Raw genomic sequence first — 196,750 nt, 5'->3', positions numbered from 1 at the left:
CCTAGAAGTCAGCCAACCGGAACCCATCCCCGAACCCAATTCAGAAATTACCGAACCCGAACCCATCCCAGAACCCATCCTAGAAGTCAGCCAACCGGAATTCGTCTCCGAACCCAATTCAGAAATTACCGAACCCGAACCCATCGGGTCTGGGTTCCCGATGGAAAGGGTTCCACAGAACGCCCCCTGGACTTTCGAGACGTTAGATTTACACCAAAACTTACCCGAACCCGACAGTCACACTCCCGTACTCGATCGCAGTTTTCGGGATGATATCGGACGCGCCCTCGATGAAGGTCAAATCGATCGCGCCGTCGAACTGTACGATCGCTATCTCAGCGAAGAAACCGAAGCTCACTTCAACCGTACCCTCGATGGAGAAATCCTGTCCTTTGAAAGCTTGCAAACTCGCCTGCGTCAGATGCTCGATGCGGGAAATTCCCAAGCTGCGGTCATTTACGCCTTCAGTCGCCCCGATCGATTAGATTTGATTTTTGTCTCCCCCGAGGGCAAACCCATCCGCAAACAGGTACTCGAGGCCGATCGGGAAACCTTAGGGCGTATCAGTACCGATTTCCGGCGACACATTACCGATCGCACCCGCTTGCAAACCACCAGCTACCTCGATTCCGCCCAAACACTCTACCGGTGGCTGCTCGAACCCCTCGAAGCCGAACTCGCCGCCTCCGGTGTCGAAACTCTGATTTTTGCCCTCGACGACGGACTGCGCTTGCTGCCCCTCGCGGCACTCCACGATGGCGATCGCTTTTTGGTCGAAAAATATAGTTTGACCCTCGTCCCCAGCTTGACGCTGACGGCAACGCAAGCCACCCCTCTCAAAAACGGACGAGTCCTGGCCATGGGGGCTTCCCAGTTCGAGCAATTGCCACCCCTACCGGCGGTTCCCGTGGAACTCGCGGCGATCGTCTCCGAGATAGAAACCGGTCAGATCTCCGATCGAATCTCGAATCAAATGCCCGGCCTGTGGTCGGGAAAAGCCCTGCTCAACGATGCCTTTACCCTGGAGAATTTGCAGCACCAGCAGCAAAACCAGTCCTTTGAGATTTTGCACCTGGCCACCCACGCTCAATTTAAAGGCGGAAATGCGGCGAACTCCTATATCCAGTTCTGGAACGAACCCCTGTACCTCGATCGCCTCTCCATTTTAGAGAGGGGTCGATCCGCTCCCGATTTACTAGTTTTGAGTGCTTGTAGTACGGCGGTGGGAGATGTGGGGAGCGAACTGGGATTTGCCGGCGTGGCAGTGCAATCGGGTATCCCCAGTGCCATTGCCAGTTTGTGGTACGTCAGCGATGAGGCAACCTTGGCCCTCATGCAAGGATTTTACGCTCGTCTGATCGACGCACCCCACCACGCCGAAGCACTGCGACAAGCTCAAATTGCCATACTGCAAGGGGATATTTATTTAGAGTCCGGTCAGTTGCAAGATCGAGGAACCCAGCGATCCGTACCGTTGCCCTTTGCCAGCCGAAAACAAGGGAATTACGCCCATCCCTATTTTTGGGCTGCCTTCACCTCGATCGGCAATCCCTGGTAGGAGAAGGGAGAGGGGATAGGGAAATGACGCGGGGACGCGGGGACGCGGGGATGCCCAGAGAGAGAAACGGGAGAATTGGGGGGAACAGGAAACATTTAATTTAATTGAATAATTCTCCCCTTGTCCCCTTGTCCCCTTGTCCCCTTGTCCCCTGCCCAAAACTACTCGGGTGATTCGGAGACAATTTCGCCATTGAGCAATCGTTCCAATCGCTCTTTTGACCAATATTCCGTCGGGTACGAGATGGCAAAAATGGCCGCCAGCCGCACCAGCCAAATCGTCCGTCCGTAAGAGGGATCGATCTCCTCCTCTTCTCGATCGGAATTGAGGACTAAAATTTCGACAAACTCGGGAGTTAGGTTAATCGGAATTCCCGTATAACTCAGGTCGCTGGCTTCGATCCAAACCTGGCTTCCTTGTTGTAATGCTTCATGCAACCGTTGGTAAAGAAGGTTGGCTTTGCGGTTTCTAGATTTTTTCCCCATCTTGATTGTCTTGAGATCGTTATATACCTGTAAATTCGGGAAAGTCTCACTTCCTCGAATGGATGGAGGGTAAATCTAGAACGATCGTTTGCGTTGCTAACTTCACTCTTCGAGCGTCAATATAGATAGATTGGATAAATCAGCATTGCAAAAAATGTTGATTCTGTCAAATCCTTTGACGCTCGAAGGGCAAAATTGTATCAGTTCTTTGCATTTCTCCCTTCAGCAGGAGATTAAGACGATCGCATCAGTTGTTGCTCGACGGTCCGGGGAACCTGTCGGTAGCCGCAAAATTCCATGGAAAACGTTCCTCTGCCGCAGGAGAGCGATCGCAACGCCGTCACGTAGCCAAACATCGCCGAGAGCGGCACTTCCGCCCGAATCGTAACCCCCTCTGGAGCGATCTCGGTTTCCACCAAAATGCCGCGACGGGAAACTAAATCTCCTTGAATCGAGCCGAAATACTCGTTCGGTGCTTCTACCACCGCAAGGGCGATCGGTTCGAGAATCACCGGATCGGCGATCGCGAATCCTTGGTAGAATCCTTGGCGAGCCGCTTCTCGAAAGGCACGTTCTGTTGAGTCTACCGGATGGTAGTTTCCTCCTTCGAGAACAACTTTCACGCCGATAATCGGATAACCGGCGAGATACCCTGAAGCCACGGCATCGCGGAAACCTTTCTCGCAAGCGGGGATAAATTCCTTGGGAATCTCTCCACCTTTAAGCTCGTTCTCGAATTCAAAGGATTCCCCACAGGGTTCGATACGACCGATGACGCGAGCGTACTGACCGGGGCCGCCGGTTTGCTTTTTAAACGTATAGTCAAAATAGCCAAACTCGCGATTGGTTTGTTTTTCTTGGGCTTGTTTGTGCTGAGTTTTTTGTTTGAATGGTTTGAGAGTCATGGCTTTCCTGGTGGCGAACGGTCATTCGTGACGGGTTAAGTTGTCGGGTGGGAAATGGTTGATGTGGAGATAGATTTATACCCCGAGAATCTATTACCTGCCCACCCCAACTTCTCACCGTCAAAACAACCGTTGACGACCTCTAAAAACATCTTTAGTTGCGATCGAGCCGAGAGTCCCCGAACCCACCCTCACCAAAATCGAGCGATCGATACGTGGTAGTCACTTTGACAGTAAGCAGTACGGCTGTAACATTAGCGGACGTAACTTGTGAACGAGACTCGAACTCGTCCGGCATCGTCCTCATGCCGACCTAGGATACGGTCAGTAACCGTAAGTCCAACTTAACCCAGTTGGCGGGTTGTATCCGCTTCGATCGATTTGGCTACCGACTGGCTCGATCGATCCTTAATCGAGTAATTCCGTGTTCCAGTTTGCTTGTTGGATGCTCGTATCCAAGATCCGGCACTGCTGCGACAGGCGATCGATTTGCCCTTGCAGTTCTGCTACGTTCGCGGTACTGAAAATCTTAATTTCCGACCGTCCGTACCGCTGTTGGCGCGTGGCGGCTTGCGTGACGAAGGTGCTGTAAACCCGGTGCTGTAACAACAGGGTATCCCGTTGCGCCAAGGCATCCGAGAGCATCATCCCCGCTTCGAGTTCCGTACGAGAATTGGTACGGTTGATGCGTTGAATCAAACTCGTCAGTTCGGCGATCGCTCCATCCACTTCTGCTAATAGCGTCTGCGGATCTTCATCAGGGGTTTCGCCTTCCTGTACCTGAGCATTTCGCATCAATCGCTGCTGCAACTGATTTACGCGCTTCTGACAATCGGCTCTGAGTATTAACGCTTCTGCAAGTTTCATTTGATTAATGGGGAACGGGGAATGGGGAATGGGGAATGGGGAATGGGGAATGCAAGAAGCAAAATTCTCCTTGTCCCCTTGTCCCCTTGTCTCCCCAACCTCCCCCGCCCCGCGTCATCTACTTGTCATCCCTTACCGGCAGGGGTGCTTGCATGATTTCGAGCAGCAACTCCAACCGCGACGCGCGCGCCAGGAGGGGAATTAAGTTGGGCAGGGAGTAGTAGTCTCCGGTGAAGGTGAAGGTTTCCACTGGAACCCGTTTTTCCTTCAGTCGACTTTCCACCCAGTTCGAGCAGTGTCCCACCCGCACGATGGTGAAGTTGGGCATTACACCCAAATCGCGGCAGTAGGCGGTGTAGGCATCGGCGGTGTAGGGGGCACTGTTTTCCCCTTCATCGGTTACCATTACGATTTGCTCGACAAGTTGCTTGTTGAGTCGCATGGCTTCAATCCCGCAACCGCAACTGGTTCCACCTCCAGCGCGAATCAGCTTGAAAGCCCGTTCCCAATCGCTCAACTGAGAACCCTCGGCTTTTACGGGGTAGGGCATGGTGTCGAAAGCGTAGACGAACAAATCCGCTTCGGTAATGCCGGAAATCATCGCGGCGAGGCGCTTGCCGATTTCGATCGCCTGGTGCATCGAACCGGACTTATCCACCAGCAGTGCGGTGGGTTTGGTGATTTTGCCCCGCTGTTTCACCTGGGTGTCGGTGACGCTTTCGAGTTTGGCAACGGTTTGCGCATCCAAGTCTCCGGCATCAGCTGCGACACGGGCTTTGTATGCCGATACGCGATTGCTAGTTCGGGCGGCTTCGAGTTTTTCGTCGATGAGTGCCTTGACTTCGGCATGTTCAATGGCGCCCCGCGCTTTTAGGGCGTTGAGGTTGTTGATAACCTCCTGGGGAGACATGGCGTGAATCAGTGCCACCAATACCGTGGGGGTGAGCTGTTTGAGCGCACCGACGGCGATGGGGTAGGGAATGCGGGATTCGACGATAATCTGTGCCTGTTCCAGGGGAGTCGCCGCGTTTGCCAGTCGCTTGAGGGCGAAGGCGAGACTATCGGCTGGGGGCTTGTTGGAGAACAGGATGGCGTTGGCACGAGGGCTGGGCTTGATGTGCAAGCTGGCGTACAGGTGCTTCATTGCCTTGCGGCTGCGCAATACCGCCCGATCGAAAAAGTTCGGGTTTTTCTCCCGCGCTTGCAGGTAGCGGCGAACGGCAGTACGGGCGGAACGGGGCAGCTTGTTCCGGTGCTGCTTCATGAAGTCGACAATCCGCGCCACCTGGTAGGGCGGAAGCTTTTGCAGCATCATGAATCCGGCATCGCGGTGTTCGACGAGGTTGCTAGAAAGCAAGTTGCCGACGAAGACTTCTTTGTGATCGCGCACGTCGCCGTTGCCGTGGTACCACACTGCCAAGTGTCCGTAAAACAGGGGATCGAGATCGATGGCGAGTTGGTGCAGTTCGGCGACTTCCCCTAAGTTGCGGTGGGGAGTCGTCAGCAAGCTGTTGAAAATTTCTAAGCGTAAATCGCGTTCTGCGGTATTCATCGTCGTACCTCCAAAATCTGTAGCGAGTTTTCTGTTTAGAAAAATGGGAGGCAGATGCCGCACGGGTTGGCACTCGATCGCCGTGCAAGTTCAAAGCTTTGTGATTTGGGTACTTTGAGTTGGGGCGCGGCGACATCTGCAATATAAGCATTCAGCTAAAGATGCGATCGAACTGTCTTTAACCATTTGCCCACTGGCTGACGGCATCATCCCGATCTTCGGGGGCACCGTTGGTAGGCGGTTCGAATTTTGTCTGTAAGCTGCTAGACGCGGTTCGATCGAGCATTCCACCCAAGTTGATGGCGAATGCTACTGCAACCACAACGAGTTGCAACTTAGATAAAGCGTGCTGAATTCGTTCTCGATCGAACTTAAAATTGGACGTGAAATTTAGCGTGTAAATCTTTGGCAATGTGGCGGACATATTACCCTCCCGTTCTCGATAGGTTTACCGGAGTTGCACAGAGGATAAGTGGCATAAATTCACTTTCCACCGTACAACTGTTCGATCGGGAGGCAGATGTCGCTTATTCCAAATAAATTTCTGTCTGTCGAAAACACATTAGCTTCTCATTTTGAGGAATCATTCTGCATTGACGACTCACAAAACTTGGAAAGATTCGCCGCGCAAGTTGAAAAAGCTATAATGCCTGCTATAGGTCCAGGCTTGCAGCGTAGTACTCGATACGCACCGTGTTTTTGCGAGAGTATGTAAGCTTTTTCGGTTGGGGCGCAGCAACAACTGCCTAATTTAGCGAAGAGAAACGAGCGCACCCGCAGCTTCGAGTTGTTCTTTTATCTCGGCTGCTCCATCGAATGAAAGGTCCGAACGGACGATTGCGGGTGCTGACTCGATGAGATTTTTGGTTTCTCTCAAGCGCAAATCTGTAAGCGATCTGACTACTTTGAGAACTGCGATTTTACATTCTGGGGGAAACCCTTCGAGGATGACATCAAAAGATGCTCTTTCTTTAATATCTTCTACGGGGTTTTCGGTTAAGTCATTCTGAAATATCCATGGCGATCGCATCGCTGTCGAAGATACATCAACATCAAACGCCGTTTCGAGTTCTCCGACGAGTTCGGACACTTCACGACTCGTTAAAGATTGAAGCTGTTCTAGAATGACTTGATTTTGATTAGACATTTCTCACCTCCCCGGTGCGATCGTTATTTTTGATTCAATAAAACGTTGAACTTGCCATAAAAAAGTAAAACTTCGCGCGAGTTAAACAAGCTGTTCGTGTCATACACAGGATTTGAACCTGTAGTATCTCGATTGGGAGTCGAGCGCGTTTTCCAATTACGCCAGTATGTAAGCTTATTGGGTTAGGGCGCGAAGTGGTCTCTTGTGAAAGTTAGAATCAGAGAACCGTTACGATTAATATTTCAGCTTCCGTTAAATTAAGGATTATTTTCATCGAATATCTCCGATCTTTTGCTCTTGAGTATTTTCACAATCTGTTTGATTTCTTTTTTGGTACAATGCCGCTTGTGAACGGCATAGGTTGTTCGATTATATTGACGAGACAGCGTCCAATAGTCCAACTTCTTTCCCAGCAGAACGTCAAAGACTTTGCGATTAGATGAGTATCTCGGATACGGATATTCTGCAAACGTAACCAAATACCAAATCTCATCAATTTTTCGATATTGACGATCGCGATCGAGTTCTAAGATATCGTCTCTTTGTTCGATCGGGGTTTTCTGCTTTTTAGCAACAGATAGAATTCCCGTTTCTGGATGAACGTATAAGTTATCGCCAACGTACCCCAACGGATACTGTCTGCCGTACTTCGAGCGCGGTATAGAATAGGGAATGCCATCTACAATCTCGACGTGTTGGGCAACAAGCGTTTCCACATGAAAAAAGAGATGATGTCCCGTCAGAGTACGCTTATCGAAACGCCGACACAGTTCGCTATAAACCTCGTTCCAAGGTTTTCCGACTCTAGACAGTAGAAATCGCTGAAGTGGATTCAGGTTATCGGAAAAATACTTCGTTTTAAAACGACACTTGGGTTCGTAACCACTGAACTCATTATCAAAGGTGTGTTGGTACTTTTTCGCCCCTTGAGGTGTTTTCAAGTAACCTCTTCGGGGTCTTTCGATAATCGCTTTGTCTAAACGATGTTCGCTCATTAGACTCAATTTGAGCTATAATTCAAAGAGAAAATAACATCGCACAAGTCAAAAAAGCGAAAGACAACTCTACGGTCACCCTGACTGATTTTGTACCAGCAGCGAGCGCACAATTTTCATCTCAATAAATGTCTTATATTAGAGATATTAAAGAGACTCAGAATTCGCTCGTATCGATCGGTCACCCGATCTCAACTACCTTAGGACCGTTATTCGGTATGTACGCTTTCTCCGTGAGGGTGCGATGTATAGATTTAGAACAGTAGATTGAGAACATGAGGGTTCCGCGCAAGTTAAAAAAGCTTTAGGACACTCCGACTGCTCTACCACTGAGCTACATCCGCATCATGTATTGAAATACTACAAAAATAGCGCGGATGGTAGGAATCGTAGGCGAAGCCTTCTCGAAGAGTACCTACGACCAATCGGTTGAAAATTGTGTGTAAGCTTTAGAAGTTGGGGCGCGGAACGAAATTTTAGTTTAGGAATTAGAGATTGACTCTCGATTAATTTTCATGATTTTTATTTCTCGCTGAAAGCTGATAACTAAAAGCCGATACCTAACAAACTTTAAACCCCACCCCTAACCCCCTTCCCAATGTCACAAGAAGGGGGTATCGCTTCCCTCTCCCTAGGCAAGGACAGGAGAAACGTGGCGGGGAAGCTTCAATACTTGTATCTTCTTGAATCTCTCTTTTGATGATTTTGCCAGAAGCGAAAACCACCTCGCGCGAGTTCGCAAAGCTGTTGGTTCATACGCGGGAATTGAACCCGCTACCAATTGCGTTCAAGGCAACTGCTCTAACCAAATGAGCTAGTATGTAAGCTTCGTGAGTTGGGGCGCGAAATGGTCTCGTACTTCTTACAATTGCTCCGCACGAGTTGAGAAAGCTATATATTACAAAATGCTCTACCATTTGAGCTACATCGGCAACAAATGCCGATGATAGGAATTGAACCTATAACCTTTGGTTTATCAGACCAAATGTATGTAAGCTTTAACCGTTAGGGTGCAGAACGAAATCGTTAACTTCCAAGAAGACTTACACTCAAAAGAATAAGACGATCGCACGAGTTAAAAAAGCCGGAATATGCAACCTCTCCCCATAGCCGTTTCCGGTGTAGTTTATCAAGCGGAGAGGGTGGGATTTGAACCCACAATCGACTTTCATCGATGCTACCAATAGCAGTATGTAGGCTTTATAAGTTAGGGCGCGATCGAATCTTGAATTTGGAACCTCAGTGCTGTCAAAACAATGTCAAACTCTGAGGATAAAAGCTAGATTTTTAGCCGTAGACGGCTTCAGGGCGAATAATAATATCTCCGCTCGGACGACGATCGACAACATAAGATTGCAAGCGATCGACTCCCACTTCAAAATGTTGGGCGACGCGCTGTTTAATCGCTCGATCGTCTGTCTTGCCATTGAGATCGAGTTGCTGTTCGCTAACGTCGTAAGAACGTCCTTCAAAACGAATATGAACCATGTTAGCACCTCCTCATGGGCGTATCGATAGTATTAACGAATTTGTAGCGAGTCTATCGAACGATTTAAGTCGGTGCGATCGAAAAATCTGCTTAGGGCAATCTCGATTGCACCTACAAAAATAAACGTCGTTCTAAATAATAAACTTGCTGGAATTGTTGGATATTTTGAGCTGTATTTTTCGATGTTTGACGTTCTCTCAAAGTTGAAGATTTTCTCGAACATCGATCGATTTTTGGCTGCGGATTTAGAGCCTTATATTTGGGCTGATTCCATCCAAACAGCCGCGTATATGCTAACAGCATGGCTGCTTCTCTCCAGGACAATAGTGTTTGATTCGTTTCGTGTTTAAATCCCAGTTTGATATTCAGTTTTCAAGGTTCGGATAGAACAAGGTGGATAACGGTTGTTCGACCGCTGTGTTCCTTGCCATAATTTAATACTACATAAATACTACATTGCTGTCAAGGGTCGTCTAAAAATTTTTTGGCGCGGTCAATTTTATCGCGGTTTTGATTAAGGTTGAACCCAATCGGGGTTAGTGGGCAGTTCAATGGCAACTTCAGAGTACAACCCCGGTGAGGAAAACTCCCCACCCTACAAATTTCTGCCAGGGGTCAATGTTTTTGAAAACCGCTGTAAGATTCAGATCTCCAACGCATTCCTAAGAAAAACCCCCCAGTCGCGAAGATTGGAGGGCTTTATCCGTTGGGATGATGTAAATCTCTGAAGCGATCGAATCTCCCGATTGAAGTGTAACCTGGCAATCAAGCAACTTCGTTCAATCGAGAGCGCAGTGTTTCTACGGTTTTGCGTAGGGGATTGGGAGTTAAAGATAAATCTAGATCGCCCGCGCGCACAACCTCAGAGGTCCCGGCTTCCTGGCTTGTGCCTGTGGTGAATTGACTATCCTCATCGAGAAAGCTTTGGGTGCAATCGTGAGGATGTTTGCTTTTCTCCCAAATTTCAAACTCTGGAGAGAGTAGGGCCGCTTGCAAAAGCCCTTGAATTGAGTTATTCAAATTACGCAGGTAAAAGCGATGTCCCGTTTGCGTCGCGAACCGGCGCGCTTCGATTAAAACAACCAAACCGAAGCGATCGAGTTTCTGAATCTCACTCAGATCGACGATCCAAGAGTTGTGGCTTTCAAATTCCGAGGAGGTTGCCACTTTTTCGAGCTTTTTACGCAATTTGATCGCTCCCTTTTCATCAAGCTGGCGATGAGGTCGTAGAACAATTGCCATGATTCTCCTTGAGAACTTGAAAGCTTCAACCATTTCTACTATCTCCTATCCAACGCCGATGCGGTGTAACACCCATCAGGGGGGTCGGTGAGAATTCTTGCCGGCAACCGGCGATCGATACTGGGTTGGATCGGTGATATCGATCGCGATCGCCGGTGGAGCGCTCGATTCAATTGGGGGATAAGTTTAAGTTAGATCTAGCCCGATTGCTGTCTTTGGCGCTGTTGGCGCTTTTCAAAATACTGCTGGTGCTCCTGGGCCGCCAGCCAGTAGTCCGAAGCGGGTTTAATTTCCGTGACGATCGCCTTGTCGTAGCGTCCCGAATTTTGGAGTTGTTGCTTAGAGCGTTTGGCGGCTTGGCCTTGCTCCGGGGTGTGGTAAAAAATAACCGATCGATACTGTTCGCCCCGATCGGGCCCTTGGCGATTGAGGGAGGTGGGATCGTGAATTTGCCAAAACAGGTCGAGCAATTCTTCGTAACTCACTTGGGTGCGATCGTACTCCACCTGCACGACTTCCGCATGACCGGTAATCCGGGCGCACACATCTAAATAGCAGGGATTGGCAAAATGCCCGCCCATATAGCCGACAGAGGTGGCACTTACCCCTTTAACTCGAGCAAATGCGGCTTCTACGCCCCAAAAACAGCCCGCACCAAACGTTGCTTTATCCATATCCTCGTTCGATCTTCCGTTGCCTCGTGAGTACCGATCTCAAGATATAGCAGGTTTTTAAAGCCCTTTGGGCGATCTCAATGAGATAGTTCGAGCTGATGGAATCGGCGAGATCGGCAATTCATCGTCCGCCGTTCAAAGGAACCCTCGAAATCATATACTGTTGTATATCCCAAAATATCAAACCCCCTTTGTTATCGGGGATGTAGCGGGTTCAAATCGGATCTTGCACCACTCTTATCGAACTACCGCATAACTCTAGGGTTTCTCATCCTAGAGATCGGTACCCGTGCCATGGCAACATCAAAAACAACGATCGAGGAATTTCGCGAACTCGATGGCTCTACCCAAGACATCAATTCCGGAATGGGATCCAAAGTGGTGCAAGAAGTTAGCAGATAGACGCTGCAAACGCAACGTGACATTTTTCCGTATTGTATGGTGAAGCGAGAGCCGAATGACTAACACCGAAACTTACCTGAATCATCCTACCTTCGGTCTGCTATTTCGGGTTTGTCTCGTAGGACACGATCGAGAACTATTTACAACCCTGTACGCCCAACGTTTATTCTTCGTTGTTGCGAGTACCCCGAAGGGCTTAGCCTTTGAACCCATTAGCCGTGCCGATGCTCGGTTGATGGTTGAAAATCGCTTGCGGAATCTGCGCCGGATCGGTCAAAACGAGGAATTTGAAAAATTGCAGGCGATTCATCAGCAAACGTTTTAGGCAAGGAGGAACAAGACTGAAATGATGCGTGCAGGATGTATTCAAGCCAATCCATTGGACTTCAGTCCGATCGCCCGGGTCTGAGACAATAACAAAGTCGATTATTGCCAATCTTCATCCCATGGACAGCGCGATCGCCCAACGAATTGCTCGAATTACTCAAAGCGTACCCCCATCGGTGCGTTCGATCGCCGTTAGCAAAACCGTCCCCGTCGAGCGCATCCGCGAAGCCTACGAGGCCGGAATTCGGGATTTTGGCGAAAATCGCATTCAAGAAGCCACAGCCAAACAAGATCGGCTTCAAGACTTAACAGATATCACGTGGCACTTCATCGGTCATCTTCAAAGTAATAAAGCAAAAATCGCCTTAGAGCGGTTTGATTGGATACACTCTGTCGATCGCATGAAACTCGCACTCGCCCTTGACAAGCTCATTGAAAAAGGAGCGCCCTCCCCCATTTTGTGCCTGCAAGTCAAACTGCGACCCGATCCCAATAAATCCGGCTGGACGGTCTCGGAGTTACTCGCGGACCTACCGGCACTCGATCGATGCGAGCATCTCAACATTCAAGGTTTAATGACAATTGCCCCCTTGGGGTTAGACGAAGCGGAAATCCAAGCCGTGTTTCGAGAAACCCGCCAACTGGCAGAGCAGATTCGGGGGCTGAACCTGTCTCGCATCTCGATGACGCAACTCTCCATGGGCATGTCTGGAGACTATCCCCTTGCCGTCGCCGAGGGTGCAACCGCCGTTCGATTGGGACGGGTTTTGTTTGGGGAACGGGAGTGATGGGGACAAGGGGACATGGGGACAAGGGAGACAAGGGAGAGGAGGATTATTCAATTAATCCATTCCCCATTCCCCATTCCCCATTCCCCATTCCCCCTCGATACGCATTTGTCCGGGAGAATGCTAAGATTTTGCCAATAGAGCCGGACTGAGCGCCACTCCTTAGACCAAACTGTCAACCAGGGGCGAAATCGTCGAGGCGAAAAATACGGCTTCATCCATGGGTTGTATTTCTCGCGAACGCGCAGGAGATTGGCATCAGACGATTAAGGAGTTAATCATGAGCAACATATTTACGAAGCTAAAAGATTTTGTGGGTCTCAACGAACCCGTCGATTACGAGTACGAGTACGATGAAATGGATGGAGATAACTACCAAAATCTCTACCCGCAAAATTCCGCTCCTGCGAACCTTGAAGCCCCCCGCAGCGATCGCAGCCGACTGGGGGAACCCTCCGCCCTTGGAATTGCAGCCACGGGACTCGGTACGAAAACCTCAAGTATGGGAACGACAATGAATTCTTCTAATAACGTGATTGGATTACCCGGTGCGACCAGCGGAATTTCTGAAGTGGTGGTTCTCGAACCTCGCTCTTTTGAAGAAATGCCCCAAGCGATTCAAGCGTTGCGGGAACGCAAATCCGTGGTTCTGAATTTGACGATCATGGAACCCGACCAAGCTCAGAGAGCAGTTGATTTCATCGCTGGGGGAACCTATGCCCTCGACGGCCATCAAGAGCGCATTGGCGAAAGTATTTTCCTGTTTACCCCCAGTTGCGTCCAAGTGAGCACCCAAGGCGGTGTGGTGCGCGACGTGACGGCTCCCCATGCCAACCGTCCTCCCGCTCCCTCGGTGACCGGAGGCTGGTCGGCTGAGGTCAAACGAGTGGCTCAGTAGGAGATGACCGATTGTAAATTGGGCATTATTGGCGGCGGGGTGATGGGGGAAGCGCTCCTCTCCCGCTTGCTCGATCGAGCCGTTTACCAACCCGATCGGGTCTGGGTGGTGGAACCGCAACCCGATCGCGCTCGATACCTGGAACGAGAGTACGGGGTGCGCTCTGTCTCGGATCCGACGGAAACGATCTGTGCCGCCGAGGTGCTGTTGTTAGCCGTCAAGCCCCAAGTGTTTGATGCGATCGCCCCCGATTTGGGTCATGCCACAGCAGCTCGGGAGCAACAGCCCCAACCCAAGCCCCTGGCCATTTCGATTATGGCTGGCGTTCCCCTGAGCAAATTAGAGGGGGTTTTTCCCGAATGGGCGATCGTGCGGGCGATGCCCAATACCCCAGCCACCGTCGGTGCGGGGATTACTGCCATGGCATCGGGTCAGTTCGTCGAACCCGAAAATCTCGATCGCGCCCGACTCATTCTCGAGGCGGTGGGAGAGGTCGTTGAGGTGTCCGAATCGCAGATGGATGCGGTGACTGGGTTATCGGGTTCCGGACCCGGTTACGTCGCCGTCTTCATCGAAGCGCTCATCGACGGCGGGGTCTCAGTGGGATTACCTCGGGCGATCGCGACGAAATTGGCGATTCAAACCGTTCGCGGTACGGCACAATTATTGGAGGAGTCGGGAATTCACCCCGCCGAACTCAAAGATCGCGTGACCAGTCCCGGTGGCACTACAATTGCTGGGATCGCCTGCTTGGAACGATCGGGCTTGCGATCGGCATCCATTGAAGCAGTGCGTGCGTCCTGCGCTCGGGCGAAGGAGTTGGGAGCCTAGAAAAGGTCTAGCCACGGGTACGGAACGCCATGGGATCGGCGAGGATGGGTTCTTTAACAAACGCCTGAAATCGACTCGATGAATGGATTGGCGTCGATCGAAGGACTTCGCTAGATTCCTCTATGCGTCAGAGTTGAGAGCGATGCAATCCTTTCTTTGCCGATCTCACGCCGATCCCACCGAACCCGTCAAAGGGGATCGAACGGTATGCGCCCGTATCTGTGAATGGAAGCGATCGAAAATGACAGCCAACCGAGACTTCCCCGATTCGTTCGTCCGCTTTTCCCTTTCTCCTCTACCTGCGTGCGAAGCGCTATAGTGTCATGATTAGAGATATTCGAGAACCTGATTCTTGGGAATTTAACCCCGATCGACCCTACGTCCCAGTTTTGCACGACGGTCAGCTCGTCGGTTACTGTCAACCGTTTTACGCCCGAGAAATAGTAGAGTCTCTCAACGAGCAAGAGACGTTGCGTAAAGCCTTGCGAATTGCCTGTTCGGATCTGATTCGCAAATTAGGGGGCGATCGCAACAAGTTAGATGACTTAGTGAATCGGTACATCGCCAAAGCCGAACGACCGAAATTCGGTCCCAGGGCGATCGCCGCCATGCTCATCGATCGGCAAAAGGATTTGCGCGTCTCGCCCCAAGAATTTGTTAAATTTTGCGATACCTATAAAGTTTCCACCCAACAACTGCGAGACTTAGCTGAAGGCAAAGATATCGATCGCAAATACATCGAACCCCTTGCCCGCATTTTGGGCATCACCGCTGCAGAAGTGATGGAGGTACTCCAGGGCAATCGGGATAAAAATTGATGGGGTTTGGGGTGTAGGTGACCGGGTGTGGGGGAAGAGCGTTGCAACTGACCCATTGTCAATCGTCCATTTTCCACGATCGGTTCGCTACTCCCCCAGAACGCATCCACCGGAATCTAAAACACTAGCTCCATCCTTCACAAGGGGCGATCGGGTGATGGGCGCAGTAGAATTGACGAACGACGTCGATCGAACTCGATCGTTAATCCAGACCCTAACCCAGACTCTTGATGAGCGATTCCACTCCCTCCAACTCCCCCCAATCCCAACCCGCTCAACGGAACAATCCCCATACCGACTACCGACCGCTCGATCGCGACAAGCTGTCGGAGATGATGCGGCATTACGCCCAAACGAAGGATAAATACCCCCACGCGCTGTTGCTGTATCGAGTGGGGGACTTTTTTGAGTGCTTTTTCCAAGATGCGGTCACCATCGCGCGGGAACTCGAACTGGTACTCACCAGCAAAGATGGGGGCAAGCAAGTGGGACGGGTGGCAATGACGGGAGTGCCCCACCACGCCCTCGATCGTTATGCGGCGATGTTGGTAGAAAAAGGATACGCCATTGCCGTGTGCGATCAGGTGGAAGATTCTGAGGATGCGAAATCCCAACGGCGGATGGTCGATCGAGAAATTACCCGCGTTATCACCCCCGGAACCCTAATCGAAGAGGGGATGCTGCGGGCGACTCAGAATAATTTCCTCGGGGCGGTAGTACTGGCGAACAAGCATTGGGGATTGGCCCACGCCGATATTTCCACCGGGGATTTCTTCACCACCCAAGGAGACGATTTAGCCCAACTCACCCAAGAGTTGATGCGGTTGCAGCCTTCAGAAGTGTTGGTGCCCGTGAATGCCCCCAATCCGGCGAATATCCTCCGGCCGGGGGAATCTTCTGAGGAGTTACCGCCCCAGTTGCCGCCTCAGTTTTGCTACTCCCTGCGCGCCGAACAACCCTTCGAACTCGACGAAGCCCGAGGGCGACTTCTGCATCGGTTCAAACTGCGATCGCTCGAAGGGTTGGGATGCGATCGCTTTCCCTTAGCAGTGCGGGCGGCCGGGGGATTGCTGCAATATCTCGAAGAAACCTTCGAGCAGGATGTCCAAGACAAGCGGGAACCGAAAATTACTCGATCGATTCCCCTGCAACTCCTGCGCACCTATGCCATCGCCGACTACCTGATCCTCGACCATCAAAGTCGCACCAACCTCGAAATCACCCAAACCGTTCGCGATGGAACCCGCTACGGTTCCCTGCTGTGGGCGTTGGATAAAACCAAAACCGCCATGGGTTCCCGCGCCCTACGTCGCTGGATGCTCCAACCCCTCCTGGATCTCAAAGGGATTTGCGCCCGCCACGATACCATCGAGGAACTCACATCCAACATCACCCTGCGCCAAGACGTGCAGCAGCTGTTGCGCCAAATTTACGATCTAGAACGCCTGACGGGGCGGGCGGGTTCCGGGACGGCTAATGCCCGCGACTTGGATGCCCTGGCCGATTCCCTCTCCAAGCTGCCGGAACTAGCTTCCCTCTGCGCCTCCGGTCGTTCCCCCTACCTGCGGGCGCTGCAAACGGTCTCCCCGGAACTCGAAGCCCTCGCCGAACGCATCCACGGCCATTTGGTGGAATCCCCTCCCCTGTATTTGAAAGAAGGGAATCTGATTCGACCGGGCATCAACAGCCAACTCGACGGGATGCGGCAGCAAATTGAAGCCGATCGCCAGTGGCTGGCGAATTTGGAAGTCTCCGAACGGCAACGGACGGGGATTTCTAACCTGAAAGTCGGGTTTAATAAAACCTTTGGGTATTACATCGGTATTACCCGATCGAAGAGCGATCTGGCCCCGGACGACTACATTCGCAAACAAACCCTCACCAACGAGGAACGCTACATTACCCCGGATTTGAAGGAACGGGAAGCACGGATTTTAACGGCGAAAGATGATTTGAATCGCTTGGAATACGAGATTTTCGTCCAACTGCGAGAAGAGGTGGGAGAACTGGCCTCGGCGATTCGTCACGTGGCGAAAGCGGTGGCGGCGTTGGATGTATTGTGCGGGTTGGCGGAAGTGACCATCGAACAGGGATACGCTCGCCCGAAGATGGTGGAAACGCGGGAAATTGCGATCGAAGACGGACGGCATCCGGTGGTGGAAAAGTCTCTACCGCCGGGGTTTTTCGTTCCCAATTCCACGGGGTTGGGCAGTCCCCAGGTGTCGCCGGATTTAATTATCCTCACCGGACCCAATGCCAGCGGTAAAAGCTGCTATCTGCGGCAAGTGGGATTGATTCAACTGATGGCGCAAATGGGAAGTTTCGTCCCGGCAACTACGGCGACGTTGGGCATTTGCGATCGCATTTTTACCCGCGTCGGGGCGGTAGACGATATTGCCACGGGACAATCCACGTTCATGGTGGAGATGAACGAAACGGCGAATATTCTCAACCACGCGACGCCGAAATCTTTGGTCTTGCTCGATGAAATTGGGCGGGGAACGGCAACCTTTGATGGGTTATCAATTGCCTGGGCGGTGGCGGAATATTTGGCAACAGAACTGATAGCCAGAACGATTTTTGCCACTCACTATCACGAACTCAACGAAATTGAATCGATTTTAGAGAACGTTGCGAACTATCAGGTGACGGTGAAAGAATTACCCGATGAAATTATCTTTTTACATCAAGTTCAACCGGGAGGCGCAGACCGATCTTACGGGATTGAAGCGGGACGATTGGCGGGATTACCCCCATCGGTGATTAAACGGGCGCGACAGGTGATGGGGCAAATTGAAAAGCACAGTAAAATTGCCTTGGGTTTGCGCAAAAGTTCGCCTAAATCGAGTTTGTTAAAGGAGAAGAAAGGGAAAAAATATCAAGTGAACAGACCATCTCCGATCGAACAATTAGATATTTTTAAGACTGACGAACCTCTGAAGAACGAGGAAGAAAGGGGCAAGGAAAGGAGAGAAAAGAAAAGAGATGAATCTCAAAATTAATTCTGTTCTTTATTTCCCAACTACTGCCGCTACGGGTCATTAAAAATGCAAAATTTAAAATGCTTACTGCACATAGCTTTCACCGATTGAAAGCTGGTCAGTTATTTCTGCCACGCTGCACTACTCGATTAAGTACAGCGGGTTCGGACAGAGGGGTTTTGGGTTGAGGAGGCATCGATCCATTCATAAAATTCGATCGTCTCCAAATTACAGCACGTACAACCATTGCAGCGATGGGGAATCGGAATGGGGCGCACTCTTCCTTTGCGGATTAACATCGAGAGCATGTGCCGGAGTGCATCTGGCTCGATCGAAAAGTGCAGCCTCAATTGCGCTAAAGAAACGCGCTGGTAACCACACACGAAGTCTTGTAATTCTGCGAGAATCATGATGAGTTATTCGAACGTGAAGCGCGGGTGAAGCAGAGTAGCGGTAATGCCCAGTGGGACTGAAATTCCACGATTAGAGGTGGATGGAAAAGAGCGATTCGAGCTTCTTGAGATGAAGGTGAACGATAAGATACTCAAATTCGGATTCACCAGAATCGACGATGATGCTTTTCGATTCCCCACACCCCACACCCTACACCCCACCCTCGCCGGTAACTGTCTTATCCCGAACTGACGTTAAGGTTAACCTTTTGCCCAGGGTTTACCTCGATCGCGATCGATAACAATTCCCCGAGGATTGCGAGAAAGTTTGAGCAAGAAAATGGTGCCCCCCATCGCCACAATCCCACCGATAATCCACGCCGAAGAAGAACCCGGATGCTCGACGAACGTGGCGATTTGATAGAACATTACGGCCACCCAATAACCCAAACCCGTCGTCCACAGGGCAACCAACAGCGTCCAACCTAAATTGGTTTCCCGGTAAACGGCCCCGGTTGCTGCCACGCAGGGGAAGTACATCAGCACGAATAATAAGTAAGCAAATGCGCCCGTCGTCCCGTCAAATCGCCGTGCCATCTGTCCGAAGGTACCGACAGCGATTTCTTGTTCTTCGGCAACCGCTTCTGGGTTTTGTACGTCGCCGATATTTAAACCCATCGGATCGAGCAGTTGATTCCCCAAATCTGCTAAATTCGCGGGAATCGTGGCAAATGCTTCGCCAATACCGCCCCAAAAATTAAAATCGGCTTCTTCAACGGCTTCTGGCGAGGCTTCCACCGCCAACTGACCGTACAGAGAATCGAGGGAACCCACCATGGCTTCTTTAGCAAAGACCCCAGTAAAAATGCCCACCGTCGCCGGCCAGTTATCTTGGCGAACCCCCATGGGGGCAAACAAGGGGGTCACCGTCTGACTCGCAGCGGATAAAATCGAATCTTTGCTATCGTGTTTGCCAAAAGATCCATCGGTTCCCACGGCGTTTAACAAACTCAATACCGCCACCATCAACACGATAATCTGACCGGCTTTGAGGATAAATCCTTGGAGTCGATCCCCCGCCCGGATCAGCACCCCTTTGAGTTTGGGAATGTGATAGGGCGGTAATTCCATCACAAAGGGAGAAGCTTCCCCTTGCATGATGGTATTTTTCATCACCAGCCCAGTGAAAATGGCAGCCGCAATGCCGATGAGATACAAACCGAAGACTAAATTTTGCCCGTTTCGGGGAAAGAACGCCGCCGCAAACAAAGCATAAACGGGCAATCGCGCCCCGCAGGACATAAACGGGTTCATCATAATCGTCATCAAGCGATCGCGCCGATTTTCTAAGGTTCGCGTTGCCATAATCGCGGGGACGTTGCAGCCAAATCCCACCAGCATCGGTACGAAGGATTTTCCGGGCAATCCCACCAGGCGCATCAATTTATCCATCACAAACGCTGCGCGAGCCATATAACCGGAATCTTCGAGAATCGAGAGAATGACAAACAGCAGACCAATTTGAGGAATAAAAGTGGCAACGGTTTGGATCCCTCCACCCACAGCTGTCACCAACCCGATGAGCCAGCCGGGGGTATTGAGGGATTCCAACCCCGCTTGAGGGGCATCGACGAAAATCGTCCCCACGGAAATATCGAAGAAATCGATAAACGCACCGCCAACGTTAATGGCGATGAAAAACATTAGATACATTACCCCTAAAAAGAGGGGAATGCCGATCCAACGATTGAGGACAAATCGATCGATTTTATCGGATTGGGTTTGACCGAGATCTCGCGTTTGTTGGAGAGCACTTTGGATGACGCTGCGGATAAAGCCATAGCGACTATCGGCAACGAGAATGTCGATATCTTCCTGTAGAAGTTGGTGGATTTTGCGACGATTTTCCACCACGATTCGATCGAGTTCTTTGCCTTGGAGTTCGGGGGCAACGCTGTCTTCGTATTCGAGCAGTTTGAGGGCAAACCATCGGCTCGAAATCTTTCGATTGCGTCGTTTGGCTCGAATCAGGGGTTCGAGTTTACTCAGGGTATCTTCGATCGCGGCTGGGTAGGCGACAACCGTCGGCAGATTACCGGGGTTTTGGATGAGTTCGTTAATGCTGCTGTGCAGAAGGTTGATGCCTTCTCCTAAAAACGCACTGATGGGGATGACACGACACCCCAATCGTTGGCTGAGAATTTGGGTGTCGATCTCTAATTCTCTGTCGCGCACCACATCCATCATGTTGAGTACGACGACCATTGGAACGCGCATTTCCATCATCTGAGTGGTCAGATAAAGGTTGCGTTCCAAATTCGAGGCATCGACGATATTCACGATTAAATCCGCTTCCCCCGCCAGCAGGTAATCGCGAGCGATCGATTCGTCGAGTCCCACGCTTTCATCTTCTGCATCGAGGGAGTAAACCCCAGGTAAATCGACAACGGTCATATCCATACCGTTGTAGCTGTATTGTCCCTCTTTGCGATCGACCGTCACGCCGGGCCAATTTCCCGTGCGCTGATTCGCACCGGTTAGATCGTTAAAGAGGGTTGTTTTTCCACAATTGGGATTGCCAATTAAGGCAACGATCGGTTTTGTCATCTTTTTTACTTTACCCAAGTTGAATTGAATCCCGATTGAGTCGTCAGCCATCCGCGATCCGCTTCTAGTGCTTGTTTAAAGCATCTAATGCTGGAATTTCAATGGACTCGTACACCGGAGGCGATCGAGTCTTTGACTGAGTCCGATGAGTCCGTTTCCTGCAAAAACAGTCAACTCATTGCTCAATTCTGTTATTGAGTCTCATTTCTCTTTAGTTTGTGTTTCAACCACGGTCTCAACGATGAGAGCGGCCGCCTCGTCCTTGCGCAAGCTCAATTTGAAGCCGCGCACGAGAATTTCGATCGGATCGCCGAGGGGAGCAACGCGGGTAACGGTAAATTCCGTACCGGGGGTTAAACCCATTGCTAGCAATTTTTTCTTATAAGCTTTTTGAGTCCGATTGTCAGTGGTTTGGTAACGGGAGACTTTGCCTTGTTGATTGACTTGTAAATCTCTTAAAGCAACCGCACGATGATTCATGTTGACCTCTTGCACGTTCGCACTGTCTAAGGGTTGCTGGGAAACCCGGATTTGTCGGGCGAGCGCGCCATCGATCCCGATGCGACTCTCCCCGATGCCCACGAGCCAGTTACCCGCAAGGTTCTGGAGAACTTGAATTTCCATACCTGGCGCGAGTCCCATTCCGATGAGGCGATTTGTGCCGTCTTTGCTTTGGTAGCCAGCAATCCACAGGCGATCGCCGACTTGAGCCTCGCTCAGTACCTGAAACGAGGACTGTTGGCTGGGAACGTCCATATCAGCCATACCTTTAGTTGGTTTGTCGATCGAGATATATCTTATATTTCTTTTGCTATTTATCGAGAAGTCTTTTCATTTAATTATGATTTACGATCCTCGATCGGATTCGGGGTGTGTGACTTGCACTCTGATGTCATATGCCCTTCCCCCAATCCCCTTCCCCATCACTGCAAACCGGTCATGAAAAGGGATGAAAATACCACATATTGCAAGAATAAAGATAATAAACCCGGGATAAATACAGATTATTCTCAGATTGCACTGTTATTTTTCAACCTCAACGTCCCCATTGTCTCCCGACTCCCTTTTACGATGTCTGACGATCTGCATCGATGACCGTGGATATTGCTGTAGCCATCAATGTCGATGGTCTCCAATTTCGTTAATCTTTAACTATATTGATTTAAGCCAATATACTTAAGTATAAATTCAATGCCATGTATGGGATTCATGGCAAAATTAGACCAAATCTCTCCCGATCTGTCCTAAATTCCCCAAGTTTCCCGGTGCCACTCTCGCGAAATGGTAAGAGTTGAACCGAAACGGCTCGAGCGGACTCTCACCCCCACGTGGTGTCTCTCTCCAACCGGTGAAATTCAAAATTTTTTTTGACAGCTCGCGATCGAGTTCTGGCTCTCTAGTAACATAAAAGAGGGAGCCATAATTTATCACTGGAAACATCGGTAACGCGAGATTGACCGGCAATACTATAGACCTTGGAAATTCAAGTCATTTGCCGAGATCGAATCGCGTGCTTTGTCCCACTTGATGGCGGGAAACAAAGTCAAACCAGTGCCGGTTGTGTAAGACCGTACGTATTTTAGGATACAGCGGCAACACTCGATGAAACTGCTCGCGGGCGCTCCAAAGCGCGATCGACGGGTCGTTCGCGAGGTTCCCCGGTGTACCATCGACGAGGTGTGAGTTTAGATCGATGCTATTTAAACCCACACGGTAGGTTTATGCCTAAAAGACGAAAAAAAACATTTCCGTGCGGCCACAAAGGCTATGGAAGAGTGTGTCACCGATGCGCTCAGGAACAGCTCGTACAAACCCAAGAAGATCGACATCGCGATCTCAAACGGCAGGAAAAAGCAGCGTGGGAAGCCACCTTCGAGGGAGATCCCATCGATCTGAAGTCACTACCCACCCATGTGGTCCGTAAGTCTCGCACGATTATCAATGCCTTAAACGAACATCAAGATTATCGAGAATTTGGTGGCAAGCGACTGCGACATAACCGACACGTCATCAGCATTCCCATCACTCGCAACTACCGGATGATCTGCCGTCACGATGGTAAAATGACCGTACCGCAAGCGGTGTTGTCCCACGAGGATTACAACGTCAAAAAACCCGGCAGCTAAAAGACACGAACATCAAAGCCGATCGCTAGATATTGCCCGATCGCTCGAGGAAATGAAAGCACTGAGTTCGCTTTCAGGTGATTGACTCGTGCCGATTTTGTGGCTCGGTCAGCTCGAACCCCAAGGATATAGCTATATGCAGTCGTATTAGGACACAAGTGACCGTGGGCTGGGGAGTAGGTAATCGCGGTGGGAGAAAGATCGAAAATACACTCATGTTTTATCGGACTGTCCTAACCTCACTCAATACAGCTATACCATGCAGATTTATTTAGACTATAGTGCCACGACGCCACCGAGATCGGAAGCGATCGCAGCGATGGAGCAGGCGATGAGACGGCAGTGGGGGAATCCTTCGAGCTTGCACGAATGGGGACAGCAAGCGGCTACCCTGGTTGAGGAAGCGCGAATTCAGGTGGGGGAACTCATCAACGCACCCTCTACTGACATTATCTTTACCAGCGGCGGCACCGAGGCGAACAATCTGGCGCTGATGGGGGTTGCCCGTCAATATCGCACGCCTCGGCATTTGGTGATTTCCAGTGTCGAGCATTCCGCGATTAGCGAACCGGCACGCCTGCTGGAAGAACGGGGATGGCAGGTAACGCGGTTGCCCGTGGATGGGGAAGGACGGGTGAATCCGAAGGCGCTGCAAGATGCCATTCAAAGCAATACGGTGCTGGTGTCGGTTATCTACGGACAGAGCGAAGTGGGGACGATCCAGCCGATTCAGGTTCTCGGGGATATTGCCCGTTCTCGGGGGGTACTCTTTCATACCGATGCGGTGCAAGTGGCAGGACGGTTGCTGGTAGACGTGCAGCAGTTACCAGTGGATTTATTGAGTCTATCGAGTCACAAAATCTACGGTCCGTCGGGGGCCGGGGCGCTTTATATTCGATCGGGGGTGAAGCTGGTTCCCTTACTCGGTGGTGGGGGGCAGGAGATGGGGTTGCGCTCTGGAACCCAAGCGGTACCGGCGATTGCTGGATTTGGGGCAGCCGCGCGGTTGGCCAAGGCGGAAATGACCGTGGAAACTCTTCGCTTGATGGGGTTGCGCGATCGCCTGTTCGAGAAACTCGCCGATAATCCCTATTTGCGTCCGACGGGGGTTTGCGGCCCAACCCTCACCGATCATCCCTGGCATCGCCTCCCCCACCACGTCAGCTTCTGTTTGACGGGGGTTAGCGAAGATATCACCGGTAAGACCATCGTCCGCCAACTGAATTTAGCCGGAATTGGGATTAGTGCCGGTTCGGCCTGTCACAGCGGCAAACTCGCCCCCAGTCCGATTCTGCGGGCGATGGGATACAGCGATCGCCACGCCTTGGGGGGCATCCGATTGACCTTGGGGCGAGATACGACTGAAGCGGATATCGATTGGACGGCGATGGTCTTGAATGGGGTTCTCGAGCGGTTGGTGGAGAGTCGGGTCATCCGTAATAAGTAACGCCATGTGCAACTTGTACGAGCCAAAACCTGACAACACGGGGGAACCTCCCTCAGTCCCTCCTGCGAGGAGGGAAGAAAGAAAGGAAGGGGGAAGGGGAAAAGGGGGATTTTTCGACGGGCTCACGATATGGCGAGCGCTTAAAGTTACACACCGCGTTAATAGGTAATCAGTTTAAAATGTCAGGAAGGTGTGAATTTTGGGTTGAATGAGGTATAACAAATGAGGGTTGATTTTAGATCGAAATTTTACCCGAATGGAAGTTTAAGCGTTTGTATTTTCCTTTTTAGGTAATACATCAATGGGATAATTTCTAGAAATTATCCGGCTCTATTATTTGTTAATGTTGTCATTTTATACCGCCTTTATTCGCGATGAATCAGCCTCCCGATCCGTTTTCAGGTAGCGATCGCAGTAGTTCCCGATTTCCCACCGATCCGCCGGATTTATTGGAAATCTCCGACGAGTTTGCCATGCTTCCCGAGGGCAAAACCGCTGCCACACCAGTTCTCAAGAAAATTTTTATTTGGTGTTTGGTGGGGGGATTGATTTTGGGGGTGTTTCTCTCCATTGGAGTAGTGAAGTTGCTTAAATATTGGGGGTTGACGGACAAACCACCTCAGACGGAGGAAAGCCGGATCGAGTCCGACTCCCCATCACCATTCAACGTCTCTCAAACTTCAAGCGGCACGTTTCCCCAACGGTGACATCGAGATGCGATCGCCCCTGGGGGTTATCTCGAGATCGGGAACCTCGTCGGGGAAATCATCGGGAAATTCGGGGACGATCGCATCGACGGGCCCATCGAAACAGATGACGAATCGCCCGGAGGGAAACAAGCGACGCAGACAGCGGAGGTGTCCTTCGGCATTGGATTGGCTGCGGAATCGTCCGACGATCGCATTTTGCAGGTTGGGAAGTTGATGAACGATCGCCCAGGGATACAAAATTTGGCTGTATTCCCGAGCTTTTGGGTTATATGGCATAATCTGAAGTTATCCCGATAAATGGGCAAAACTCGAAGGTGCTAGGAAATCTCTTGGCGGGGACGATCTAGCACCTTCTTTGGTTGTATTAAACCGCGATGCACAAGAAATGTCAATTGTCAATCTTTTTTCGTTGGTTTTAACGTAAAGATCTCGGGTTGAGATTTGGGGCGTCCGGCTTTCGCGAATGGATTTTGCCATCATCCATGACCCAGCCACTGATGTTCGATACAGCCTGTGACTCTGTAACGGCATGAAAATTGGCGTTTTGGGTTCTCAAGGCTGGTGCGAGGGGGACAGTCAATCAAATCGGGATTGCACGCTTGCCGCAAAGATTTTAACGAAACAGGACGATCGAATATTTTTGCCCCAGAGAGATTCCCCGTTCGAAATGCGATCGCCATCCTTGCTTCTCCTTCCGCCACCTTTGATGAAAGTATTCCGATCGAAACCAACAAAATAGCAACTGCGGTACAATACACGTTGAATTCTCCCTTTTTCCACCCGATTGTCTCCGATATCGCCAAGGTTTGAATTTCCAGGGCAGACCGGTTCAAAATTTTTCTCGAACACCAGGAATCTTTGATTTTCATGTCTTTATCCTTGTCGTTCGACAGTTCCAGAAAATGCTGTTTGTTATGAATAATTTTTATGCAAAAAAAATCCTAATAAAATTCCCATTTTTTTTGGATCTGCAATCGAAAAAGGAGATACAAAAATTGCCTTAACGGAATATCGATCGATGAAATCATGTATCTTTTCATTCGATCGATAAATTTATCGATCGACGGGTTGGATGAAAATCGCGCTAAAAAATCAGACCCTTTATTTAGACAGGGCTTGGGATATCTTTATCCAATCCATGTCTCGGGAGGTCGAACTTGAAGGAGCAATATACCAAGCGTTTTGGACTCGATTTCGGATAGAATATGTCGCTCGATTTACTGAAGAGAGAGTCGAACGAGTTTTTGCCGAACTCTTCCCGAACGATAGTTATCGGAATCATCAGACATATATGGGAGGAGTCTTTCGTCAATTTGAGAAATATTACGGAATCGATTTGGGAACCCGTCGAGGTAAAGCCTTGCGATTGCTCGAACTGCTGGTTGAGGAGTATCGTCGGTGGAAGATCGGGTTGGGCATCGCAGACGGAATGCATGGGTCCGAGTGTTTTCAACTGCACGAGTTGCTGCGGGGTTTGGACTGTAACGTGCACGAAGGGCATTTTCGAGAAGCGATTAAACATTTCAAACCCGCAGGAGGATTTTTCCTGCGGGCAGATACGAAACCCGTTCAGCAGTGGTTGGTCGATCGGTTATCCCATTCGATACCCAGTATTGAGTCTGCAGATGTGGTGCCGATCGATGTTTCCCCCAACTGGCGGCGGGAATTTCTCGCATTTGAGAGGATTTTAGCCACCCAACTCAATTTACCCGCAGATACTGCCATCGATGAGACGATCGCCCAGATTTGCGATCGCTGCCAAACCAAGCCGTTCGTCATGGCAATTTACGGCGTGCGACGCTTACCCGAAACGGTTTTCAACGATTTGATGGCGAAATTCTGGCAACCGTTGGTGCGAAAAACCGAGGGTTCGCCATCCGCCCTCACCACCACCGTCGTTTTATTCCTCACCGACGAAATCAAATACCAATGCCCTGGAACCGTACCCCAATTCGATTCCCAATCCCCCGATCGCATTGTGGAGTTACCCCCGCTCAAATCCATCGGAACCGATGACGTTCGCTTGTGGTTGAAACGCGATGGGGTGCGATCGCTACTCCAGGGAAAACTCCAGGGACAAACCAAAGCACAGTATGAAGAAGCCCTCAGATGCGTGGTTCCGAAAACGGGTTCTCGATCGAATGAATGGCCCGAAGACACCCTGAATGACATTTGCTGGCTGTTCGGGTTAGAAGAAGGTATCGCCGCGATCGAGAAATATTGGAAACTGGTAGGATGACTGACAACTCCCCCCAACTCGACTATCGATATACCGGCGAGGTGCAACCTGCCGCCGATGGAGAACGAGACGATCGCGGGCGCATTTACCATCCCTACCTGCCCAGCGATGCCCTCGTAGAAGCAGTGAACCTCGCCATCGACCTCAACCGTCCTCTGTTGCTAGAAGGGGAACCCGGATGCGGGAAAACGCGGCTGGCGGGGGCTGTTGCCTACGAGTTGACTCAAAAGAATTTGGCGGGGCAAACGGATGGGGAGAGCAAGTGGTGGCCCTACTATATTTGGAACGTCAAGTCCACTAGCCACGCCCGAGACGGACTTTATACCTACGATGCCGTTGCCCGGTTGCGGGATGCCCAACTGGTGGGTTCCGATCCCGAACGGTTACAGGCGTTTCTCGAACCCCTGGAAGCGCAACACCTGAAGCAACGCCTGCAAGATCGGCGGCAATATCGCAGTTTCGGACCTTTGGGTAAAGCGATTCTGCAAGAGACGGTGGGGAAAGTGCTGCCAGAAAAGGGTTATCGCCCCATCCTCCTCATCGACGAAATCGATAAAGCCGATAGCGACTTTGCCAACGATTTGCTGCTGGAACTCGACGAACTGCGGTTCGAGATTCCCGAAACTGGCGAAGATATTCCCACTCCAGCGTGCAAACCCATTGTTTTGATTACCAGCAATCGGGAGAAACCCCTGCCGGAACCGTTTTTGCGGCGTTGCCTGTATTTCTACGTCACGTTTCCCACGAAGGCGCAATTGGAGAAGATCGTCGAGACGCGATTTGGGGTGGATACTGCCACCGACCAACTCCTCGAAGCAGCCTTAAATCGTTTTGGGGAAATTCGGGAGGTTCTCGAAAATCGTCCCGGCAGTCGTTCTCCGGGAACCAGCGAGTTTTTGGAGTTTTTGACGGCATTGCGCAATAAAAATGCCCAGGATGCCCGATCGGATTTGGAAAATTTAGCCGAACGGTTGCCTTTATTGGGGACGTTGCTGAAAACTCAGCCAGACCAAGAACTTTATCGCCGGGAGTTTCTCAACCAGCAAGATGGATAGTCTGCCATTTTTCGACCTGTTTCTCCAGTTGCGCGATGCTGGGATGGCACTGACACCGGAACAGTACGATTGGTTGCGGCAAGCCCTGGCGAAGGGATACGGCTTCTACGGGGAACAGGGTTGGGATGACCTCAAACGCCTGTGTCGGTTGCTGTGGGTGAAGCCGAGTGCGAATTACGATGGGGAAATTTTCGATCGCATTTTCGATGCTTACGTCAGCCAACAGGGGGAGAAACTCGAAGTTTTGCCCGAACCCCCACCCATTCGTCAAAATGCCTCTGAAAAGACTCCTGAAGAGAACCCGGATAACTTACCCCGCGTTCCCCCCCGGCGGATGCCGTCTCGGGATGCTGCCCAACCCCCAACAGCCCCCGTTGCCGTTAAAGTGGAGTCGTTACGGCAAAACCAACGGGACAATTCCCAACGTTTCCAACTCACTCCCACGGATTTACCGATTTCCACCGCCAGCGTCAGGGCTACCTGGAATCAACTGCGCCGTCCGGTGGCTGTTGGGGGGGAATTGGAACTGGACTTGCCCGCAACGATCGATCGCATTGAACGGGAGGGTATCTTTCACGATGTGGTGTTGCGTCCTACCTTGGCGCGACGGGGGGAGTTGCTGCTGCTGGTGGATGATAATAACGCTATGGTGCCTTTTTTCCCGGCATTGCAACCGCTGATTTGCGCAGTGGAAGAACGCTACATTTCCCCGGGGCAAATTTACCGGTTCACCCGTTACCCAGAACGCCACCTCTACCACTGGCATCGTCCCGCCCGCGCCGAACCCCTCGATCGCATTTTATCTCGATCGCACCGATATCGTACCGTGGCGATAATCGTCAGCGAGGCGGGGGCGGCAATGGGGACGAACAAATCTCAGCAGGTTGCGGGAACGATCGCCTTTCTGGAACGACTTATCCCCTGCATCCGGCAGCTTCTGTGGGTCAATCCGTTGCCGCCAGAACGGTGGCGGGGAACTTCGGCAGGGGAAATCGATCGATATTTGGGTGGGGGGATGGTGGGTGTGGGGGATGGGGTGTGGGGTGTGGGGTGTAGGGTGTAGGGGAGTGGAGAGACAAGGGAGACACGGGGAGTATGAATTTTTAATTTTGAATTCTCTCCTTCTGCTTCCCCTACCTCCTCTATCCCTGAGAGAACGTAACAGCTTAAGGATTAATTGGATTTATTGCTGGAGATGTCTACTCAAATTCCGAATTCCGAATTCCGAATTCTGAATTCAAACCAAACCAACACCCTCGCCCAACGTCGCCTTCGCGTTTTTGAGAATTCCTATGGTACCGAAGCGTTGGATTTGGCGTGTCACGCGGCATTTCCCCTCACCCTCACCAGCGATTTAGTCTACTGCCTGCGAGAACAGTTCCAGTTACCCTGTCCTTGGTATACTGCGGCAGATTTGTTGCTGTCGGGGTTGTGCCGTTCCGTGGGTTACGACCTCTACGAAATGGAGGGGGAGACTCGCAACGTGCTGCTGAGGCGATTGTGCGATCGATTTGGTGAATCCCGGCTATACGAACTTGAAGCCTTCGTGGCGGCTTACATCCAGCATCGGCTGCAACTGGAAAAAACCGATCGCCCTCGGGTTCTGGGGAACAAGGCGGAGTGGGAATATGCCTGTCGTGGGGGAACGACTACCCCTTTTTGCTTTGGAGAGACAATAACGACTCAAATAGCCAACTACAACGGTCACTACTACACTTACGATCGGGGCATTCAAGGCAAATACCGCCACAAAACCATCCCAGTCAACCATTTTGGTATAGCGAATCCCTTTGGCTTGTACGACTTGTACGGGAACGTGTGGGAGTGGTGTTTAGATAGCTGGCACGATAATTACAGAGGCGCACCCACGGATGGTACTGCATGGTCATCAAGCAACAAGGTGTCTCGCGTACTTCGCGGAGGGTCTTGGAGCGATTATCCTAGGCATTGTCGCTGTGCATTTCGCACTTGGGACGTTCCCGGTCGGTGGAGCAAGAGCAATTTTGGGCTTCGGGTCACATGCTCTGGCACTTCTTCCAAGGGAATGGAAAATTGACTATTGAAACTCACAAAACATCATCATAAAAACTTGAAATTAACACATACACACAAAATAATTTTCCTGTCAATCCAAGCAATTATACTCACCTAAAAACTTGTGTTTCCAGAACGATCGCCTTTTTGAAGAGAGATGATGCGATCGAACCAAACAACCAGCTTTTGAAGCCTGTACAAGCATAAATACTTACAAAATTAAACCCAAACATTTGATGTTAATTGTTAAAATCCTACCACGGCACGATAACCCCGTAAACCCGTTCTCAAATTTGCCAAAGTTTGCCAAAATATTTCGTTACATTTTCGGCAATCATTTAAAAATAAAATATTTTCTGATGCTTTCTCGACCGATCGCTTATCGCTTCGTCACTTCCAAAATATGCCATCTACAAATGACCGATCGGGCGATCCATTTTCATTCCCAACTGACTTTCCTGGGCTGCGATCGCTAACCCCACACCCGCGACAAATTTAAGACAAAACCCACCACCACCGCTTCACCGGATAACTCAGCCGGATCGGACAAAACTTCCACGTCTAAACCAGGGCGATAAATTTCCACCGTCCGATTTTGCGGATCGATTAACCAGCCCAGTCGAGCGCCATTGTCCATATATTCGAGCATTTTTTCTTGCAGAGATTTGAGCGTATCCGAAGCCGATCGCAACTCCACAACAAAATCCGGACAAATATTGGCAAACGTTCCCTTTTCTTCTGAAGTGAGTGCATCCCAACGATCTTGACTGACCCAAGATGCATCCGGGGCACGAGTTGCACCATTGGGTAAAACGAACGCCGTCGAAGAGTCAAACGCCTCGCCCGGTTCCCCTGCATTTCGCCACCAGAGATATAACTCCCCAGAAAGACTCCAATTGCGTTTTCCGGTTTCCCAGCCCGTGGGTGGATTCACAATTAACTCTCCTTGTGCGGTTCGTTCCAGTCGTAATTCTCGATTGCTCGCAGCTAGGGCGGCAAACTGTTTTTGGGTGACTTGCAGCCTAAGGGTTTTGGGTAAATTCAGTAACAGGGTTTCGGTTTCCGGTGTCGTGGGTGTCCGTACCATCTTGACCTCTCATTAGCTGTCACGAATTTAAAATGAATAATAGACTCTGAAATATTGACGAAATCAATCCTTGAAATTAAGACGTATTCACAAAACAATTCTACTGTCAATCCGAGTAATTATACTCACCTAAAAATTTGTGTTTCCAGAACGATCGTCTTTTTGAAGAGAGATGATGCGATCGAACCCAACAACAAGCTTTTGAAGCCTGTGTAAGCATAAATACTTACAAAATTAAACCCAAACATTTGATGTGAATTGCTAAAATCTTACCACGGCACTATAACGCCGTAAACCCGTTCTCAAATTTGCCAAACTTTGCTCAAATATTTCGTTACAATTTCGGCAATCATTTAAAATCGCAATAATCTAAAACTTTTATTCCACTTATTGCTTATTATTGAACTCCAACCATGGCAAAGCCCGTTATTCGCCGTACCACTCACCAAGCCTATTTCTTCACCGAAGACCTCGGTAACGGTATCGGACTCGATATGGCGCTTATCCCTGGAGGTGAATTTATGATGGGTTCTCCTGAAACTGAAGAGGGTCGAAGGAAAAACGAAAGTCTCCAGCATCGAGTGCGCGTTCCCACTTTTTTCATGGGCTGCTATCCCGTCACCCAAGCCCAATGGTGTACCGTTGCTGCCTTCCCCCAGGTCCAACGAAAACTCAACTCCGACCCATCACTTTTCAAAGGAGATACTCACCCAGTCGAGCAAGTCACTTGGGATGATGCCGTAGAATTTTGCCAGCGCCTCTCCCGTTACACCGGACGCAACTACCGACTGCCGAGCGAGGCGGAGTGGGAGTATGCCTGTCGCGGCGGAACCACCACCCCCTTTCACTTTGGGGAGACAATTAGCACGGAACTGGCGAACTACAATAGCAATGAAACTTACGGTGATGGAGAAAAGGGAGAATACTTGGAAAAAACCACCCCCGTCAGTTATTTTGGCGTAGCGAATGCCTTTGGCTTGTACGATCTGCACGGAAATGTTTGGGAGTGGTGTGCGGATCGTTGGCACGCGAATCATGATGATTTACTTTCATGGTCACCTAGCGATGAATGGAGTCTGAGAATTTGTCGCGGTGGTTCCTGGTTCAGTGCTCCAAGGGATTGTCGTTCGGCGATATGTGATGGCAGCGTTACCGACCTCTCGTTCAATTTCCTTGGATTTCGAGTTGCGTGTTCCACAACTTCTTCCCCAGCCACAGACAGTCAAACTTACGCAATCGTGCGGCGATAAATAGATTCGAACCCCAGAAAATAAACCAAGAATCGACCCAAGCCATTCCGATCGCTCAAAAAGAAGATTTTCAAACCGATCGCCCATTTGAAAGGAAAAAGCTCAGTAATCGGGGCAAATCACGGTTCGCCCCGACGGTGAATCCATCACCTTCCCCAAGTCCGATCCTCAAAAACCGGTGGTTCTTGCCATTAAGCCAATGCCGGCACCGGAATCTGCAGGTGAGGATAGAGAGGGAAGCGATCGCACAGAGAAGCTACCCGCGTGCGACAGGAAGCAGCAACCGTGTCATCCTCGGGAGACAAGAGGCGATCGGCAATAATATCACCAATTTCGCCAAATTCCGCCTCACCCATACCCCGCGTCGTCATCGCTGGCGAACCCAATCGCAGACCGCTGGTAACGAAAGGAGACTCGGGATCGAACGGCACGGTATTCTTATTCGCCGTAATATTGACTTCGCTCACCAGTGCGTCCGCCCGTTTACCCGTCATTCCCACCGATCGCAAATCCACCAACATCAAATGATTGTCCGTGCCCCCAGAAACAATCTTCAAGCCCCGTTCCTGCAACTGAGAAGCCATGGCTTTGGCATTAGCAATCACCTGTCCCGAATAGGTCTTAAACTCCGGCGTCAGGGCTTCCCCAAACGCCACCGCCTTACCGGCAATCACGTGTTCGAGGGGGCCGCCTTGGGTTCCGGGGAACACCGCCTTATCGAATTTTTTACCCAAATCCGGATCGCGGGTGAGAATCAAGCCGCCACGGGGACCGCGCAGAGTTTTGTGGGTGGTGGTGGTGACCACATCGCAATGGGGGATCGGACTGGGATGGTGTCCGGAAGCAACCAACCCGGCAATGTGGGCGATATCGGCGAGTAAGTAGGCCCCCACCTCGTCGGCAATTTCCCGGAACTTAGCAAAATCGATAATCCGGGGATAGGCAGAGTAGCCGCAGATGAGGAGTTTGGGGCGATGCTTGAGGGCCAGATCGCGAATGTTATCGAAGTCGAGTTCTTCGGTTTTTTCGCTCACCCCGTAGTGCTGAACGTTAAACCATTTTCCCGACACGTTCACCGGCGAACCGTGGGTGAGGTGACCCCCGTGGGATAAATCCATCCCCATAATCGTATCTCCCGGCTTCAGCAGCGACAGGAAGACCGCAAAATTCGCTTGAGCGCCGGAGTGGGGTTGAACGTTGGCATGAGCCGCGCCGAAGAGTTCCTTGACCCGATCGATCGCGATTTGTTCCACCTTATCGACAAATTCGCAACCCCCGTAGTAGCGTTTGCGGGGCAATCCTTCGGCATACTTGTTGGTGAGAACCGACCCTTGGGCGGCGAGGACGGCGGCGGAGGTAAAGTTTTCGCTGGCGATGAGTTCGAGGTGATCGCGCTGGCGTTGGAGTTCTTCGCTAATGAATCCGGCAACGGTGGGATCGGTGGTGGCGAGAAAATCTAAGTTGCTTTGAGTCATGAGGTTCGTGGGTGGAGAAACGTCGGGGGTTATCCGGTCTGGCGGTCGCTTGGGGACGGTTCGGTGTCGAAGATAAACGGTAGACGATTTCCTGCGATCTTTTCCTGGGGTTTCTGGCATCTCAATGGATTGGGGTCGTGCCACGGGAGGATTCGAGATCGGATGGGCGATCGCCTCGGGACTGGAATTGACCCCGCGAGATGTATATCTTAACGCTTCTCGGGGCGATCGCGATCGCCCCCGATCGGTTGAGGGAACTCGCAGAATCAAGCCGAGGACTCAGGAGACGAAAATTTGATTAGAATTTAGAATAAAACAGGACTTACGCAAATTCACCTCGCCAACACCATGTGTAGGGGTGAATGTAGGGGTGAATGCCATTCACTCTCGATTGATGTAGCGTTCGTGCGTCAGTCCGATAAAATTAACGGCATTCAGACAGTATGGGAGGTCATTCGTCATGTTAGTTATTGTCATGGACGATCGGGTGATTCCCACCTGTCAGGTGTGTCAAAACTGCTTGCTGGCCGATCGGGGCGGTCAACCTCGATGGAAGCACGGTCAACTTGGATGCGCTCATTCGGTCAAAGGTAAGGCTGGAAATCCCAGCAATCGCTACGAATGTGAAATGGGATTTCTCGTCGTTAATATTGAGTAGAGAATGGGGAATGGGGAATGGGGAATGGAAAGTACCTATTTCTTCGCTTCGTGTCAATAAACTGCGGACAGAGCAAAGCGGAGGGGTGGCGCTATAACTCTATCACAACCAAAATTTTTCTGAGTGGGAATCGAGATGTTTTTAAATCACCTCATTGAAAACCCGATTTATTTCTTCCGGGCGATCGTTATCGTCGTCATTTCCATTTGCCTGCACGAACTCGCCCACGGGATTGCCGCCCTCAGTCAAGGGGACGATACCCCCAACAGCAGCGGTCATATTACTCTAAATCCAGTGGTACACATGGGCGTTCCATCGCTAATTTTTCTGTGTATCGCCGGAATTTCTTGGGGGGCAATGCCCGTCAACCCGAAAAAGTTTCGCCATCCGAAATGGGGCAATATCATCGTATCCGCTGCCGGTCCGTTGCTCAACTTCACCCTGACGGTTTTACTCGTTATTGCCATTCAAATTATCACGTCTCTCGATCTCGATACGGTCGTTAGCACCGAGTTTCTTTGGCTGGCTGCAAACATTAACGCCCGTCTCTTTTTATTCAATCTCCTACCCATCCCACCTCTCGATGGCTTCCACGTTTTCAGCGAACTGCTGCCGTTCTTAAAACCCCTTCAAGGTAGTCCCTACAGTTTCTTAATCTTGATGCTGGTGTTTATGAATCCGGCATTCAGGGATGAATTGTCCACGGGGGCGGAGTTCGTTCTGGTCGCCCTGCACATCAGCCCCGTCGTCCTGTTGGCAGCGGTGGGTACGATTCTGGGGGCGATCGTTTTTGCCCTGATTGCCGCCACCTCTCCCGCCAAAAATGCTGCATCAACTCGTCCACCTCAGAAGCAATCCAAAAAAGGATGGTTTGGCGGCACTCAGTCCAAAAATACCGGCCGGCAGTGGCGAGAACTCCTCAAACGAGTGGACGATGAAACGGCAACAAGACTGATTGATTCGGAAAAACAAAAAAATCCCGGTCAACCCGAAAGCTGGTATCTCGATAAAGTCCTCTACGATCTCAAACGCGGGCGGTAGCCTCTAGCCACAAAATAGGAATCGATCGGTTTTTCAACTTCACACCGTCCTTGCGTTATCCTAAAGCATAATAACGCGATCGAAAAATTTTCCCTATGACCTGGCGCAGCTCGAACGGCCCGAAAGATCGATTGTTCGCCTGCCTCCCCTATGCACTGCCATTAGTGGAGGCAACGATGTTTGGCAGTTTATTGTTCGCTCGAATTCCGCTGTTCGGGCAAATTTACTTAACCCTACTTGCGCCGTTTCTTTACGTCTACGGTATGCTGACCAGCAGGTTACCGTTGGCTGGGTTGATTATCTTTTTCGTCTTACTGTTGGCCGTCGTCCGGAATTATAAAGTTCGCCACTTCATTCGCTACAACACGATGCAGGCGATTTTAATCTCCATCTTTGCCACCTTGTGTCAGTTAGTTTTGAGTTTATTTGGCATTGTCGGTGCGGGGATTGGCTCGGCTTTAGCTGCCCCCTTTGAAGTCTTATTTAACTTGATTTTCCTCATCGTTGTTTCTTCATGTGCCTACTCGATTTTTCAGTGCGCACAAGGACTCTACCCCGATAAGATTCCGATTGTTTCCGATGCTGCTCGCGCCCAAGTGCCTTAGGAATCGAGTGTCTTTGCCCTTTTCAAAAACTGACAAAATTCGATAAAATCTGGTAAGATAATAGCTAAATATCCGAATTTTAGGTATCCAATTTAAGATATCGAGTTCAGGATTAAAACTATCAAATTCCTCTCACAATATCTTATCGACTTATCGAGCGTGCGAATCTAGCGCGTTCGTTGAGAAAAAACGGCATAAAAAAACGATGAACCAGTCAGATACTCCCGTTCGCGATCGCATTTTTGCTAGCTTAGTTTATCTACTTCCCCTCTTTGATGGATTAGTGTTTGGAGCGTTTATCTTCAAGCAACTAAATCTCGGATCGGTCTTTGCCATTTTGCTGGGGATCTATCGAAGTTTACCCTTCCAACCCTTTACCAATTTAATCCTGTTCTTCGTCTTTCTATTTGCGATCGTCCGCAATTCCAATATCAGCCACTTCATCCGTTTCAATACCATGCAAGCCGTTTTGCTCGATGTGATTCTGCTCCTGTGCGGCTTGGTCTTAGATATTCTCGGTACGGGCTTACAAGGAGGTCTGATTACCGAAACCCTCTACAACACCGTCTTTTTGGGAATCGTTGCCGCCTCCGGATACGCCATTTTTGAATCCCTGCGGGGACGCTACGGAGAAATTCCCGCTATTTCCGATGCCGTCCACATGCAAGTTCGATAGCCCGATCGAAACAGTAGGGATAGCTGCTCGGTTATCATCTACCTTTTCCCCATCTTCTTCATTCGATCGCGGCTTGCAAAAACATTGACTTCGCACAGAGTTAGCCAAAAAAATGTGAAAAGTCGTCGTAGAAGTGCGACCTAGTGCTGCTACGCAGAATTAAAAATGCTTGCTGTACATAGTTTTCACCTTTCACCGATTGAGAACGAGCTGGTTATTTCTGCTGCGCTGCACTAGGTTATGCATTTGTGAAAATTACTATAATTGAGGACTCGGAAAGTTTAACCAATCGAACTATTAAACTCCGATCTTGAGAAGATTTGCAAGTTTTAAGATGCATTTGTCCTGTGCGAACGTTCTGGGGTATTGCATCTTTTTATTTTGTTTGATAATGTGGGGGGGGTAAGCTTATAAAAAATCTAATTGATGATGGCTTGTAAGGCTCCCCAAAAGTTTGCGATGTTGAAAGCTACCGCATCAACAGCTATTTTTTCGTTGCTTGCTGGTTTGAATCCCCAACCAGTCCGCGCCGACCACCTCAATTTTACACTGTATAACGAGACCAGTAACATTATCTCTTCGCTCTATGTTTCAGCAGCTCGAAGCGAAACATGGGGATCAAATATTTTGAATGGCGATGTGATTAGAAGCGGAGAAAACAGGCGCATTAATTTCCCCAATCAAAATTCCAACAGTCCCTGCATCTACGATATTAAGGTTGTGTTTGCGAACCAAACCGATCGTCAAGATCGTTTTAATCTTTGTGAGGTTGATACGGTTACTGTTCGCTAACTGATTTGAGTTTTCGAAGACTTAAGGATGTTCGCAAAAATAACATACTCACTGTAGGGGTCAGCAGCCGTTGACCCCTATTCCATATTAAAGATCGTTGTGGTCGCTAAATTTTAATCGGTTTATTGACGATCGAATTTTCCAAGCACCCAATCCCCTCAATTTCCACCCGAACCCGATCGCCGCGCTGTAAGGGACCAACCCCCTCAGGAGTTCCCGTCAGAATCACATCTCCCGGCAGCAGCGTCATCACCTGGGAAATGTACGAGACCAAAAAATCCGGCGCAAAGGCCATGCGATCGATCGACACCGACTGTACCGGCTCGGGCAGATCGTTGAGAAAGGTTTTTAACATAGCGCTGGGGTTAATTTCCCGGACGATCCAAGGTCCGAGGGGGCAAAACGTATCGAACCCTTTCGCCCGCGTCCACTGAGAATCCTTGCGCTGTAAATCCCGCGCGGTGACGTCATTGGCGATCGTATACCCCCAAATTTTCCCCAGGGCTTCTTCGGGGGAACAATTGGCGCATTTTTCCCCCACCACTAACGCTAACTCTCCCTCGTAGTCTACCTGCTGGGATTGAGTCGGATATTCGATCGCCCCACCGGTCGGAATTACCGCCGTGGGAGGCTTGAAAAAGAGTAAGGGTTCCGGGGGAACCGCACTCCCCATTTCCGCCGCGTGTTTGGCATAGTTTTTCCCGACAGCAATAATTTTCGACGGCGTACAAGGGGCGAGGAGTTTGTATTCATCCGGGGGTAGTTCTGTCTCTGTGGGTTGCCCGTTCCTCCAGGGTGAGGCATCGAGGATTTGGACGGCGCGGTTGACTTGCAAGATCCCGTAGTAAATTCGTCCTGCGGGCGTTTTAACTCGAACGTAACGCTTTGACATCGACGTAAATCGTTAGGGGTGGGTGTTGTAATGATACATTGATAGCGGTTCTGCGTCGATCGCGCCACATCTTGTGCTTGCCCACCGATCGACACCGTCCCCACATCCCCCATACCCCTTCAGTCGCCCTATGCAGTTTGTTGATTGGTCGATCGTGGCTTTTTACCTCATCCTCACCATGGGATTGGGGTTGTATCTTTCTCGCAAAGCTTCCAATAGCATCGAGGATTTCTTCGTGTCCGGGCGATCGCTGCCCTGGTGGCTGGCGGGGATTAGTATGGCGGCCACTACCTTCAGCATCGATACTCCCCTCCTAATTGCCGGTATCGTCGGCAGTCAGGGCATTGTCGGCAACTGGCTGTGGTGGAGTTTCGGCATCTCCCACCTGACGATGATTTATGTTTTCGCCCGGATGTGGCGGCGATCGGATGTGATTACCGATGCCGAACTCACGGAAATTCGCTACGGGGGCAACACCGCCGCCGTTTTGCGGGGGGTGAAAGCCTTTATTTTCGCAATCCCCATGAACTGTATCGGCATCGGCTACGCCATGTTGGGCATGGTGAAAGTGGTGGATGCATTAGAAATTTGGCAGGGATTGGGCATCGAAGCATCCGACACCAGCTTGAAAATTTGGAGTGTCATCGGCGTGAGTCTTTTCGTCCTGGTTTACGCTGGATTGGCTGGGCTGTGGGGGGTGGTGGCGACGGACTTCTTCCAGTTCGTTCTGGCGTTGGTGGGGGCGATTTTGGTGGCGGCTATTGCCCTCGATAGTATCGGCGGGATTCGCGTTCTGGTGGAAAGCGTCTCTCAACTCCCCGATCGCGATTACCTGGCATTGGTTCCCATCACCCTCGGCGGCGATGGCGGATTCCTCAGCTTTAGCAAAAATGCCGGCATCACCCTCAGCGCCTTTTCCGCCAATATCTTCGTTCAATGGTGGGCGTGGCGGCGCAGCGATGGCGGGGGGGAATTCGTCCAGCGATTTGCGGCCGCAAAAAACGAAACCGAAGCGGAAAAAGCTGCCTGGATGTTCAATATCATGCACTACGTCGTCCGGACTTGGCCCTGGATTATCGTTGCCTTGGTGGCCGTCGTCGTGTTCCCCGATTTAACTGACAAAGAATTGGGCTATCCCAAACTGATGCTGGAGTACCTCTCGCCGGGATTGCTGGGGTTGGTGGTGGCATCTTTGGTGGCGGCGTTTATGAGTACCGTTTCTACCTCAATTAACTGGGGCGCATCCTTTATTACCAACGACTTGTATCGGCGATTCGTCCAACCCGATGCCAGCCAAGAACAACTGGTGTTCGTCGGGCGGATGTCTTCGGTCTTGGTGACGGCGTTAGGGGCGATCGCCGCCTTTGTCGCCCAGGATATCGGAACCGTCTTCCAATTGATTATCGCCATCGGGACTGGATCGGGACTGGTGTTGGTATTGCGGTGGTTTTGGTGGCGCGTCAATGCAACTGCAGAACTGACAGCGATCGTCAGTAGCTTTTTTATCGGTATGGCGACAAGTCTCGGTCCCTTGAAAATCGAAGATTACGGGATTCGGGTAATTACCATTACCGTCGTCGTGTGTAGCTTGTGGATTGCGGTGATGTTTCTGACCCCTCCCGAATCCGAAGAAACCCTCGATCGCTTCTATCGCTGCGTGCGTCCCGGCGGTCCCGGCTGGGCGCGCCAGCAAGCCAATACCGGTTTAACTCCCATCCAGGATTTGAGTCTCGATATCAAACGGGCGATCGCCGCTAATTTTATCTTATTCGGAGCGCTACTGGGAACGGGGGGGTTTTTGTTGTTGCAGTCGAGAATGGGATGGGTGGCCTGGACGATTGCCGTGTTGGGTTGGATGTGGTTGCGGCAACTTAACAAGCAACAAATTCGTCCCATGCCGCGACCGGGATTGGAAGAAAAGTGATAAGCGATAGGTAATCGCCGATTACCTATCGGCGATTACCCTGTGTACAACTTAAAGTCTGAAATACTTAATCTTCGTGAAAATAGATAAAAAGGTCCAGATTTTGGGTCGCTAAAACGACGTCAATTCAAGACTATGAAAAAGTTTTGCCGAAGCGTTAATAAGTAATAAGCGATCGCGTTGTAGGTCAGTATTCAGTCTTTAGATCTAACTTATAAAGTTAAAGTAAACCTTAAGCTTCTATCAAGTAAGTAATGACGGCGATAGTATGAGTTTATCCCTAAGTTGAGATCGCAAATTAGCTCTTATCCAGCGAGTGTTTGGGCTGACAATGTACTTTATAAATGGTCTCTTAGCGATCGGCGATACGCCATTGGCGTAGTTGTCCGAAAAAAGCTAGGAGTCACGGGAACTTTTCATATCGCAAAGCGAAACGGTTTTAGACTCTTCAAAGAAGCCAAAATTTCAGGAGTTGTATCTTGAAATAGTTAAAAGTGGCAAGCTACATCAGAGTTTTAAGCTAATGACCGATTGCTGAATGCTGATATTAGTAACAATTTATTGCGATCGCCAACTATTTCGCGAAAAAATTCGACGTAGTTCTGAGTAATCAATAGTAGCCCCGATCGAAAAACCTCGATCGAAAAGAAGGCACCCGTCGGTGAGAGGAGACTGATTTTGAAGCGGAAAGTACGGTTAATGACGTAAATCAAATTGGGTTCATCGGAGGTATTGAGTTCATGGTGTTAATTCGAGATATTGCTAGAGAGGCGATCGCCTCCAAATACTTGAGTTTGGAAGCTGAAGAGCAACTGCGGCAATTAATGCAAAGGAAATACGATCGAGAGGACTTCAACGCTTTCATGCAGTTACAGAAAGCCGCAGTGAATCACCGAATCGCTCAAGAATCTCGCCAACTTAGAACAACCGCAGCCGATTAACCTCCGTGCGTCCTCAATTGTGTGATGGGATCTCCCCCTTTGTACTAGTACTCTGCCAAGCTAACTTTGCCCAGTGTTAATATTCTCCGCATTCCCGTTTCACCGTGTCTGGTGCGTCAGTCTTCACCAGTCATTTTTGCCTTGGCGGAGTACTAGTGCAGCGCAGCAGAAATAACTGACCAGGTTTCAACCGCTGAAAGTTATGTACAGTAAGCATTTTTCATTTTTCATTTTGCATTTTTAATTCCGCCTCGCGGCAGCGATCGGTGGCAAACTCGAAACCTCGCGAATCTGCTAAACTGGCAAGACCCTTCCATCTTTTGACGGATTGGGTTCTAGCTCGCCGATCTTCGAGTTTGCCTTCGCAATTATGGGTAGTCCCGATGAACCAAGAATCCTCGCACTTTTAAGGCAGGGAGCTGTCAAGCGAATCGTTTCAGCATTGATGGCGAATTTGCCGAATTCCCTTAAAAAGCATCCAAATCTGCCTTGGGGACTTTCAACGATCGGGTTATTCGCGATCGGCTATCTCGCCTTCCTCCACAATCTCGGCAGTATCGGTCTGGTCGACGAAACAGAACCCAAATTTGCCGAAGCCGCACGCCAGATGCTCGTTCGCGGCGACTGGATTACCCCCTACTTCAATGACGAACCCCGGTTTGACAAGCCTCCCCTCGTCTACTGGTTGATGGCCCTGGGCTATCGAATTCTCGGGGTGAACGAGTGGGCGGTGCGTCTGCCGTCAGCCTTAGCTGCCATTGCCCTGATGGGGTTGCTCTTTTATACTCTGCAAAAGTACGCCGGACGCGATCGATTTGGAATTGCGCCGCCCCCCTCCCAAGCCAAGTCCCCCAATGGACACCTCGATGGGCAAGAGACATCCACTTCATCCAATATTGCCCCCAACATGGCCCCCTGGTTCTGCGCGGGGCTGGGGGCTGCCCTCTTTGCCCTGAATCCCCAAAATCTCGTGTGGGGCCGGATTGGGGTATCAGATATGCTGCTGACAGGTTGTATGGGGTCGGCACTGCTGGCATTTTTTCTCGGATACACCGGCGCAGAAGAATCCGATGCTCGATCGAACCTCATCTCGCAACGCTGGTATCTCGCCTTCTACATTCTCTCCGGTTTCGCCGTCCTCACTAAAGGTCCCGTCGGGATCGTCTTACCGGCGATTGTTGTGGGCGGCTTTTTGTTCTACCTGGGGCAGTTTTGGCAAGTATTGCAAGAAATGCAGCCCTTGCGAGGCATGGCAATTTTCAGTGCGATCGTCGTCCCTTGGTATTTACTGGTTTGGCAAGCGAACGGCGCGGCATTTGTCGATAGCTTTTTTGGATATCACAATTTCGAGCGGTTCACGCGGGTGGTGAACCAACACGCGGCCCCCTGGTACTTCTACGTACTCGTCGTTTTGCTCGCTTGTGCCCCCTGGTCGGTTTATCTACCGATGGCGATCGCCCGCTTGAAACTCCACCAGCGCCGCCATTGGCAAAAATCTTCGCGAGACCGCCATTTGGGACTATTTGCCGGGTTCTGGTTTGCGGGGATTTTTGGGTTCTTCACCCTGGCTTCCACCAAACTGCCCAGCTATACCCTACCCCTGATTCCCGCAGCCGCGATTTTAGTGTCGCTGCAGTTGACCCGAGATTTTTTCCAACCCACAGTATCGAAAACAAGATCGGAAGCGGAAACCCCTCGACAAATCAGCCAATGGTCGAACGTCCTGTTACTTGCCCTCATCGGCATCGCCTTTTTTACCCTCCCCGATTGGTTGGGTTACGATCCCGCCGCCCCGGATTTAGATGAAGTGCTGCCCCGTAGCGGCTTGGCAATCGTGGCGGCTGCAATTTGGTTGGCCGCTGCCCTAGTGGGAGAATTGTTGCTGGTGGTGCGCCAAGGGCGTTGGCTGTGGAGCGTGAATTTAGTCGTATTCCTCGCCTTTTTGGTCTTTACGTTTTACCCGGTCTACGATTTGCTCGATCGACAGCGACAATTTCCCCTGCGACAGTTAGCGGCGATCGCCGCCCAAGTTCGCCAGCCCGATGAGGAACTGGTGATGGTGGATTTGAGCAAAACCAGTCTGGTATTTTATTCTGGAGGTTCGATCGTGTTTCGGATTCGTCCCGAAAGCGCCCGAGGTTACATTCAAGAATCGATCGCCACTCGACCGGATATCGATACAGTTTTAATTCTCGGTCAGCGGCGCAAAATCAAAAAAATTGGCATCCACCCCTCGCAATATCGCACCCTTGGGAAAGTGCGGGGTTACGAGTTAGTTAGAGCGTCCAAACGTTCGATTAAGAATTGAACGCGATTTTGAAGATGACGCTGAATATGCTGTTACTGATTTTCTGACTCGATCGTTTCTGTAAGTGCGATCGCAGTTGATTGAAGAAAAAATTTTGACCCAATTCGTTTGTTGAATCCTCTAATTTTAAGCACCGGTATTACTTATGAACGCGGTGTGCAACTTTAAGCGCTCGCCATATGGCAAGCGAGTCGAAAAATCCCCCATTCCCCATTCCCCATTCCCCATTCCCCATTCCCCATTCCCCATTCCCCCGTGCGGTCAGGTTTTGGATAAACAAGTTGCACATGACGTTATTACTTGTGAACTATCCCTCATTCAAGCGGGCCGCCACTTGAATCACCTGTAACAAAGCCGGTAAGCTACAGGCGCTCGGGCTTTCCTCGGACTGACACAGTTCCGGCGGGGCGAGGCAGGGAAACACCTTCAATGTGGGGATGCCGTCTGCATTTTTCACCTGATTGGCCGCTCTGGCGGCTTTGAGATCGAGAGTGACTAAAGGTAATGCTGCCAGATGATCGTACTGGCTGAGTTCTTCAAGATAGGTGCGGGGATCGTTCGGCAAGACGGTATCGTCGAGGACGAGGGCATCGGGTTTCCAAACCCGAGCGAGTAAATCCGCCTGTTCGAGTTCGTCGACTTCCAACACGCGACAGTTGTGTTGGTGAAACAAACGATTTAAATCCGCCGGACTCGGACGGTTAGCGGGGGGGTCTGGGATCGCAGGGGAATCGTCTCGATCGCGATCGTTTTGGGCTAACCACAAGACCGTGAGTCTCTGAGGACTATTTCTGGGAACGGGGACGGACATCACTTTGCGCAGGGCGGCTTCCTGCACGGGTAACCTTAAAACCCCATCGGCGCGATCGCCCACCGTTCCTTCGGGTTGCGTATCTTCGGTAATGACGATCGCCCGTAAATGTCGGGTTTCTTCATAGGTTGAGAGCAATGTCAGCACGTCCCATCCCGAAAGAAACGGCAATTCGGGATCGATCAAGAGGGTATTGGGTTTGAGCTGGCGGGCTTTTTCTAAAGCATCGAGCCCCGAGCGAGCGACAACGGCATGATATCCAAAACCGGCCAGTCCGGAGGAGATAGCTTCGATGGTATCGGGATCGGACTCAGCAATTAAAACGATGGGATTGACCGGAAACCCCGCAGGAGTCTCTTCAGACACTGCCGATTCCTCTCTAGGAAGCAGGAGGGTAAACTGACTGCCGCGACCTTCTTTGGACGAAAAGGTAATATCCCCCCCATGCAACCGAGCCAGACGTTGGGCGATCGCCAAACTCAAACCGGTCCCCTCAAATTGTTGGGTGAGGGGATTAGCCAGTTGTTGGAATTTTTGGAAAATCAGGGGTTGTTGGCTTGTGGGAATGCCCACCCCCGTATCCCAAACCCGAAACGCGATCCAATCCCCCCAGCGACGCACCTGAATACCTATTTGCCCCGGAGGTGAGGTAAACTTGAGTGCATTTGAGAGCAACGCCGTCAAAATCTGGCCCAAGCGCAACTCGTCAGCCATCACACTCTCCAAACCCGCAGCCACGTCTAAGGTAAAAGAGATTTCTGGCAAGTTTGCCTCGAGTTGGCGTGCTTGCCGGTATGCCGCCACGCAGACCCGTGCCAGGGAAACTCGCGTCGGTTTGAGTTCTAATTCAGCGCGATCGATCCGCGTCCAATCGGAAACTCGCTCTACCAGTTTCATCAGTTGAGTGCTGCTGCGGGAGAGATGTTCGACGTATTGAGCCTGACGGGGATTTAAGGGACCGACCCGACAATCTCCCAGGAGGTGGGAGAGACCGGAGACGGAGGTGAGGGGGGTTTTAAATTCGTGAGCGATCCAAGTTAAGAGTTCGTCTTTGAGATGATGTTGCTGTAAGAGTGCAGAATTTTTGGCCGCTAATTCGCGAATTCTTTGCTGGTATCGAAGTATTTGTTTGGCTGTTGGGCGATCCCGAGTTTTTGGGGTTGGGGTGTCCCGTTGTAGGAGGGAGCGCAGTAGCTGGTGCCGATCGAGCAAACCCAAAAACCGCTCTTCAGAGTCGACGACAGCGTAGGTCAGGTTAGGGAGATCGTTATCCAAGTAGTTTTGCAGCCCCTCGAAGTTTAGCTCTACCGGCAAGACGATCGAGGGTTCGATGGGAGAGGGAACCAGTTCCGATAGCCTGACGTCGATTTCGCTATCGAATAGATCGGCTCCTTTGTGAGTCCCGAGTTCTCGAATGGTGAGAACGCTGCGACCCACCTTCAAAGCGCGATCGAGCAAACTCGACCAACGAATCGCACCGATGGGGTATCCTCGACCGTCAACGATCGCAAGGCGATCGCTATGACCCTCGCGAAGAATAGCCAGCACTTCTTTGAGAGGAGTACTTGGAGAACAGACTGGCACTCCTTCTAAACAGTTTCTCAAATCGGTCGTGAGGGTGGACATCAATAACTGACCTCGGGGTAACGGGTTGGGAATTTTACACTCTAACCTTCTTTTCAATCGGTCTGAATTGACAATCTAGAAGCGATCGCGGTAACTAAGATCGAGAGACGAGAACGGAAAATCAACTCCTGAAAATCTTCGGGTCCCGGATGATACATTTTGAGATTAAATTCAATATCGCTTCTTTGAATTTTTGTCTGTGTGCTGAATTACAAAAAATTACGACCGATAAAAGTTTGGGATAGATTCCCCCGACGGAAGGTTTGGGAGACTTTCTCTATTGTTACCGATCGGATAAGGCTTCTGGTGTCCTGAAGCACAAGAGGTTATGATTGCAATTGATTACAGTAAACTTTATTTAAGTTTACGTTGATTCTCCCAAGGTATAGGAGGAAGCTCGAAGTCGATCGAGCGAAGGTTCCGTCCAACCCGACCCGACCCATTTATTGTGCGTTCTCAACTGTTTCTCTGTAGTTTTTTACCGACCCATTCGTTTGTCGAGGCAGTAGATCTCGCTCTCGACGGCGATCGCTATGCCGTTACGCACTTTCAAGCTAGCAACAAGTTTCTAGAATTTATTGAGAAGCACGATTGCGAAATCGACTGTTTAATCTTGCAAGACCAACCAATGCTTAGCTCGATCGCCGATCGGCTTTGTCAAGATGGAAGATTTCTCCCTGCTGTTATTCTACAACCGACTGACGGGAGTTCGAGCCACTCGAACCAACTTTTCTATCACAACGCAGCCATTTGCTTACCCGAAACCCAACTCGATGGTCTGATACACTCCATCGAAGTTGCGATCGCTCAGTTCTTATCTTTATCCCCCACCGAACGATTTATCGAACCCTTGTCGGATTCTTCCGAGTCCGTGGGCGATCGCTCTCGATCTTTGAGGGAACAACAACAACGGCTTTCGGAAAAGTTAAAGGAGCGATTGGGATACTTAGGTGTGTACTACAAACGAAATCCGCAATTTTATCTGCGAAACCAAAGTCCATCCGATCGAGAAGAGTCCATCGAGCGACTCAAGTCATCTTATCGCGAGATTATATTAAACTACTTTTCTGACACCTCAAACTTAAATCAAAACATTGATGAGTTTGTAAATCTTTCTTTTTTTGCGGATATCTCTGTCACTTATGTGGTAGAAATTCACATGGAGTTGATTGATGAATTTGCCAAGCAGCTCAAATTAGAAGGTCGAAATGAAGAAATATTACTAGATTATCGCTTGACTCTCATTGATGTCATTGCTCACCTCTGTGAAATGTATCGTCGCTCGATCCCTAGAGAATCTTAAAGACGATCCTTTCTCTTCAAACTCGATCCTGATATATTTCGGTAAATTGAGATATGAATCCTCCAAAAAAAACATACGTTCTGAAACTTTACGTCGCGGGTAATACAACCAACTCCGTTCGTGCTTTAAAAACCCTAAATAATATACTCGAAAAAGACTTTCAAGGAGTTTATGCTTTAAAAGTGATTGATGTTTTAAAAAATCCTCAACTCGCAGAAGAAGATAAAATACTAGCAACCCCCACTTTAGCCAAAGTTTTACCGCCTCCAGTGCGAAAAATTATTGGAGACTTATCCGATCGAGAAAAAGTTTTAATCGGACTGGATTTACTGTATGAAGAATTGAACGAGCGCGGCTTCGACTTATAGTGAATCATTGAATCATAACATTTTAAATTTTGAAAAACAGCTAAAATGACTCAAAAGGGAGAGATTGAATTTCGGCAGACGGCAGCCGGCGTCCAGAAAATCCGCACCATGATCGAGGGGTTTGACGATATCTCCCATGGTGGCTTACCCATCGGACGCACGACCCTCGTCAGCGGCACCTCGGGAACTGGGAAAACCTTATTTGCCGTCCAGTTTCTGTACCACGGCATCCGCTACTTCAACGAGCCGGGAGTCTTCGTCACCTTTGAAGAATCCCCTCAAGATATTGTCAAAAATGCCTGTAGTTTTGGTTGGGACTTGCAGGAGTTAATCGATGAGGGGAAATTATTCATTCTCGATGCTTCTCCCGACCCCGACGGACAAGAAGTCGTCGGTAGCTTCGACTTATCCGCACTGATCGAGCGCATTCAGTACGGCATTCGCAAGTACAAAGCCAAGCGCGTTTCCATCGATTCCGTCACGGCGGTGTTTCAACAGTACGACGCCGCCTCGGTGGTTCGCCGCGAAATCTTCCGCTTAGTGGCTCGCCTCAAGCAGGTCGGAGCAACGACGGTGATGACGACGGAGCGCATGCAAGAATACGGTCCCATCGCTCGATTTGGGGTTGAAGAATTCGTCTCCGATAACGTGGTCATCTTGCGCAACGTCCTCGAAGGAGAACGCCGCCGCCGTACCCTGGAGATTCTCAAACTGCGGGGTACCACCCACATGAAAGGGGAATATCCCTTTACGATGACCAATGACGGAATTAATATCTTCCCCCTCGGGGCGATGCGACTCACCCAACGCTCCTCGAACGTTCGAGTGTCTTCCGGTGTCAAAGCCCTCGATAACATGTGTGGGGGTGGCTTTTTCAAAGATTCGATTATTTTGGCCACTGGGGCGACGGGCACGGGCAAAACCCTGTTGGTGAGTAAGTTCGCCCAAGAAGGCTGTTTGAATGGGGAACGCGCGATTCTCTTTGCCTATGAAGAATCCCGCGCTCAGCTGTTACGCAATGCCTATTCTTGGGGTATCAATTTTGAAGAAATGGAGCAGAAAGGATTACTCAAAATCCTATGTGCCTATCCCGAGTCTGCCGGTTTAGAAGACCACTTGCAGATTATCAAAACCGAAATTGTGAACTACAAACCCTCTCGAATTGCGATCGATTCCCTATCGGCTTTGGCTCGGGGCGTGAGTAACAATGCATTTCGCCAGTTCGTGATCGGGGTAACCGGCTATGCCAAACAAGAAGAAATCACCGGATTTTTTACCAACACCACCGATCGCTTCATGGGTGCCCATTCGATTACCGACTCCCATATTTCCACGATTACCGATACGATTTTAATGCTTCAGTACGTGGAAATTAGAGGAGAAATGTCCCGCGCCCTCAACGTTTTCAAAATGCGAGGCTCGTGGCACGATACGGGCATTCGAGAATATACCATCAACGAACGCGGACCCGAAATTAAGGATTCCTTCCGTAATTACGAAGGGATTATTAGCGGCTCTCCCACGCGAATTTCAGTGAATGAAAAAACAGAACTCTCCCGTATCGTACGCGGGGTGCAAGATAAAACGGGAGAGGAAAATCCGTAGAACCTTGGAACGGTCGATCGCTTTTTTCCAGCTAAAAACAGGGCTTATTTTCTCACTCCGGTGGTGGGAATAATGACATCGGTGGGATCGAAGGCGGGAACTAATCCCCGATCCACCGGTGAGATATCGCCCAAACCCACATCCTCCAAGTCTCCCCCACCAATGGTACCGCCACCGAGGGGATCGCTAATCCCATTGAGGGCATCGCCGAGAAACGTACTCGAAAATCCTTTTTCATCCAACCCCACTCTCACTTCCTCAGAAAAAGTCGGTTGTAATCTCCGGGGTTCCGGTTCTCGATTTTCGCAGAATGCCGTATCTTCCGAATTCACTGGATTCTCGCATCGTTGTTCCATTGATTCGGCCCCGGCAGATTTCCCCAAGCCGATCGCCGCTACACACGACATCGCCACACACAACCGTGAGGAGATCGGGAATCGAGAACTAAAAATTGCACTCAACGACATCACTTTATCGAGAAAATTTGACGATTTCAATATCGTAACGTCAGTTCGGGTCAAGCCGCAGGCAGTATAGCAGTTCGTGCCGGTATCATTACAAATTTTCAGTCATGGGGAATGGGGAATGGGGAATGGAAAATACCTATTTCTTCGATTTGTGTAAATAAACTGATGACGAAGCACTACAATGCCCGCTCTCATCAAACCTTAGGTCTGGAATCGGTATATAAAAAACGATTCCCTGTCAGACACCCCACACCTTATCCCCTGACTCCCGCGACATTATAGAGATTTGCGCCCATCGTCCAACACGGCGATCGCTACCCCGACAAGTAACACCACTGCCCCCACAAACACCCCCACCGCCGGCACTTCCCCAAAAAACCAATATCCCAACGCACTCGCCCCCACCGGCTCGAATAAAATGGTTAGAGTCACCAGGGTGGGCGAAATCCAGCGCATCGCCCAATTGATGCTGGTATGTCCGACGAGTTGCGGCAACAGTGCCATCAATAGTATGTAGCCGTAGACCGAAGCGCGATACCCCCCGTAGCTCATCCCGAACGCCAACGGCAGAGGCAACAAGACCAACGCGGCGATCGTATGGGCGATCGCCATGTGCCCCCCCACACTCAGACCCCGTTTTTGGGCTTCGCGCCCCAACAATAAATAAACGCTTACCGCCCAAGATCCCGTCAAGGCCAACAGATTTCCCAACCACGGTTGAGTCCCGGCGGCTGCACTTTCGGTTCCCCCCCAACTAATGAGAATGCCCCCAGCCAGAGCAATGGCGATACCCAACGTCAGTTGGCGCGTGGGTTTTTCACCGAACCACAGCCACCCCAGAAGTGCCACCCAGAGGGGATTCGTGGTTACCAACGTGGTGGATGCAACAATAGAGGTGTAAGACAGCGACGTAATCCACAAACCGAAGTGCAAGGCGAGAAACAATCCTGCAGCAACAGAGCAGCCGATCGCATGGGGGGGCGCTTTCCGGGCTTGAGACCCGCGCATGGGCACTAAAATCGACGCAGCGATCGTCAGCCGCATTGCCGCAATAACCAAACTAAATCCCACCCCGCGAACTTCTGCATCGGCGATCGCCAGCCGAATCCAAATGGCAGAAGTTGAAATTGCCAGAATGGCGATCGTCAGGATAGCGGCAATTTGCCATTTAGGAGGCGGTTTTGGAGCGATCGATTGTGCCAAGAATCCTCCAAAGGGGTATTCGAACTTTTCTGCAAGAGTGGGCGCTGATTTTCGGTCGGTACGACTGGATGGTCGTGCATGATTTTGCAGTTATTGTACCCGTTTCTCGATCGTGTGCATCCTCTACATGCACCCAGAATTTCAGACCCGGCTTACTTTCAAACCCTAGTCATCAAGCCCTAGTGCCGCTACGCGGAATTAAAAATGCAAAATGAAAAATTAAAAATTCCGAGTCTACATAGCTTTCAGGAGTTGAGAGCTGGTCAGTTATTTCTGCCGTGCTGCACTAGTTAAACTCAAAACCATAAGTAGCGATCGCCTCGATAAACGATTGCAGTATCGGTGAGGAGTTATCCGAACGCCACATCATGACGATTTCCATTTCAATCGTTGACGATTGCAACGGTCGGTAAATGACACCGGGCTTTTCAATAGTTTGAATCGCAGATGGCAACAATGCCATTCCCATGCCAAGGGCCACAAATTCTAACGCCAGATGCAAATCGTCTGTGACCTGGGCGACATTAGGAGTAAATCCCACCTCGCGACAAGCTTGAAAAATCACCGATGACAGACCCGAGTGCAGTCCCTCGACATCAGCACTGCCAAAGCTCGTATCGATAATCAACGGCTCGTTTGCGAGCTTTTCGAGCTTGATATTCGATTGAAGGGCGAAAGGATGAGTTGCCGGCAGTGCGAGCATTAACCGCTCTTTAAAAATCGTTTCCATGGCTAAATGTTCGATGGGAGGTGGGGCGATCGCAAATCCCACCGGCAACTCTCCCTTTTGCAGCGCTTTTATCTGTTCGAGGGTGCTCAGACGCTTGAAGATGACTCGGACTTTTGGGTAATACTTCTGATAGGCTTTGATCAGAGCTGGGGCAAAATTTGGGGGTAAAAAACGCTCCAACCCGACAACAATCTCGCCACTTTCTCCACGTTCGACTTTTTTAGCAGTTTTAACGGCTTTTTCTAGGCGATCGAGAATCTGACAGGTTTCGACTAAAAAAACTTGACCGGCTTCGGTGAGTTGAATTTTGGGCTTGGTACGATGAAATAGCTCAATTCCTAAATTTTGTTCGAGACGTTGAATTTTTCGACTGAGGACGGGTTGGGTGATATTGAGCTGTTCGGCTGCTTGACTGAAGCTAAGCTTATTCGCGAGAAGAACAAAGGTTTTTAAATGAGAAAAATCAAGATTTTTTAGCATTCTTTTTTGAGGTAGACGCTCAAACGTTAACCTTTACGCTCTAGAGCAGTGCTCGATATAGCACTGGATCGAAGATAAATTTGATGGCAATCTAAAATATCTCATTCTCCGACCCACTCTTGATTGGCTTGGATTTGAGATCGATTTTTCAATAAATTCTCGCACAAAAAAAATAAACACTGCCCTCAAAAATCTACTCTCCTCTAAGTTTTCGATATCTAACAACTGAGCTCTAAAGATAAAAAAAATTACAAGTATCGATCGTATTCACGCATCGATGTTACGGAATACGATATGAATTTAAATCTACCATTATTTTTTCGGATCGAATATGAATCGTTCGCAAAAATTATCGATTTAAATTATTTGCAAACTTATCTCAGTTTTATAAAGTTTAGATAAACTTCTATTTGAGAATTCAAAGCGATGTCAGTTCGGGATTAAGCTGAGATATTTAACGTCAGCTCGGGATAAAAAGTATCGGATGAGGGTGGGTGTAGGGGGTAGGGTGTGGGGGTAGAGTTTCCGGTGATAACGAGTGGTTGCGATCGATTGGAGCCGGTGGGGGTCGAGATTCTGCGACTCATGACTCGAATCCACATCAGCACGCCCGACTTTCAAGTATCCTTAACCCGAATTGACGCGATCTTTATTCTTCCGTCGCCCGAACAGCTGATTCTTTGATGGAAAAATTCTCAACAGAGGTTGGAACTCGAACTTGCGTTACATTTAAACCGAGCGATCGCGAAAGTTGAGAGAAGGAGCACCCTAAGGGACTTGCCAAAAAATAAGGTACCAGCTTGCCAACGACTTACTGTAGGGGTTAACGGCCGCATTCCCCCTACGATTGGTATATTATTTTCCCGCAGATCCCTAAGCCCAAGCTAACGCACCGGCAGCCGAATATATCCCCACTGGCTACCTTCTAACCGAGTTTCGTAAATCGGCACCGCCGATCCATCGTATCCTCCCAATCGCTCGACCCATTGCCCGGAAATATCCACCCGTGCCATCCCCCCGGAAACATCCCATGCCGAGGCAAACTTAGGTTCGACAACGACGTTGCCATCTCGATCGATATAACCCTCCCAATCCTCGATCTTCACGCGCGCAAACCCCTCAGAAAAGGTCGACCCCCCACGGAGATCTCGAATGGTGTCGCGGGAGATTACCAGGGTGCCGCTTCGATCGATATATCCCGAACCCAGCTCCTGTGAACCCACGCCCGCCAAGCCTTCGGAAAAAGATTGAGCCGAATAAAATTGGGGCGCAATGACCACCTCTGCGCTGCGATCGATATAACCCCAGGTGTAAAACGGTCTTCGATTGGCAAACTCAACGGCTGCTAACCCCTCCGAGAAGGATTGCGCCCCTTTAAACTGCGGCGCGATCGCGATCTGTCCGGTTTTATCGATGTAGCCGTATTTGCCATCAATTTCGATCGCCGCCAATCCTTCTGAAAAATCCAAAATTGGATGTTCTTGCAGGGCGATCGCCCAATTTCCCGTGCCATCGATAAATCCAACGAGATCGGAGAATCCGCCATCGAGTTCCACGGTGACTCGTGCCAAACTATCGGCAAAAGGAGAAATCCGAATGTCGCGCACCGTTGCCGATTCCGGGAGAAAAGGTTGCACGTCAGCTCTGGCGATCTGGGTTTGCAACGTTCCGGCGCGATCGATAATCCCTGGACCCGATGGTCGCGCCACGATCGCCAAATCTTGGGAAAACTGACCGGCCCTGTCAAATTGCGGTGCGATCGCCCAGTTCCCGCGCGTATCGATATAGCCCCATTTCCCCGCATCTCTGACTGCGGCTAATCCTTGGGAAAAAGATTTCGCGTCCTCGAATTGAGGCTCAATGACCTCGTTACCATTGGTATCGATATAGCCGTATTTTTCGCCTACTTTCGCCAATGCCAAACCATGGGCAAAGGAGTCGATTCCCCCCATTTCCGGCACGATCGCCCAACCCAAATTCTCCCCCCCAATATATTCAATGGGAACGCTGCGGGCTAAAGATCGCCCTTGGCACATCATGGCGGCAATTTCTGCGCGCGTGGCGTTGCTCGAAGGGTTTAGCTGTCGGGGATTGGGATAATTGACGGCAATTCGCCCGAGGGTCGCTGCGGCGATCGACGCTTGCGCCCATTGAGGAATGTCATCGGCATCGTCAAACTGTTGGCTGAGGAATTGGGCGGGGTTGTCGGGAACGCGAAAGTTGATGGCATTGGCAAATACCACCAAAGACTGAACCCTGGGAATCGGGAGATCGGGTTGAAACCGCCCATCGGGATATCCTTCAAATAAGTAGTATTGATAGGCCCGTTGAATGGCATCCCGCGCCCAGTGAGATGCCCGAACGTCGGGAAAGTCTCCTCCCCATCGCGTCCCTCGGGAATGGTGAAAGAAAACCCGAGTGGTGTTGAGGGCTAAAATCGCGAACTCGGCACGGGTGACGCTGGCGTCGGGTTTAAAGCTACCGTCGGGATAGCCGCTGACGAGGTTCCCATCGGCCAGGCGGCGAATGCAAGTTTCGTTCCAATGTCCGGCAATATCGTTAAATCCCAACCCAGCAGGGGTGACCAGATTCCAGAACGCGGTGGCAGCGCTCGCGATATTTCTCCATTGATTCCTCGTTGCCATAGCTCTTGTTGCGATCGCCCAAGTCTTGCAAAGCCTTTGTCAATATCTTACGATCGCCTGACCCGAAAACCCGTGCTCTAACAGTGTTAGTGCGCTCGAGACGTCATTTGCGGTTGAGCGTCGAGTGTGGCTCGGTACCCATCCTCAAGGGATTTGAGAGAGTTGGGGTCGCTCAAATAGTAGAAGGCACACAACCAACTGACGGCAAAGAGTAACCTCTTAATTCGTTTCATAATTCATTCGCAATCTTGGACTTAGGTCAACCGATGGCGATACTTCCCTGATGGCAAAAAGATAGGTTTTACCCATGAGTTTGTCTGAGTTCGCGGGTGGTTTGAATATTCAGCGCAATTTCGCTCTCCCGAGTCGGCACTCGATACCGCAATTTTACGGAGATAGAATATCGATCGCACCCCGATCTAGAAAGTCGAGCAATATTTTCAGTGAAATTTCTGAAGATAACAGTTGTCGAGTTTCGCAACACGATCGCTTCAATCGATTTATAAATCTCGATCGTTCGATCGACAGACAAAATCTTATCTTATTTCCTAATTTCAATTATCTAACAAAATCGACCCATTTTTTTTAAAGAAATCGTAAAATTCAACAATGATGTGAAGGTTTTCCCTCAATATCGTAGCCTTTGCAGTTTTCTGTAACCCGCTCGATCGAAATAGCCAACTCTCCCTTAACTCAAGACATTCACTGATAGATAATGCTTTTTCTAACATAACCCGGGTCTGAAAATATCTCAAAATCAGTGATACGTTGAAGTTATACAATTAAGTTATACATTCTGCTGCTATCTGTAATGTCTTTACAAGCAATCTCGATTCCAACCCAGACAGCGCGACCCCCCATCGCTACAGTCATTTTACTCCATGGTTGGGGGGCAAATGCTCGCGATTTAGCCGGCTTAGTTCCCATATTAAACTTACCGCACTATCAATTTATCTGTCCCGATGCACCATTTTCGCACCCTCACGTTCCCGAAGGAAAAATGTGGTACGACCTCGAACGAGAAGATGCTCGAGGAGTCGAAATCAGCCGACAAAAATTACAAGCTTGGTTAAAATCGATAACAAGTCAAACGGGTGTCGATCTCGATCGAACCTTGTTGTGTGGATTTTCTCAAGGTGGGGCGATGACACTCGATATTGGGTGTACCCAACCGTTTGCCGGACTCTTTTCGATGAGTGGCTATTTACACTCCCAGCCACAGTCTCCCAACTCAATGTTTCCGCCCATCGCCATCGCCCATGGGAAACAAGATCCGGTGATTCCTATCTCTGAAGCGATCGACGCACGGGATCGACTCTTAAATTTAGGTGCAACCGTTGAGTATCGAGAATATGAGATGGGTCATGAAATTTGCCCGGATGAAATTGCCTTTTTGCGAGATTTTGCTCGGAAAGTCTTGGCAGAAGCCTAAAAAAATCAAACCTCAAATTGTCTGGATTTGAACGGAACAATTATGCGCCTTCAATTGGTGAGGATTACAGTTAAGCACTCGAGTTCAGTTGTTGAGAAAGATTAACCCGCCCGGTTTGCCATCGTTTAGTGCAGTACGATCTGTGGTAAAGAGTCGAACTAAACCCGTCAATTCACTGTGAAGTATAGATAGGGAGGAGGCTGAGTCAATGGCTGCTTTATGTAATTCCACGCAAACGATCTCGACGCTAACACCGGCTGATGTCAAAGTTTTGGCAACTCGGTTGGAAGCCGATGATTATGCCACCCCGTTCGAAGGACTTGATGATTGGCACCTCCTGCGGGCGATCGCCTTCCAGCGTCCCGAACTCGTCGAACCCTACCTATACCTGCTAGAATTTGAAGCCTTCGATGAAGCGTGAGGTGGCTGCACCTCGCATTCTCATCGGCATCACCGGCTCGATTGCCGCCTACAAAACCTGCGAGGTCATTTCAACCTTAGCCAAGGGTGGGGCTGATGTGAAGGTGATTCTCACGGATTCCGCACGAGCGTTCGTCGGACCGATAACCGTTGCCACCCTCAGCCGCCATCGGGCTTATACGGACGAGTGTTTTTGGCAGTCCGATCGCGGTCGTCCCCTGCATATCGAACTGGGGGAGTGGGCAGATGTGTTGGCCATCGCCCCTTTGAGTGCCAATACCCTCGCCAAACTCGCTACGGGGATGGCCGATAACCTCCTCACCAACACCGTTCTCGCGTCGACCTGTCCGATTGCCGTTGCCCCAGCGACGAATACTGATATGTGGCAGCAAGTGGCCGTGCAGCGCAACTGGCAACAACTACAAACCGACCCTCGCTACCACATCATCGAACCGGGGGCGGGAATTTTAGCCTGCGATCGGGTCGGAACCGGAAGAATGGCAGAACCGGCAAGCATTTTGGCGAGTATCGAGTCTCTTCTGCACGCTGGAGGAAAACGAGATTTAGCTGGCAAGCGAGTCTTAATCAGTGCTGGGGGAACGCGGGAATATCTCGATCCGGTGCGATTTATCGGCAATCCTTCCACGGGGAAAATGGGGATAGCTCTGGCAACGGCAGCCGCCCATCGCGGCGCATCGGTAACTCTCGTCTGCGGTCCGGTGGAACCCACCTTACTCACCACCGGACCGGCAATGGAGATCGTTTCCGTCACCACCGCAGAGGAGATGGAACGGGCTTTACTCGCTGCCTTCTCGCAAGCCGATTGGGTGGTGATGTCCGCGGCCGTCGCCGATGTCAAACCGACCACCTACCATCAGGAGAAGTTACCAAAGCGATCGCTACCCGATGCGCTTCCCCTCGAACCCGTTCCGGATATTTTGGCCCAGTTGGGAACCCGCAAACAACCTCACCAGCAGCTGATCGGATTTGCCGCCCAAACGGGGGATATCGAAACCCCCGCCCGAGAGAAGTTGCACCGGAAGAAATTAGATGCGATCGTCGCCAACCCGATCGATCGACCCCATGCGGGATTCGGCAGCAGCACCAACGAAGCGATTATTTTGACAGTGCGAGGCGATCGAATTGCGATCGAACCCTGTTCTAAACTGAAGTTGGCTCATCACCTATTCGATGCGATCGGTTGAATCGAACCCGCGCCACATCTGAGTTTATAGCGGTTTGCAGAAATATTGACCCCATACAGAATTTGCCGGAAACATGTGAAAAGCATCAGGAATTTCAACCTGGGGTCTACCTTTGTAAAAACCGCTGTAAATCGGAGTCGATCCGTTACGATAGCAAAAAGAGTACGAACGCCAGCGGGGTGAGAGGTTCTTCTACTCATGACTCGAATCCACATCACATCCTGGACTTTCAAGTATCCTTAACCCGAACTGAGGTTATTTAGATCGCCGTGAGGTGAGCCTCGCTTGCTCTCGGGGGCGTGGGGAGTATCGGGAGAGAATTGATCCCAACTTCGATACATCCGTTGAGAGGGTTACTTTTGAGCCAACTTATCGAGCTTTTCTCGTACCGCCAAAGCAAAAAGCGATCGAATCAAGAACAAACAGGCAAGTCCGGATAATCCGAACGCCACGACCGCCCAACTACTGTAGGGGCCCGCGAGCAAAATTGCCCCCGACAGCAGGGTAAATCCCGTCAGACAGGCGTACATCAAACTTTTGATGGCTAAGTGAATGCGTTTGAGGGCCCGATCGCTTTCGGGAGAACGCACTCGCACCTGCAATTCTCCCCGTTCGAGTCGTGCTTCTAAGCGTTGAATCAGAATTTCTGCGGCACTGGGTCGATCGAATTTTGTTTTTAGAAAAACCTGAGCCTGTCGCGTCAGCTCGATCGCCAAATTGCTGCGTCCTTTGGAGAGGGCAATACTTTTCACAAAAGGCTTGGCACAAGCGACTAAATTGTAATTTCGATCGAGGGTGCGAGCCAAGCCATCGAGGGTTCCTAATGCTTTCAAAATAAACGTCATCTGAGCCGGTAAGCGGAAGGGTTGGCGCTCGAACATCACCAACAATTCTTCTTTAATTTCCGTAAATTCTTGAAAATCGATCGGTTTTTCGCGGAATCGATCGAGGAGAAATTGCACCAACGATCGTATGGGAACTAAGTCCGAACCGCGCTCGATCAATCCCATCGACAACAGCGTATCGACCACTTCATCAGTATCTTTGCGCAAAACGGCAAAAAACGATCGGGTCATTTCCTGTTTGTTGAGAGTATTAATTTCGGCCATCATCCCGAAATCGTAGAAAATAATGTCCCCTTGCCTTGTCACCGCCATATTACCCGGATGGGGATCGACCTGGAAAAAGCCATCGATCAGAAGCTGTTTGAGATAGCAACAAATCCCAATTTGATTGAGTTCTTTTAAGTCGATACCGCAGGTTTCGAGGGTGGGTCGATCGTCAATTTTGATGCCGGGGCAATAGTCGAGGGTTAAAACCTTTTCGCTGGTGTAGCGCCAGTAAACTTTCGGCACGACGACTCGAGCATTTCCAGCAAAGTTTTCCCGGAATCGATCGGCGTTTTTCCCTTCTTGTAGGTAGTTAATTTCTTGATAAATTAAATCGCGAAACTCGTGATAGATTTCATCGAGATTGTATTGGCGCGAGGGGGGAAAAAATCGCTGACAAAATAGAATTAATTGATACAGCGCCTGGAAGTCTAAATTAAACAATCGCTCCAGTCCCGGTCGCTGCACCTTGACGACCACATCTTCTCCAGTATGCAATCGCGCTTTGTGAACTTGTCCCAAACTCGCCGCGGCAATGGGAAAGCGATCGAAATCGCGAAATAAAGCATGAATGGAGTTATTGAGTTCCGATTCGACTAGGGCAATCGCCTGGGCACCGCTAAACTCGGGCACGTTATCCTGAAGTCGTCCTAACTCTCGGACGTACTCGATGGGTAGTAAATCCCCCCGAGTCGAAAGTGCCTGTCCGATTTTGATAAATGTCGGACCCAAATCTAACAGGGTTTTGACCAGCCACTTCGCCCGACGTTCTCGATGTGCGGGAGAATTGAGAGATCGCACCCGATCCCACCACACAAAAAACGTCAATCGAGCCGCCGCCCCAAAAATATCAATTTGACGGTTCGAGAGCTTATATTTCGAGCGTTGCCAGCGCCACGAGCTAGCGGTCGCGATGGTGAGCATAGAATCGGAACGTCTGTACTGGGGATTGAGTCATATTCGTTGCCTCAAGGTCGCCATTTCTCGACACGAGCGCGAGAACTATGACGCTTCGAGGGCGACGGGCACTACCATCATAGCCCCACTTAGACCGACAAAGCCCATCGAACGGCTTCTGGGAATCTCAATTTAACCCGCAATGGAACGCGAACCTGTTGCGCGATCGCTCCGACCCCCCAAATCTCGAGCGCCACCGGCATTGGAGTGAATGGCGATCGGCCGCAGCGCCAGAGTCGCCTCCGGTACCATCCTCAAGAACGAGGCGGTGCCCGAAATGTCACTTCTTCAACCGCACCGCGCTCTCCCATCTTCTCGGCTTCGGAGCCATTATGGGTGATCAGTATGCCGCCGGCATTCCCCGCAGAGATAGTGAGCTGCTCCTTGGCTTCCCAAGAGTGAGTTCCTTCCGAGAGCATTCCTTCAAACGCGATTTCCCCATCGGCTTCCACCAATACCCACGATGCTTCCGTGACGGTTACGCCAACGCGCACCGTTGAGGAATCCGGTCCCTCTCGACTTGCCGTCGCCACCAGATTGGGGGTGGGTTTAGAAGATTCGGGTTTCGGTTGGGTATCCGATGCGAGGGTCGTTTTCGGCAGGGATTCTTGGGGCTGAGGGGATGGCGTTTCCGGAGCGCGCGACTGTTCGATGGAATAGGACAGGCTGCGAACCGAAAAGACAATCAGGAAAATGTAGAGTAGGTAGAGATGAACGGGACGCAACTGAGCTGCTGGAGACTCGCGCCAATTCGTTTGTTTGGGTCGGTTATCGATGCCTGTTGGAAACTCCCTGGCAAAAGCCGCTCCATTTAAGCCGAGGGAATCGGCAAACCGTCGCAGCATTCCCTGGATGTAAACCGGTTCTGGCAGGTGTTCGATTCTGCCCTCCTCGATCGCCGTCAGGAGCCGTACTGGAATCATCGTGAGATCGGCAACCTCCTCCAACGACAAATTTTCCTCGTGCCGTTTTTCGCGCAAGCGTTCTCCCATCTCGGCGAGCGCCAAAGCTGGGGTGAGTTCCCGATTTGATTGTGCCCCTTCAGGAATTCCCAATCGGAGGTTTTTCAATCCAGGCAGTTTGCGCACCACCTTTTTCAAGACGATCGGGCTATTTTTCAACTTGGAAATTCCTTCCTTTAGATTCATCTCCTGTGCTCCTTAAGTCCTGATAGCACATCTATTCCGATATTATGCCGATGTGGCATTAAGTTGAGTCAGTTCCGAACCTGTGAGCGGGCGATATCCACCCGGGGATAATTTCCGTTGACCCGGATGTTGCAGTCGAATCGAACCGATCGCGACGCGATGCAGTTTGAGAACTGGGTATCCCAGCGCTTCGGCAACTCGACGAATTTGCCGATTCCTCCCCTCATGCAACACCACTTCGATCTGGGTGCGTTCCGGAGAATGGCGATCGAGAATTCGAACTCGCGCCGGTAAGGTTTTGCGCCCGTCAAGGTCGATCCCCTCTCGCCAAGCCTGTAAAGCCGACTGGGGAGGACAGCCTCGAACTAACACTCGATAGGTTTTAGAGATGCAATGCCCTGGATGAGTCAGACGAAACGTTAACGCTCCATCGTTGGTTAGAATAATCGCCCCGGTGGACTCAGCATCCAAGCGTCCGACGGGATGAATCCCCAGACCGCGACGCAGACGACCCGGTAATAAATCTAAAACGGTTTTTCTCCCTTGAGGATCGCGGCAGGTTGACACCACTCCCACGGGTTTGTTCAGTAACAAATAAACCGGTTTTGGGGGACTCGCACCGATGGCAATGCCATCGACCTCAATGCGATCGCGGGTAGGGTCGGCTTTACTTCCCAATCGAGCCACTTCACCATTGAGTCGCACCCGCCCTTCTACAATCATCTGTTCCGATCGACGCCGCGAGGCAATTCCCCATTGAGATAGGAGTTTTTGCAGCCGTTCCTCCACAATTTCGCTTAAAGGTACACAGACCCAACAAACTCAACTTTTTGATGCACTTAGTTTAAGTTATCTTTTCTACTTACTACGTACAAATATTACAAGAGCTAGCAAAAATTGAGGAGATGTTTCGTAAAATTTTGGTTAAGAATTCGGAATTTCGCAGAAATTGACCCATCCTCAAAACCTCGATCGTCTCGTTGCGACCCCCCCAACGATCGAGAGACTTTCCCACAAATCTGAGTCGATCTACACTACGATCGTGTATGGTGCATAGTCTATTATCTCCTGCGGGTCTCCTGGCGAACCCACGGGCGGGTGGCTGCCCAACTCCGATTAGCGATCTTGATTACCTTTCATGCAAAGCGAAGCTTTCAGTGAGCTGTTTCCCCTTTTCAGTGCAGGCAACCCAGAAACCCTCGAGTGGCTGCTCTCCGTCGCTGACGAGCACGAGTACCCCCCCAGTCGGGCCGTCTTAATGGAAGATGCCTGGGGCAATGCGGTCTATTTTCTCGTTTCTGGCTGGGTCAAAGTCCGAAGACTGTCCGGGAAAGATGCAGCTACCCTGGCGATTTTGGGGCAGGGGGACTTTTTCGGGGAAATGGCCATTCTCGATGAATCTCCTCGTTCGACGGATGTCATTGCCCTAAGCAAGGTCAAACTCGTGAGTGTATCCGCCCAACGCTTTATTCAAACCCTGTTTAAAGATTCTCAACTTCACCATCGAATGCTGCAATTGATGGTTCGACGGTTGCGTCAAACCAATTTGCGCTTTCAGATGCGAAATCGCCCACCTGCAGTTCAACTTGCCCGTACTTTAGTCACCCTCGCAGAAAATTACGGCGAGAAAACTCAGAAGGGAACTCAGATTTACAACATCGAGTTCAAAGACTTGGCCGACGTTACCGATATTGGCATCGAAGAAACGCGCAAAATTATGGAGAAACTCGTTGCCAAAGGCTGGCTGAAGATTGAGGCCGCTGAGGAAGCGATGTATTTGACGAATCTCAGACAGTTATCTCACTTGGCCGGACATATGGGTTAACCTCACGCACCTGATCGAACAGTTTCCGGTGAGGGTGGGGTGTTGAGAATTTTCGATTTTAGATTGGGCGATTCTCGCGCGATCGCAACCGCACCTGTTGGTGAGGACATTTTTTTGCGTGCGCGCGTGCGAAGCATATAAACATCTTGCTCGCGTTGTATAGCGCTTCGTCATCAGTCATATTGACACGATTGAAGAAATAACGCGGTGTGCGCTCTTTTTGCACTCGCGATATGGTGAGCGAGCAGACTTATCCAAAACTGACGTTACACTACTGGAAAGAAAAGCCAGCGAGCTGGGTTACTCCTTTACGATTGGATTTCGTGCGATCGCGCTTTCCGCCAAATCGCCGTTGTTTGGAGTATCCCTGACTCCTCACCGCTAGAACTGAGATCTAAAATTTCATGAAAGCAGCCAATTCCATCCAAACCCATCAACCTTCTACCTCTGTTGCCATCGCGTACCAAGTGGCAATGTCACAGCCGGAGTCGCATTTATTCGAGGTGACGCTGGAGGTGACGGGTTGGGAGAGGGATTTTTTGGATCTCAAGCTGCCAGTGTGGACTCCCGGTTCCTATCTGGTGCGCGAATATGCCAAACACGTGCAAGATTTTAGCGCTGCTACCGTCGAGGGGATGCCATTATCCTGGCACAAAGCGAGCAAGAACCACTGGAAAATTGAAACCCCCAGTACGTCTGGGGTGGTGGTTCGATATCGGGTGTTTGCAGCAGAACTGACCGTACGCACCAACCATCTCGACTCAACCCACGGGTATTTTAACGGCGCGGCGCTGTTCTTTTTGATTCCCGGATTCGATCGCATCCCCATCGACGTGGCGATCGTTGTCCCCCAACCGGACTGGAAAATCGCCACCACATTGCCCGAAATTGCCCCCCATCGCTTCCAAGCTCCGGATTTTGATACCCTGGTTGATAGTCCCTTTGAAATAGGTACGCACGCCAAATACGAGTTTGAATCCTGTGGGAAACCCCACGAATTTGCGATCTGGGGACGGGGAAATCTCGAGGTCCAAAAAATTCTCGCCGATACCGATCGCATCATTCAGGTCGAAGAGTCGTTATTTGGCGGCTTGCCCTACGATCGCTACTTGTTTTTACTCCACCTCTCCGCTGGAGGCTTTGGGGGGTTAGAGCATAAAGATAGCTGCTCGTTAAACTACCCGCGATTGGGATTTCGCCAACCGGATAAATACAACCGCTTCATGCAGTTAGTCGCCCACGAGTTTTTTCACCTGTGGAACGTCAAGCGGATTCGTCCCAAAGCCCTCGAAACCTTCGATTACGAAGGCGAAAACTATACGCCGTCTTTGTGGTTTTGCGAAGGAATTACCAGTTACTACGATACGATTATTCCCTATCGGGCTAAAATTTACGATACCAAAACCTTCTTCAAAATTCTTTCTCAAGAGATTACTCGATTTCTCACCACTCCCGGTCGTCGCGTTCAACCCTTGAGCGAGTCGAGTTGGGATGCTTGGATTAAGCTCTACCGTCGAGATGCTAATAGCGATAATTCCCAAATTTCGTACTATCTGAAAGGGGCAATGGTCGCATTTTTGTTAGAGTTAAAAATTCGCAATCGCAGCCAAAATAAAGCTTCTCTCGATGATGTGATGCGCCAGATGTGGCATAAGTTTGGGAAAGATGAAATTGGGTTTACGCCCACTGAGCTACAGTCGGTTTTTGAATCGGTCGCCGGGGAGCAACTCGATGATTTCTTCGCTCGATATCTGCACGGGACGGAAGAGTTACCCTTTGAAGAATACTTATCCTATTTTGGTCTAAAACTCAAAGATAACCGCGCCGAACAACCCCCATTTTTAGGGTTAAAAGTTACGACCAAAAACGAGCGGGCGATCGTCCAATTTGTTGAAGTCAATTCTCCAGCTCAACAGCTAGGAATCGAACCGGGAGACGAGTTATTAGCCATTGATGGTTTGCGCGTGGGGGCAGAGAAACTCGCCGATCGCCTTAAAGATTATCAAACCGGCGAGACGATCGCCATTAGCATCTTTCACCAAGACGAACTCCGCACGGTTTCCACCCCCCTTGCCGAACCTCGCCCCACTCGCTATCAGTTAGTTGCCCTCGAACAACCGACCTCCGAACAAGCAAATAATTTTGAAGGCTGGTTGGGAGTTCCCCTTTCATCAATGCAACAAAATTGAAATATCTTGAAAAATTTGGAGGATTGCGTCCGAGATTCACTATACAATAATGGGCTATAAGTATATTGAAGTTAATGATTTAGAGTCGATCTGTCATTTTGGCTTTTCGGGTCTATCGGGCCGCAAACCTTGTCTTTGCCATCGGGAATAGGGCTAAACATGCGAGAGAGCAGGTGTAAGGGTCTCTTAGAATCGTCTTTTCGGATGCACTCGCACAATTGAATTTCGCCAAAATGTATTGACTGGTGCCCCGTGGAGAGGTTCGAGGCGTTGGCCCGTGCCCCATGACCCTATTATCCCCTGGAAGTCATGAGGCATTTTGACTTGAGCCAGGGATAAAAAACTTCACAGTATCGATCGTTGTCCGAAGCGAGTTTGACGAAGCAATCTCTAGCCTTGTATCAATCTGGCTGTTTTCAACTTCAGAGTAGGCGATCCGATCGATGTTGTGTCATTTGGAACGGCAGTTTTGGAGAGAAGTCACGAGTGAAAATTTTGCTGGTAGAAGACGATGAGAGTTTGGCCAACCTGGTGCGAGATGCTCTCATCGCTCAGCATTATTTAGTCGATTTGGCCACGGACGGTCAGGCAGGCTGGGAGTTAGCTGAATCCTTTACCTACGACTTAATTTTGCTGGATTTGATTCTCCCGAAGCTAGATGGCATCAATTTTTGCAAGCAACGCCGCGAGCGAGGCGATCGCACCCCCATTCTCTTGGTGACCGCTCAAGATACCAGTACCACCAAAGTCACCGGTCTGGATGCGGGAGCCGATGATTATGTCGTCAAACCCTTCGACCTTCAAGAGCTCCTGGCCCGGATTCGCGCGTTGTTGCGGCGCACTCAAGACGAGCGCACTCCGATTCTCGAATGGGGAGCCTTTCGCCTCGACCCCCGCAGTTGTCTGGTTAGCTACGACGAGCAACCCCTGAAGCTGACGGCAAAAGAATACGGATTGCTGGAGTTATTTTTGCGCAATCCCCAGCGGATTTTTAGTAAAAGTGCCCTGCTCGATCGACTCTGGTCTTTTGAGGAACCTCCATCGGAAACGGCCGTTCGGACGCAAATGAAAGGCTTGCGACAAAAACTCAAGCAAGCGGGGGCGCGCACCGACGAAATCGAAACGATTTACGGTTTGGGGTATCGCCTCAAAACCAAAGAGAAAAAAACCGCCAACGCCCCCGCAACTCCTCCACCCGCAAATCCCCCAACATCCGAGACCGAAACCACCCCAGCCAACCCCCTGCCCCCAGATCCGACAAAATTAAATGCCATTTGGCAGCAGCACAAACCTAAATATATCGAGCGCGTTGGGGTCATTCAAAAGGCGATCGCCGCCCTCCGAAACCAAACCCTTAGCCCCCAGCTACGGGAAGATGCCCTGCGAGAAGCCCATACCCTAGCGGGCGGATTGGGGATTTTTGGCTTCAAAGACGCATCGAAACAGGCGCGGGAAATCGAACGCATTTGGTTAGAATCGGACCATCTCGAAACCGAACACATCGAGCAGTTAGTCGAACGAGTGGCGGCCTTGCAACGAGAACTCGACTTCGATCGCACCGGACATCCCCAAACCTCCGAGCAACGGGAATCCGAAACGAATCGAACGCGGAGGTCGTCTGTCGTCAACGGTTCCAAGCTGCTGGTGGTGGAAGACGACGAGGCTTTAGCCCAAGCGGTTGCGGCCGAAGCGATCGCCTGGGGAATGCAAGTGGAAATGGCCCAAAACCTCGATGAAGCCAGAAGGGCGATCGCCAATCTTAGACCCGACGTTCTCCTGCTGGATTTATGCTTTCCCGACTCCACCGAGAGTGGGTTCGTCCTCCTCGAAGAATTACAAAACGATCGCGCGAAAATTCCCGTGGTCGTATTTACCACCCGCGAAGGCTTTGCCGATCGGGTTAAAGTCGCTCGCTTGGGGGGACGGGGTTTCTTAGCTAAACCCATCGCTCCCGATCGCGTCCTCGAAGCGATCGCCCAAGTTCTCGATCGCTCCTATCTCCCGGTGGCCAAGCTTCTGGTGGTCGACGACGATCCCGAAACCCTCGACAGCTTGCGGACGATCCTCGAACCCTGGGGATTTAACCTGACTTTGCTCGATGGGCCCCAACAATTTTGGGAAACCCTCGAAGACATCAAACCCGACCTGTTGCTACTGGATCTCGACCTACCGAAATTTAGCGGCATCGAACTCTGTCAAGTGGTCCGCAACGATCCGCGCTGGCAGGAGTTACCGATTTTAATGCTTTGCACTCGCACCGATGCAGACACCGTTCAGCGCGTGTTTTCTGTGGGTGCGGATGATTGTGTATCCAAACCCATCATTGCGTCGGAACTGGTCGCTCGCGTCCTCAATCGCATCGAACGCTCCCAACTGCGGCGACAATGGGCGAATACCGTCGATCGTCAACTTCAAGCGGATTAGAATTTTTGGAAAAGGGAATCGGGAACGGGGAATGGGGAATGGGGAATGGGGAATGGGCATTGGTGAAAGGTTAAGCAATTTTGTCAGATGTCAAGTAGACTGGTCGAAATCGCCCAATCCTTTATCAACTATAACTTTCCACGATTGCCCTCTTCTACGCAGGGGGCGTGGGGTCTCCCCCCAAGGGCCGGGTTGGCGACAACTTATTGGAAGGTTGACAAAGTAAATACAGCCTTAACCTTTCACCAATGGGGAATGGGGAATCTAGCCACCGGCTCCCGTTTCTCCCCCAGCTTACCTTCACCAATGTCCTGGCTAGCTTGACGGTGGCGATATCGATCGCCTCAAATGTTCAAGATAATCTTTACACAGCCGACGGGTTATCTTTGTGATTCCTTTACCTAACTCGCGATCGAGGCGAAGACACTAAAGATAAGGCTGAAAAGTTGAGACATAGGTAGTAGACATCCGATATAGACCTGGAGCAGCTCCCAACCTTCGCGGTTTGCTCCAGGACTTTTTTTTGCTTTTTACAGCTTTTTAGAGCAGTCGCCACTTTGGTTCGGACAGATTCTGCACGTACATTTTCACCCCCTCTTCTCCGGCCTCCCCCGCTCCTGAAACTCCCGAAGCCTCCGATAAATTGGCTATATTTGGAACAGTCTCTTTGTCAGGAGTGCTAAGATCGGCTCCGACCTGATGTTGAGCGAGTGGCCCGAGCTTTGGCTCGAACCCGTCACGTTCCGTTTGCGAAATACCATGAATCCAAAATCTAACCCCTCTCAATCTGCTGAATCGTCCTTTTCTATGGAGGATTTTGCCAAAGCACTCGAACAGCACGACTACCAGTTTCAGCAAGGACAAGTAGTGCGCGGCAAAGTCTTCGAGTTTGACAAAGATGGGGCTTATATCGATATTGGCGGCAAATCCGCCGCGTTTTTGCCCCTGCGCGAGGCCTCCCTCAAGGCGATCGCAGATTTATCGGAGGCCGTCGAGATTGGGGAAGAACGGGAATTTTTGGTCGTCCGCGAGCAAAACTACGAAGGTCAGGTGACGCTGTCGATTCGGCAGATGGAACTCAAGCGAACCTGGGATCGGCTGGTGGAATTGCAAGAGGAAAGCCAATCGTTGCAGGTGCGGGTGACGGGGACGAATAAAGGCGGAGTCACCGTAGACGTTGAAGGGTTGCGCGGTTTCATTCCCCGATCGCATTTAGTCGATCGCGGCGACTTGGAAGCACTGGTGGGTCAACCCCTAACGGTATCTCTCTTAGAGGTCGATCGCGATCGCAAAAAACTGGTGCTCTCCCAACGCAATGCAGCTAAAGCCACTCGCCTCAGCAGTATCGCCGAAGGACAAGTTGTGGAAGGAGAAGTCGTGAACCTCAAACCCTACGGCGCGTTTGTCGATGTGGGTGGGGTGACGGGTTTGCTGCACATCCGGCAAATTAGCCAGAATCGCATCGATTCCCTCTCGGATTTCTTGAGTGAGGGACAGAAAATTAAAGTCGTCGTTGCTGAAGTGGATGAATGGAAGGGACGGATTTCCCTGGCGACGCGGGTATTGGAGAACTATGCCGGTGAGTTGTTGGAGAATTTCGACGACGTGATGGCCAATGCCGAAACCCGGTGGGAACAGAAGAAGTCCGCAGAGGCCGCACCGACACCGAAACCCGAGGTGAAAGCAGAGGCAGCAGAAGAGGAGTGAGGAGCTTCTGAGGCAGGGGGACAGACAATAGAGTCGTTCCCCAGTTACAGGAGATGCGAGCGATGCCTCCAAAAAATCTGCACGATGCCGCCCTGGGTTGCTTCCTGGGGGCTTTAGTCGGTGATGCGGCAGGGGCGACTTTAGAATTTATCGGACGCCAACCTACCCGCGAAGAGGTTGACTGGGCGATGGGAATGCCGGGGGGTGGCGTTTGGAACGTGGCCCCCGGACAGATTACTGATGATGGGGAACTGACGCTGTGTTTGGCTCGGGGGTTAGCGGTCAAGGAAACGTTCGATCTCGAAGCGATCGCCTGCAATTACGCTCGCTGGATCGATTCTCACCCCTTTGACATCGGCAACACGACGGCTTTTTCCCTGGGCGCGTACCGGGAATTGCAATGGTTGCCACTATTCTCCAAACGCGGATATGCCGGGGTAATGCGTCAGGCAGCATCCGATCGCTGTATGGCCTCGAAAGCCAACGGCAGTCTGATGCGAATTTCGCCTTTGGGGATTTGGGGGCATCGATTTGACGACGACAAACTCGCCGATTTTGCCCGTCAAGATGCGCGGTTGTCCCACCCAAATCTGAGTTGTGGTGCGGCGGCGGCTTGTTATACGATCGCTATAGCAAATCTGATGAGAAAACCGGGCGATCGCAAAGCGGCTTTTACTGCGGCGAAAACTTGGCTGGTATCCCAAACTTCGCCAACGTTTCTCCAAAATCTCCCGCAAAACTCAGAAGCGGTTTCCGGGGCGATCGAAGTTCTCCACTGGCTGCAAGATGCGGAAAATAACGTCAACGTTGCCTACCATCCCCACATTGGCTTTGTGAAAATTGCCTTCACCCATGCTTTCCGTCACTTACTGCTGGGTTCCGATTACGTCGAAGCGATTCGAGAAATCCTCCTGGGGGGCGGTGATACCGATACCAACGCCTGTATCGTCGGTGGACTTGTCGGGGCGGCTTGCGGGGCGAGTCGCATTCCCGAAGCGATGAAAAATGCTGTTCTCCAATGCGATCCGCAACAGGGAAAAAATCCCCGACCGGAATTTCTCAGGGCGGCACAAGTACCGGAATTGGTGGAGAATCTAATATAGCAGTCGCAACGACCGCGCTTGACAATTTTGTAATCTTACCGGATTCCTTCCTCCCCTGCTTCCGGTGAGGTGGGCGAAGCATTTGGATATGTAAAGTTTCGCGTGACCCATCATTTATCACTCCAATGCTTTGCCCCTACAGTGCCCTGCCCTCTCTGCCCACCTTAACGAGTATCCTAATCGATCTACGATGCCTGCCCGAGTTCGATCGCCCGAATTTCCTCCCCAATTCCCCTGGTTAAATACCGATCGCCCCCTTTCCCTGAAATCCCTCAAAGGGCGCGTCGTTCTCCTGGATTTCTGGACGTATTGCTGTATCAACTGCCTCCACGTTCTCCCGGATTTGAAATACTTGGAACGAAAATATCGAGATAGCCTAACTGTGATTGGCGTTCATTCGGCAAAATTCGAGAACGAGAAGGAGATCGAGAATATCCGGCAGGCGATTCTGCGTTACGATATCGAACATCCAGTCATCGTCGATCGCAATTTTGAACTGTGGGAACAGTATGCGGTGCGGGCGTGGCCGACGATCGTGGTTATCGATCCTGAAGGGTACTGCATCGGTCACGTCGCCGGGGAAGGCAACCGAGAAGCTCTCGACGAAGCGATCTCCGATCTCCTCCAACAACATCAGGATAAAGGAACGACGGATTTTCACGCCATTTCCTTCACCCTGGAAAAGCAAGCCCAACCCCTCACGACTCCCCTCGCGTTTCCGGGCAAAGTCCTCGCCGACGAAACCACAAATCGATTATTCATCGCCGATACCGGGCACCATCGCATCGTCGCTGCCACTTTGGAAGGGGAAGTCCTGCACGTTATCGGAACCGGAAATGCCGGACTTGCCGATGGCAGCTTCGACACCGCTCAATTTTTTGCCCCCCAAGGGATGGCGTGGGATGCGACACAACAACTTCTCTACGTTGCCGATACGGAAAATCACGCCTTGCGGCAAATTGACTTCACTCGGCAGGAAGTTAGTACGATCGCCGGAACGGGAAAACAGCGCGATCGCTTCTCTCCCGAATCCGGTGAGGCGATCGAAGTTCCCCTAAACTCTCCTTGGGATATCGCCTTAATCGAGGATATTTTGCTCGTTGCTATGGCCGGTTGCCATCAAATTTGGGGCATGGATTTAGACGATCGCACCATCGGCATTTACGCTGGTAGCGGGGGCGAGTCTTGCATCGATGGCACCCTCGACGAATCAGCATTTGCCCAACCCAGTGGCATCGCTACTGACGGGACGGAACTTTTCGTTGCCGATAGCGAAACCAGTTCCATTCGCGGGGTGGGGTTGGAAGAAGATGCGATCGTCCGTACCCTTTGCGGCAGTGGGGAGTTATTCGGCTTTGGAGATGCGGATGGAATGGGGGAAGCGGTGCGCCTCCAGCATTGTTTGGGGGTGGAGTACGCCGCCGGATGGCTGTGGGTGGCGGATACCTACAATCACAAAATCAAGCAAGTCAATCCGCAAACCGGTTTTTGTAAGACTGTTCTGGGAACGGGCGAGGAGTTCCGCGAACCCTCGGGTTTGAGCGTGGCGGGGAACAACCTCTACATTGCCGATACCAACCACCATCGAATTTGTCGGGTAGATTTGGCAACGATGGAGGTGGGGGAGTTCGGGTTACCGGGATTGTGTGCACCCCAGATGTGCGTACCCGATCGAAATGGATACTAGATGTAGACGAGCTAAGTTACTCTGACCCTCGAGCGCGACGGAACAAATGTTCGTGCTGGGGATGGTAAAGTTGCGATCTCGTCTTCTGGTCACCCGCCGCCAACGCCGGACTGACAACGTACAGCGTTGTCCGAATCAACTTCTCCCGTTCGGTGACCGCTGCCATTTCTGCTAACGGAACCACCCAAATCTGCTCGTCGGGCCATCCCAGGCGATAGCAGACCGCGACGGGGGTATCGATCGGATAATGTGCGGCCAACTTCTCCTGCGCCTTCTGGGCGTGGCGGGCAGCTAAATACAAGCACAAACTCGATCGATGAGCCGCGAGGGATGCCAACTCCTCCGCCTCAGGCACCGAAGAGGCTGCCCCGCTAATGCGCGTCAGGATAATCGTCTGCACCAACTCCGGCACCGTCAATTCCACCTTGAGCTTGGCTGCTGCCGCCTGAAACGCGCTGATGCCGGGAACAACCTCAAAGGGAATGTCCGCCTCGGTTAGGGCTTGCATTTGCTCGTGAACTGCCCCGTAGAGGGTGGGGTCACCCGAGTGAAGGCGAACCACCGCGCGACCCTCCCGCACCCGGGCAACCATCACCGGCACGATCTCTTCTAAGGTTTTGCTCCCAGTGCGGATAATTTCCGCATCGGCGCGAGTCTCGTTCAAAATCTGGGACGGCACGAGGGAGTCGGCAAAGAGAATGACATCCGCTCGCGCCAAAAGATTCTGAGCTTTGACCGTGAGCAATTCCGGGTCGCCAGGTCCCGCCCCCACGATATAAACCGCTGGTTTGAGAGACCCGAGCGAAATAGCGTCTGTTGTCATTACTCTTCCTGCACTGTTTCGAGGCGATCGCTATCGGCAAACACCAGTCGCAGCCAGGGCGGGGCAACAAACGTGGTTAAAATCACCATCATAATAATTGCCGCTTGCAACGAGTCCGATAAAACGCCGCTGGCCGCCCCCACACCGGCAAACACCAATCCCACTTCACCTCGGGGAATCATGCCCACGCCAATGCCCAAACGCTGAATATCCGGTTGACCGAACACCGTAAAGCCAGTGACGACTTTACCCACGATCGCAACAACAATCAAGAACGCAGCAATGACCAATCCAGCGCGATTGCTGGGAACCGTGGGATCGAGAACCGCTAAATCCGTGCGCGCGCCCACCACGACGAAGAAAATGGGCACCAGCATATCCGAAATCGGAATCACCTGTTCTTCGAGTTCTTGTTGAATTTCCGTTTCCCCAAGCACCAATCCAGCGGCAAAGGCCCCGAGAATGGCTTCGAGTTGAATGGCGGCGGCAACGTAAGAGAGTAAGAACGCAAAAATCAACGCCGAAATCAACAGCGGACCTCGCGTTTTCAACTGTTTCACCAGGGCGACGAAATAGGGACCGAGCAACCGTCCCAGGACGATCGTTCCGATTAAAAACGCTCCCGCACTAATCGTGAGGTAGATAATATTCGTCACTTCGATTTCGCCAGTTTTCACCAAACTGGCAACCACCGCCAGGATGATAATTCCCAAAACATCATCGAGAACCGCCGCACCGATGATAATTTGCCCTTCTTTAGAACTCAATCGACCGATTTCAGCCAGAACCTTGGCTGTGATGCCGATACTCGTTGCCGTTAGAGCCGCTCCGGCAAAAATCGCCGGAATGGTCGGTACGCCAAATAGGGCAATCAGTCCGAGGGTTCCTAGGGTAAACGGGACCACGACTCCCACCACCGCGACGATCGCCGCTTGGGGTCCGTATTTAATCAGTTCCGAAAGTTCCGATTCGAGTCCGATTTCAAACAGCAAAATGACCACCCCCAGTTCCGAAAGAACCGAGATGACCTCGCTTTGCGCCTCGAAGGTCACCTGCAACGCATCCGGGGTCAAACTGCTGGTTGCCTGGAGAACGCTCATAATCAGCGAGTCACTCCCGAGGGCACCCGAATCGGGAAAGACTAGTAAATTGAGAGCGGAAATCCCGACAACCACCCCACCGACCAAATCGCCGAGAACGGGGGGTAAGTTAATCCGGGCGCAGATTTCACCCCCAATTTTGCTGGCGAAGTAGATGGCCACCAAACTCAGCAGCACACCAGCCAGCACGATCGAGGGTTCGGCTTCCACTTCAGTTTCGGTGGCGGTCGCCAGTAACGGGGAGATCGCGCTCTCCTGGAAAAGCATCGAAAAAAACGTGGGTAGGTGTACCCAGTCAATGCAATCAAACATTCACGATGTACTCAAAACTCGCTCTGTCTAATGTACATGGTTATCGAGCGCTATTGACGACGGGGAATGCTGACCGGTGTCGGTTTTTTGGCGTTGAGTTAAGTTCTTCAGGGAGGCAAAAGATGGTTGAAACTCCTGTCAATGACCGGAAATACGGGGAATTGGAGGATACAACGGAGGCAGGAGCGAATAAACACCGTAAATATCGGTCATTAGGAATTGACATCGCCAACAACCTGCTCTCAAAGTGCGGGGTCAGCAGACTCCCATTTTCCATTGTTGAGTGAAGGTCAACACATCCCGACCCCGAACGCGAAACCATCTTCCTTATGCAAACACCCGATGTTTGAGAGATGGCATTTGGCTGCGAACCTGTTCGATGCGGTTGGGATCGATTTCGGCAATCGCCATCCCGCTTTCGTCTCCGGCATCGGCGAGAATCACTCCCCAGGGGTCGACGATGGTGGCATGACCGTGGGAGTGGCGCAAATCGTAATGACAGCCGGTCTGAGCCGGAGCAATGACGTAACAGGTATTTTCGATCGCTCGCGCTTGCAAGAGCACCTGCCAGTGGTCTTTCCCGGTATAGGCGGTAAATGCGGCCGGTACGAAGAGGATGTCGGCCCCCGAACTAGAAAGATGGCGGTATAATTCGGGAAAGCGCACATCATAGCACACCGACAGACCTAAATTTCCCAATTCCTCGGAAGGATAGACCGAAGGCAAGTCCGTACCGGCTTTCACCGTTCCGGATTCTTCGTAGGTATTACCATCGGGCAGGTTGACATCAAAGAGATGCACCTTTTGATATCGAGCCAGTTCGATGCCGTGGGGGTCGACGATGGTTGCGGTGTTATAGACTTTGCCATCGCCCACCGGTACGGGAAATCCTCCCCCCACGACGGTAATTTGATAGCGCTGGGCCATCGTTCTCAAGAATTGCTCGCTCTGCTGGGAAATCTCTTGGGCTTGTTGGACTTTTTCGGCTTCTTCTCCCAAGAACGAAAAATTCTCCGGTAAGCTCACCAACTTTGCCCCTTGACGAACGGCTAAGTCAATGAGTTCTTCAGCCTGAATCAGATTTTTTTGCAAATCTGGGATGCTGGTCATTTGAATGGCTGCGGCAAGATAGGATTTCATAGATAACTCGATGAAAGAAGGTAAAATTTCGTCCAAATTACATTGTCTCTAAAAGTGAGAAGCCAGCAGCCAGAAAGATCTTATCCTTCTGACTCCCGACTTCTGGAGTAAATGGATGTGGGGGGATCGAGGGAACCTTCGGATGAGACTCCCCTACGGTGACCCCCACAATCGATTTAGTTAGGATTCGATCGCCAAGCGACTCCTGTCGAGGAATGCAATTTCCACCGCTTTAGATCCTCTGCGACTGCCGTCCAGTAATATTGAGGAAAGCAGACGTAGTCAAATCCACAGCAACGGAAAATTTCCTCGATCCGGCAATATCGAGCGAGGGACCAATCTCGCAAAATTTGCCAGGAGGGATGAAGTCCCTTGGCTTCGATGAAACCATTGGCTTTCGCCCGCAATCGCGGCAAATACTCATCGAGCCAAAACTCAATGAGTTGGTAGTAGCTGCGATCGCGAATGCATTTCGATTGCAAAATCTCCTCGCGAGTGACGCCGAAGCGTGCTAAAACCTCCCGAGGAAAATAGCAAATGCCCTGCTGTGCGTCCTCGTGCAAGTCACGCAAGTTGTTGTAAAACTGGTCGAGCATCCCGAAGTAACACGCAGCTTGCCACAGATCTGGCGATAAAAATGGCAGAATCTGAAAGAATCTACCCGCCAAATGTTCGAGCATTTGTTCGTATTCTTCGAGGCTGTCCACAACCAGATTGGGCTGGTGGTAGGTGGAAATCGCCTGGAGATAGATATCCCAGGATTTCACCGCCAACACGTCGGCCCGAGTGATTTTCGAGCCGAACCAGCACCCTTGCATTCGAGTCAGCATGGACTCGCGAGGATGACCCGGGGGTACGAAGCCGCGATCGCGCAAAAACTCCCAACCCGCTCGAAACTGTTGAAATTCACAACAGCGATCGTCGAGTAGCTCGTTTTCCGCCCATCGATCGACTAACCGAATCCAGCCAATCCGCTCGATCCAGTCTTGACGGACCCCCGGATCTAATGTCATCACCCAAGCGACGTTGTCTTCGTCCTTGAGAGAATCATCAGCGAAAGCACGGTACAAAGACGAGCCCACCAGTTGTGAGATCTGCGCCTTTGACCCGCGAGCGTCCGAGAAACGCTCGTTTTGTACGTTTGATGTAATACCAATGGATGTATACACCCTGAATACCCCGAAACTCTGTAAGAATTGCCAAAATTCGGCCGATGAGACACCGACCGATTGTTGAAATTCAACTACCTATAGATTAGATCGAATTTCTCCAGCCCAAACTCCTAAAACCCCGAGCAACGTGCGTTTGTTACATCCCTATTCCGATACGCGGGACTCAATTGCCTTGACAGGTACACATTTGCTCCAACTCGATCGCACTCGAGCTTGTCCGTATTTACTCACCCCATAAGAGTCCCAAAGGCGATCGAAATTCAGTAGTTCTTCAGGAAACCATCTGAATTTCTGTGGATCTGAGTTAAATTGTAACTAAGAATCTGGCCGTAAAATCGGCTCTTTAGGTAACTAACCTCGGAGCTTTATCGCATAGAGACTTGGTGGATTGGTTTTGGGGTGCATATCGGTACCGCGTCCGAAGCGCAACTCGTCGGGACGCTTGCGGGTTGAGTTGACCCCATCACGAACCCGAGTGGGTGGCGAGATCGGTACACAGAGCGTATCCAGATACCCGGTAAACATGGTATGTCCTCCAAACACGAGCATGGTAAACAGCCTCGGCAATTGGCATTCTTAGAACAGCAACGACTGCCGTTTGAAAGTATACCCACGCCACCCTACCGTTCTTTCCCCCAATCTCAAACCCACTCCTCCATGCCCATCGAAGTTGGAATCCAAAATTCAGAAGAGTTATTCCGCGCCTATGTTGAGACGGCTAACGATATGGTGTATACCGTCGATCTCGCCGGTAATTTAACCTATATTAACGACTACGGGCAGCGAATTTTAGGATGCGGTCAAGATCGATGGCAGGGTCGCCCCTATCTGGAATTTATTGCCCCGAGCTGTCGCGAAGAAACGGCTCAAGCGTTTGCCAATTTGCTCTGTACCGGCGAACTCAAAGACTTCGAGTTCATGCTCCAACCCATCGATAGCCCGCCGATTCACATGGAAGTGAACGGTCGCTTGCTCTTCCGCAATGGCAAGCTCATCGGTGGCATCGGTATCGCGCGGGATATCACCGAACGCAAGCGCTTCGAGCAGCAGCTCCAGATGTTTGTGAAAGCGGTCGATTCGGCTTACGATAGTGCGGCGATCGTCGATCTGCAGGGCAATGTGATTTATGCCAACTCCGCCACCGACTGGATGTTCGGTTACGATGTGGGCGCTCTGGTGGGTCAAAATGCCGCCATTTTTTACCCGGAAGACTCTCAAGTTCCGATTCAATGGCTGATTCAGCAAGCGATTCGACCTCGCCACAATCCCTCGAATCTCTTCAATCCCGGGGGATGGAGTGGTGAAGTCATCTGCCAGCGTCGCAGCAAAGAGCGATTTCCGGCCCTGGTGTCCGTGAGTCCGATTCTCAGCGAAAACTCGACACCCACCGCCGTCTCGATTATTTGCCGGGATATTACCAGCCAAAAAGCGATTCAAGCCGAGTTGGCTGCCAAAAATCTCGAACTCGAACGGGCTAGCAAGCTCAAATCGCGCTTTTTAGCAAATATGTCTCACGAGTTGCGAACTCCCCTGACTTCGATTTTGGGGTTTTCGTCTCTGCTCGAACAGCAAATTTTTGGGGAAGTTAATTCCAAACAACTGCAATACATCCAGCGCATTCACCACAGTGGGGAGCACTTACTGAATTTGATTAACGACGTGCTCGACTTATCGAAGGTTGAGGCGGGGAAAGTCAAACTCGATGTCGAGCCGATTTCCATTCCAGAAGTTTGCGAAGCCACCCTCTCCTTAGTCGGCGAACAGGCGCGCAGCCGCAACCAGGAAATTCAAGTTTCGATTCAACCGGATTTACCCCTACTGGTGGCTGACGAACTGCGGGTACGGCAAATGTTACTGAATCTACTCTCCAATGCGATTAAATTTTCCCCAGAGGGGGGTCACATTGGGTTGGAAGCCAAGACTCAAGCGGGATATTTACATTTGGTGGTTTGGGATGAAGGGATAGGCATTCCCGAAGACCAACAAACTCTTTTATTTCAACCGTTTCAACAACTCGACAGTAACGGAAAGCAGCACGAGGGGACGGGTTTGGGATTGGCGTTGACCCGACAGCTGGCCGAACTCCACGGCGGAACGGTCGAATGTCAGTCCAAGGCAGGGGAAGGCAGTCAGTTTACCATTTCTCTACCGCTGAATTTACACCAGCATCCGACAGATGAAATCTCCCAACTCAGTTCCCACAACAATTCAGGAAACGGTTCGGCTAAATCGAGTTCTTCATTACTCTTAGTCGAAGACCATCAGTACAATGCCATGTTATTGCGGGACGTGCTCCAATATTGGGGCTACGAGGTTCACCACGTGGGTGACGGTCAAGAAGCTCTCGACTGGCTGCAAGATAACCATCCCGACCTGATTTTGATGGATATTCAGTTACCCGGACTCGATGGTTTGGAGCTCACAAGGCAAATTAAGGCCAATCCAGACTGGCAGTCGATTCCTGTGGTAGCGACAACGGCTTTGGCGATGATGGGCGATCGCGAACGCTGTCTCGAAGCTGGCGTGGAGGATTACTTGAGCAAACCTGTCAATTGCGATCGACTCGCTGCAGTTCTCAAGAAATATATCATGTAATTGCCAGCGCTAAAACTGGCAACGACCCCCCGAGCTCTTCGAGAGCGAGCCACCTCAGCCTGCCCGTCTGGCGCGACTTCCCCGAGGAATGATGGCTCTGGAGGTTGCTATATGTTAAGCTGCTAGCTTGACAGGGGTCGATCGCGATCGTCGAAAAGTTACTCATTTTCTCGATGGATTCCCCACTCGGCATTCTGTGCTCGATTGCCACAGATCGAACAAAAAGAGTGCGATCGGAATCTCGATCGGTTCCGCATCAGCAGTTGGAGCGCCCGATCGTGTTGCCACATTGATACGTACAAGCTTTTGTATCGCAACCGCCAGTGCGGGCGCAGACAATGCCCGACACTGAGCTCGTTAACCGGTGCTCTTTCCCTCCCTGCCTCCCAACGGTCGGCGTTCCCTTGCGTATGCGCGCGCGAACTCGGGGTCCGACCGGCTACCTCCCCTGCCCACGGTAACTTGTGCCCTAACCGATATGGCTACTGCTATATTTGCCTCTCCCGGACGAATTCTATTTGAACTCGGACCGCTGACAATCCGCTGGTACGGTCTTTTGATTGCATCGGCCATCTTAATCGGGGTCAATCTCTCTCAATCTTTAGCCAAGCGCCGGGGCATCGATCCCGAAATGGTGGGAGATTTAGCCATTTGGCTAGTGCTCGGGGCAATTCCGATGGCCCGACTGTACTACGTCCTGTTTCAATGGCAAACCTACGCCGCCCATCCCGAACAGATTATCGCCATCTGGCGGGGGGGAATTGCCATTCACGGAGCCATTCTCGGAGGTCTTCTAGCAGCTTTCCTGTTTGCTCGCTTTCAGAAAACTTCTTTTTGGCAACTCATGGATGTTGTTGCTCCCTCCCTGATTTTAGGTCAGGCGATCGGGCGATGGGGGAATTTTTTCAATTCAGAAGCGTTCGGCGCACCGACGGATTTACCCTGGAAGCTCTACATTCCCCCAGAGGCACGTCCGGCAGGATACCAAAATTTCGAGTACTTTCACCCCACGTTTCTCTACGAATCCCTTTGGAATTTGATGGTATTCGGACTGTTGCTAGTGTTGTTTTTCCGCAGCCTGAAAGGACAACCCGTCCTCAAACCCGGGACTCTATTCTTGGTCTACTTCGCCAGTTACAGTGCCGGACGGATTTGGATCGAAGGGTTGCGCACCGATAGCTTGATGCTCGGGCCGCTGCAAATTGCCCAGGTGGTGAGTGCCCTAGGAATGATTTTGGGCATTGTCGGGTTAATTTGGCTCTACCGGTTCGATCGCACCCTACCGGATGTCGTCCCCTCCCATTCATCTCAGACGCGGCAGTCGGGAGAATGAGGAGATGGGGCGAAGGGAAGCAACGGGAGAAATTGCGAAGGGTTTTAGCTCCCCAATGCTCCCGTTGTCCCACCCCCCGAGCGACTAGTGCCGCTACGGGTCATTAAAAATGCGTCTTGAAAAGTTGAACGGGACTCAAACCGACACCGCTCGCGATGCACGCAAAATAAAAAATTAAAAATGCTTACTGTACATAGCTTTTACCGGTTGAAAGCTGGTCAGTTATTTCTGCCGCGCTGCACTAGCTCGTTGCATACCGCAAGCCTCGATAAACCAAGGAAACAGCCTTTTGGAGCGAGCCTCGATTCACGTCAGAGCGACCGAGTACTTTACCGAGATCTTCCTCGGAAAGAACGCCCGCCCGATAACCTTCAAAGGCATCCACAACCGTCTCGAGATCGGCTTTAGAAAACGCAAAACCTTTTTGATTGGCAAATTCTGTGACCAAAATACCGCGCTCGCCCTTGAGCGCTCGGGCTTCTTCTACATCTAATTCTCCGGACCCACTGATGTTACCATCTCCAACTCCCATCAGAGCTTCGAGCTGTTTTTGCAAAATTGCATCTGAAGATGTCTCGTGCATAAATTGTAAAACTCGCTGGATGGGTGTTGCCCCTTGGGTTTCTTGAATTTTGGCACCGCGATACTTCAGAGGTTTGTTCGGCGGCGAATCCATCGGAATTAAAGTCCCTCCAGATTTTTGATAGCGAATCCCGCGATAGACCAACTCTACGGTCTTTTTCATGGAGGGAAGCGCATCTTGGGGCTGGAGTTCCAACTCCGACCACCCCAAAACTGCCGATAACTGTCCGAGGGAGAGTTCTCCAGACTGGTGGCGACCAAATGCATCGACAACGGTATCGAGTTCCGTTTTAGAGAACTCAAACCCTTTTTGGTTGGCAAACTCTGTGACTAAAGAGCCGCGCTCGCCCTTGAGCGCTTGGGCTTCTCGATCGTCTAGCTCTCTGGCGCTACTGATATTACCATCCCCGGCTCCCATGAGGGCTTCGAGTTGTTTTTGCAAAATTGCATCCCTTGATGTCTTCCGCATAAATTGCAGAACGTTTACAATCGTCATCTTTTTAAAATGGAAGCGTTTTTCTATTTGAGGCGTATTATGGCAAACATGCCATCGAATATCTTTCCGAAAATGGAATGAGAGTTGCCGATTCTGGAAACCATCATCTCGGTCATTTTGGGCGCGCCATTCAATATGAAATCTTGCAAGTCCTTAACCGATCGAGCTTCTTATGGTACAAGAGGAGATTAGACTCTATGGAAATCTTCTCAAACGATCATGAGACATACCCTTTCCGTGCTGGTGGAAGATGAGGCGGGTGTCCTCACGCGAATTGCCGGATTATTTGCCCGTCGGGGATTCAATATCGAAAGTTTAGCGGTGGGTGCTGCCGAACAGGGGGGCGTTTCCCGAATTACGATGGTGGTGCCGGGAAACGATCGCGTCATCGAGCAACTCACCAAGCAACTCTACAAATTGGTGAACGTTCTCAAGGTTCAAGATATTACCGAAGTTCCCTGTGTCGAACGGGAATTAATGTTGCTCAAAGTCAATGCCAACAGCACGACGCGCTCGGAAATCCTCGAAATCGTCCAAATTTTTCGCGCCCGCATCGTCGATGTTTCCGATAGTTCCGTCATGGTAGAAGTGGTGGGCGATCCGGGTAAAATGGTGGCGATCGTCCAAGTTTTGCAAAAGTTTGGCTTGCGCGAAGTTGCCCGCACCGGAAAAATTGCCCTGACTCGCGAGTCGGGGGTGAATACGGAATATCTCAAAGTCGTCGAAGCCAAAGTGTGAACTCGCCATAGCTCCTCTACTCCAGAGCGCTGGCTTCTGATTTCACGGGGGATTGCCCCAACACGGACTTGCGTCCGCGCTTTGGACTTACATCCCCTCCATCAGCAGAAGTCCTGGTTCCCAAGACCCGTAGCTGTCTAATTCCTTCTGCTTGCGATATTGATTGCCGCATTTTCGTCACGGTCGTGATGCGTACCGCAACTTGGGCAATCCCAGTAGCGAACGTCTAGAGGTAGTTGGCCGATTTGATAATGGCAGTTCGAGCAGGTTTTCGAGCTGGGGAACCATCGGTCTATCTCGACCAACACCTTCCCTTCGCGTTCGAGTTTGTACGCGAGGAAGTTCACAAAGGTTCCCCAACCGACATCGGAAATAGCAGACGCTAGCTTATGGTTCCTGACCATACCTTTCACATTCAGGTTTTCCACCACGATGACTTGGTTGTCGTCAACGAGCTTTCGAGAAAGCTTGTGTAAAAAGTCAAAACGAGCATTGGCTAGTCGCTCATGTACTCGTGCTACGAGTTTACGTGCTTTATTCCTTGAATTACTCCCCGTTTGTTTGCGAGCGAGTTTTGTTTGTTTGCGAGCCAGATTCCGTTCGTGCTTTTTAAAATACCTAGGGTTCGCGAACTTAGAGGTTTTGACTCCATCATTGACAATGGCAAATTCTTTTAACCCCAGGTCAATTCCGGCAACTTTACCATCGGTGCTTGGGGTTGGTGTCTCACTTTCAATCTCAGTCAACACCGAAGCAAAATACTTACCCGATGGGGTCATGCTGACCGTCACCGTCTTGATTTTTCCTTCGATGGGTCGATGAAGTTTGGTCGTAACCTCCCCCAGTTTTCCGGGAAATTTCAACAGACCATCGACCAACTTGACACCCTGCGGGTATTGGATTGATTGTCTGTTTTTCTTCGACTTGAACCGAGGGTAACGGGCACGACGAGCGAAAAAGTTCTTGTAAGCCGTCGTCAGATTTAATGTCGCGGCTTGAAGAACTTGCGAATAGCATTCACGCAGCCACTCGGTTTCGGGGTCTTTTTTGAGTTTCGGCAAGTAGGAATTGAGCGCTGATTGCGTCAAACCCTTCCCCGTCTCTTGGTAGGTGGTAATGCTCAAGTTGAGAGCGTAGTTCCACCACCACCGCGCACAGCCAAAATGTTGAGCGAGAATTTGTTGCTGAGAGGGGGTCGGATAAATTCTGACTTTGGTTGCGCGGTGTTGCATTGTTTATCACCCCTTATTAATATTATATACAATTCGCATTAAAAGCATTCCGGATAATAAGAACGTGTTGGTTGAAAATCTCCGAGGCATCGTTCGCGTAGCGTCTGCGCAGGAGAAACCTCTCAATTTTCGCGTTTAGGTTGCTGTAACAGACGCGCTCATTTGTAGCGGCGCGGAATCAAAAGATTCCTTTGTATCGCTGCCAAATAGAGAGCGGGACTTATCAACCCCTCAAACTCCCCATAGTTAAACAAACCGTTTAGACAGACATTTCAGGTCGAGAGTTTCCCCCACGCCAGTTTTGCTGCCCCCACCATCCCCGCTTGGTTCCCTAACCGTGCAACGCAAAGTTGCATACCCTCTCGCAAAATCGGCAGAACGCGACGCTCGATTTCAGCTTGCGCCACGGGCAAAAATAAATCCGCACTGGCACTAATTCCCCCACCAATAACGATCGCCTCGGGCGTGAGCATATATATATAACTGGCTAAACCTGCTCCGAGCAAGCGACCGTAGCTCTCCCAGAAAGCGATCGCCTCTCGATCTCCCGCGCGGGCTTTTTGGGCCAGTTCGAGGGGTTCTAGCCCCGTTTCTCGGCGGATAGCTTGGACGGAAACATGTTGTTCGAGAGACCCGCGATTGCCGCTGTTACAGGGGGGACCATCGGGATTGAGGGTAATCAGTCCCAGTTCCCCAGCAGACCCGTTGCGACCCACAAATAACTCGCCATTGAGAATAATAGCCCCACCCACCCCCGTTCCCAGGGTGATCGCGAGTAAATCGCGACAGTGACGACCGGCCCCCAACCACGCTTCTCCCAATCCGGCGCAGTTAGCATCGTTAGCGAGGGTAACGGGGCAATGGGTTTTGGCTTCCAACCAGTCTGCGAGGGGAACGTCGTGCCAGTTGGCGAGGTTGATCGCAACTAGGGCGATGCGTCCGGTAGCATCCACCGGACCTGGGGTTCCCACGCCGATGGTCGCGCATTTCCCGTCGGGGTCGAGTTGGGCAACTGCCTCCACCATGGCATTCAGGACGGCTTCCGGGGTTGAAGGCTGCGGTGTAGGAACGCTCAGTTGTTGCAGGCAATTTCCGTCTCGATCGAATCGCCCCAATTTTATGGTGGTTCCCCCGAGGTCGATCCCGATCGCTTCGACTGCTATTTCCATAGGCTTGCGCTTCCGTTATCGTGCTTCGACATATTGAACTATAACGGGTTGTGGCAGAAAATAGGCGAGCGAACTTGTTAAAGTTGCTTGACACTCCCCCACTTAAAAGATGGGAGATTCTTGGTTCACGGACCTGGACTTACTCAAGATCATCTCTGACACCGAGCAGAGGTTTAGATCTCCACGCCAGTTGCTCATGGGGGAAACCCCCAAGACCGCACTGGCTCCCAAGCTTGAGTTCCCGTGTGCCCCACGGTACGCAATCCCTTTATGAGGATATTTCGGGCGGCATTTTCATCTCGGTCGAGAACGCAGCCGCATTCACAAACATGGGTTCGAGTCGAAAGCGATTTCTTGACCCGTTTGCCGCATTCAGAGCAATCCTGGCTAGTGTATGCCGGGGGAACAACTACGGTAACTTTGCCAAAAACTTGGGCGAAGTATTCGAGCCACACCCGGAACTGATACCAGCCAGCATCACTAATGGATGGCAAGTTTGCGATCTAAAGTTGCTGTGTATGACAGCTCCCAGATTGACTGCGGTTAAAACCGCTGTACCGATGGCTTAAAACTCGAAAATCGTCCGAATCGTCCCCACCCAAATCGCATCGTTATCTTCATTTTCCGGATTGAGCACCACAAATAAACCGGGGTTAATGGCAATATTATCGTTGACCTGGTAGCGATACTGGGCTTCGAGGTGCCAAGAAGCCTCTTCGGCATCGGGTCCACCATCGTTATCGAGCACCCGAGGGGGCTGACCGACAATCAATCCACCCAAACTCCCCTCGGATCCCAAATCGGGAAACGCCAAGGTCACAGCCCAGTTGAAAATCGTCGCATCGTCCCCTTCGTTCACCCCCAAACCATCCACGGCTGCGTGGGCGAGGCTCAAGCCCGCCCATCCCGAAAGGTTAAACGACGGACTCAGGGCAAAACTGGCATTGAAACCGAAGTGGTCGGCTGTCGTTGCAGTATCTTCCCCAAAGGGAGCGTTCGCCAGTTCGCTGCCGGTCTCCCCAGAAACCACCACTTCTTCGCTGGAGTAGTAGGCGCGGGCGTAGGTCAATCCCAATCGCAGGTCGTCGGTAGGGAAGAGGGCGAGTTGACCCAACGCGCCATAGCTGCCATTAAACAATCCGTTCTTTGGTTCGGGGTTGCTGGGATTAAAGGCAAGATACCCCATCGAAATGCTCGCAGCGTCCCCCAAATCGTAATTGAGGGATGCCCCCGATCCTTCTAAGCCTTGGTAGTAAATGGGATTGAACCGTCCGAAACGAGAGATTGCCCCGGTGAGTTCTTCGGAGAAGGATTCGTTAAAGTTGACGAAATTTTCATTGAACTCGCCCCCTACGGCATCGATAAAGACCGTTAAGGGACCTCCAGAAGCGCCATGTCCGTGTCCGTGTCCATGTCCGTGTCCGTGTCCGTGTCCGTCATGGTCTCCAGAATGTCCCGAGTTCCCTAAAGCAAAACTGTACATTAGTTTGCCCAGACGCACGCTGTTGTCAGAACCTTCATCGAATGCCGTGCGCGTCATGCTGGTTCCGGTGATATTGGGTTCGTCTCCCTCTCCGGGCCCAAAAGGAACCGTATTCAGGGCATCGAGACGGGTGAGGAGCAAATCCTGGCCGGTAAAACTGGTATTGAGCAACAAGCGCACTCGGTTATTGAAGACGGGAATGCTATCCAAACTTTCGCCCCCCGGTTTCTCGTTCCCAAACACGCTACTGACGGCAAATCCGACTTGTCCGGTTAATTTGGTGGTGGTGGAAAATTGGTTGGCTTCGAGTTCGGCCGTGCGGGCTTCGAGGGCATCGACTCGTCCTCGCAGGGTGGCTAGTTCGGCGGCAAACTCTTCTTGCAATCGCCGGATAACCGCTAAATCTTCTGCGGTGACTTCCGCTTCCACATCGACTAAATTGAGAATTTGGTCGAGGCAAGCATTTAAACCGGCAGCAAATTCGTAACGGGTGGTTGCCTGGTTACCGCGATAGGTTCCGTCGGGATATCCGGCAATGCAGCCGTAGCGTTCGACGAGAGATTGCAGGGCTTGAAATGCCCAGTCTGTGGGCTGTACGTCTGACAGTTGCGAAACGGAGGTGACTTGAGAGAGGGGGTCGCTTTCCCAAATCGGGGGTTCTGTGGGTTCGATCGCCATTGCCCCGGTTCCCACAGAAACGCTTCCGAGGGCGATCGTCGGACATAACGCAGCTATCTGCAACCAAATTGTTGGGTATTTCACGTTGGTTTTCCTCACATCTATAAACCGGACGGACACTCGAACGAGTATCAGATCGAGTCACGTTCGAGCGGTTAGCGTTCTCTGGAATATTTGTCTCGATTGGCAGCAAAAACTAACACGATCGCACTGCCCGATCGCGCTCGATTGCTCCCTCGGTTGAATATCCTATCAATCTTTTCGAGTTTTGAGAATAAGAATGATTATCACATTTTTGATGATTCAATCGCTCGATCTCGAAAAGACCGATCGTTCATGCTGGAGTGACGCGAAAATTCTACGGCCCGAAAGCTCGCACGGCTTCCATCGAGAAACTCAATGCCTCGGGCACCTGTTGAGTATCGCCACAAATATTTATAGCAACTGTCAGGGCGGTTAGGACAGAATCGAAAATTTGTGTAACTAACCTGAGGTCTTTCCCCCCCTGCCCCCGAAGCCTCCGAAGCCCCCGAAGCCCATAGTCAATTGTGACCTAACCGATATGGCGACTGCTATACCAGTTGTCTTTATATCAAGTTCGGATAATTCGTGACAATTAAGCGCTACCCGACCGATCTCTTCTTTTAGTCTCTCGGTCGGAGTTCCCGATGCCCCCGATTCTTACCACAACGGTCATTGTCAGTATTCAACCGAACTTGATATTAGTTGGGCAACATTTAACCCGCTAAAACCTGCAGATCGCGGACAGCTGAGGGCTGAATGCTTACGGCTTCTCCCCAACGCGAGTCCAAGTCGAATTCGCCAGCTGATGAGCTGCGATCTTGATAAATCCGGCTTCTTGTAGTAGGCGAATGGGGTCAATTTTTAGCCATTGCTCTTTATACGGCTCAAAGAAGCCTCTGTAAGAATACAAGTCGCCCGGGAGCGAATCTGTGACGACGATCCGACCTCCAGGGGCGAGAACTCGCCAGCACTCTGCTAGGATTACCCGCTTAATTTCATCGGGACATTCATGGAGCAGATAAGTCATATTGACCGCATCAACCGAATTGTCTGGTAAGCCGTTTTTTTCCACTAAACCATGTTGCCAATGGAGATTGGGAATTTCCTGGTGGTAGAGGCGACCGACAACAATCATGAACGGAGAAGCGTCCCATGCCGTGACCGTCGCGTTGGGAAGACGGCGAGCGATCGCCGCGGCATCATCTCCAATACCAGCTCCCCAGTCTAAAATGTGGTGAGCCTCTTTGGGAAATAATCCGGCGATTTCTTCTCGAAATCCCAATGATTTTTTGGGATGAGCGTTTTCTAAAACCGCTTCCATTGCGATTCGATTCCCCGCTGCGGCCGTTGCTGACAACCATCCTCCAAGAACGCTATGAAAAGGCTGAAGGTAGTATTTAGGATATTCGATGGATTCAAAAGTGGCTAATTCCGATTCCCAATCGATCTCGCCTAAATCGGGTGCTTCCTGAAACTGCATCCGGGTCATGACTCGCATCATGCCATCCAAGGGGGCAGAAACGTTTAATTCTGTTTGAATCTGTTTTCTCTGGGTATCGAGATCTAGCACTGCCATACCCGGATCGGGCTGGGATGCTAAATTGCTCCGAATGCCATCGAGAATCGTGGCTGAAATTTCCATATTTTTCTCCTTCAACCCTTTTTATCAGGAGATTGAGTACCGATAAATTCAAAAATAAGAAAACTGAAAGCGCCCGATCGCCAACTCAATGGCGAAGATTCGATCGGACGCAAATCGGCGCGATCGCGCAGCCAATCCTTTAAGCTTGCCGCGAGTAGTATTCCACCACGAGGAGTTCGTTAATTTGCAGGGCCACCCATTCCCGTTCGATAACACCACTCACCGTTCCTTCGAGCTTATCTTTATCGAATGACAAATGGTTGGGAACGTTTGCCAAACCCGGCGATTGCAAGTTGGCTTTAATCATCTCGCGAGATTTTTCCCGATTGCGCGTACCGATAACATCTCCAGGACGGCAATTGTAGCTGGCAATATCCACCACGCGACCGTTGACGGTGATGTGACCGTGGTTGACCACTTGACGCGCAGCCGGAATCGTCGGGGCCATTCCCAAGCGAAACACAGTATTATCCAAGCGCATTTCCAGAAGTTGGAGCAATACCTGTCCGGTAGAACCGGTCACGCGACGGGCTTTTTTCACGTATCTGAGGAGTTGCTTTTCGGTCACGCCGTAGTTAAAGCGGAGTTTTTGCTTCTCCTCCAGACGGATGGCATATTCAGAGCGTTTCCGCCGTCCCTGACCGTGCTGACCCGGTGGATAAGCGCGTTTGGGATCTTTACGAGTTAAGCCGGGTAAAACTCCCAGACGACGAATGACTCTCAGACGAGGGCCTCGATACCTAGACATATAATTTCCTTTGGATTTTTGTGGTTCAATTTAGCACAGACATTCTAGTATACGGCTTGAGATTACCAACCTCCAAGCTCCGGAGCCGGATAATCGCGAATCGTACGCTGTAAAGATAGTCTGTCAAAATAGTATGACAAGATAGTGCGAGCGTTTCGATCGCGACTCTAGTGCATCTCGATCGCCATGGAAACCAAACGCTCCCACTTCAAACTCGATTTCGCGATCGCTCTGATTCACACCCGTTATCAAATCTTTAGCACCGTCCCAAACCATGCACTCATTCACTGTTTCTCACTCGAATTCTGGCTCGAAAAATCAACGTCTGTCGGTCCAACGGGCGATCGCAGGAGTTGCCGCGCTCGGGATGCTGGTTTTTCCCGTCGCACCGGTTTCGGCTCGGGCCGTTCGGGTCGATCGCGACGACTATAACTCCTGCGCCGCAGACTTACTGGGTGCGGGCATCGATCCGGCATTAGTGGCCCCGTCGTGTGCGAGCGTTCTCCGTCCCGAGGAGTTAGGTAGTTGCGTTGCCGATATCGAGTTAGACACCCCAGCATCGGCCCTCGATGCCCTGGGCAATTGTCGGCAAGTGCGGCGACCTTTGGAACTGGCAACCTGCGTGGTGGACATCCACGAGTTTACCGTCGATCCCGAAACGGCGATCGTCCTCGATCGCTGTCGTCGCAGTCTTTTACCGGAGCGTTTTTCTAGCTGCGTGGTGGGCATTAGCGATGAGATTAATCTCGATACCTTCCGAATTACCCCGACAGAAATGATGAATACCTGTCTCGATGCCGGCGAGCGCATTGAAGATACCTTCCCCACATTTGTTCCCCCCCAAAACGAACCCTTTTTCGACGATGAGGGAGGATTGAGATCTCAGAATTAAACGTCAGTTTTGGATAAGACTGTTTCTGGTGAGGGTGGGGAATGGGGAACGGGGAATAGGAAATGGGGATTGGAGAACATTTAATTGAATAATTCTCCTCTCCTGCGTCTCCCTTGCCCCCGAAGCTACCGAAACCCACACCCCACACCCTTCCATCAGTTCAAGGCTTTTTCAATGTTTTCAGCAGCTGCAGTAGGATTTGCTCCATTTGCGGAGACATTTCGATGGGAATTGTTCCCGATCGCACGTGAAGATCGCGCTGGGGAAAGGGGATTTCACAATCGTGTTCCCGCAGTAGCTTCTCGATGCGGAAGTACAAATCGCTGGTGAGAATCGGGTGTCGGCTGGGATCGGAACACCAAACCCACAACTCGAAATCGAGAGAACTGTCGCCGAAACCGACGAACGTCACGCGGGGTGGAGGGAGTTTGAGAATATCTTTATGGTCTTTGGTGGCTTTTAAGAGAAGCTCCCGTATCATTTCCATATCGGAACCGTAGGCGACGCCAACGGGCAATCGAACGCGGGAAACGGGGTTATCATGGCTCCAGTTGAGCACTTCGCTCTCGAGAAAGCGGGAGTTGGGAACGATAATCGAAACTTGGTCGAGGGTGCGAACGATCGTGCTGCGGCTGCCGATGCGATCGATGGTTCCTTTATAATCTCCCACTTGGACGAAATCCCCCACTTGAATGGGACGCTCGAATAACAAAACGATACCGCTACCCAAATTTTTGGCAATATCCTGAAATCCGAAACCGATCCCGACGCTCAGGGCGCTGGCTAAGATGGTTAACGAGGTAATATCGAGTCCCCAGACTTGCAAAATTGCCACGGTGCCGATGGTAATCAAAGTATATTTGACGACGGTGGCCACCACTTCCTGGGCGTTACGATTCAAGCGAGTCATGGGTAGAACGCGCGATCGCAGCTGAGAGGTGACCGTGTTGGCAGCAACCATCAACCCAATCAAGAAAACGATGAGAACGAGTACATCGGTGATGGAGTAAGAACGATCGCCAATCGGAAACAGAGACGCAGTTAAACTCGTGGCAATCGTCCTTAAACTCGTGGCAATCGTATCGATAAAATCGAAGCTCCATTTCCGAGTCCAGGGGAATGAATTGGTAATATAGAAAACTGCTGCTACCCCAACCACTAAGCGGGCGATGGTCAATGTTAGCTTCCAGAGTTTCTGCCAGCTTGCGGATTGCGAACCCACCTCGTCCCAGACAAAATAGCGCCGCCAGATTTTGCCTAATCCCCAGTACATGAATAAAGCTGCGATCGCCACCCCCAGCGACTGGAGGATAGTTTTACGCAAAAACCCCGCACTGCGCTCTTTACGCGCTCGATCTAAGGCATCTTGAAGCTCCTGTTTCCATTCTTTGGCTTGTTTGGGGAGCGTGCGATCCTCTATTTCGACATCTTTATCCGTTACGGTGAGAAGATGGCGATCTCCGATTTTGATGACAGGTAAACCATTCGTTTCTTCCGTTTCTTCAATGAGCAATTGTGGTGATTGGCTCGAACGCACGGCCCGTTCGAGTTCGGCATTGACGATGTCAGCTCGTTGTTGTGCGTTGTACTCGCCGGAATTTTTTAATTCAAATAACTTTTGCCCGTCTAAGATAACGGGTTGGGAGTCTTCTTGAGTTTGGGAGTCCTCTTCGCTTTGGGAGTCTTCTTGAGTTTGAGAGTTCTCTTTGCTTTGAGAGCCTTCTTGAGTTTGAGAGTCCTCTTCGTTTTGGATGCTGGTGACGGCTGGGGAGTCTTCTAGGGGTTGAGATTGCCCGATCGCCCCTGGCAACCAAAATCCACATAAAAGCACTCCCAAGATAAAACCCAGAAATAGACGATACCATCGAGAATCTTGAATATGGCGGTAGCTCTTTGATTTGCCCGATCGAACAGCAGACTTTCCCATTTTTGCCGTATTAACGCCCTTGGCGTTTTTCAAGGGTTCAGCCTCTTATTATGCAAATTAAATGGTGCGATCGACATTAGAAATTGAGAGATCGCGATCGAGCGTAGGATTAAATGTTGCGTTTAAATCGATCGACCTCGAACCACTTGAATGGTTTCCAAATTCGGATCGGAACATCCAGTTATCGTGCCACCCGACGCTCGAACTTGTTGCAAAACCGCGATCGCCGTTTGGGTAATCTCCTCCCCCGGCATCAGAACTGGAATTCCCGGTGGATAGGGACAGATGAGTTCTCCACTCAAACATCCCACGCTGCGAGAAACAGGAATGGTTTCTAGGGGGGCAAAAAAAGCCTCGCGGGGTGACATGGGGGGTGGTGCGGGGGACGTTTCTGGATGGGAAAGCTCGATCGAGAACTCGTTCGAGGAGTGAGAGCGAACCGACTCTCTCGACAGGGTGACAAAACCCTCGATGAGGCGATCGATATCGGCAGCTGTATTGCCCAAACTGATGGCAAAACCGAGATAGCAACGCTCGACTAACTCTGCGGTTACCTTGAAGCGATCGTCTAGAATTTCATCGGCATCGTAGCCGCTTATCCCCAATCCCGTCACTTTTACCATCAGCCGAGTGGGATCGAGAGCGAAAAATCCCGGCGTTGGTGAGAGCGGCATTTCCAAAATAGAGAGTTGAGGAATCTCTGATAGCTGAGTTCTGGCTTTTTGCGCCAGTTGCAGAGTTTGACTGAGGAGCGATCGCCCGGCGAGCGCCATCTGTTGGCGCGCTCCATCCAACGAAGCCATCAGCAGGTAGCTCGGGCTGCTCGATTGTACCAATTGCAACGCTCGATCGAGTTGCCCTTCGTCGATGCGATCGCTCCGGAGGTGCAGCATCGACGCTTGAGTCAGCGCCCCCAATACTTTGTGGGTAGACTGAATGGCCACATCTGCCCCAGCTTCGAATGCCGGTGTTGGCAAATCCGGATGGAAGGTAAGATGAGCGCCGTGGGCTTCATCGACGATGACGGGAATCTGGCGTTGGTGGGCGATTTGGGCAATGCTGGCAATATCGCTGCAAACCCCCTGATAGGTGGGCGATACAAGCATCACCGCTTTGGCATCGGGATGAGCTTCCAAGGTAGCAGCCACCGCAGTTGGGGAGATTCCCAGAGGCAAATCCCAATCTCGATTGTAAGTAGGGTGGACGAAAATTGGGATTGCCCCCGCCAGAATTAGCCCGGAAATTGCCGATTTATGGGCGTTGCGAGGCAAAATAATTTTGTCCCCGGTTTGGCAAATGGCGAGGATCGCCGCGATAATGCCAGCAGTAGAACCATTCACGAGAAACCACGTCCTGCGTGCCCCGAAAACCTCTGCGGCTAAAGCTTGTGCTTCGGCGATCGCACCTTCGGGAGCGGCTAAATTATCCAATTGCGGTAATTCCGTCAAATCGGCTCGAAAGACTTCATTCCCCCACCACTGTAGGAGTTTTGGAGGCGCACCGCGTCCTTTTTTGTGTCCGGGAACGTAAAAGGGTGCGCTATCTTTTTGAGAAACACGTTGGAGAATATCGAGCAGAGGCGCAACGGTTCGATCGAACATTGAGTTTAAGTAATAGTAATAAGTAATAAGTGATATAGCACTACGTAAATAGATTAGGACATCGGTGAAGGTGAGCAGGGGAAGCAGGGGGAGAAAGACTTCAGTAAAATTTCCTAACCTAAGCGCATAGCGCTATATAGAAATTTCAGATTCAGCTATCAGCCGTCAGCTTTTTGCAGGCTCAAAAATCATAAATTTTAATGGATTTTCCGAGCGAGACAATCAATTTAATTTATCTAAAAAAAACAGACTTAATCCATGCTTAAAGCATTTTTATACAAGCCTGATAGCTGATGGCTGAATGCTTACAGTACTTATTTTAAAATTTTTCAAATCAGTGAGGGCTAATTTTGAATCTCAAGTTTTTCTGTCAAAGGTAAATTCAGGGAGTTCGTTCGTACCTCATCTATTCGAGAAATGCTATACTGATTACTTATTATTTATTACTTATTATTGATTAACGCGGTGTGCAACTTTAAGCACTCGCGATATGGTGAGCGAGTCGAAAAATCTCCCTTCCCCCTTTCCCCCGTGCGAGAGGATTTTGGAGAATTAAGTTGCACATGGCGTTATTACTTATTACTTACTTTTTGACCGACTCGAACCGTTGCTGGGAGAGGTTGTGGTGGATTCGCCCAGTAGCGAACGACGCGATCGTAGAGTTCTTGACTTTGTAACCAGAGGTTTTCTTGCTGCGAGGGGAGTGTGTTCATCCCGATGCACCTAATTGAGAAACGACTTGATGCCTATAATCTTATCGCTCTGAAAAATGCGCACATCCCCCAATCGGGCGATCGATAATTCATGCTGTTGCAGGTATCCCAAACTGCTCGTAGCTGCTATCTGTGGTTTGTTGGGATACATCGATCGAAACAGTAATTAAAGGAGATTCGGTCGTTGGCTTCGATTCGGCATTCTGTTTGGCTTCCCAGTATTGCAATAATCGTTCGTGGATGGTGCGGCTGCAAAGCCAAGGATTCATCGGGTTTAAAATTACGGTCGTGGTCATAGCAGATAAGTATTTGGCAGGTCTTTGGCCGACAATACACCTATCGTAAATTTGATGCGGGTTCTGTAGGGTGAGCCGATCGCGCGAAAAATATGAATTTCCCCACTGGAAACGAGTGACTCAAAAAGAGAATCTAATGCGATCGCGATCGCAACGTACCAAGAGAACCGTGGAGATGCTTCAGGAGTCAGGGTTAGCTTGGAGAGTATTAGCCACTCCCCCATCGGGATCGCCCATTCGGTGGACGGTGCGATCGCCAGTTCGTAGGAATCGCGCAACCCTTAAAAGTTGTAATCTTCTCATAAAGAAGGTTAAAGCACTCGATGGCCAATTCGATCGTCTTCGATCTCCATCGAGCATGTCTGAAGACCTGACTCCGACCTGCGATCTCCATCAAAAGAAACATGTCTTGTCATTACAATACACTCACTCGCCGTATTGCCCCGCATCCGATCGCGATCGCCCAAACCGTTGTCTCGAACCCTCCAGACGACAGGATTGCCCAACACGATCCATTTTTCCTCGAGGACTCTCCCATACCCCTCATCCGCAACTTACGGGCAATTGTCGATCGCTATCGCCAACAGATTCGCCAGCGCACCCAACTCAAAAAATGACAGATTCGTGACATGGGTGTTAGTGTCGAAACAGAATGGACGCTCGTCTCATCGGCTCATTTTAAGTCACCCAATTCAGTCACCAATTTGATGGAGAAGCTGACCCGAACACCATGCTAAATCTCCAAAACATATCGATCTGCGTATTGATGCTGAGTCTCATCGTGAATTTGTCCCTGGGCATCGTTCGATCGCTCGGGCGACGGTTTCCATGGACTCGGGCATTATACGCACCCAGTCTGACGATCGCGATCGCTGCAACTACTTTGGTCTTACTCCTCGGTACGGATATTCTCGGGGCGATGGCGAGTTCGGCAACCCCAGCCGCCTCGAATGCCTTTACCCTCCAAGATGCCTTTTATGCCTTCGTCATTATCGCCCTGCTGATTCTCGTCGGTCGGTTCGTTCGGCAGAACGTGCCCTTATTTCAAGCACTATACATTCCCAGTTCGATCGTTGCCGGGGGAATTGCTTTACTCCTGGGACCTGAAGTCTTTGGGGCGATCTCCGGCGGCAGTTTTTTTTCCGAACCTATCCGTTTGGTTTGGTCTCAATCTCCGGGAGTCTTTATTAATGTCGTCTTCGCCGCCCTCTTTCTCGGGGAAACCATCCCCAGTCCGATCGAAATTTGGCGTAAAGCTGCCCCCCAAGTAGCATTCGGTCAAACCATTGCCTGGGGGCAGTACGTGGTGGGATTGCTGCTCGTCCTGACAGTACTCACCCCCGTCTTCGGACTCGATCCGATCGCCGGATCGCTGATCGAGATTGCATTTGAAGGAGGACACGGCACCGCTGCGGGAATGGCCGGTACGTTCGAAGAGTTGGGCTTTCCAGACGGGGGAGACTTGGCATTGGGACTGGCTACCGTTGGTATCGTCACCGGTATCGTCTCTGGGATTCTCCTGGCAGATTGGGGTCGCCGCAAGGGATACGTCCAGGTTGAAACCGGCTCGAACCCCGACGAGAATCCTCAGACTCATAGCAGTAATGAACTAGAAGAATACGAAGACCCCGCCACTCGCGCCGAACGAGCTAGATTGATGCGCGATTTGCTCATCGATCCAATTACCCTCAATTTAGGGTTTGTCGGTTTTGCCGTCGCCATTGGTTGGATAATTCTCAAGACTTTAGTTTGGCTCGAATCTGTCACCTGGGGGGTGACCGGGTTTACCATCATGAACTACGTCCCCCTGTTTCCCATGGCATTGGTGGGGGGAATTTTGCTGCAACTCGTCTTGGTGCGATTGCGCTTAGCCCCCCTAATTTCCCGTCCCTTGATGAATCGCATTGCTGGGGTTGCCCTCGACGTGACGATCGTGACGGCCTTAGCGTCGCTATCCTTAAAGGTATTGGGCGGTAATTTCGTGCCCTTCCTACTGTTAGCGGTGTTCGGCATTCTCTGGAACGTGGGAGCCTTTATTTTCATCGCACCGCGAATTCTGCCCACCTACTGGTTCGAGCGGGGTATTGGAGATATGGGTCAGTCGATGGGGGTGACGGCAACGGGAATTTTGCTGTTACGCATGGTCGATCCGGAAAATCGATCGGGTGCGTTCGAGAGTTTTGCCTACAAGCAGCTCTTTTTCGAACCGATCGTGGGAGGGGGATTGTACACTGCTGCTGCCCCGGCTTTGATTGCTCGTTTTGGACCGGTGACGATGTTATTCGTCAATGCGGTAATTTTGGTGGCTTGGCTGGCATTTGGGATGTTCAATTTTAGAAAATCGTCTTAACGTTAGTTGGGGATAAGACGATTTCTGGTGAGGATGGTGAGATGGGAAGCTCTTAAAGGAGAACGCTGTTCAAAATTGATGCGTTCGCGAAGCGTCTCATGCAGGAGAATCGAGCATTGGGATGAAACAAGATTTCTCGCCTTGCCTCTCCCTCCACTCCCCCAGCTTCCACCGCGATTGCCAGCTCAAATCCACCGGAATCTAAAACCCCTCGGGAAGAAGACAAGGCGAGTGCATCTACATCGAAAATAGGAGCAAACGTGGTGTTGGGACGAGATCGAATTCAACAGTTATGGAAACAAGGATTCTGGAAAAATAAGATTGCCATTCGCTACTTTTGGACGATCGGCATTGGGTCGTTTCTCATCCAATCGGCGATCGCCATTCCCGAACTTCATCACCGCCACAGACTGGACAGCGCTGATGCTTCGGTTCCGACTCAATCGAGCAGTTTGAGTTCGAGTCATCCACAAGTATTTTCTCCAAAACTCTCTCAACCCCTATCTCGGGCGATCGCCATTTCTGCGCTGGAGTCGGCTATCTCCAGTCTGGTTATTGCCGCGATCGTCGCCATTTTGCTCAACCGTCAGGTACGCCGTCCCCTCGACGAGCTAACCCAACTTGCCGAAGCATTGGCTCGGGGAGAACTCGATCGACGCGCTCACCTCGATACCGACGATGAAATTGGGCGGCTGGGTTCCCAACTCAACGATACGATCGACCGTTGGCAGGAAACCCTCGAAAGCTTACAAGACGGCATTGCCGAGCGAGAACAAACCGAAGAACAACTGCAACTGGTGGTCGAAGAACTCGCCCGCACCCGCGATGAAGCCCTCGCTGCCACCGTAGCCAAAAGCGAGTTCCTCGCGACGATGAGCCACGAGATTCGCACCCCCATGAATGCCGTCATCGGCATGACCGGACTCCTGCTCGATACTCCCCTCAATCCCCAACACCAAGACTACGCCCAGACTATTTATAACAGCGGTCAAGCCCTCCTGAGCCTGATTAACGATATTCTAGATTTTTCCAAAATCGAAGCGGGTCAAATGGAGTTGGAGGAATACCCCTTCGAGTTACGCGGTTGCATCCAAGAAGCCTTAGATTTAGTTGCCCTCAACGCGCGGCAGAAGCATCTGATTTTGGAATCTCAGATTGCCCCCCAGACTCCGAATGCGGTCGTTGCCGATGTCACTCGCATCCGCCAGATTTTAGTCAACTTGCTCAATAATGCAGTGAAATTTACCGATGCGGGTTTTGTCAGCCTCTGTGTTGTCGGTCGTTTGCGAGATTGGGCAGCTCATCAGAATTTCGACCTCCCCACATCCCAACCAACCTACGAAATTCAGTTTGCCGTTCGCGATACGGGCATCGGCATTGAGGGCGATCGAATGCATCGCCTGTTCCAATCCTTCTCCCAAGTGGATGCATCCACCACTCGCGAGTACGGGGGGACCGGATTGGGACTGGCGATTAGCAAGCAACTGTGCGAGATGATGGGCGGTCGCATTTGGGTCGAAAGTGGCGGGGAAATCGCGGGCAATCCACCACCGGATTGGGAGTTACAACCTTCTCACCAGCAAAAAATCGATCGCGGCTCGACGTTCTATTTTACGATCGTCGCACCAGCCGCCCCGCAATTCGTGCGTCCCACCCCCCAAGACGAACCGATAGGAGAGCTAGACAACCGCGTTCCTTTACGGATTTTGCTGGCCGAAGATAATGTCGTCAATCAGAAAGTGGCATTGCTGCTGCTGGAGAAACAAGGGATACGAGCCGATGTCGTCAGTAACGGTCTTGAAGTTTTTGAAGCCCTGAGTCGCCAACCCTACGACGTGGTACTCATGGACGTGCAAATGCCGAAAATGGATGGTTTGATGGCGACGCGGCAAATTTGCCAGGAACTCTCCCCCGATTGTCGCCCTCGGATTATTGCCCTGACGGCGAATGCGATGGGTGAAGATCGGCAAATGTGTTTGGATGCGGGGATGGATGACTATCTGGCCAAACCCATTCAAATTGAGGAGTTGGTGCGCGCTTTAAATCGATGCAAGCCGATAGGAGAAATCTCCGATGCACCGACTGATGCGATCGATCCGATCGTCCCAGACGAGGATATCCAGATAATGGAAGACAAGCCGATCGAAACGCCCCCTCTCGATCCTTCCATCCTGCAAGCCTTACGAGACATGGCCGGTTCTCGCGCGCCTGAAATTATTGCACAGATCGTCGATGGCTTTTTAGAAGATACGCCCAACCAGTTTGCCCAACTACAGGAGGCGATCGATACCGATGACGTTCAAAAGCTGCGAATGTCCGCTCACGCCCTGCGATCTGCGAGTGCAAACTTGGGAGCGATGGGGTTCTCCGATCTATGCAAATCTTTGGAAAATCTCGCTCGATCGGGAACGACTCACGGAGCTGACAATTACCTAAATTCCCTCAAGACAGAATACCATCGAGTGGAAATTGCTCTTCAGAAAGAGCGCGATCTGGTTATGGTTAATTGTTAATTGCGCCTAATGTCTATTTGATTCGCCGGAAGAGATCTGAACCAGTGTAGATCGCTGCCTCGAAAAATAGTTCGAGAAGGAGCGACATTATGAACGAGGAAAGAAACATTTTATTCAATAATAAAGAAGGTATCAACATCCTCAACATCCAGGTCGAAAGCAACACCCTGAATCTCCCCTTGTCCCCATCTGGTCAGCTATGTAACCTCACCGAGTCTTGCTAGTGCTCGCGCTCGATAATCAAATTACAATTTGTAGGGCCAACAAGTCCACCTTCTCCAAGATGGTCGAGATGCATATGAAATTGCTCGTCAGTATTTTCATCAAAGTTACCCAAGAGCGAATTACCCAGGTTCTCCAATGCTCTCTGATTTCCCTCAATGATGAGATCTCGACGGAAAAGTGATATTTTTAACTGGTCTTTGTATTCAGGTAACTCGGATTTTCGGATAATCAACCTATCAAGATTCTCAGGATAGAACTCATCTCTATCCTGACTGGCCGCAAATTCTACTTCATCGTTAATTTCAAAAAGGGATTGTCCCAGAAATCTCAAACCGAGTATCGAGTCACAGAGAAGAATTTCTGGATTCTCCACCTCTGCGCTAAACCAAATATTCATTTAGAAGTCTCCAGGTCTTACTATACTTGGATCTATGGAAATATGAGATGCGATGAAAATCCCTCAAAGCCTTACCCGTACCAAGCAAGCTGGCAATTTACCCGAACAACAGACTGTTTTTTGAGGTTGGCTAGCGATCGGGAGTGTCGCGTTTCGTGAATAATCCAGGTTATACGTCATTCATAAGGATATACAGTCGTGAAAACCTGGGAAATTCAAAGCGATACCGGCATTGATGCCCTCACCCTCGTCGAGCGCCAAGACCCCCAACCCGCGTACGGTGAAGTATTGGTGCGCGTCCGGGCAACCTCCCTCAACTACCGGGATTTACTGATGGTGCGCGGGGCTTACGGCAGCGCGATCGAACTACCCCGGATTCCCCTCTCCGATGGTGCGGGGGAGGCGGTGGCAGTCGGTGAGGGCGTTTCGCGCTTTCAAGTGGGCGATCGGGTTGCCGGTATCTTTTTCCAGGATTGGATTTCCGGGGAACTGATGCGGCAAAGCCTCAAGTCGGCATTGGGTGGAGAACGAGATGGAATGCTTGCAGAGTTCGTTGTTCTCTCGGAAGAGGGACTCGTCAAGCTTCCGGAACATTTATCCTACGAAGAAGGAGCAACCCTTCCCTGTGCGGCAGTGACAGCATGGCACGCTCTCCAGGGAATTGCACCGGGGGATACAGTCTTATTACTCGGAACCGGGGGTGTTTCCATCTTTGCACTTCTGTTCGCCCAACTCCACGGTGCCAGGACGATCGTTACCTCCAGTAGCGATGCCAAACTCGATCGCGCCCGAGAACTGGGGGCAACGGAGACCATCAACTACAAAACCACCCCGGATTGGGAAAAGCAGGTATACCAACTCACCGATCGCCAGGGGGTCGATCGCGTCGTTGAAGTCGGAGGCGCGGGCACTCTGGCAAAATCCTTCAAAGCCGTCCGCGTCGGCGGTACGATTTCCCTGATTGGCGTTCTCGCAGGGGCGAGTGGAGAAGTCAATCCTCTGCCCATCATCATGAAACATCTAACGGTGGGAGGCATTTACGTCGGGTCTCGGGAAATGTTCGAGGCGATGAATCGAGCGATCGCCCTTCATCAACTGCGCCCGGTTCTCGATCGCGTTTTTCCCTTTTCGGAAGCACCAGAGGCTTACCGATACCTCGAAAGTGCCGCTCATTTTGGCAAAGTGGCGATCTCCGGGCCCGCCTAAACCTCAACTTCGTTACGCCGATAACTTGACATATTGGCAAAGTATGATAAGCTAACTTAACTGCTAATAATTCTCTGATAGCGCCCCACCACTTTGGTGAGGGTGTTTTTTGTGTTTTGCGCGCTCTTTGGGAGAGATTGAAGACGTTGCGCGATCGCTCGGAATCGTTAAAGTAGTTGGGGAAGCATAGGATAATTCTCGAAACGCCCCATGGCAAAAATATTGAGTGCGACGCTCGACCCCAAGCACCTGGGCACTATCATTTGGGCGATCGTCATCGTTTTACTCGGACTCAGTATTACCCCTGCACCCTGGTACCAATTTTGGGCGTTCGACATTGCCGGCGCTGGATATCTTTGGTATGGGGCAACTTCACTTCTTATATTGTGTAGCTTGGCGTATTTCCGCCCCCGTCCGCTGCGACGACATTTACGAAAGCTAATCTTGACCTTGGCGATCGCTCTGATATTCTATGGAACGACGATCCTCAACTGGTATATTCCCAGAATTATCGATTCGATGTCCGATGGAATTCCCGTCACCGCCATGACTTACAACGTCAACGATCGATATTGGGATGCAGCCAGCGTTGCTCGGGTAGTGCGATCGCAGCAAGCCGATATCTTCGGATTAATCGAGCCATTTCCCGACCAAGCTACCGAGTTGCACGCTCTGATTGACGATCTCTATCCCCACTTTTACGCCGCCACGGCGGGGGAACTGAGCCTCTACAGTCGCTATCCCATCGTCCAAGCCACGACCAAAAAACTGCAAACCCCCTTCAGCAGTCTGTTTGCCACCCTCGATATCCAAGGCAAAGCCGTACGAGTGGCGATCGTTCATCCCCTCGCACCTTTGTCACCTAAGCACTTCCGAGGACGCAACCAAAACCTTTCGGCACTGGCTGAGGATGCCAGAGCGCATTCATCCGAATATTCATCTGCGGCGATTGTGATGGGAGATTTCAATACTGCCTCCTGGTCGATCTATTTTCGCGATTTCCTGCGTCGTTCCGGGTTACGCAGTGCGTCCGTCGGTCATGGCATCCACCCCACTTGGTTTTACGTCAGTTCCGCACGTCCCCACGTTCTCCTCTACCAGTTCGTGCAACTGCTCAAAGTACCCATCGACCATATTTTAGTCAGTCCCCAGATTCGGATCGATCGCGTGACTACCGCTCCTGCCGGGATTTCCGACCATTGCCCGCTGATTGCCAAAATCCGCATACCCGAATAACGCCATGTGCAACTTGTTTATCCAAAACCTAACAATACGGGGGAATGGGGAATGGGGAATGGGGAATGGAGGATTTTTCGACTCGTTTTTCGGAATGCAGAATTCGGAATTCGGAAAAGGGAGACGCGCAGACACAGAGACACGGCGATGGGGAAAATCGTCGCCACGGACTTATGAGCAATTGTCAATTGCGCCCCAAAGCGTGCCAAAAATTTTTCATTTCAATTTTTAAATCCAATTAGTTCCCACCGTCGTATCAAGAAAGAACGAGATCGAACAAGATCGAAAATCGATCGTATATGGAGCGAACCCTTTGATGAAAATTAAACTGACCAATCCCCTGACCCTGAGCTTCACCCTTGCTGCCGTTGTCTTTCTCGGCGCCTGTGCTGCCGATACGGCCAGTACCGAAGATACAGATGCGACGGCCGGGGCCCCCGCAGCCACGGAAACCGAAACCGCAACGGAAGCACCTGCCGCTGATGGCGAACTGACCGCGCTTCCCCTCACCAACGTTGCCACGGGAGAATCCTTTACCCTCGCCGACTTTTCGGGCAAAACCGTCTTAGTCAAGCCCATGGCTACCTGGTGCGGCAAGTGTAAAACCAACTTGCAAGGCGTGCGAGAAGCTACGGCAGAATTGGGTGAAGGGGATTACGAGATCGTCGCCTTGAGCGTGGAAGATAGCCTACCCGATGAAGATTTGGCAAAATATGCCACGGAAGAAGACTTTGACTTTACCTTCGCCGTTGCCACGCCGGAAACGATGCGTGCGCTGGATGCAAAATTCGGACAAACAGCTCTCAATCCCTCCATTGGCTCCCGTTTCATCATCAGCCCCGATGGCGAAATTTCCGAACTGACCACCGGAAAAGTCGAGCCTGCCGCTCTGGTTGCTAGCTTGGAAAGCGCAAGTAATTAGTCCGTTATCGCCGATAGCGCTTTTGGCTAAAGCTAGAACCCAAGCTGGGTCGGTGGGCAGTTCGATGGCTTGTCTCAAAGTACAGTGAGTGCACCCAAAATTGCCCACCCGACACGCGACTTAAATCTTCACTCTCAAGACAAATAATGAAAAGCCCCAGTGGTAAACCGTTATCGATCGAACCACTTGGGGAGATTCGATGCTTGCGAAAAATCATTCGAGCATCGATAAAAATGCTAAAGATTTCATTTTAAACGAGAAAGTCTAATTAGGAGCGCGATAGTGGTTTCAGAACTTTTGCAAGCTTTTGTCCTCGGCAACGGTGCGATTCTCACCAATGTCTGCATGTTGCCCCTTTACCCCGGTACGATCGCCTTTTTAAGCAGTAGTATCTCCGATCGTAACGCTCGCCCTGTGGGTTTCTTACTCGGGTTTGCCGTGTTGGGGGGGATTCTGAGCATGATGGTCGTCATTGGGGCAATTTTATACGCGATCGGTCAATCCTTTGCCGGCGTCTTACCCTTAATACTCCCCGTCATTTACGGTCTGGTCATCGTATTGGGCATCTCGATGGCCATGGGGTTCAATCCCTTCGCCCGGATGCTAACTCCGCAAGCCCCGACGCTAAATAACCCCTTCGGCACGGCTTACCTGTACGGTTTGATGTTCGGACCGATGACCCTCCCTTGCACCGGACCGATTATTACAGCAGCATTCGTCCTCAGTGTAGATTCGACGGGTGCTTTGTCCGGGAGTGCCTTGCTGTCGCGACTGCTGTACTGTCTCTTTTTCGGACTCGGTTTCGGATGGCCGTTGCTGCTGCTCCCGATGTTAGCGCGATCGGCCCAACGTCGTTTTTTGGGTTGGACGACAAAGAATCACGAACTCCTCGTGCGGGGTTCCGGTGCGCTGTTGGTGGTTATCGGTATCTTTGGGATTTGGACGGAACTTCTGCCAAATTTGAGATAGGGGTTGGGATTTTGGGAGCAGGGGAGGCAGGGGAAGTACAGGGGGAAAAATGGGGAAGTTTAACTCTCGAAGTGCTCGTTGCCTCCCTTCTCTCTCCATCACCGCGTCACCGCTTCCCCCCGTCACCGCGTCCTCCCCACCACCCCATCCCCAAAAAACGGTATCGGAGCTGAGGATATAATGAGCCAGGGTCGAATTAGACAGCAGGGGAACGAGTGGAAATTCGAGGCGCTCTCGATCGCTTCTCCTGCAAGTTGGAAGAGCGAACAGCCATCGAAAACCTTGATGTTCCCTACCGATGCCGAACTAGATCGCGCACTCAAATCGGGAGATCGATCGGCGCTGGGGACGATCTACGATCGCTACGGCAGCGTCGTTTACGGTCTGGCCCTCAAAATGCTTGCCGATCCCCAAGAAGCCGAAGACCTAACTCAAGAGGTTTTCTTGACCCTGTGGCGCAAGCAAAACTACCGCCAAGAGCGCGGTTCGTTGGGGAGTTTTCTGACGGTGATGACCCGTTCTCGGGCCCTCGATCGATTACGATCGCGCAGCCGAAAGCTCAAGTTTTTCGGAAAGTGGGGTCAAACCCTATCGGAAAAAATGGGTTCGGTGACCCCCTTTGAGGAAGCTGCCGTGCGAGAACGTCGAGATCGCGTGCGCCGCGCCCTCGAAACCCTCCCCGAGAAACAGCGTCAGATTTTAGAATTATCCTATTACGAAGGGTTGAGCCAGTCGGCGATCGCTCAGCGGTTAGAGCTACCCCTGGGAACGGTAAAAACTCGATCGCGGCAAGGTTTGTTGAAGCTCAGGCAGTGTTTGCAAGATGCGCTGGAATAGAGATCGGGTGGAAAAGGGTTAAGGGGGAAAGGGGGAAGAAATTCATGACTTCGGCATCGAAATCGATTTTCTTTTCGATCTGCGCGACTCGGTCTCATCAACGAGATCGTCCTTCCCTACAGTCACACGGGAATTTTAGAGTTGGAATTTTGGATTTTATTGGAATTTGAATTGGAGTTTTGAATTGGGGTAAAGCCATTGACTCCCGAACACATCGAAGAACTTGCAGCCGGATACGTCCTGGGAAATCTGAGTACCGAGGAAACGGAAGCGTTCGAGCAACTGCTGGCGAACCAACCGCACCTGCACCAAGACATTCGTCAACTGCAAGAAACGTTAGAATTGATGCCCTACACCCTACCGGAAGTGGCTCCTCCTACCCAATTGCGATCGAATATTCTCATGGAGATCGAACCGGCAACCTCTCCATTACCGAAGCAAGTTCGGATTCGTCGGATCTGGGTCGGCCTCGGGGCGATCGCGGCAGTGGCATTTATCGCCCTGGGGATGGATAACCACCGCCTGCGCCGTCAACTCGCCCAAACATCCCCATTTCTCGATCGCCATACCATCGTCAGTGCGGAAGTCCTGCAAGCGAACGGCTGGGATGGGGTGACGCGGTTGGTGAGCGATCATCTGAGTTCGCTCGATCGCGATCGCGGCCCGGTGGATTTTGCCTCTACCAGCGTCACGGAAATTTCCCATCGCTTCGCACCTCAATTTAGCTTCGCGCGATCTGCTCCAACAGTAGAACGCGATCGAGTTCAGCTTCTGGGGGGAAGTTTCTGCAAACTCGGCAAAATCAAAGGAATTCGATTTACCTACCGCACCGAGGACAATCGGCTCGTTTCCTTTTACCAACTCGAAGCCTCCGAACGGGATACGTTTCCCCTCTCCGGAGGCGATCGTCTCTACATTCCTTCCCATCGAGGTCCGAGCGCGATCGTCTGGACTCAAGACGATATTCTCTACGCCCTGGTTTCGGAACTGCCCCCTGGAGAATTGCAGGACTTCGCCGTTCGCGTGCGATGAGAGGTAATTAGAGAAGGGTGGCGAGCTTGAAAGTGGCTTGCGTCACGTTCGCGATTCCCTGGGGGGGCAGTTGCTGAAAATCGCGAGAGCGAGGAGTTATCTGACTAGCGGGTGCGACAGGACTCGAACCTGTGACAAACTGCTTAGAAGGCAGCTACTCTATCCAACTGAGTTACGCACCCAGATATTTTGAAAGCGGCGAACTCCTCGCTTCATCCAACATTGTATCCGCGCCCGCCCGTACGAATCAAGTTAACGCGAGGTGGAGGTTAAGAATGTTTGAAAATCTGGGAGTCGATGTGGCTTCGAGTCGTGGTTAGAAATACCTCAAACAACATACCCCATATCCGATCGGGAAAGGTGTTTCTTTTTTGGGTGGAGGTGAGGGAGCCGGCATTGGTTTTCACCAATTTCCCACACTCGGTCACCCCACACCCTAACCTCTTCCTCGCCTGAAACGGTCTCATCCCGTGCCTGACGTATAGAGAGTTCGATCCGAAGTGCAAAGACCTCAACGGTCAATGTAAACTAAAACAACGTACAAATCGGCAGCAGTTAAGATAAGGTGTTAATCAGTGCAGTTGCGCTCGCACCTTGTCAGCGCGCTCTCGATCGTATGATATGGCTTGCTCGACAAATCAAACTCGTTTGTGACAAGTCTAAATTCTTGGCTTGGCGCGTGCATTCGGTCGGCGATCGCTCCGCCATCGCCACTATCATCGGCCCTGACAGGAGTTCATTGGCAGTGTCATGTTTATTTTAAAAAGGCAGGATGTTGAAATCTCCGGTATCCAGCACCCTAAAACGGGCCAGCAGATTCCAATTCTCAACTATCAGGGGCAGACTTTTCGCTTGATTAGCGTGTTTAACGCCAAACAAGCAGAGGAAGCTAGAGCCTTCTGGAGAGATTTGACTGATAACCGAGGCAAAGCCTGCGTGTTACTCGAAGAACCCGATCGATATAGCGTCTGGGGTAAAGTGCGCGTCGAGCAACTTCACGACGATTCATCGAGTGGAGGGGTGGAGGCGGCTCCGTGCTATACTCAAGCTTCGATCCTTCTGTTGCAGGAAGTTTATTACAGCATCGAAGACTTGCTCGGAAATCGTCAAGCGAGCGCCTTCCAAAAAGAGATTGCGAAGGTGTTCCAACAATGGAAGTTTCCCCAAGCTGACTCCGAAAGCGCCGTGAACGAACTGCTGGATTTAGACCCTCTAGAAGGCGATCGAGTTCCTCCCTGGCAAGAACATCATCTCAATACGCTCTTGCAGGAATTGCATCGCTTAGGTAAAGAGTATTTTGGAAATTCTAACTTTGTCGAGCGAGTCATCGAAGCTTTACAAGATATGCCCGACTCCGATCGAACTCAGTTTATTGAATGGCTCAATCAATCTCCCTTGGGCAAACTCTGGGCAACAGCTTAAGAATCATTGAAAATCGCCATCGAGATTCCACGAATATGGGAAGGTAGACTTAAAATTGCCGCCTTAACTTCTTGGTTCCATACATGGCTCGTTCGTCATCTGACCGTTCTGTCGCGAAATTCCTATGAGTACGACCTCAGAAAAATCTTCTAAATCTGGCGATCCCAAATCTTTTTCGACTCAGGCTCTCGTCCTGACCGGTGTGGGAATTGGAGTTTCCGCCTTACTCTTCTACTTATTATTTAGCGTATCTCTGCCGGGAGAAAGCCGACCTTATTGGTACGGCATCGGGACGTTACTGTTCGAGCAAGTGGCGCTCCTGTTTGCCGCCTTCTTGTGCCTGAGAAACGGGTTGAGCAACCAAATCGTGAGCGGACGCAACGTCTGGATGAGCATCGGTTTGGGGATGCTGTGCTACTTTACCGGCAACCTGTTCTTTAGCTGGTGGGAACTTTACTGGGAACTCGATCCGGCAGTTTCCTTTGGCGATTTGTTTTATCTGGGCAGCTACGTGTTTTTGTGCATTGGCATGTTCTTGGCGGTGCGATCGCGGCGCTTGAACTTAGAATTGTGGCAGTGGGGCGTCACGGCGGCGATCGCCGCCGTGGGTATGGCGTTTGCTGTTTGGATTGCTTATCCTCTGGAGTTGGGGATGACTGCCGATCCGGCCGTTCCCGAGGCTGTGGTTGAAGAAGTAGCCCCCGCAACGCCCGATCCCGCCCTGGAAGCCGCTGGAGAGCCTCCTATCGAACAACCGGCAGTGCCAGCCGAAACCTCTTCAGCTCGTCCGGCGCCGGCTTGGGTGATGCAAATGGAAGAAGAGTTAGATGCTTATTCTTCTTGGTTGACTCTAGCTTACGTGGTGCTTGATGTCGTATTGCTCGTGGTGGCAACGCTCCTGCTGCTGGCATTTTGGGGCGGTCGATTTTCGCAGTCGTGGCGGATGATTGCTGCTGCGGCTTTTTCACTTTATATTGCGGATATGTGGTACAAGTACGCCGAGAAAAATATCCCCAATTACGAAAGTGGCGATTTACTCGAAGTTTTTTGGGTGTTTACCGGCGTCTTTTTTGCCATTGGCGCGGTGTTAGAGTATGATGTCTCGACCAAATCGAGTTCTCGTCGCGGTCGCCGACGGGGTGGTTCCTAACTCGGACCCGGCTCTTAATCTCTCCTCGAGAACGCCCGCTAACGTTTCACTTTAACCCTCAAGAGTTCGCCTCCACAACCAACCAGCATGAGTGCTAGAAAACTATCCGATGCCGATCGAAAAGCAATTCTCGAAGAGTATCGACAACCGGGAGAAACAACCCTCACCATAGCTAATCGCTATGGGGTCAGCAACTCGACCATCAGTCGAATGCTCAAGAGCAGTTTGTCCCCGAAAGAGTACGAAGCCCTCATCCAGCAAAAACGGGCAACTCGGACTCACGCACCTGCAAAAAAGAAATCGGTGGAACCGTCGTTGACGGTGGAGACAACCGAGAAAACCCAGCCGGTGGAAAAATCGGAGAAGCCCGAGAAACCGAAAAAAATAGAGAAAACCCCCCCGACCTCCGAGGAGGTTGTAGATTCCACCAAGCGACGGCGGCGGAAACGATCTTCGGCTGCGGAGGAAGTCCCCGATGAAATACCCGCAGCCACGCCAGAAGCGATCGTAGAAGAACGAAAAGTTGTAGAGGACCGAAAAGTCGTCGAAGAACGAAAAGTCGTCGAAGAACGAAAAGAGGTTGTCCGACGGGAGAAGAGCCCGCCCAAACTGAAACGAGACCGCCAAAAAGAGGAAAGCGCGATCGAGGAGGAGGATTTCGATCCGATCGAGGGTCTTGAGGATTTTGACGACGATGAAGATTTGGAAGAGGTTGGGGATGATGACCTCGATGAAGAACCCCCGACCAAAAAAGTCAAAACCATCGGCTCGAAACCCGTCCAAGTTCTTCCCTTTGCGGGGGCAAATTTACCCAAAACCTGTTATTTAGTGGTCGATCGCGCCGCCGAGCTGATTACCCGACCGCTGAAAGATTTTGCTGATTTAGGACAAATTCCAGCCCGCGAGGTGTCGGAAAAAACCTTACCAATTTTCGACAACCATCGCGTGGCACGACGCTTTGCCAACCGCAGCCAGCGAGTCACCAAGATTCCCGATTCGCGGATGCTGCAAAAAGTCAGTTCCTACCTACAAGCTAAAGGAATTACCCGCATTCTCATTGACGGTCAGGTTTATTCGCTCTGACCAAGATTTGGCGTTATCGAGGGTGAGAATAATGGTTTGAAAGTCAAAATCTCGCAGTTTTAAGACCAGATAATCTCGATCTTGGCTGACGTACCAAAATTCTTTGCCTCTGAGGGTATAGTAAGTTCCAGCTTTAATCAGACCCGGAAAAAAGGTTCCCGGCGCGCGCAGTTCGAGCCAATCCCTCGGGGGTTCCTCGGTACTGGCGCTTTCGATGCGCTCGAGGGGAATCTCCCAGGTCTTCTCGAGGTTAAACGCCCAGAGTTGCTCGAAGCATTCCCACTCGATGGAGAGGGTATTACCGATTAGACCGAGAATCACGAGTCTTTCTCCTAGAATTGCTCTTAAATACCGAAGGCCCCATCATCGCCACAGAACCGCCGATCGTTCCCATAGCGACGCTTACCCCTAAAACAACGCCGATGGGAATTTGAATCGATTGCAAATTTAAAAAGCTCAACGAAACGAGGGTGGCATTTTGGACCGAGAGAATGGCGATCGCCACCAGCCAAAGTGCCATCACTAAACAGATGAGAAATACGAGAATGGATTTCATCGGGGAACAGGAAATGGGGAATGGGGAATGGGGAATGGGGAATATTAAATAACGTGAATTCGAGTTAAGCGGAGTAGCGGTAATGCCCAGTTAGCCTGAAGTTCTCTAAAAGGAGGTGGGACACAGCAATTGCCGCTCCTTGAGATTGAGGTGTTCGATGGAAAACTCAAATTTTGACTCACCAGAATCGGTGATGACGCTTTTCTATCCCCCACATCCTACACCCCACCCAAAACTTTTGATCCCGAACTGACCTTAAATATTAAGTTTCTCTCCCGAAAACAGGATACCTAATTTTAGACCGATCGCTTTGACGCGATCGGCGTTCGATTGACAAGCGTCACCACATATGGGGTTAAAAACCCGCAATGGAAGGAAACTCACTCCGTCTGTATGGAGAGTTTCTAATTTTAAGGGTGGTTCTGAAGAGCGGATGCCGTACCTAGCAGGCGATCCCCCCAGTGGGAGTTCGCAAAAAACTCCCTCCCCAGACCTCCCCATTTTATCCACAACGCATTAGCATAGAGGAGTGAGTTATCTTCGTTACCCTTTACATTCCTTAAGGGAGGGCAACTGGTTCAAGCTCATTTGCGGGGCCAGCTTCCAACACCTTCCTGCGATTCGGAATCTCACTTTGGCTTATGCCCTCGTCGGCGCTGACTGCATCGACGTCGCAGCCGACCCGGCTGTTATCGCGGCAGCCCGAGAGGGAATCGAAGCGGCCGGGCGCCTGACGGAGTTTTTCCCAAAATGGAAATCCTTGCCCGATCGCTCGCCGTTGCTGATGGTAAGTCTCAACGATGGCGAAGACCCTCATTTTCGCAAAGCCCAATTCAACCCGAGCGCCTGTCCGGCGGATTGTCCCCGACCTTGCCAACAGGTTTGTCCGGCCGAGGCGATCGCGTTTAGCCAGGATACCAGCACCAGGTCCCACGTCCCAGAAGGGTCTGCCCCCCCATTTCCAGCTAACGTTTCGGGCGTCATCGACAGCCGCTGCTACGGTTGCGGTCGATGTATCCCCATTTGCCCATTCGATCGCATCGTGACCCGTTCTTACGTCAGCACCCCCGCCACCCTTGCCCCTTTGGTGCTCGAAAACGGTGTCGATGCCCTCGAAATTCATACCCAAACGGGACGCGAAGCTGATTTCGATCGCCTGTGGCGGGCGATTTCACCCTGGCTCGATCGTCTGAAAGTCGTTGCTATCAGTTGTCCCGACGATCCAAATTTAATTGACTACCTGCGGGCGCTATACGAGCGTATTTCTCCCCTACCCTGCCCCTTAATTTGGCAAACCGACGGTCGTCCCATGAGTGGGGACATCGGGGCGGGAACCACCACCGCCGCAGTGAAACTGAGTCAAAAAGTCTTGGCAGCCGGATTACCCGGATACGTTCAACTCGCTGGTGGTACGAACCACCATACCGTTGACAAACTTAAAGCGACAGGTCTACTCCCATCCGCTGCCGAGAACGACGGGGGTCTATCTGAGGTTTCCCCCTCCACCCGCGTCGCTGGCGTAGCCTACGGAAGCTATGCCCGAAAACTCCTATCCACTGTTTTAGAACAGTTAGAAACCGTGCAGACGATCGCTATTTCACCGATAGCCCTTTCCGAACCCGTTGTTTCACAACCTCCCCTCGGGCAATTTGGCAATCTTCAAACTGCCCCGGTTCTGCGTTTGGAAGATCGTCCCGATTTGCTAGAGGAGGCCGTAGACTTGGCAGATTCCTTGGTTTCGCAACTCAAACCCCACCGCTGAATCACTCACGGTTGCAGGAATTCACACATTTGAACGGGCAACCGGGCGAAATTTAGCTGGCTTTTTAACATTCATTTTTGAAATTGCTCTTGTATGGTGAATCTCAACGATCGCAATTCATTCGAACCACTCGAACCATTAGAACCACAGGTTGCACTCGAAACGGTCGCTACAATCGAACATGAAACTCCCATCGAACGACAAACTACTGACAATTTAGATCGGCTGCTCGATATTCTGCCCGAAGACCTCAAGCAACGGTTGCAGGAACACCCCCAACTCGATAGCCTGATCGAAATTGTGATGGACTTGGGGCGGCTGCCGGAAGCACGATTTCCCGGCATTGCCGAATATCTTTCCGAAGAACCGATTTCCAAAGAAAACCTCCAATATTCGATCGAGCGCGTCGGACACTTTGGCGGGGACAACCGGGCGGGTATTGAAAAAACCCTGCACCGCATCAGCGCTATCCGCAACCGCCGAGACGAAGTTATCGGACTTACCTGCCGCGTCGGTCGTGCGGTGTACGGAACCATCGGTCTGATTCGCGATTTGGTGGAAACCGGCGGATCGATCTTGATGCTGGGTCGTCCGGGGGTGGGCAAAACCACGGCCCTGCGGGAAGTCGCCCGGGTCCTCGCCGATGACTTCAACAAACGGGTGGTGATTATCGATACCTCCAACGAAATTGCCGGGGATGGGGATATTCCCCACCCAGCCATCGGGCGCGCTCGTCGGATGCAAGTGGCCCGTCCGGAACTGCAACATCAGGTGATGATCGAGGCGGTGGAAAACCATATGCCCGAAGTGATTGTCATCGACGAAATCGGCACCGAACTCGAAGCCTTGGCCGCCCGCACCATTGCCGAACGGGGGGTGCAGTTGGTGGGAACCGCCCACGGCAATCGGATCGAAAACCTGATCAAAAACCCCACTCTCGCGGATCTGATCGGCGGCATTCAATCGGTGACCTTGGGAGATGACGAAGCCCGGCGGCGCGGCACGCAGAAAACCGTCCTCGAACGCAAAGCCCCACCCACCTTCGAAATTGCCGTGGAGATGCTCGAACGGTATCGTTGGGTGGTTCACGATCGCCTCGCCGAGACGGTGGATACTCTGCTGCGGGGACGACAGCCCAACCCCCAAGTACGGACGATGAACGAGGCGGGCAAAGTGAGCGTGACGCGGGAGTTGCCGGGGTCTGTCGAACCCGCCACTCCTCCCACCCCCGCAGCGGGACGGGGCTGGCGCGCATCCGGGCAAATGCGACCGCTACCGAATCCCAATGCTCCCAAACGGGAGGGAGAAAAGCAAAACTTCGCCCAACTCCTGGATGCGTCGTTTCCCGCCAGCGGGACTCGGTACTTGAAACCGGGCGATCGCGCCACTTCTGCGACTCAATCGCGATTGAATTTCGACGGGACGACGGAGTTAGAGCGTCCGGAGTTCGATGGAACTGGGTTCAACGGGGTGGCAGATGAATCGCCGTTGTACGTTTATCCTTATGCCATCAGCCGCCACCAGATAGAACAGGTAATTCAGGTACTGGGATTGCCCGTGGTGCTGACGAAGGATCTCGATAGTGCGGAGGTGATTTTGGCACTGCGATCGCAGGTGAAACATCACTCGAAACTGCGCCATATCGCCAAAGCCCGTCAAGTGCCCATTCATACCGTCAAATCCGGCACCGTGGCTCAAGTGACGCGGTCCCTGCGACGGCTGCTGCACATGGACGATCCGGCGGTTCCCGACATTGCCGATTTGCAACTGTTTACCAAAAACGGCAATGACGACGAAATCGAAGCCCTCGAAGAAGCGCGGTTGGCCGTCGAGCAAATCGTGATTCCCAAAGGGCAGCCGGTGGAGTTGCTACCGCGATCGCCCAAAGTGCGGAAGATGCAACACGAGTTGGTGGAACACTATCGCCTCAAATCCGATAGTTTTGGGGACGAACCCAATCGCCGCCTGCGGATTTATCCGGCGTAGTATTCGGGGAATTGCGATCTGAATTAAATTGAGTCAATCTGGTAGGGGTCAACGGCCGTTGACCCCTACGGTCTTTTGTCCGAAATTGAATATTCGTTACCCCCTGTACCTATCTACGGCGATCGATCTTGCTTGGCTTTCCTGCGGGAGGTGCGACCTTTTTTCTTTGAGGTACCTAGCTTTTCTCGTTCGGCACGGATGCGATCGAGCAGGACTGAGGCGGGTTCGTCGTTGGGGTCTTGGGGGACGAGTTCGCCTCGAAAGGCTTTGGCGAGGATGGATCGATCGAGAAAATCAACTTCCTCAACAGCATTTTGTCTACTTCTTAAAACTTCTTGCACTGAAGTGAACGCCTTCTCGATGTACTCGACAATTCTTCGTTGTTCGTCAATTGGAGGTATAGGAACGATAATTTCTTTGAAAGCCTTTTGGGATATATTTCTCATTGAAAGTTGATTACCAGTAGCTCGGCTCTCTATTTCTTTTCTTCCGAATGACGATTTAAGGAAGTAGTGGATATATCTTTTATCTACTTCAGCAAAGTCTACGCGCCAAACTTTGTCACTGAGCATTATTCTGTAATTTATCTCTTCAACGATAACAGAGGCTCCGACAAGCTCTAATGTATTTGCCCTAGAGATAAGAAAATCGTCTTTTTTGATAAACAGTTTTGGATCGATTCTTTCAGAATCTACTACTGTCTTGGTTTCTTGAGGGTTGAATTTATCCCAAGTCACAGCACTTATCTTTACTAAGCCTACGGTGTCTTTAGTAACAGGGATTTCGGGACAGGAGAAGTTTTTCCCTGGCTGAATACGACGAACAACGAGTTTAAGTTGGGTCCATGCCCAGTTCTTGGGAAGGAGATAGTCTTCTCTCTCAATAGCTAATCTTGTTTCCTGGTAGTTAGCTCCTAGTTGAGTAGCCGCGCGATCTAAGAGCTTTTCAGCACTCTCCACATCAGGATTCTTCTCCCGCCAGTCAGCAGTTAAATCCCCTCGGAAGGCGGCGGCAAGAACGGATTGTCGAAACCGATCGATTAGCCTCGGCACATCGTCCAACGCTTCGCGGGCTTTCTGGGAGTGGGTCGTCAATTCCTCAATCTTGGCAACGATGCGGCGCTGTTCGTTGAGGGGGGGAAGGGGAATAATCTGTTTAGAAGCATCCTCCCTGTTTAATCCAGGAATGGCAGATGCTCTATTTAATTTGTTTAGTGAAAGTGATTTTAGCTGATAAAACCAATACTTAATTGGTTGTTCATGAAAATCGCTAATAAAGTAAGTTGTATCTATTGGCCAACATGATTTTTCAGCGAAATGAACTTCTCCAATGCTGCCCTTCCTGCCAATAATTAAAGAGGGTTGTTTAACTATAAAACTTGAGTGTTTACCAACTATGCCATTGGATCCATATACTGGAAATTCGCCATATATTCTTTTTGATTTGGGCAGCCCTTTCCCATAATTGAATTGAAGAACATCTCCAAGGTAAAGAATCTCCCATGAATCTGGTAGGTCAGATAAATCTATCAAACTACTTCCTCCTCACCCTCTTCCAAAAACTCCTTTAATGCCTCCATCTCCTCCATCGCCGTCTCAAGCCGCTCCATAATCTCGAGCACGATAACATTTGGCTCCGGCAAGTCATCGGCCGACTGCAAACTTTCATCCCGCAGCCAGGAGAGATCGAGATTATCCCCCCGCTTGGCAATATCTTCCCTTGTAAAGCACCGAAAGCGCCCATCTTCACCCCGATCGACCCGCTGAGATGTTCCATTCGGATCGTCCCCGTAGGCTGCGATAAACTCCTTAAAATGCTCCCGCGTCAGCGGCGTGCGTTTGCCAAAAGACGGCATATTCGTCCGCAGATCGTAGACCCATACCGCCTTGGTATTACCCTTCTCAGTGTTGCCCCGCTGGAAAAAGAGCACGTTTGTTTTCACCCCCTGTGAATAGAAAATCCCGGTGGGCAGCCGCAGGATAGTATGTAGGTTGCACTTATCCATCAGGTCAAACCGAATCGATCGCCCCTGACCTTCCTCAAACAGCACGTTATCCGGCAGCACCACCGCACCTCTTCCCCCCGGCTTTAATCCCCGGTAGATGTGCTGCAAGAACGCAAGCTGTTTGTTAGAGGTCGGGTAGGTGAAGTCATCCCGCGTCGGACGACCCCCACCGGTCTTGGTTCCAAAGGGGGGATTGGTCAGGATTAAATCTGACTTCGGCAACCGCTGGCCATCGGGCGACAGGGTATCGCCCAGCCCTACCGCACAATCAATGCCGTGAAGCATCAGATTCATCAGCAAAAGCCGGTGAGCATCCTGCACCAGCTCTAAGCCGTAAAACGCCTGGTTTCTCTGAAAGACCTGCTCGGCCTCAGACAGGTCAAAAAGGTTATCGGTGCGCTCTTTGATATAGCGATCGGCCGCAATCAGAAAACCACCGGTGCCAGCGGCAGGGTCTTCGATCGTCTCGCCCGGTTGCGGCTTCATCAGTTCGATCGTGCAATCGATTAGAGGCCGGGGGGTGAAGTATTGGCCAGCGCCTGATTTCTTCTCAGTGGCATTCTTCTCCAGGAGTCCTTCGTAGAGGTCGCCTAAGCCCTCTTCTTTGGCAGAATACCAGTCGAGTTCGTCGATGCTGGTAATGAGCTTATTCAAGATTCTCGGTTGCTTGAGCGCGGTTTGAGCGTTGGCATAGATCGCCTGGACGAGGGGTTTGGCATCCTTTGAGCCGAGTTTGATGAGAAGCTGCCGATAGAACTCAAGCTGCTCGACTCCCTCTTTTCTCGCCAAGTCGGTCCACCGATACCCCTCGGGCAGCTTTCCTTCGGTATCGGTTTCCCGTGCCATCTTCAGAAACAGGAGGTAGGTCAGCTCAGTTGTATATTGCAGGTAGCTGATGCCATCATCCCGAAGGGCGTTGCAGAGGTTCCAGAGCTTTTGAACGATATCGGTCGTGGTGGTCATAGAGGCGGTACTTCTTAGCTGGCGCGCTGCCAGAGGCTTTCGTTTATATCGGCGAGAATAGATTCGAGCTTTCCATCAAAGACGTTATTGATGCGCTTAAATCCTCCTTGTGTCTTAAAGGCTCCCCCATCGAGGGCTTCGCGGTCAACAATGTACTCTACTTTAAGCTGTTTCCCGATGCGATCGAGCCACTTGCGCTGAGGGTTAGTCCAGGAGCGGCCCGCAAGGATCTTTTTCATCGCCCGATCGACTCTTTGGCTGTAGGGGATGAGTGGATCGCCTAGGGCTGCTTTACGGATAAAGCCAACGATCGAGGCGGCAATATCTTCGTTGGTTGTTTCCCGCCAGGCGGCTTGAAGATTGACTTCGGTGTAGCCTGCCAGGTCGAGTTCGAGTCTGAGTTCTTTGAGCTGCGCGCGGGTGAGTTCGCAGGGACGTTGGGTGACGATCGAGAGGGCGGGGAGTTTATTCGTATTTTCCCGAAGGAAGGCCGAGAAGCTGTCTAAGTAGTCTTCGGGGCGGCTGGCGTTTCCGTAGCCGCGATCGACGCGGCGCAGTTCGTCGGCATGGGTCGAGATGAGTACCGGGTTTCTTCCCCCGTCGCGTCGATCGAGCATCTGGGCGATTTGCTTGCGCTGTTTGAGCCATGCCGCTGCATCTTCGGGAGTGGCGTTTTTCAGGCGATCGGGGATTTCTGAGACGGCCATACCCGCGAGGCGTTCGATATCCGCTTGCTGGGTCTTGCTGAGGTGTCGCTTCTTACGCTGGAACTTGGCGACGAGCCGATCGAGAATCTCTTCGATTGCGTTGGTTGCGCTCGCCGATTCGAGGTCATCTACGAGCTGCTCGAAGGTGATGTTCGGATCGACGACGACTGGCTTCATCGTTGAGACGGGCGCGATATTTTCGTAAAGGTTTACCGCGTCAAAGATGCAAAAGACCTCCTTGCCAATTTCATCGCACCGCCGCGTTGCCCGACCGACCATCTGTTCGTAGAGGATGCGGGAGTTGACCCGCCGAATGAAGACGAGATTGGAAATCGGAGGAACGTCGATGCCGGTGGTGAGCAGATCTACGGTGACGGCAATTTTCGGACTGACTTCGTTTTTAAACCGCCGGATGAGCTGCATCGGTTTATCGGCAGCACCGGTTATTTTGACAACCTCATCGTCGCTCACCTCACCGTATCGATCGGCAAGTGCCCCTTTTAGCCGATCGACGACGATATCGGCGTGATTGTCGGTGACGCAGAAAATCAGCGTTTTTCCGGGAAACTCAGGATCGATTTCTTGGGCTAGCTGCTCGCAGACAACGCGGTTAAACTCCTCGGTTACCACCCGTCGGTTAAACTGCTCGACCTCGACATGGATTTCATCAGGTGCGTGGATGAGATCGAGCTGACCCGTTACCGAGTCGTACACCTGTACCTCTTCGCCGATATCCCAGTTAATACCATCCTCTGCAAGTGCTGTGACGATTCGGATAGGTGGCTCGTGGTCAACTAACCAGCCGTCAAGGACTGCCTCGCGGTAGCTGTACTGGAACACTGGCTCTCCAAAGATTTCCGTAGTATGGAGAGCCGGGGTCGCGGTCAGTCCAATTTTGACGGCATCAAAGAAATCGAGCACCCGTCGGTATTTGGAGATGTAGTCGTTTAAGTCTCGAAAGGTCAGCTCGGCTTCGCTCATTTCGCGATCGAGCAGATAGCCCCGGTGGCACTCATCAACGACGATGCAATCGTACTGACCTGCGGTGAGGGGTGTTGCGTCGTCAGATGGGTAGAGCAGCCGCTTTACCATGCTTTGCACTGTCGCGATGTGGACTTTGGTATCGCGATCGGGTTCGGTGTCTTTGAGCTCTTTGAGATCGAAGATGTCAGCAAAGGTCTGAAGGCTCTCCATCCGGGTATCTTTGAAAGCATTTCCGGCCTGCTCTCCGAGGGCAGTGCGATCGACGAGAAACAGGATGCGGCGGAAGCGTTTTGTTTTGAGAAGCCGGTAAACGAGGGCAATACTGGTTTTGGTTTTCCCGGTGCCGGTTGCCATCGCCAGAAGTAGAGTGCGGACATCATCAGCAAGGGCGGCTTCTACATTTTGAATAGCTTTCTTCTGATAGGGACGGAGGTGAAAGTTATACTCAAAGCTTTCCTCAGCAAGCCGTCTGTGAGCTTCTTCAATGTCCTGACTGAGGGTATCGATGAGGTCTTGTGGACTGTACCAGTTTTTGAGCGGACGGCTTAAGTTCTGGGACCGTCTGACATCACAGAACCAGATGCCGCTTTTCGTGCGGAGCTGTTCGAGGAATTCACGGCCATTGGTTGCAAACACAAATGGGACTCGGTACTCACCCCACGGACCGCCGATGAAATCAGCGTCTGGGTGAAGTCGGAAGCCGCGACTGTAGCGCTTAGCTTGAACGATCGCCCCAGTAACGTCTTTGCTTTTCCGTTTGGCTTCAACGACACCGATGGCTTTAAGTCCTGCAAAGAGAGCATAATCAGCAGGACCGCTATCGGTGGGCCACTCGGCGATCGCAAGATAACGACCTTTGAGAGGTCGAACACCTCGGGAGTAGCGGATCTCTTCTGTATCGACTTCCCAGCCAGCCGCGCGTAGCTGCTCGTCAATCAGGCGACGGGTTTCGCGCTCGTCGAGGTCGAGGTGAAAGCTGGCCCGTCGAGCAGAGGCGATGACCTCCCGGACTTCCTGTCGTGGAGTTGCTGCCGTTTCCGCTTGAACGATCGCGAGTTTGGCTCGTGTTTCTTCGGCTCGGGTCTCAGCTTCTGTGAGGAGTTCTTCTGCAAGCTCCCTGAGTTCTGCCTCTTGGGTGGCTGAGGCGATCACCGCTTCAGCACTGCTGCGCTGGGCTTTTACTTCTAAGCGCAGTTTGTCTAATTCTTCTTTCAAAGCAGCGGTTTCTAGTACCGGATCGGCTGGTGGAATGAAGGTGCCCGCTGTGAAGTCGGGCTTTCTGCCATAGGTGCGATGGAACCACACGCCGAGAGTGCGAGCATATTTCAAGTGACTCAAAGCCGTTCGATGCTCGCCAGCGAGACTGTGAGTCGCCCGGTTCCCCGCCTTCCTCAGTTCGTGGAAGAGGTTTAGGACTTCTCCGGTGGCCGCACCACGAGAATCGAGGCGACGCAGGAGGTCGAGTTGGCTTTCCCCTGGATTTTCGTAGAGTCCAGAACAAGCCGCAACGAGCTGTGCGAGCAGTTCGCCGAATTGCCTGAGTTTAATCAGGCAGGTGTTCGGATCGCCACTAAAGTATTGCTCTGCCTGACTGCCGAGGCGAACAAGCTGTAGATCGTGAACCTTAAGGAAAGCAAAATTTGGCGAAACCTGCATTATGGCTCTGACTATATCTCTGGGCTGCTAAAGATCTGTATTTCCGATCGCAAATAGTTGCCTCTTGTGTATTCCAGCTCTCTTGTTCGTTCCAGGAAAATGCTGCCACTAATTAATAGATCGCAGCCAAGGCAAATCGCGGGTTCCCCGATCGTGTTTTTATATTACACGACTTGGAAGGTTCTTTTGGAGAGAGTTGTTGGAAGTAGACTCCACAGGCTACACAGGCACTAACCGAGAGTGTCAAATCTACGAGTCCGAGGGGGTATAACCTCTCAATCCGGACACTCCAAAAATTGGCATAAAAAAATGCCCTGTCTTCGGTAAAGGCAGGGTATCATGCATAGAAAGGTGTAGAAACATCGATCGGGCTTTCGAGCGAGATCGCTCAAAACTCGATCGACTCATAGTTCTAATATTATCGACTTCACAAAATAAAACCGCGATCGAGATCCTCGATGATGGTGAGTTCGATCTTGACAAGTTGTGAGTTGATGTATATTGAGTTGGCGTAGCGTGACGGGCGATCGACATCCCGCATTCTACGCCACTCTGGTTTATGTGGTGGTTGCAACAGTCGAGATACAGCGAATGAAGCCCGATCCGAAGCTACTCGAAAAAGCCGAAAAACTGCTCGAAGATGCGATTATTTACTATCACGATCGCCCCGTGGGAACTGTGGCGGCGATCGCTCCGGGTTCCGACCCCCTCAATTACGACCAGTGCTTCGTGCGGGATTTCGTCTCGGCGGCGTTCGTCTTTCTGATTCAAGGAAAAACCGAAATCGTTCGCAATTTTCTCGTGGAAACGGTCAAGTTGCAGAAACAGAAAAGACGCATCGATTGCTATCAGCCACCACCGGGATTGATGCCAGCGAGTTTTAAAGTTGAATCCCAAGGTAGTCAACAGTATCTGGTGGCAGATTTTGGCGACCACGCGATTGGTCGAGTCACGCCCATTGATTCGTGTTTGTGGTGGATTCTGTTGTTGCGAGCCTATGTCAAAGCCACAGATAATTTGGATTTTGCCCATCAAAAAGAGTTTCAAACGAGCTTAAAATTTATTCTCGATATTTGCTTGGGTCCGCAATTTGAAATGTCACCCATGTTGCTCGTTCCCGATGGTGCCTGTTCGATCGATCGTCGCATGGGTGTTGACGGTCATCCTCTAGAAATTCAAGCGCTATTTTATGCGGCACTGCGCGCCGCACGAGAGCTACTCATTGTCAATGAGGAAGGTCGAGCCTTAATCGAGGAAATTAATCATCGATTGGGAAGTTTTGTCTATCACATTCGGACTTATTACTGGCTCGATTTAGAAAATCTCAATCAAATTCACCGCTACAAAGGCGACCAATTTGGAGAATCGGTGGTGAATAAGTTTAATATTTATCCCGATTCGATTCCCCATTGGCTGACAGAATGGATGCCCGATCGCGGTGGGTATTTTGCGGGCAATCTCGGACCGGGACGGATGGATTTTCGCTTCTTTGCCCTGGGAAATTTAATGTCGATCGTTTCGGCTTTATCGAGTGCCGAACAGTCCGCTTTAATTATGGATTTAATCGAAGACCGTTGGGAGGATTTAATCGGACGAATGCCGATGAAAATTTGCTTTCCGGCCGTGGAAGGATTGGCGTGGCAAATTATTACCGGTTCCGATCCCAAAAATACCCCTTGGTCTTATCACAATGGGGGCAGTTGGCCGATGCTGTTGTGGGTGTTGATGGCTGCCGCGCGGGTGGCCAACCGAACCGAACTCGCCGATAAAGCCCTCGAAATCGCTCAAACCCATTTACCCCATGATGAATGGCCCGAATACTACGATGGCAAAAACGGTCGTTTGATTGGCAAATCCGCGCGCAAGTATCAAACTTGGACGATATCGGGTTTTCTGCTAGCTCACTTGCTCCGAGAAAAACCGGAATCTCTAGCGTTACTTCAGTTTGAAGAGGATACCGAGGCGGTTGCTTGCGCGATTTAGGGGCGTTTGGGGAGCTTCGGGCGTTTGGGGAGCTTCGGGGGCAGGGGAAGAGCGTTACAACTGACCCATTTTGCATTTTTAAATTTTTAATTTTTAATTCTCTCCCCTATCCCCCTACTCTTATCCCGCTTTGCCGATCGCAAACGATCGCGAGTCGATTGCGGCAATTTTACGACTCCAGAGTGCCCCGAAATACTGCCGGTACAGCCCGCAACTGGTGGTGGCTCGATTCCCTGCCAACTGCACCAATCCCCACCGTTTTAGCTCGCAGGCGATATGGGGTTCGAGTCTAGTGGGGGCGAGCAAAATCTGTTGAAAAGCCTCGGCGACGGGGCGATCTTTTTGCAGGTTCCACAGTTGAGCGCTCAGGTGACGGGCAAAGATACCGGTATCGGTGGCGGCATCTTGGAGTACCTGGGTGAGGGAGAGATTTTGGCGCGCGCTGCGATCGAGGGCGACTCGCACTAGATAGGGCAGTCCTCCGGTCAGTTCCACCAACCCCTCGAGTTCCGAGGCTGTGAGTTCGAGACTGTAGCGCCGCGCCAGTTCTTGGATTTGGGTGGGGGTGAAGGGGGGTAAGTCGATGGCAGATCCGATGGTGAGGGGAGATTGGGGAGTGACGGAATAGAGGGAAAAATCCGTCGAATAAACGACGAGAAACCGCAGTTTTTGCCACAAGTCGCTATCTTTGGTTTTCTCGTGCCAAGCGCGTAAGAGGGCAAGGAAATCGCGGGCGGTTTGGGGATAGTCGAATAATCGATCGATATCGTCGAAGGCGAGAACGATCGGGTTGGAGATCTGTTTAAAGATATACTCTTGGAAATAAAGGGTACAACTGACTAAATTCCCCATATCTGCTTGCCAATATTCTTCCCATTTCGGCTCTAAACCGAGTTGTTGGGTGACGTTGGCGCAGAACCAGCGAATTAATTTGGTGGCCGATGCGAGAATTTCGGTTTCTGCCAAATGAAGATTCAAACCAACAGTGCGGTAACCGTGACGTTCCGTGCCCGCCAGCAGGCGCGAAACCAGAGAGGATTTGCCCATTTTGCGCGCGCCTTTGATGCGCACGAAAGCACCGGGTTGGAGAAGTTGCCGATCGCATTCTCGATCGATATTCTCTCGTTCGATGTAAAACGAGGACGCTAGGGGAATCTTGCCTTCGGGGGATTCGAACTCGTTTTGGGCTGGGGCATTTTGGGAGAAAACATGGGTAACATTCCCACTTTCTTCGATGTGAGTTTCCAACAAACGCGAACAGTTCGTTTTATTAACTTTTTCTCCCAAAATGGCGGATATCTGTTTCCAGAGTTTGGGAGCGACCCATTGTTTGATATAGGGTTCGGAATAGTTATTTTCTTGAGCGATTTGGGCGTAGGTTTTTTTTGTTTCCGATAGGGTCTCTCGGAGGATGACTTTTTGAATAAAACTTAAAGAATTGCCATTAGAACTGACAATTAATCGATCGGTCAGATCGATTGCCTTCTCAATATTTTTTATCGACATTTTGCCTGAGATCTGAAATAGCTACACTTATCCCCATCCACATTTGAGGGTGGAGTCTTGATACTTAAAATTCGAAATTAAAATTCGACGCTTTACATTGGGCGATCGCAACCGATCGCTCACCAGAATAAAATAATCTTAAACAAAGAGGGATACCGGAAAATGCACCCTTTAATCAAGCCAAAGAAGTTGCGAGTTGCCCCGCATCACTTTCGATTTGGCAATTGACATCGATTTACAGTATTTTTCCATCGACATGCAATCTTCAACCTGTCGGCAAACAGCGGCGATCGCAAACGAAAGCGAGATCGGTTTTCGGATCTCGAGATGGAAACCGTAAAACGCAGTTGGTACTCTGACGTTAGAACTGATACTAGAATAAGATAATTTTTTTGTTAAATCTTTCCAAAAATGGAAAATTGACTGTTTTTTTGATATTTTAACGAAACTTAACCCCCGATCGATCTCAATCCCTTCGAGAATCTCCAATCCCTCAGCCGGGAAGATTCAACGCGCCATGGGTTTTCAGCCATTGCTTTTGTGTTGGGGTTAATCCCACGGTATCGGTAAAGAGAGCACCTTTGACGCGGGCATGACTCAAGTTAACACCTGCCAGACAAGCATTGCTGAAGTTGGCATATCGTAAATCCGCGCCCTCAAAATTGACATCGCTTAAGACGGCTGCTTCTAAATTCACCTTCAACAACGAAGCCTGACTCAGATTCGCCTGGGTGAGGTCTGCATTCGCCAAAATCCCCAGTTCTAATGACGTTTCTTCGAGAATTGCACCGGTTAAATCCGCGTGAGAGAAGTCTGCTTCCACTAAATCTGCCCCGGTTAAATCCGCACCTCTGAGCATGGTTTCATGCAACTGCGCCTCGGCTAAATCGACGTTTCGTAAAGAGGCATCATTTAAAATTGCCCCTTCCCAGTTGGTTTGACTGAGTTTGGCGGCTTCAAAATTGGCGCCGGTAAAATCCGTTCCTTTGAGATTGGCTTTGAATAGGTTTGCCGAACTTAAATCGACGCCCATCGAACGTGCCTGCTCTAAATACGCTTCGGTAAGGTTGGCATTTCTTAAAGATACCGATTCTAAATTCGCGTGATGGAGTTGAGCGCTGCTGAGGTTGGCTTCTGTTAAATCCGCGCCGTTTAAGTCTGCCCAAAATAAGGTTCCGTAGAGTAACAAGACCCGAGTTAGGTTAGCGTGACATAAATTCGCACGATTTAAATCCGTCCAAATCAATCGCGAACCGCTTAAGTTGGCATGGCTGAGGTTGGCACTACTGAGATTTGCATGGCTAAAATCAGACCCGCTCAAATCTGCATGGCTGAAGTTCGCGCGACATAAACTGAGATTTTGAAAGTCTCTTTTTCGAGCTGCATAGCACTTGAGGATATCGTGTGTATTCATAGCCTTTAACATGATAAATCTTACTTTTTCGCGATAATAAATCGCTCGCCTGAGAGGAAATTCATGCGAACAGTGAGACAAGAGTTACTTGAGGAGAAAACTCAAAAGGCGATCGAGATTTATTCCCGATTTTACCGAGATTGACGTCATTTTGAAGATCGGGAATATTGTAAATTAACTTAATGATTAGCAGGGTAATATAACCTTTTTCGCTCGATCGAGGGTTGAAGGTAAGATGAAAACACTCCCTTCATCCATGAGAGCGCAATCGAGATATTAACTATATATATTGACAAAATAACTCAAGCGTGTATATTGATTCGATTCCCAGTTCGATCGAGCGAGCCAAGATATGAACTTTATGTATTTTCGTTTGCTAATTTTGGCTGAAATAATGGTTGCAAGATTAAATTTTCCACAAATTTTTCACAACATCATGAGCGACCAAAATTCCAACAATACCGGTTCGGGCCAACTCATCCAAATCAACATCGATTCTCTGAGCTTTGATAGCTTCGATCGCAATCCTCATACGGATATCGTTTGCGTCTCTCCCGTGCGTACCGTCGTTCGTCGGGAAGAAGAAATCGTTCTCATCCGTCGGGTTCGGAAAGTCGAAGAAATCGATGCCAGTCCCGCTTGCCCGGTTAACACCACGCAAATGGCACAAACCGAAGAAGGCGCAACCACCTACACCGCCCAAACCCAAGAAACTAGCGTCTGAGACTCTGCGCTCGGTTAGCAGATCTGTTGACCGAGCGCGCCTCAGACGAATCCGCACTCGCCTCAATTTTGTGCGTCGATCGTGAGTCAATCTCTCATCTTGAAAACATTAGATGTGAGATCTTCGATGAGCAATCGAATCCATTTCCAGGCAACGTCACTTCGGAATGCCGAACGGAACGTAGAGAATGTAAATTTTTAATTTTTAACGGCTTTGTTGCATTCTCTTCCCCTCCCCCACCCCTATTTCTTTTCAGTCACAGGAGAAAACTTATGAGTAGTATCCCGGCGGTGGATTTAGTCATCGCCATTGACACCAGTCCGTCGATGAAAGATGAAGCGATCGCCTTGAGTGAGGCTTCAGAAGCCGCCATTGAAGCCGCCCGCGCCAGTTGTCCTTCCGATTTGCGGGTGATGTGGTTTGGCATTGAAGGCACTTGGAAAAATACTCACTTCAACGGCACGATTCGCGATTACTTGGTGGGGGAATGCAGCGTTTCCGAGTCCCAAATGCGGGGTCGTCGGCGAGGGGAAGTCAAAGATGCCGGGGCCCAAGAAGATGCAGCCCGTGCGGTAGAAGACCTTTCGACCCTCTTCGATTGGCGACCGGGGGCGGCCCGTGCCATTTTCTACCTGGGAGATGAAGCCCTCGAAGGGGGGGGTAGCAAAACCGAACGGGCAGATATCGAAGCGGCTGATTTAGCCATTGCCAAAGCCCAGACTGCTGGGGTCGCCGTTCATACCTATTTCGGTACCTCCAAAAGCAAGCATCGAGATGGTATCGCGTCGGAATACGCCCGCATGGCATCGGAGACGGGGGGACAAGCCTTTACCGACAAAGATGCGATCGATGGATTTGCAACGGTTTTGGAACGAGTCATTTGCGGCAGTCGGGCAACGGTTTCCCCAGCAGTCGAGGAACCGATCGCTCCAAAAGCCCCGACGGTCTACGTTCAAGATTGCCCCGACGGTCAACTCAGCAAGCTGTACAATCTCGACCTCTCCACGGGGAAAACAACCTTTGTCGGCGAACTGGTGACGGAGGTTTCCGATATTGCCTTTATCGGCAGCCAAATGTACGGCCTGGATTTGACCGATAGTGGCAAAACCACCATGCTGGTGACCATCGATCCGGCGACGGGGGATGCGAGCGTTATCGGCGATATCGGCTTTACGGTGGTGGGTTTAGCCTACAATCCGGCACGGGATACGCTGTATGCTTCGACGGCGAAAGAACTGATTGCGATCGATCTGACGACGGGGAAAGGAACCGTTGCCGTTGACCTCAAAAGTGGAGATCGTAACTGCGGTGAGGTGGTCTTCGATGGAAGTGGTAATGCCTATATTTCCCTGATTGGATACGATCGCAAGAAGATGCTGGCGACTTGCAACCTGGATACAGGGGATGTGCGCATCATCGGCGATATCGGCTTCCCCGGTCTGGCGAGTCTGGAATTTGTCGGTGACGTTCTCTACGGGGTGACGGGCAGTTTCTTTAATCTCGGCAAAGACGGGCAACTGATTCGCATCGATACGGATACGGGGTCGGGAACCTTTGTGGCCATGACCGATCCGATCGCTCGTTGGGCCGGTTTGACAGTTGGCGCACCGGTTTCTGTGGCTGAGGTAGACGAAGAAGAACCCGTCAGTGAAGAAACGCCGACCGTTGAGGTAGACGAGGAAGAACCTGTCAGTGAAGAGACGCCGACCGTTGAAGTAGATGAAGAGGAACCTGTCAGCGAAGAGACTCCCCCTGTTGAGGTGGACGAAGAGGAACCTGTCAGCGAAGAGACGCCGACCGTTGAAGTCGACGAAGAAGAACCCGAACCCGCGAAGCCAATATCCAAACCTGTGACTCCGATCTATATCAATGCGTTGACGTTCGATAGTTTCGATCGCAATCCGGCCACGGATATTGTCTGCGTTACGCCAGTCCGTACCGTTGTCCGACGAGAGGAAGAAATCGTGCTGATTCGTCGGGTTCGCAAAGTCGAAGAAATCGATGCGAGTCCCGCGTGTCCGGTAAATACCAGCCAAATTTCTTAGTCATCAGGTTGGGGAAAACCCTCTCGAATCACTCAGCCGGTGGTAGGGGGCAATACCTCTATCGATCGAAACAAAAGAGACAGATTGCTAAAGATTCAGTTATTAACCATTATTTTGGAGGTCAACGATGGATATTTTGACGATCGATCCGAAAGAGAACTGCTACGTCATCGACCCGAACCACATGGAGTACCTGCAAAATAACGTAGCGGCGTCGGCGACCCTCGATCGCGGCACCCACGTTATTCGCATTACCAGCGGTCGTTACCGTTGCGCCGATTCGGAAACCGCTGGAGAACCCTGGGTGGTGTTGTGGATGTACGGTGTGGATGGCAGTACGTTCGTTAATAAAAATACCGGGGTGGAAATTGGTGCCACCTGGACGACATTAAACGGGTATGACGATTCGTTAACTCTAGAAGTATCTAACCAGGTCGTGGTTTGCGCGCTATTTTTAGATTTGCAACATAACCGCGAAAGCAGTTCGATCGAGTTAGCGATCGGTCCCCATGCTTGCACCGTAGAAAGCTCTAAAAATTGCTATCTTCTCGATAAAGGGTACCTCGAAGACCTGAAAAAATGGGAAGAGAATTTCGTTGAAGTCGATCCGGGGATTTATCGGATTAAAATTCGCGACGGGCAATTCAGCTATTGGTCGGATGAGAAAAAGTTCGATCTCGAACCTTGGGCTTTAATCTGGGTCAAAGGCGGCAAGGTGATTCCTAAAAATACCGAAGAGGAAGTGGGGGAAACTTGGTGTTCTTTGAATGGATACAATGATTATTTTGAAATTGAAGTGACCGCTAAAACGACCCTATGCGGTTTGTTCTTCGATACCTATAAAGATGATAACGAAGGGCTAATTACCCTCTCGATTTCTCCCATTCCCGCGAAAACTCCTCCCAAAACCGATCCGATTCCCAATCCCACTCCCAATCCAGACTCCTTTCCCACTCCAAAGCCAGTTCCACCAAATATTTCTACTCCCATTTATATCCCAGATAATATTTGGGATATTCGCAATCCAGCGACAGATGTCGTTTGTATTTCTCCCGTACGAACTATTGTCCGTCGCGAAGAAGAAATCGTCTTGATTCGGAAGGTGCGCAAAGTTGAAGAAATTGATGCCAGTCCCGCGTGTCCGGTAAATTCAACTCAGATGGATGGGGTGCATATTGAGAATTAGTTAATTGATAGGGTGGGCAGAAGATTAATTTTTAATCGTTCGAATTAAGGCAAATGCTGCCCCCCCATAATTGGATTTATAAGCTAATATTTTACGTTTTTTGATAAAAAAATACCGAACTAAGTAGGTCGGCACTGAAAAGCTATATTATGTTGAATTTTTTATAAAATATCCTATTTGTCCTGGAGAGAAGATTTGAGAATCGTTATATTTAGTGAAATAGGTAAAGATTTTAACGCCCACCTACTTACAGTATTTTAAGGTTGCTAATAGTCAGTAGGACATTAATTTTTTAGCGTTCTTATTGCGGATAATTCTGCCCATCCGACAACGATTACGTGATATATTTCAGGGTAAATTATCTCAATAATATGACATAAAAAAAACGTCAAACAATTATTTTTTCTTGATTTTAGTATTCATTTAACGGTAATATACATGGTTCGATGGAATTCAAAAGAACTCATGTCCATTCAATACATTCCCCGCATTTATCCCAGCGGTTACTTAGATCGCCTCTCCAAACTGATTACCGAACGATTGCAACCCGGTGCGAACAAAGCCGAAATTGACGATCGCATTTGGGATTTGTTCGGTGAAGAGTGGGCGGTGATGTTCACGGATTTATCGGGATTTTCTCGATTTGTGGCGGAGTTTGGCATCATCCACTTTTTGCAAACTATCTACGAATCTCAGCGAATTTTTAGTCCTTGCATCGATAAATGGGATGGTATTTTAATCAAAATGGAAGGGGATAGTATGTTGATGCTATTTCGCCAACCCAGTAAAGCCGTTCAATGCGCGATCGAGATGCAACGGACGGCAAAAGACTACAATCGCTATAAATCCGATGCGGAAAAAATCTTGCTGTGCGTTGGCATTGGTTTCGGCAAAATTTTAACCATTGGCGAGCAAGATGTGTTTGGTGCGGAGGTGAATGCTGCGAGTAAATTGGGCGAAGATACGGCAAAACCCTGGGAAATTCTCGTCACGGATTCCGTCGCCGAATGCATTGGCAAGATGCCAGACATTAATTTAGACAAAATTGATTTTATCCCCCCGGGGGCGAACGGAGCTTTTAAAGTCAATTATCCCGTGTAGAAATTCTGGAGAAATCCCGTGGAAATTCTGTAGAAATTCCATCGCAATCGAGGGATATTAGAAGTGCGATCGTCCTTAGGCGAAGACCTTGGGTGATGGGTTGACCCCCTGTTGGCGATCGCCACCATAATATTTCTCGATCGAATTTTTGAGTTTCCGAATCATGAAGCGTCTGATTGTGTGTTGCGATGGCACCTGGCAAAAACTAACCAATCCCTATCCCACCAACGTCGTCAAGATGGCTCAAGCCGTGAAAGCCACGGGCAAAGATGGGATTCCCCAAATCGTTTATTACGACGAAGGGTTGGGAACTGGCAGCGTGCTCGATCGACTGTTTGGGGGGCTGTTCGGGCGGGGAATCGACAAGAATATCGAAGATGCCTATCGCTTTCTTTGTCTCAATTATGCCCAGGGGGATGAGATTTATCTGTTTGGTTTCAGTCGAGGTGCTTATACGGTACGCAGCCTGGCCGGTATGATTTACAACTCCGGACTCCTCAGCCGCCATTACATTCGCAAAGCACCGTCGGCCTACCAACTCTACAGCGCTCGGGGTTCCAAACCCAACGAAAGCCAAGCCACTGCATTTCGCCAAATGTACGGGGAGCGCGTCCCCATTACCCTACTCGGCTGCTGGGATACCGTCGGGTCTTTGGGGATTCCCGATATCAGTCCCTGGATGAAATTCGATCGCAAAATGAACGAAAAATATCGCTTCCACGATACCAAGCTCAATCGAACCATCCAGTACGCACTTCATGCGGTGGCCATCGACGAAACGCGCAAAGTCTTCGATGTCGCGCCGATGGAAAAAAGCCAAAGTGCCGAAAATCAAGTCCTCAAACAAATCTGGTTTCCCGGCGACCACAGTTGCATTGGGGGAGGGTTTAAAAACCGCCGATACCTCTCCGATGCCGCGTTGAAATGGATGATGGATTCGATCGCCGACCTGGGTTTGGGTCTGGATCTCGATGAGAGCGTGATGGAGGATGGCTTGGATATCGACCCGGCCTGCGAACTCAACCTGAATCCGCACAATTTAATTAGTAAGTTGACTGCTCTGGGGGGGGTGGCGCAGCGAGATGTATCCGATCGCTTTGAGGATATTCACGAAATTACCAAAAAACGCTTTTTCTCCCGTAAGGATTACAAACCCGAGAACCTCTTGAGAAAACATCTTTCTCGGCTTAAACAATAAGCATTTCCGATCGCGATGTGGAGAGGTGCGTGGTGGGGGGTTTGCCTCGACACTGGCGCCCGACTCTCCATTTCGATCGTGACGAATGTTAGAACGGGGATACGACAATCTGAATAAAACGATCGATTCTTGTCGTTGTGCCGATGAGCCAATGCGGATTGAATCCCAACGATAAACCTGAAATTCAGAACGTTTCCATCGGATTGCAAGATAACAGCAATTTTTTAGATCAGACCGAACAGGAGAAGATACGATGATTCTTCAAACCGAAACTGTCAAATCCGAAGTGCTGAAATTTGGCGATACGGTGTATTTGGAGCATATGAGCGGCGACTTCCTGTGCGGGGTGCATCGGGGACGTTACGACTGGCCGCAGCTGGGTCGCACGCAAAAGGTGAAATTTCAAATTGACGGCAACCGCAGCGGAGAAATTCGCAATGGAGCGATTATCCAGCTCAAGTCTACCGAATCGAGGGTTGGCGATCGCAATACGTTGGGTGCCTTTGCCGATAGTCCCGATTGCTATTACTGGGATGAGGGCTACGATACCAAAAAGCAGGCATGGCAGATTACGAAAAAAGGCGACAGTGGCGATGACACAATTCGCTACGGAGATCGGATTTATCTGACTAACCTCCACCACTCCCATCACAGGCTGTCTCGCTGTACCCGGTACCAGGGGTTCGTCACCACCGTTCCCCACGCCAACGAGTGGTGGTGCCTCAAACCCGAAGGCACTCAAGATGAGGGGGGTATCAGTTCCGAAGCGGCACTGCTCAAACAAGTCTTCGACCCCGACACCCGCGAGTTCAGTGCGGCGAACATGGCCTATTTGGCATACTGTGCCGAGGCGGTGTACCGTTCTCCCCAAGAGAGTAAAGCCCAACTCGAACAACTGGGATTTGCCATCGAGGGTGAGGAGCATTTCATTGAATTTACCTTCTCCCACACCCAATGTATTGCGGTTGGGGACGATGAAAAAATTATCATTGCCTTTCGGGGAACGGAGGGTTTGGAAGATTGGAAAACCAATATCAAACTGGACCAGGCGATGTGGAAGGTGGGTTTGGTGCATTCGGGTTTTTACAAGTCCCTGACTTCCGTTTGGCCGGCGGCGATGAAACGCCTCGAAGCACTGCGGACGAACAACCAACCGATTTGGCTGACAGGTCATAGTTTGGGTGGGGCCTTGGCGACGTTGGCCTGTGCGACGTTTCAGCAGGAATTGCCGGACTACGAGATTGCCGGGGTGTATACCTTCGGACAGCCGAAAGTGGGCGATCGCATTTTTGCTCAGGCCCTCGACAAGGAGCATCAATCCCGTTTCTTCCGAATGGTGAACAATAACGACATTGTCACTCGCGTCCCGAAATGGAAGTACGCTCATGCGGGACGGTTATTCTATTTCGATGCCAGGGGTAATTTGTTGCGCGATACCATCCCCTCTTGGCGGCATCGTTTGGAGGGTTACTCTAAAAGCTTGTTGAATTTGGATCCGGATGATATCGGCGACCATCGCATGGGAGACTATCGATTGTTGACGATGCGGCAGTTGGGTTAGTTTTTTGGGGAAGGCTGTCGGGGCACAAGCATTTGAGCGATAAACGATGGGTACAACGAAACCTAGGGATGTGCGGGTTTAGAGTGTACCCATCGTCGGGGTCAACGGCCCCATTCCCCCTACCGGTGTATCTTTGATGACGCGGGTACTTTATTTCTTTGCAAGTCCCCTAATATCTCCAAATGCACGCGCTCTCCAACCCCGCAGGGGGGAGAATGCGATCGCCATTCAGGTCTAATCGATTTAGATCCCCCCTAACCCCCCTTTTTAAGGGGGGAACTGGAAACAATGCCGAACCAACTAACAGCACCAGCATCCTCTGGCCTCCCCCTTAAGAAGGGGGACGGGAGGGGGATCTATACTTGGGGGACAGGAGAGAGATCTATACTTGGGAGATGAGAGTATAGCCGTCGCCAAGGCGATTAGGACACTTAAGAAATCAAGCTCAAGGCTTGCATTTTCTTCTCTCCCACCGCGATTGCCTGCTTCCCCCGATCGCCTTCACGATGCCCTAACGGGTGTGACGGTTGCTATACGTCGGTTGTTTCTATCGCTATCGCCACGACGGGCGCGGAGACTTCTGAATTCACATCCCCCACTCCGAAATTCCCTTTGAGATCCGATCGCAATTCCATCGATTTCCCAACAGCTCTAAGAGTGAAAATATTATGGCGGTTCAGAAAAATTTTGCTAGCTTTGACGATTTGATTGCCAATCGTAACACCCCTGCCCTGGTGACCTTTTCTCTTATACCACCGGATGCAGTTAATGTCAGATGTTTTCGCCGATTTTAGATCGGGTAAAAACTTAAATGGGCGATCGCTTAAAAATTGTCAAAATGAATACAGCGAATTATCCCAAATTGGTAGCTTAACATGAAGTCAAAGCATCGCCGAAAACGCTTTTATTTGTGGAGGGTGAGTTAGCCAGTCGGATTAAAGGGGTGATGCAAGCACCTCAATTGATGCAGTATTTGCAAAAGTTTTTGTAGGGGAAATTTAAGCATTCAGCCGTCAGCATTTAGCCGTCATATTTATACTCTTGTATAAAGCAAAAAATCAAGATTTTTAGTTGGTAACTGGAGTTTAAAGTTGTCAGGAACATTAGAATTTTGACCTGATGGCTGACGGGTAATAGCTGATAGCTAAGTACTACACATCAATCGAGTTCCATTTTTGCGAAGTGGTCTTGCAGCAGCTTGTGCATAAACCGATAGCGACCGCCGATGCGTTGGATTAGCAGGCGTTCGGTGCAGTAGTCGAGGAGAAGATCGAAGCGGAAGGGGACGTAGCGGTTCAGCCAAAGGACGATACGGAGGATAATGTGTTGGATAAAGGGATATCCGCCACCAAAAGCGCATCCAGTGAAGATTATAACAAACAATATTACGGATATAATAATGTGATGCAGCTCGGGTTCTATTGAAGTTAGGGTTAATAAAAAATCCAATATAAATTTTATAGGAAATGCAGCAATCGCTGTTATCATCGTCAAAATCATCATATTTTTGATTGAGCGTTTAATACCTTGATTTGGTTGTTTTTTAATTTCAATTTCGGATTTACATCCCTTTATTAAACCAGAGAATATACCACATAAAACTCCAACAAAAATACCAACTAATAGCCCCACAATTAAACCAATAATCACATTGAAAATAACACCAGAAATTACACTTATCATAATTCCCATGATTAGACCTAAAATCATATTTCCAGTGATGCTTTTGACTAGATAAATAAATATTTGTTGTTTGAGTTCTCGTCGAGATTTCAGCAACATAAAGATAGAAATTTCTTCAATAGTCTCTATCTCTGGCAAACCTCCAATTAACCCCCAGATCAGGGAAAAAACAAGACTGATAACCATCCCAAAAATTAAACCAAATATTAAATCAAAAAGTAGAATTACAGTTCCTCCACCCATGAGACCAATAATGAGACCCCAAATTAGACCAAGAAGAATTTTTTTCCTCTTGAACAACCACGACGGCTGCATCTGTTCGATCGAAAACTCCGTCCCAATACTCGAATCCCGTTCCATCCCTTTGGCAATAAATATCAATGTTCTCCGCACTGCTTTGCGCTGAGGCAACGACTTCGTTTTATAAGTCCGACTTAACCAGTTTGCATTCTGTTTACCGGGTTCGAGAATCAACTCCCGACTCATCACCGCATCCCAATAGGTATCGAACAAATACTCGATTTTGGCTGCGGAAGTTTCCCGCTTTTGCCACGCCGCCAGGTCGAATTTTCCCTCTACCCGCACCAATCCAAACATGGATAAAAACAGCGGTTTGGCTAACAATTCCTGCAACGCTACATCCTCGCCTACCGCCTGCCAGACATCCGATAACTTCAACCCATCGAAATACTCTTCAATCTGCATCGCAGTGAGTGGCTGCAAGTAAATCGCCCCCTGCACACTCAGCTTTTTACCAACGATGGTCTCAAATTCCTCTCGCCGACAGCACACCAAAACCCCACAGGGCCGCTTTTCGATATCTCCCGTCAACCAGGTGTTTATCGCCTCGGCGCATTGGGGCTGGAGTACTGGCGCAACCTCATCCAACCCATCCAGCAGCGGCAGCAATCTATCCTTCTCCAGCCACGATGCGCCCAAATCCTGCCGCAATCCGTATTTATCCTTCAGTTCCGCCACCAGCCAGTCAAACATTCCCACATCTGGCTGTTTCCAGGAGGATAAACTCACCAATACCGGAATCGGCTGGGTATTATCTTCTTTGGCAGCATCGAGTAATTCCCGCGCCAACTCCAGCATCGTCGTGGTTTTCCCCGCCCCCGGTTCCCCCAAAATCAACAACTGCCGCTGTTTCTGGTGAAAAACATCCTCAATCCGCGTCCCGGCTGGCAAGGGTTCCGGGGGTTTCTCCGGTTCGTACCACGTAACTTCCCAAGGCGGCGATACGGCACTATCCCACCGTTCCATCCCCAGAGATAAACGCACGGCATTATGCAGCGACTGCCCCAAGCGTCCGTTTACTTCCAACTCGACGGCTTGCAGCAGTTTAATTTGGGCGGGTTCTCGTGTTGTATCGGTGCTTTTCTTTGACGGTTCCGTTCCCGCCGTCTCCAGTCAATTTTTCCCGTAATAGTTGTGATTGGTAATCGTGCCTTGCTGAACCGGTGCGTCAATATTTTCGTTGTTGAACTGCTGCCCCGTTCCGCCCAACACTTGCTGCACGTTGCGGGCATTAACATCATCAAATTGCACCAGGGTTTGGTGAATCTCCTGGGTGAGTTGCTGCACTTGCTGTTGAAATGCCTCGTCCTTCATCGCATTGTCGAGATGCCCGGCAATATCGCGCAGTGCCGTCTCTGAACCGGTCTCGTTTACTTGTTTGAGGGCTTTCACCGCCTCGGGATTGCCCCGCAGTTTCTCGACGATCGCATCGCGTAATTTTCGGATTTTTTTGACACTCTCTTCGGTAAAATCTTCAGCAACCTTACCGATAACCCCCTCAACGAACTTCTTACCCGGTTCCGAATTCGCCACAGCTTTCAGCGTCGAAAATGCCCATGCAGCAGCGGTTAACGGTTCTACCATCTTGCAATCTCTCCAATCCAATTAAGGTACGCTCAAAATTGCGATCGAATCTTTCGATCTCCAACCAGCCCAAACCATCTCGAACGGGCTGACTATCTATGTTTTACCGAAAAAATCCGCGATCGTCCGTCGGATTTCATGTCCCAGATGCGATTTTCCGGCAAATCCTTTACACTCATAGCAACACGGACTGACCGATCGCCAAAGATAGATTAAAGCGATCGCACCGAAGCAATCACACATCGCGTCAGTCCCAATCCAGAGAAACTCAATCGACATCAATGTAACGGGCACTGGATGGCCAACCACTTCTACAATCGATTTCGCCGTCATCAATTCAAAGTATTTCAGGCGATCGTCCTCTTCGCCTGTATTTTCGCGATCGCCTGCCAAAGCCGATCGGCCCAGGAATCGACGGGGAACGGGCAAACAGTAATGTTTCGCGCCAAACTCCCCCTCGAAGCCAGACCCGCACCCCGGTGGCAACCCAACGCCACGGGATTCTTAAAACCCCTGAGTGAAGATGCCCCCAACTCGGGTTTCTTGCCCGAAACTCTGGGATTCGACGAGCAACTTTGGGGTTTGGATATCCAGGAAGACGATCGAGCGTTACTGTTGCAATCGATCGACTACAGCCTCCAATACTTAGCCTCGGCAAAAGCCGCAGCGGACTATCGAGGTTATCCGATTCCCGGCATTACCCAAGAACGGGTGGTTCGATCGTTGGAACGGTTTCGGGAGTTGGTAGAGACGGCAAGTACTCCCCAAGAGTTGCAATTGGCAGTATTCGAGGAATTTACCTTCTATCAATCCGTGGGTACAGAAGGCTTCGGGGATGTCTTGTTTACCGCCTATTTCGAGCCAGTGTACGCCGCCAGCCGAGTTCCCACCGCCGAGTATCGCTATCCCCTCTACGGCAAACCGCCGGATTTAGACACTTGGCCCAGACCTCATCCCACTCGCGGCGAACTAGAAGGAAAGGACGGGTTGCAAGGGGAAAAGGGACCGCTGAAGGGGTTGGAATTGTTTTGGCTGCGCGATCGCCTCGAAGCCTATCTGATTCACATTCAGGGTTCGGCGCGCCTGGAACTCACCGATGGCACGGAAACCACTGTGGGTTACGCCGATAATACCCGCCACGACTACACCAGTATCGGGGCAGAGTTGGTGGGGGATGGGAAACTCACCCTAGAAGAAGCGAAGATGCCGGCGATCGAGGCTTATTTTGAGGATAATCCCCCAGAACTCGACGTTTATATCCCCCGCGATCGCAGTTTCGTCTTTTTCCAGGAAAACTTCGGCACGCCGGCTTTGGGCAACCTCCAGGTTCCGGTGACGGCTTCTCGTTCGATCGCCACGGATGATACCCTGATGCCGCCGGGGGCACTGGCGTTGATTCATACCGATGTGCCTTTTGCCAATCCGTCGGGTTCGATCCAAGAACGCCGCGTCAGCCGGTACGTCCTCAATCAGGATACGGGGGGCGCGATTCGAGGACCGGGTCGGGTGGATTACTTCCTCGGTGCGGGCCCCGTGGCAGGCGATCGGGCGGGGTTGATGGTGAGTGAGGGGAAGTTGTTTTTTCTCTTATTAAAGTAGGATTTCATCAAGTGTTTCTCGAACCGGAGAACGAATGATGGATTTCCTCTTTATCGACTTAGACAATAACTGGGCGCAGGCTTGTATCGTCGAACTCGCCCAACGGTCTTTAGTCAGCGGTTACGGCGACGATCGCTTTCGTCCGGAAGCCAATCTCACCCGCGCCGAGTTGGCAGCATTAATGGTGAAGGCGTTTGCCAATGCAGATTCCGTTCGTTCTCCGGTGGTCTTTACCGATGTACCGAATACCCACTGGGCTTACGATGCGATTCAAACGGCTACGGCAAATGGGTTTTTTAGCGGGTATCCCGATGGTCGGTTTCAACCCGATCGCCTGATTCCCCGAGTACAGGCAATTTCGGTTTTGGCGGCTACCCAAGCCAGCCTTCCGGAAACCTCGATCGCCATTTTGGATCGGTATTTCGAGGATGACGAGACGATTCCCGATTGGGCAAAAGGGGGCATCGCGCGGGCAACAGCAGGGGCAATGGTGGTGAACTATCCCAACGCGAGACAACTTGAAGGCGATCGTCCCATCCGTCGGGATGAAGTGGCGGCGATGCTGTGTCGCACTCAATATATCAATGCGATCGCCCCGGAATATATTGCCGGATTTCCATTACCGCCAACCCAAGCCAGACCGGTACTCAACCAACCGCCAAAAACCCTTCAAAGTTACTTCGGCGTGCCGCTATCGGTGAATCCAAAGGGCGATCGAACCACCTATACCTACGTTTCGAGTCAGATTTGGCAGCAGTTTCCCGACTTTGAATCTGGTGGAGAATTTGCCGTCAGCTTTATCGGCGATCGGGCCGCGAATATTACCTTCTCTCCCACATCCGATCCCACCGATCCCTTTGATGGGGCATCCGCTGTGGAAACTCTATTTGAATCCGTCTTCGGCTACTCACCCGCAAAACGGGAATCCTATCCGGGGTGGAACATCGGCGGACACGAGGGTTTCGCCACCTACAAGGAATGTTTGGGAGATGGGATTGCCACCTCCTACGATTACATCGGTACGTTGGGAGGCGCGTTTCACGTCAGTTTCGAGTACGATCGCACCTGCGAGTAGAAGCCGGGGACGATCTTAAATCCGGTTGAATAACCATAATTCCGGTGGATTTAAATTAATTGCGAATTTGAACTGGCATCACCAAATGCGTCATTTTCACACCACCCAAGGGCGTTAAAATCACCGGAGAGGTGGGAGTATTCAGTTGAATTTGCACTTCCGAAGCTTGTAAATTCCGCAGAGATTCCGTCACGTAACGGACGTTAAAAGCAATCTCCAAACTTTCCCCAGAAATTTGCGCCGGCATGGCTTCCTTACCGCTACCCACATCAGCAGCTTCCACCGATAGAGATAGCTGCTGGTTTTCGGTATCCAAACTGAACTTGACGATGTTATTCTTGCGATCGGCCATCACGGCAATCCGTTCTAAGGCTGCCAGGAGTTGGCGGCGATCGACGTTCATTTGATTGTCGAACTGGTGGGGAATCAGTTGTCGGTACGCCGGATACGAGCCTTCGAGTTTGCGGCTGGTGAGGCATTGACGCTCTCCGAGTTCGAACACCACCTGCACGTCATCGCATTTGAGAGACACGATATCCCCTGCAGCATTTTTCCCGAGCATCCGTTCCAACTCCCGCAGGGCGATCGCGGGAATGGTGACTTCAAATTCTTCGGTGGGAGCGAGGACGGGTTTCTCGGCGTCGGTGTCTTCCCCATCTTCGGTTTCTTCTTCTGGATGCAGAGTTTCCACTACTGCAAGGCGATGTCCGTCGGTGGCGGCAAATTCCAACCCCTCTGAAGACACCCGCAAATGCACCCCCGTGAGGACTTGCTTGGTTTCGTCACCGCTGGTGGCAAAGAGGGTTCCCTTCAAGCCTTCCGAGAGAGCCGCCGCACTTAGTTGTACCACTTTTCCCGTGTCGATTTCCGGCAGTTCGGGAAATTCTTCAGCACTCATCCCCCGCATTTGGTAGTATTGCCCGCTTTTGGAGGTGACGGTAAACGGGGCATCTCCCCCTTCGTGATGCAGGGTAATTTCACCGTTGGGGAGTTTGGAAACGATGTCGTTGAGGAGTTTGGCCGGTAGGGCGATCTCCCCGCCATCTTCCACCTGGGCGGAAAAACCGGTGCGAATCCCCAAACTCAAGTCAAAGGCCGCAATCCGAATTCGATCGGACTCGGTATCCGCCGTGAAGAGAACGTTGGCAAGGACGGGATGGGTGGGGCGAGAGGGGACGGCGTGAATGGCAAGGGATAGGTTCGCATTCAGCTCGCTTTGGTCGCAGACAAGCTTCATAGAATTACAGCAGCGAAAACCAAGAACTCGAAAGACGGCGAGGAGTTTTTTTTGAAGATGGCGCAATCGCGCTTGACCCTCGGGATTCTAAGAGCATAAGACGCGATCGAGCGTTCGTCAACTCCCGATTTTCGATCGGGCTTCCTCCTCTGACCGCTTACTCCTACTCTATTTAATATATTTTTAGGTCGTTTATAGTAGGAGGGGCTGTGAAAACTGTGGAAAACCGTCGGCATCCTTGTTGTCATGGGAATTTGAATTTTCCACCCCCTGTGGAAAAGCTGTGGAAAACTGAGGTGAGTTTTCCACAGAGTATTTATACTTATTTAAGCTTTTCCACGATTTTTATGGGGTTTTCCACAGATATTCCCCATAGTTTTCCACAGATTTTAAGGGGGAGTTATGGATTTTTCTTGGCAATTCTTTACATATCTTAATTATTTGATAGAAAATTTTCCACAGGCTTGGGAAATCGTAAGCATTTAGCCATTAGCATTCAGAGATCGGCCAAAGTCTAACTATTTCGGGTTTTGAACATTTATTTGAACATTTATCAGATGTCCTAACTGACTCTGGGTCGTGTTATCAAACCCAGGGTTTAGGGTTTCGGGGTTCGTTACACCAGATGCCGGTGTCGATTCTCCCCGGTATTAACGTCAGTTCGGATTTATACAGTTTTAGATAATACTGTGTCAGGTGAGGGTGGGAAATGGGGAATGGGGCACTGGGAATCTCCCAACCCAAGCCGGGAACTCTGCGCTCCCGAACAGATCGAAAAAAAAGGCGATCGTTTCCGTAATTCGATGAACGATCGCCCTTCAAACTCTTAAATTTGAGACCTATAGCAGTTCGCGAGCCGTGTATTTACAGATCTAGAATCGAATTCTTTTGAAAATAAGTATTCCAATTCTTGGCTGTAACGATACCAATGCGAAGCGCTATAAAATCTCGGTCAAATTACCCAACAAAGGTAAAGGAACTACTTTCGAGATCCAGTTCGGTAATCTCAACATTATTCACGATACCAATCCGTTCATCCCGACCGCTAGTGTTCAGGAAGATGTTCGTGTGCCGTCCATTGCGCGTCGATTTCAACTCGTAATCGCTAGCGGTTCCGTGGAGTTGGATCGTATCCTCTCCCACTACAAAGTCCAGAATAATCGCGCGATCGCCCCCGCCGGCCGTTCCGTCGTTGCCATCATCGTAATAAACCCCAGACGCATCACCGAGAACGAAGGTATCGGCATCATTGCCACCCCGGAATCGATCGCGTTCTCCGCGTCCGGGTTCGTCACTATCGGGATCGACCCCCGTGAGGACATCCATTCCCGCACCACCATTGAGAAAATCATTTCCAGTACCGCCAACCATGCTGTCGTCTCCGCGAGCACCAATGAGGGTATCGTTATTTTCATCCCCAAATAGAAGATCGCTACCGGTCCGACCGTTGAGGCGATCGTTTCCTGCGTAGCCGCGAATGATATCGACTCGAGAAGTTCCATTTAAACGGTCGTTACCGGGGGTACCGTCGATGGGATTGGCGACGAGATAGTTGCCGAAGTCGATGTCGGTAACGGTTTCTGAGGAATCGATCGTGACAGTGTGAGAACCCGGTACCAAGGACGCGCTGCCACCACCGTTGATGTTAATCTCAATCTCGTAGTCACCGGTACTGTTGCCGCTACTGCTACCCTCCGCAAACGGATCGTAGTTGAAATTGTTGTAGCTGCTAACTCCCACGTAGTAGGTGTCGGACACCTCGGCGGTGAAGTCGATGTAGGAGTCATAGGTGAAGGATTCACCGGGTGCGGTCGCATCATCGTTCATGGCGACCTCAGTACCGGTGGAATCGAACAAGCGCAAAACCGAATCGACGTTAGAGCCCAACACCCTGGCATCAATATCAATGGTGACGACATCTCCGGCGTCGAGTTGCAACTTGATGAAATCGACATCCGAAGAGGAAGTGACGTTCGAGTTATCGCCGATCGAACCTGCATCGCTGAAGGTGGCGGAAATTCCGGGAGTGATGCCACTCTCGATGGCTGTGTCGATGGTATCGTTGGACTCATCGACTAGGCCATTAGAGGGATAGGTTTGCTCCCAGTTCTCTGGCACAACTTCGCCAATGGTATAGGTTCCCGGAGCGAGATCGGTGAAGGAATATTCCCCGTTGGCATTGGTGACGGTGGACTGTTCGCCGGAGTCGAATTCGCCGTTCTGGTTGTCGTCGAGATAAATCGTCCAGCCTTCTAAACCGGCTTCGTTGGCATCTCGTTCGCCATCTTCATCAAGATCGTTCCAATTGATACCCTGGATTTCACCGAGTCCGAATTCGGCGTTGCCAAAGTCGATATCGGTTGCGACCTCACCGGCATCGAGTTGGACTGTATGAGCTCCAGGAACGGCACCGTTGAGGGCGATCTCAATCTCGTAGTCACCAGTACTGCCTCCGTTACTGCTGCCTTCTTCAAACGGGTCGTAGTCGAAATTGTTGAAGCTGCTCACTCCCACGTAGTAGGTGTCGGACACCGTGGCGGTGAAGTCGATGTAGGAGTCATAGGTGAAGGATTCTCCGGGAGCGGTATCATCATCGCTCACGGCAACTTGAGTACCGGTGGAATCGAACAAGCGCAAAACCGAATCGACATCAGAGCCTAACACCCTGGCATCAATATCAATGGTGACGACATCTCCAGCATCGAGTTGCAACTCGATGAAATCGACATCCGAAGTGGGACTGACGTTCGAGTTATCCCCGATCGAACCGGCACCGCTGAAGGTGGCGGAAATTCCGGGAGAGATGCCACTCTCGATGGCTGTATCGATCGTATCGTTGGACTCATCGAGTAGGCTACCGCCATTGTCCACCACGGGATAGGTTTGGAACCAACCCGCTTGTTGTACTTCGGCAACGGTATACGATCCGGGGACGAGATTGGTGAAGGAATATTCCCCGTTGGCATCGGTGACGGTGGACTGTTCGCCGGAGTCGAATTCGCCATTATTGTTGGCATCGAGATAAATCGTCCAACCTTCTAAACCGGGTTCGTTGTTATCCCAAACGCTATCTGCATCGAGATCGTGCCACTTAACCCCTTCAATGGTTGCTGGATTGGAGAGGACGTTACCGAAGTTGATATCTTCAAGCTCTTGATCTTCTGCAACTTCGAGGGTGTAGGTGCCTGAACTGGGGTAAGTCTGCGTCCATCCCGGTTGCAACACTTCAGCAACCGTATAAGTTCCGGGGGTGACGGGATTGAAGCGATAGTTGCCATCGGCATCAGTGACGACAGAACGCTCGCCGGAGTCAAGTTGGCCGTTATTATTATCGTCAAAGTAAATCGTCCAACCTTCTAAGCCGGGTTCGTTGTTATCCCAAACGCCGTCTTCGTCGAAATCGTGCCACTTGCTACCCTCGATGCTACCAGGCGTGGAGGCTGTTAATGCCCCGAAGGCATTTAAGCGCCCTCCGGTGACGGTAATACCATCGAGTGCATCGATCGGATCGACACTGGCGAGAATTCGCTCTTTCACTTCCAAGGCACTCAACTCCGAATCGTCTGCCCAGAGGAGGGCAGCCACCCCCGCCACGTGGGGAGAAGCCATAGACGTTCCGTTGTAAGAGGCGTAGGAGTTACCGGGTAGGGTACTGTATATGCCAGAACCCGGTGCACCCAAGTCTACGGTTGTGGCTCCATAATTAGAAAACCCAGATTTGCGATCGTTACGGTCAGTTGCTGCGACAGAGATGATGTTATCGAGGTCGTAGCTCGCAGGATAGGATGGGGAATTATCGTTATTGTTTGAAGCATTTCCGGCTGCGGCGACAAACAACTGGTCTGCATTTCCAGCTGCTTCGATCGCGTCGTATAGGGATTGGGAAAAGCCTCCTCCACCCCAACTATTATTGGTCAGGTCGATGTTGACCCCATATCGGGTTTTCATCATCGTGGCGTATTCGATCGACTGGATAGCCGCGAAAGTCGTACCCGAACCGTTGGCACCGAGAAATTTCAGCCCCATAATTTGAGCCGACCAATTCACCCCCGTCGCCCCAGTGCCATTATTCCCTCGGGCAGCAATGGTTCCGGCAACGTGGGTTCCGTGTCCTTCATCGTCGAAGGGGTCGCCGTCATTGTTGACAAAGTCGTAGCCGTGGATGTCATCGATGTAGCCGTTGCCGTCGTTATCGATACCATCTCCAGCAATTTCGCCAGGATTGGTCCAGATATTATCGGCTAAATCCGGGTGAGTGTAGTCTACGCCAGTATCGATAACGCCCACCACGACATCGCTGCTGCCGGTGGTGATATCCCAAGCTTCCACCGCATCGATGTCGGCATCGGGGGTGCCGCCGTTTTGTCCGGTGTTGTGGAGACCCCAATGTTGGTTGAAATCGGAGTCGTCGGGGATGGCAGTCGTGCGAACGATGTAGTTGGGTTCGATGTATTCGATCGCCGGGTTGTTGCTGTGGGCGGCGATCGCAGCGTCCACATCTCCCTGAATCGACCACAGTTGCACCCCGGAAGTATTGGTGGTTCCGAGAACGGATGCCCCTAAACTCGCTTGCAGCGTACTAATTTGGGCCGATTGTATGTCGGAATTAAATTTGATTAGAACTTGATTGTCAACGGCTTCGGGCGCGACATTATTGACGCTAGCTGAGTTGAGTTCTTTGGAGTTGAGAATTTCGTTCTCTGTAAGCTTTCCGGAATTTGATGTGTTTTGATTCATGATTGATGCGATTCTTCGTGATTTCTCGATCGAATAACAGTCAAGTTAGCGCCACTTCATACAGTGCAGCAAAAGTAAGTCATCAGTTTTTTTTGAGCGATACAGCCAGAGTGCGATCGCTCATAGGCAATGAGAAAGCACGAGAAAAATACGGAATTGGATAATTACGACGTTAGAAAAAATTTTAACTCGCCGTTCCAGTACCGCAATATTCTGCGCCCTGCCAGTGAATTCACCTTCGGGTTTACAGCATGCGCTGAATGCTTACATATTTTCTGGGAAGCGATGGTTATTTTTGGCTGCCCCAGACCCAATAAAGATGTGTTCCAAAATCTTAAAGTTGCTTCAATGCGCTCGCGATTGCGGCATGGCTTTTAGCAACTTTAAGCTGCATTTCTTTTGTCAAGGATTTTTCTCAATCTGAAACTCGACTAACTATTTGAGTTCGAATTGAGCGGTTGAAACTAGAGCATACTTCTTGCACTAAGAGAGCAATTTTTTGCGTGTAACGCATACACTCAACGAAGCAAGAATCCTCTTTGAAAGCCATTGTTAAACTTTTTTAACCGGTAAAGTCAATTTATCAATAGACTTTACCAAAACTATACAAATAATTTAACCAATATTTTTTGATTTGACGTTTAATCCGGATTAAAAAGCCACTTTAAATTTTTTGTTAAAAATTACAATTTTAAGCATATAATCCTGAAAATTTTAGTTTTTGCTTAATTTTTAGGATTTTTATTTTTTAAAATAAATGGGCTATTGTGCGGAGTTATTTTTTTTTGAACGGCTTTTTTGGCTATCTAAAAAAGAGCGATTTTAATTCTTTGCAAGGAAATACGGAACAAAAGCGATCGGACAATCGCTTTACAAATTCCCAAAATAATATATAATTCCTTGAATCATTTAATAAATTGGTTAAAATTGTTAAATTGACGAAATCGAGTCTATTTTTTATGTTTTGAACGGCGCGATCGAAGGATGGAAGCGCAAGTTATTACAGAGGAAAGAAGAAGTAGAAGGCGAGGGTTTCGATAAAATCACCGAAATACTCGCCCTCGAGATTAGAGAGTCTAGATCGAAAATTTGGGTAAACTTATCTAGACAAACACAAAAGAACTACTTTCGAGATCTAGTTCGGAGACATCGATATTGCGCACCAAACCAATCCGTTCGGATACGTTATCCGTTTTCAGGAAGATGTTGGTGCCGTTAGAAGCCGATTGCAACTCGTAATCATCCCTAGTTCCGTGGAGTTGAATCGTATCCTCACCTACGGCGAAATTAAAGATAGTCGCCCGATCGCCCCCACTCGTTGCATCGTTGCCATTATCGTAATAGACGGTTGATGCATCGCCGAGGACGAAAATATCCGCACCGCTGCCACCTCGGAATCGATCGACCTCTCCAAGTCCGGGTTGGGCACTTTCGGGATCGACTCCAACGAGGACATCCATTCCGCTACTACCGTTGACAATATCGTCTCCCGTACCGCCAATCAGGGTATCGTCTCCAACACCGCCTTGTAAGGTATCTCGACCTTCATCTCCGAAGAGGAAATCCCGATTTTCCAAACCCCGCAGGCGATCGTTCCCTGCGAAACCGCGAATCAGATCGAACCCAGCAGTTCCGTCGATACTTTCAGCATTGGGGGTACCCTCGATAAGATTGGCGACGAAACGGTTGCCAAAATCCAAATCGGCGATCGCATCTCCAGGATCGAGATTCACCGTATAAAACCCGTCGCTTGGGTGAGTTTGTTCCCAACCCGGTTGCAAGACTTCCGCAACGACATAGCTTCCCGCATCGAGATCGGTGAAACTGTAGTTGCCATCGGCATCGGTGACGGTAGACACTTCCTCACCATCCAACACGCCGTTGCCGTTGTCGTCGAGGTAAATCGTCCATCCTTCCAACCCCGATTCGCCCACATCGCGAACGCCGTCACCGTCGATGTCGTTCCACTTGCTGCCGGAGAGTTCCCCAGGCAGGGTGATATTGCCGAAATCGATGCCGTTGACGGTTTCGCTGGGGTCAAGCGAAACCTCGTGGCTGCCGGTACTCGGGTGAGTTTGTTCCCATCCCGGTTCGATGACTTCGGCGATGGTATAGGTTCCAGCATCTACAGAGAAGGAGTAGTTCCCCAACTCGTCCGTGGTGGTAAAGGTTTCGTCGGCATCGAGTTCGCCGTTGTCGTTATCGTCGATGTAAATCGTCCAGTTAGCCAGTCCCGGTTCTCCGTCATCGCGAATGCCGTCGCCATCGAGATCGTGCCACTTGCTACCGGCGATTTCACCCAGCAGGCTTTGGTTGCCGAAGTCGATGTCGGTGACGATTTCCCCCGGATTGACAGTGACGGTGTGAGTTCCAAATCCCGAAGAATCGCTCCCTCCACCATTGAGGGCAATCTCAATTTGGTAGTCACCATCACTGAGACCGCTACTGCTGCCTTCTTCAAACGGGTCGTAGCTGAAATTGTTGTAGCTGCTAATCCCCACGTAGTAGGTATCGGAAACCGCGGCAGTGAATTCGAGATAGGAGTCGAGACTGAAAGATTCGCCTGGTGCTGGGAAATCATCGCTCATAGCAACTTGACTGCCGCTAGAATCGAACAATCGCAAGACCGAATCCAGGGAAGACCCAAACTCGGCTGCATCAATGTCGATGGTGACGATATCGCCGGCGTTGAGTTGCAACTCGATTAAGTCTACGTCAGCCGAAGGACTCACGTTCGAGTTGTCACCGATGGAACCTGCATCGCTGAAGCTTGCAGGAATGCTGGAGGTGAGTCCGCTGGCAATTGCTGTCAAAATCGTGTCGTTGGACTCATCGAGTACGCTGCCACGAAGACTGGGATAGGTCTGCTGCCAACCATCTTGTTGGACTTCGGCAACGGTATAGGTTCCCGGCGTCAGGTTCGCGAAAGAATATTCTCCGTTGACATCGGTGACGGTAAACTGTTCCCCGGTATCGAGTTCGCCGTTCTCGTTATCATCGAGGAAAATCGTCCAGCCTTCCAATCCCAGTTCGTCGGCATCTTGAATCCCATTGCCGTCGATATCGTTCCACTTGATACCTTGAATTGCGCCGGGGTCGAGTTCGGCATTGCCAAAGTTAATGTCGGTTGCCACTTCATCCGGTGCCAGTTCCAGGATATGAGTTCCTTCACCCACTTCCGAAACGACCACGTCATCGACATACCACCCTTCAAAAGTGTTGGCGAGACTATCGATCGTGTCGAAGTCGAATTGAATCTCGATCGAACTCCCAGCATAATCGCTCAAATTCAGGGTGGCATTCGTCCAACCCGTCGTCGGATCGTCGAGTAAGTCGGCATTCGACGCGATCGCCTCAAAGGCACCGCCATTCTCGGAAATTAGAACTCGGGCACTATCCCAAGGATTCCCCCCTTCACTGGCGAGAACGTAATTAAACGAGAGTTCGGGATTGGTAACTCCTGTTAAATCGATCGTTGGCGAAGTAATCCGACCGGCAGTATCTCCGACATCGTAGTTGCCGCGATCGTTGGGACCTTCTCCGGTACCGAAATAGACGCTATCCTCAGCGGAGTGACCCGGTTGGTTGCCGCGTCCGGTGGATAAATGCCACAGTCCCGGAACCGTTGCACCAGTGTTATCGATAGTAAATCCATCCAGGCTGGGGTTGCCGTTGCTATCGCTGAAATCGGCATTGAAGAGTTCGATCGAACCCAGGAATGGAGAGGTTTGTCCCCAACCCGGTTGTTGTACCTCCGCGACGATATAGGAACCGGCAGGGAGATTGTCGAAGGTATATTCCCCGTTGGTATCGGTGACAGTGGAAAGTTCCCCCGGATCGAATTCGCCGTTGTTGTTGGCATCGATGTAGATCGTCCAGCCTTCCAACCCCGGTTCTGCCGCATCCCGAACCCCGTCTTTGTCCAAATCGTTCCACTTCACCCCGGTAATTTCCGCCGGGTTGGTGAGAAGGTTACCGAAGTCGATATCGGTTACATCTTCGCTTTCTCCCACTTCAACGCTATGAGTTCCGGGTGCATTGGGGTAAGTCTGCGTCCATCCCGATTGCAACACTTCGCCGACCGTATAGGTGCCGGGGGTCACGAAACTGAAGCGATAGTTGCCATCGGCATCGGTGACGGTGGAACGTTCGCCGGAGTCGAGTTCGCCGTTGTTGTTGTCGTCGATGTAGATCGTCCACCCCGAGAGGGTTGGTTCGTTGCCATCGAGAACGCCATCGCCATCGAGATCGTGCCACTTGCTGCCTTCGATGCTGCCGGCGACGGGGGAGACTAGGGCTTGCAAGGCGTTCAACCGCCCTCCCGTCACAGTAATGCCATCGAGTGCAGCGATCGGATCGACGCTGGAGAGAATTTGCTCTTTCACCTCCAAGGCTGTGAAATCCGCATCTTGAGACCACAGGAGGGCTGCTACTCCGGCCACGTGGGGCGTTGCCATCGAAGTCCCGCTTAAAAAGCCGTAGTTCCCGTTGGGCAGAGTACTCCAAATATTAGAACCCGGTGCACCCAAATCTGTTGAGGTTTCGCCGAAATTGGAAAATCCAGACTTGTTGTCGTTATCGTCTGTTGCAGCTACAGAAATGATGTTATCCAGGTCGTAATTAGAAGGGTAGTGTGGAGTTAGATCGTTGTCATCGCCAATACCATCGAAACCTCCGTTCCCAGCTGCGGCAATGAATAACTGGTCGGCATCGCCAGCCGCTTCGATCGCATCGGACAATGCCTGGGAAAAGCCTCCACCCCCCCAACTGTTATTGGTGAGGTTGATGTTGACCCCATACTGGGTTTTCATCATCGTGGCGTATTCGATCGCCTGGATGGCCGCGAAAGTCGTACCCGAACCGCCAGCATCGAGAAACTTCAGCCCCATAATTTGGGCAGACCAATTGACCCCCGTTGCCCCAGTGCCGTTGTTTCCTCGGGCGGCAATGGTTCCGGATACGTGGGTTCCGTGACCGTTATCGTCGAAAGGGTCGCCGTCGTTGTTGATAAAGTCGTAGCCGTGGACATCATCGACGTAGCCGTTGCCGTCGTTATCGATGCCGTCTCCAGCTATTTCGCCGGGATTGGTCCAGATGTTATCGACTAAATCCGGGTGAGTGTAGTCGACGCCAGTATCGATGACACCCACCACGACATCGCTGCTGCCGGTGGTGATGTCCCAGGCTTCTGCTGCGTCGATGTCAGCATCGGGGGTGCCGCCAGTTTGTCCGGTGTTGTTGAGACCCCAATGTTGGTCGAAATCGGGATCGTCGGGGATGGCTGTGGTTTGGACGATGTAGTTGGGTTCGATGTATTCGATCGCCGGGTTGTTGCGGTGGGCGGCGATCGCAGCATCTGCATCTCCCCGAATCGACCACAGTTGCACCCCGGAAGTATTGGTGGTTTCGAGAACGGAAGCCCCTAAACTCGCTTGCAGGGTACTAATGTCGGCAGATCGAATGCCGGGATTGAATTTAACGATAACTTGATTAGCAACGGCTTCGGGTTCTTGATTTTGCGTGTTTTCTGAGTCGGAAGAACTGCCCTCGGGCAATTGATTTTTAGGGTCTGCAAATTCTGCAAACTCTCCGGAAATGGATGAATTGCGATTCATCATTATGGCTATCCCTAGTGATTTGCACTTGGACAACACTTCATGCAATTCGGCAGAAGGTCGTTATCGATGTGTTTGGAGAGATTTATCGAACGGAAAGTCTTCAGGAGCGCGATCTCTCCAATTGGGTTAACACGTTTTTACAGCATGGAATCTCAAATGCGATCGAATGCGATCGAATGCGATCGGGCTTGGCGGCAGATATTTTAGTGACGCACGGTCAGAGCGTGCAAGAGCCTCAATTTGAGATTGGGAAATAAATTTAGTGATGCATTTTCCCTGTCAAGGTATTTCTGCCAATTTGTATTTAGCGTGTCTGGTGAGTTATAAGCAGACTTTATCAAAAATATGCAGAATTTTGTTTAAATCTCTAGGTTTTATTGATATTTCAGACTGGAAGTTTTTACCCGCAGTGTTGACGAAGCGTTTCCCTCGTACAGATGAAACTCATTCATAACAAGGGGTTTAACGCTAAATTTTAACACAGCCTAGCCTGGTTTATTCACGAGCGGGTTGCGAAGGTGCGATCGCGATCGGAATGACTCATGACAGGATTTGGATGAGAAAAAATACTCAGTGCGATGCCTAAAAACCCCTTATGCGAAGAAATTAGAGACACCATTTTAGGCTCTTTTTCTTAAGCGCGATCGCATCTCCTGGTTAATAATCCAGGCTAGTGGTTTATCAAGCTTGAAGTTGTGAGTTTTGTTGTCTTAAATTGCTTAATATGCAATAGTTTTAAAAATTGCAAACGCACATAATTAAAGTTAACAAATCGCTCGTGCTGCTACGCAGAATTAAAAATGCAAAATGCACAATGAAAAATTCCGACTCTGTATAGCTTTCAGCGGTTGAAAACTGGGTACTTATTTCTGCCTTGCGGCACTAGTTACAATTAAGCGTAATTGCTGAATCTCTTCTCCCATTCTCCCGCTCGGCGTTCCCTTGCGTATGCGCGCGCGAACTCGGGGTCCGACCTCTTGCCGCTTAATATCAAGTTCGGATAATTCGTTACAATTAGGCGCGATTGCTAAAATTTTTCTCTCATTCTCCCGGTCGGCGTTCCCTTGCTAGGTCGGCGTTCCCTTGCGTAGGCGCGCCGACGCGGGGTCCGACCTCTTGCGAAGGGGCTGTCTCCTGGGGTGTCCCCAGGAGTTTATACGCCCCGTCCGACGCGGGGTCCGACCGCTCCCGAAGCCCCCCACGCTCCCGAAGCTCCCTCCGGTCCCCGATACTCACTTGAACCGGAATTGTCAGCATTTAACCGAACTGGAGACCGCCAGTGAGAAGAAGATCGCAATTTGGGCAATGGGGAAGCGAAAAAATTGTTGATGATTCAATTTGCTCGCGTTCGCTCGATTACGTTGGATAGGTGACGGTTTTGAAGGTAATCTTGTCGGTTCCAGGGTTATACAGCGTGTAAGTGCTCTCTCCGGGTTTGCGCCCCACCGCACCAACCCCCACCACGCGGCGGGGGGTTTTACCCTGTGCTTGCGGCTCTTGGGTACCATCGAGAGTTGTGACAGTAGATAGTAGCTCGTGGGGTGTCACCAGGCATTCAAAGGTGAGGCCCGATCGCCCACAAAATAGGGTATTCGCATCAGCGCGAATCAACCGATCGCAAAAGGTAATGGGCGGTGTACTGGGTGTTAGTTCATCGGCATAGCTAACGGTGCTACCGTGGATGAGCAGGCAATCGAGTTCGTGAAAGCCAAAGTGGAGCGATCGCAGCCACTGCACGTCCTCCCGCGAGACAGATTCCCAGAGGCGTTGCACCCCGTCGTCACCAAACTGTGCCATCAGTTCTGGGGCATCAGTCAAACCACTCAGTCCATGCAAGCTGAAGCATTGTTCCTCCCACCAGCCGATGCAGATTTGGGGTTCTAGTTCTCCAGTATGGGGGGATCGCAGCCGTTGAAGTACAGCTTGGTTCTGGCCGTGCAGCCCGATCGAATCCCCCAGAATGTAGAGATCGCTAACGGCATGACGTTGCTGTCGAAGATCCGCTAGGACGGCTTCATAGGCGGCTAAATTCCCTTCAATGCCACTTAAAATCGCCCAGTGTTCCATTTCGATCGTTCTCCGTTTCTTATGTTTGTGCTGTTTGCGCCCGCAGAATCCGGACTTCTCCATCACGAGCCGTCACATTAGACGTAAATCGGCATACTATTACTTCCATAGCGCTTCGTCATCAGTTTATTTACACGATTGAAGAAATAAGTTGTTTCTATTCTCTATTCCCCGTTCCCCATTCCCCGTTCCCCATTCCCCGTTCCCCATGACTGAAAATGTGGAATGAAAAGGGCGCGAACTGCGATAACTAACGTTGACAAACATGGCTGGGGTCATCGGCGCGTTCGGCAAATTCCATCCCCCGCGCCAAGCGCCACGCAAAGATAGATGGTAATCCGCGATCGACGATCGCCGCACAGGTTTTTTGGTAGTCGTACGGGACTTCCCGCAGGATCGTCTGAGTGGTGTCGAGATCGTAGAGGACATAAGTGGCGTTGGGTCGCCCGTGGCGGGGTTCTCCGACAGAACCCGCATTGACAATACGCTTAAGGGGCGTGGTGAACTGCTGTTGGGTGTCGGCTTGTCCGGGTTGCTGCACGGTCACACTCAGAGCAACATTTTCCAGATTCCGCACGTAGGGCACGTGAGTATGCCCGCAAAACAACACATCGGCCTCGGTGGATAGCACCCGTTCCAACGCGGCAAAGCCATCCATACTGGGCAATAGGTACTCGTGTTGGCTGTTCGGACTGCCATGCACGAAGCAAAGGTTCCCGTGGCGCAGGGTCATCGGCAGTTGTGCGAGGTAATCCCGTACTTCAGGATGAATCGCTTGGTTCGTCCATTCATGAGCTAACTTGCCCCGTTTTTCCGCCAGTTGGGAAGGATAGCTGCATTCGCAGGCGTTTAGCCCCTCGACGATATCTTCATCCCAACAGCCCTGACAGGTCGGAATATCCAGAGAACGAATCCGCTCTACAACTTCGTTGGGGTAAGGGCCATAGCCGACTAAATCCCCCAAGCAATAGATCTGCTCTGCCCCTTGGCGATCGATGTCAGACAAGACAGCATCTAAGGCGGCTAAATTGCCATGAATGCAAGAGATTACAGCGATTTTCATCAAAACTCCTTGGGTCTGAAACCCCGTCCTAGAAGGACGGCTTTACAAGTAGCCCGTTTGCACGTTGAAGAATGCGGACTTTACGGGCTGAGAATTGTCCGGGTTGAGTCGAGGGAGGCTATAACGCCCCGCCCCTCTCGGTTAGATCCGGGCGTGCGACTTTCATCGCACCCGGCTCCCGACAATCTTGGTTGCTCATGTGGATGTAATCGTGGCAGGATTCGTGAATCACCATCAGGTTATTTGGTTTCGAGTTTGAGTGGTTACCGTCAATGTGATGGAGGTGAACCCGTTCTTCCCCAAGGAAGAGGTAGCCACAGTGTCCACAAGTATGGTTTTGTTTGCGTAAGGTCTTGGCTGTCATATTGTCATAGAGTCTGCTATTTCGCTTACTCCAATAGGTGAGGTCTCCGTCAAACGGGGATTTATCACCTTTGACGTTGACGTGTTTGTTCTCTGAGTATGGAACGGCGGGAAATGCCTTTTTGATTAACTCGGTTACAGTGTGCCGATTTTGCTTGGCTTCCTTATTAAAGACCGTCCATGCTCTATTGGCTGAATGCCATAGCGAGAATCTTGCCCCGTCCATCTCGCAGCCAACGACGGGCGCGGGATGGTTTGGTCGGCATCAAGGGAATACCTTCTGGCGATAAAACTGGTACTCGCTGCATGGTGATAAACCTCGCAATTGAGTGTTTGAACTTGCGAAAAATTGCTCTACTTGGGGAGCAATTTTTCAAGAAGCGTCGTCGCCTCCACCACCTAATCCAAGATGTCTGGGCATTACCCCACCCCCGACAACACGGGGTTGTAGATAGTCCGGACTGGCGAAATATCCGGAAGTACGTGCCAGGATTAGGCTCGCTCGGTGTAGTCAAGTTCCGGCAGTTGGTTGCCTGCCCAAGCTCCGTCCCTTTTAGGGCGGAGTTACCTTGACGATGTTGCCACCTCCGTCTCAAGGTCCAAGGTTTTGTACTGTTGTTGATAACTATCGATTGCCGCTGCTGACAAGCAGCTATCTAACAGGGCTTGGGAGATCGCCGTTCGATCGAGTTGCCAACCCGAAATTTCAATGCCGCTAGGGCGATCGGGTCGACCCTCTAGCCAGCGGGGAATCGGCAATTCTCGATATTCAATCCCCTCAAGTCCCTGCACGAAGTCTACATAAAATGCCCGCCCGTCGGGTAGCTCGAAAATTCCCTTTAACCGCTGTACGTTTCCGTAGGCTCCCTCGGTGATTTCGAGCACCACGTCATCCAAACTGGGTGGGTCAAATACCTGCCCGGTTAGAGCACTACACCAAAATTGGGGTAGATTGCTTGGATTCGGGGCTGGGATCGCATTTCCAGGAATTAGCTCGTTCGCCCACTCGTGCCATTCAGACTGTTGCAGGTCGGGGGGAAGCACCACCACTCGGTGGCAGGGCACACTAGAAAGAGACGGGATGTTCAAATCGAGGTAGTAACCAATCTCTAGGAAAACCACTGCCTCTTCCGGTAACATCTGCAATGAGGGGATTTGGCTTTCTGGGAGTACCTGCACCCAAGGGCAGCAATAGCCAACGCGGGCTAGATCCACAGAAACTCTATCTAGACCCGGACAGATGTAGATCGAAGCATCCTTGCGTTCTTTAAGCGCTTGGACGATCCAAGTTGTTTTACCACTGCCAGAGGGACCGGCGACAGCAATTACGGTAGGAGCACTCATCAGGTACGTATCCTAGTGAAAAGAAGGGCAATGAGCGATCGAGTTCGTTTTCAGCGCTAGTTTGGCTGGGGTGGGACTGAAGGATAGAACCGATTGTCATCGACCAAGAATGATAACTATTCTCAGATAATAATATATAGCAGTTCGCGCTGGTATCATTACAGATTTTCAGTCATGGGGAACGGGGAACGGGGAACGGGGAATGGGGAATGGGAAAAACCGATTTTTTCAAGAGTGTAAATAAACCAGCGCTTCGCGCTATAAGTATTTTCCAGGGGTCAAACGGATGAAGATTGATGGCACCAAGCGACCGATTCAACGTCAGACAGTATATCTGAGGGGTAAATCCAACCCAACCCGTATTTTTAGCTCCGCTCAATCGTAACGTCTCAAGACAAGTGAGGCGAGCCAACTGTTCGAGAGCGGTCGCGGTTCGAGAACCATCAATCGTAACCCATCATCATCCGGAAACAACCTTTAATGTTCGGACATCTTGTCCATCGCATCCGGCTTATCGTGAATTGCCAAACGATCGAGCAATGTTGCACTCGCCTCGTTCAAACCGATTAACTGCACTTGTACCCCCCGCTTCCGGAAACGCAACACCATCTTATCCACGGCATCCACGGCCGAATGGTCCCATAGATGAGCGTGAGTTAAATCGATTGTGACTTTTTCGAGCTTTTCTCGAAAATCGAAGGCATTGAGAAACGTTTCTACAGACACGAAAAAGATTTGACCGTTGACGCGATACACTCGTTCGGTTCCGGCATCTTTGAGCTGCGATTCCACGAAGACCAACTGGGCAATTTTCCGGCTGAAGAAAATGGCACTCAACGCTACCCCAACAACGACCCCAATCGCCAAATTGTGGGTGAGCAACGTAATTGCTACCGTTGTTAGCATGACCGCCGTTTCGCTTTTGGGAATATAGCGGATGTTGCGAATCGAACCCCAGCTAAAGGTGCTAATGGAGACCATAATCATCACTGCCACCAACGCCGCCATGGGAATCTGCGCCACCCAGTCTCCCAAGAGGAGAATGCACAGCAACAGGAAGATACCGGCACTGAGCGTCGAAAGTCGCGTGCGTCCTCCCGATCGAATATTAATCACCGATTGACCGATCATCGCGCATCCGGCCATGCCGCCAAAAAATCCGGTGGCGATATTGGCAATGCCTTGTCCCATCGCTTCCTGGTTCTTATTGCTGGAGGTATCGGTGAGGTCATCGATGACGTTGGCTGTCAGGAAGGATTCGAGTAACCCCACCAGCGACAGTGCCAAAGCATAGGGCAAAATAATTTCGATGGTCTCAAAGTTGAGGGGAACCAGGGGAACGCTCAAACTCGGGAGGGTCGTCGGGAGAGTTCCCATATCGCCGACGGTGGGTATCTCCCACCCTGCCGACATCGAAATCGCCGTCAGGACGACAATGGCGATCAGGGGAGAGGGAACGGCTTTGGTAATACGCGGCAGGCCGTAAATAATTCCCAATCCAGCAGCCACCATCACGTAGACTAACCCCGGCACGTTTTCGAGTTGGGGGAGTTGTGCGTTGAAAATCAAAATTGCCAAGGCGTTGACGAAGCCGAGCATCACCGCACGGGGAACGAAGCGCATCTGGTTGCCGAGTTTCACCCAACCCCAGATAATTTGCAATATTCCTGTGAGGATGGTGGTGGCAAAGAGGTAATTTAAGCCATGTTCGCGAACCAGAGGAGTCAGCAGCAGTGCCATAGCCCCGGTGGCAGCAGAAATCATGCCGGGACGACCCCCTAAAAAGGCGGTGATGATGGCAATGCAAAAGGAGGCGTACAATCCCACTTTGGGATCGACACCGGCAATGATGGAAAAGGCGATCGCTTCGGGAATGAGTGCGAGTGCAACCACCGCACCAGCGAGTAAATCGTTTTTAAGATTGGAAAACCAAGCTTTTTGAGACAAAATCCCCTTCATACTCTCTCGATTAATTGATGATTTTCCCTAAAACCAAACTGATGGATGGCGATCTTCCTCGCGCAGTCGATCGACTTTGAGATGGATGAATTCCCTCGTTCGAGGTGAGTTCGCCGGCGATCGTCCTTGTGCCCTAAAACCCCGATTGGAGTGAATCGAGCGAGACTTTCCCGATATGTTGACAACGGTTTGCCGAGCCGGTCGCACGCGAATAACTGACCTGCGCTGAATCAGTATAGTATAAAATCTATAGTCATCATTAATGTTTTTAAATAAAAATAAATTACAGTCACATAAGTAATATTAATAATGTAAATAATTACGATGCATTTCCATTGAATGATTAGACTTGTAATCGTCGATGGATTTTTGTCTAAGTTCAAGATGCGATCGTTCCATAAGTTTAAAATCGAGGTCGATTCTACATTCAAGGCAGCCATTTTTATGCCAGATTTTTCTCACCGAAATCGTTTGAATCTCGAATTACACGATCGAGTCAATCGTGGAGATTGTGTTTTAGTCGCTAAACTTCTCGAGAGTGGTGCAGACGTCAACCATCGGGATATTGTTGGCGATACCCCTTTAATGGAAGCAGCATGGATAGGCGATCGAGAATTAGTTGAGCTTCTTCTCGATCGGGGAGCGGATCTCAACTTAATGAATCGTCACGCTCAAACCGCTTTGGATGTAGCGATCGAATCTGCCCGCGAAATGAAACATTCAGCAGGACATCAAGAAGTCGTTCGCATTCTCAAAAGCGCGATCGCCCCACCCAAGACAATTTGACGGCAACTGACCGAGCGACGATCGCGATCGTGAGACAATGGAGTGCCGACACAACCCATAGATCGGGCGATCGATCGGCATCTTGGGATATTTCAACCACGACAACACGCCAGAAATGCAAAGTCAATTCGATACGAGGGATTTTTCTTGGCCGTTCTGGCCGGTGTTTCCCCTCTATCCCTACGGTCAGCGACGTACCCTTCGCAAGGAAGTCATCCGAGATACCCTCTGGACTTTCGACCAAATTCAAGGCATTTTCTACGTCGTCGTTCCCATTCGCATGACCGTCGTCAAGCTTGTGGGTGGGGGATTGCTGGTCTACGCACCCGTTGCACCCACCCGCGAATGCCGTCGCCTGATGGGAGAGTTAGTTGCCGAACACGGAGAGGTGAAGTACATCATCCTCCCCACCACCTCGGGGTTAGAACACAAAGTTTTTGTCGGTCCCTTCGCCCGTTGCTTCCCCGCTGCCACGGTTTACGTCGCCCCCAGCCAATGGAGTTTTCCTTTCAACCTTCCCCTAAGTTGGCTGGGATTTCCGGGCAAACGCACTCGCATTCTCCCAGAAGATAGCAGCCAAACCCCCTTTGCCGACGAGTTCGACTACACGATTCTCCAAACCATTGAGTTAGGTCCGGGTCGGTTTCAGGAAGTGGCGTTTTTCCATAAGCGATCGCGCACGCTGCTGGTCACGGATTCGGTGGTTTCCGTTCCCGAAGATCCTCCGGCGATCGTTGCTCTCGATCCCTACCCCCTTCTTTTCCACGCTAAAAATACTGCTGCCGATCGCGTTGAAGACACCCCAGCCAATCGCCGTCTGGGATGGCAGCGCATCTGTTTGTTTGCCCTGTATTTCCGACCGGGGGTGTTAGAAGTTCCCAAATGGGGTGACGTGTTTCGCAAGGCTTTCAAAGCTGCCGATCGCTCTAGAAAAGGCTATTTCGGCTTATTTCCCTTCCAGTGGCAACCCAACTGGCAGCGATCGTTCGAGATCTTGCGCGGTGGGGGTCGGTTGCTCGTGGCCCCCGTTCTCCAAACCCTCATCCTCAACCGCGCCCCGAAAGAAACCCTCAATTGGGCCGATCGAGTTGCCCGCTGGGATTTCGAGCAGATCGTCCCCTGCCATTTCAGCGCCCCGATCGCAGCCAACCCCCACCAGTTTCGTCAAGCCTTCTCGTTTCTGGAAAAAAGTTCCAACACCCATCCCTTGCCCTCAGAAGATTTGCAGCTATTGGGAGACCTCGATGCCGGTTTGAATAAAAGCGGTATCGTTCCCCCAGCAAAGGAGAAGGTCTAGCTGTATTCATCAGTCGTGCGGACCGTCAAAATGCTCTCACCAGCATCTTTCTCCCCAGTGCTCCCCTTGCTCAACACTGCTCACCAATACCAGTACGATCGGATTCGGGTAATTAACCATAGTCTCACGTCAGTTTTGGATCGGAAATATCCGGTTGGGGTGGGGAATGGGGAACGGGGGATGGAGTACTTCGATCGCTAACAAGGAGATTCACTCTGGTGGGTTGGCTTCTAGGATGTCTGGCCTGGATTATTCACAACGCCGATCGTAAATGCCTGAAACCCTGAACAGTAGTCGAATTTGGGAATTGTCGATCGATTATAAACTGTAATTGGAACCAAACTCGCTAATCGACTGATACTGAAGGCTTCCGGCTGTTTGGAGAAGGTTCTCATGAATAATGCACGCTAACTGAATACAGCGAGAACAAGGGGTCCGACCGCCGATCGCATCCACCGGAATTATAGTTATTCAACCGAATTCGATCTAACTAGGGGAGTATCAATCCTTCACTCGTTGGTAAAGACTTTGGGCTAAATCGAGCAGATTAACGATCTGCGCCCATTCCGGAGCGTCGGTACGGGAACTGTTGGCCCATTGAATCTTGATGCTCTTTTGGAGTGCCCCGAGCAAAACGCTTGGAGAGCTATCGAGATGGGCAGGTTCTGCCGTCGGAGTTGGGGATGTCGTCGTAGTTTGGAGGTTTGTGCCCTCAGAAGACGGCGACAGCTCAAAAGAATCTGTGGTTTCGGCTTCCTCTTGAATGTCTTGAGCTTTCTCAGCCAGGGCAAGAGCGTCTTGGGACAGGTGTTCCGGGAGTCGGGGGTGTTCTGAGAGGGAGACTTTCACCAAATCGAGGAAAAAATGCCGAACTTCCTCAACCCACTGCAACTCGGGGTATTGCGATCTCGCCTCTTCCGAGAGTCCCTGGCGACTAGCCGCATCTAAAATATCCTGTCCCCCTTCAACCAAGGGAAGTGCCTTTTGGGACAAATTGTCAGGCAGTCTGGGGATATCGGCTAAGCTCGCTCGTGCCAATTCGATTAACAGTTGTCGAACTCGTTCGATCCACTCTAACTCTTCCGATTGCCAGTTTAAATTCTTCATAAATCGTATGCTGTTGATTTTGAGATCTTGGCGATCTAGGTCATCGGTGTTTGCACCCAAACCGCACCCACCCAACGCTATCAACGATCGCCCTTGCAGTCTATTTATTGGTCAGCTTCCAAACTCCATCCCAATCTTCGCTCGGCGGTTGTTGAGCAAAAAGCTTACACCGATCGACGTGCAATTTCGCCGCTTTGTTGCTGTTATCGATGGCCAACACGGCTTGGAACTCTTTCTGGGCATCCCGAAAAGCCTGTTTGGCTTTGGTCAAAAAGGGTTTTTTGCACAAGTCGATGAGTTTCTCGATCGCTGTGACGGACATTTCCTGAGCTTCATCGGCAAGCATTTGCTTGGATTCGGGATCGCCAGCAAATTGCCCGAGTTTGGCAACTAATAGCTTCTTCACCAGTCGTGGTGTGAGCTTCGAGACTTCTTCGGGTAATTTAGCATGGGCCTCGCTGGTGCTGACATCTTTGAGATTGTCAGTCCCGAGCATGCGCTTTAAGGTATTGTCCCCGAGCAGTTCCGTTAGTTCCGATAGGGGAAGTTTGCCGAGCATATCTTGGAGCATTCGCTCTTCGTTGTAGGAGATGCGCTCCATCTGGTCTGGAGACAATCCTGATAACTGGTTGAGCAAACCGAGTAACTCGGCTTCTGAAAGCTTTTCTCGAGCGGGTTTCAAGTAATATTCTCGCCCTCGACGATAACAATCGATCGCCTCTTGCTCTTCGGGGGAAATCTCTCGTGCCAGTTCCCCTTCCGTAATCGCCACCAGTTCGTAGATCGTGACCGGTTGGGTTTTCCCCTTGACGGTAATAAAATCGAGTTCCCGAACCACAACCCGATCGGCATACTCGCGGTAGGTTTGCTCGCTAATCACCAAATCCACGCCGTACTGTTTGCTGGTTCCCTCCAAACGGGAGGCCAAGTTCACCCCGTCGCCGATCGAGGTTAGTTCCATGCGCTTGCTCGAACCGATATTACCGCTGACCACTTCATCGGAGTGAATCCCCATACCGATGCTGATGGCCATCTTCCCTTCTTTTTGACGATCCTCGTTAAATTTCTTCAACCGCTGTCGCATGGCGATCGCCGCTTGCATGGCGCACCAGGCATCGTCTTCGAGCGGGGCCGGCGAGCCAAACACCGCCATCAGCGCATCCCCGATATACTTATCGAGAGTTCCCCCGTACTTGAACACCGCATCTACCATTTCCTCGAAGTAGGCATTGAGCATCGCCACCACTTCTTCTGCTTGCAGCTTTTCGGTGAGGGTGGTGTAGCTGCGAATATCCGAGAACAGTACCGAGACTCGCTTGCGTTTGCCCCCCAGTCCGGTATCTCCGGTAGCGAGCAGCGCTTCTGCCACTTCTGGAGTCATGTACTTATACATCAAGTTTTTGACTTCCATTTCATCGCTGATGTCTTCCATCACCACCAGGGCCCCATTCACCTTGGCGGGGTCTTCCGCATCGGCCATGGAGTTAATCGACAGGTTGATGCTCTGTTCTTCCGCATCCTCAGAAATTTTCAAAATTTGGTTGGGATAGTACTGCTGGCGGTCTTTATCCTCTTTAGGCGCGAGGGCGGCATCGAACCACTCGGCAAATTTTCCTTCCTTGAGATGGACCATCTCCCGCAACGACATCCCCTCCACTGGGATCTTTTCATCTAACCCCAGCAACACCATCGCGCTTTCGTTCGCGGCAATAATATGCCCTCTCTTATCGGTGGAAATGACCCCGTTCGAGAGACTGCGAAGAATATCTTTTTGCCGCTGTTCTTGCTGCTTAACTGTAGCGAAGAGGGTTGCATTTTGCAGGGCAACCCCAGCTTGGATGTTAAACGCTTCCATGAAGTCGAGGTCAGAGCGGTTGAAACTGGCTTTCCACTGCTCTGGGGCTTCGGGCCAGTTGGCCGGATCGTAGTCCGGATGGTCGCCCTGCTTTTTCTTGTTGATGAGCTGCGTCACCCCAATCAGCCGACCGTTAGAGTTAAACACGGGCATACACAGCATACTGCAAGTGCGATAGCCGGTCTTCTGGTCGGTGTTTTTCGACGTTTCCGATCGCGGATCGTCGTACAGATCGAAGGGAATCAGCAGCGGTTCTTTCGACTCGGCGACCATTCCGGCAAAACCCGCCGTTCTAGGAATTCGGATTTCTTTGAGCTGACCGCCGATGGGAATTTTCGTCCACAACTCGCCTTTTTCTTCATCCAACAGCCACAGGGTGGAGCGATCGGCGTTCATCAGTTCTTTTGCCTCATCCATCACCTGTTTGAGGGTATCTTCCAAGTCCAGGCTGGCTTTGCTCAAAGAACTGACCGCTGTCATCAGCGCCGATGCTGCACGCTGGCGTTGGGTCGCGGCGTAGAAGGATTTTGAAGACTCTAAGATTAAGCGAATCGAGGGGGCGAATTCTCGAAACACTTGCTCGTCTTCAGAGCTAAAACCTTGACGATCGATCTTGTCTTCGAGTCGTATACTGCGATCGACATCGTGTTTTAACTTATTAATCAGTTGCACCACTGCCACTAAATCCCCCGTCTCCTCATTGATGAGGGGCATGGTGAGCATGGTGTAGGTGCGATAATTATTTTTCTTATCGAGTTGTTGCGCGGTCGCCGATCGCGGATCGTTATAAAAGTCGAAGGGAATATTAACAGGCTTTTTATCGGTGGCCACTTCCCCAGCGATACCGACTGTTGCTGGGAAACGAATTTCTAGAGCGTTCCCGTTCTCATCTTTAGCCACAATGGTGAACAGCTCGTTTTTATCTTCATCGAGCAAAAAAATGGTGCTGCGGTCGGCGTTGAGCAGCTCTCCAGTTTTCTCGGTGATCGAGCGCAGCATCTCATCGAGGATGGCATCGAACCCCTGGCTGTCGAGCAAGCTGTCGAGCATTCCCAGGGTTTGATTGACCACTTTGAGCTTATCTTCGACCCCGGTAACGACTTCCCGGAAGCTATCTTTTGTCAGAGGGGCGAGGAAGGTCGAAAAGCTACCCTGCGAGAGTGCTAAAGCACTACTGCTCGATGGGCTTGGAGGGGGCGGTGAAGATGCCTCCCGCACTGGCTCTACATCAATCGTAATCGGTTCTTGATGAGATGCGGATGTCATAGTGGGTGACTCAAGCTGATAGGTCGAGAATTACAGATCTGGTGCTGTCGGACTCGTTGAAGAAAGGGCGATCGGTAGAATTCTACCTTATGAAGACAGCAGCTCTAGGGTCTGTCTTCAATTTGTCATATATCCTCTGCCCAGTCAGGATTCTGGCTGTACTCGGTGTGGTTCCGATCTCCCTCAAATCCCGATCCGAAAAGGGGTTTAGATTTAATTGATGACACACCCTAGAACTTTCCACCAGTGTACTCTCTTATTGAAAGTTCAGGTACTCGCAGCACTCGATCTCCTCTTGGCGCGATCGGGTCTTATTTTGAAATGAGGCTCGATCGCGATCCGTACGAGTTTTTACCAACGAACGGCTTGTGCAACGTGTTCTGAGGTCTTGAATGTACGTCGTTCGAGCCAGCCCAAATTTTATTTAATTGAACGTCAGTTTTGGATCGGACTGTTTCAGGTGATGGTGGGGAACGGGGAAAGGGGTCGGGGGGAATGGGGAATGGAGTCGTTTTCTCCCCAGCCACCAGATGTACCCAGTATTGTCGCCTCACTTTCAGGAGGCAAGACGGCCGCCCGAACGTCACCGATCGTCGGCATCCCGGCGACACGGCCGCATCAAAACTGACGTGAATTTAAACTTTCAGTCTATCGGTCGGGACGATCGAGGGGGTGGGACTTGAAGTTGCACATCACGTAACGTTCTACAATCGCAGCTGCAAGGGCAACAATTATTGACCTAAGGGTGACGAAGTTGGGAGGCTTGACTCAAGAGAGCATCGGCAAAGGCGATCGCTTCGCTTGCGGTTCCTCCCCCCGCCAGTTCCGCCAGCTCCTGCCGGCGTCGATCGAAATCGAGGGAGCGCACTCGCACAACGGTTCGCTCGCCTGTTTCGGGAGTCTGTGGGAGATCGGGGTCTTCGATCGTCTGCTTATCCACGCGGAAATGCTCGTCAGCCATAGCCGCAATCAAAGGTTGGTGGGTGACGCAGAGAACTTGATGACCCTTGGAGAGTTGCTGAAGTTTTTCGGCAACTGCCCCAGCGACTCGTCCGGATACCCCAGCATCGATTTCGTCGAACACGAGGGTCCCGACGGCATCGACTTCTCCAAAGCAGGCTTTCAGCCCTAGGAGAAACCGACTCATTTCCCCTCCCGATGCGGTTTCGCTGAGGGGTTGCAGGGGTTCGCCGGGATTGGCGCTGAAGCAAAATGTAATTCGATCGGCTCCCGTGGCGCTGGCTGCGCTGGGAGCGACTTCCACCTCAAACTGAACTTTTTCCATCGCCAGGGGTTTGAGCGCATCCACCAGTCTGGATTCGAGTTGGCGAGCGCTGTGTTGTCGCAGTTGGGTGAGTTGGACACAAGCGTTATCGAGTTGAGTCGATCGCTCCTTGACGGTTTCTTGGAGTTCTTCGAGGGATTGTCCCGCTCCGTTGAGGTCGTCGAGTTGGGCTTGCAGGGAGTTCGCCAGCTCGATGGCGTCGGCGAGGGTGGGACCGTATTTGCGACAAATCTGCTTGAGTTTGGCGATCCGCTCTTGGATGAGATTCAATCGTTGGGGATCGCTTTCGAGGGTATCTCCATAGGCGTTGATTTGCTGTCCGGCTTCGACCACTTGGACGATCGCCCCGTCGACGAGTTCTAAAATAGGTTGGAGGCGCTCGTCGTAGCGCACCATATCTTGTAGCAGGGTTTGGGCCGAACCGAGTAAGTCAGCTGCCGACTCTGGGCGAGCGTCGTTTTGATAGAGGGCTTGATAAACTTGGTAACTCTGCTGCTGTAACTCGACAACGTTAGCAAGGCGCGTTGCTTCTCGTTGCAGGCGATCGAGTTCGTCGGCGTCGTCGAGTTGAGCGCTTTGGAGTTCTTCGAATTGATAGGCGAACAGATCGAGTTGTTGCAGTCGCTGCTGCTCCGATAGCTGGCGCTTTTCCAGAGCCTGCGTTGCGCTTTGATAGGCTTCAAATCGCTCGGCTACGATTTTTCTAGCTCTTGCCAGGGGAGACCCGCCGTAGAGATCGAGCAGTTCCCGTTGCTCGGCGCTTTTCCCCAGCAGAACGGTTTGCCCCTGGGCGGTAATTTCTACCAGGAGATCGCGCCAACGCTGGACTTGTTTTCGATCGACGGCGACCCCATCAATGCGGTACTTGCTGCGGCAACCCCGCCCGGTCAGCCAGAGTTCCCGAGAAATCGCAAAGTGGTGGCGATCTCGAACCGGCAAATCTCTGGTCTGAAGCCGCTCGATTTGCGAGGAATCGAGGGAAAACATGCCTTCGACGATCGCCTTCGAGGCACCAGTGCGAATCGCGCGACCGGAGACTTTTCCCCCCAGCAGGGCATCGAGGGCATCGAGAATAATCGATTTTCCCGCCCCGGTTTCACCGGTGAGTACGTTGAGACCACAGCCGAATTCCAAGTCAAGGCGATCGATTAACGCAAAGTTTTCAATCCGCAGGGAAAGCAACATAGATATCCGGCAAAGCGACACGATCGCAGTTCGTACCCTCGATAGTACCAAATCGATCGTCGCCCGAGGGAGTGAATTGGCTGAATTGGCTAAGGGTCGATCGCGATCGATTTAGGAACTTGACGCGGGCGCAGCAGAAGCATTGTACTCTTTAAACTGAATCACGTCGGCGCCCGGATCGGCATAGGCCACCCGCAGGTTCAGGCGCGATCCCAAGGCAAAGGGCTTCGGGAACCGCCAGACGAACTCCATCCCTAAATCTTCGAGCAAAATCGAGCCGAGGTATTCATCTTCTCGAATCCAGCGCAAGACCAACGCTTGCCACACTTCATCCGCATGGCGGCGCAGGTATTCAATGCACCAGAAGCGATTGGTCTGCCGCTCTACCCAAACCGCTTCTTTGACCACCGAACCGATGCTCATCATCATCTGCTGCATCTGATCGTGGGAAAAGGGTAGGGGATCGCCCCGTAAATGCGCTTTGATTTGGAAGTGAGTCAGCAAATCGCTGTAGCGGCGAATTGGAGACGTGACTTGGGTGTAGGTGTCTAACCCCAAGCTGGAGTGGCGATTGGGGGTCAGGCTCATCTCACTGCGCGGCATACACTTGCGGATGGCGCAGGCCTGTACCGGACCGGGGGGGAGTTGCAGCAGTTCCTCTTCCGAGGGGAGTTCCGGTTGGGATTGGTGGCGGAAGGGAATCGGCAATTTGTGGGTTTGCCCGTAATCGGCGGCCACTTCCCCGGCGAGAATCATCATTTCAGCCACCAGATTTCGGGAAGGGGAGTCTTCGAGGACATCCACGGTCACTTCATCGTTCTTCACCTTGATGCTCGCTTCGGGCATACTGATGAAAATCGAGCCTTGAGATTGTCTCCAGACCCGCCGCTGGGTCGCCCACTGGGACAGGGTCGCAATTTCTGGTTCCGCCTCGATCCCCAATTCGAGCATTTCATCCACATCGTCGTAGGTGAGGCGATAGGTGGGCTTTACGGCGGTGGGGTGAATGCTGTATTCGCTGACTTTGCCCGTTTCGTCGAGAATCACGGCAAAACTCAGGGCGCAGCAGGTTTGTCCCTGATTGAGGCTCATCGGTCCGGTGGCCAACTCCTCGGGCAACATGGGAATCATCCCCGTGGGCAAGTAGACCGTGGTACAGCGGCGACGGGCTTCCAAATCCAGTTCGTCTCCCGGTGACAACCAACGGGTGGGATCGGCGATATGAATCCACAACCGCTGCCGATTGTCGTCGAGATACTCAACGCTCAAACCATCGTCAATTTCGACGGTACTGGCATCGTCAATGGTATAAATCTTCAGGTGGGTTAAATCCAACCGGTTGGTTTCGGGGTCGGGGGGGAGAGATTTCAAACAGCATTGCGCCACATCAAGAACCTGACTAGAGAAATAAGTGGGAAGCCCGGCGCGGCGCAAAAATAGATTTTCGTAGGGACTCCACAGACCCAAATCGACCAACAGATCGAATGCCGCTTGGGAATTGGTCGGTCGCTCCAGGGTTTGTAGCAGTTCCTGGGCGTTGGTGCGATGGGGAGCTTCTTCTCCCAAGGCTGCGAATCGTTCGAGGGTCTCCAGACGCAAGCGATCTCGCTCGTTCCAGTTCCCAGAACCGGTGGCGAGCGCTTGTTGCACCTTCGCCAGAAAATCTTTCCATTCTTGCTCTCGGAGGCGCTCGACCTCAATTTGATGTTTGAGTTCGGCTACTTGAGCGCTCGGACGCGGTTCGTAGCGATCGCCCTTATTTTTAAAATAGATTTTGTCCTCGCACAGCAGACAGTAGGCTGCATAGCATGGTGGAGGACTGCTATCGCTAAATAGCAACTCGGCCATCTCTTGAGGATTGACGGCGGCGCTATCATCGCTGAGAATTTCCCAGGCGACTTCTAAACTCGACGGATCGAGGTAAGTCTCGACATCCTGGCGAAACCGGGCAATATCCGAGCTGGTATAGGTTTGCCCTTCCACAAGGTAGGAAATTTGCTTGGGGGTAAGGGTGCGAGACTGACCGACCTCGTCGATGGCGATCCAGTTTTTTTTCCCCTCGGGACGCTCGAGAACGGCAAGGCGACGTTCTCCCTGGACGCGAAATTCGATTAGCTGACCTTTCTCCACCCGATCGAGTATCCCCTGTGCGCGATGTCAAACGCCCAACATTATGAGTGGGCGGCTCGACTTTCCAATAACTAGCTGATGCTTGCTGCTCGGTTATCCCTCTTTATTGATAAACGGCAACAACGCTAGAATCCTAGCTCGCTTGATGGAGCGCGTCAAATCGCGCTGCTGCTTTGCGGTCAAACCGGTAATGCGGCGGGGCAGAATTTTGCCTCGCTCCGTGATAAATTTACGCAGCAAATCCACATCTTTGTAATCGATGGGATCGCCCGGTTTGATGGGAGAAACTCGGCGACGGTAAAAAGAAGACATATTTTACGACAGTATCTGAGATCGATTCAATTCACGAATGGTTAGAATGCAGGGGAGACTTGCGAACTCGCTGCGAGCGGCTGGCACTCGTAACGAGGGCGAGAACCTCGCCACCCTATTTCGTTTCCTTGTGTAGGGTATGGCGGTTGCAGTGAGGACAGAACTTCTTGATTTCGAGTCGTCCTGTCGTATTGCGGCGGTTCTTTTGTGTGGTATAGCGAGACACACCCGGCGATCGCTTCGCGACGTTGGTGCGACATTCCGTGCATTCTAGCGTGATAATAATGCGAACGCCTTTAGCCATAACCTTTTAATTTCCCAATTGCTATACGAAATTTAGACGCAACTTCCTATTGTTGCACGCGCTTGCGAATTATCGCAATCCATTTTTTCACCTTCAAATCCAGGGAGTAGCCTCGCCGGGAGCCGACAATTTCCGTACTGCTGGCTCGATCGTGAAACGCGAGCTGATCGGTAGGATCGGCAAAGGCAATCCCGCAATCGATGCCTAGAGGAACGAGCAACAGTAAATACGCCCCATTGACGGGACTCAAATTTGTAAATCCCGTCACCGCCAGCCACGCTCCCAATCCGGCGATGGCTTCTCGCCGGCACAGTTCCGCAAAACTGGGAATCCCCCGATATCGCTCGTCGATGAGCTTGAGATCGAACGCCCAACGACCGGGACTTTGTCCGCGATTGCGCAGGGGAAAAATGACCCGCAAGCCAAACCACGCCACCCAAAAGGAAATCGCCCCCGCCCAGGAGGTTCCCCCCAGCAGCGCGCTCAAAAACCAGGTGGCAAATACATCTACGGCAAACGCCCATCCCCGTCGTCCCAAGGGAATTTTGGGGGCACGAGAACCGGAGGAGGACGCGAGGGCATCATCGTAATCCATAACAAACGGCAATGTCAGCTGACAACTCAATTCTCGATCGCCATCCAAGGCGATCGTTTTTCTTTATTTTAGGGAATGGGGAATGGGGAATGGGGAATGGTTTTGGGTATGGGATCTGAGCATGGCTCGGTCATCGGAAACCGTCTAGATCCCAAGAGTCAGTTGAGTCGCAACACTCAATCTGGGGCTTGACAACCGAGAGATTTTCTGAAACCTTCACCAATGCTCCTCACCAATGGGGAATCGAGGATTCCAGACGTCGATTCGATCCAAACTTCTCTCCCGTGCCCCTCAGCGTTTCCAGCACCCCACCGAATTGAGGGGTGTGTCCCCCGCCCTATTTCGCTCTTGTGCTATGCTGTTTGAGATCGCCAAAGTTGCGATCGATGCCGTCATATTAAGAGCGGAGGTGATGCCCATGCAAGATAGTAGTAATACCAAGGGTCATCAGGTTGGACTTAGCCGGCTGCGTGCCGGGGCTGTTCTCTAAGATCGGCTTGCGTCTGTTAGCAGACTAAATTAAAGTCCGCTGAAGCCAGGCAGAGCTGGAGTTCCTTCCGGCAGTCAGGTTCCAGTCTGAAGACCCGCTAGACCGCTCCTGCTTTTAGAACTTGGGTATTTTCACCCAAACTACCGAGTAGGAGCGGATAGTTATTCTCGAAAATAGCAAAAGGCGATCGCCCAAAAAAGTAAATTGGCTCGCTCGTTAAAACGTTTTAAAGATCGTAACTTTAAGGGTGTCAAATGTCATTGCTCGGTGATGCAGAAATTCAAGAAAAAGCAAGTCTCATCCCTCAATGGAGTGTTGAAGGCAAGTGTCTGACGCGAACGTTCGTGTTTTCGGACTTTGTCCAGGCGATCGAATTCGTGAATCGTCTGGTGGAACCCGCAGAAACGGCCGGACATCATCCGGATCTAGCAATTTCTTACAACAAAGTTTCCGTCAGTCTCACGAGTCACGATGCCGGCGGTTTGACCGAAAAGGACTTTGAACTCGCGCAAGCGCTCTCGAGTTTGTAACGCCAAGGTCGTTGGAGATTCGATCTCGGGCAACGACCCCGAACCTCGGAAGCGTTGCCTTGTGCGAAAAAAGAGAGGCTTCCCACTCTCACGGTTATCTCTTTGTCCGTGGTTTGCGATCGCCCACAGACAAAGTTAGGCGTTGAGGACGAAGAAAATGCCCTCGATCGTCGCGGGGGAATCTTAAGTCTCTCGGATTGTTTATTTTTGAACGGTCATGACAGCAAACAACCCAGAGCTTTTACCCCAATCAACTCCACCGATGTCTGCCGATCGCACTCAACCGATTGGGAAATTACTTGAAATTGGGGTCGCCCTTTCTGGAAGCTACAAGTTGGGCGAGCTGTTGAATCTGATTTTATCCAAAAGTCGGGAGATTACCTGTAGCGATGCGGGCAGCGTCTATCTCGTCGATCGCAGTGACTCCCAACCCAAACTCCTCTTCAAAGCGGCCCAGAATGCCTCGCGACCGTTTGTGTCGTTTCGAGAATTCGCCATTCCCCTCACCGACGAAAGTTTGGCTGGATACGTGGCACTCACCGGAGAAAGCCTTAATATCCCCGATGCCTATTTCCTACCCCCGGAAGCGCCCTACCACCTAAACCGCAATTTCGATCAGGATATCGGCTATCGGACCCGATCGGTATTAGTCCTGCCCATGCGCGATCGCAAAGGGGAAACCATCGGCGTTTTGCAACTGCTCAATCGCAAGAAAAAGCCGGAGTTTTTACTCAAACCCGAAAACGTTCAAGAAGTCGTGCAGCCGTTTTCCGATTGGGAAGAGCGAGTGGTGCGATCGCTGGCCTCTCAAGCCGGCATTTCCATCGAGCGCGATCGCATCCAGCAAGAAATCGAGCTGCTGTTCGAGGGATTCGTCAAAGCCTCCACGGAAGCGATCGAAGCCCGAGATCCATCGATGGCGGGGCATGCCGAACGAGTGTCTCGACTGGTCGTCCGCCTATGCGAAGAAATCAACAACGTCACAACCGGCTCGTTGCGACGGGTTTGTTTTAGCGAGGGTCAACTCCAAGAAATGCACTACGCCGCCCGTCTCTACGATTGCGGCAAACTCGGCGTTCCCGAAGCGATCCTGACCAAATCGAAAAAGTTGCATCCCGAACAATTCGCCCTTCTTCGCGAGCGATTTAACTTCGCACGGCGCACGTTGGAGTTGGAATGCGCGCGATCGAAATACGAGTTGATTCTCAAGCAAAAGGATGCCGAGGCGGGCGTTTGCGCGTCTCCACTGGACGAAAAGCTCGACGAAAAACTCGGCGCGTCTCTGGCCAAACTCGATCGATACTGGCAAACCATCGAACGCGCTAACGAACCCCAGAAACTCTCGGGGGAACTGCTTGGAGAACTCCAAGAAATGACCCAGTACACCTACGAGAACCTCGAGGGGGATCGGGAGCCGTTGATTCGCAACAGCGAACTCGAACAACTGAGTTTGGAAAAAGGCAATTTAACCCCCAAGGAACGGGAGCAAATGGAAGCTCACGTCACCTATTCCTACCAGTTCCTCCAACAGATTCCCTGGACGAAAAACTTGGCTCAAGTGCCTGAGATTGCCTACGCCCATCACGAAAAGCTAGACGGGAGCGGCTATCCGAGAGGTTTGAAGGAGAAAGAAATTCCCTTCGAGTCACAAGTATTAGCCATTGCCGATATTTACGATGCCCTCACCGCAGGCGATCGCCCCTACAAACCCGGATTGCCCGTTGCTGACGCTTTAGACATTTTGCGCCAGGAAGCTCGGGACAACAAACTGAACCGAGAATTGTTCGAGCTATTTGAAGAGCGCCAAGTTTTTTCGGTTCTCGGACATACCCTGGTATCTGACGAGGAGAAATAGCTCGTTGCAAAAGAGGCAAGGGAGAAAGGGAAAAAGCCGACGAGGGTATGCTTTGATAGCGCAACCCCTGCGCTGTGCTTTGTCCGCAGTTTATTGACCCGATCGATGAAACATGCTTTTTCTATTAGACATCTGGAGGAAAAGAGGGAACGGGGAACGGGGAACAGGGGGAAGAATTGATGGTTTCAATATGAAAATTGATTGCAATTTTCATTTTTGGAGATGTCTATTAGACATCTAGTAGAAATCAAAAACGTGAAGCGCGGGTGAAGCAGAGTAGGGATAATGCCCAGTGGAACTAAAATTCCACGATTGGAGGTGGATGGAAAAGAGCGATTCGAGCTCCTTGAGATGAAGGTGAACGTAGGGATACTCAAATTCGGATTCACCAGAATCGATGATGATGCTTTTCTATTCCCCACACCCCACACCCAGTACCATCAAGCCCGATCTTGTCCCATTCGCTGCAACCACTCTTCCAAAGCCGCGCTCATCTGTTTCAAGGTTTGGGAAGACACAGAAACGTTGAGAGTTTTCTCGCTCCATTTGGCTAGGGTTTTGAGCAAAGACTCTCTGGCTCGTTGGAGGCGGCGAGAAACGGTATATTGCTTGATATCGAACTGTTTGGCAATTTCCTGTTGTGTGAGTCCATCTTGGTAGTACCGTTGCAAAATCTCTCGCACCTCCGGCTTGAGTTGTGCCATGGCAGTGGTGAGAACGTCATCAATTTTGGCCTGTTGAGATTGTCGGTGTTGCACCTCTTCTCGGGCGACGAGATCGTCTAACACCGACTGACGAGCAATGGAGAGTCCAGCCCCAGAATCAAATCCAGGAACATCTAGGGTCGTTTTTTGGGGATATAAATAGCTTCGGGCTTGGCTGGCGCATTCCGCGAGCCATTTTTCGAGGGTTTCGGCATCGATGGGTTCGCCGGGTTCGCTCAGTTGGGTGCGGCGATCGCGATTGTACTGCTGGGCGATCGCTTCCCAGGTGGCGAGATCGGGTTTGGGTAGCTGCCGGGTTCCCGTGGCTTGAGTGGGTGCGTACAGGGCTTTGAAACACCGCCATGCTAGTTGGTAGCGGGCGATGGTTTCGGGGGCGAATCCGCCATTTTGGAGGGATTCGAGGGATCTTTTGTAACTGAGCTTGCGCAACAGCGCCCAATTCGTGCACAGATCCGTTTCTCGGCGCTGGCGTAAGGTGTCTTTAATCGCTGATTTGAAAACGATACTGGCATAGTCTTTTAAGCTCGATCCTCGGTTGCGCTCGAACCCTTGAAGGACCCGATTCACCGCCACCAGTGCCATTTGAAAGTAGTCTGAGAGCTGGTACTGTTCGCTGGCAAAGCGAGTTCCGATTTTGTAAGCCACCCAGTAGCTGGCCTCTTGTAAATAGGCGAGCAAATGCGCTCTGGCGATACCTTGAGGTTCTTTTTGCCAATGTTTGTGCCAGTAGAGAACCCAAAAGTCTTCCGATGGGGGCGTTCGATCGGATTGCTTTAGACTCTTTTCCATACTTCGCCGCAGTTTGAAGTCCGTCACCCAAGTTTGAAAGCGATCGGCCTCAAATTGCACGAAAGTGGAAAAAATTTCAATCAAGGTTTGACGAGAGCGCATAGTATCGGATGGAGTGAGGTCATTTCAACGAAAGCAGAGGAAGAAAGAGCGTTCAGACCGTCGAGTGCTTTGAGTTGCGATCGTTTTGATGGCAGTCTCAAAGGGGCGATCGCCATCAAACCCAGACTACTGTATTTTGCAAGACAATCGACTCTCCAACCCACAATCTTCAGGAGTCTCCCCAAACGACGGGTGGGTCGTTACCGCAACCACTCAAGGTGCGATCGTCTTGTGCGTGCCAACCCGCCATCTTTGACTCTTTCTCTAGTATCAACCTCTTTCTTGACACTCTCCCGGAATGAATGTGCGCGATCGGTGGGGGAGATTCTTGATTCGACGAAGTGAGCTTAGAAATCTTACGCTTCTCCACTCATGGTGCAGATGGAGGAAGCTGAGTCTTGCGCGCGCATCTCGAGTCGGAGTTAATAGTTGGCTCGTCTTTGGACTGTGGTTGCACTCAAAACTGCCTCTCCAGACCAGATCTCCAACAATATAATAGACCCAAGAGAGTTTCTCTTGGGTCCGGTTTTTATAAATATATTGATGAGTCAGCCTTTATTAAGTGGCTAACGCTTTTTGAAACGAATCAAGCCGAATCGGCTTTGATTTATTTACAAGGAATAATGTAACGATAGAATGTGAGGATTTTGTGAGAAAGTCTTATCTGTAACAATTCTCAATTTTATTGTCTTGGAAGGGGGTTTAACCCCTCGATGGTAGCAATCGAGCGCCCCTTTATGTTAAGGCGGAGTTTTGGCTCGTGTGGAAAAGACAGAATCATTTTATTTTTGAGTGGCTTGACTTTTTGAGGATTTTCCCTCGAGACTCAAAATTCGACCCCAAGATTCGACGCCAAGGGGCCAACGTTTACTGTTTAAACCGTTCCTTCGCCGCTTCAAACGCCTCCCGCATCACGGCCTGAATCTTCTCGGGATCGGGTTTCTTGCCTCCCATCAAATCGCCGAAGTACACGCAAGCCCCTTCACCTAACGCCCACGTATATCCGGCGGCCCAAGATGCGGCGATCGCACTGCCGAAACCGGGAACGAACTTTACCAACTCCCGTCCGATTGCCTGGGCGGCAAATCCTCCGGCGATCGCACTCACGACCCCGCCAGCCTGAGACCGACTCAAGGTTTGCCCGTACAATTTCCCCAGCAATCCCACCAGGGACACTTGCAACGCCGTCAGAACTGGCATCGTCGCCAGGGGAAGGGGAACCGCTGCGAGAGTTGCAGCCATTATCGAAAAAGGCAGAATATAGCGACGACCCGCCTCTCGATACAAATCCCCCAGTTGTTCTCCCGCTTCCTTATCCAAAAGCTGATACATGGCGCGGGCTTCGGCTTCGGGCAGTAAGTCGGCCAGGGCATCGCGAAACGCTTCCAAACCGTAGAATACTGGGGTGTAGCCATCTTCTTCTAGGGTAAAGTCGATCGCCACTGCCCGATCGAATAATTTGGCAAATGTACTTTCCATTTCCCCAAAAGCCCGCGTCACATCTTCAATTTCCGGGGGATAGGGAGGATGGTTATCCACCGTCGCTGGATAGACTTCATGCAAACAAGTCACCGCCAGCAAGCAGGGAATATCGGGGTAGGCATCCCGCAGTTTCCGGACAATTTCCCCCAAGGTATCGGTGGCGAAGTCGTTAATTTTTACCGTCAGAATCAAGATGTGCGCCCGATCGCGATTTTGCTGCAAGTCTTGAACCAGTTCTTCGACGATCGCATCGGTCTCCCGTTCCACATCCCCCAATCCAACGGTATCGGTAAAAATAATCAGGGGTAAATCGTTCGATGGGTAGGCGTAGCGTTCGGTATGTTGGGTGTGGGGGCGAAATCCCTGACCGATAATTTCTGCGGATACCCCCGTTAGTCCCCGGACGATCGAGCTTTTACCCGCCTGGGGTTTGCCAATGAGGAGGGCTTCGGTGGTGGGAAGTTCGGCGCGTACGGTTTCTAAGATGTCAGCGACTCGTTCTTCGCTGACGTTAAACCATTCGAGTGCTTTTTGAGTGGCTTTCGAGATCGGCGTGGCAATGCGATCGGTTGCGTCGTTCAACCCCCGCGCGAGACGCTCTTTCCAGTTTTTTTCCGATGGCTTGGCTGGAGAATTTGACGATGGTGGATTCGCATCGCGTTTTTCGGTCATGGAGGAAATCTTGGAGATCGGTCGAGATGCTTCGCGGCGCTGACCCGAGTTCCAGATCGACCGGAGAAACACCTGGGACCATTTTATCTGAAGTCGCTGAAGGATCGAGATTCGGTAATCCGTTCCCATTTTTGAGATCGCAACGTCAGTTTTGGTTCGGCAATCGCTTTTTTCGATCGTGACTCGATATCTATGTCGGAAGATCGCCCACGGCTTCTGGATTCTGAACCGATCTCCACTCTTCATATCGCGATCGAGAATGACGATATGAGAGTTGGGCTGAAAAAGCTTTGAAAAACGTTGAAGATGGATGGTAGTTTTGGCGAAAAAACTTAGACAAGAGGAACGGTTGCGCTCGATCGTCTGAGGGGATTGACGGGAGGTAACGCTCGGCATTTCCGGTCCAAACAAGATCGGGTGCGTACATCTCTACAATTTCTCGATAAAAGACCGGAGAGCGGATATAAAGAACATCAAACCAGAAACTCTGTACCTCATGACTATGAGAAGTGCTATATCAGGAGGATGACCTTTTCGAGCGCCGAATCCCACTCAAGCCGAACAATCCTAAACCTAAAACGAAGGAAGGTTCGGGTACAGATTCTGAATTTTCAACCGCTTCAGGCACCACTGTACTCACCGAGCCACTTTTAATAAAAACCGCAGAGTCTAAGAGAGCATCGCTCACATCTTTGATGCGAATACTGAGAGTATTTTGAGAATTTTGTGCCAACAGTCCTTCAAAAGTCAGAACCTGAGTATAGCCATCAAGTTTTGTTTGAGTATTTTCTCCAATCGGATTATCGATATAATCGAGATGAAAGAATTCGGGTTCGGGTTGGGGAATCAGATTATTAATCGAAACGGCTTGCCCATCACTTAAACGTGCTAAGTTTGTGCCATTGAGCAATAACTCGAAAGAATCATTAAATTTATCGCCTCCAAATTCAATAAATTCTTCCGAACCAAATACATATTGAAAAAATATTTTTTCTGCGGTGGAGTCAGCTTTAAAGGTAATATCCAGTTGAGCTAAGTCGAAAGAATTTGCATCATTTCCCGGTTCTTTTAAGTCGAAACTTAAATCCGAACCACTGATAAAATCATTATCGCCCCGATTTTCTCCTGGGATTCGATCGACTCTGCCCGTACTCAAGACAACCCCCGAACCTAAATTTAAGGGATTTCCTTCAAATAATCCAAAACTGCGTGCATCACCGGATATTGAAATTGAAAAGTCACTCAATCCCGTCGTATCTCCGAGTAATGCACTCAATAAATCTTCAGAGTTATTATTTTGAGTAATCGTAAAAGCTAGACTCGGTATGCTAAAAGCTGTGGTCGATAAAGTTGTGGCAAAAGCTAAAGATGTGACCGTTCGATCGAAAAGTTTCATGATGAAATAGATGCCTCATTTAATGTAAAAACAATCTGAAATAATAGAGTGGAGAATGCCGATCGACTCACGGGGTTGCTTATGCGTATTTACACGTATAAGTGACAGTTTAACAACAAATTTCTCCAACTATACTGGGAATAACACGAGGATATCAGATAAAAATTAGCAATTTTTCAATTGTTTGCGTGATTGCACGTAAGTTATTATCCCCATGATTCTCCAAAAAATCAGTAAAAATGCGTAAACTTTATCAAAATCTTGAAAAAAACGAAGCATCGTAAAGACTTGATGAAGCTCATAACCTATGTAATGACAGTCAAGTTTGGGTCGTGAAACCGGAATCCTCTCGCTTGCCCGAACATCCTCTCGGGTTGTATTGTTCGAGCCGCGAATGGGTATCTATGTCACTATTCCGTCGCGAAAAGTTAAATCCTAAAAATGACAAACTTGAGTGATGTCACCCTCCGGCGAAATGACCCGAGATTTAACGAAAACTCCGGTCATCAAAATAGTGAGAAGTTGCCAAATGCTGACATCGATAGCTCAAGTGCGATCGCCGTTACTGGCATTGTTCGAAGCCAAGTTTATATTAGTAGAGAAAGTCAACTCATAAAGACTCGCACACTTGCAAAAGCAAATGATGAACGCTACCTCACCTCAAACTCCCCACCGCGTCGTAATTGTTGGCGGTGGTTTTGGAGGGCTTTATGCGGCCAAAAATCTCGGTCGCGCCGACGTGAAAGTCACCCTGGTAGACAAACGCAACTTTCACCTGTTCCAACCTTTGCTGTACCAAGTGGCGACGGGAACCCTCTCCCCAGCAGATATTGCTTCACCTCTGCGGTTGGTACTCAGAAAAAATAAAAATACCGAAGTCCTTCTCGACGAAGTTACCGATATCGATCCCAGCGCTCAAACGATTTCCCTGGGCAGCGACAAAACTCTCGAATACGATACCCTGGTGGTGGCAACGGGGGTCAGCCATCATTACTTCGGCAACGACCAATGGCAAGATCGCGCCCCCGGTTTGAAAACCGTCGAAGATGCCCTAGAAATGCGGCGACGGATTTACCATGCCTTTGAAGAAGCCGAAAAAGAAACCGATCCCAAACAGCGGCAGGAGTGGTTGACCTTCGTTATCGTCGGCGGCGGCCCCACGGGAGTCGAACTAGCTGGGGCGATCGGGGAACTCGCTTTTCACATTGTTCCGGAAGATTTCCGCAGCGTCGATACCACCGAAGCCCGCATCCTTCTGGTGGAAGGCATGGATCGGGTACTGCCTCCCTACCCTCCGGAACTTTCGGCAAAAGCCCAAACCGCCCTCACCAAACTGGGGGTAATGGTGCAAACCAACACCATGGTGACGGAGATTGACGAGAATGGGGTAACGATGCGTCGAGGAGAAGAGATCGATCGCGTCGAAGCCAAAACCATTTTGTGGGCCGCTGGGGTAAAAGCCTCGAAAATGGGGCGGATACTCGCCGAGAAAACCGGAGTGGAACTCGATCGCGCCGGACGAGTCATCGTCGAACCGGATTTAAGCCTGGCCAAACACCCGAACATCTTCGCCATCGGGGATTTAGCCCACTTCGCCCACCAAAGCGATCGCCCCCTTCCCGGCGTGGCCCCCGTTGCTGTCGCGATGGGTGAATACGTCGCCAAGCAAATCTTACAGAAAATGCAAGGCAAAACCCTCGGGGCATTTAAATATGTCGATCGCGGTAGCCTCGCGGTCATCGGACAAAACGAAGCCGTCGTCGATTTGGGATTCGTCCGCCTCTCCGGATTTTTAGCTTGGCTGATTTGGGTTTTCGCCCACATTTACTATCTCATCGAGTTCGACAACAAACTGGTGGTGATGGTGCAATGGGGTTGGAACTACATCACCCAAGGACGCGGTGCGCGGTTGATTACCGGAGAAGACGATCTCTTGCCCCTGAAAGTGGAGTTGCAAGATAGCGATCGACCCACAGTGACTAGCGATCGATAAACGGTAACCGGCGATCGGATCGATTATCGGGACCAAACATTAGATGTAGGGGCGCGCGCATTTGGCAGGTGACTTCAAAGGAAAACGACACCGATAAGCCCAAATGCGCGCGCCCTTATTTTTCGATCGCCATTCGCAAGTTGTCCCGAAAAGCAAGTTGCATAAAAGCGAGGAAACCTCCCGATAACTATTCCGGGATGAGTCAAAATACCCATACCACTTGCAAGCAATTTTGCGAAAACGACGATCGTGAAAAACGTACCTCGCTCTACCATTTTTTCTGTAGCCTTATCCCAACTCATTGCAATATTGGGATTTGCCCCCGTCACTCGCGCATCCTCGGTGATGCCGCCAGCGAGTGAATATGCCATTGAGTTTCATCATCCAGAAGATCGCGGCGCACCAGATGTTGCCGTTGGAGGTGTGACTCGGTGCGGTTCTAAATTTACACCACTCCTCCCTTATGATGTCAGTAAAGATTACGGCGATTTTCTCCGTCTCCACTTCAGTTTGACCGTTCGCCCCAATCCTACGTTCTGGCTGCGGACTCTCAAGACGATGTCAGAAATGTATTTTTACATATATGAGTACGATACCGAAGGAAGAGGACAAGACGGCGAACTCATTTACGAAACATCATTAGATGTACCGAGCACAGAAAGTTTTTTCAGTATCCCAGTGCCTCCAGATGTTGCCCTCGAACCGGGTAAAACCTATCGCTGGTATATGGATGGTCTCATAGGAAACTATCTCACGGCTGAAATTGTTTCCTATTCTGGCTGGATCGAACGGGTTGAGGTGTCTCCAACTCTCCGAAAACAATTAGTCTTGGCAAACACTCCCCTCGATCGCGCCCGAGTCTATGCAGAAGCGGGAATTTGGCACGATGCCTTTGATATTTTGGTGCAAGAACGACGCTTGGGAGATACCCCAGAATTGGAAGCGGAATGGAAAGAATTTTTGATGTCGGCTGATTTTGCCGAATATGTCACGCAGATTCCGTTACTCGATTGCTGTCGCGATCGCGCCTCTGAACCTCGATAATTCTCATGCCAATTTTCGGAGAATTCCGAATCACCCACAACACTTGTAAGCAACCGTATCAAGATCGTGATTTCCATCGACCGATTTCGCTTTGCCGTTTTTTCTTGGGCATTCTCCCAACTCATTGCCACCTTGGGATTTGCCCCCATCACTCGTGCTTCCTCAGTGATGCCGTTAGGGAATGAATATGCGATCGAGTTCAATCATCCAGATCGCGGCGCACCGGATGTTGTCATCGGAGGTGCGACTCGGTGCCCTCCCAGCTTTTCGTTCACACCACTGCTTCCCATCGATACCAGCCGCGACTATGGCGATATTTCCCCTCCATACTTCAGTTTGACCGTTCGTCCCAATCCTACATTTTGGTTACATGTTCCTAAGAACGTCACAGAAATTGTGTTTGAAATCTTTGAGTACGATACTGCAGGACGCGAAGGACGGGGAAAAGATGGCGCACTTATCTATTCAACATTCTTGGACGTGCCGAACGCAGACAGTTTTGTGAGTTTCTCCCTGCCTTCGGATGTTGACCTCCAACCCGGTAAAATCTATCGTTGGTATATGGACATTGTTGTTGGCCATGGTAGAGATTTAGAGATCGTCTCGACACCGGGCTGGATCGAACGGGTTGAGGTCTCCCCAGAACTGGGCCGCGAATTAGCCAGGGTCAAAACATCCCTCGATCGCGCCCGAGTTTATGCAGAAGCGGGAATTTGGCACGATGCCTTCGAGATTCTCGTGCAAGAGGAACGCTTGGAAGATACCCCAGAACTGGAAGCGGAATGGGAAGAACTGTTGAGATCGGCTTTAGGAGAACAGCTCCCATTGCCAGATGTTCGTGGCTTTTTAAAATGTTGATTGACAATGTTGACGGCACGCTCTGCGATCGCTACGGCGATCGATATAAGCGATAGCGTTGGGGTTGGGGTCGAATCGCAAAGTTAATATACTCTTCGATATTCGTATATCCATCGCCATCGGCATCGAGATTGTTATCCGATCCGTTGTGAGGATTGAGGCCCTGTTGCAGTTCCCAATTATCGGGCATTCCGTCGCGATCGCCATCGACTGGGGCCTCCGATGTCGGTGGTTCGGGCCACCCCCCAACCTCTCGGGGAGAATCGATCATCTCCCCGGTTTCGTTAAAAAAGTCCTCGACCAGTCTACGATCGATGGCATCCCGTTGCGGCCAGATCGCACCAGCCTCTGCTAACACGCGATCTTTGGCCACCGAGGCGGACAACACCCTCGCACCGGATCCGGAAAAAGCCGGTGCGGACACCGGTTGGGGAGCATCGTTCACGTCCACTAACCTGGATTCTCCGACGGGGTCGATAATCGAACCCTCTTCTTCATAAGCATTATCCTCTAGGAACACTTTACTACTCGAAGGCAGTAAGCGAATTCTCAAAGCACGAGGATTCGTCGTACTCGGACCGGGCTTGAGATAATTGCCGATAATATTCACAAATGCCCGATTATTTGTCTCATTAAAGTCTTGAACCTGGATGCTATCTCTGCCCCAGTTATAAATAACGTTATTAATGACTTCAGCGGTATGAACGCTACTTAAAAGTGGGTTGCGTCGATTATTATGCACGAAATAATTATTGAGGACGGAAATATTGCGAGCATGATCGCCAATTAACAAGCCGGCACTATGACTTCCTTGGGGGTGAACGCTATTTTTCAGACCTTCACTGATAATATTCCACTGATAGGTAATATTACGAACCTCATAAACCGTGCTGGCATTTTCATCCACGCCCCAGCTGATGGAACAACGATCGATAATGATATCGCGGACACCATCGCCGACAATTTGGATCGAATCGCGTTCTTCGGGTTCGTGTTCGCTCAGATTTTCTCCCGCCCGCAAACGCAAACCCCGGACGATCACATTGGATGCAGCGATTCTCAAGCCCGCATTGCGCAACGTAATTCCACCCGGTGCCGTCTGACCGGCAATGGTCGTTCCTTCGTAGTTGACGCTGACGCGATTTTCCAGGTCGATAATGCCACCCACGCGAAAAATGACGATTTTCTTACCCGGTGTATTCTCGACCGCATCTCGAAAACTGCCCGAACCACTATCGTTGAGGTTGGTCACGAACACAACTTCACCCCCACGACCTCCCGTGGCATTCGCACCAAATCCCTCCGCACCGGGAAAAGCTGGTAAGGCGTGACTCCCAGAGGATGAGATTAACAATTGGATCCCATAGTGGATTGCATAAATGAAAAAAGAGAGTGAAGTTTTCATGGGGGGAGAATTTATTAAAAACCTTCAGGTTCGATCGGGTGAGTAATAGTAGCGATTTGATGATTGTGTTGCTAGACTTCATTTATATTGCCTGCCACATTTGGGAGATTCAACCGTCTTTACCAAAAGTTTATAAATAGTCGCCAATATCTAGCTTGCTTTAAGCTGAGCGACCAATCCGTATTTCGGCGCAAAGACCATGGCGACTAGGAATAAAAGCGTCATTAGCACGACGATACAGCCCCCTGTCGCCACGTCTAAATGATAGCTAACGTACACCCCTAAAATGCAAGATAAAACGCTGGTTGCTACGGAAATTGCCAGCATTCGATCGAAGCGATCGGTCAGTAAATACGCCGTTGCCCCTGGGGTAATTAACATGGCAATCACCAGCACAATTCCTGCCGTTTGTAAGGCCGCGACAATCGTTAATGCTAAGACCGAAAGCAGTGTATAGTACATCAACTGAGTATTCAATCCAATCGCCTTGGCATGATTGGAATCAAAACAAAATAGCAATAAATCTTTACGCCGAATTAGAATAATTCCCAGGGTAATAAATCCAGAAATTAAGGTTTGAATAATATCCCCTTGAGAAATTCCCAAAACATTGCCAAATAGAATATGGAATAAATCGATATTGCTGGGTATTTTCGTGGCTAAAACCAATCCAAATGCAAAGAAGCCCGTAAACACCACCCCAATCACCGCATCTTCTTTCAGGCGGGTTTTTGACTTGACGTAACCGATGGCAACGGTGGCCCCAAAACCAAAGAGAAACGCCCCCACGGAAAACGGAATCCCCACGGCATAAGCGACGACGACCCCCGGAACGACGGCATGGGAAACGGCATCCCCCATCAGCGACCAACCTTTGAGGGTGATGTAACACGATAGCACCGCACAAACGATGCCCACAAACGCGCTCACCCACAAAGCTTTGAGCATAAAGCCGTATTGCAGGGGGGCGCTAAACCATTCGGCTAAACCATTCATTTTTCTTCAAAACTCGATCGAGAATTAAGCCCAAATATAGCCTAAACTCGCGTAAGCACTCCGCAATCGGTATACTATCTCTACCCGCATCGAACGTAATGCCGTGCTAATTTTTACGGAATCCTTTGAAACCGACGGTAACGGAACTCGCTATACGACATCGGTTCCCGAATTTTCCGATGGGGTGGGTGATTTTTTTACCCGTACCGATGGTAGTAACATTGGTGGCGCTTACCAAGTCACAAATGGGGACGGGAGCTTTTTCTTTGCGGCTCAAGATCTCGATGGTGAGGGAGCAGCATCCGAGCAAACACTATCCTTTTCCGGAATCGATATCTCGGGTTTCACCAATCTAAACTTCAGCGCTCTGTTTGCAGAAGATGATGATGGAAACAACCAAGATTGGGACGATCCAGACTTTGTGCGGGTTGAGTATCAGATCGACGGGGGTGGCTTTGAGAATCTGTTTGCGATCGCCGAACTCGATGATGGCGACGCATTTAATCAAGAACCCGGTGTAGATACGGATTTCGATGGAGTCGCTGACGGCAGTGCGATAACATCGACCTTTACAGAGTTTAGCAGTGCGATCGCTGGTACGGGAACAAGTTTGGATCTGCGCTTTACCATCGATCTCGATGCTGGAGATGAAGATATTGCGATCGACAATATTCAGATCGCTGGGGATAGTCTGGCTGCCGATATTGCCCTATCCTCCCCAGCAATTGCCGCAGCTAGCGTCTTGCAAGGCACAACCGATCGCATCCTGTACCAGTTAGATTTAGCGGTTACAACTGCGGATGCCGAATTAACAAGCGCCACCTTTACCACTGGCGGAACTTACATCCCGGCTGACCTGGCGATCGATAGTTTTGAACTGTTTTACTCGATCGATCCGATTTTCGATGCGGGCGATACTTCTCTGGGCACCCAAGCCATTGTTGCTTCGGGTAATAATCTCAACTTCACTGGACTCTCGCAAACCATCAATCGCGACACCACAGGGACGTTATTCCTCGTTGCCGATATTGCGGCCGTTGCCACTGCAGATAATACGATTAATATTGCCGCCCCCGATCTTGGCGATTTTACCTTTACTTCCGCGAATCAGACTGGAACTCTCGTCGCCGGGGGAGTTCAAACCTTTGATGCCATCCCTGCGATCGCCGCTATCTCTTCAAATACGTCCGATGGAACCTTTGGCGTCGGCGATACCGTTGACGTGACCGTAAGTTTCTCAGAAAACGTTACCCTGGCTGGGGGCGATCTCACCATCAACCTCGATACTGGTGGAACCGTTTCCATTTCTCCCTTCGTCAATAGCAACACTGCGAGCGGAACCTATACCGTCGCTGCGGGGGAAAATAGCGCCGATCTCGATAGCAACAGTCCATTGGTACTTGCGAGTGGTGCGACATTTGAGGATGCAACCGGGAACGATGTCACTTTGCTCGTTCGTGCGGGGCAGTCTCTCGCGGATAATCGAGATCTCGTTATCGATACCACCGTTCCTGACACACCGAGTCCAGAACCCAACCCAGATCCCGATCCCAGTCCAGAACTCAACCCAGACCCCGATCCCAGTCCAGAACCCAACCCAGATCCCGATCCCACACCGAGTCCAGAACCTACACCCGGAACCCGTCTTATCCTCGGTCAACTTGAGGTTCTTCTCCCAGACTTCCCCATTGAGGGAACCTGCGGCAACGATGGTGATGATTTGCTTTTGGGAGATGAAACCGCCAATTTTTTATGCGGTTTGGGAGGCAACGACATCCTCGCCGGATTTGGAGAAGCAGACCGCCTCGATGGGAATGACGACAACGACCTGATTTTTGGCAATCGGGGAAATGACACGATCGATGGCGGTACGGGAGATGACCTCATTTTTGCCGGTCAAGATGACGACCTGGTTGTTGGTGGTGATGGCATTGATGTCATTGCGGCCGATATCGGCAACGATACGGTAGATGGTAATGCTGGAAATGACGTTCTCTTCGGTAATAGCGGGGCAGATGTCCTCGATGGCGACGATGGCGATGACGTGCTGTTCGGGGGACTCGATAACGACATCGTTCTCGGCGGTGCGGGAAATGATGTAGTCAGTGGTGATTTGGGAGATGACCTCCTGGTTGGCGGTGCGGGAGGCGATCGATTTGATTTCCGTCCTGGGGATGGTGTCGATGTGGTGACCGACTTTACCTCGGGGGTGGATATTATCGGTTTGAAGGAAGGATTGACCTTTGCAGATTTAACCCTAACTCAAGTGGCGGACGATACCCAAATTACCGCCACTGGACTGACGATAACCTTACAAGGAGTAGATGCAGGGGTTCTTAGTGCCGCGGATTTTGCTGTGGTTTAGGAAATCCCCGACTCGACGAGATGGCGATCGATTCCCACAATTTTCAGTGGCGATCGCCCTTTGCGCTTGAATGAGTTCGACGCTGAAACTCTTTTGGTCTCAATTCAATGTCACAATTCGCCAAACCGATCGTGTTCGAGTCTTGAATAAAAAGATTGTCGTACGATAAGTAGACATAGCTTCGCCCTGGATTTAAGTTTCTCACAGCCGGAAACCCCTGTCAATTCGTTGTCTAAATGACCCCATTCTCAATAAATTAGAGTAAAAAACCTCTTGGATGACCCAAAATTATCCAGGGCGATCGTTTTTCGAGATTGCATCTGCGTTCTGAGGGAACCCATTTCATTTGTATAGCGCTACGCGAAGCGGGAACAGGGAACGGGGAACAGGGAACAGGGAACGGGGAACAGTAGACTCTCAGAGAGTTTCAGGATTTAGAAATGTCCTAACTCATTCGCGTAGTGCTATACATAGCGTATTCAGTTTGGTGAGGACAGCGATACTAACCGCCAGTATCCTTCTCCCCCAGCTCCCGAGAGCTACCGAGGCTCCCCCCAAAAACCCTTGAAAAGTGTCGATCTATCACCTCAAACTCACAAAATCCAACTCACAACACTGCCGTTTTCACCGGTGTAACAGTCTCGATCGAGTCCTTCGATAGTGGGGTAACCGTTGGGCAATCGAGAATGCGGTAAACGGCGATCGGCTGCTGTTTGCCTTTGAGCATCAGTCGTCCCCAAGGTTCGACGCGAAATTGTTCCCCGAGGCGATCGAGGGTTTGCCCGGCCACGAGAATCCGACAAACGCCGGCTTGGCGATGTTTTTCGCAACTTTCCAGGCAGGAGGCAATATTCACGCTATCGCCGATAATGCTGTACTCCATACGCTCTCGACATCCCAAACTGCCGGCCACCACCGGTCCGGTAAAAATCCCCACCCGCATTTGAATCACCGGTAGCCCTCGCTGTTGCCAATCTCGATTGAGTTGTTTGAGACGCTCGCCTATGGCGATAGCGCAGGCGACGGCTTGGAAAGCATCGCGATCGATTTCTTCCCCGGTCGTGCGACGGACGGGTACGCCGAACGCAGCCATCACCCCATCCCCAGTAAATTTATTCACGACTCCCTGATAGGCTCGTACTTCTTCAGAGAGAACGCTCAGGTATTCGTTGAGCCACTCGAGTAATATTTCCGGTGGCATTTGTTCGGAAATAGTACTGAAATCTTTGATATCCGTAAAGAGCATCGTCGCCGTTAGCTTGGTGCCCTGAAGCCTGCCGGCTTCCATGAGTTCGGCGCGATGGTTCCATAATGCCCGAGCAATTTCTGGAGACGTATTTTGTCCCAACAGTTTCATCACGATGCCGTGCTGCTGCTGGGATTGGTAGGCGCGAGAGGCAATGCCTGCAGTTCCGGCGATGGCAGCAGCTGTCGCCGGGGCAACGAGGGGAACCCAAACCTGGTTTTGAAACAGGTAAAAGCTTGCGCTCGACAAAGCACCGGCAAGTGCCACACCGCTCGCGGCAAGCAGGAGAGGATGGCGAATTTTCCAGGTCATGAGACCGCTAGAGAGAGTCCACGCGAAAATCCAGATCCCTTCTGCCCAATTGGGGAAAAACCAAAACAAATGCTTTTCCCCTAAAGCCGCCTGAATAATTTGAGCGGTCATTTGAGCGTGAATGACAACGCCGGGAACTTTGGCGGTCTCGATCTCCCCTGCACTGTAGGGAGTGGCAAAGGTATCTCGAAGACTCGGGGCGGTCGAACCAATGAAAACAATTTTATTTTCAATGAGTTGGGGATCGACTCGACCGTGGAGAACGTCGCTGACGGAAACGCGGGGGGCAACGTTCTCGGGATTTTGGTAATCGAGCAAAATTTGATAGCCTCGGCTGTCAAGGTCGATGTAACTACCGGAGTCCGATTGCAGGGGAACGAATACTGTTTGACCGAGTTGGAGGAAGTTGGGATCGATCGGGCTGGGTTCTGGGGCAATTCCTTGATGTTTGAGGTAGGCGATCGCCAGTTGCAGGGAAAACGAGAATAGGGTTTCACCCTCGGGAGTCCCAGAAAACATCAGATTGCGACGCACGATATTATCGTCATCGAGGAGAATATCGTTAAACCCAATCTGTTCCGGTGGCAGGGTGGGGGGAGGCTTGACCCCTTCACTCTCAGCACCGATTTTGGTAATTCCCACGATATTGGGGGCGTTGAGTTCGGCGACGAGTGCTTCGTAGCGATCGCCTTGAGGCAAGTCTCGGTATATATCGAGTCCGATGGCTTGGGGGCGGTTCTTTTGAAGTTGGGAGAGCAGTTGTGCTAGAGTCCGATCTTCAAGGGGCCAACCCCATTCTTGCAGGTCGTCTTCAGTAATTGCGACAATCAGCGATCGTTCGTCGGGTGGTGCTGCCGGACGCAGTCGAACCATCCAGTCAAAGGCGAATAATTCGAGTTGCTCGAATCCTTGAAATTTGGCTAAACTCAACACCAAAAGGGTGACGATCGCACTCGATACAAAAGTCACCACAAATCTTAACGACTCCAGTTCGTTGCTCGTTCTTCGACTGAACCACTTCAAAATACTAAATCCCAATCTTACGCGCTTTATTTCAACTTTAGCTTTGCCAGAAACCGTTGGGCAAGATCGTGTATTTAAAGTTTCTTTGTCCGTAATTCTATCTCCCGAACGATACGGAGGTGAGAGTTTCCATCTCGTAGGTATATGCTTAAGTCTTTATCTGAACTTAATCAAATTGGGGTTGGCTCGAGAAGGCTTCGTCTTATATAATCGATCTTCAAATACATTAAGTTTGGGTTGCTCTCAAGAATCCATGTCTGATAAGTTTTTAAAGATTGGGTAAATATTTTCAGGATGCGAGTGACCCAAAAAATTATGAAAAATTACTTACAGGTCTTTACGAGTCTTTTCATCGCAGCACTTTCTTTAGGAACGGTTGCGATCGATGGCTCGTTCGCCTTTGAAGAAGATGCAGAATGCTTAGATATCGAGAATGAATTTTCCGATTGCAAGATAATTTTGCAGGATAACCTGCTCGAGATTGAATACGAAGATGATGAAGATGCCGAGTTAAGTCGAATTATCCCTCTCGATCGAATCACCTTTGCTGCTTCAACTCGATACTTTAAATCGGGATTTTTTGAATCCTCAGGTGTAGAATCGGGGATATTTTTTGACTATCTCGACGATGAAAATAAAACGCAAATGCAAGTCTTGGAAATCAACCCTCGAGAAGGGTTTATTTTTTTGAGCCTACTGCGAAATAATGGAGTTGAGGTGAACTGGAATTTACTGAATCAGTAACGACCTGTTGCAAAGTCTCGATCTACCGTCGGCGGTCATATCGCAGCAGTCAGAGTCATCGATCGGATCGAGGTTTTAGAGTGGGAAATGGCGGCATCGAATGAAGAATCGAGCGTCAATTTAATTGTGCTGTTGTCTGCCATTTTTGGTATGCGTCGAGGGTTCTCAAAAATAGAGCAGACAAACTTATAGCGCTTCGCGCAGGTTTATTTACACGAATCGAAGAAATCGGTTTTTTCCATTCCCCATTCCCCATGACTGAAAATGTGTAACGATACCGGCGCGAACGGCTATAGTTTTCATCTCAAGCTGACGTAAAATTACCCCAAACGAGCCGCTACAAACGGTTTGTCCTCAACGATTCGGCAGGGATTTTTTTCCAAGAGTATCGAGTGACAACCGCACGCTACACAGAACGTAATAAAACCAAATATGGTGAATGCCTAAAAGCTCACTTTGAGTATTATTAACAATCAACAGCAAAAGAAAGATAATCGGATAAAAAACGGATTCTGGCTCTCGAGTTTGACTCATATATTTAATCGCCAAACCAATATTGAGTAGAAACGACGCAATAAACAGAAACAAACCGACCATTCCCAAATCGGCAAATAAATCGATAAACCCATTGTGAGCGTGGTGTGCAACCCAACCATAGCCATCGGCTGCCACTTCATAGGCGGGATTCTCTTCTCCTCGCCAATCTTGCCAAAAGCCATTGAATCCATACCCGAGAATTGGACTGTCCCGGACGACTTTATCGATCGTTTTCGTCCACAGCGGTACGCGACCCGTGAGGGTCATATCTTTACCCAAAACATCGACCACGATATACTCTAAATTCTCTGTCACGATAATCGTCGTGCTGATGCTAATTGCCATAAACATGACAATGATGGCATAAGCCCACTGGAAGCTCAATCGCTTAATAAAACGAAGCATAAATAAAGCCGCAAACAGAGCGACTAACGTGACTTTTGCCCCGGCAGAATTTGTATTCTGCATAATCAGTAGCGAGATGAGCATCATCAAGATCGAAGGAACTCTTTGTTTGGGATTATTGACCGCCCAAACGTACCAGAAAACGGCATTCAACCCCATTAACGCACCCAAGGGGTTCGGGTGGGCTAAAACCCCCCGCCATCCTTTCCCCACCACTCCGACCGAAGGGACGGCAATCGAATAAATTAAACTCAATCCCGTAATAATGCCCGTACTCCATCGTAGCAGGGTGGCAATTTGCCTCCAGGTATATTTTTGAGCGATATGGGCAGCTAAAGTCGAAACAACAACTAGGGCTAAACTCGATTGCAACGTTATTCCCGGAAGCTCGGCCCAAAAGGCAGAAAATCCAACGAGTGCGAGTAATATTCCTAAAAATGGATTGGCGAATAAAGCTAAAAAGCTATAAAAAAAATCGCGAAACCAAAACTTGAGAATAAAGATTGAAATGCTATAGGTTCCAATTTTCAGTAACGCTGAATTTAGACTGAGATTATGCAGTTTAAAATCGCTCGGATGCAGCCAAACAAATGGCTTAATATTGAGATACGGAATGACCACTAAAATGGCAAGGCTCAGTCCGATCGCTAGGCGATCGGTCATTCCCGGGCGACTGGCATACTGAAATGCCAGCAAAATAAAAATGACGCCGACGCCCAAAATTAGACCCAAAAATATCGGATCGGCTAGAAGCTCTTTCACGATGTTACTCTCCTACGATCTGGCGACATTTAAATGCGAATAACCTCAAAGGGTGCGAGGTTGAAGTATACTGAGAATAAGCTCTTTGAAAAGGGGTGTCTGACCGAATTAGACGACACGAGCCATCTATCTTAACCTAACTTTTTGATGTAAGTTCGTAACCGACAGCGCAATGTTTTTGAGCGTATCTCGATGCCTCTTTCGATCGACTGCAAGTTTCACATTACTCACTCTTGCGATCGCCCCACATCCTAGTATGGCTCAAGTGCTACCGTACTTGGAAGAAGACCCGCCACCGCCACCGGTTCCCTCTCAACGGGCGGCTCGCACTCGTCGGGTCCAACCTGCATTCGATGAATACACCCTCGGTCCCGGGGATTTAGTGCAGATCGAAATTTTTGAAGCCCCCGAATATAGCGGCGAAGCCCAAGTCCTCGCCAACGGCATGATGGACTTACCCATCGGGGGACGAGTTTACGTCGAAGGTCTGACCATTCCCGAAGCCACCGATGTCATTGCCGCCGAGTACGTGCAGATTTTCCGATATCCTCTCGTTAGCGTCCGCTTATCGGGTCCGCGTCCGTTGCAAGTCACCATCGACGGAGAGGTCACTCAGCCGGGACCTTACACGATGGAAATCCCCCTCAAAGCCCAAGGCGGACTGCAGCGAGGCTTGCAATACCCGACGATTCCGGAATTAATCGAGTTGGCTGGTGGGGTCAGCCTCTCGGCCGATCTGACTCGGGTGGAAGTTCGCCGCAACTCCGATCGTGGCAAAGGGCCTTCGTTTTACATCGATTTGTTGGCCTACATCCAATCCGGTCCTCGGGGACAAGACATTACCCTCAGAGATGGCGATGCTCTCTTCATTCCCACCGCCAGCTCAATCGAGGAAAATCGGGTTCGCCAACTGGCCGCGACCAATTTTGCCGTCGCTGACGACTCCCCTCGCAGCGTGGTGGTGGTGGGAGCGGTCAATCGACCCGGTAACTACGTCCTCATTGGCGGACCGTCGCGATCGGAACTGAGACCGGGAGGATTGCCGACTCTGACGTTTGCCCTCGAACAAGCGGGAGGAATTGTCTATAATGCCGACGTTCGCCAGGTGGAAATTCACCGTATGACTCAGTCTGGAGGGGAACGGATTGAAGCGAACCTCTTGGAATTCCTCGAAACTGGCGATTTCGAGAACGATCCCATTTTGCAAAATGGGGATACGATCTTCGTTCCCCAACGTAATGAAACCGATCCCGGTGAGGTCGCACAACTGGCCAACGCCAGTTTTTCAGTTCCCATTGTCGTTTACGTGGTGGGAGAGGTCGATAAATCCCCCAGCATTCGCACCTTGGAAGTCCCAGCCAATACGACTTTAAACCAAGCGATTTTGCAGGCGGGGGGGTTCACCGACGATGCTAACCGCAACGAGGTGGAATTAATTCGCCTCAACCCCGATGGCACCGTGCGGCAAGATCCGATCGAACTCGACTTCGCGCGGGGTATTGATGAATCGGAAAATCCCCTCCTGCGCCCCAACGATATTATCGTTGTCAGCCGCTCGGGTTTGGCACGGGTCACCGATACCCTAGAGACGATCTTCAGCCCGGCCCCCGAAATCAATTCTTTTATGAGAACATTAGAAACCTTGGGAATTGTCGGCAATTGAGCCACACTCCTGCAGTCCATTCGGTTGCGCTCTATTTTGCAGCTTCACTCCCATACAGCGTCCCCATGAACTCCGACAACAATTCTCAAAGCGTTTTTCCCCAACGAAACGGCGATTTCCCGCCATCTTTATCCCAGAATCAATCGATCCCACAATCTCAAGGGGAAGAAGCCAACCTGGATATCGGTTGGTTGTTCGGTGTGGTGGTACGTCGAATTCCCGTAATGGCGATTGTTGCCATCGTCCTCACCGCTCTTTTTGGCGGGCTGATCGTGAACCGAAATCGGGGATTGCCGCCGCTGTACAAAGGGAGTTTTCGCTTGTTAATCGAGCCGATTTCCGCGGAAGGACGGCTGATGCGACAATTCTTGCTAGCTCAAGCATCGGGTACGGATTTGAGCAAAATTCGAATTGAAGAATCGGGACTCGTGGATTACGAAACTCAGATTCGAGTTTTAAAAAGTCCGAAGTTGCTGATGCCGATTTTAGAAAATACCAAAGCAGAGTATCCCAAACTCAACTTTAAATCTCTAAAAAAGAACCTCAAAGTCGATCGCATTAGCGTTGACATTTCCGGAAAAGAATTCGGCACCAAGATTTTAGAGGTGACCTATACCGATCCCGACCCGGACAAAATTCTCACGGTTTTAGAAGAAGCCTCCGAGCTCTACCTGGAATATTCTCTAGAAGAACGACTCACCAGCCTCACCCAAGGGATCGACTTCATCGACGAACAGCTTCCCATTTTGCAAGAGCGCGTCGATACCATCCAAACGCAAATCCAAAACCTGCGCCAGGAAGAAAACCTGATCGAGCCGTACCCGCAAGCCCAGGCGATGACTCAAGAAGCCAGTTCCCTCAACTTGCAACAGCTCGATAACCAAAAGGAACTCGCCCAAGCGCAGGCGCTCTACGATGGGTTGCAACGACAGCTGCTCGATGGCAACCCAATCGCCGTTTTGAGCGAAGATCTCCAGTTCCAGCAGCTGATTGCCGAAGCGCAAAAACTCGAAAGTAAAGTGGCGGGCGAGTCTGCTCGGTTGCAGCCCAATAGTTTGCCCATGCTCGCCCTGCGCGAACAACAAGCGGCGATGGATGCCCTGCTGCAACAAGAAGCCGAAGCCGTCCTCAATACCCTCGCCGATCGCATTAGCGCCCTCGAAGCCAGCCAACAAACGATTCGGCAAGCCGAAGCCAATCTCGACGCGCGAGTGCAACGCTGGCCGGTAGCAACGCGGGAATATGCCGACTTGCAACAAGAACTCGAAATCGCCACGAGTACCCTGACGGATTTTCTAAGCAAGCGAGAGGCTCTCAGCATTGATGGCGCTCAGCAGCAAATCCCGTGGGTACTCATTGCACCGCCGGCCATTCCCCAAAATGACCAAGAAAATTTCGTCCCCTCTGAGGTGCAGCAAACCAAACGTCAAATTGCGATCGCCGCCATTTTAAGTGCTCTGTTGGGAATTGGAGCGGGTTTTTTGGTGGAAGTTCTCCATACCGTGTTCCATCAACCTTCAGAAATTAAATCCGCCACCCGACTGCCCCTACTGGCAACGATTCCCAGAACGAAAAACCTCAAACGCACCCTGCGGAAATTATCCCAACCGACCCGCGAACCGGTGGCAGTTGCCGCTGCCGGACGGAGCGCATCTCGTTCGATTTGGAATTGGGGTTCTTCGAGTTCGGTTTATCAGAGGAACCCGTTTTCAGAAGCGTTTCGCTCTTTATATGCCAATATCCGCTTGCTGGGGTCGGAATCTTCCCTGCAATCTTTGACCGTGGCTTCGGCGATGCCGGGGGATGGGAAATCGGCGGTGGCGATATTTTTAGCGCAAACCTCTGCAGCAGCGGGTCTGCGGGTCTTGTTAGTGGATGCTGACTTGCGCTGTCCGAGCATTCACGAGCAGTTAGACTTGCCGAATCAAAAGGGGTTTAGTGACGTACTCACCAGCGACGAGGTGAGCCTCAACGATGCCATCGTCCAGTCAAAAATTGATGAGAATTTGTTTGTTCTTCCAGCGGGTCCGGTTCCCCCCGACTCGGTGAAGTTATTATCTTCGAATCGGATGCAGTACGTTGTCGAGCAGTTTAAAAGCTTTTTCGATTTGGTGATTTACGATACGCCACCGCTGCACGGACTCGCCGATGGTAATTTGGTGGGGGCACAAACCGATGGGGTGGTGATGGTGGTGGCGATCGAAAAAACCGATCGAAACTTGCTCGCTCGGGCTTTGGAAGAATTAAAACTCTCGGGCACCTCAATTTTGGGCGTGGTGGCCAACGGTGTTAAAACATGAGCCGCCTCGACGTGTCATCAAGATGCCGGAGGAAAAGGGTTAAAGGTTAAGGGAGAAGAATTTCATGACTTCGGTATAGAAATTGTCTGAATTTTTGATTTCTACCAGATGTTTAACATGTCATCGCTCGGCGAGATGGTATAGCAACCGCCAGGGCGGTTTAGGCATAAACTCGAAGTGGTGCTAACAATTCGTAGGCGATCGTTATCCTCATGCCCAAACCCTACAGTTACGACCTTCGCCAAAAAGTGATACTGGCGATAAAGCT

154 protein-coding genes, 3 tRNA genes and 4 pseudogenes are annotated in these 196,750 nt (G+C 50.8%); 80 read left to right on the top strand and 81 right to left on the bottom strand.

Annotation, left to right across the window (positions count from 1 at the left end):
* On the top strand, window positions 1-1,558 hold a 1,558-nt coding region (locus tag AC2215_RS17270; protein WP_486811232.1), incomplete at its 5' end, for a CHAT domain-containing protein.
* Window positions 1,559-1,719: 161 nt separating this feature from the next.
* Here the strand turns inward: AC2215_RS17270 and AC2215_RS17265 are convergent.
* The 12 genes from AC2215_RS17265 to msrA form a co-directional block, all read right to left on the bottom strand.
* Window positions 1,720-2,043: a hypothetical protein gene (locus AC2215_RS17265; protein ID WP_486811231.1), complete on the bottom strand. Its 324-nt coding sequence runs from the start codon at window positions 2,041-2,043 to the stop codon at window positions 1,720-1,722.
* Window positions 2,044-2,276: 233 nt separating this feature from the next.
* Window positions 2,277-2,948, bottom strand: coding sequence for a hypothetical protein (locus tag AC2215_RS17260; RefSeq protein ID WP_486811230.1), 672 nt, complete (start codon window positions 2,946-2,948; stop codon window positions 2,277-2,279).
* 408 nt (window positions 2,949-3,356) lie between these two features.
* Window positions 3,357-3,815 carry a DIP1984 family protein gene (locus AC2215_RS17255; protein ID WP_486811229.1) on the bottom strand — a complete coding sequence of 153 codons (459 nt, stop codon included), beginning with the start codon at window positions 3,813-3,815 and terminating at the stop codon, window positions 3,357-3,359.
* A 118-nt stretch (window positions 3,816-3,933) separates the two neighbouring features.
* Window positions 3,934-5,367: a hypothetical protein gene (locus tag AC2215_RS17250; RefSeq protein WP_486811228.1), complete on the bottom strand. Its 1,434-nt coding sequence runs from the start codon at window positions 5,365-5,367 to the stop codon at window positions 3,934-3,936.
* Window positions 5,368-5,545: 178 nt separating this feature from the next.
* On the bottom strand, window positions 5,546-5,791 hold the full coding sequence (locus tag AC2215_RS17245) for a hypothetical protein (RefSeq protein WP_486811227.1): 246 nt from the start codon (window positions 5,789-5,791) through the stop codon (window positions 5,546-5,548).
* Between the two features lie 327 nt (window positions 5,792-6,118).
* Complete coding sequence (rplL, locus tag AC2215_RS17240; RefSeq protein WP_486811226.1) at window positions 6,119-6,514, bottom strand: 50S ribosomal protein L7/L12; 396 nt, start codon at window positions 6,512-6,514, stop codon at window positions 6,119-6,121.
* Window positions 6,515-6,611: 97 nt separating this feature from the next.
* Window positions 6,612-6,683: transfer RNA gene (locus tag AC2215_RS17235), tRNA-Gly, on the bottom strand.
* A gap of 88 nt (window positions 6,684-6,771) precedes the next feature.
* Window positions 6,772-7,455, bottom strand: a complete 684-nt coding sequence (locus tag AC2215_RS17230; protein WP_486811225.1) for a hypothetical protein — start codon at window positions 7,453-7,455, stop codon at window positions 6,772-6,774.
* 802 nt (window positions 7,456-8,257) lie between these two features.
* A tRNA-Ser gene (locus AC2215_RS17225) sits at window positions 8,258-8,333 on the bottom strand.
* Between the two features lie 463 nt (window positions 8,334-8,796).
* Window positions 8,797-8,997 carry a hypothetical protein gene (locus AC2215_RS17220; RefSeq protein ID WP_486811224.1) on the bottom strand — a complete coding sequence of 67 codons (201 nt, stop codon included), beginning with the start codon at window positions 8,995-8,997 and terminating at the stop codon, window positions 8,797-8,799.
* Between the two features lie 766 nt (window positions 8,998-9,763).
* Window positions 9,764-10,240: an STAS domain-containing protein gene (locus tag AC2215_RS17215; protein WP_486811223.1), complete on the bottom strand. Its 477-nt coding sequence runs from the start codon at window positions 10,238-10,240 to the stop codon at window positions 9,764-9,766.
* 197 nt (window positions 10,241-10,437) lie between these two features.
* Window positions 10,438-10,914, bottom strand: coding sequence for a peptide-methionine (S)-S-oxide reductase MsrA (gene msrA / locus AC2215_RS17210; RefSeq protein WP_486811222.1), 477 nt, complete (start codon window positions 10,912-10,914; stop codon window positions 10,438-10,440).
* A gap of 457 nt (window positions 10,915-11,371) precedes the next feature.
* Here msrA and pipX point away from each other — a divergent pair, with 457 nt between their 5' ends.
* The 7 genes from pipX to mutS all read left to right on the top strand — a co-directional run bounded on the left by pipX (window position 11,372) and on the right by mutS (window position 17,980).
* Window positions 11,372-11,641 carry a transcriptional coactivator PipX gene (gene pipX / locus AC2215_RS17205; RefSeq protein WP_486811221.1) on the top strand — a complete coding sequence of 90 codons (270 nt, stop codon included), beginning with the start codon at window positions 11,372-11,374 and terminating at the stop codon, window positions 11,639-11,641.
* Between the two features lie 121 nt (window positions 11,642-11,762).
* Complete coding sequence (locus tag AC2215_RS17200; protein WP_486811220.1) at window positions 11,763-12,431, top strand: YggS family pyridoxal phosphate-dependent enzyme; 669 nt, start codon at window positions 11,763-11,765, stop codon at window positions 12,429-12,431.
* Between the two features lie 280 nt (window positions 12,432-12,711).
* Window positions 12,712-13,329: a cell division protein SepF gene (locus tag AC2215_RS17195; protein ID WP_486811219.1), complete on the top strand. Its 618-nt coding sequence runs from the start codon at window positions 12,712-12,714 to the stop codon at window positions 13,327-13,329.
* 3 nt (window positions 13,330-13,332) lie between these two features.
* Window positions 13,333-14,160 (top strand): pyrroline-5-carboxylate reductase, encoded by an 828-nt coding sequence (gene proC / locus AC2215_RS17190; RefSeq protein WP_486811218.1) that lies wholly within the window; start codon window positions 13,333-13,335, stop codon window positions 14,158-14,160.
* A gap of 142 nt (window positions 14,161-14,302) precedes the next feature.
* Window positions 14,303-14,479, top strand: a complete 177-nt coding sequence (locus AC2215_RS17185; RefSeq protein ID WP_486811217.1) for a hypothetical protein — start codon at window positions 14,303-14,305, stop codon at window positions 14,477-14,479.
* Window positions 14,480-14,483: 4 nt separating this feature from the next.
* Window positions 14,484-14,978 carry a hypothetical protein gene (locus AC2215_RS17180; protein ID WP_486811216.1) on the top strand — a complete coding sequence of 165 codons (495 nt, stop codon included), beginning with the start codon at window positions 14,484-14,486 and terminating at the stop codon, window positions 14,976-14,978.
* A 230-nt stretch (window positions 14,979-15,208) separates the two neighbouring features.
* Window positions 15,209-17,980, top strand: a complete 2,772-nt coding sequence (gene mutS / locus AC2215_RS17175; RefSeq protein ID WP_486811215.1) for a DNA mismatch repair protein MutS — start codon at window positions 15,209-15,211, stop codon at window positions 17,978-17,980.
* Window positions 17,981-18,108: 128 nt separating this feature from the next.
* Here the strand turns inward: mutS and AC2215_RS17170 are convergent, their stop codons facing one another.
* From AC2215_RS17170 to AC2215_RS17160, 3 genes are all read right to left on the bottom strand, one after another.
* The gene (locus AC2215_RS17170) at window positions 18,109-18,369 is read right to left on the bottom strand and encodes a FeoC-like transcriptional regulator (protein WP_486811214.1); all 261 of its coding nucleotides are present in this window, start codon (window positions 18,367-18,369) and stop codon (window positions 18,109-18,111) included.
* A 243-nt stretch (window positions 18,370-18,612) separates the two neighbouring features.
* Window positions 18,613-20,958: a Fe(2+) transporter permease subunit FeoB gene (gene feoB, locus AC2215_RS17165; protein ID WP_486811213.1), complete on the bottom strand. Its 2,346-nt coding sequence runs from the start codon at window positions 20,956-20,958 to the stop codon at window positions 18,613-18,615.
* 201 nt (window positions 20,959-21,159) lie between these two features.
* Window positions 21,160-21,723: a FeoA family protein gene (locus tag AC2215_RS17160; RefSeq protein ID WP_486811212.1), complete on the bottom strand. Its 564-nt coding sequence runs from the start codon at window positions 21,721-21,723 to the stop codon at window positions 21,160-21,162.
* Between the two features lie 956 nt (window positions 21,724-22,679).
* Between AC2215_RS17160 and AC2215_RS17155 the strand changes: the two genes are divergently transcribed.
* The 3 genes from AC2215_RS17155 to AC2215_RS17145 all read left to right on the top strand — a co-directional run bounded on the left by AC2215_RS17155 (window position 22,680) and on the right by AC2215_RS17145 (window position 25,238).
* Window positions 22,680-23,084, top strand: a complete 405-nt coding sequence (locus tag AC2215_RS17155; RefSeq protein WP_486811211.1) for a DUF7682 family zinc-binding protein — start codon at window positions 22,680-22,682, stop codon at window positions 23,082-23,084.
* Between the two features lie 259 nt (window positions 23,085-23,343).
* Window positions 23,344-24,531 carry a cysteine desulfurase family protein gene (locus tag AC2215_RS17150; RefSeq protein WP_486811210.1) on the top strand — a complete coding sequence of 396 codons (1,188 nt, stop codon included), beginning with the start codon at window positions 23,344-23,346 and terminating at the stop codon, window positions 24,529-24,531.
* A gap of 374 nt (window positions 24,532-24,905) precedes the next feature.
* Complete coding sequence (locus AC2215_RS17145; protein ID WP_486811209.1) at window positions 24,906-25,238, top strand: hypothetical protein; 333 nt, start codon at window positions 24,906-24,908, stop codon at window positions 25,236-25,238.
* On the opposite strand, the gene AC2215_RS17140 is transcribed toward AC2215_RS17145, so the two are convergent.
* Both AC2215_RS17140 and AC2215_RS17135 read right to left on the bottom strand, forming a co-directional pair.
* Complete coding sequence (locus AC2215_RS17140; RefSeq protein WP_486811208.1) at window positions 25,212-25,517, bottom strand: hypothetical protein; 306 nt, start codon at window positions 25,515-25,517, stop codon at window positions 25,212-25,214. The two genes, AC2215_RS17145 and AC2215_RS17140, sit on opposite strands and share 27 nt — an antisense overlap.
* 200 nt (window positions 25,518-25,717) lie before the next feature.
* A complete protein-coding gene (locus AC2215_RS17135) occupies window positions 25,718-26,110 on the bottom strand; it encodes a hypothetical protein (RefSeq protein WP_486811207.1) in 393 nt (130 codons plus the stop codon).
* A 422-nt stretch (window positions 26,111-26,532) separates the two neighbouring features.
* Between AC2215_RS17135 and AC2215_RS17130 the strand changes: the two genes are divergently transcribed.
* The 4 genes from AC2215_RS17130 to AC2215_RS17115 all read left to right on the top strand — a co-directional run bounded on the left by AC2215_RS17130 (window position 26,533) and on the right by AC2215_RS17115 (window position 30,591).
* The gene (locus tag AC2215_RS17130) at window positions 26,533-27,480 is read left to right on the top strand and encodes a hypothetical protein (RefSeq protein ID WP_486811206.1); all 948 of its coding nucleotides are present in this window, start codon (window positions 26,533-26,535) and stop codon (window positions 27,478-27,480) included.
* Window positions 27,477-28,535, top strand: coding sequence for an AAA family ATPase (locus AC2215_RS17125; protein ID WP_486811205.1), 1,059 nt, complete (start codon window positions 27,477-27,479; stop codon window positions 28,533-28,535). Before AC2215_RS17130 ends, AC2215_RS17125 begins: the two co-directional genes overlap by 4 nt.
* Window positions 28,528-29,598 (top strand): hypothetical protein, encoded by a 1,071-nt coding sequence (locus AC2215_RS17120; protein ID WP_486811204.1) that lies wholly within the window; start codon window positions 28,528-28,530, stop codon window positions 29,596-29,598. Before AC2215_RS17125 ends, AC2215_RS17120 begins: the two co-directional genes overlap by 8 nt.
* A 132-nt stretch (window positions 29,599-29,730) precedes the next feature.
* Window positions 29,731-30,591 (top strand): formylglycine-generating enzyme family protein, encoded by an 861-nt coding sequence (locus AC2215_RS17115; protein ID WP_486811203.1) that lies wholly within the window; start codon window positions 29,731-29,733, stop codon window positions 30,589-30,591.
* Between the two features lie 450 nt (window positions 30,592-31,041).
* Here the strand turns inward: AC2215_RS17115 and AC2215_RS17110 are convergent, their stop codons facing one another.
* The gene (locus tag AC2215_RS17110; protein ID WP_486811202.1) at window positions 31,042-31,656 is read right to left on the bottom strand and encodes a Uma2 family endonuclease; all 615 of its coding nucleotides are present in this window, start codon (window positions 31,654-31,656) and stop codon (window positions 31,042-31,044) included.
* A 413-nt stretch (window positions 31,657-32,069) separates the two neighbouring features.
* Between AC2215_RS17110 and AC2215_RS17105 the strand changes: the two genes are divergently transcribed.
* Window positions 32,070-32,906, top strand: coding sequence for a formylglycine-generating enzyme family protein (locus AC2215_RS17105; protein WP_486811201.1), 837 nt, complete (start codon window positions 32,070-32,072; stop codon window positions 32,904-32,906).
* A 191-nt stretch (window positions 32,907-33,097) separates the two neighbouring features.
* On the opposite strand, the gene glyA is transcribed toward AC2215_RS17105, so the two are convergent.
* On the bottom strand, window positions 33,098-34,381 hold the full coding sequence (gene glyA / locus AC2215_RS17100) for a serine hydroxymethyltransferase (protein ID WP_486811236.1): 1,284 nt from the start codon (window positions 34,379-34,381) through the stop codon (window positions 33,098-33,100).
* 460 nt (window positions 34,382-34,841) lie between these two features.
* Here glyA and AC2215_RS17095 point away from each other — a divergent pair, with 460 nt between their 5' ends.
* The 5 genes from AC2215_RS17095 (at window position 34,842) to AC2215_RS17075 (ending at window position 38,153) form a co-directional block, all read left to right on the top strand.
* Window positions 34,842-35,039 (top strand): hypothetical protein, encoded by a 198-nt coding sequence (locus AC2215_RS17095; protein ID WP_486811200.1) that lies wholly within the window; start codon window positions 34,842-34,844, stop codon window positions 35,037-35,039.
* 135 nt (window positions 35,040-35,174) lie between these two features.
* Window positions 35,175-36,080 carry a site-2 protease family protein gene (locus AC2215_RS17090; protein ID WP_486811199.1) on the top strand — a complete coding sequence of 302 codons (906 nt, stop codon included), beginning with the start codon at window positions 35,175-35,177 and terminating at the stop codon, window positions 36,078-36,080.
* Between the two features lie 95 nt (window positions 36,081-36,175).
* Window positions 36,176-36,685 (top strand): Tic20 family protein, encoded by a 510-nt coding sequence (locus tag AC2215_RS17085; RefSeq protein ID WP_486811198.1) that lies wholly within the window; start codon window positions 36,176-36,178, stop codon window positions 36,683-36,685.
* 205 nt (window positions 36,686-36,890) lie between these two features.
* Window positions 36,891-37,361, top strand: coding sequence for a Tic20 family protein (locus AC2215_RS17080; RefSeq protein WP_486811197.1), 471 nt, complete (start codon window positions 36,891-36,893; stop codon window positions 37,359-37,361).
* A gap of 459 nt (window positions 37,362-37,820) precedes the next feature.
* Window positions 37,821-38,153: a hypothetical protein gene (locus AC2215_RS17075; protein ID WP_486811196.1), complete on the top strand. Its 333-nt coding sequence runs from the start codon at window positions 37,821-37,823 to the stop codon at window positions 38,151-38,153.
* A gap of 106 nt (window positions 38,154-38,259) precedes the next feature.
* Here AC2215_RS17075 and AC2215_RS17070 read toward each other — a convergent pair whose 3' ends face one another.
* Entirely contained in the window at window positions 38,260-39,045 is a 786-nt protein-coding gene (locus AC2215_RS17070; RefSeq protein WP_486811195.1) for a fumarylacetoacetate hydrolase family protein, read from the bottom strand.
* A gap of 130 nt (window positions 39,046-39,175) precedes the next feature.
* On the opposite strand from AC2215_RS17070, the gene AC2215_RS17065 reads away from it, so the two are divergent.
* From AC2215_RS17065 to AC2215_RS17055, 3 genes are all read left to right on the top strand, one after another.
* Window positions 39,176-40,969, top strand: coding sequence for a sodium:solute symporter family protein (locus AC2215_RS17065; protein WP_486811194.1), 1,794 nt, complete (start codon window positions 39,176-39,178; stop codon window positions 40,967-40,969).
* 740 nt (window positions 40,970-41,709) lie between these two features.
* Window positions 41,710-41,910, top strand: a complete 201-nt coding sequence (locus tag AC2215_RS17060) for a hypothetical protein (protein WP_486811193.1) — start codon at window positions 41,710-41,712, stop codon at window positions 41,908-41,910.
* 445 nt (window positions 41,911-42,355) lie between these two features.
* On the top strand, window positions 42,356-44,218 hold the full coding sequence (locus tag AC2215_RS17055; protein ID WP_486811192.1) for an ArnT family glycosyltransferase: 1,863 nt from the start codon (window positions 42,356-42,358) through the stop codon (window positions 44,216-44,218).
* Between the two features lie 307 nt (window positions 44,219-44,525).
* Here the strand turns inward: AC2215_RS17055 and AC2215_RS17050 are convergent, their stop codons facing one another.
* Complete coding sequence (locus AC2215_RS17050) at window positions 44,526-46,655, bottom strand: ATP-binding protein (protein ID WP_486811191.1); 2,130 nt, start codon at window positions 46,653-46,655, stop codon at window positions 44,526-44,528.
* A gap of 448 nt (window positions 46,656-47,103) precedes the next feature.
* Between AC2215_RS17050 and AC2215_RS17045 the strand changes: the two genes are divergently transcribed.
* Genes AC2215_RS17045 through kaiC form a run of 3 tightly spaced genes read left to right on the top strand, consistent with a single transcriptional unit; the run spans window position 47,104 to window position 49,931 of the window.
* Entirely contained in the window at window positions 47,104-47,958 is an 855-nt protein-coding gene (locus tag AC2215_RS17045; RefSeq protein ID WP_486811190.1) for a circadian clock protein KaiA, read from the top strand.
* Window positions 47,959-48,011: 53 nt separating this feature from the next.
* Window positions 48,012-48,326 carry a circadian clock protein KaiB gene (kaiB, locus tag AC2215_RS17040; RefSeq protein ID WP_486811189.1) on the top strand — a complete coding sequence of 105 codons (315 nt, stop codon included), beginning with the start codon at window positions 48,012-48,014 and terminating at the stop codon, window positions 48,324-48,326.
* Window positions 48,327-48,371: 45 nt separating this feature from the next.
* On the top strand, window positions 48,372-49,931 hold the full coding sequence (gene kaiC, locus AC2215_RS17035) for a circadian clock protein KaiC (protein WP_486811188.1): 1,560 nt from the start codon (window positions 48,372-48,374) through the stop codon (window positions 49,929-49,931).
* 44 nt (window positions 49,932-49,975) lie between these two features.
* On the opposite strand, the gene AC2215_RS17030 is transcribed toward kaiC, so the two are convergent.
* From AC2215_RS17030 to AC2215_RS17010, 5 genes are all read right to left on the bottom strand, one after another.
* Window positions 49,976-50,344, bottom strand: a complete 369-nt coding sequence (locus AC2215_RS17030) for a hypothetical protein (RefSeq protein WP_486811187.1) — start codon at window positions 50,342-50,344, stop codon at window positions 49,976-49,978.
* 330 nt (window positions 50,345-50,674) lie between these two features.
* Complete coding sequence (locus AC2215_RS17025) at window positions 50,675-51,601, bottom strand: DMT family transporter (RefSeq protein ID WP_486811186.1); 927 nt, start codon at window positions 51,599-51,601, stop codon at window positions 50,675-50,677.
* 286 nt (window positions 51,602-51,887) lie between these two features.
* Complete coding sequence (locus AC2215_RS17020; protein ID WP_486811185.1) at window positions 51,888-52,811, bottom strand: LysR family transcriptional regulator; 924 nt, start codon at window positions 52,809-52,811, stop codon at window positions 51,888-51,890.
* Between the two features lie 884 nt (window positions 52,812-53,695).
* Window positions 53,696-55,456, bottom strand: coding sequence for a WG repeat-containing protein (locus AC2215_RS17015; RefSeq protein ID WP_486811184.1), 1,761 nt, complete (start codon window positions 55,454-55,456; stop codon window positions 53,696-53,698).
* 86 nt (window positions 55,457-55,542) lie between these two features.
* Window positions 55,543-55,689, bottom strand: coding sequence for a hypothetical protein (locus AC2215_RS17010; RefSeq protein WP_486811183.1), 147 nt, complete (start codon window positions 55,687-55,689; stop codon window positions 55,543-55,545).
* A gap of 578 nt (window positions 55,690-56,267) precedes the next feature.
* Here AC2215_RS17010 and AC2215_RS17005 point away from each other — a divergent pair.
* From AC2215_RS17005 to coaBC, 3 genes are all read left to right on the top strand, one after another.
* Window positions 56,268-56,888 (top strand): alpha/beta hydrolase, encoded by a 621-nt coding sequence (locus tag AC2215_RS17005; RefSeq protein WP_486811182.1) that lies wholly within the window; start codon window positions 56,268-56,270, stop codon window positions 56,886-56,888.
* A gap of 208 nt (window positions 56,889-57,096) precedes the next feature.
* Complete coding sequence (gene isiD / locus AC2215_RS17000) at window positions 57,097-57,309, top strand: protein IsiD (protein ID WP_486811181.1); 213 nt, start codon at window positions 57,097-57,099, stop codon at window positions 57,307-57,309.
* A 1-nt stretch (window position 57,310) separates the two neighbouring features.
* Window positions 57,311-58,513, top strand: a complete 1,203-nt coding sequence (coaBC, locus tag AC2215_RS16995) for a bifunctional phosphopantothenoylcysteine decarboxylase/phosphopantothenate--cysteine ligase CoaBC (protein ID WP_486811180.1) — start codon at window positions 57,311-57,313, stop codon at window positions 58,511-58,513.
* 353 nt (window positions 58,514-58,866) lie between these two features.
* Here the strand turns inward: coaBC and AC2215_RS16990 are convergent, their stop codons facing one another.
* The 3 genes from AC2215_RS16990 to AC2215_RS16980 form a co-directional block, all read right to left on the bottom strand.
* Window positions 58,867-60,546, bottom strand: coding sequence for an ABC1 kinase family protein (locus AC2215_RS16990; RefSeq protein ID WP_486811179.1), 1,680 nt, complete (start codon window positions 60,544-60,546; stop codon window positions 58,867-58,869).
* A gap of 287 nt (window positions 60,547-60,833) precedes the next feature.
* Window positions 60,834-61,727 carry a helix-turn-helix domain-containing protein gene (locus AC2215_RS16985; RefSeq protein ID WP_486811178.1) on the bottom strand — a complete coding sequence of 298 codons (894 nt, stop codon included), beginning with the start codon at window positions 61,725-61,727 and terminating at the stop codon, window positions 60,834-60,836.
* Window positions 61,728-61,769: 42 nt separating this feature from the next.
* On the bottom strand, window positions 61,770-62,516 hold the full coding sequence (locus AC2215_RS16980) for a pseudouridine synthase (protein ID WP_486811177.1): 747 nt from the start codon (window positions 62,514-62,516) through the stop codon (window positions 61,770-61,772).
* Window positions 62,517-62,865: 349 nt separating this feature from the next.
* Here AC2215_RS16980 and AC2215_RS16975 point away from each other — a divergent pair, with 349 nt between their 5' ends.
* The 6 genes from AC2215_RS16975 (at window position 62,866) to AC2215_RS16950 (ending at window position 72,662) form a co-directional block, all read left to right on the top strand.
* Window positions 62,866-63,552 (top strand): Crp/Fnr family transcriptional regulator, encoded by a 687-nt coding sequence (locus AC2215_RS16975; protein WP_486811176.1) that lies wholly within the window; start codon window positions 62,866-62,868, stop codon window positions 63,550-63,552.
* A 404-nt stretch (window positions 63,553-63,956) separates the two neighbouring features.
* A complete protein-coding gene (locus AC2215_RS16970; protein ID WP_486811175.1) occupies window positions 63,957-65,741 on the top strand; it encodes a M61 family metallopeptidase in 1,785 nt (594 codons plus the stop codon).
* A 486-nt stretch (window positions 65,742-66,227) separates the two neighbouring features.
* A complete protein-coding gene (locus AC2215_RS16965; RefSeq protein ID WP_486811174.1) occupies window positions 66,228-68,165 on the top strand; it encodes a response regulator in 1,938 nt (645 codons plus the stop codon).
* 759 nt (window positions 68,166-68,924) lie between these two features.
* Window positions 68,925-69,872 (top strand): S1 RNA-binding domain-containing protein, encoded by a 948-nt coding sequence (locus AC2215_RS16960; RefSeq protein ID WP_486811173.1) that lies wholly within the window; start codon window positions 68,925-68,927, stop codon window positions 69,870-69,872.
* Window positions 69,873-69,934: 62 nt separating this feature from the next.
* On the top strand, window positions 69,935-70,975 hold the full coding sequence (locus AC2215_RS16955; protein WP_486811172.1) for an ADP-ribosylglycohydrolase family protein: 1,041 nt from the start codon (window positions 69,935-69,937) through the stop codon (window positions 70,973-70,975).
* Between the two features lie 190 nt (window positions 70,976-71,165).
* Entirely contained in the window at window positions 71,166-72,662 is a 1,497-nt protein-coding gene (locus AC2215_RS16950; RefSeq protein WP_486811171.1) for a thioredoxin-like domain-containing protein, read from the top strand.
* Between the two features lie 16 nt (window positions 72,663-72,678).
* On the opposite strand, the gene cobM is transcribed toward AC2215_RS16950, so the two are convergent.
* The 5 genes from cobM to AC2215_RS16925 all read right to left on the bottom strand — a co-directional run bounded on the left by cobM (window position 72,679) and on the right by AC2215_RS16925 (window position 77,734).
* Complete coding sequence (cobM, locus tag AC2215_RS16945; RefSeq protein WP_486811170.1) at window positions 72,679-73,485, bottom strand: precorrin-4 C(11)-methyltransferase; 807 nt, start codon at window positions 73,483-73,485, stop codon at window positions 72,679-72,681.
* Window positions 73,485-74,852, bottom strand: a complete 1,368-nt coding sequence (locus tag AC2215_RS16940; RefSeq protein ID WP_486811235.1) for a cation:proton antiporter — start codon at window positions 74,850-74,852, stop codon at window positions 73,485-73,487. The genes cobM and AC2215_RS16940 overlap by 1 nt, the downstream gene beginning before the upstream one ends.
* Before the next feature lie 372 nt (window positions 74,853-75,224).
* Window positions 75,225-76,037 carry a carbon-nitrogen hydrolase family protein gene (locus tag AC2215_RS16935; protein ID WP_486811169.1) on the bottom strand — a complete coding sequence of 271 codons (813 nt, stop codon included), beginning with the start codon at window positions 76,035-76,037 and terminating at the stop codon, window positions 75,225-75,227.
* Between the two features lie 176 nt (window positions 76,038-76,213).
* A complete protein-coding gene (locus tag AC2215_RS16930; protein ID WP_486811168.1) occupies window positions 76,214-77,107 on the bottom strand; it encodes a squalene/phytoene synthase family protein in 894 nt (297 codons plus the stop codon).
* A gap of 453 nt (window positions 77,108-77,560) precedes the next feature.
* A complete protein-coding gene (locus AC2215_RS16925; protein WP_486811167.1) occupies window positions 77,561-77,734 on the bottom strand; it encodes a hypothetical protein in 174 nt (57 codons plus the stop codon).
* Between the two features lie 3 nt (window positions 77,735-77,737).
* On the opposite strand from AC2215_RS16925, the gene AC2215_RS16920 reads away from it, so the two are divergent.
* A complete protein-coding gene (locus AC2215_RS16920; RefSeq protein WP_486811166.1) occupies window positions 77,738-79,804 on the top strand; it encodes a hybrid sensor histidine kinase/response regulator in 2,067 nt (688 codons plus the stop codon).
* A 478-nt stretch (window positions 79,805-80,282) separates the two neighbouring features.
* Window positions 80,283-81,137, top strand: a complete 855-nt coding sequence (gene lgt / locus AC2215_RS16915; RefSeq protein ID WP_486811165.1) for a prolipoprotein diacylglyceryl transferase — start codon at window positions 80,283-80,285, stop codon at window positions 81,135-81,137.
* 241 nt (window positions 81,138-81,378) lie between these two features.
* Here the strand turns inward: lgt and AC2215_RS16910 are convergent, their stop codons facing one another.
* Window positions 81,379-82,215, bottom strand: a complete 837-nt coding sequence (locus AC2215_RS16910) for a hypothetical protein (protein WP_486811164.1) — start codon at window positions 82,213-82,215, stop codon at window positions 81,379-81,381.
* 219 nt (window positions 82,216-82,434) lie between these two features.
* Between AC2215_RS16910 and ilvN the strand changes: the two genes are divergently transcribed.
* Window positions 82,435-82,953, top strand: a complete 519-nt coding sequence (ilvN, locus tag AC2215_RS16905; protein WP_486811163.1) for an acetolactate synthase small subunit — start codon at window positions 82,435-82,437, stop codon at window positions 82,951-82,953.
* A 16-nt stretch (window positions 82,954-82,969) separates the two neighbouring features.
* Here the strand turns inward: ilvN and AC2215_RS16900 are convergent.
* The 6 genes and pseudogenes from AC2215_RS16900 to rpsD form a co-directional block, all read right to left on the bottom strand.
* A pseudogene (locus tag AC2215_RS16900) lies at window positions 82,970-84,185 on the bottom strand (RNA-guided endonuclease InsQ/TnpB family protein).
* 272 nt (window positions 84,186-84,457) lie between these two features.
* Window positions 84,458-85,354, bottom strand: a complete 897-nt coding sequence (locus tag AC2215_RS16895; protein WP_486811162.1) for an ROK family protein — start codon at window positions 85,352-85,354, stop codon at window positions 84,458-84,460.
* Window positions 85,355-85,548: 194 nt separating this feature from the next.
* Window positions 85,549-85,842: pseudogene (locus AC2215_RS16890) on the bottom strand (RNA-guided endonuclease InsQ/TnpB family protein); the annotation flags it as partial.
* Between the two features lie 77 nt (window positions 85,843-85,919).
* Entirely contained in the window at window positions 85,920-87,599 is a 1,680-nt protein-coding gene (locus AC2215_RS16885) for an iron uptake porin (protein WP_486811161.1), read from the bottom strand.
* A 700-nt stretch (window positions 87,600-88,299) separates the two neighbouring features.
* Window positions 88,300-89,181, bottom strand: a complete 882-nt coding sequence (locus AC2215_RS16880; RefSeq protein ID WP_486811160.1) for a class I SAM-dependent methyltransferase — start codon at window positions 89,179-89,181, stop codon at window positions 88,300-88,302.
* Window positions 89,182-89,320: 139 nt separating this feature from the next.
* The gene (gene rpsD, locus AC2215_RS16875; protein WP_486811159.1) at window positions 89,321-89,929 is read right to left on the bottom strand and encodes a 30S ribosomal protein S4; all 609 of its coding nucleotides are present in this window, start codon (window positions 89,927-89,929) and stop codon (window positions 89,321-89,323) included.
* Window positions 89,930-90,203: 274 nt separating this feature from the next.
* On the opposite strand from rpsD, the gene AC2215_RS16870 reads away from it, so the two are divergent.
* The gene (locus AC2215_RS16870; protein WP_486811158.1) at window positions 90,204-90,821 is read left to right on the top strand and encodes a hypothetical protein; all 618 of its coding nucleotides are present in this window, start codon (window positions 90,204-90,206) and stop codon (window positions 90,819-90,821) included.
* A gap of 160 nt (window positions 90,822-90,981) precedes the next feature.
* On the opposite strand, the gene AC2215_RS16865 is transcribed toward AC2215_RS16870, so the two are convergent.
* From AC2215_RS16865 to AC2215_RS16845, 5 genes are all read right to left on the bottom strand, one after another.
* Window positions 90,982-92,781, bottom strand: coding sequence for a mechanosensitive ion channel family protein (locus AC2215_RS16865; protein WP_486811157.1), 1,800 nt, complete (start codon window positions 92,779-92,781; stop codon window positions 90,982-90,984).
* A gap of 89 nt (window positions 92,782-92,870) precedes the next feature.
* The gene (locus tag AC2215_RS16860; protein ID WP_486811156.1) at window positions 92,871-94,349 is read right to left on the bottom strand and encodes an aminotransferase class I/II-fold pyridoxal phosphate-dependent enzyme; all 1,479 of its coding nucleotides are present in this window, start codon (window positions 94,347-94,349) and stop codon (window positions 92,871-92,873) included.
* Window positions 94,350-94,921: 572 nt separating this feature from the next.
* A complete protein-coding gene (locus AC2215_RS16855) occupies window positions 94,922-95,062 on the bottom strand; it encodes a hypothetical protein (RefSeq protein ID WP_486811155.1) in 141 nt (46 codons plus the stop codon).
* An 89-nt stretch (window positions 95,063-95,151) separates the two neighbouring features.
* A complete protein-coding gene (locus tag AC2215_RS16850; RefSeq protein WP_486811154.1) occupies window positions 95,152-95,358 on the bottom strand; it encodes a hypothetical protein in 207 nt (68 codons plus the stop codon).
* Window positions 95,355-95,636, bottom strand: a complete 282-nt coding sequence (locus AC2215_RS16845; RefSeq protein ID WP_486811153.1) for a hypothetical protein — start codon at window positions 95,634-95,636, stop codon at window positions 95,355-95,357. Before AC2215_RS16845 ends, AC2215_RS16850 begins: the two co-directional genes overlap by 4 nt.
* A 126-nt stretch (window positions 95,637-95,762) precedes the next feature.
* Between AC2215_RS16845 and AC2215_RS16840 the strand changes: the two genes are divergently transcribed.
* The 5 genes and pseudogenes from AC2215_RS16840 to AC2215_RS16820 all read left to right on the top strand — a co-directional run bounded on the left by AC2215_RS16840 (window position 95,763) and on the right by AC2215_RS16820 (window position 100,221).
* Window positions 95,763-95,975, top strand: a complete 213-nt coding sequence (locus AC2215_RS16840; RefSeq protein ID WP_486811152.1) for a hypothetical protein — start codon at window positions 95,763-95,765, stop codon at window positions 95,973-95,975.
* Window positions 95,976-96,124: 149 nt separating this feature from the next.
* Entirely contained in the window at window positions 96,125-97,708 is a 1,584-nt protein-coding gene (locus AC2215_RS16835) for a sodium/glutamate symporter (protein WP_486811151.1), read from the top strand.
* Window positions 97,709-97,968: 260 nt separating this feature from the next.
* A pseudogene (locus AC2215_RS16830) lies at window positions 97,969-98,421 on the top strand (HAMP domain-containing protein); the annotation flags it as partial.
* Window positions 98,422-98,484: 63 nt separating this feature from the next.
* A pseudogene (locus tag AC2215_RS16825) lies at window positions 98,485-99,768 on the top strand (response regulator); the annotation flags it as partial.
* Window positions 99,769-99,834: 66 nt separating this feature from the next.
* Window positions 99,835-100,221 carry an Hpt domain-containing protein gene (locus tag AC2215_RS16820; protein ID WP_486811234.1) on the top strand — a complete coding sequence of 129 codons (387 nt, stop codon included), beginning with the start codon at window positions 99,835-99,837 and terminating at the stop codon, window positions 100,219-100,221.
* A gap of 220 nt (window positions 100,222-100,441) precedes the next feature.
* Here the strand turns inward: AC2215_RS16820 and AC2215_RS16815 are convergent, their stop codons facing one another.
* Window positions 100,442-100,843, bottom strand: coding sequence for a hypothetical protein (locus tag AC2215_RS16815; RefSeq protein WP_486811150.1), 402 nt, complete (start codon window positions 100,841-100,843; stop codon window positions 100,442-100,444).
* 198 nt (window positions 100,844-101,041) lie between these two features.
* Between AC2215_RS16815 and AC2215_RS16810 the strand changes: the two genes are divergently transcribed.
* From AC2215_RS16810 to AC2215_RS16785, 6 genes are all read left to right on the top strand, one after another.
* Window positions 101,042-102,049 (top strand): zinc-dependent alcohol dehydrogenase family protein, encoded by a 1,008-nt coding sequence (locus AC2215_RS16810; protein ID WP_486811149.1) that lies wholly within the window; start codon window positions 101,042-101,044, stop codon window positions 102,047-102,049.
* Window positions 102,050-102,259: 210 nt separating this feature from the next.
* Window positions 102,260-103,285 (top strand): endonuclease/exonuclease/phosphatase family protein, encoded by a 1,026-nt coding sequence (locus AC2215_RS16805; protein WP_486811148.1) that lies wholly within the window; start codon window positions 102,260-102,262, stop codon window positions 103,283-103,285.
* A gap of 316 nt (window positions 103,286-103,601) precedes the next feature.
* Window positions 103,602-104,207: a peroxiredoxin family protein gene (locus AC2215_RS16800; RefSeq protein WP_486811147.1), complete on the top strand. Its 606-nt coding sequence runs from the start codon at window positions 103,602-103,604 to the stop codon at window positions 104,205-104,207.
* Between the two features lie 282 nt (window positions 104,208-104,489).
* Window positions 104,490-105,176, top strand: a complete 687-nt coding sequence (locus tag AC2215_RS16795) for a cytochrome c biogenesis CcdA family protein (RefSeq protein ID WP_486811146.1) — start codon at window positions 104,490-104,492, stop codon at window positions 105,174-105,176.
* A 78-nt stretch (window positions 105,177-105,254) separates the two neighbouring features.
* Window positions 105,255-106,013 carry a sigma-70 family RNA polymerase sigma factor gene (locus AC2215_RS16790; protein ID WP_486811145.1) on the top strand — a complete coding sequence of 253 codons (759 nt, stop codon included), beginning with the start codon at window positions 105,255-105,257 and terminating at the stop codon, window positions 106,011-106,013.
* Window positions 106,014-106,211: 198 nt separating this feature from the next.
* Entirely contained in the window at window positions 106,212-107,045 is an 834-nt protein-coding gene (locus AC2215_RS16785; protein ID WP_486811144.1) for a hypothetical protein, read from the top strand.
* Window positions 107,046-107,153: 108 nt separating this feature from the next.
* On the opposite strand, the gene AC2215_RS16780 is transcribed toward AC2215_RS16785, so the two are convergent.
* Window positions 107,154-107,227: transfer RNA gene (locus AC2215_RS16780), tRNA-Arg, on the bottom strand.
* Between the two features lie 568 nt (window positions 107,228-107,795).
* Between AC2215_RS16780 and AC2215_RS16775 the strand changes: the two genes are divergently transcribed.
* The 3 genes from AC2215_RS16775 to AC2215_RS16765 all read left to right on the top strand — a co-directional run bounded on the left by AC2215_RS16775 (window position 107,796) and on the right by AC2215_RS16765 (window position 110,700).
* Complete coding sequence (locus tag AC2215_RS16775; RefSeq protein WP_486811143.1) at window positions 107,796-108,467, top strand: Npun_F0813 family protein; 672 nt, start codon at window positions 107,796-107,798, stop codon at window positions 108,465-108,467.
* Between the two features lie 124 nt (window positions 108,468-108,591).
* Window positions 108,592-109,617 (top strand): hypothetical protein, encoded by a 1,026-nt coding sequence (locus AC2215_RS16770; protein ID WP_486811142.1) that lies wholly within the window; start codon window positions 108,592-108,594, stop codon window positions 109,615-109,617.
* Between the two features lie 87 nt (window positions 109,618-109,704).
* On the top strand, window positions 109,705-110,700 hold the full coding sequence (locus AC2215_RS16765; protein ID WP_486811141.1) for a transposase: 996 nt from the start codon (window positions 109,705-109,707) through the stop codon (window positions 110,698-110,700).
* Here the strand turns inward: AC2215_RS16765 and AC2215_RS16760 are convergent.
* Both AC2215_RS16760 and AC2215_RS16755 read right to left on the bottom strand, forming a co-directional pair.
* Window positions 110,644-111,021, bottom strand: coding sequence for a hypothetical protein (locus AC2215_RS16760; protein ID WP_486811140.1), 378 nt, complete (start codon window positions 111,019-111,021; stop codon window positions 110,644-110,646). The genes AC2215_RS16765 and AC2215_RS16760 overlap by 57 nt on opposite strands.
* Complete coding sequence (locus tag AC2215_RS16755) at window positions 110,999-111,256, bottom strand: lipopolysaccharide assembly protein LapA domain-containing protein (RefSeq protein ID WP_486811139.1); 258 nt, start codon at window positions 111,254-111,256, stop codon at window positions 110,999-111,001. The genes AC2215_RS16760 and AC2215_RS16755 overlap by 23 nt, the downstream gene beginning before the upstream one ends.
* Before the next feature lie 529 nt (window positions 111,257-111,785).
* Here AC2215_RS16755 and ldpA point away from each other — a divergent pair.
* Window positions 111,786-113,018, top strand: a complete 1,233-nt coding sequence (gene ldpA, locus AC2215_RS16750; protein WP_486811138.1) for a circadian clock protein LdpA — start codon at window positions 111,786-111,788, stop codon at window positions 113,016-113,018.
* A gap of 93 nt (window positions 113,019-113,111) precedes the next feature.
* Complete coding sequence (locus AC2215_RS16745) at window positions 113,112-115,004, top strand: R3H domain-containing nucleic acid-binding protein (protein ID WP_486811137.1); 1,893 nt, start codon at window positions 113,112-113,114, stop codon at window positions 115,002-115,004.
* A gap of 113 nt (window positions 115,005-115,117) precedes the next feature.
* Here AC2215_RS16745 and AC2215_RS16740 read toward each other — a convergent pair whose 3' ends face one another.
* Genes AC2215_RS16740 through hsdR form a run of 3 tightly spaced genes read right to left on the bottom strand, consistent with a single transcriptional unit; the run spans window position 115,118 to window position 121,319 of the window.
* The gene (locus AC2215_RS16740; RefSeq protein WP_486811136.1) at window positions 115,118-116,536 is read right to left on the bottom strand and encodes a restriction endonuclease subunit S; all 1,419 of its coding nucleotides are present in this window, start codon (window positions 116,534-116,536) and stop codon (window positions 115,118-115,120) included.
* Window positions 116,533-117,972 carry a class I SAM-dependent DNA methyltransferase gene (locus tag AC2215_RS16735; RefSeq protein ID WP_486811135.1) on the bottom strand — a complete coding sequence of 480 codons (1,440 nt, stop codon included), beginning with the start codon at window positions 117,970-117,972 and terminating at the stop codon, window positions 116,533-116,535. The genes AC2215_RS16740 and AC2215_RS16735 overlap by 4 nt, the downstream gene beginning before the upstream one ends.
* Before the next feature lie 14 nt (window positions 117,973-117,986).
* Window positions 117,987-121,319 (bottom strand): type I restriction-modification system endonuclease, encoded by a 3,333-nt coding sequence (gene hsdR / locus AC2215_RS16730; protein ID WP_486811134.1) that lies wholly within the window; start codon window positions 121,317-121,319, stop codon window positions 117,987-117,989.
* 501 nt (window positions 121,320-121,820) lie between these two features.
* On the opposite strand from hsdR, the gene AC2215_RS16725 reads away from it, so the two are divergent.
* Window positions 121,821-123,302 carry a glycoside hydrolase 100 family protein gene (locus tag AC2215_RS16725; protein ID WP_486811133.1) on the top strand — a complete coding sequence of 494 codons (1,482 nt, stop codon included), beginning with the start codon at window positions 121,821-121,823 and terminating at the stop codon, window positions 123,300-123,302.
* Between the two features lie 120 nt (window positions 123,303-123,422).
* Here AC2215_RS16725 and AC2215_RS16720 read toward each other — a convergent pair whose 3' ends face one another.
* Window positions 123,423-124,808 carry an AAA-like domain-containing protein gene (locus AC2215_RS16720; RefSeq protein WP_486811132.1) on the bottom strand — a complete coding sequence of 462 codons (1,386 nt, stop codon included), beginning with the start codon at window positions 124,806-124,808 and terminating at the stop codon, window positions 123,423-123,425.
* Between the two features lie 493 nt (window positions 124,809-125,301).
* The gene (locus AC2215_RS16715) at window positions 125,302-126,222 is read right to left on the bottom strand and encodes a pentapeptide repeat-containing protein (RefSeq protein ID WP_486811131.1); all 921 of its coding nucleotides are present in this window, start codon (window positions 126,220-126,222) and stop codon (window positions 125,302-125,304) included.
* A 436-nt stretch (window positions 126,223-126,658) separates the two neighbouring features.
* On the opposite strand from AC2215_RS16715, the gene AC2215_RS16710 reads away from it, so the two are divergent.
* The 6 genes from AC2215_RS16710 (at window position 126,659) to AC2215_RS16685 (ending at window position 134,037) form a co-directional block, all read left to right on the top strand.
* A complete protein-coding gene (locus AC2215_RS16710) occupies window positions 126,659-126,946 on the top strand; it encodes a hypothetical protein (RefSeq protein WP_486811130.1) in 288 nt (95 codons plus the stop codon).
* Between the two features lie 272 nt (window positions 126,947-127,218).
* Window positions 127,219-128,991: an NHL repeat-containing protein gene (locus tag AC2215_RS16705; protein ID WP_486811129.1), complete on the top strand. Its 1,773-nt coding sequence runs from the start codon at window positions 127,219-127,221 to the stop codon at window positions 128,989-128,991.
* Between the two features lie 127 nt (window positions 128,992-129,118).
* Window positions 129,119-130,177 (top strand): hypothetical protein, encoded by a 1,059-nt coding sequence (locus AC2215_RS16700; RefSeq protein WP_486811128.1) that lies wholly within the window; start codon window positions 129,119-129,121, stop codon window positions 130,175-130,177.
* 465 nt (window positions 130,178-130,642) lie between these two features.
* On the top strand, window positions 130,643-131,278 hold the full coding sequence (locus AC2215_RS16695; RefSeq protein ID WP_486811127.1) for an adenylate/guanylate cyclase domain-containing protein: 636 nt from the start codon (window positions 130,643-130,645) through the stop codon (window positions 131,276-131,278).
* A 163-nt stretch (window positions 131,279-131,441) separates the two neighbouring features.
* The gene (locus AC2215_RS16690; RefSeq protein WP_486811126.1) at window positions 131,442-132,476 is read left to right on the top strand and encodes a DUF2235 domain-containing protein; all 1,035 of its coding nucleotides are present in this window, start codon (window positions 131,442-131,444) and stop codon (window positions 132,474-132,476) included.
* A 253-nt stretch (window positions 132,477-132,729) separates the two neighbouring features.
* A complete protein-coding gene (locus AC2215_RS16685; RefSeq protein ID WP_486811125.1) occupies window positions 132,730-134,037 on the top strand; it encodes a lipase family protein in 1,308 nt (435 codons plus the stop codon).
* 1,158 nt (window positions 134,038-135,195) lie between these two features.
* Here AC2215_RS16685 and AC2215_RS16680 read toward each other — a convergent pair.
* From AC2215_RS16680 to AC2215_RS16670, 3 genes are all read right to left on the bottom strand, one after another.
* Window positions 135,196-136,986: an NACHT domain-containing protein gene (locus AC2215_RS16680; protein ID WP_486811233.1), complete on the bottom strand. Its 1,791-nt coding sequence runs from the start codon at window positions 136,984-136,986 to the stop codon at window positions 135,196-135,198.
* Between the two features lie 147 nt (window positions 136,987-137,133).
* Window positions 137,134-137,604 carry a hypothetical protein gene (locus AC2215_RS16675; RefSeq protein WP_486811124.1) on the bottom strand — a complete coding sequence of 157 codons (471 nt, stop codon included), beginning with the start codon at window positions 137,602-137,604 and terminating at the stop codon, window positions 137,134-137,136.
* Window positions 137,605-137,700: 96 nt separating this feature from the next.
* Window positions 137,701-137,847 (bottom strand): hypothetical protein, encoded by a 147-nt coding sequence (locus tag AC2215_RS16670; RefSeq protein ID WP_486811123.1) that lies wholly within the window; start codon window positions 137,845-137,847, stop codon window positions 137,701-137,703.
* 54 nt (window positions 137,848-137,901) lie between these two features.
* On the opposite strand from AC2215_RS16670, the gene mltA reads away from it, so the two are divergent.
* Entirely contained in the window at window positions 137,902-139,203 is a 1,302-nt protein-coding gene (mltA, locus tag AC2215_RS16665; protein ID WP_486811122.1) for a murein transglycosylase A, read from the top strand.
* 34 nt (window positions 139,204-139,237) lie between these two features.
* Window positions 139,238-140,278, top strand: a complete 1,041-nt coding sequence (locus AC2215_RS16660) for an S-layer homology domain-containing protein (protein ID WP_486811121.1) — start codon at window positions 139,238-139,240, stop codon at window positions 140,276-140,278.
* Window positions 140,279-140,333: 55 nt separating this feature from the next.
* On the opposite strand, the gene dnaN is transcribed toward AC2215_RS16660, so the two are convergent.
* The 3 genes from dnaN to AC2215_RS16645 form a co-directional block, all read right to left on the bottom strand.
* Window positions 140,334-141,515, bottom strand: coding sequence for a DNA polymerase III subunit beta (gene dnaN / locus AC2215_RS16655; protein ID WP_486811120.1), 1,182 nt, complete (start codon window positions 141,513-141,515; stop codon window positions 140,334-140,336).
* 957 nt (window positions 141,516-142,472) lie between these two features.
* Window positions 142,473-146,252 (bottom strand): S8 family serine peptidase, encoded by a 3,780-nt coding sequence (locus AC2215_RS16650; RefSeq protein WP_486811119.1) that lies wholly within the window; start codon window positions 146,250-146,252, stop codon window positions 142,473-142,475.
* Window positions 146,253-147,355: 1,103 nt separating this feature from the next.
* Window positions 147,356-151,870 carry an SdrD B-like domain-containing protein gene (locus AC2215_RS16645; RefSeq protein WP_486811118.1) on the bottom strand — a complete coding sequence of 1,505 codons (4,515 nt, stop codon included), beginning with the start codon at window positions 151,868-151,870 and terminating at the stop codon, window positions 147,356-147,358.
* A 14-nt stretch (window positions 151,871-151,884) separates the two neighbouring features.
* On the opposite strand from AC2215_RS16645, the gene AC2215_RS16640 reads away from it, so the two are divergent.
* On the top strand, window positions 151,885-152,127 hold the full coding sequence (locus AC2215_RS16640; protein ID WP_486811117.1) for a hypothetical protein: 243 nt from the start codon (window positions 151,885-151,887) through the stop codon (window positions 152,125-152,127).
* Window positions 152,128-153,226: 1,099 nt separating this feature from the next.
* Here the strand turns inward: AC2215_RS16640 and AC2215_RS16635 are convergent.
* The 5 genes from AC2215_RS16635 to AC2215_RS16615 all read right to left on the bottom strand — a co-directional run bounded on the left by AC2215_RS16635 (window position 153,227) and on the right by AC2215_RS16615 (window position 158,666).
* A complete protein-coding gene (locus AC2215_RS16635; protein ID WP_486811116.1) occupies window positions 153,227-153,937 on the bottom strand; it encodes a metallophosphatase in 711 nt (236 codons plus the stop codon).
* Window positions 153,938-154,187: 250 nt separating this feature from the next.
* Window positions 154,188-155,000: a metallophosphoesterase family protein gene (locus AC2215_RS16630; RefSeq protein WP_486811115.1), complete on the bottom strand. Its 813-nt coding sequence runs from the start codon at window positions 154,998-155,000 to the stop codon at window positions 154,188-154,190.
* Window positions 155,001-155,548: 548 nt separating this feature from the next.
* On the bottom strand, window positions 155,549-155,671 hold the full coding sequence (locus tag AC2215_RS16625; RefSeq protein WP_486811114.1) for an RRXRR domain-containing protein: 123 nt from the start codon (window positions 155,669-155,671) through the stop codon (window positions 155,549-155,551).
* 256 nt (window positions 155,672-155,927) lie between these two features.
* Window positions 155,928-156,707 (bottom strand): CobW C-terminal domain-containing protein, encoded by a 780-nt coding sequence (locus AC2215_RS16620; protein ID WP_486811113.1) that lies wholly within the window; start codon window positions 156,705-156,707, stop codon window positions 155,928-155,930.
* A gap of 477 nt (window positions 156,708-157,184) precedes the next feature.
* Window positions 157,185-158,666 carry a SulP family inorganic anion transporter gene (locus AC2215_RS16615; protein WP_486811112.1) on the bottom strand — a complete coding sequence of 494 codons (1,482 nt, stop codon included), beginning with the start codon at window positions 158,664-158,666 and terminating at the stop codon, window positions 157,185-157,187.
* A 444-nt stretch (window positions 158,667-159,110) separates the two neighbouring features.
* On the opposite strand from AC2215_RS16615, the gene AC2215_RS16610 reads away from it, so the two are divergent.
* Window positions 159,111-159,452: an ankyrin repeat domain-containing protein gene (locus AC2215_RS16610; protein ID WP_486811111.1), complete on the top strand. Its 342-nt coding sequence runs from the start codon at window positions 159,111-159,113 to the stop codon at window positions 159,450-159,452.
* Window positions 159,453-159,567: 115 nt separating this feature from the next.
* A complete protein-coding gene (locus AC2215_RS16605) occupies window positions 159,568-160,749 on the top strand; it encodes a DUF4336 domain-containing protein (RefSeq protein ID WP_486811110.1) in 1,182 nt (393 codons plus the stop codon).
* A 501-nt stretch (window positions 160,750-161,250) separates the two neighbouring features.
* On the opposite strand, the gene AC2215_RS16600 is transcribed toward AC2215_RS16605, so the two are convergent.
* Both AC2215_RS16600 and AC2215_RS16595 read right to left on the bottom strand, forming a co-directional pair.
* Window positions 161,251-161,856: an inorganic pyrophosphatase gene (locus AC2215_RS16600; protein WP_486811109.1), complete on the bottom strand. Its 606-nt coding sequence runs from the start codon at window positions 161,854-161,856 to the stop codon at window positions 161,251-161,253.
* Between the two features lie 100 nt (window positions 161,857-161,956).
* On the bottom strand, window positions 161,957-164,977 hold the full coding sequence (locus AC2215_RS16595; RefSeq protein ID WP_486811108.1) for a GAF domain-containing protein: 3,021 nt from the start codon (window positions 164,975-164,977) through the stop codon (window positions 161,957-161,959).
* Window positions 164,978-165,365: 388 nt separating this feature from the next.
* Here AC2215_RS16595 and AC2215_RS16590 point away from each other — a divergent pair, with 388 nt between their 5' ends.
* A complete protein-coding gene (locus AC2215_RS16590) occupies window positions 165,366-165,605 on the top strand; it encodes a hypothetical protein (RefSeq protein ID WP_486811107.1) in 240 nt (79 codons plus the stop codon).
* A 111-nt stretch (window positions 165,606-165,716) separates the two neighbouring features.
* Here the strand turns inward: AC2215_RS16590 and recN are convergent, their stop codons facing one another.
* The 5 genes from recN to AC2215_RS16565 all read right to left on the bottom strand — a co-directional run bounded on the left by recN (window position 165,717) and on the right by AC2215_RS16565 (window position 170,788).
* A complete protein-coding gene (recN, locus tag AC2215_RS16585) occupies window positions 165,717-167,447 on the bottom strand; it encodes a DNA repair protein RecN (protein ID WP_486811106.1) in 1,731 nt (576 codons plus the stop codon).
* 111 nt (window positions 167,448-167,558) lie between these two features.
* Complete coding sequence (locus AC2215_RS16580; RefSeq protein WP_486811105.1) at window positions 167,559-169,577, bottom strand: ribonuclease catalytic domain-containing protein; 2,019 nt, start codon at window positions 169,575-169,577, stop codon at window positions 167,559-167,561.
* A 93-nt stretch (window positions 169,578-169,670) separates the two neighbouring features.
* Window positions 169,671-169,889 carry a 30S ribosomal protein S18 gene (rpsR, locus tag AC2215_RS16575; protein WP_486811104.1) on the bottom strand — a complete coding sequence of 73 codons (219 nt, stop codon included), beginning with the start codon at window positions 169,887-169,889 and terminating at the stop codon, window positions 169,671-169,673.
* A 115-nt stretch (window positions 169,890-170,004) separates the two neighbouring features.
* Window positions 170,005-170,193 carry a 50S ribosomal protein L33 gene (gene rpmG, locus AC2215_RS16570; RefSeq protein WP_486811103.1) on the bottom strand — a complete coding sequence of 63 codons (189 nt, stop codon included), beginning with the start codon at window positions 170,191-170,193 and terminating at the stop codon, window positions 170,005-170,007.
* Window positions 170,194-170,239: 46 nt separating this feature from the next.
* Window positions 170,240-170,788 (bottom strand): RDD family protein, encoded by a 549-nt coding sequence (locus AC2215_RS16565; RefSeq protein ID WP_486811102.1) that lies wholly within the window; start codon window positions 170,786-170,788, stop codon window positions 170,240-170,242.
* Between the two features lie 325 nt (window positions 170,789-171,113).
* On the opposite strand from AC2215_RS16565, the gene AC2215_RS16560 reads away from it, so the two are divergent.
* The 3 genes from AC2215_RS16560 to AC2215_RS16550 all read left to right on the top strand — a co-directional run bounded on the left by AC2215_RS16560 (window position 171,114) and on the right by AC2215_RS16550 (window position 173,663).
* Window positions 171,114-171,278 carry a hypothetical protein gene (locus tag AC2215_RS16560; RefSeq protein ID WP_486811101.1) on the top strand — a complete coding sequence of 55 codons (165 nt, stop codon included), beginning with the start codon at window positions 171,114-171,116 and terminating at the stop codon, window positions 171,276-171,278.
* Window positions 171,279-171,532: 254 nt separating this feature from the next.
* A complete protein-coding gene (locus AC2215_RS16555) occupies window positions 171,533-171,808 on the top strand; it encodes a 4a-hydroxytetrahydrobiopterin dehydratase (RefSeq protein ID WP_486811100.1) in 276 nt (91 codons plus the stop codon).
* A gap of 217 nt (window positions 171,809-172,025) precedes the next feature.
* Window positions 172,026-173,663, top strand: coding sequence for an HD-GYP domain-containing protein (locus tag AC2215_RS16550; RefSeq protein WP_486811099.1), 1,638 nt, complete (start codon window positions 172,026-172,028; stop codon window positions 173,661-173,663).
* A gap of 440 nt (window positions 173,664-174,103) precedes the next feature.
* On the opposite strand, the gene AC2215_RS16545 is transcribed toward AC2215_RS16550, so the two are convergent.
* A complete protein-coding gene (locus AC2215_RS16545) occupies window positions 174,104-175,279 on the bottom strand; it encodes a sigma-70 family RNA polymerase sigma factor (protein ID WP_486811098.1) in 1,176 nt (391 codons plus the stop codon).
* 88 nt (window positions 175,280-175,367) lie between these two features.
* On the opposite strand from AC2215_RS16545, the gene AC2215_RS16540 reads away from it, so the two are divergent.
* On the top strand, window positions 175,368-175,535 hold the full coding sequence (locus AC2215_RS16540; protein WP_486811097.1) for a hypothetical protein: 168 nt from the start codon (window positions 175,368-175,370) through the stop codon (window positions 175,533-175,535).
* A 611-nt stretch (window positions 175,536-176,146) separates the two neighbouring features.
* Here AC2215_RS16540 and AC2215_RS16535 read toward each other — a convergent pair.
* The 3 genes from AC2215_RS16535 to AC2215_RS16525 form a co-directional block, all read right to left on the bottom strand.
* The gene (locus AC2215_RS16535) at window positions 176,147-177,433 is read right to left on the bottom strand and encodes a YcjF family protein (protein ID WP_486811096.1); all 1,287 of its coding nucleotides are present in this window, start codon (window positions 177,431-177,433) and stop codon (window positions 176,147-176,149) included.
* 190 nt (window positions 177,434-177,623) lie between these two features.
* Entirely contained in the window at window positions 177,624-177,860 is a 237-nt protein-coding gene (locus tag AC2215_RS16530; RefSeq protein ID WP_486811095.1) for a hypothetical protein, read from the bottom strand.
* 90 nt (window positions 177,861-177,950) lie between these two features.
* A complete protein-coding gene (locus tag AC2215_RS16525; protein WP_486811094.1) occupies window positions 177,951-178,829 on the bottom strand; it encodes a choice-of-anchor L domain-containing protein in 879 nt (292 codons plus the stop codon).
* A gap of 640 nt (window positions 178,830-179,469) precedes the next feature.
* Here AC2215_RS16525 and AC2215_RS16520 point away from each other — a divergent pair.
* From AC2215_RS16520 to AC2215_RS16510, 3 genes are all read left to right on the top strand, one after another.
* The gene (locus AC2215_RS16520) at window positions 179,470-180,822 is read left to right on the top strand and encodes an NAD(P)/FAD-dependent oxidoreductase (protein ID WP_486811093.1); all 1,353 of its coding nucleotides are present in this window, start codon (window positions 179,470-179,472) and stop codon (window positions 180,820-180,822) included.
* Between the two features lie 249 nt (window positions 180,823-181,071).
* Entirely contained in the window at window positions 181,072-181,866 is a 795-nt protein-coding gene (locus AC2215_RS16515) for a DUF928 domain-containing protein (protein WP_486811092.1), read from the top strand.
* A 66-nt stretch (window positions 181,867-181,932) separates the two neighbouring features.
* Window positions 181,933-182,724: a DUF928 domain-containing protein gene (locus tag AC2215_RS16510; protein WP_486811091.1), complete on the top strand. Its 792-nt coding sequence runs from the start codon at window positions 181,933-181,935 to the stop codon at window positions 182,722-182,724.
* A gap of 31 nt (window positions 182,725-182,755) precedes the next feature.
* Here the strand turns inward: AC2215_RS16510 and AC2215_RS16505 are convergent, their stop codons facing one another.
* On the bottom strand, window positions 182,756-184,078 hold the full coding sequence (locus AC2215_RS16505) for a pectate lyase family protein (RefSeq protein WP_486811090.1): 1,323 nt from the start codon (window positions 184,076-184,078) through the stop codon (window positions 182,756-182,758).
* Between the two features lie 201 nt (window positions 184,079-184,279).
* Window positions 184,280-185,125: a metal ABC transporter permease gene (locus tag AC2215_RS16500; RefSeq protein ID WP_486811089.1), complete on the bottom strand. Its 846-nt coding sequence runs from the start codon at window positions 185,123-185,125 to the stop codon at window positions 184,280-184,282.
* Window positions 185,126-185,228: 103 nt separating this feature from the next.
* On the opposite strand from AC2215_RS16500, the gene AC2215_RS16495 reads away from it, so the two are divergent.
* Window positions 185,229-187,490: a hypothetical protein gene (locus tag AC2215_RS16495; protein WP_486811088.1), complete on the top strand. Its 2,262-nt coding sequence runs from the start codon at window positions 185,229-185,231 to the stop codon at window positions 187,488-187,490.
* A 607-nt stretch (window positions 187,491-188,097) separates the two neighbouring features.
* Here the strand turns inward: AC2215_RS16495 and AC2215_RS16490 are convergent.
* The gene (locus AC2215_RS16490) at window positions 188,098-190,020 is read right to left on the bottom strand and encodes a CHASE2 domain-containing protein (protein WP_486811087.1); all 1,923 of its coding nucleotides are present in this window, start codon (window positions 190,018-190,020) and stop codon (window positions 188,098-188,100) included.
* 366 nt (window positions 190,021-190,386) lie between these two features.
* On the opposite strand from AC2215_RS16490, the gene AC2215_RS16485 reads away from it, so the two are divergent.
* Window positions 190,387-190,815 (top strand): hypothetical protein, encoded by a 429-nt coding sequence (locus tag AC2215_RS16485; RefSeq protein WP_486811086.1) that lies wholly within the window; start codon window positions 190,387-190,389, stop codon window positions 190,813-190,815.
* A 354-nt stretch (window positions 190,816-191,169) separates the two neighbouring features.
* Here the strand turns inward: AC2215_RS16485 and AC2215_RS16480 are convergent, their stop codons facing one another.
* Window positions 191,170-192,519, bottom strand: coding sequence for an O-antigen ligase family protein (locus tag AC2215_RS16480; RefSeq protein ID WP_486811085.1), 1,350 nt, complete (start codon window positions 192,517-192,519; stop codon window positions 191,170-191,172).
* A 256-nt stretch (window positions 192,520-192,775) separates the two neighbouring features.
* Here AC2215_RS16480 and AC2215_RS16475 point away from each other — a divergent pair, with 256 nt between their 5' ends.
* Window positions 192,776-194,182 (top strand): SLBB domain-containing protein, encoded by a 1,407-nt coding sequence (locus AC2215_RS16475; RefSeq protein ID WP_486811084.1) that lies wholly within the window; start codon window positions 192,776-192,778, stop codon window positions 194,180-194,182.
* A gap of 65 nt (window positions 194,183-194,247) precedes the next feature.
* Entirely contained in the window at window positions 194,248-196,482 is a 2,235-nt protein-coding gene (locus AC2215_RS16470) for a GumC family protein (RefSeq protein ID WP_486811083.1), read from the top strand.
* Window positions 196,483-196,750: the final 268 nt, after the last annotated feature.

Source organism: Zarconia sp., assembly GCF_057467645.1.
Note: the sequence above shows the minus strand (reverse complement) of the source record. Positions and strands in the feature narration are given on the sequence as shown.

Coding starts and splice junctions, on each gene's coding strand:
- AC2215_RS16695 (WP_486811127.1), top strand. CDS start 130,643: ATGTCCATTCAATACATTCCCCGCATTTATCCCAGCGGTTACTTAGAT.
- AC2215_RS16650 (WP_486811119.1), bottom strand. CDS start 146,252: ATGAATCAAAACACATCAAATTCCGGAAAGCTTACAGAGAACGAAATT.
- AC2215_RS17185 (WP_486811217.1), top strand. CDS start 14,303: ATGCAATCCTTTCTTTGCCGATCTCACGCCGATCCCACCGAACCCGTC.
- AC2215_RS17250 (WP_486811228.1), bottom strand. CDS start 5,367: ATGAATACCGCAGAACGCGATTTACGCTTAGAAATTTTCAACAGCTTG.
- AC2215_RS16715 (WP_486811131.1), bottom strand. CDS start 126,222: ATGAATACACACGATATCCTCAAGTGCTATGCAGCTCGAAAAAGAGAC.
- AC2215_RS17195 (WP_486811219.1), top strand. CDS start 12,712: ATGAGCAACATATTTACGAAGCTAAAAGATTTTGTGGGTCTCAACGAA.
- AC2215_RS16960 (WP_486811173.1), top strand. CDS start 68,925: ATGAATCCAAAATCTAACCCCTCTCAATCTGCTGAATCGTCCTTTTCT.
- AC2215_RS17005 (WP_486811182.1), top strand. CDS start 56,268: ATGTCTTTACAAGCAATCTCGATTCCAACCCAGACAGCGCGACCCCCC.
- AC2215_RS17135 (WP_486811207.1), bottom strand. CDS start 26,110: ATGAAAATCAAAGATTCCTGGTGTTCGAGAAAAATTTTGAACCGGTCT.
- AC2215_RS16555 (WP_486811100.1), top strand. CDS start 171,533: ATGTCATTGCTCGGTGATGCAGAAATTCAAGAAAAAGCAAGTCTCATC.
- AC2215_RS17130 (WP_486811206.1), top strand. CDS start 26,533: ATGGGAGGAGTCTTTCGTCAATTTGAGAAATATTACGGAATCGATTTG.
- AC2215_RS17090 (WP_486811199.1), top strand. CDS start 35,175: ATGTTTTTAAATCACCTCATTGAAAACCCGATTTATTTCTTCCGGGCG.
- AC2215_RS16645 (WP_486811118.1), bottom strand. CDS start 151,870: ATGATGAATCGCAATTCATCCATTTCCGGAGAGTTTGCAGAATTTGCA.
- AC2215_RS16935 (WP_486811169.1), bottom strand. CDS start 76,037: ATGAAATCCTATCTTGCCGCAGCCATTCAAATGACCAGCATCCCAGAT.
- AC2215_RS17070 (WP_486811195.1), bottom strand. CDS start 39,045: ATGTCAAAGCGTTACGTTCGAGTTAAAACGCCCGCAGGACGAATTTAC.
- AC2215_RS16600 (WP_486811109.1), bottom strand. CDS start 161,856: ATGAAGAATTTAAACTGGCAATCGGAAGAGTTAGAGTGGATCGAACGA.
- AC2215_RS17260 (WP_486811230.1), bottom strand. CDS start 2,948: ATGACTCTCAAACCATTCAAACAAAAAACTCAGCACAAACAAGCCCAA.
- AC2215_RS16735 (WP_486811135.1), bottom strand. CDS start 117,972: ATGACCACCACGACCGATATCGTTCAAAAGCTCTGGAACCTCTGCAAC.
- AC2215_RS16485 (WP_486811086.1), top strand. CDS start 190,387: ATGAAAAATTACTTACAGGTCTTTACGAGTCTTTTCATCGCAGCACTT.
- AC2215_RS16530 (WP_486811095.1), bottom strand. CDS start 177,860: ATGTACGCACCCGATCTTGTTTGGACCGGAAATGCCGAGCGTTACCTC.
- AC2215_RS17180 (WP_486811216.1), top strand. CDS start 14,484: ATGATTAGAGATATTCGAGAACCTGATTCTTGGGAATTTAACCCCGAT.
- AC2215_RS16525 (WP_486811094.1), bottom strand. CDS start 178,829: ATGAAACTTTTCGATCGAACGGTCACATCTTTAGCTTTTGCCACAACT.
- AC2215_RS17085 (WP_486811198.1), top strand. CDS start 36,176: ATGACCTGGCGCAGCTCGAACGGCCCGAAAGATCGATTGTTCGCCTGC.
- AC2215_RS16545 (WP_486811098.1), bottom strand. CDS start 175,279: ATGCGCTCTCGTCAAACCTTGATTGAAATTTTTTCCACTTTCGTGCAA.
- AC2215_RS16895 (WP_486811162.1), bottom strand. CDS start 85,354: ATGGAAATAGCAGTCGAAGCGATCGGGATCGACCTCGGGGGAACCACC.
- rpsR (WP_486811104.1), bottom strand. CDS start 169,889: ATGTCTTCTTTTTACCGTCGCCGAGTTTCTCCCATCAAACCGGGCGAT.
- recN (WP_486811106.1), bottom strand. CDS start 167,447: ATGTTGCTTTCCCTGCGGATTGAAAACTTTGCGTTAATCGATCGCCTT.
- AC2215_RS16710 (WP_486811130.1), top strand. CDS start 126,659: ATGAGCGACCAAAATTCCAACAATACCGGTTCGGGCCAACTCATCCAA.
- hsdR (WP_486811134.1), bottom strand. CDS start 121,319: ATGCAGGTTTCGCCAAATTTTGCTTTCCTTAAGGTTCACGATCTACAG.
- AC2215_RS16675 (WP_486811124.1), bottom strand. CDS start 137,604: ATGGTAGAACCGTTAACCGCTGCTGCATGGGCATTTTCGACGCTGAAA.
- AC2215_RS16975 (WP_486811176.1), top strand. CDS start 62,866: ATGCAAAGCGAAGCTTTCAGTGAGCTGTTTCCCCTTTTCAGTGCAGGC.
- AC2215_RS16745 (WP_486811137.1), top strand. CDS start 113,112: ATGGTGAATCTCAACGATCGCAATTCATTCGAACCACTCGAACCATTA.
- AC2215_RS17220 (WP_486811224.1), bottom strand. CDS start 8,997: ATGGTTCATATTCGTTTTGAAGGACGTTCTTACGACGTTAGCGAACAG.
- AC2215_RS16910 (WP_486811164.1), bottom strand. CDS start 82,215: ATGACGATTGTAAACGTTCTGCAATTTATGCGGAAGACATCAAGGGAT.
- AC2215_RS16605 (WP_486811110.1), top strand. CDS start 159,568: ATGCAAAGTCAATTCGATACGAGGGATTTTTCTTGGCCGTTCTGGCCG.
- AC2215_RS16850 (WP_486811154.1), bottom strand. CDS start 95,358: ATGACCACGACCGTAATTTTAAACCCGATGAATCCTTGGCTTTGCAGC.
- AC2215_RS17265 (WP_486811231.1), bottom strand. CDS start 2,043: ATGGGGAAAAAATCTAGAAACCGCAAAGCCAACCTTCTTTACCAACGG.
- AC2215_RS16765 (WP_486811141.1), top strand. CDS start 109,705: ATGAGTGCTAGAAAACTATCCGATGCCGATCGAAAAGCAATTCTCGAA.
- AC2215_RS16985 (WP_486811178.1), bottom strand. CDS start 61,727: ATGAATCTAAAGGAAGGAATTTCCAAGTTGAAAAATAGCCCGATCGTC.
- AC2215_RS17055 (WP_486811192.1), top strand. CDS start 42,356: ATGGCGAATTTGCCGAATTCCCTTAAAAAGCATCCAAATCTGCCTTGG.
- AC2215_RS17060 (WP_486811193.1), top strand. CDS start 41,710: ATGGTGTTAATTCGAGATATTGCTAGAGAGGCGATCGCCTCCAAATAC.
- AC2215_RS16800 (WP_486811147.1), top strand. CDS start 103,602: ATGAAAATTAAACTGACCAATCCCCTGACCCTGAGCTTCACCCTTGCT.
- AC2215_RS17050 (WP_486811191.1), bottom strand. CDS start 46,655: ATGTCCACCCTCACGACCGATTTGAGAAACTGTTTAGAAGGAGTGCCA.
- AC2215_RS16540 (WP_486811097.1), top strand. CDS start 175,368: ATGGCAGTCTCAAAGGGGCGATCGCCATCAAACCCAGACTACTGTATT.
- AC2215_RS16630 (WP_486811115.1), bottom strand. CDS start 155,000: ATGAAAATCGCTGTAATCTCTTGCATTCATGGCAATTTAGCCGCCTTA.
- rplL (WP_486811226.1), bottom strand. CDS start 6,514: ATGTCTAATCAAAATCAAGTCATTCTAGAACAGCTTCAATCTTTAACG.
- rpsD (WP_486811159.1), bottom strand. CDS start 89,929: ATGTCTAGGTATCGAGGCCCTCGTCTGAGAGTCATTCGTCGTCTGGGA.
- AC2215_RS17080 (WP_486811197.1), top strand. CDS start 36,891: ATGAACCAGTCAGATACTCCCGTTCGCGATCGCATTTTTGCTAGCTTA.
- pipX (WP_486811221.1), top strand. CDS start 11,372: ATGACTAACACCGAAACTTACCTGAATCATCCTACCTTCGGTCTGCTA.
- AC2215_RS16635 (WP_486811116.1), bottom strand. CDS start 153,937: ATGGAACACTGGGCGATTTTAAGTGGCATTGAAGGGAATTTAGCCGCC.
- AC2215_RS16855 (WP_486811155.1), bottom strand. CDS start 95,062: ATGAACACACTCCCCTCGCAGCAAGAAAACCTCTGGTTACAAAGTCAA.
- AC2215_RS17095 (WP_486811200.1), top strand. CDS start 34,842: ATGTTAGTTATTGTCATGGACGATCGGGTGATTCCCACCTGTCAGGTG.
- AC2215_RS17215 (WP_486811223.1), bottom strand. CDS start 10,240: ATGGCAATTGTTCTACGACCTCATCGCCAGCTTGATGAAAAGGGAGCG.
- lgt (WP_486811165.1), top strand. CDS start 80,283: ATGGCTACTGCTATATTTGCCTCTCCCGGACGAATTCTATTTGAACTC.
- AC2215_RS17150 (WP_486811210.1), top strand. CDS start 23,344: ATGCAGATTTATTTAGACTATAGTGCCACGACGCCACCGAGATCGGAA.
- AC2215_RS16500 (WP_486811089.1), bottom strand. CDS start 185,125: ATGAATGGTTTAGCCGAATGGTTTAGCGCCCCCCTGCAATACGGCTTT.
- AC2215_RS16550 (WP_486811099.1), top strand. CDS start 172,026: ATGACAGCAAACAACCCAGAGCTTTTACCCCAATCAACTCCACCGATG.
- AC2215_RS17155 (WP_486811211.1), top strand. CDS start 22,680: ATGCCTAAAAGACGAAAAAAAACATTTCCGTGCGGCCACAAAGGCTAT.
- proC (WP_486811218.1), top strand. CDS start 13,333: ATGACCGATTGTAAATTGGGCATTATTGGCGGCGGGGTGATGGGGGAA.
- AC2215_RS16970 (WP_486811175.1), top strand. CDS start 63,957: ATGAAAGCAGCCAATTCCATCCAAACCCATCAACCTTCTACCTCTGTT.
- AC2215_RS16775 (WP_486811143.1), top strand. CDS start 107,796: ATGTTTATTTTAAAAAGGCAGGATGTTGAAATCTCCGGTATCCAGCAC.
- AC2215_RS16880 (WP_486811160.1), bottom strand. CDS start 89,181: ATGGAAATTTCAGCCACGATTCTCGATGGCATTCGGAGCAATTTAGCA.
- AC2215_RS16520 (WP_486811093.1), top strand. CDS start 179,470: ATGATGAACGCTACCTCACCTCAAACTCCCCACCGCGTCGTAATTGTT.
- AC2215_RS17110 (WP_486811202.1), bottom strand. CDS start 31,656: ATGGTACGGACACCCACGACACCGGAAACCGAAACCCTGTTACTGAAT.
- AC2215_RS16705 (WP_486811129.1), top strand. CDS start 127,219: ATGAGTAGTATCCCGGCGGTGGATTTAGTCATCGCCATTGACACCAGT.
- rpmG (WP_486811103.1), bottom strand. CDS start 170,193: ATGGCTAAAGGCGTTCGCATTATTATCACGCTAGAATGCACGGAATGT.
- AC2215_RS16805 (WP_486811148.1), top strand. CDS start 102,260: ATGGCAAAAATATTGAGTGCGACGCTCGACCCCAAGCACCTGGGCACT.
- AC2215_RS16955 (WP_486811172.1), top strand. CDS start 69,935: ATGCCTCCAAAAAATCTGCACGATGCCGCCCTGGGTTGCTTCCTGGGG.
- AC2215_RS16625 (WP_486811114.1), bottom strand. CDS start 155,671: ATGCAGCGAGTACCAGTTTTATCGCCAGAAGGTATTCCCTTGATGCCG.
- AC2215_RS17160 (WP_486811212.1), bottom strand. CDS start 21,723: ATGGCTGATATGGACGTTCCCAGCCAACAGTCCTCGTTTCAGGTACTG.
- AC2215_RS16670 (WP_486811123.1), bottom strand. CDS start 137,847: ATGTGTGATTGCTTCGGTGCGATCGCTTTAATCTATCTTTGGCGATCG.
- AC2215_RS17115 (WP_486811203.1), top strand. CDS start 29,731: ATGTCTACTCAAATTCCGAATTCCGAATTCCGAATTCTGAATTCAAAC.
- AC2215_RS16615 (WP_486811112.1), bottom strand. CDS start 158,666: ATGAAGGGGATTTTGTCTCAAAAAGCTTGGTTTTCCAATCTTAAAAAC.
- AC2215_RS16595 (WP_486811108.1), bottom strand. CDS start 164,977: ATGACATCCGCATCTCATCAAGAACCGATTACGATTGATGTAGAGCCA.
- AC2215_RS16700 (WP_486811128.1), top strand. CDS start 129,119: ATGGATATTTTGACGATCGATCCGAAAGAGAACTGCTACGTCATCGAC.
- AC2215_RS16860 (WP_486811156.1), bottom strand. CDS start 94,349: ATGTTCGATCGAACCGTTGCGCCTCTGCTCGATATTCTCCAACGTGTT.
- kaiC (WP_486811188.1), top strand. CDS start 48,372: ATGACTCAAAAGGGAGAGATTGAATTTCGGCAGACGGCAGCCGGCGTC.
- glyA (WP_486811236.1), bottom strand. CDS start 34,381: ATGACTCAAAGCAACTTAGATTTTCTCGCCACCACCGATCCCACCGTT.
- msrA (WP_486811222.1), bottom strand. CDS start 10,914: ATGGATAAAGCAACGTTTGGTGCGGGCTGTTTTTGGGGCGTAGAAGCC.
- AC2215_RS16680 (WP_486811233.1), bottom strand. CDS start 136,986: ATGGAACGGTGGGATAGTGCCGTATCGCCGCCTTGGGAAGTTACGTGG.
- AC2215_RS16755 (WP_486811139.1), bottom strand. CDS start 111,256: ATGAAATCCATTCTCGTATTTCTCATCTGTTTAGTGATGGCACTTTGG.
- AC2215_RS16685 (WP_486811125.1), top strand. CDS start 132,730: ATGATTCTTCAAACCGAAACTGTCAAATCCGAAGTGCTGAAATTTGGC.
- AC2215_RS16820 (WP_486811234.1), top strand. CDS start 99,835: ATGGAAGACAAGCCGATCGAAACGCCCCCTCTCGATCCTTCCATCCTG.
- AC2215_RS17065 (WP_486811194.1), top strand. CDS start 39,176: ATGCAGTTTGTTGATTGGTCGATCGTGGCTTTTTACCTCATCCTCACC.
- mltA (WP_486811122.1), top strand. CDS start 137,902: ATGGCCAACCACTTCTACAATCGATTTCGCCGTCATCAATTCAAAGTA.
- AC2215_RS17015 (WP_486811184.1), bottom strand. CDS start 55,456: ATGGCAACGAGGAATCAATGGAGAAATATCGCGAGCGCTGCCACCGCG.
- AC2215_RS16940 (WP_486811235.1), bottom strand. CDS start 74,852: ATGCTTTTCCAGGAGAGCGCGATCTCCCCGTTACTGGCGACCGCCACC.
- isiD (WP_486811181.1), top strand. CDS start 57,097: ATGGCTGCTTTATGTAATTCCACGCAAACGATCTCGACGCTAACACCG.
- mutS (WP_486811215.1), top strand. CDS start 15,209: ATGAGCGATTCCACTCCCTCCAACTCCCCCCAATCCCAACCCGCTCAA.
- AC2215_RS16565 (WP_486811102.1), bottom strand. CDS start 170,788: ATGGATTACGATGATGCCCTCGCGTCCTCCTCCGGTTCTCGTGCCCCC.
- AC2215_RS16920 (WP_486811166.1), top strand. CDS start 77,738: ATGTCCTCCAAACACGAGCATGGTAAACAGCCTCGGCAATTGGCATTC.
- AC2215_RS16925 (WP_486811167.1), bottom strand. CDS start 77,734: ATGTTTACCGGGTATCTGGATACGCTCTGTGTACCGATCTCGCCACCC.
- AC2215_RS16660 (WP_486811121.1), top strand. CDS start 139,238: ATGATGGATTTCCTCTTTATCGACTTAGACAATAACTGGGCGCAGGCT.
- feoB (WP_486811213.1), bottom strand. CDS start 20,958: ATGACAAAACCGATCGTTGCCTTAATTGGCAATCCCAATTGTGGAAAA.
- AC2215_RS16870 (WP_486811158.1), top strand. CDS start 90,204: ATGCACTCATTCACTGTTTCTCACTCGAATTCTGGCTCGAAAAATCAA.
- AC2215_RS16840 (WP_486811152.1), top strand. CDS start 95,763: ATGTCTTGTCATTACAATACACTCACTCGCCGTATTGCCCCGCATCCG.
- AC2215_RS17105 (WP_486811201.1), top strand. CDS start 32,070: ATGGCAAAGCCCGTTATTCGCCGTACCACTCACCAAGCCTATTTCTTC.
- AC2215_RS16720 (WP_486811132.1), bottom strand. CDS start 124,808: ATGTCGATAAAAAATATTGAGAAGGCAATCGATCTGACCGATCGATTA.
- ilvN (WP_486811163.1), top strand. CDS start 82,435: ATGAGACATACCCTTTCCGTGCTGGTGGAAGATGAGGCGGGTGTCCTC.
- AC2215_RS17170 (WP_486811214.1), bottom strand. CDS start 18,369: ATGATTCTCGCAGAATTACAAGACTTCGTGTGTGGTTACCAGCGCGTT.
- AC2215_RS17075 (WP_486811196.1), top strand. CDS start 37,821: ATGTTGAAAGCTACCGCATCAACAGCTATTTTTTCGTTGCTTGCTGGT.
- AC2215_RS16610 (WP_486811111.1), top strand. CDS start 159,111: ATGCCAGATTTTTCTCACCGAAATCGTTTGAATCTCGAATTACACGAT.
- AC2215_RS16950 (WP_486811171.1), top strand. CDS start 71,166: ATGCCTGCCCGAGTTCGATCGCCCGAATTTCCTCCCCAATTCCCCTGG.
- AC2215_RS17145 (WP_486811209.1), top strand. CDS start 24,906: ATGAATCAGCCTCCCGATCCGTTTTCAGGTAGCGATCGCAGTAGTTCC.
- AC2215_RS17245 (WP_486811227.1), bottom strand. CDS start 5,791: ATGTCCGCCACATTGCCAAAGATTTACACGCTAAATTTCACGTCCAAT.
- AC2215_RS17140 (WP_486811208.1), bottom strand. CDS start 25,517: ATGCCATATAACCCAAAAGCTCGGGAATACAGCCAAATTTTGTATCCC.
- AC2215_RS16690 (WP_486811126.1), top strand. CDS start 131,442: ATGAAGCGTCTGATTGTGTGTTGCGATGGCACCTGGCAAAAACTAACC.
- AC2215_RS16475 (WP_486811084.1), top strand. CDS start 192,776: ATGGCTCAAGTGCTACCGTACTTGGAAGAAGACCCGCCACCGCCACCG.
- AC2215_RS17120 (WP_486811204.1), top strand. CDS start 28,528: ATGGATAGTCTGCCATTTTTCGACCTGTTTCTCCAGTTGCGCGATGCT.
- AC2215_RS16470 (WP_486811083.1), top strand. CDS start 194,248: ATGAACTCCGACAACAATTCTCAAAGCGTTTTTCCCCAACGAAACGGC.
- AC2215_RS17255 (WP_486811229.1), bottom strand. CDS start 3,815: ATGAAACTTGCAGAAGCGTTAATACTCAGAGCCGATTGTCAGAAGCGC.
- AC2215_RS16535 (WP_486811096.1), bottom strand. CDS start 177,433: ATGACCGAAAAACGCGATGCGAATCCACCATCGTCAAATTCTCCAGCC.
- AC2215_RS16835 (WP_486811151.1), top strand. CDS start 96,125: ATGCTGAGTCTCATCGTGAATTTGTCCCTGGGCATCGTTCGATCGCTC.
- cobM (WP_486811170.1), bottom strand. CDS start 73,485: ATGACAACAGACGCTATTTCGCTCGGGTCTCTCAAACCAGCGGTTTAT.
- AC2215_RS17010 (WP_486811183.1), bottom strand. CDS start 55,689: ATGAAACGAATTAAGAGGTTACTCTTTGCCGTCAGTTGGTTGTGTGCC.
- kaiB (WP_486811189.1), top strand. CDS start 48,012: ATGAATCCTCCAAAAAAAACATACGTTCTGAAACTTTACGTCGCGGGT.
- AC2215_RS16990 (WP_486811179.1), bottom strand. CDS start 60,546: ATGCTCACCATCGCGACCGCTAGCTCGTGGCGCTGGCAACGCTCGAAA.
- AC2215_RS17125 (WP_486811205.1), top strand. CDS start 27,477: ATGACTGACAACTCCCCCCAACTCGACTATCGATATACCGGCGAGGTG.
- AC2215_RS17200 (WP_486811220.1), top strand. CDS start 11,763: ATGGACAGCGCGATCGCCCAACGAATTGCTCGAATTACTCAAAGCGTA.
- dnaN (WP_486811120.1), bottom strand. CDS start 141,515: ATGAAGCTTGTCTGCGACCAAAGCGAGCTGAATGCGAACCTATCCCTT.
- AC2215_RS16770 (WP_486811142.1), top strand. CDS start 108,592: ATGAGTACGACCTCAGAAAAATCTTCTAAATCTGGCGATCCCAAATCT.
- AC2215_RS16815 (WP_486811150.1), bottom strand. CDS start 100,843: ATGAATATTTGGTTTAGCGCAGAGGTGGAGAATCCAGAAATTCTTCTC.
- AC2215_RS17020 (WP_486811185.1), bottom strand. CDS start 52,811: ATGCTAAAAAATCTTGATTTTTCTCATTTAAAAACCTTTGTTCTTCTC.
- AC2215_RS16620 (WP_486811113.1), bottom strand. CDS start 156,707: ATGAGTGCTCCTACCGTAATTGCTGTCGCCGGTCCCTCTGGCAGTGGT.